Origin of the sequence: Bacillus sp. FH (assembly GCF_052216825.1) — a bacterium.
Lineage (GTDB): Bacteria > Bacillota > Bacilli > Bacillales > Bacillaceae_G > Bacillus_A > Bacillus_A paranthracis.
In genome coordinates, this window is record NZ_JBQOUU010000001.1 from 691,360 (window position 1) to 922,045 (window position 230,686).

Consider the following 230,686-nt stretch of genomic DNA (forward strand, 5'->3'; position numbering starts at 1 on the left):
TACGACAAAAGTGGTGAGATTATGTGGAGTCATTTTCATAAAGCAATGGAAAATAAAAAGACAGCAATCGATAAAATCCTTGCAATTTTCCTTGTATATCAAGATGCAGCTAATAACCCCCCTATCGCCGGAGGCTGTCCATTGCTTAATAGCGCAATTGAAAGTACTGGAGTATTTCCAGAATTACAAAAAGCAGCAGCAAAAGGCTATGATGATACAGTAATGTTAATGGCTTCTCTCATAAAAGAAGGAATAGAGAAACAAGAACTTAAAGAAGATATAGACATTATATCGCTCGCTTCTTTCCTTGCCTCTTCAATGGAGGGCGCTATTATGGCAAGTCGTGTATCTAACGATAATATACACCATCATTATTTTATTGAACAAATAAAACATCATCTTTTCTCTTATTCTAAATAAGTGAGAACTTGCATTGCTTTCATTCAATTTTTATAGACTTAAATTGAATAAACCCCTCACATAAAGAATGCTTTCTATTTATGTGAGGGGTGAATAGTTTTTAGCAAAGGTAGCTTTTTAGACGTTGTATATTATGCATACAACCAATCTATTTTTTTACATACCTCTCCTCACTATCTTGACGTGGATTTTAGGTTCTTATTTGTTACTGGATTAACCAAAAACTTTATAAAATCTCACATGTTCTTAGCTTGATAGCGATGCGCCGCTTCCCTATTTAAAAGAATGTAAAAAAGGCCAACAATTCAAGATTGTTAGCCTCCATATTCCATAATCCTGCATTTTAAAATACTACAAACGACTGGATTCTTCAACTTACACTATATTCTCCTTTAATTACAAAAAACGAACCCCGAATTGTTCCAGCTAATTTAGACTTCTGCCTAGCAAACTTAAATTTCTCTGCCAATTCTGTTGGTACCTCCATTCCATCAGAAAGCTTAAATCCAACAGCCCTCTTCTTCGGGTTATCCAATGTATACATGACGTTAATCACAAGACCATCTTCATAAAAGACGTATGCAAACTTAATATTTTCCACTTGAAAATACGATGTTTCTAAAGGTTTCGCCGCAAATTCAATATCACGTTCTTCCTTCAAAATGCGGTTCACATAATCAAGAGTCTTCTGGCTTGCACTAGCTGGTACAACTATAAATTCATGCTTGTATTTATTCATAAAGTAACGGGCTTCATGAGCACGTAAACCAGCTAGCGCTTCTACTATAGGTGAAGACTCTAAACCAACTGTAGTTACATTTTTAAAATCAACGATACAGGACAATTTCATCTCTCCTTTTAACTATTTACTTCCTAACAACCGGAATCCACATTTCACCAAACACTAAACCGTTTCTTTTCCCCATCTCAACCGTCGTATTTGGTCCACCAACATAAGCAAAATCTGTTGCTTCTCGTAAAGCCTGACCGAAGGCGATACCAGTAAGCTTATTACTTAGCTCTTCAGCTGTTTTGTCTTCCCCTTTTACTACTAAGTATTCTCCCTTAGGAAACTGAATCACTCTAGATTCTTCTTCTATTTGTGCTTCTGTCATGACGCCCGCATAATACATCATCTTGTTATTCACCGCTTCGCTCACAGAAAAAATGTAATCATTTGTAGCTAGAGCTTTTAAAGTATCCAACCTTCCATCTTCTTTAACAGCCGACCAAAAGTCTTCCTTTTCTTTTTTTATTCCAACAAAATCTGTATATTCACTCTTAATTTCAGTTCCAATACCTAACACAATAAAGCTATCTTTTTCTTCAATCGTATAATTTTTCATATTCAAAACCTTCCTTCTTTTAAAATGAATCAAATGATTTATCTTTTCATCTGATGAGTTTATAATAACTTTAAATCATGTCAAAAAATGATACTGTTTAGGAGAACCAAATGAAAAAAGTTGAACGGATTAATACAATTATGCGGTATATCAACAATCGCTCCCACTTTACAATTTCAGAAATCATACGAGAATTTAACATCTCTCGATCGACAGCTATTAGGGACATTAGAGAAATAGAAGCTATGGGCATGCCACTTGTTGCTGAAGTTGGGAGGACTGGGGGATATTTTGTTATGCATAACTCTATCCTGCCCGTTGTTCGCTTTACTGATAACGAAGTGAAAGCTCTTTTTATTGCCTTTATGGCTACAAGAAATCAACAACTTCCCTATTTAAAAAGTCGTCAATCTTTAGCCGAAAAACTGTTAGGACTCATCTCAGAAACCCAGCAAGATGATATCGTTCTTTTAAATCAACTCTTGCTGTTTGAAGGGACTAACCCATATAACCCTGATCTACTTGAGCTTTCTGACCTCCCTCACCCTATGTTAGAAAAACTCATCCAAATCCTTCTTTTGGATAGACATTTATTGATTTCCATTAAAGAAGAGAAAGAAATCAAGTCTTATTCCATTTATCTATTACACCTGTATCAAGAAAAAAGTCAATGGATCATTGAAGGTTTTGACTTAAAAGAAGAAAAGAAGAGAATGTTTCCTGTCGATCATCTCATCCATATCGAACCATACACGACGAAAAAAAAGCTAAATAAGAAAAAGATTTTAGAAAAACTAAGTAAGAAGGATGAAGTGATTAACCTTATACTTGAACTTGGTCCAAAAGCAATTGCCCAATTCAAAAAATACCACCCTTTCAAAATTTCAATATCTTATACAAATCCTTACCAATCCACAGCCATTTTAAAAACATTTATCAATGTTAACAATTCGGATGAAGTAACGGAAATAGTAAATTGGCTACTTTTCCTAGGGAAAGATATTACAATTAGGGAAATGCCTGAAGAAATACTAGAGAATTTACAAAAGCAATTGTGCTTTTACACTCCATAAGCAGTGAGCCATTGTCACTGGGTAGATATCCTTTTTTAATATCATTTTATTTACTACAGCGAGAGCACAACAAATAATAAAAGCACGGAAAATCTTTCCGTGCTTTTTCAAAGATATATATTATTTCGGACGATTTATTTCACTTACCCTAACTGACGTTTAAATGCTTTACTAGCGAAAAAGTAAGAGATGATCATGATCCCTACGCACCAAGCGAGCGCAATCCAAATATCGCTTCCAACAGATCCTTCATATAAAAGAGCACGAATCGCATTCACGATTGAAGTTACAGGCTGGTTTTCAGCAAATGCACGAACAATTTTCGGCATCGTTTCGGTAGGTACGAAGGCCGAACTAATAAATGGAAGAAAAACGAGTGGGTACGAATATGCTGTCGCCCCTTCCATAGACTTCGCTTTCAGCCCTGGAATGATAGCCAACCATGTTAGCGCTAACGTAAACATCCCTAGTATCCCAGCTACTCCAAGCCAATCTAGAATATTCGCACTGGAACGGAAACCCATTAAGAGCGCAACAAGAATAACAACTAAGATAGTAAGTACATTCGCAACAAGAGAGGTTAAAACGTGAGCCCACAATATCGATGAGCGCTTAATAGGCATCGTAATGAAACGTGCCATAAGCCCACTCTTTACATCCGTAAATAATCGTACAGAAGTGTAAGCGACACCAGATGCGATAGCCATTAGCAAAATTCCTGGCAATAAATAATTGACGTAGTTATCTGTTCCTGTTTGTATAGCCCCACCAAATACGTATACAAACAATAGCATCATCATAATCGGTGTAATCGCTACCGTAATAATTGTATCTGGACTACGCATAATATTGCGCATTAAGCGCCCAAGTAATACCCCTGTTTTGCTTTTCATTTACATCTCCTCCTTTTTGCCAATGATCGCAAGGAATATTTCTTCCAATGTAGGCTGCTTCTCGATATACTCCACTTTTGCTGGCGGGAACATCTCTTTCAGTTCAGTAAGAGTACCTGTCGTAATAATTTTTCCACCATGTAAAATAGCGATACGGTCAGCTAATTGTTCTGCTTCCTCTAAATACTGGGTTGTTAGTAAGATAGTTGTTCCTCCACCAGCAAGCTCTTTAACTGTATCCCACACTTCAATGCGCGCTTCAGGATCAAGCCCAGTCGTTGGTTCGTCAAGAAAAATAACTGCTGGCGCCCCGATCAAACTCATCGCGATATCAAGCCGGCGCTTCATCCCGCCTGAATACTGATCTGCCCTTTGATTGGCCGCATCTGTCAGGCTAAATCTATCAAGCAAATCGTCAGCAACTTGAGCAGGATTGGAAACACCACGTAACTTGGCAATCATGATTAAGTTTTCCCTCCCGGTAAGCATGCCGTCTAAAGCTGCAAATTGTCCTGTCAAACTGATACTTTGACGAACATGATCTGGTTGCGCTTAATATCAAATCCGCAAATACTTCCTTCACCGCTATCTTGTTTCAGTAGCGTCGAAAGGATGTTAACCGTTGTCGTCTTTCCCGCTCCATTTGAGCCTAGCAGCGCGAAAATTTCTCCACGCTGCACCTCAAAATCCACTCCCTTTAAGACTTCTTTATCTCTAAAAGCTTTTTTTAACCCTTTTACAGAAATCGCTGCATTACTCATACTTTTTCCCCCTTATAAAATTAAATTACCTGCACCCTCTATTTAGTACCACTGATAATCTGTATTACTTAGTAGTGGTTTAAAAATATAACTGAATAGCGATGGCGTTAATTCACATTTATGACCAGCTAATCAGTCGGTATTACTTGTTGCATTTATTTTTTTCTCAATTTCTTCATAATACTTTCATTCAAATCTTCACGATACTTAGAAACATACGTTTTAGCGTTTGCCACTAGTTCGTCAGCAAAAGATGCCACATCTTCCCCAGTAATATCTAACACTTGTCTGCCTTCCGCTGCACCAGCTTCAAACAAATCGATTAATTCGTACTGAATGTGCAGCATATCCATCCCGTTTCCGGTCGAAAAATTCCACATGTAGTTTTGAATTTTCTTAAACACAAACTGATAGTCCTCTGGCAGTGCTGCAACACGTGCCATCATCATTCTATACTCTTTTTTATCACCAATTAATTTTTTGAATATTTCCAACATCTTATTTTCCTCCTTTTTTTATAAAGCAGAACCAGAAACTCTCCAAATATGAGCCGAAACATTTTATATTATGAGGCTAGTTTGACTTCAAGACGTTAATTTTTGACGATACAAAATCCCATTTTTTCCAAAACAATTCAAGTTCCTGACGTCCAGCTTCATTTAATGAATAAAACTTACGAGGCGGTCCCATATCTGATGGTTTCTTTTCAATATTCACAAGCTTTTTCTTCTCTAATCGTACGAGGATAGTATAGACTGTTCCTTCCACGACTTCTGTAAACCCAAGATCATTCAGGTGGCGAGTAATCTCATAACCATACGTTTCACGGCGACTAATGATTTCCAGCACACACCCTTCCAGTGAACCTTTCAACATTTCAGTTAAATTTTCCATGTTCTGATCCTCCTTTACCCCCTATTCTGTCTGACTTATATTCAGTATTACAGAGTACTAAGGCGAATTTTTACTGAATAGCTTTTGAGTAAAACTACACTATTCAGTATTACTTATTATAACTACACTGTATGACTAAGTAGCGGTACATGTCAACTGATTTTCAAATTTCTTCTAAAATCCGCTATTACCTATTATTTAGTGAAAAGTTTTTTAAGAAACAACACTACTCAGTATCACCTATTACAACTACATTGTATGACTGAGTAGTTGTAAATGTCAACTCGATTTTTATATTTTTCTAAAATCAACTACTACCCACCCCGCTAAGAAAAGAAAATACCCCAAAACAATAATTCTATATTATTGTTTTGGGGCGCTATAAGCTAGCTCTTCTTCTGAATAAGACCAATCATCCTCTTGTTACGATAACATCATATCCATATCTTCTGCTGCAGTTGTAATTAATTTCAAACCGAATGTTTCTTGTAATACATCGAGCACGCCAGCTGAAATAAATTCAGGTGCCTTTGGACCGATGCGAATATCTTGAATTCCAAGACTAAATAGCCCAAGCAAAATAGCAACCGCTTTTTGTTCAAACCAAGATAAGACAATGCTTACTGGCAATTCATTCACTTCGCATTGGAAAGCATCAGCTAAAGCAGCCGCTATTTTCACTGTAGAAATGGAATTATTACATTGTCCTAAGTCGATGTAGCGCGGAATCTCGGTACCAGGTACAACGCCGTAATCCACATCATTGAAGCGGAACTTTCCGCAAGAAGTCGTTAAAATCACTGTTTCAGGCGGAAGTGACGTTGCTAATTCACGATAATATTCCCCGCCTTTTCCTGGTGCATCACAACCTGCGATGACAAAGAAACGCTTAATCTTTCCTTCTTTTACTGCCTCAATAATTTCTGGAGCTAATGATAAGACTGTATTATGATGAAACCCTGTTACTAACTGTTCATCCGACTCCATATGTACTTCTGGAAGTTCTAGCGCTTTTTGAATCAATGGTGCAAAGTTATCATTTTCAATTTTTTGTACACCCTCTAAGCCGGCAATATCATATGAAAAGAATCGATCAGAGTATGATCCTTTAATTGGCATAACACAGTTCGTTGTCGCTAATATGGTACCTGTAAATTTTTCAAAAAGGCGTCTTTGATCATACCATGCCTTACCGATGTTTCCTTTTAAATGTTTATATTTTTTCAGCTGCGGATACCCGTGTGCTGGTAACATTTCCGAATGCGTATAAATATTAATTTCTTTTCCTTCTGTTTGTTTTAATAATTCTTCTAACGCAAATAAATTATGGCCTGTAACTACAATAGCTTTACCTTCTACACGGTTTTGTGTAATTTGAACAGGCTCTGGAACACCAAAATGATTCGTATGTGCCTCATCTAGCAACTCCATTACCCGTAAAGCTGATTTCCCAACTTTCATAGCCATATCAACATGTTCTTGTTCATTAAAGTTAGAATTGGTTAATGTCATATACAATGCTTCTTGCGTCGTAGCATCTACAAAAGCATCCGTATACCCTAGCTGAGCAGCATGTGTGCGATAAGCTGCAATTCCTTTTAACCCAAACACAATCGTATCTTGTAAACTCGCAATCGTTTCATTCTTGCCACAAACACCCATTACTTTACATCCGCCTGTTGGGGTTTGCTCACATTGATAACAAAACATATCATCCCACCCTCTCCCAATCATTCATTACACCCTAAGCATAATATCCATTGAAAAAAAGTGATGTGATATCAATCACAATAATATATAAAGATTTGTGGCAGTTCATATTGTTGACATAATATTTTTACTATATCCTGGCATTCATACTTGCACATGATTTATTTGCATCATATATCGGTACACTTTTAAGGAATACAAATATCATATTCACCTAACATTTCACAAAATTTTCCTTACTGATGGTACAATTAAAGTTATGGAGGGATAATATGATGGTATATATGATGTTTTATTACGGAATACTGTTTCTTATACTTGGTATTGCAGTATTTCTGTTTATTATGGCTGGGGCACGAAAAATTAGGAATAAAAATCTTTCATTCGTATTGATCGGTTTAGGGATAAATATACTTGCAAGTCCAGTGGCACTTTTTATAGGGGGGATGGCAACAGATTCTCCATATAGTACTGCACTTGATTTTTGGAAAGGATTTTTCTTTATTCAAGGAATACCTCTTTTCTTACTACTTATAGCTTTCGTTTGGTGGTTTATTTGCCCGCCAAAAGTAACAGTTCAAACGAGTATTGAAAAAGAACTTGAACAAGATAGTAAAAGCACTAAGAAAAAAAGGAAAAGAATCCGTCCAATTACTGCCTTACGTATTGTAATTTCGATTATTTTAGTAGTAGGCTGTTTGTCTTACATTTTGTATTTACAGGACATTACACTAGAAAAAAGTCATTCTCCAAATAATAAAAATACGATTAAAGTAGTGAAAATAGATTCAGACTCTTCTCATGGTTCCTCTCCTGTCAGAATTAAATACGGCTTATGGGAACATTTTGACATAAGTATTGCAAATGAGGGAGAACGCCTCGATTCCTCAAACGTTTTCGTAGATTGGAAAAACGATTATGAAGCAACGATAACACTACGAGGCAAAGAATCCGTACCTGAAGTTGTGGAATTTAATGTATCAAATAAATCTAATGGTCCTGTTTTTAAGAAGGTACAAAAAGTGGTCAGTTCCTTTACCTTTCAAAAAAGTGAATCTCCAAATCTCATAAATATTATCGAGCTTAGAGAAACAATAAAATCAAAAGGACCAAGTCCCAGCTCAACTGTAAGAATCTATTATGGGAAAAGAGGTAGCATTTTAGAAAAATATAAAGAGGTCACTCTTAAGGAAATGTATACGACAGACAACTTCAATATCAATTGGAGAAACGATGAACAAGTGCAGGTAGAAGTAATAGAGGAAAATGTAGTAACATCTAGCATCGTGATTGATTTATCAAAATGAATCTATTTTTCACATATTATAACTGCGTTCTATCCGGCACACGAGAGATACATAGTATTTATAAATGAATAGATTTACAGACATGATGAACCGTCCTTTTCTTTACAATACATTTACATTATCTTAACATTGTTTACATTATTTATATGATATATTTATATAGAATCTACTTAATAAATTTCATGTACATTGTTATCTTTATAATCTCTGATTTAATTGATAAGAGATTATGTTATATTTTTTATACCAGGGGTGAATGAGGATGACTGAAACTTTAAAAACACTTATTATGCTTGATGCTACTTACGTTGTTATCGCAATTATGACGGTACTGGTATTTGTATACTTGGAATTAAAATCTCAGTAACGTATGCGGACTTCGCATTTAAATATAGTTAGAAGAAAGCGAGGAGAAAATTGTTTCTCCTCGCTTTTTTTATTTCAACAAATCCAATGTATGTAAAAGTAATCCTCTATCCCCTACTTCTCCATGACCAGGCACTACTAAATTTATATTTCCATATTGCTTCAGCACATTTTCAATCGATGTGGACCATTCATTTACATAAGCATCAGCAACATTTCCTAAATCTTTCGAGGACGCAGACTTAACTAAACAGCCTCCAGCTAAAATTTGATATTGTGGCAACCAAACAACAATATTATCTTCTGTATGTCCCTTCCCTGGATAAAATGTTTCTACTTTCATATTTCCAAACTTCAAATTTGTAACGCTTTGTAAGTCTCCAAGTGGTTCTTCATATCCATTTTTCTTTGCTAATTCCGCAGTTAACGCTGTACTATGCGCTTTAATGCCTCTTTCTTTCAATGTTTTCATTCCACCAATTCGATCAGCGTGTGCATGTGTAATAATGACATCTGTTACGCGCTTCTTAAATTTCTTTTCTACCATCTCTATTAATTCCTTCGTTAACTTATCATCCCAAGAAGAATCGACAAGTACTAACCCTTTAGAAGTAATAAGGACTAAACCGTTCGAAGGAACTGCTTCTCCGCTAAAATAACCTAACTCCGTATGACCCCATACATTTTTGTTTAACTGAGAAATCGAAATAGTTCCTGTCTCATTTTTTATTACTTTATGCTCTACCGTTCGTTCTGCTTGTACAGAAGAAATTGTACTAACAAATGGAGTTATTCCTAGTAAACTAACACATACCCCTAATTTTAATAATGTATTTTTCATTTTCTCCACCCTTTCTTTCAAACGAAATAGTTATTACCTATAATAGACAATTCATCTTCAGTGTTTGTTCCATCTTTTCTTACATATTTTTTTCATACCATTAATAAAAAGCGCACAAAATTTTGTACGCTTTTTAACTTCCCTTTTACCATTCACGTTTTTTATTAATCATCATTTTTTCTTCAAATGCCTTCTCCAAATCAATTTCTAACTTGTTTGCTAAATCACATATATTCCAAATGACATCAAACATTTCTAAACCGATTTCTCTTTTTGCATCTTGTATTTTATCGCGCTTTAATATAACTTCCGCTAATTCCCCTAATTCCGCCATTGTATACATTGTACGCTCTTCAATTGTTGTATCTTGAAATCCTTTTTCTTCACTGAAATTTGATACATATCTCTGGAATTCCACAATATTCATACTTAATCCCCCTTCATGATACATACTCCATTTTCTATTACACTTATATTTTGTTAAATTATAACATTCATACTATAATTGATTTATAGCCCTTTAACGGAGGTGTTCTCAATGACTCTCTTCGCTTCCCCATCATTATTCATACTAGCAATCATTTCATTTGCACTAGCTTATTTCATCGGAGTAAAACAATACACTTGGCTCTTATCAGGATTCAATGAACGCCGTGTACCAGAAAAAGATAAGTTATCAAAAATAGTTGGTCTTTATAATTTAACTGCTGGTGTTATTGCCACAATTGGTAGCGTCTTCCTTACTCCTAATGTAAAAATCTTATTTCCTATCATTATAATTGGACACTTTATAATCGCTGCTTATGTAAATACACGCATGGTGCAGTGAAAAAAGATCACCCACACGGATGATCTTTTTATAATTTATCAACATATTGCTTCGCTTCTAGTAAAGAAAAACCAAAAGCTTCTCTTACTCTCTTAACTGCTGTAACTGTTTTTCCTTCTTCCATAAGCTGCCGCAACTCTTTATTAATTTCCGGTTCTCTATCTACAATTCCCATTTCTTTCGTAATTAGCTGTAACCTATCTTCCATTCGCTTTAAACGCGCATCCGTTTTCTTTTCAATTTTATTTAACTTTTCGACGATATAAATAAACCCAAAGATCGCTATCGGTATGATCATCCAAAATTCCATGACTATTCCTCCTCACTAGCTTTCATTTGTTTTATTTCACTAACTTATGTAAATTTTACCACGAAACACATTTAATGTATAATAGTAATATACAACACTGTTGATAAACCTTTTATTTCAGGGGGACACTTTATGAAAAGATTTTTTAAGACGTTACTACAATTTGTAGTTCTTTCAATTGCACTACATTTATTATTTGATATCGTTGGCTGGCTTGTTTTCAAGGCACCAATTCAAAACAAACAAATCATTATTTCATTAATTACAGCCTCATGGCTTATGTACATGTACCGCGATAAATTTTTTAAAACATTCACTTCGAATTAACTAAAAAAACTTCATCGATAAAAGATGAAGTTTTTTCTTTTTCTCTCATTCTCTATATTACATTTTTCGCAACAATTTTTATATGTTCTGGTGCGATAATCTCCGTTATACTTTCTTGGAAATCTTCCTGCAACATTTCTTCAATATGTTCTAGCTGCACTTCAACATGTGTGCATTCTAAATTATGTATATTTAAAAGTGCATAATGATCTTTTTTCTTTATTACTAAATATTGATTTTCTTCTGTTACAAGTACAGAACCTAATCGTACTCCTAGTAGGCGTTGATCATCAAACTTCACAGCCATCCCCCTTACTTTATATGTAATAAAATAACATTTTATGTAATCTACTCTTTATAAACTATATCATAATTTATTAAAATATAAATATCATATTTCTTTTTACTAAAAACCCCCTATTCTTTTATATATTTCGATACAAAAAACTTTCTCAACACGAAATTAGAATTTTCAGTTTTTATTCTTATGAAAATCAATTATAATAAAGTCAATAAATGTTTGACCTCTCCTAATTCATGTACATATGGATGATCAGTAGTCGCTGCTACTGATCTATTTTTTTGATTTCAGAAAGTAAATACGCCGCATCCTTTCCTACACCACAAATAAGTGCAGAACCTCTTTGAGACTGCCATGGCAAGCCGATATAATATAATCCTCTTACTGGACTTATTCCTTTTACATGATTAGGCAATCCATTCTCATCCACTGCCTTTTCTATTTCAATCCAGTTATAGTTCTGAATAAAGCCTGTTGACCATATAATGCTTTCTGCACTATATGTTTCACCGTTCTGAAACATAATGTTATTTTCTGATGCACTTACTACTTTTTCTTGTAGTTGTATTGATCCATTACGAATGAGTTCCTTACCTTCAAATCCAAAAATGGGATCCTTTCTCTTTTGAAACCATTTCCCCCTCTTTGTATTTACTTCGGCGTACAATAAACCCAATTTTTCTAACCAACTGAAAATACTTTTTCTAAAAAGATGTAACGGTAAATACGTTAAAGGATGACTAATAGACAGTGTAACTTCATGAGTTTTTGCCAGTTCTACTGCAATTTGCATTCCTGAATTCCCGCCACCTACTACGAGTACTTTCTCCTTAGGAATTTGTGATGGTGATTTATATTGTGATGAATGTATTTGAAAAACATGTGATGATAGATTTGCTGAAACTGAGGGAATAAACGGTTGCTGAAAACCACCTGTTGCGATAATAACTTTTTTCGTTTGTAAAATTTCTGTAGGGGTATGTAATTCGAATATATCTCTTTCTTTCTTTATTTTAAAAACTTTAGTTTGTAATTGGATCGGTAATTGAAAATGTCTTGCATATTCTTCTAAATACGTTGCAATTTCATCTTTATATGGAAATTCATTTTTTTCATCTATTAACGCCATACCTGGTAAACTACTGTAAGGCCGCGGAGTAAAAAGCTGTAAAGAATCATATCGATTTCTCCATGAATCACCAACTCGGTTTCCTGCCTCAAGTAATAAAAAATTATACCCTTCTTGTTTCAAGTAATATCCCATTGTTAATCCAGCTTGACCCGCTCCAATAATAATTAGGTCTTTCATTCTAATCCCTCCTCTTCTCAAATATATGAATACTTGTTCATATATTCATACGTTTCCATAATCATAACATTTTATTTTTATATAATTCAATATGTACTCAAAATAAAAAAGAGCAGTTTACCATAAAGTAAGCTCCCCTTCATTCTATCTTCCCAGTCTTTATCGCCTGTGCCCAATCATGCCTTTCATGTTGAGTAGCTAACCGAGCAGCTTCTTCCCAATTATACGGAACTGAAATTTGTTCAATTATCCATTCTCCCAAAACCTCTTCTATCACTACATATTTTGCATGCGGAGTTCCTGATTCCATTTTATGCATAACAGGTAACTCATCTTTGTATGCTGGAAGTCCTACACTCCCCGGATTTATAACGATTTTTTCGTTTGCTAAATACACAACTCTAGGAATGTGCGTATGACCGCATACTATTATTTTTTGCTCAATATTTTGAAGTTGATCCATTATATTTTTTTCATTCTTTAATATCGCACCATTTTCATTCATCTCTTCTAACAAATACACTTCATCTGAAATTGGCGTACCATGACAACATAACATATCTTCTATAATAAATTGTGACGGATGTTGTTGTAACCAATCTATATGATTTTTTGTTAATTGATTTTGGACAAAAGTTAGTGTAGCCGACTGCTCTTGTATAGGTTCCCAAAGCATGCGATCACAGTTTCCCTTAATATGTACCATCTCGTTCTTCATTAATATTTCAATGGTTCCTAAAGGATCTAATGGCCCATACACGCTATCCCCTAAATTTATTATCATTTCGGCCTTACGACGTGCAATATCTTTTAATACTGCTTGTAAAGCGTGACTATTTCCGTGAACATCTGAAATGATTGCTATTTCCATCTAAATCCCCACTTTACTATATTATTTATAAACATCTGCCGCCAATTCTCTCAAAACTTCCACGTTTACTACTTCAAAACAACCATCATTCTTCTTTATTATCTCTTTATCACAAAAAACATTTAATGTGCGCAACAAATGCCGATAGCTCGTTCCTAACAATTCCGCTGTTTCCGTTAAATTCCCACTAAATACGATTCTATTTCCGTGCTGTACTGCCCGTTCTCCTGCTGCTAACATGTAACTCGCAAGTCTATTTTCAAGAGGATATAGTAAATTAATTGTACTATTTTTTGAAAGCCGATTTAACTTATGCGCTAACGATCCGCAAATACATCGTAAAAATTTCGCATCATGAAATAGTTGATTTCTCACTTTCCCTAAAGGCAAACCAACACAATATGAATCTGCCATCACTTGTACGTTTGAAGTTGTCTTTTGAGAATGAATTAACTCTACATCTCCTAACAGCTGCAAGCTATCATAAAAGCATAATAATACAGATTTCCCGTTACTTAATGTATTAAACGCTTTCGCTTTTCCTTCAACGAAGAAAAATAAATAATCTATCTCTTCATTTTCTCTACAAATAAACTCATTCTTCTTAAAAAATATAAGTTCCATATATGGTTTCATATCATTACTAAAAAATGAGTCAATATTATTTTGTTTCATATACTCTGCTAATTTAATAGAATTACATATTTTCTTCATAGTTCCCCCGCCTTTACAACTACTCCCCATTGTAATCAAAATTTTCTCCTTCCACTATGACATATGTCATAGTAATACACAATTTCAGCATGATACAGTCATTACAAATATGAAATACAAAGGGGATATTACATTGTATAACTTTCTTTCTGTCTTTATTGGTGTGCTCATCGCCGTTATGCTTCCATTGAATGGGATTTTATCTGAGTTAATTGGCAAGTATACAGCAAGTGTTGTCATTCACTTTGTCGGTTTAATTGCAGTTATTTTCGTTTTAATCATAAACAAACATAAAATCCATTTTGATAAAAGTATTTCACTTTTTTTATATAGCGCTGGAGCGATTGGAGTATTCACTGTTCTTTTTAACAATATAAGCTTCTCCGTCCTTGGTGCCTCTATTACGATCGCATTAAGTTTACTCGGTCAATCCATTGCTTCCATCGTTATTGATCATTTCGGTTTATTAGGAATGAAAGTTGCAAAGTTTGAAAAGAAAAAACTAATTGGATTATGTTTCATCTCTTCTGGAATTATAATCATGACAATTTATTAATGGGGGCAAGAAAATGTTATATGTTACGATCGCTATTTTAGCTGGTGTTTCTATCGTCGTTGCTAGAATTATTAACGCAAATTTAGCAGCGAAAATTGGAAATTGGGAAGGCACGTTTTTTAATTATATTACTGGCTTATTTTTCTCTATGTTATTTTTAATTTTCAGTTCAGATTCAATGTATATTCCAATGCATACGTTACAATCCATACCTATCGCTGTATATTTAGGCGGATTAGTAGGCGTTATCGTTATTTCATTATCGAACTATATCACTCCTAAAATATCAGCATTTTATTTAACGTTACTCATCTTTATCGGACAGTTATTTGCAGGGACTATCATTGATTTCTTCCTGACAAATGAACTCTCAACTGGAAAGATTATCGGCGGTGTTTTCGTATTAATTGGGCTTACTTACAATTTACTCGTTGATCGCCCTCTTAAAACTGTTAAGAATAGCCACGTTCAACTATAATACTTTACGCTTACCTATCATATATTAATAGAAAAGCTCTTTATACGAAGTAATAGAGAGGAGAATATTCTATTAAGAAAATTATTTTACTGCTTTGTAGCACATTGATTATTTGTGGGATCATATGGTTTATAAACTCTGGAAAATCTATTCAAGATCTCTATACAGCAAATAAGCCCAAGAAAAAAGCTACTATTATTTCCACTCAAAGGGATCCAAATGAGCCCCCTGTCTTTTTAGGAAAACAGGAAATAAAAGATATACATGTCGAATCCATTAAAACAAAAAAGGATCTCTTCCTCACAAAAACAGATGAATTAAAAACGTTTATTAATAGTATGGATACCGCAAAAAAAGGAAAATTAATATTAGATGAAGAAGGATCAGATTTAATAGATTGTGATATGTGGATTACTTTCGAAGATGGAACTTATAAAAAATATTTCATTTGGGTAGTTGATCATCACAATAACGAAGTGATGATTGCTCAGCAAGATACTCCTGATGATGTAAACCTAACGTACTATCAACTAAATGAAGATAGTTCCAAAAAAGTTTATAACTTATTAAAAAAAATTATTTAAACGAAAAAGTCATGAGCACGTGAGCTCATGACTTTTTGCACTATACATATTCAGGAAACACTTTACAACCCTTTTCCTGTTCTATATCATGTCCAAAGAAAATAATTGGTTTCTCTTTTGTCACAACTTCTTTTAAACGTTTAATTGAAGATAAAGCTAATTCCGAATCAAATCCCGCAAACGGCACTTCATCTTCAAAATTCTCTTTCGTATAAGATGCATCAATCGTTAATAGTACAGGACCGTTTTTTTCCGTCTCAATTAATAATGACTGATGTCCTGGAGAATGTCCTGGTGTATACAATAACCGAACACCAGGTACCACTTCATAATCACCTTCAATAATTTTGCAGTTTAAATTTGGCAGATATGCTATTGTTTTTCCACTGTAATATTTCCGTTATGTGTATTTAATTTAATTACATTTTCTCCTTTTCCAATAACGGTATTTCCATTATATTTATCAAGGATATTCGCTCTACCATTATCAACAGCAACATTAAATTGAACATTAGTTGGTTCTTTTTCAGTTTCAATATTAATTTTTCCATTGTGAGTCGTAAAATTGAGATTTCGATCCAGTTCATTCGTTTTCAGAGTAAGACTTCCATTTTTAGTTTGCCCCTCTATTTCACCTTCAACATGGTCTAGCATTATTCGTCCGTTGTTCGATTTCACATGAATATTTTGTGCCAATACATCTTTGAAATCCATAATTCCATTGTTTGTTTCCGCGATAATTTTTGGCGAATTGATTTCTCTTAATTCAACACGTCCATTGCTTGTATTGATATTAAAATTTGTTGCGTTTAGTTTTTTAGCAGAAACATAGCCATTATTATTGGAAACTTTTAATAATTCATATTGTTTTTCAGGTAGATACACATTTAATGTTAATGGCGCCAACACTTCAGAAATATTAAAGTTGAACCAACTCTGTTGTTTTTCTTTATAAGAAATAAGAAGCGTTGAATCTTTCTCATCCGTAGCTAATGTTCTTTTTACGTTTGGATTAACCTCACCATCTAATTTTACTTTCACGTTACTACCTGTTGTAGGGTTGATGTTAACACGAACATTATTCGTATCGATAATGACGCTTGACACATTATTATTAATGACCTTTTCTTCTGAAATTGGTACCCCAGCAATTGAACGATAAGTGAATAAACTTCCGATAATACCAATAATGAAAATAATACCTGCAATGATTGAGAAACTCTTCTTATTTATCATGCTTCAAACCACCTTTTACTAGTGCTATATTGAACTTTAAATAACGAACAAATCCTTTCGTTGCTAACTTCGTTAAAAATAACATAGCAATAACAATGAAATATCCAAGTCCACAAAGTGCTAAAGAAACGAAAAGATTAAATAACAAGAATGTATTTGGATGTATAATCGTATCAACTAAAACAAGTAATGGTGCACCTAAAAATGAGATACCTAGAACCCAACCTGAAAAAATCAATGCCGCTAATGTAATTGCAGGTGCAAGTACGATTAACAAATTGAAAAAACCTAATCCAATTACTGCCCAAATTGCACGAAAAACATTTCCTGTTGTTGCACTTGTTGTTACTTTCTCAATATGATAATCTGCTAATAACTCTTTGGCGATTTGAGCTGGAGAACCTAATGAAGCTACAATTTCTTCTTCCCTTTTCCCTTCCTCTAATCCGAAAGTAAAATGTTCTTCATAATCTTTTAAAATATCTGCACGCTCTTTTTCAGATAATCTTTTTAGAGATGCATTTAATTGTTGTAAAAATTCATTTTTCGTCATTACTTACACCTTCTTTTATTAATTGATTGACACCTTGTGAGAACTCATTCCATTCCCTCAAAAGTTGGTACAAATACGTTCTACCTTTATCCGTCAGCGTATAATACTTCCTTGAAGGACCTTCTGAAGACTCCTGTAAATACGTTGTAAAATATTCTTCTTTAGTTAATCTACGCAGTAGAGGATAAACAGACCCTTCTGATATTTCAATTCGATTGGAAATACTTCGAACTAATTCATACCCATAACGGTCTTGCTTATCAAGTAAGACAAGAACACAAAGTTCTAAAACTCCTTTTTTAAATTGTACATTCAATATTCATTCACCCTATTCTAATTGATGTTCACTACTATTTATTATTCAGTACTGTTTTATAATAAGTAACCACAAGTATAATATAACACTTGGTATTGTTCATTGCAAGGTACACTGGAAAAATAAGTATAACTTTCATCCAACGCCTATAAAATCAAAACGATGGCGGATCCTCTCCAGTTACACGGTACTACATGATGCTGAAACAGGCCTTTTACAAAATAGAAGGGACTTAACTTTTTTACATAATGACACTCCACCTACTATAATAAAAATAAAAGAGTAAATGACTCTTACTTTAATGGAGGGAATACAAATGAAAGCAATTGGTTTACATGAATACTTACCTATTGAAGAAGAAAACAGTTTAATTGATATGGAAGTTGAAAAACCTGTTGCTACAGGAAGAGATATACTCGTTAAAATTAACGCTATTTCCGTTAATCCAGTTGATACAAAAGTTCGCTCTCCGAAAGATAAAAAAGAAGAAGTAGCGAAAATACTTGGCTGGGATGCGAGTGGTGTTGTTGTACAAACTGGCGAAAGTTGTACGTTATTTAAAGAAGGCGATGAAGTGTTTTACGCTGGAAGCATTACGAGACAAGGTACCTATAGTGAATACCACCTAGTTGATGAAAGAATTGTTGGTAAAAAACCAAGAACGTTAAGTGATGCTGAATCTGCAGCACTTCCGTTAACAGCTATTACAGCTTGGGAAGGTTTATTCGAACGTTTAGGTATTGATTATAATAAGAAAGATACGAACTCCTTTAAAAACATTTTAATTATAGGCGGTGCTGGTGGTGTAGGTTCAATTGCCATTCAACTTGCGAAATGGGCCGGACTAAATGTTATCACAACTGCATCCCGCAATGAAACGATACACTGGGTTGAAAAATTCGGTGCCGATTATATCATTAACCATCACCAACCTTTACAAGAACAAATATTAGAGTTTGGGCTAAAAGATGTAGATTATATTTTCTGTTTAAACAATACAGATCAACATTGGCAAGCAATATGTGACCTCATTAAACCGCAAGGCAAAATTTGCTCTATCGTAGAAAATGAACACCCTCTTGAGATGGGCATTTTAAAAAGTAAAAGTGCTACACTCGTTTGGGAATTTATGTTTACAAAAGCGATGTATGAAACTGGAGACATGATTACGCAACACGAACTATTAAATAAAGTAAGCGAACTACTAGATGAAGGCATTTTAAAGACTACTTTAAATGAAACATTCACACCAATTAACGCTCAAAATGTAAAAAAAGCACATGCCCTGCTTGAAAGCGGAAGTACAATTGGGAAGATCGTTTTAGAAAAGTTTTAATAACAAAAAGTCCGATTTCCAAATAAGAAATCGGACTTTTTACTATCTTTATTTACTTGAAATCTCTTGATCATTTTGAACGTCTAACGGAGTTCGCTTCCCTATTCCGAAAGCATAGAAACTAATTGTAACGATAGCTAAGAAAATAATACCTACAACTAGTGAAATGCGCGTATCATCGTTAAACCACATTCCGATTAATACCATAATTAAAAAGGCAATTGTTAAATAGTTTGTAACAGGAGCAAACGGCATTTTGAACGGATGATCTTTCATCTCTGCTCCCTTTTCTTTTCTAAAATTAATTTGGCTAATTAAAATGACAAACCATGGTACCATACCAGGAAGTACACTCGCACTATATACATATACGAATAAGTTTTTTGGTGCAATATAACTTAGAACTACACCGACCGCTAAACCGATAATTACGCCAACTGTACCGAATAAAGGTACACCATTTCCAGAAAGTTTCGTGAAATATTTCGGTGCTTGTCCATTTACACCTAACGTATATAGCATACGACCAGCACTATAAATACCACTATTACAACCAGACATTGCTGCTGTAATAACAACAAAATTAATTAATCCCGCAGCAGCCGTAATACCAACTTTCGCAAAAGTTGCTACGAATGGACTTCCAATTGTACTTAATTGATCCCACGGATACACAGTTACAATAACGAAAATCGCACCGATGTAGAAAATTAAAATACGCCAAATTGTACTTTGAATCGCTCTTGTAAGTGTCTTCTTCGGATCCTTCGCTTCACCAGCAGTAATACCGATTAATTCTACACCTTGGTATGCACCAACTACAAGTGATAAAGCAAAGAAGAATCCTGAGAAACCACCTGTAAAGAAACCACCATTTGACCAAAGATTTGATATACCAATTGCTTCTCCGCCGTTACCAATTCCAAAGAAAATAAGTCCAAATCCCGCAATAATCATTAATAGAATTGTAACGATTTTAATCATCGCAAACCAAAATTCAAATTCACCAAATGACTTAACAGAAATTAAGTTAGCTGCGCCAAGAATAACCATTGCGATTACACCTGGTATCCAAGCTGGTAAATCCGGGAACCAATATTGCATATACGCCCCCACCGCGATAATCTCTGACATCCCAACGATAACCCACTGGAACCAGTTACTCCACGCTGTCATGTAACCAGCTAACGGGTGAATATACTTATGACCGAACGTTGCAAATGATCCTGTACTTGGCTCCATATACAACATTTCTCCCATGGCACGCATGATGAAGAAGATAAAAATACCTGCAATTGCATACGCAAGCATAACTGACGGACCTGTCCATTTAATCGTGCTGGCTGAACCCATAAACAAACCAACACCAATTGTTCCGCCTAAAGCAATCATTTGAATATGACGTGCTTCTAAACCTCTTTTCAATTCTTTGTTTGCCACTTCACTTCCCCCTCTTAGATGATTCATAGCCGCATTTTAAAACAAGATGCTTTCCCCTAATTCCTTTCGGCCCTGAAAATGATGAAGCAAACGTCATTTTACACTAGCTTTAAAGCTATCCTAAAATCGTTTTGTGCTCCTAATAAAATTCTCAAAACCTTTCATCTTCCAATTTTCTATAAATCTTAAAATTACTTACCTTATATTAATTCATTAATCTGAAAAATTCAATTATTTTTTCAATAAATTAATATGCATGATTACGTTTAAATTTTAACTGAATTAACAATAAAATACATCTATTCAATATGATTCCGGTATGTATATTATTACAATATAAATAACCGAGGAGAGCATTTTTTCCTCGGTTTCACATCTCATGTACTTCAATCGTTATAGTTGATAACGTAATTTCCCACGCGTCCAATTCATATACCAACCAGAAATTTAATATATTAATAAACTACTAACTTTTTTAATCTAATTTTGAGGCAGGAATCTTACTGCTTCAAAACAGCGGGATAAAATATAAAAGAGTCTCATTTTTAATGAGACCCTTTTACCATTACATATTTAAATCGTTTTTGAAGTTTGTTTACCTAAAATAAACACTTTAGTAAACACTGTCATGATAACGACTATAGCTAGAAAATAAAGTGGCATCACTAGTAACGAGCCCGTATGCAGCTGACTCATTCCCCAAATTGTCATCGTTACAATTACATAGTACCCTAAGCCAAACAATGCACCTGCTGTACCAATAACATCTTGAAAATCTACTAATGCTAAACTTAAACAGTTAGGTAGCGCTACTCCGATTCCTAATAGCAATATAAACATCGCTACTAAAAATACAACCATATATATTGCATTCGGATTTGGTCCAACAAACGTAATAACAGATAAAAGGATAGCTCCTCCTGTCATTACGAGACAACCGATATATATAATTTTCTCTGGTTTATAAGTAGCAAGTAAACGTTTCGAAACTTTCGCTCCAACAATAGAAGCAGACGCTACAACAATTCCTAAAAATCCATACATACTAGGCGATAATTGAAAGTATTCAATAAAGATAAACGGTGCTTCTGCATAATAGCTAAATAAAACACCATTTGCTCCTCCAATTAATAGCCCATACGTTACTACTTTCGGATTTGTAATTAACTTCTTTAAAACTGCAAACACATTTATTTTATTCGTTACCGAGTCCGTTTTTGTTTCTGGAAGAGAAACAAATGTATACAGAAAAATACCGATACTCATAACTACTAAACTTAAAAATACTATTTTAAATCCAAACATTTGATCAAGAAAGCCACCAATTAACGGTCCTATCGCTGGTGTAAAAGCAATAACTGCCGAAATTTGAGCAAACATAACGTGGCGCTTATGCCCCTCTACACTTTCACGTAGAATCGTTTGTGTCACAACTGATCCTGCACTTGCTCCAAACGCTTGAATAAAACGACTTACTAATAAAACTTCAATGGAATTTGTAATAAAGCATAAGAAACTCCCAACGCCATATACGACAATTCCAAGTAACATTGCCGGGCGACGGCCAATTATATCTGATAACCATCCAATAAAAAATACACCTAAAGCAAATCCAGCAAAATACATACTAAGTGTTAACTGTACCTCATTATTACTTACATGTAACGCCTTTGAAATGTCCGGTAAAGACGGTGTGTAAATCGTTTCACTAATTTGCGGAAATGCGACAAGAATAATCATTAACAACAGTGATGGTACTGAGACTTTTTTCATTTTTCATACCCTCCTATAACTTTGAAAATCTCAGAAATAAAAAGACTTTCTTTAGCTACGGAACAGGAGGGGCCATGATAGAAATTCGCTCATAAAACAACAAAGAAAACACCTCAATTACGTATGTTAATACTTATAGGAGGGTAATATTAACATCGATTTTTAAATATACTTTTTCAATTATATTACATATTGTGTTTCTTTTTCTAGTACTCGGCCTTGGCAGATTTATTAAAGAGATACCTTGAATCAACAACCTTTTTATGGAATAATTAGAAATAGTTTGAATAATTAGATCTAATTATTAAACGATAGACTAGCATATTTCTAATTTCGCCAAGCTTACAAACAGGAGGACTTTCGTAATGATTGAAATTTTAAGGACACTATTAAACTTCCTAATCTCTCTATTCTCAGGAGAATTACCAATTGTATATTATGTATGGATTATTAGCCTATTCCTAATTCAAATAACCCAATCTACTCTGAACTATAAGCTTTTTAACAAGAAAGATAATTTCAGCACTTATATATCGGAAGGATTACTCGCTTTTATTATTTTATTGTTTGGAGGCATGTTAGTATCTAAGTTACTTGCTTATATCATAGACGATCCTACTATTAGTATGACAAATGTAACACATTATTTTATTTCTCTGATCATATTAACTATATTTGTCGTAATAGCCTGTATTAAAGACTTTATAGAGGCATCTATAAAGAATAAAAATATATTACTTTTTAGCTTGTTAGTAATTTCCTTACTAACAAGTATACTTTCGTTCAAGTTTTTATTACCTTTAATTGAAGGTTCTTTTTCTCTTTCTAAATCTTTTATCACCACTTTAATCATTCTTGTAACTATATCAATCCCTCTATTAATTTCCTTAGAGGATAAGTATGCAGATGAAAAGGAAACGGAAAATTTATAGTTTCTTATTTATTTAAAAGAAAGAGGGAGCTCCCCTCTTTCTTTTAAATCATTCCTTTTAATATCAATCCTAAAACTGACATTATTATCGCACTAATAATAATTCGCAAAATCCAAGTCGTATTTGTACTTATTTTTTCTAATTGCTTATTGATTGTTGCTATGTCTTTCTCATTAATAGTGGTACGCGTTTCTAAATTTCGAATGTCTCTCATCATTTCTTTTTGCTCCGCCTTGAGACTGTCAATTTTAGCGTAAACATCTTCCATATATTCACACCCTCTGTTCATCTTAATAGAAAAATCTATATATATATTATGAGACAACCCTCTTACCGGTGAATACATTCCGTATATGTGCGCACCAAATTATTTGTACAATCTAATTATGTTTCCATTCTTCTATATTTAAATTAGCGTTAGGATAAATTAAATATAGAAAAGGAATCCCTTGTTTATGTAACAGCAAACAAGGTGCTCTCCAGCATATGAGAGCACCTAAGATAATTTCTATTGTTTTCATCACCATTTTCATGTTTACTAACTCAATATAGTCAGTATGATTTTATGAAGAGTCTACTTTGTTAGCTGCTTAATGTATACTAATAGTAATACGAAATAGTTCCATTGATAAACTCTCTAGAACAATAAATATACTGGCGGAAACAGACCTATACCCAATATTTTTTCCAGTAACATGAATGGTTATTTCTAATAAATGCGTTTGTATACCATTGTTTTCAAAAATTCCATCCTCAACCTTTACAATATCTGCTTCACAATCTACTTCTTTAAAAGTTTTCAGTAATTTTGTTTTTAATAAACTACAGTCAAAGTTTTCATCTTTTATTACAGCAAATTTAACCTTCATATCGATTTCCCCATTTTTAACAAATTAAAATCATTAAATCTATATAAATATATATTATTCTATTAAACAATTCAAAATATATGTTTCTTATAAACCATTACTAAATTCCAGTTCTAAGACTTTATATAAAAAAGAAAACAAATAAAATGAAATTCTAATCATTAAGAGGGGTATCTATCCCCCACTAATTGTTTAGTTGAACTAACCAGACATTTACAAGATTAAAAAATTACTCTTTCAATCGCTAAACTAATTAATATATAATCCCCCTGTTTCCAGTGGCTCAAATTTTTTCATTTTTAATTCATGGATTCTGAGAACTTTTTGCTTTAATATTAATTAGTCGCTTCTTAAGTTCTGTAATATTGGAAATAACTATATAGTGAAACAAATTAACTATTAGGAGTGCTATTGATGTTTGATATACTTCGTCTCTTAATTTTTTTTCTCATTGCTATCTTTTTATTTTTCTCCATAATAATGGAATTTAAAAAACCTCAAAAAAGTGTATTTTGGTTTTCGATTGAAGTCTTATCTCTTCTAGGAATTGTAATGCTTTTTAAAGATTTTTTATCAAAAATATAACTTAACCCACGAATAATCACGTGTTTCAAATACGATATCTTTATCTGTTGAACGACCTTATCTCTCGTTAAAAAATCTTGTTTTCACCCTATTTCTTAACAAGGGCTCTAGCCTTAAGTTGTCTTTTCTTTATAAAAAATAGCCTGCCTATTTCTGTAGGCGGGCTATATCTTTATTACACCATACAAAAAGTATACTCTCTTCTCCACTTGAACTTTATGTAATGACATAGATTCTAAATAAATTATTATCTTTTCTATATTCTTATCATTGATTTTTTGTTCATAAATTCGTAACACATATATATGAGTTATCATGCTAAAATTAGTTTATTCAAAAGAAGCTATTCTTAATGAATCTATAAATTTTAATACCCTGTTTAAAGCCTCGCCCCCTGCGAGGCTTTTTCCTATTTAACTTGAATAGTAGTTATCAACGCAACGCTACACATCCCTCTCTTTAGCTATTCAGCATCAGCACACGTAAATTTCTTTCCTCCATTATTTGATTTACAAATTTTATTTATCGATTTTCCGGTTATCTTTTCACTTTCATTAGAAACTTGATCTAAATCCATTCGAAGTACTTGTTCCGAATTCTCTTTTGAATTTCCTTCAATATGAATTATACGATCGAACATCTCAGCCGTGAAGTTGCTAGATGTATTTATCATTTTCACTCCATTACTTTCACCTACATAGCATTCAACTACTTTCTCAGCTTCGTTAAGTTGTTGAGATGATGTAGGATATGGTATAGATTCCGCTAATATGACTACACCTACTAAATATGTAATATACAAACCACCTGCAATTAAGATAACTTTCTTTACTGTTTTATGAATCGTGCTCTAACTCCCTTTTCTTTTTTTGCTATTAAAATATATAACATTCCCAATTTCCATCGATTTCTTTTTAGTACATAACATTCATTTTATATTTCATACAAAGCACCTCTCTTACTAACTTTCAATTTGATATATAATAATTATTAATTGTTTTTTCAACAAAAAAATATTATATACCAATATTTATTCACTTTTTTAATCTCGAACAACGATAAAAGCAAATAACTTTCTTATAACATCCTCATTCTAATAAGGAAGTAGCTAAAGCTCTCCTATCTTGAACAAGGGATGATGCTAATGTTGTTAATAGCACAAAAAAGCACCGTCACAAGTGACGGTGCTTTTTCTATGTAAGAGCTACTAGAAGATACCCTTCTAGCCTACTCCCATTTATAAGTCCAAAATTGTTCAAGTTGCAGCCATTTTAATGTTGCTGCATCTTTATTTTTGATTTTCACGTGTGTTTCTTCTAGCATCGCTTCTGTTTGCGAACGGTGCGCACCTAATGCAGCTAATTTATGTTCGAATACTTCACTAATATTATTTACAACATCCGGCTCACCTAGTACAGCTTCGCGATTTTTCGTAATCGCAACCGCATGAATAACTGGACGTTCTTCTTTTGACATACGTGATACGGCGCGAACGACAGCGCGGCCAAATGCATCATGATCTGGATGTACGCCGTGCTCTGGATAAAATGTAATAATTCGAGATGGATTTACTTCTTGAATAATCGCTTCAATTTTGTCTGCAACGAAATCAATATCTTCAAATTCTAACGTTTTATCATGGAAACCAAGCATTCTTAAATCTTTGATTCCCATCGCTTCACATGCATCTTTTAATTCTTTTTCACGGATATTCGGAATCGTTTCACGGTTAGCAAATACGTTCTTACCCATGTTACGTCCCATTTGTCCTAGCGTACCGCACGCATACGTTACAGGTACTCCTTGATTTGTTAATAAGCGAATTGTTCCTCCCGCCGCAAATGCTTCATCATCTGGATGCGGAAATACAACAAGTACATGTCTCTCCATAAGTTTCCCTCCTTCTTACTTAAATGGCGTTAAGCTTAACTCAAGTGCAACTGCTAAGCGGCCTTGATTATCGTGCCCTGCTAGTAATAAACGCTCTTTATCGTCTACTTCCCAGTGCGTAATACCTTCTGCATATACCCAGCCATGATCCATCTTTAGACCAACTCGGTATGGGTTTGTTCCAGTTATTTTCCCGCGCTCAAAGCGAATAATTGCATTTCGAATGAATGCTCCAACTGTCATCATCTTTTCATTAAAGTGTGACGCGTACGCTCCATTCGTCGTTTCTAAATGAATATATACATCTTTATTTACAAAACGTTCAATTTCATTTTGAATAAGAGAACTATCTTTTACTATTTCCATCGGAATTCACCTCTTTAAACCATTTTACGCAAAAATAATGTAAATTGCTATCTCTATATTAGAGGACAACTCTCACTTTTCCTAATAATTTGCACTGTGTTTCTTTATTTTTTTATATCATATGTAAAAAACACATTTTTTCCTTCACTTTGTTAAATAGTTTTCTTTCTTTTTTGAATTTGCTACAATATAAATTATGCAGAAGGATGCATGTTTACAATTGAATACATACTTTAAAGAAGGTGACATGATTGGAACAATCAGCACATGAAGTAGCAAATTGGCAATATTATTTTGCAATTGCCGTATTTTTAGTCACGTACGGATTTATTATTTCTGAGAAATTGAATCGTGCTGTAATTGCACTATTCGGTGCTGCTATTATGATTATTTTTGGAATTGTAGATTTACATACCGCTTTCACATCACATATTCAATGGGAAACAATCACCCTTTTAATTGGGATGATGATTCTCGTACATATTACGAGTCAATCAGGCGTCTTTGAATTTGTGGCCATTAAAGCAGCGAAGGCAGCTGGCGGAAAACCAATCCGTATTTTATTACTGCTATCCCTATTAACCGCTGTCGGATCAGCATTTTTGGACAACGTAACGACCGTTTTATTAATCGTTCCTGTTACATTATCCATTACACGTATTTTAAAAGTTAATCCTATTCCTTATTTACTTTCAGAAGTACTATTTTCAAATATAGGTGGAACAGCAACATTAATCGGTGATCCACCTAATATTATGATTGGATCAGCAAACAAGCATTTAGACTTTAACGCCTTTTTACTTAACTTAGCTCCAATCGTAATTATTATTTCTATTGTGACACTTGGCATTATTTACTTCATGTACCGTAACAAACTAAAAACAACACCTGAACAAATCGAAAAACTAATGGCATTAAATGAAAAAGATTATATTAAAGATCAAAGCCTCCTTTTAAAATCCATTTCGATTTTAGGACTAACTATTTTAGGATTTGTACTTCATTCGATTATTCATGTAGATGCTGCAGTTATCGCGATGACAGGCGCTACACTTCTTATGTTAATCGGTGTGAAAGAACATGATATTGAAGATGTATTTACCCACGTTGAATGGGTAACTATTTTCTTCTTCGCCGGACTATTCGTTCTCGTTGGTGGTTTAATTGATATCGGACTTATTTCTTCACTCGCAAAAGAAGTAATCGGCGTCACAAATGGCGATATCGGTTTCGCTGCGATACTTATTTTATGGGTATCAGGTATCGCATCTGCGACAATTGACAATATCCCATTTGTCGCAACGATGATACCACTTATTCAAGACTTAGCTACAGGACTCGGACTATCTGTTGATTCTCCGCAAATCGAAGTACTATGGTGGGCATTATCACTTGGAGCTTGCTTAGGAGGAAACGGAACGTTAATCGGAGCATCAGCAAACGTAGTCGTTGCTGGTATTGCTAAACGTGAAGGACATGCTTTCTCTTATATGGACTTCTTAAAAATTGGTTTGCCGTTAACAATCATTGCATTACTATTATCACATGCTTATATATATTTACGTTATTTAATGTAAAAGTTGGATTGCATGAAATTATATCGACGATTTTTAAAATATATCAACGATTTTCTAAGTATATCGACGATTCGACAGAGAATATCGACTTACCGACAAATAACGACAACGAAAAAAGGTATGCAGCGCTAAACTGCATACCTTTTTTCGTTCACCAAAATATACCGATAATTGCTAAACCACCTAAAATCATACCACCAATTTGTCCAACGATTGCTGGCGATAATTGGACACCTTTCCTCACTTCAACAACCGGTCTTTCGTGCCTTAGTTGCTGCACTTCGCTTTGCAATTGATGTACACTTCCGTGCAATTCTTTAATTAACTCTTTTAATTCAGCGACCTCTTCATTTACTGGTTTTGCTTTTTCTAAATTCATTTTGCATGACTCCTTATAAATTCAATCCATACACTGTAAATTTTCGCCAATTCTCATTATATCTCCTGCATACTACATATATAATTTCGAATATACTTTCTAACCTTGTAGCTCTATCCATTCATCCCGCAATATCCCCATAATCATGCGATCAAAACACTTCCCATCTCTTTGCACTGCTTCTCTCATACAGCCTTCCATTTGAAAACCCATCTTTTTATACAACTCAATAGCAGCTTTGTTATAAGAAATAACATCCAGACCGACACGGTGTAAATTCAATTCATAAAAAGCATACTTTAAAATAAGATGGATTGCTTCTCTTCCATATCCCTTACCTCTATCATTTGCAGCTCCTATACCAATTGCTAATAACCCTGTTCTGTTATTCCACTCTATGCCATGAATTGCAACAAAACCAATTAAACGATCATCTTGAACTGTCCTCAACATCAAAGATACACTATTCGATCTCCGTCCCTTTAATAGCCCATCACTTGCTATTTCTTGTAACGATTGCGGAAACGCTACATCTGTATCGACATTTCTTAAATACTCACTATCTTCTTGCCACATTGCCATTACTGCAGTATCAGCTTCTCTAATAGCTGATAATTTAATCGTTTTATTTTGAAAAAGATTCATCATCATTTCAAACTCCCCCTTTTTTAATAACGGGGATACTTATTTTAGCCTATTTATCCCCTTGTTCCATAAACTGCTTTATAAACGGGATACTTACAATAAGCGCTGACATTGGCACATCTCCTCTACACGAAATTAACTTCATTGTATAATTTTTCGTTTATTCTAACAATAATAAAAAGCCCTCCAAATTTAGAGGGCCTTCCCTAATAGCAAAACTATATTATTTCGTAAACATTTTCTCCGCTTCATCCATTGCCATTTTGTTTCCTAAAGCAGAATAGTCAAGCCATGGTTGGTCATTGATAATGTATACGTGCTTGCCTTTAACTGCTTTTAAGTCTTTCCAGATTGGTGTTTCTTGAAGTTGTTTAAATGCAGCTTTTGCTTTATCGTCTCTGTTTACAACAACGAAAATAGCATCTGCATCAAAGTCAGGTAATACTTCTTGTGAAATGACTTCGAAAGGACGGTTTCCATCGATTTTCTCTACACCATTTGCAGGTTGTAATCCTAAGTCTTGGAATAAAATTGGTCCCATCGGTCTTTTCGTACTAAATACACGTAATTCTTTGGCAGTAACGCGAATTGCCATTACTTTTTCGTTATTACCTAGCTCTTTATCTATTAAACCTTTTACTCGTTTTGATTGCTCTTCGTAATCTTGAATATATTGATCCGCTTCTTTCTCACGGTTTACAAGTTTACCAACTTGTTTTAAATGGTCTCTCCACGTACCTTCATCTAAATTGAAAGTATGCGTTTTTGCAATTTTTTCGTATTTCGCTACATCTTTACCCGCGTATTTTTCATCCACATAAATGTCAGTAGGCTTTAATTGAAGTAATGCTTCCATATTCGGATCAGTTACAACACCCAGTTTCTTCGTATCTTTCAGTTGTTCTTTTGCGTGTGGTAAGAAATCTTTTAAATCTCCACCAATTACAGAACCTACTGGTGTAATTCCTAATGCAAGTAAATTATTCGTTAAATGAATAGACATTGAAGCAATTTTTGGGTCATTACTTTTTTCCGTTTTTTTCGTTGTCTCTTCATTAGATTTCGTTTGACCACATGCTGCTAATACTAAAATACACATGATGCTAAATAAAATAGTAAGTTTCTTTTTCATATGTTCTCCTCTTTGAAGTATTTATTTTGTTTTTGTAAGTAAATAAAGAAAATACGGTGCTCCTAATGCGGCCACTACTACACCAGCTGGAATAGAATTTGGCTCAAATATAGAACGACCTATCGTATCTGCTAGTACTAAAATAATCATTCCGATAATACCAGCCAGTGGCAGGAAATGTTGATAGGTAGTACCTACTAACTTTCTGGCGATATGCGGAGCAACTAAACCGATAAAACCAATCCCTCCTGCCATCGATACACTCCCGCAAGATAATCCAACCGCTGTAGCTAAAAGTAGTAACCGTTCTTTTTGAACAGAAACACCAAGTCCCGCTGCCACACTATCACCTAGTGACAATGCATTTAACGTTTTAGATTTTAACCATGCATACGGGGTAAGTATGAAAATCCAAGGTAATAATGCTAGGACATGAATCCAATCCCTTCCCCACACGTTACCAACTAGCCATCTAGAAGCGAATGTATACGTCTCATCATTTAACTTGAGAGAGAAAAATAACGAAATTGCACTAAAGCCAGCTGAAACAGCAATACCAACGAGAATAAGTCTAATGGGAAGTAAACCTTTCGAACGATCACTCGCAAGTAAAATAATAAGAAATGCAGCTAATACTCCTCCACCAAATGTAAATAACGGTATTAAAATCGATGCATTCTCATTAATAGAATGAAAGAAAGTAACGAATATAATTAGCCCGAAAGATGCACCTGAATGCAGTCCAAGAATACCAGGATCGGCCAACGCATTCCTTGATAACCCTTGCAAAATCGCACCGGAAATCCCAAGGCCAATACCAGCTAACATTGTGATTATAATTCTTGGCATACGATAATCGTATAGCACGGTTGCACTCTCAAAATCACCATGACCGAAAAGCGTTTGAATTACTTTGAGCGGTGCAATGCTAAGTGTCCCCGTATTTAAGCTAAGCAAAATGACAGCGATACCAATACAACCGAATATTGTAGTTACAGTAACGGCTCTCGTTTTATCTGTGTTTAAAATCTTCTTCACTTACAACTCCCTCCCAACTTTACGTGCTATATAGAGGAAGAACGGAACTCCAACAAGAGCCACCATAATTCCTATTGCAAGTTCTTTAGGAGGATTTACTGTTCTTGCCCCTAAGTCAGCTACAACTAATAACATGGCTCCTAAAAATGCTGACATAGGAATAATGAGTCGATAATTCACACCAACTAATTTTCTAGCAATATGCGGGATAACTAGTCCTACAAATCCAATAGAGCCAACAGCTGAAACAGATACACCTGCAAGAATGACTACTATAATCATCCCTAGTATTCTCGTTCGGTTCGTTTTTACTCCTAAATTCGTAGCGACATCATCACCCATTGATATGAGTGAAATAGACCGCCCTAAAATTGTCGCAAAAACAATGGTTATGAGAATAATAGGAACCAAAAATTTCAAGTGTTCCCACTTAACCCCTGCAACACCACCAGCGTACCAAAAAGCTAAATCTTGACTTAAGTCATAATAAATCGCGACACCTGAACTTAACGAATGTAAAAGCGCAGCCATAACTGCCCCAGCGATCGTTAATCTCATCGGTGTTAATCCGCCTGATGTTGCTGATCCGATAATAAAAATAAGCACTGTACTTAAGATCGCTCCAATAAAGGAGACAATCATTAAATAGGAATACGGCATATGCGGGAAAAAGGCAAAACTAAGTGCTACTACAAACATCGCACCTGCATTTATGCCAAGCACACCTGCATCCGCTAAAGGGTTTCGTGTTACTCCTTGCATAACAGCTCCAGCCACTGCAAAAGCCGCTCCTACAACTGCTGCACCAATTACCCTTGGGAGTCTTAATTCATAAATAATTTGGTGCTGTGTTAATTTCGGATTATAATCAAAAACCGCTGTCCACACTGTTTGCAAATGAATATCCTTTGCACCAAATGCGACAGCCAAAAATATAGATCCAATTAAACATACAATTGTTAAGCTCATAAAACATATAAACTTAATCTGTATCCAGCGGTTATTGCCAGCACGTATAGTAGACTTATGTAACATGTTTCATTTCATCCTTTATATTCAGTTGTTTTTTATAATTATTTTTTATTTATAATTAATATTGATAATAATTATCATTTTCATTTAGATATTATATCCCCACTTTTTTTAAATAGCAAACTATTTTTCACTTCGCTAAATATTAAAATACTTATTACAATTCCCTTCCAAAACTTACAAATACACGCAAAATAGACTACTAGCTTATTTTTAAAAGTGTAGTATACTTAATCATTATTTTGAGTTTTCAAATAAAAATATCTAAGGTGATGCAATGTTATATATAAAACAACTACTCTATTTTACCTATGAACAAGCATTATCCTGCTTATTCCCAGTCGTTATTTTCTTAACACTGGCCCTTTCAAAAATCGTTTCGATCCCAGGGTTATACCGCTACGATTTCATACTCATCGTATGCCTTCTTATGCAGTGGGTTATGTACAAGACTGGCCTTGAGACGAAAGACGAATTAAAAGTAATTACTGTCTTCCACCTCATCGGCCTTTTACTAGAAATATATAAAGTTCATTTCGGTTCATGGAGTTATCCGGAAGAGGCATATTCAAAGGTTTTTGGAGTTCCACTTTACAGCGGCTTTATGTATGCAAGTGTTGCAAGTTACATATGCCAAGCGTGGAGAAGACTACATTTACAAATGTATCATTGGCCGAAAGCTATTTTTGTAATACCTCTAGGAGCAATGATTTACTTCAATTTTTTCACACATCATTTTCTATACGATTTTAGATGGTTCTTAACGTTACTTCTATTCATCGTTTTCTTTCGAACATTTGTGGAATTTTCATTACGAGGCGTTACATATAAAATGCCGCTCGTTCTCTCCTTTTTTCTTATCGGATTCTTTATTTGGATTGCAGAAAACATCGCAACATTTTTCGGTGCATGGCAATATCCAAACCAACGGGAAGCTTGGAATCTCGTTCACTTAAGTAAAATCAGCTCATGGTTTTTACTCGTTGTTATTAGCATTATGATTGTTACACAACTCAAACATTTGAAGCAGTTGAAAAGATAATACTGATTATATAAAAAAAGCCCATCACTCATTTGAAGTGAACCCTGAAAACGGGACACTAATCAAAACACCTAAACCACTTGTTCCCTAAATTCTTTAGGGGATAGGTGGTTTAATTTTTCTTGAATTCGCACACAATTGTAGTAATGAATGTATTCTAACACAATCTTTCGCACAGTTGTGTTGGATACTTTTGTTATCTTTTGTGAATAGAAAGCTTCACTTTTCAAATGACCAAAGAAGCTTTCCATGACGGCATTATCATGGCAATTTCCTTTCCGGGACATGCTGGTGATAATGCCGTTTTCTTTGGCGTACGCTTGAAATTCTTTTGCTGTATAAATACTTCCTTGATCCGAGTGAAGAAGGACACCTTTTACTTTTCGCCCTCTCATTGCTTGTTTTAATGTCTTCATCGCCAATGTCAGTGTTTGCGACTCGCTGATGACACAACTAATAATTTCACGATTAAAGGCATCCATAATCGTTGATAAATACAAGGTACGCTCTCCAAATAATAAATAAGTTACATCCGTAAACCACTTTTCATTTGGTCTGGATGCATCGAATTGGCGCTCCAATCGATGAGGGGCTACCATTGGTTCCGCACCATTGATATATTTCTTTTTCTTTCGACGTACTTTTGAAAGAATATGATTTTGTCTCATGATTCGTAATACTTTTTTATGATTGACACACAGTCCCATTTTTCGAAGAGTAGCGGTCACTCTTCGATATCCATACCGGAATCTATGCCTAAGACAAATATCCTTTACTTTCTCTTCTATATCCTCTTTTAGATCTTCCGTTCGTTGTAACCAACGATAAAATGTGGACCGGGGTAATTCTAATACGTTACACAATTCTTTTACCGTTAGCTTTGTTTTTAAATCGTTCCATAAAGTAACTACAGTTTCTGGTTTCAGCCCCTTTCGATTTCTAGATACTTTCCCCATACAAGTAATTTTGTTTTTAGATGTTTATTTTCTAAGCGTAACTGTTCCAATTCATTTAACTCTTTTGGCCCTTTTCCATAAGAATATTGTTTTCCTACAGGTTGTTGAAAACGGTACGTTTGACCGGTACGATACCATTTCATCCATGTCTTAATTTGAGAAACATTTTTAATTCCAAGCTTCTCCATAATTGTCCGATTGGAATATCCATCCTTTTTCATTTCAATCACTTTCCACTTTATTTCTTCTGGGTAATGAACTCTTGTTTTCAAACCAAAAACACCTCCATTGAATTTGCATACTTAGTATGCGAATTCAGGAGGTGTTTTTTTCATGTGCCACTATTCGGGTTCACTTCACATTTGATGGGCTTTTTTTAGTAATATTTTTTAAACCATCCTTATCAAAGGAGTTATAATTTACAACAGCATAAACAGTTACACATTATGAACTACTACTAGCAGAGGAGGTTGCTACAGATGAAGCGGCAATCGTTGCCATCATAGCTGCTTGTTGTGCTTGGATAAGGACTTCTATCATAGTTTGTAAACCTGTGTTGGTAGCTTTACTTTCCTCACCTTTCTGACTTACGAACAGTTGAATAGCAATAAGAATATTCGTATCTGTATGCCAACGGGATAATTTCTCTCCCTGCAATTTTTCAATCAACGCTTTAATAGAATGAATCTCTTTTTCTCCATCCTCAAGTAACGCTAATAGCCCGATTGCTGGGTAATGCATTTGTTTCACTTTTACCTTTTCTTGCTTTAACAAATTCCATATGTTTGTGCATGTTGCAACTAATATTTCTTCCCTGACATCCTTCTTTAGTGAAAGAATATGGCTTAGAAATTGGAGGTCATTCCCTTTGCGCAAGCCAGCTTTTGCTAGTTTCTGATAAAGACGCTCCACTCGGTCCATAAGTGTTTCTACATGCTCTGATTGTCCTGCTAATAAAACGGAGAGCGGATAATCATTTGTACCTGTTAGGAAAAGATGATCCTCTTTCATACGTTTATATACTTGCATCGAACGCTGAATGTGCGTGCCATGATGCTCATTATCTTCTGTTAAAAGCACAGCTGCTGCAAGATAAGTAAATATACTGCGGCTAAAGCCACCAGCGACCAATTGTTCATATAAGTCTAAAAACTCTCGAAAAGCTTTCTTATAATCTGTAAAGTGAATATCTAATGTTGCGGCCACTACAAAGCGATGATAAGACTTTAAATATGAAAACATCCCTACCTCATTCTTAATATAACTACTAATTTCTAAAAAACGTCCGAGATCAAGCAATTTATCACTACTTGCATACATAGCAGCAATCATCATTCCTATTCGAGAATCACTCGTTTTCCATTTTAGTTCTCCCTTTAACTGTGAATATGTATGTATATATTGCTCTAGCTTTTGTTCTAATGTAATCATAGTATTCACCCCTATTTCTAGTTCCTCTCTATTATTATACGCATATTCCATATTTAGGAATACTATAATTAATAATCCATCATAAAAATAATATTTTTTTATCCTTATATATTGTTTTTCCGCCCTTATTCATCAGCATCACGATGATAATCCCTAATCCTTCAAGAAGTTATACAAAAAAGGTAGATAATAATTTATCTACCTTTTTTGTATATATTATTTAACATTACACCTGTATTGCTCGTTATATGCAATTAAGACTAAAGAGCTTTAATAATACGTTCCATCGCCTTCATTTGCCCAATATGATCAGCTTCATGATAAAGCATCATACCGTAAAGTTCCCCTACTGTTTCCAATCCTAGGAATGGCTCTGGCAGTTTATTTTCAAATGCTTCTGCTGGAATTTCTTTAATACGTTTTGCTTGTTCTTTTAATTGAACCGTTAACACTTCTAACGATGGTCCTGCTGTTGTCCATTTAGATGGTCTTGATCCATATCCAAACATACCTGGATATTCCGTTGGTAATTGTTTGAATTCTTTTCCAAACATGAAAACTTCTGCTGCCGTTAACACATGACCGATATGCCAGCGAATTGTATTGTTAAAACCCTTTGGCTGCGTATCTGCAGTTTTATCATCTAGCGTCTCCATAAATGTAAGTAACGCACCGCGCGTTATTTCAAATTGTTTTAAGCCAACTAGTCTATTCATTTTATCGTTCCCCTTCTTCATGTACCATTTATTATGAACTAAGAATGTTCAACTTATTAAAGTTTTACCTTGTTTAATCTATCAGAAACAAATAAGAAATACATCTAATATGCTTATTAAAAATAATAAAAAGGTTCACTCCTCGTAAATATAGAATTACTTACTATGTAAATAAAGGAGGAGTGTACTTGCATGTTACACATTTTAAAACAACAATATAACCTTATTAGCTCTACAAGAGAAACTCTATTTTCGTTTTTGGAAGAAATTCCACTAGAAAAATTACATAGCACAATTCCGAATTTCGGGAGCGGTAGCATTATAAAGACACATATTCATGTAGCCGATTGCTACCGATACTGGCTTGGATCATTCGCATTTAAACAAAAGCGAGCAGACTTTTCATTTGCTAGCGATTACGAAATTGAGCATGCAGATGTGGAAAAAGTTCGTACTAGATTTAAGTTAGTAGATGCGACCGTACAACGCTTTTTAGATGAATACAATGACCGCTGGCTCGACAATATAGCAAATGAAGTAAAATGGCAAAAAGAACCTTGGAGTACAACGCCGCTATGGCTTTTAACTCATACGGAGACGCATGAGTTTCACCATAAAGGACAAATTGTATCTATGGCTAGACACCTTGGATATGTTCCTCCTGATACAGACCTGATTAGTTGATATCAAAAAGCTTAGGATGAATACAAATCGAGCATGTTTTGAAAACCAATCAAAACATGCTCTTAAAATATTCTACCTTACAATCTCCATATCCTCATCAATACCAAATAGTCTCGGCATAATTATAAGCATCACTATTTGGTATAGCATGTTTCCCTTGTGCTTGTGCCTTTTTTGGATCTAAATCATATACCATTGGTGTATAGCATGATGTTTGCCCTTTATTTACAACACCATTTCCTCCAGCACTTCCGCAAGTATATGCCTTTCCATCTGTTTTTCTAACAATTCTTGCATCAGCTTCGTTATTATAAACTGCCAGGCGAGTTACAGTAACTTTTGCCCATGCTGTTTTACACGTCGTGCTAAATTTTAATTCCACATAAGAATTTGAATCAATCCACTTCTTCTCTTTCGTTACTGCTGATTGATCACAGCTATTATAATAAGGACTTTTCCCATCATATGAGTGGTCTTCTGCGTATGCTTTATCGCTATTAGTCGTACTAAACATACTAGTTACAACGAGTAAAGATAACAATAAACATGCACTCACCTTTTTTAATAGCTTCATATAATTTCACTCCTTTATTAATAACGTGCTGTTTTCCCGTAACCGTTATTAAACGTAACTGCTTCAGCATCTGCTGTGTATCCGAAATCAGCAGTTAAATCAAATACCATTCCTGTATAAGTACTCGTTTGACCAGTTTTAATTGTGCCATTTCCTTGATTGGAAGTGACTGATTTTTGAAACACACCATTTTTGTATTTATTCACAACAGCGTACGCATACACTCCTCCTGAAACAGCTGGTGCTGGTTGATCTAAAACAAACTTAGCCCAAGCTGCATGACATTTATTACTGTAACGTAAATACACTGTCCCTACTTTTTTACTACCTTCGTATACCGCTGTAGACTTTGCATTAAATCCATCTGCATCACACGTTGTACTTCCCCCGTATACTTTCGTTGTTGCTGGATTTTTCCGTCATAATAACTACTCAGATCGGTAGCTGCAAATGTACTTCCTTGAAAACTAAATAATACCCCTACACTCGCTACACTTAACACACATATTTTCATTAACTTTTTAAACATTGTAAATCTCCTCCCTCAAAATAAGTACGTATATCTATCCCCTATGTACGCCCCTCCTTTCATGCTGCCTAGAGGCATCTTACAGAAACGAATAAAAGTTGTAAATTCCCTTACGATTATTGGAATATACGAAGAAATTTACTTACCCTTGTAAGAAAAAAAGTTGAGAAATACACATTTGAAAACATCCTTTATTTAAAACATAAAGAACCGATACTCGTTTCATGCAAGCATCGATTCTCAATACAAAATTACCATTTCTTCTTTTATAGAAAATAAATATTTCTCCACTTAATCCGTTGTAAAAAACTCCCTCGTCACATCAATAAATTGCTGCAGTGACACTGTCATCCATTTATCTTTATGCCAAGCAATTTGTGTGAAAATTGGATTGATAGTATTTTCTAGATGTAACTCTTTTATCGTCCCCTCTCGTATATCTTTTTCTACTACTATCGCCGGTAAAACGGCTATACCTAAATCTGCAATAACACATTGTTTTATTGCCTCTACACTAACAAACTCAATCTTATTTGCTGGATACACATCTTGGATGCGAAATAACTCTTCAAATAAAGTCCGATATGAGCACCCTAGTTCTGTTAATAAAAGTGTTTCCGTCTCTAAATCTTTTATCGAAACAGAAGTTTGCTGGAGTAAATGATGCCCTGGAGCAGCTACTACTTTTAATTCTTCTTTCATAAGCGGCTCAACATGTAAAGCATCTTCTGTTTTACATTCATCCAAAATAAATGCAAGATCGACTTTTCCTTCCATCAATTGTTCCTTCGCATCTTTATTGGAATGTGCGGGTTTAAATATAAGTTTTATTTGAGGAAATTGTGCTTTAAATCTCTTTAATATAGAAGGAAGTCTATATGTACATTGGCTTTCTTGCGCACCAATCGTTAACGTACCAGCTATTTCTTCATCATCTTTCACAGCCGTCTTCGCTTCGTTACTAAGTGCGATTATCTTGTCCGCGTATAGTTGAAACTTTCTTCCTGCTTCGGTTAAGAAAAGACGTTTCCCTAATCTTTCAAATAACGGCGTACCTAGCTCAGTTTCTAACGTTTTAATTTGCGCCGTTACGCTTGATTGAGCAAAGTTTAATTTCTTCGCAGTTTGGGTAAAGTTCAAAGTGTCCGCGGCGATTTTAAAGGTAATTAATTGTTTTATCTCCATTTATCATCCCTCTTTTCAATCGGAATTCCCGATTGATTTCATCGAAATAATCCTCTTTGTCTATTGATATTTGTATTGTATGATAAAGAGCATCGACAAACAATATAATGGAGGTATTCCATATGAAAGCACTTTGTTTCGAACAGTTTGGAAGTCCAGATGTACTACAATATAAAGAAATACATGATCCAATCATAAATCCAAATGAAATTCTTCTCCGTACAAAAGCAATTGGATTAAACTTCGCTGATATTTACAGACGCCGCGGTGATTATCATCTTGCTGGCAATCCACCTTATATATTAGGTTATGAAGGGGCTGGTATTGTTGAAGAGGTAGGAGCTAACGTTACAAATATCAATCCTGGAGACCGTATTGCATTTGCTGATGTTCCATTTGCAAATGCAGAATTAGTTGCCGTTCCATCAGAAAAAGCAATCCCGCTTCCAGATTCAATTTCTTTTGAAACAGCCGCTTCTGTCTTATTACAAGGCTTAACAGCACATTATTTAACGAAAGATAGCTATGAAATAAAACAAGGTGATATAGCTTTAGTGCACGCTGCAGCTGGCGGTGTTGGGCAACTTCTTATTCAAATGATTAAACTGCTAGGCGGAAAAGTAATCGGCCTAACTTCATCAAACGAAAAAGGAAAAGTAGCCACATTAGCTGGTGCCGATCACGTATTTTTATATACGGAATCATGGGCTACGAAAGTACTTGAAATAACAAATGGTACCGGGGTAAATGTTGTATATGAATCAGTAGGATCTACACTTGAGGAAAGTTTTAACGCTACTAAAGTTGGTGGTACTGTTGTATTTTACGGAATGGCCGGCGGCAATCCTGCTCCCGTTGATCCGCGCATGCTTATGGATACTTCAAAAACTTTAACTGGCGGGGACCTTTGGAACGTGCTTACTACCTTTGAAGAACGAAAAAAACGCTCTACTCAATTATTTGATTGGATCGCTAGTGGAAAATTAAACATTGCGAGTGCTACTACATTCTCTTTACAAGACGGCGCCCATGCCCATGAATTATTAGAGAGCAGAAAAAGTACAGGGAAGATTTTATTGATTCCATAATTCACAAAATGAAAAGGAATCTAGGTTAAGTTTTATGAAAACCTATAGTGAAAAAAGTTGATAAATGGAAGGACATAACTAATGTGTTATGTCCTTTCTTCTTCAAATCACTCGGATAATTTTCGATCTCTTTTCTCAATTAAAAGCATATGTTTTTTATTTGTATATCGCTAGGAAATTATCATTTTATTTATGAATAAGGCTATACATACCCATTTAAATTAAAAACTAGCTTTCGAACCTATAACAACAGTAGCATCTAATTCCTCATCTCGAGCCACTTTCGTGGTAAGCCCAGCACCAGCAAAGATTTCAAAGGTCTGATCTACCTGCATTTCGCTCGTCTCTATTAAAAGATGACCTCCAGGTGCTAGCCAGAGAAATGCTTCTTTCGCTACTCTTCGCTGAATGTCAAGTCCATCCTCTCCCCCATCAAGCGCCACCTTTGGTTCATATAGGCGAGCTTCCTGTGGGAGCAGTTTTATTGCATCAGTAGGAACATAAGGTGCGTTTGCAAGTATGGTATTCACGTTGCCTTTAAGTGAATGAGGCAACGATTTATACAAATCACCTTCAAAAACATGGCCACCGAAACTCGTTACATTGCGGCTTGCACATCGTACCGCAATAGGGTCAATATCAACACAATATAATTCAACTCTTCCTAAAGCTGCCGCTAGAGCTGCACCGACAGCACCTGAACCACAACAGAGATCAACGACAATATCACCAAAACATGACAGCGCTTCGGCTTGGTGAACAAGAAATTCGGTTCGTTGACGAGGCACAAAAACACCCCGCTCCACTTCTATCCGCATCCCACAAAATTTTGCGTATCCAACAACATATTCAAGTGGTAAACCATCGGCTCGCATTTCCACCATTCTCTTGAGGTCCTCTGGAGTTTGGGCTACTGAAATAAGTAACCTGGTCTCTTCTTCTGCGAAAACACACCCCGCGCTCTGAAGCCTGTTAATTATACATTTTTCTGTTTTATTGTCCAAAAAGGAATTACATTCTTTTCCTATTTACCTCACCACTTTTCTTATTTATAACCCTGTATTCGCTAAAAATTGGATGTATCCTTTTTAACAAAGTGGTCCTATTCAAAAAAATACGCCCTTATTCAATTAAATGACCCAATTGTTGAACAAAGAAACATTCTACACATTAAAAACAAAATCATAATATAAAGATACAATATTTCAAATGATGCACTAAAAAATAAAAAGGAAGCTAGATTTTACTAACTCCCTTTTCTTATATCTATTTGAGATAGGATTATATTTCCACACTTTCTTTCCCTTTTGCAACATAGCTCATATCTCCAACTGACTCGACTGTATATGTTCCATCTTGATATAAAATCTTCGTCACACTAGCATTTTCCACTCCAAGCTTCGTTTTACTACTGTCTAGCATTTCTATTAAGGTAGTAATCAACAGCCCATGAACAACAACTAAAACGTTACCGCCGCCATCTTTAGCTACTTCTTCACTAATATTATCTATCTCTGCTTTTATACGAGTAGAAAATAATTCCCAATCTTCCGCCTGTTTCGTAGGATCTGCTGCTCTAATAAGATCAATAACTTCTTGAATAGAAAACTTCATGAGTTCTTCTGGTGATGCAACGCCCGCAGCTTTTCCAACCACATCCCACATATTTTCAAGCTTTTCACCCTCAAAAATACCGAAATTTAATTCTCTTAAATTTTTCCTTTGCTCAAGTTTCAATTTTGATTGCTCACTATATTTTAATACTAAATTAGCAGTTTCAATCGCGCGGCCGCTATCACTACTATACGCACTTGTAAAATGAATATCTTTTAATCCCGTTCCTAAATTAGAGGCAACTTCCACACCTTTTTCTACTAACGGAGAGTCTGCCCAACCTTGCGCGCGATGGTTCGTATTTAATATTGTTTTACCATGTCTTGTAACATATAACGTAACTACGTTGCTATCTGTTTCTCGATTCTTCATTCTTTTTTCTCTCCCTTTACATTTCTATCTCAATTTTAACACCTCAATTATTCATTGAGCAAAATATATGTAAGTAGCTTCGCTTAATAAAAAACGCTACCTTTCTGTATATCCATACAAAAAGATAGCGTCTTTTATGATTATATTTCTTAACCGATATTCCTACTCAGCAAATGCACTCGAATATTGTACAACTCCTTCTACACTTTCAAGAGCATTCTCTGTTAATTCCATTACCATAAACACTTCTTCAGGCACTTCAAACGGTGCTTTTATATTCCACTCACTGGCTTTCTTAAAACCAAATTTCGGATAGTACTCTGGATGTCCTAATACTACAACTGATCCGTATCCAAGTTCTTTCGCTTTTTCTAACGCAGCTACTATAAGCTTTCCACCAATTCCTTTTTTCTGATATCCCGTAGCAACTGATACTGGTGCAAGCGCTAATGAATCTACAGAAGCTCCATCTTGTTCTATCGTAATTTTAGATAACATAATATGACCGACTATTTCTTCATCTACTGCAACGATTGATAACTCTGGAATAAATGCGTCACACTCTCTAATACGTTTTACAAGTTCATGTTCCTTTTTATCACTAAATTCTTCATTTAAAAATGCTTGTTGTACAACTTCTTCCGTTTTTCTATAATCGGTTTGTCGTTCTTGTCTAATCGTTACCACTCTGGATTACCCTCTATTCTTTCTCATTTCTTTTTGAATTTTACGAAGTGCTTTTTTCGATCCCCGCTCAATATCATGTTGCATTTTTCTTTCTTTATAATCGACAAATAGCGTATTTAAATCGTATCCCTCTGGATATAACTCTTTTGCTGATACCTCTAAAGTAATACGTTTTACATTCACTTCAATGAATTCACCGTTATAATATACAACGACATTATAGAAGTTATCTTTTTCCTTATAGATGATACCAAAATCATCATGATCCAATAAATTTACACGGTCGCCAATTTTATACTCGTAATGATTTTCTCTTTTTTCTTGCAGGAATTTCGGCTTTCTAATTTTACTTTCATTCACTTTTTCTAAAGTATATTCTTTATTTTCCATGTACTCTTTCGCTCTTTTCAGTACACGTTCTCTTACGTTCATTTTATTTGCAATCCAAAGTGCATTACTTTCACCTGATTTACCGATCACTAATTTATAAAGCGGTTCTAGCGTCTCACTATTAAATTGCATGGCTGCATTCATGAAATCATCGTGCATTTCTGAGAAGCGTTTAATTTCACCGTAATGCGTACTCGCAACTGTAATACATCCTGCAAGATAAAACTCCTCTAAAATAGAAATTGCAAGTGCTGCTCCTTCATTCGGTTCAGTCCCGCTTCCTATTTCATCAAATAATAGCAACGTATTATTATTTGACATCCTCATAATCTCAGATAAATTTTTCATATGTGATGAAAATGTACTTAGTGCATTTTCGATACTTTGATTATCACCAATATCTACAAATACATTTTCGAAAATAGCAATTTCTGTTTCTTTATCTCCGGCAATATGCAAACCTGACATTGTCGCTAATGTTAACAATCCAATCGTCTTTAACACAATTGTCTTCCCGCCCGCATTCGGCCCTGTAATAATTAAACTACGATAGTTTTGACCGATTTCAAAGTTTAATGGTACTACTTTTCCACTTAAAAGCGGATGCTTACAATTTACTAAATGAACGTAGCCATGATCATTTAACTTCGGCTCTATTCCATCAATCGATTTACTAAACTTCGCTTTCGCAAACACCATATCATACTGACTAATTAATTCCATATTAATTTTTATATGATATATATTTTCTACTACCATTCCTGATAAAGTCGCTAAAATTTGATATTCTTCCATCGCTTCTTCTGCTTTCAAACTTGCCAGTTCCGCATTTAACTTTGTAACCGTATGCGGTTCTATAAATACAGTAGAACCTTTAGCCGACGCTTCAACAATACTTCCGGCAACTTGATTTTTATAAGAAGATTTAATCGGAATCGTATAACGATCATCTTTTTTACTAATAAAGAACTCCTGAATATACTTCTTATTTGCACTGCTATTTAAAAACTTCGTTAAACGTTCTTTTATTTTCCCATCTACCGAATCCATGTTATTTCGAATTCGTTTTAACTCTTTACTAGCGGCAGAATCAATACTATTTCCTTTAATTGAAAAGTTAATTTCTTCTTCAATACTTTTATATTCAGTCATTGAATTTGCATAAGAAGCTAATACTGGTGCAAAAAATTCTTTATCTAACATAAATTTTTTAATCTTTCTACATCCGCGTAAAAAGTCTGAAACACTGACTAATTCTTCTGGATCTAAAATCATCCCTTTTTCTAATTTTTGAATTGTACTTGCGATATTTGAAATACCGAAGAAAGGAACATGCCCTTCTGCATCTAATATAGCTCGTGCTTCGGTTGTTTCATTCAATCGATTCCTTACTACTTTTATACTTGCACTCGGCTCTAATTTATTTATTAATTCTTTTCCTAATCCACTTACACAATAAGATTTCACTATATCCTTTAATTCGTTATATTGTAACTTTTCAAAAGTCATTGTATTCATTTTGTTTCTCCTCACTATGATTGATTTCTATCATAAATGAAGATACCTACTCATTAGATTCCAATGAGTTCTACATTATTCAATTACCCTTTTTAAACATTAAAAATATACACAAAAAAGCTGCGGGGATACCGCAGCTTTTACATTTACAAGGCATGAGTAATAACATATGAGGAAATAAACCATAAAAAACGGATGGCAATCCCCTTATTACACGCTTTATAAAGTATTGTAGGTATCTTCATAGGTATCGAAATAAATCCATGACAAAATTAGGGGTATGGTATACATAAAAATCCCCTGTTCTTATCCGATTTATTTCATTCAATTTTTCCTATTTAGTACCTACCGCACTCACAAAAAGCACCTCTCATTATTTTATATTATGGTCATTGAAATCTAATTTACTGAAATCATCATACTATATGTATAGCAAGAAGTAAAGGTGTCATACTTTAGTCGTACGCACATATGCAGATGTTTCCTCTTGCGATATTAGATACAATATATATAAATCGTTTAACGGAGGGGTTTCTATGACAGACTTTCAAAAACAATTTTTCGCACGATTACATATAGAAGAAAAAGACAAAGTTTCATTTGAAGATTTACCTAACATTATGTACGCGATGGCACAAACTGTCCCATTTGAAAACTTAAATGTTCTCGAAAAGAATTTTAAGGAAATATCAAAAGAAAATCTAAAAGAAAAAATTTTAGTAAACAATCGTGGTGGTCTTTGTTATGAACTCAATCCTACTATGTATCACTTCCTTAAAGACGCTGGATTCGATGTTCATCTCGTTTCAGGAACAGTGTATAACGCTGCAAATTCTATATGGGCTGTTGATTCTGGCCATATCGCAACCGTTTTAACACATCATAATGAGCTTTATTTAATTGAAGTTGGATTCGGATCATACTTACCACTTGCACCTGTTCCTTTCTCAGGTGAAGTCATTCACTCCGTTACAGGAGATTATCGTATTCGTAAAGAAATGACCGAAAAAGGAAACTACATGTTAGAGATGCGTAAAAACAATGAGTTTTTGGATCAATCTTCTACTGATGATTGGACGTTAGGCTATGCATTTTATATAGAAGAAGTGGATGAAGAAAAAGCAAATGCAGCACAAAAAATTATCGTTGAACATGAGTGCTCACCATTTAACAAAGTACCTCTTATTGTAAAACTAACTGAAGATGGGCATGCCTCTTTAACGAAGGATAGTCTCACAATAGCGAAAAACGGTAAAAAAACGAAAGAAAAAGTTACAGATGGGCAATATAAAAACCTTTTACATTCAAAATTCGGAATTACATTATAATTTTTCAAGCCTTGCCTTTTAGCAAGGCTTTTTAATTTTCAGCAGGGATTTTTTGCAATTTGTTGTATTTCATAGTTATATAGAAATATAACTACATATTTAGAAAGGAAATGATTATGACAGAACTTAAAGATCGACTACAAGTAGATGAGAAAGAAAAATGGGATTTAACGGATATTTATGATACCATTGAAGATTGGGAAAGTGATTTTCATAAAATTGAAGTATTAACGAAAGAACTACACGAGTTTAATGGAAATATTCACGATGGCAATAGTTTATTAGCCTATTTAACAAAGAGTGAAGAAATTTCTAGCATCATATCTTTACTATTCGCTTATGCACGATTACAATCTGATCTTGATACACGCGATACTGACGCTCAATCTCTTGTCGATAAAGTATCACAATTACAAGTGAAAGTAAGTGCAGCTAAATCTTTCTTTTCTCCATTCTTACTTAGCGTAGATGAAAACACATTACACACTTACATAGAAGAAGCTGAAGGCTTACAATATTATAAAGAAGATTTATTTGAATTATACCGTTATAAAAAACACGTATTGAATAAGGACCAAGAAGAGATTTTATCACAAATGGGCGAAGCACTCTCCTCTCCGCAACATACATATGGCATGCTAAATAATGCAGATATACTATTTGGTGAAGTGACTACTAATGATGGAGAAAAAGTTACTTTAACACGAGGAATGTATGCAAAGTTAATAGAAGATGAGAACCGCGAAAAACGTAAAGAAGCCTATAAAGCTTATTACAAACCATACGTTCAATTAAAGAATTCTATCGCTTCTACTTTATCTGCAGCTATTAAAAATAATGTTACTGTTTCTAAGCTAAGAAAATATCCATCAGCGTTAGAGAAATCATTATTTGGCGACATGGTTCCGAAAGAAGTATATGAAAATTTAATTGAAACGACGAAAAAAAACATTCAATCTTTACATACATATAATGAACTTCGAAAAGAGAAATTAAATGTCGATGAACTAAGACAATATGACTTAAGTGTCGACTTAGTAAAAGGTGTAAAACAAGATATTCCATACGATAACGCGTTTGACATCATGATTGAATCACTAGCTCCTTTAGGTGAAGAATATATTGAAACATTAAAAAGCTTTAAAGATAAACGTTATATTGACGTAAGAGAAACGCCAGGAAAACGTTCCGGTGCTTATAACTTTGGTGTATACGGCGTTCATCCATTCATTCTTTTAAATCATCACGATGATTTAAATAGCCTTTTCACCCTTACTCACGAATGTGGGCATGGCATGCATACGCACTACTCACACGGATATCAACCAAGAATTTCTGCACACTATACTATTTTCGTCGCAGAAGTCGCTTCTACAGTAAATGAAGTGCTATTAATTCATCATTTATTAAAAGAAGCAAAAGATGCTAATGTACGTAACCATTTAGTAAATCACTTCATCGAGAAATTTAAAGGCACTTTCTTTACACAAATCATGTTCGCTGAGTTTGAAAAAATCACACATGAAATGGCGCAGCAAGGTAAATCATTAAATGCCCAAACCTTTAGCGAGGTTTACGAAAACTTGTTTAGAGAATATAATGGCGACTCCCTCGTATTTGACGAAGAAGTAAAATACGGATGGGCTAGAATACCGCATTTCTATCGTCCATTTTACGTGTACAAATATGCAACTGGATTCGCTTCTGCAATCCAAATTGCTGATAAATTATTAAGCGGCGATCCAAATGCACAGAAAAACTATCTCGAATTCCTTAAAGGTGGAAGTTCAGATTATCCATTAAATCTACTGAAAAAGCTGGCGTTGATTTAACTACGCCAGAACCGATTGAAAGTGCATTAAATCGTTTTAGTGAACTTGTTGAAGAGTTTTCAACTTTATAAAAAAGAAGAGCCTCTCGCTAGAGGCTCTTTCTCTTTCATGCTCCGTTTCCTTCTATTAAATCATTCGCCATTTTCCTAAACTCTTGATTAAATGTATCATTCATACCATTTTGAACGTTAGAGAACAATATGACGAATGTTTTTTTATCCCAGTTAAAATTATTAAAAGTATTCCAGCCTGCTAATACCCCGTGGTTATGATAATAATCTGGATACGTATAGAAACTAAATCCATATTTTCTTGCAGGTGATGCAGTAAACATATCTAATACACTTTGTTTAGATAACAGCTTTCCATCCATTATTGCCTCATCTAATCTTTTCATATCTTCAACAGTTGTATACATTTCACCACACCCATACAACCAGTTCATTTTTAAGCGGGGGGCAGCTATTAATTCATTATCTTTTCTCGTATAACCTTCTGCTAAAAAAATATCTTCTGGGAGAGTCGCCCCCATTCCAGATTCATACATGCCAGCAGAAGTAAAAATATTTTCTTTCACGTATTCAGCGAGCGGTTTATTCGTAATTTTTTCTACAATATATGCAAGCACCATATAATTATAGTCTGTATATTTCCAGCCTGTCCCTGCAGGAAATTGCAATTTTTGCGCTCCAATCCACGTTACTAACTTTAAACGTGACCCTGCATCCACCCTACCTTGTCCTTGATCTGGCAAGCCAGATGTGTGTGTTAATAGATTTCGTAACGTAATGTTTTTATCTGCTGGAAACGATGGGATATACTTATTTACATTGTCTTCAATATTTAATTTCCCTTTTTCTTTTAGCTGCATAATAGATATTGCAACGACCGTTTTCGTAATAGAACCAATACGATATTTCGTTCTTGGCGTTGTTACTACTTTATCTTTCACATTCGCATATCCATAACCTTTTCGTAAAATCACATGATCTTTACTAGCTACAAGAACGCTCCCATTAAATCCTTTATCTTTTAAATATTGATCTAGTTTTCCAGCTACAGCTTCATAGCGTTTTTTCTCAGTTGCATCAACTTCTTGCATATCGTCCTTTTGCTTACTATTTAAATTAGAAAATGCCTTTATATCATATTTCTTACCTTTATTTGCATGTATTAGTGCAACGACACTCCCACAAAAAATAGCAAAAACAAAGAAAACGATTAACCATTTCTTTAGCATAATAGGAACCCTCTTTTATATAGTTTCACTTAACGCGCATCCATTCTATTCTATATCTATTAATTTTTAAATTTTTTATAATACTACCTATTATTCACCTAAATGAACTAGATTCCTTTTTCTCATATTCAGTTTTCGGCTACTCTCTATTGTATTTCTTTCTCGCAAAATTTCCACCATACAATCGGATGCACCCTACTATAATTTCAACATCTTATGTAACATTTGTTACACAAGATAAGAAACGGAGTTGTTAAGATGAAAAACACAGATAAAAACAATCGTTTAGATGATATGACGTTTCATTATCCTACAATAAAATATAGTTATAATTTAATATTAAGTAAAATAGATTACAACTTTAAAAGGAAATGATACTAAAAATTTTCAAACAAAATAAATCATGTAAATAACGATAAAGAAAAACAAATCATTATAGCTAAAATTACAGGCAATGAACTTCATTGAAAATGAATCTCATTTATACTTTGATTATACAACAAATAAAAAAAGAAATGTCGCTCACTCGGCATTTCTTTATATTTTCTTCATAAAAAATTTACATTGCTAACTTTCTTTTATTTTCTTGTTTTTTCTATATAAACTGACTGCCGAGATACTTAACAATACTACTATACATAACCACGCATACGCATACCCTTTCTCATCCACAATATAACCAAATAAAACAGGTGCAACAATAATAGCAATTTGATTTAATGTAAGTGCTACACTCACTGTTATTCCTACAGATTCTTCACTTGCCAATTCAGCAACTTCGGCTATAAAAAGACTAAACCATCCAATTGAAAAGAATCCTAACAATGCACTTACACTATACAAGACTCCACTCATTATTGTATGTATATTCATTACTAACAATAAAATCAAGCCGATAGAAGCGCAGACAGCTATAAATAAAGGTATACGCCGATTCCCCTTATACAACACATCACTAATAGCTGCTAATGCAATACGACCAATCATTCCAGAAAAGAACATAACTGAAAATACTGTTCCGGCTACAATAGATGTAATCGATTGTTCCCCTGCTAAAAATTTCATGAAGTGTCCAACTAACACCATTTGTAATGAAATCATGCAAATACCCGTTATATAAATTGGATACAACTCTTTTTTGCATATCACTACTTTTAGCTCCATCCAAAAGGAAATGTTATTATGTCCTGTCCTCGCTTCCTCCTGAACATATGGCTCTTTATAAAACACAAAAAATAATACTCCTCCCATTATACAAATGCATGCGATACTATTGATCGCGTAAGTCATATTATATTGTACTGTAAGAAACGGGATTAACACTCCCGCTAACGCGCCACCAATCGGTATACCCGCTTGCCTTATTCCCATCGCTAATCCGCGATTTTCTTTTCGGAACCATTTTAAAATCACTTTACTTCCTCCTGGCTGGGAAACACTATAAAACATTCCTATTAATAAAAGTACAAATAATAACCCATTAAATCCATTTACTATATTAGTCAGTAAAAGCGAACTCCCTAGCAAAAATGAACTGATAGAAATTAATATTTTTTCATTATATTGATCAAGTAGCCGACCGACAAAAAGCATACAAAATAACGGTCCAACATTTACAACGCTTACTAATAATCCACTCTCCGTATTCGTAAGTGCATATTCTTCTTTCCAAAATAAAGCGAAAACCCCGACACCATACGTTATAAGTGTCGCTGTGGTTTGAGCAATCGTCGCAACAATTAACATAACCCATTTATAAGTACTATTCACCCTTTCTTCAATCAACATAATAATCCCTCCCCCTTCCATTGTATGAAAGTTCTGATATCATATAAAATAAAGATTCGTCATATAATCCATCAAAAAAATTGATACCTTTTCGGAGGGATGATACGTGGACATAAAAGATTTAACTGTATTTTACGAAGTCGCGAAGGAAAATAATATTTCTCACGCAGCGAAAAATTTGAACTATGTGCAATCAGGCGTAACGATGCGTATGAAACAACTAGAAAATGAATTAGGTGTTCCTTTATTTTACAGAAACGGAAAAGGTGTAACTTTAACTTCTAACGGTGAGATTTTATTAACGTACGCCAAACAAATTATCCACTTAATGGATCAATCTATAAAAGCGGTTCAAAGTAATGGAACTGATCCTAAAGGTACTTTAAAAATTGGATGTACAGAATCTACAACTGCGGTAAGGCTTCCCTCTATATTAACGGCCTACTATGAGAGGTACCCAGAAGTCGAATTGATTTTGGAAACAAATACAACTGAACAACTAATTAAGCTTGTATTAGAGCGAAAACTAGACGGAGCGTTTATAGCTGGCTCTACTCAGCATAATAAACTCCATACAACTGTATTTCATGAAGAAGAATTGGTTCTCATTAGTAAAAAACCTTTATCCTCTCTTACAGACATAGAAGATATGAATTTACTCGCTTTTAGTCACGGGTGCTATTATAGAAGTTTATTAGAAGACTGGCTTCAAGAAGAAGACATCTCGCCTAAACGAGTATTAGAATTCGGAACAATCGAAGCGATACTTGCATGTGTAAAATCAAATATAGGCGTAGCGATTATGATGAAATCAATTTTAAAGGGACATGAACATGACGTATCATTCAACCCTTTACCAAATAGCTTCAAAAAGGTTCCTACTACTTTCATTACTAGAAACGATATATTTCGCTCAGCTGCATTACAAAAATTTATGGAGATGACTCACAATGCATGAAAAGAAAATACGTGGGATGAAACGAAAAACAAACACTATGATTAAACGCATTGAGGAACATACAAAAATATTCCCTTCTACTTTCTATAACGATGAATATTGGTATATGCCTTTACCAGTTTCTCAAGCTTTTATCGAGTCTCATAAAACACCTAGAAAAGTAAAACGATTATGTATACAAACCTTAATAGATCGAGTGAATCATTTAATAAAAATAAAACCGAATGATACACATACATATCGAGTTGTTACTATAATTTCTATAGAAAATTTATGGAGATCGCAAATTATCGTATTTAAAAACGATGACTACTTTCAAAATTTTTTCAATAGAAATAATGAATTTCAAACATGGATCCCTCTTTCAAATGAAATTAATTTTTGGGAAACATGGGGAATTTCAATTCGCCCTACTGCCCAACTGTTTCACTTTCAAGAAGTCATTTATGATGAAGATACAATCGATAAAAAAGAGATTTGGTTTATTGGAGAGTTATCTTAAAAGGGGTACTTTCAAATGAAAAGCTTCCCTTTTTCCACTTATTAAAATCGCTATATAATGAATTTGTCATTTTATTATATAGGAGGTTTTCAAATGGTAATACCTAAATATCCTGATGTCCCTACTCTTACGAAAAAACAAATCGATCAAATTACAGAAATCACTTTTCTAAAAGAAATAACACCACAAAAATGTGATGCAATATTCGTTTTCGGCGGTTCACACCCTGGCAATTGGCAAGCTCCTCTAGAAGCTTATCGACAAGGTTTAGGAAATAAAATTATCGTTACAGGTGGTACTAGTTTACATGGCATGAAACATCCGAGCTGGAATTACGGGGATTTGTCAGATGCAGAAGTAATTGTAAATAAATTACTTGAACATGGCGTACCAAAAGATGCTATCCTATTCGAGAAAAACTCCCTCCATTCTATCGCTAATGTAATGGAAGCGAAAAAGATTTTTGATTTTACAAAGATTAATCAGCTACTATTTGTTTGCAAAAGTTTAGGCGCTGGTCGGCAATATCGAGTATTAAAAAAACATTTACCTAAAACTATTACTTGTATCCCATATACATTTGATACAAGTTTCGATGGTGAGTTTATCATTAATAGATATAATTGGATGGAAAATGAAAAAAGTCGCTCTATGATTTTTGGAGAATACTTGAGAAATGTTTGCTACGGTAGAAAGGGCGGCATTGAGCCACCTGAAAATGAGGTTGAAGGTTTAGAAGAATATGTATCCTATTACTATAATCTAGCATAATAAAAAAAGGTATACCAAAATGTCGGTATACCTTTTCTCCTATTTATTTTTCTTTTAACACACTATGTAATCGATCAGGATAATTTGTAAACATTCCTGTAGCACCCCATTTTATTAACAATCTCATATCTGGTTTCTCATTAATTGTATAAGGATGAATTAGCAGTCCATTATTTCTAGCTATTTTCATATATGACTCATCAATAATTAATTCTCCGTTATCATTACGTAAGTTTGGTCCAATACCAACTGCATACTTTTTAATTTCTTGAAAATCTTCATTCGTTACATGTTTCGGTTCATGTGTAATAGCAGACCATTCAACAATCTCATTGTTTTCATTTGGATAATACCAAAGCAGTTGAACTAACGGAATATTTTCATTCATACTATGAATCTTTGTTAAACTATCTTTACTAAATGATTGAATCATCACACGGCTAGAAGACATGTTTTGACCTATTAAATTATATTTTTCTAATAAAGCTAATAATTTCTCTTCCATTCCTGGATACACATCTGGTGATTTTGTTTCAATGTAATACTTCATGCTTCTTCCGTACTTTTGGAAAATTTCTTCAAGAGTCGGAACTTTTTGACCAACGTACTCTTGCTTAGCCTTTTCTGGATACGCTTTATTGAACCACGATCCTGCATCTAAACTCTTTATTTCACTTAATGTTTTATCTCGTACTTCACCTGTACCATTTGTCGTGCGATCAACTGCCGTATCATGCATTGCAATCAACTGGCCGTCCTTAGTTAATTGAATATCTAACTCCAAATAATCCGCTTTCATTTTTTTCACTAAATCATAAGAAGCAAAAGTATGCTCAGGTGCATGTCCACTTGCTCCGCGATGTGCAATATTTAAAAACTTATTCTTATTCCACTCATGCTTTCCTTCTGCTTTCGCATGAACAGCTCCCCCAGCAAAGATACTTCCCGTCATAAAGAAGATAACTAAAACGCTAATAATTTTTCTCATCCTTCTAACCCTTCCTACGTTACAAATTTCAACAAGTTAATGAGATTTACACGAAATAGAAGATATACTTTCATCATTTTTATAAGTTTATATTAAAATTCCAATCTTACAAATATAATTCCCCTATGTTATTACTATACTATTTATTTTCCATATCCCCCTATTCACATGTAACTTCCTATTGATTACATTTCATCAATAAAAAAAGCCATAAATTATTTAGAGGACACTTCTGTATCCTTAAATAAATTTATGGCTTATCTCAAATATCTCCGGCCTCGATTAACTTGTCGAAATTAATCATACCAAACCTATTAATATTTGTGAATATTATTTTTTCAGTACGGTAAAGCTTTAATCAGTATAAGTTATATATCTATCTTATACTAATTAGTATTTGAACACATCGAATTTTTCCGAACAGCCCGATTCCTATCTAACTTCTTTAATTTCAATTCATACAAGATAAAATTCTATTGTCATTTGACATGATATTTACGTAAATCTAGGCTTTACTTAATTACAAATTCTTAATTTCGTATATCCTTTCTTGCAAGTTTAGGTTTCTTTTGAGAATGTGGTATATTTACATGTCCCAAAGCAGCCACGGATTGTCTCCTTTCCTTCCTTGACAGTTTAGGCTTCTTTTGAAAATATAATTCTTTTAAATGTCGCGAAGTAATACCTTGTTTTTTGAAATCAAAGTAAAAATACAAATGTGTACTTAGCGCTAGGAAAACAACTGAAATAAATGAAAAAATAACGATTAGCACAATCGCCATAGCTTTTTGGCTCAAAATTCCAATACTAACTTGACCAATCATATAACCTAAACCCGAAAAATATACAATTTTAGAGATTTTCACATCTTGATCAGTGATCCCCCTTAAGCGAGCTGTAAAATATTTAATCCAGAATAATTCAGATTTATAAACAATTAAACTATATGCAATAAGCGATAGAATAAAAAATAAAGGAGATTCTATTTCTACGAATTCGTAAGCTAACTTTTGCACAGCTATAAAACTACAAAATGAAATACTTAACGCAACAAATCCAGAATATAATAAATGTTGCAATTGAGGCTGCCGAGGCTTATGAATAGAAACCCAAATTCCCCATAGATTACATATCACATAAAATGGTAAAGCTACGTAAGAGTATATATTGTACGGTGGAAATATGAATAAAATGATGAGTAGCATAAAATTCATGATAACCCACACAAAGGCCCCTACAATATTTCTTATATCAAATGGTATTAATATCCGCATACAATCATCTATGCTGTTGCCATTATATTTGTCCATTATACACCCCATAAAAATTTAAAAATTTTATCTAATACATTTCCAATTCCTGATTTAACTCTATCTTTTACCGAATCCTGTTTGCCATCATGATTCCAATCACCTTTGTTAAATTTGATTCCATCTGTTAACCAACTTATCCCGATAAAAACACCAAAGCCAATTCCGGCCCCAACTACAGTTCCAATTGGTCCCCCAATTGCTGCATCACCAATAATATCACCAGCTAGCTTAGTTTTTGACGCTTTATTTTCAATATTTTCCTTTGTATCATTAATTACATCCCATCCTACAGCTGCATAACCTAAAGCATTTGTTTTTAATTTCAATGAACCTTTAAAAAATTCTTTTGGTGATAAAACATGTCTTTTTACATCATTTTTTTGCTTTACTTCGGCTAAAGGTAATGTAGTCTGTAACCTCTAGGAAATATAATACAATAAAAAAATGATTCAATCTAGTAATTGCCAACACTTATAACTAAAAACTAAAAAAATTCTAACAACAAAAAATAAAGGGAATTAATTTACATATATTTTTATAATAGTAATGTCTCTTCACTACACAATCTTTATTTTGTAAGCTAAAAAAATAGAAGTATCGTCCTATATAAGACAATACTTCCGTAGTTACTTAAAAATCACATAATAAATTACCCATTACCTCTTCCAGCATTACATCTGGATTTACCACTGCTTTTGCCAAACGCCATCCTATAAAGCCATCTGGTCTAATTAATACAGCTCCTCCATTCTCTATCCTATATAATTCACGAAAAACATTTTCTTGAGCAATAAAGTCTCCACTTCCACCTACTCGATACAGTTTAATATTTATTCCTAATTTAGATGAAACATCAAATACAGCTTCAGCCCAAGAGCTATTGTCTACTCCAGTAAGTAATACAAAATTGTTACCAAATAAGTCTAATATAGAAGCTTCTTTCCCTTTATACATCCCCCAAAAGTGTGGCGCTCGCGTTCCAGGTCTCCCGTTCAACTCTACGCTATCCATTCTATGTGGAGTGACTGAGTCATCTATAATCGCTTCTGAACAATACTGATATCCAACTGTAACAGCTAAACCGTCCATATTATTTAAAATACCTTCTTCTCTATTCGCAGCACGAAACAGTAAACTACTCGCATAATCTGTCGTTAATTTTGCAACAGGATATCTCTCTTCATGATATGTTTCTAACAATTTTGGTTTTGCCTTTCCTTTTATAACAGCCGCTAATTTCCAGGCTAGATTGTGTGCGTCTTGTATTCCTGTATTGGAACCAAACCCTCCTGTTGGCGGCATAATATGTGCAGAATCACCAACTAAAAAAATGCGATTATCTTGAAATTTTGTAGCAGTACTTTCAGTCGCTTCCCACGGTAAAACACTTACTATTTCTGACTCAACATTTGTACTTCCTATTGCGGTTTGAATAATTTGTTTACAACGTTCTATAGTGAAATCTTCTGGTTGCTCTCCTTTTAATGGATCGTAGGATACATGGTAAATCCATCTTCTTTCGTTATCAACTGGAATAAGCGCACCAAGAACTTCAGGATGAAGTACCATAGTAAAACCAAATGCATCTCCTTGTATAAATTCACTTAAATCCGCTTCAAAATAAATATTCATATAATAACCACCAATTGTTCCACGGCCCTCGGTACTAATCCCTAGCTGCTCACGTATTTTACTTTTCGCTCCATCCGCTGCAATTACGTAGTCACAATGAACAACGCTCTCTTTTTCCGTTTCACGATTTCGAATCGTTGCGATTACTCCTTGCTCATTTTGTTCATAAGAAACCAATTCATGATAAAAAGATAATTCTCCGCCTAATGTTCTCGCTTCTTGTAACATCATCTCTTCTAAAGTAATTTGATAACAAGCAGTTTGTTTTGATGGACTAATCTCTTTTACTTTTCGAAGTAATTTTTCATCGTTTCCATACTGAGTCACCCTCAATTGTGCGAATTCTTCCTGATTCGCCTCAGCTATTGTATGAACAGCTATTCTTCCTCGGCAATTTTCTAATGTTTTACCCGCTGATCTAATTCTTTGTTCTAAACCTAATTCTCGAAATAACTCCATCGTACGAAAAGTGATTCCACCTGCTTTCGGATGAATGGCAGTAGACGGATGCCTTTCAATAAGCAAGTATTCAATATTATGTTTTGCAAGGAATAACGCAGACGCTAATCCTGATAATCCCCCTCCAACAATTAAAACTGGTACATAATTCAATTCCATATACTTATCCTCCACATCATTGTTCTGAGCTCAGTGACATAAATATAATCAAAAAAACAACAAAGATATAGACTTATATTTCATTTTAAATTATCATATAGATAGATTACGCCCCAAATTACTTTTACTTTTTCATACATCTATAATCTGCTTGAATTATGCATGTATGAAAGAGTAAAACGAAACAACTCACTTCAAAATAATAAAAACATGATAAGCGGTCGTAACCCAATAAATTATATAGGGTTACGACCGCTTAATTTTTTGTGCAATGACTTAACCATCCTCATCTGTAAACAACGTATTATTAAGCCTTTTCTATCTCCTACCATTTTCAACTCATAAAATTTCATTCGTCTCGATTTTCTTTCCCAATATTGCAGCTCATACAACAATCATGTAGCATTACCGTATCGAAGTAATGGTCCATCATCTTAAACCTTTCGACTCATTAGCAGGAGGTAAAGTAATTGAAATGAATAAACAAGAACAATTAAATGTTATAAAAAAAGATTTTATTGATTCTCAAAAAGTATTATTAGCAATTGGCGATGAAACACGTCAAGCTATTTTGTTAGTTCTCATGGAAACGGAATGTCAAACAGGATTACGTGTAGGTGAAATTACGAAACAAACACACCTTTCTCGACCAGCGGTATCACATCACCTTAGAATTTTACGAGAAGCCGGTATTATTTTAATGCGAAAAGAAGGTACAAAAAACTTTTATTATATTGATATACGTACAAAATTAAGTTTATTAAAAAATCTTGTATTAGATATCGAAAAGCTATTGCACAACTTTTATCCCACTTTAACGGGCAGTAAGACCCCCACCTCAGAATTCAGCGAAAGTAAAGAATTTAGATAGGGGATCAACTGCCCGTAAAAGTCCGATTGGTTCAACTAATAATCAGTGGGAGATGAAGAACCCCCACTGATTAAAGTTTCACTTTATTGAAATTTGGAGGTATAAGAAATGAAAGCGATGATAATTGATAAGTACGGAAAAGTCCCAATGCGTATGGCCGAGGTACCTATTCCTGAAATAAATGAGCATGAAGTGCTCGCAGAAATTCATGCAGCTAGTATTAACCCAATTGATTTTAAAATACGCGATGGAAAAGTAAAGGTGTTACTTAAATATGAAATGCCCCTAATCCTTGGGAATGACTTTGCTGGTGTCATCATAAAGGTTGGATCAAAAGTAACTCGTTTTAAAGTCGGCGATGAAATATATGCACGTCCAAGAAAAAATAAGATTGGTACTTTTGCGGAGTATATAGCCATTCATGAAGATGACATAGCTTTAAAACCGAAAAATTTAAGTTTTGAAGAAGCTGCTTCAATTCCACTTGTTGGCTTAACATCCTATCAAGCATTACATGACATTATGCAATTACAAAAAGATCAAAAGATTTTAATTCACGCTGGATCTGGTGGTGTTGGTACTTTCGCAATTCAGTTAGCAAAAATAATGGGTGCTACCGTTACAACAACTGCTAGTGAAGCTGGTTCCGATTTAGTAAAGTCTCTTGGAGCAGATCAAATTATTAATTACAAAACAGAAAAATTTGAAGAAATACTAAAAGATTATGATGCAGTATTTGATACCATTGGTGGTACAACACTTGAAAAATCATTCAATATTATAAAAAGCGGCGGCAACATTGTTTCCGTTTCAGGAATGCCAAACGCTCGTTTCGGTAAAGAATTTGGTTCTGGATTTTTTAAAACATTCTTATTTTCATTAGCAAGTAAAAAACTTACTGCACTTGAAAAAAAGCATAATGCTCAATATTCATTTTTATTTATGAAGCCAAGCGGAGATCAATTACGTACTATCGCAAACTATATTGAAGCCGGAAAAATCAAACCTGTAATCGATCGAGTTTTCCCTTTTGAAGATGCGCAAAAAGCAATGGAATATTCAGAGGCCGGAAGAGCAAAAGGAAAAATAATTGTAAAAATGAAATAATAATAAAGACTCCATTTTCTTCAAATGGAGTTTTTATATTTACTGTTAAATAGACATAGTGCAGTGAAGTCCTTACAATAGATTGCAAGGGGAAATATCATATTATACTTTTAGCTAATTTTACAAAGAATACATACGTACAAATACATAATAAAAAAAATAAACAAGGAGGAGATAAAATGACTAAAAATAATGAAGCTGGTTGGAATTTAGACCATAGTTATACGACTTTACCACAATCATTTTATACAGAAATCCCCCCTACTCCCGTAAGTTCACCGGAGTTAGTTAAGCTAAACCATTCACTTGCGATATCTCTTGGCTTTAATCCTGAAGAATTGAAGAAGGAAGCCGAAATCGCTATTTTCGCTGGTAATGCACTCCCAGAAGGAGCTCGTCCATTAGCACAAGCATATGCCGGTCATCAATTCGGACATTTTAATATGTTAGGCGACGGTCGTGCTCTTTTAATTGGTGAACAAATGACTCCTTCAGGTAAACGTTTTGACATTCAACTGAAAGGTTCTGGTCCTACTCCGTATTCACGCCGCGGTGATGGTCGTGCTGCACTCGGTCCAATGCTACGTGAATATATTATTAGCGAAGCAATGTATGCACTTGATATTCCAACTACCCGCAGTTTAGCAGTTGTCACAACAGGCGAACCAACATATCGTGAAACAAAGTTACCTGGAGCTATTTTAACTAGAGTAGCAAGCAGCCATATACGCGTCGGCACATTTCAATATGCTGCAGCTCGCGGTTCTATCGAGGATCTTCAATCGCTAGCTGACTATACAATAAAAAGACATTATCCAGAAATTGAAGATCATGAAAACCGATATACTGCATTGCTACAAGAAGTCATTAAAAGACAAGCAAGTCTTATCGCAAAATGGCAACTTGTTGGATTTATTCACGGCGTAATGAACACTGACAATATAACGATTAGCGGTGAAACGATTGACTACGGCCCTTGTGCATTTATGGACAATTACGACCAAGGAACTGTATTTAGCTCCATTGATACACAAGGTCGCTACGCATATGGAAATCAACCATATATGGCCGCATGGGATCTCGCGCGACTAGCTGAATCTTTAATACCAATCCTACACGAAGATGAAGAAGAAGCATTAAAGATTGCTCAAGACGAAATTTCAAAATTTAGCGTACAGTATGAAAACCAGTGGTTCCTTGGAATGAAAAAGAAATTAGGACTATTTAGCAACGAAGAACAAGATCAATCACTTATTGAGCAACTTTTAAAAATGATGGAGAAATTTAAAGCGGATTACACAAATACATTCCGTTCATTAACTCTTAATACGTTAGAAAATACCCCTCTATTCGATAGCCCTGAATTTAAAGAATGGTACAAACTGTGGCAATCTCGATTAGAAAAACAAGATGAATCGAAAGAAAATGCCTACGAAATGATGAAAAATAATAACCCATCAATCATCCCAAGAAACCATCGCGTAGAAGAAGCACTAGAAGCCGCTGTCACAAATGGCGACTATAGCGTAATGGAAAAACTTCTTGAAGCTCTAGCAAATCCTTATGCATATTCTACAGATCAAGAAGAATACTGCCTTCCACCTGCGCCTACGAATCGCCCTTATCGTACTTTTTGTGGGACTTGATTGTTTAATCTGTAAAAAGGTGTGTTCATACAAATTGTGTGAACGCACCCTTTTTTATATTTTCACCTCTCAACTAGAAATTTAAAATGCCCCCTCCCCCGACACCTTTTCTTTACTCCAAAACAAATTAATACTATTCCAATCGGCTTACTGAAAAGTTTGTTAAACAAATATTGAGAAATAAAAATCGTATTTCTAAATATTGTTATTTTTGATACTATATTTTATAAGAATATTCAAAAAGCGAGGGGATTTCATGAACGTTCAACTACAAGGTAATGAACAAATTACGAAATTATTTAATGATTGGTATAGAGTAATATTGAAACATCAAACTATTCAAGCAACAAAGATTAAAAATGATATTGAGGATAAAATCTCTAGTTCTGAAAAAGATACTAATCTACTATTGTATTATTCACTTTTTAATTTTAGATATGAAGTTTTAACGGATGGTTTAAATATTACTAAAGATGCTTTTAATAAAATTGATATTTATCCAGTACCCGAAAATAATTGTCTTGCTTATTATTATCACTTCTTTAAAGCCATTCATAGCACCATTCTTGCAGACTATAATGAAGCTAAAAATCACTTCGAGAAAGCTGAAAAACTTTTAAAATATGTACCTGAAGAATTAGAACTTGCTGAATTCAATTATCGTATCGCCTCTTTTTATTACCAAATATACAACCCATTATTAGCAATCAACTATATACAAAAAGCTAAAAAAGTTTTCTCTACACACTCAGGATATGAAGTTAATTTAGCTGCATGTGACAATGTTTTCGGGCTATCTTGTCTAGATTTAAGACAATATGAACAAGCTGAAGAAAGTTTTAACTCCGCTATCGATATTCTTAAAAAGAAAGGCGAAAAATCATTACTTTTACGTACAAGAAATAATATTGGTTTACTGTACGCAAATCAAAATCTTTCTTCTTTAGCAATTCGTCATCTATCCGAAGTTACTGAAAGTATGCCGAATCATTTTAAAGCTCTTTATCTGCAAGCAGATGAATATTTGAAATTAGGTGAAAAAGAATCTGCATCTCAATTTATTGAAAGAGGTTTATCCGTCTGTAACAAACTAGAAATTAAAGAATATCAATATCGATTTAAAATCTTAGACGAGCTTTGTAAAGAATCAAATACAATTGAAATAGAAAAAGTAGTTTTAGCAGGAGTTTCTTATTTCGAAACAGAAGAGTTATGGGAATGCATCGAAGAGTATACAGAAAGAATAGCAAATAAGTTTTATGCAGAAGAAAATCACTTCAAAGCAAGTAAATATTTTTATTTAAGCAATCAAGCACGTAAAAAATCATTAGCTAAAGGGGCGTTAAAATAATGAAAAAAATTGGTTTAGCACTATCGGCAGTAGCATTGACATTAATTTTGAGTTTTGGATTTAGTCATAATTCCAAAGATGTAGCCTTAAATAAAGGCGATACATGGTCTCCAGCATACGGGCTTAAACAAGCATAACAAAAATTCGTGCTAATTATTAGCACGAATTTTTAATTTATATAAATTAAACGCACATATCCTTTATATAATCGTTAATCGTTAATCGTTCATCAACCCTGCAATCCCCCTACTCCCCTCACTACCAACTTTCTCAAGTTCCTCCACAACTAAATTCCGTCTCTCCACAGAATGATTTTGACTTAACTTCGCTTTTCCTTCTATTTTATTTATCTTTATTTTAAAGCCCACTATTCCCTTACTTAATCCTCCCATATAATTCGGGTCTACATCATTAAGTGAGTAGGTGCTCTCCGGATCTTCATACTTATGTACTAACTCTTGAAGAGAGTCTATTAATTCCTGTTCATCTTCAACAATTTCTAATTCACCATATACATGCACTGCAACGTAATTCCATGTTGGTACTGCATTGTTTGTTTCATACCATGACGGAGAGATGTAACTATGTGGTCCTTGAAATATAGCTAGTACTTGCTGATTCCCAATATCTTTCCACTGTTCATTCGGCCGTGCAAAGTGACCATGTAAAGTAAGGGTCTCCCTATTTAATAACAATGGTAAATGCGTTGCATATGGTTCCCCATTATGTTGAGAAAATAACGTTGCAAAGCTATTTTGTTCCATTATTTCGTACTTCATTTCTTCATCTTGTATTGCGAAATATTTTGGTATATACATAAGTTCCCTCTTTTCCGATCTTTTATTTCTCATTATATTTAAGTATCGTAGCATTCAACAGGGCCAGTTTGTATTTCTTTTACAATGGCAGCTCTCAATTAAAAAAGAATAGGCCGCATATACTCAATGCGACCTTAGTTTATTTTTTCTAATATATTTGTAATAAATGCCGTCTTACCTTCACTATAACCCGCTCTATTTTTCGATTCTCTTGCTAATTCTTTCTTTAAACGTCCATATTCAACAGCAACACCTTCATGTTCACGAAGATAATCCCGAAACGCTATATGTCTTCTTAGCTCTTCACTTTCTTTATCACACACATACAAATGATGTTCCATCCAATCTGTACTTTCTCCGTCCCACGGAACGAAAGCGTCCTTTCTGCCAAACGCCTCTCTCCCTTTGTAGCTCCATTCTGCCTGATGATAGTATCCTATCGCTTCTAGCTTTGTTACTACTTTAGGAAAAAACCCATAATCTTCTATTATGATATCAATATCTAATATTGGTTTTGCTGCAAGTCCTTTAATAGATGTACTCCCAACATGTTCAATGGATAAAATACTGTCTTCCATTACATCGTTAATGAGAGTTTGTAACTTATTAAATTCACTTTCCCATTTGATGTTATACTCTTCGATAGTAATTCTCTGTTTCAAAGTATCCCTCTCCTCAAAAGCAACTATAACCTCTGAATATGAGTATCCTTAAAATCCGTCTCATATTTCAATCCATATCCAAACATTCGATCCATTCCAATATGTGCGGTCCATATTAAACCAATCATAATAACTATATCTATCTTAAAATAAGCACCTATGATAACAATTAATATCGATATGATATATGTGTGAAATAAATTATAAATGTTAGCCCCAACATGATTATTTATACCATACGCTAACATTGATAAATCCGGAGCTAAAAGGAACAGAAAAAATATTATCCAACTAAATTCATATAATGAATACGCATAAATCGCAGCTATGAAAACAACTAGCCCTTCAAAATGTACAATACGTTTTTGCATTCTTTATCATTCCTATTTTTCTATATTTACCGATAAAGTTTCATCACTGAAAGTATCCTTTGCATTTTTTGACCAGATGGTTGCTAAAATCGGTCCTGCAATGTTATGCCATACTGCTGCTAACACACTTGGGAGGGCGGCAGCTGGTCCAAAATGTGCTGTTGCTAGCGCAACACCTAAACCTGAATTTTGCATTCCTACTTCTATTGAAATAGCTCTTCTTGTCCCTTCGTCTAGTCTAAGTATGAATGCTGTTATATATCCGAGTAAAAAACCGAAAGCATTATGAAGCATAACGGCAATAAAGATAAGAAGGCCTGAAGAAGTAATGCTACTTACATTCGCTGAAACAACTGCAGAAACGATAATGATAATTGCTACAACCGATATGAAAGGGATAACGGTCATTCCTTTCGTAACAGTTTTAGGGAATAACTTCTTCACTACTAATCCTAAAATAATCGGTATGATAATGACTTGTACGATAGAAAGAAACATGGACATAGCATTCACTGGCATCCATTGCCCTGCAAGTAATAATAAAATAAGAGGTGTAGCAATTGGTGCTAGTAACGTTGATAATGACGTCATTGCAATAGACAACGCTAAGTTCCCTTTTGCTAAATAAACCATAACATTTGATGCGGTGCCACCCGGTACTGAACCGAGCAACACTAATCCAGCTGCTAATTCGGCTGGCAGATTCATAACGTAGGCTAGTACGTATGCGACAAGTGGCATAATAATAAACTGAGCACATACACCGATAATAACTGGTAATGGTTTTGTAGCTATGATTTTGAAATCAACAGCCTTCAATGTTAATCCCATCCCAAACATGACAACCCCAAGTAAAATCGTTATGTAACTAGTTAACCCCAGAAATGGAGCAGGAATAAAATATGCAATAGCTGCAATACAAATAACCCAAAATGCAAAATACTTTCCAGCTATATTACTTATCGCCTCTAGTACTTTCACCCAATCAGCCCCTATCCTTTAATTGAAACACCTTATTCGGATTCAAAATATTTTGCGGGTCAAGAGCTCTCTTTATTTTTTCCATTACGAATAATGCCGCCCCATGTTCTTCTTCTTGATACTTCCTTTTTCCGACTCCGACGCCATGTTCTCCTGTACACGTTCCCCCTCGTTTAAGAGCATACAAAACGATACTTTCATTTATTTCATCTGCTTTTTCCACTTCTTCTTTATCGTTTGGATCAACCATTAAGAGCACGTGGAAATTCCCGTCTCCTACATGACCAAGAATACCACCAACAAGCCCAACCTTATCTAATGTATCTTTCGCATGTTGAATTGCCCGAGCCAATTCTGAAATTGGTACACATACGTCTGTACTCATAAGCTTTTTACCAGGATAGCTATGAACGTAAGCGTATGCTAGGTTATGCCGTGCATCCCATAATTTATTTCTCGCTGCAGTTTCCGTTTCAAAAGCAACTTCTTTACATTTATGATCAAAAACAATTTCTTTCGTAAACTCAACATCTTGCTTTAACCCTGCTTCATTACCGTGAAACTCTAAAAACAATGTAGGTTCTTCTCTGTAACTTGTTTCACTGTAATGATTGACTTGTTTCATAGATAGTTCATCAACGAGTTCAATTCTCGCAATCGGAATACCCGCTTGCAATATGTTAATAACAGCTTCTACTGCATCATTTATAGTTGGAAACGATGCTCTCGCGGCCATAACATGCTCTGGTATGCCGTATACTTTTAATGTTAACTCTGTAAAGCATCCAAGCGTACCTTCTGATCCTACGAAAACACCATTTAAATGGTAACCTGATGACGACTTCGCAGCTAAATTCCCAGTATGTATTACTTCCCCATCAGCAAGAACGACTTCTAAATCACGAACTTGATCACGCATTACTCCATACTTAACCGCTGTCGTTCCGCTTGCATTTGTAGCAGCCATTCCCCCTAACGTTGCATCTGCTCCTGGATCCACACTAAAAAACAATCCGTATTTCTTCAATTCTTTATTGAGCTGAGAACGAGTCACTCCTGGCTGTACTTTCACCAGAAAATCTTTCTCTCTTATTTCAAGAATTTTGTTCATTAATGAAAAATCAACCGTAATTCCTTTTTCATAAGGAATTACATGTCCTTCTAAACTAGAACCTACCCCAAACGGAACGACGGGTGTCCCGTGCTCACTCGCTATTTTCATTATCGTGCTAACCTCTTCGGTCGTTTTCGGAAAAACTACTACATCAGGTAAACTACTAGCATGATAAGATTCATCTTTACTATGTAACTCTCTTACTGTTGTATTGATTACTACTCGATCTTCGGGAAGTACACCCTTTAATTCATTTACTAAACGCTCTACCGTTATTTCCATCTTACACTCTCCTACTTTCTATAAATTTGAATTACAAAATATGTTAACTATTTTATACATAATAATCCGAAAAATTAAATAATTCAAGTTTTACATATACGAAATTCATTTCTTACTTTCGAATAAAAAAAGAACTTGCAACAATTACTGCAAGTTCTTTTCTATAAAACTATATTTTAAATGACTTCTTTATTAACAACATAAACCAAATTAAAGTAAATGCCATCAGCGAATGAGAAAACCCAACAATATAAGTTAACCCTTTAAAGTCCGCTCCATTTAACTGAAGAAGCCCTCTTGCTGCCAATGAACCTAACATTAATATTAATGCGATATTATGTACAACAAACCACTTATTAAAACTTTTCGCTTCATGAAACGCGAATACTTTTGCTAATCCTAAAGCAATTAAAAAGAAGAAAAAGCCGAGTACAAGTGTATGTGTATGTAAAAGGTTTAACAAAGTAGATCCTACAATCCCCTTATACTTTCCATATTCCCTAGCGAAAATCCCTGATAATAAACCGATAATCAAATACGTAAACGATGCATTATATAATTTCTTCATTATGTACCTCCTTGGGTAGAATGTGTAGTGTGTCATATTTAGTAATAATGATAGTTATATAGTAAAAACTCCTAGTCACCTAGGAGTCATTGTATAAGCATCTCACTCTTTACAATCAATTCTAATTATAAAATATCCCTTTATACAAAACAAACGAACTTTATGTGAACAATCCGGGCTCTTGTAAAATATGTTGCGATTTTGTATTACACAATCCATACTAATGATTATAAATGTTAAAGGTGGTGCAGTAGATTGTGATAGTTCTTGAAACGGAACGACTCGTTCTTCGCTGGTTTCATCTAAAAGATGCTCCATTTATTCTCGAGTTAGTAAACGATCCTGCATGGATTCAGTATATCGGTGATAAAAGGATTAAAAACTTAGAAGATGCAAAAAAATACATCTTAAACGGACCCGTTGATATGTATAATAAAATGGGCTTCGGCCTTTACTTAGTAGAACGAAAAGAAGATCTCACTCCGCTCGGTATGTGTGGCCTTATTAAAAGAGATTCATTAGAAGATGTTGATATTGGCTTTGCCTTTTTAGAGAAATTCCGTTCGAAAGGATATGGCTACGAGTCAGCTTCTGCTGTAATCGAATACGGAGTACAAAAACTAGGTCTGAAACGAATTGTAGCCATTACTACTACTGATAACATCCAGTCAGGAAAGCTTTTAGAAAAAGTAGGATTGAAGTTCGAAGAGATCATTTCGAACTCAGGGGAAGATTTAAAATTATTCGGCTATAACGCGTAAAAAGATTTTGAAAGAAAAACCCTTGATTTATCTACGCTAAGCAGAAAATCAAGGGTTTTATTTATGTTCTAAGAGGCGTAATAATCCAATAGAATGCTCTTCAATATGTAAATCTGTTTCGTGATGTAGTAAACCATCAATGACATGAACGGCATCCCTAGCATTCGGATTAATCACTTTTGTATGAAAGCTAGAGAATTGATCACTCATAAAGCGATAAAGTGAAACTTTAATTAGTGGGGGTTTTCTTCATCTCCCACTGATTATTAGCCTTCACTAATCGGACTTTAATGGTAGCACCTTTACCTGTTCCGTACTGTGGATTTGCGTCTGCATGTAAAGATGAAACCTCCATTTGCATGCCCATCCCATCTGAAGACGAAGTGGTACCATCTCCCCAATAAGAAGCTAAATCTAGTTGGTGCTGGTAATTTACTAATGTTGCTTGTGCCTTATTCATTGAATCTTCACCACTCGTTTTTTATCGGACTTCTTTTTATACTTTTATTTTCTTTATGAGTTATTAGAAAAATAATTGTCTATATAAGTCTTTATTTTTTCAAAATCCTTTTCCATAAATAAGTTTGCTGGTACTTCAATTATTGGAAGATTATTTTCATTATCAAAAGGTGGACACGGTTTGGGAACTACCAAATAGTCAACTGAGTTTTTATCCCTAATATAATTAATCGAAACATCATAATACTCAGAAAAATACCCCTTCAAATCATCGTGATTCCTTAAAAATGGTAGAGAAAATATTGAACCATAATTTATACCAGCGTCGACAATTAATACAAAGCATATTTTTTTCATGATACACCCTCCTAGTATAATAAGTTTTAAGTTAATAACTGTTCCTTGAAAATTAAATAGTTTTTATCTTCAAGAGCTACATCAAAAAAATAATGTAAGGGTAAAATGTAGTCTTGGATACCAGGGGTTTCCCAAAATAATGGAAGTGCAGAAATGGATCCATCGGGAATATGCTTACTCCTCCTGTAGTTCGAGCACATTAAAAGACTGCGACCTAGACCAAAATGCACTGCATACGCACAAGCTGTATCCGTTTCCTTTTTCTTTATATTCAATTAAATTATATCATTATTTTACATAAATTTACAGACTTTGTTTTTTATTTTATTGGTAAACTTATGCTTAGCATGAATTGGAGTGCTTTGGATTGAATTAGCGGTACCTCGTCAACGTTGTACACAGTGCAATTATACATTTACTTTTGATTACGGGTTAGAGCGGATTCACTCTTCAACAGCCTCATTTCGTCGTGAAATTGTACAGCGTTGTAAGGGGCGCGCTTTGTCAGATGTTGCCTGCGAATATAACTTGCCTTACACCACGGTAGAGCGCTGGTTTTATTGGTATGCAGCTGAACAATTCCATGATGAAATAGCTACTCGAATTTGTGTAGATGAGTTTGCGATTCGTAAAGGGCACACGTATGCAACAAGTGTGCCAAATGCAGATACAGGGCGTGTTTTAACTGTCGTTCCGAATCGTAATCAAGAGGCAATCGAAACAGGCAAAAATACGATTAGCTGATTGGATAAAACGCTATCAATTCCATGTTTGCGGTGCAGTTGCGAAAATTGTGAAAAGCTTCGTATTACGTGAGAAAGCGATGCTCGATACAATTGTGTCACCTTTATCCAATGGAATCATGGAGGGAACAAACAATAAGATTAAACTTATCAAACGGCGTGGGTTTGGCTACAGAAGTGATGACCATCTTTTCTTGCGCATTCGCTTAGAAACAGAACGTTGATTTTATCAACCCCATCTTTTGGTGATGATCCTTTCATATCGCATTTTTGGTACTTTATAGAAATAATTCTTCCGTTTATAAATTTATTATATTAATATATTAAATAAAGAGGTGAGAATAAATGGGACAACCACTATTTTTATTAGTTCTTCAATTCATTGCATTTATATTAATCATTTGTATCTTATATGGAATCTTGTATAATGTCGTATTGAATTTAAATATGCCTAAATGGACTGCACATATGGTAGCTACGTTATTTTCTCTTGGTAGTGCCTATCAAGCTTTTGTAATTTTTTTGTATAACACGCAACAAAAAGGTCGCCACTTACGGCGACCTTTTTACTATTTCACTTCTACCGTATAATTCCCTGTTCCCCCGCCATACTGATACACATGTAAATAATACTTTCCTGGATACGTGTAGTAACTTCCTACTAACTTATTTCCTTCTTGCTGGGCATACGTAACATAATTATTTAAATCTGCTTCCGAATAAAGAACCCAGTTTACTCCAATATTATTTTCCTTCGTTACATTAATTTGCAGGTTTTTCGCCGTTTCCACATTTATTTCAAAGAAATCACTCGTATCACCATTTCCTAAACTAGCACGTAAAACTTGATTGAGTTGCAGTTTATTTGCTGTCTGGAATGAATTATTCGGTTCTTTTTCTATACTATTATCTTCTTTCTTTTGAACCGTTACATTCGTTGTAACAGTATTCGTTAATCCTTTGTCATCTGTTACTGTTAATTTTGCCGTATATGTTCCTTCTTTTGTGTATACATGAGTCGGATTTTGTTCATTACTTACAGTACCATCACCAAACTCCCATTTATAAGCAACAATTTTTCCATCTTCATCTTTCGATCCATCGCTTTTAAACGAAATTGCTGCATTTACACTTCCGCTATATGGGCCGTTTATAACCGCAACTGGCGCTTTATTCACAGCACCTTCTTCTGTATTAATACCATGGAATACAACATCATATTCAAATTGTCCTGATGCATTCACACGGTAATTTACGAAGTAAGCTGTTACTGTTTTATAGCCTGTCCATTCTTTCGCACTTAAACGTTTTAACGTATCATTTACGTTTTGTGTAATTGTCTTCCAGTCTTCATATTCTCCTTTTGCAGTCGTACCTGTATATGTTCCTTGTAGTGTAAATGTATGAAAGAACTGTGATTTGTTTTTCTTAACTGATACATTACTTAATTTTGCTTCTGCTGTAATTTCTGCTGCAATATCTGAAACTGGTTTCGGTGCGTGCGTCACTAAATAATCATCTGATACTAATGGAACATTATATTTCTCACGGTTATCTACTAACATTTGCATATAGTCTTGATACTCTTTATTTAAATTCGCATCTTTACTTAAAGCAGAGCGGTATGCATCATATGCTGTTACATCATTTTTCCTAATAAGATCATGAATTTTGTCAAACATATCATATCTCTTATTGTACATGTACGATTGTAAAGCGAAGGAATAATTATAGAAATCCCACGTTCCATACTTTGCGTTTAACGTTCTCTCTGCTGTATAACGTTCTGTCTGGATTTGAAGATATGCCTCCTATAATACTCTTTCTCGGTACAACATTATCTGTTCTCGTTGCACCTGCAAAAAACTCCGCATTTCCTTCTTCAAACCAAGATAATCTCTCATTCTCATACATCTTCCCTTGTCCCCAAAGTCCTGGCACTTCATATCTACCTTGTAAATAATGCGTGAACTCATGTCGGAACAATTCTTCCAAACTATAAATGCTTTCTTCTGGCGTACGTTCATAAGTAAAGAACGTACCTGTTCCTTCTATATAAAGACCGCCGTTATTCGTTTCATACCCGTATAATTGACGGTTAAATTGATATTCAGCTGGGCTATTATAAATAACCATCGTTAATACATCATCAGGATTGCCTTTTTCTAACGGCTGGTCACTTTCAACCGTACGATGGAATTGTGCCTTCACTTCTTTTGCCGCCCAATATAGACGTTTTACTTTTTCCTCAGTCACCTTATCTCCAGCTTTTAACACAATTGCTCCATCATCGAACGTATACGTTTTCGGTAAATATTTTTTCTTACCATCTTCTCTTATTTGATCTAGATCAACCACTTTACCATTCGCATCTTTCCCGCCATAATTCGTCGCAATTTGCTCAGCAGCTACGAAATATTGCTCACTTAAATACGGATAGATTTTTATGGCATCTGTTACAACTTGTAATCCTTTCGTTTCTGTACTATGGAACGTACCAAGTCTACCTGTATAATAAATACCATTATTAATTAACCAACCATTTTTCGCTGTCACCGTTCCAATTAAGGCAAAACGACTTAATTCATTAATATAGCTATCAATTTTTTGATACCATATTGTATCTTTCGGTGCTTTTCTCGTATCGTACAAATACGATTGAATATCGTAATCAACACCTTGCATAATATCGTAAATCGCATTTCCAGCTGAAAGATTATCTACCAATGTAGAAAAATTATCATTATATTGTTTAAAAATCTTTGCAGCTGATGTGATCGTTTCCACATCACTTGAAGCATTTCCAATTAATTTTCCATATGATGAGACAATTCTATTTTGTTCTAACGTACCGAGTTTAAAATTCGGGTTATTCGCAATCGTTTTTAGTGCAGGTAAGCATTTATCATGATAGCTTCGCTCATTTAGTTTACTTAATTCTGTATGATAAAATCCTAAATAAAAACCAGATCGTAACACCTCTACTAAAGTCTCAATCCCTTTTGAATCATCTTTCGTATAAGCTTGTCCTTGCTGGTTCAATTTATCAATAATTGCCTGCACTCTACTATCATTTTGATAGAATGCAAGACTATCCTTATTAAACTGAAATAGCCCAGTAATTTGCTCCCAATCAATTGTTACAAGTAAGTCCACTAACTGCTGATTGCTCAATTGATTTAATTCAGCAATTGTATACGTTTTCGCTACAGCTAATTGCTTACTTTCCTTTTTCACTTCAGGCGGTCTTTGTGACAAATCAGCAAATTGTAGCCTTTTCTCAAAAGACTTATTTTCCAAAACTTTTGATGAATGAGCTAATTCTTGCACTGGTAATTGTACACCAACCGGCTCCATTTTGAGCACATTCCGATATGAAACTTGCTCTCCCTTTGTACCTTCTGCCAATGCGCCCCCTTGAAAACTCCCTAACATGAAACTAGCAAAACTTACCCCTACTAACACTTTTTTTGAATAGCCTTTCATGCTCTCCCCTACCTTACATTTTTTAGTGTACCGCACCATTATTTTACTATTTTTACTTTTTATACTGTATTGAGAAAAAATAAGGTAACGTTCACACATGTATCCATACCATGCAAAATTAACACTTGACTTTATGTGCGTTTTATATCAAAAAAAGATAGATAATAGCGAAATTCCCGCTACATCTATCCTCGTTTTCAACACTATGATTTTAACTTTATGAATGTAACTTCTGGTAATGTTTGCATATGCTGAATAAACTCATTCTTTTCTTCTGACGATATATTTTTCAGTTGCATCCCTACCTTATAAACAGTTTCTATCCCTTGCTGTGAAGCTTCCACTTCATATGAAAGTATTGGAATGCCTTTCATATGAAGTGTTTCTAATATTTGTTGTACTGCTTCACGTTTATTTATACACATTTGCACCATTATATTTTGCGGAAATAAAAATTGCACCTTAAAAATACGACTTACAATCTCTAAACCAATTAAAACGAGAATCGTCGCTCCAATTCCTACTACATACATACCAGCACCAATTGCTAATCCAATTCCTGCTGTGGCCCATAAACCAGCTGCTGTCGTTAATCCTTTCACCGCCTGCTTTTGAATAATAATTGTCCCTGCACCTAAAAAGCCTACACCACTAACAACTTGTGCTGCAATACGGCTTGGATCAAGTGCCATATGTTCTTCATTCATAATATCTGAAAAAGCATATTTCGAAACGACCATTATTAATGCACTTCCTACCGCTACTAGGAAATGTGTTTTTAAGCCCGCTTCTTTTGATCGAATTTCCCTTTCAATACCGATTATTGCTCCTAACAAACCAGCAACACCGATTCGTATAATGAAATCAATATTTACACTCACGAGCTCTTCCCCCTTTCATTCATTATAGATAGATAAAATAAAAATTATCACACACATCCATTTATCGATATGAAGGAATTTTACTAAAATACACTTAATACCTAGGCCGTTTTATGTTAATATTTTAAATATTAACATAAAATAAATAACTTCTAATTTTAAACATCCAATCATTTTCTTGAAAAAACAAAGGTGGATAACATGAAATGAGGTTGAGAAAATTAAGAAAACGCTTTCATTTTGTGTCGTAATTTTTTTATACATACTACATAAATAAAGGAGCTTATTAACAATGAACGTCTCTTTACTTACACCTACTATCGATTTACAAGAAGAATACTTAGATTTTTATAACGAATGGAAAGATAGCGGTGAAACGATGATTCCGTGGGTTATTACAAAGGATCCTTCTAACTTCCCCGCTATGGTACAAGAATTACTCGATGCACATAATGGAATAAATCTTCCTGACTCTTGGGTACCAGATTCTACGTATTGGCTCGTTACAGATCATAATAGGATCGTAGGAGCTGTTAATATACGCCATAGTTTAACCGAACATTTATTTAACGCTGGCGGTCATATCGGTTATGGCATTCGCCCTTCTGAAAGAAGAAAAGGTTATGCTACGAAATTACTAGCATTATCACTGGAAAAAGCGAAGGAATTAAATATCACGAAAGCACTTGTCGTTTGCGATGAAGTAAATACTGCTTCAGAAAAAACAATTTTACATAACGGCGGGCTTCGTGATGAGGATTTCACTGAGGAAGATGGAAATGTAGTAAGGCGTTTTTGGATTGAGCTATGAAGAAGTCATCCAATGAACATAATCTTGTTATAGAGAGTTATAATAAAAGTAATGAATTAAAAGTAAAACAACTTATTGATTTATACAATGAAGAATCGTACGTATTTCACTTATTACGAGATAATAAAACAAAATGTGCGTATGTTGCCTACTATAAAAAAGATGTAGTAGGCATCTTTTTCACCTGGGGCAGTAACTTCCATCCATACTGCACATACTTTCGAATATATACGAATCCTTTCTATGCAGAGCTACACATTGAAGAATTTTTATTAAACGAGATTCAAAAGCGAGAAAACTTTAAACTCCCATTACAAACCTCTATATGGGAAACATCAGCTCATTTAAAAACGTTTTTTGAAGAACATAATTTTACGGAAATTCGAAGAACATATATGCCGATATTAGACTTACAAAAAATAGTTTCTATCGATATAGTCCCTAATTCAAATTATCATGTACAAACTTTATCGAACATCGTATCAAATAATAATTTATTAGAAAAACTAGCCTACTTAGTAAAAGAAAATTATGAGCAAACCCACCTAGCAAATCCCGTTGCCTCATTCCCACTACAAACTTGGCAAGAGATGATTTTAGCTGATGACGTACTACTAGATGGGAGCTTTCTCATTATAAATGAAGAGCATCAAATTATGGTATACTCTTTCCTCCATACATCAGAAAAGGATAATACGGTAGAACTAGGATGGTGTGGGACTCACACTATAGACGATATATCTTTACTGAAATTGCTCGTTTTCAAACAAGCTATGTATGCAAGTAAACACGGTTATTCCTTCATTCAAGGTGAATTCGATTCAACAAGTATATATGCAATGGAGATATTAAAATCCGTTCCTTTCAATCCTTGTGCTACCTGGATTACGTATCAAAAAGAAGTCGGAAGGTAATTATACACCTTCCGACTTCTTTTATGCTGTTTCTATTTCAAACTGTACTGTAATACCACTCGGGTCTACTACAGTAAATCCAGTTAAAATCTCATTTATTCCATGTTGTTTTTCTATTAATCTTTCTTTCACTTCATCTAACGCTTCTTTATGCGGTAATACAATCGTATATACCTTAAGTCCAGTTGCATGTGCTGGTGAATGCGGGTTATTTACTCCGTTCCACGTATTTGCGCCTATATGGTGATGATATCCTCCTGCAGAAATGAATAAGCAGTCATCTTCACGTTGCTGCACTTCAAAGCCTACTGTATCTACATAAAAGTCATGTGACTCTTCTACATTAGCTATTCGTAAATGTACATGTCCAACGACAGTATTAGCAGGTAATCCATCGAACTCATAATCAACAAGCGTTGCTAGTTCTTTTAAATCAAGCGGGGTACTTCCTCCTGGCCCTTCTCCCCATTGATCGCGCGGACGATCCGCATAAATTTCAATACCATTTCCCTCTAAGTCTTGTAAATAAAACGCTTCGCTATACGTATGATCGCTTGCGCTATTAAACCTTGAAATTGGTAAAATTTCATTTGAATATGTATAACGCCCCTCTTGCTCAGCCGGACTATCAATTACATTCTTATTACGAATCACACCAAATAATGCCGACGCAAAAGCCTCACGAGTCGGAACCAAAAAGGCTACATGATATATACCAGTCGTACGCGGCTCTTGCAGTACCCCGTCCTCTAACTTTTCAAGAACAAGTAATGTATTCTTTCCACCTTTTCCAGATAAATATGCTTTATTCCCCTCTTGCTTAATTACTTCTAAGCCTACAACATTCTCATAAAAGGCAATTTGACGTTCTAAATCTATCACCTTAAATTCAACATGACCAATACGTGTTTTCGGATGAATTTGTACCATGAATAACTCCATCTCCTTATCCCAATATTCTTCCATTACATATAACCGTTACTATGAAGGATACAACTAAAATCATCCTATGTAAATAAGAAAAGTCAGAATTTACAATTATTTTTATATTCATAATAAAAAGTCACCTCTTCTAACTTTCAGAAAAGGTGACTTTACAAAAATAGTCTGTTCTAATTCTTATCGCATTTTATGTACTTCAGCAACTAACTTTCCGCCCTGAATGCCCATATAAAGCTTCACAGGTGCATCATTCGTATTTTCAAACACTAAGTCTAAGTATGGATATGCAATTGTAGCATCTCTTCCTTGTGGAACGTAACCTACCGTTTTAGAATGTGTTGTTCTCTCTACCATTTTCAAACCAGCTTGATCTGCCGCATTGTATAATGTTGATGATGTTTGACAAACACCACCGCCATATCCATCTACTAATTTACCATCTACAATTTCTTTTCCTAATTGATATCCTTTATCTGGCGTTGTATCACCAATTAATGCATTGAAAGAGAAACGGTCTCCTTTTGCTAATACAACTCCATTTATGCTCGCTGCTGACAAACGAATATTTTCAATACGGCCACCTGTTGAGCCACCTAAATTCGTTTCATATCTACCAATTACCGTACCACTTCCTTGCGCATCACTTAATGTTGCAGTAGGCTTCTTCTCAACAATAGGTAATTGATAGGAAGAATCCCACATACCTACGTTTAATAATTTATCTACTAATTCTTTTTCCATTAATTCATAAGAAGGTTTCCCTTCTTGCCAACTTCCATCAGATCCTAGACGTGAAGGGACCATCTTTTTGTCAACATTTTTCCCAACTTCCCTAGCAACCTTCTCAACTGATTTTTTAAATTTCGCTTCATCTTCAAAATAACCTAGACTCGACAAATCTAACTTTTTTACTTCCGTACCTGTACGCCCATCTACTAAACTAATAGAATCCTGTACTTCTGCTTTAGCCTCTACCGTGTGGCCACCAATATCACTTACTAATGCAACATCACTTACTTTTGTACCACAGCCACTCACTACAGCTACACATAAAACCCCAACTAATATACCCTTTACTTTACGGAACAATATACTCTCCCCTTTTCCCCAATACTACTTTTATGTATTATTTCATTTTTATGTATGTTTTGTTACAATCATTTTACAATATATTTATAAATTGTTACAAGTTATTTTTTACTCTATATAAATTACTCTTTTCTTTTCCAAATGTCTATATATATTTACATAAAAGTTTGAGTTTGATAGAATTGTAACCTTTACGTAACCTCTCCCTATTATCCAGTATATACCATAAAACGAACGAAATACAAATGTAAAACTCCATATTCGTATTTATAAAAAACATCCTGTGAACATAAATAGGTATTTGCCGTGCCACACTCCGCTTTTACACATACATTATGGTGAATTAACCTATTTTAAAGAAATGGAGGATGTTTTTATGTACCCCTACAATCCATACGATCCATATAACCAAACTGGTTATCAACCTCAATATGATTTACAAGCACAATACCAACAATATATAGATCCAGTAGAACAAGTTAATCCATATGATCAAACTCGACAATTCCAACTTCCAATCTCTTTTCCTGGTGCTGGAAACCGTCAATTAGAAAGACGAGTAAATGAGCTTGAACAAAGAGTACGTCAATTAGAAAACACGGTTGAACGTCATACACGTAGATTAAACCGCTTAAACCAACGTTTACGTACAGTAGAAAACAGACTGAACATTCCATTTTCAGCATTAGAAGACGGATTTTAATTTCGGAAATAAAAAATATATGAAGGAAGGGGGCTTCCCCTTCCTTATATAAATTGACGAAAGTTTTTTCCATCTCTATACTGATAAGAGTTAATGAAATGAAACAAGGTGATAAATATGGATTTTGAAATAAATTATCTTTCCTTTTATGTTGTACAAGTAGAAGGAAAAGGTGAAGCTGTTGATAAACGCTACAAACATTTTCAAACATTAGACGCTGAAGAGTATGAAGATAGCTCCTTAAAAGAATTTTTGAATGGAGAATTATTAAAAATTTCAAAGAGAAAAGTAGAACGTCATGCGAAAACAGAACAAGCTCCGACAAAGATCGGTCGCTTTATTGTAGAAGAAGGGCACGAACTTGATTCAAATCCTCATTACAACTTATTTAATCGCATCCGCTTTGCAGAAACGAAGGAAAACTTCAAAGATATGAGCGAACCTCTCGTTTATACATATCTTGACACAAGTGCTGTACGCGGTGGTGTATTTTTAATTGCGCAAGCTAAACTACGCAAATACTTTGATGATCCATTCGTCTTCGTTATGAAATGTGACTTCGAGCCAAAAGTCGCTTCCATTTCCGATGAATCCACACTAATTCGTAACGTTGAAATGGCCATCACAACAAAAAATATGAAATCTATCCAATATCCGTACATGCCCGAAGAAGGTATGGTCGAAGTGGGCGAGCTAAAGATTCACCAAGCATCACACGCCCGTTACTTTGAAGACTTCTTAAAATTCGTCGAATACGAACGCTCTATGCCTGAAATTATGAAAACACAAGTAATGGACATGGTATACGACCAAATTGAAGATGTATTTGAAGAAGGTACGGAAGAGCGCGAACAGTTCGACCAAGCAATGGAAGTATGGGCTGCCAGTCCGAAACGCGAAATTATGGAACAATTTTCAACCGAAGAAGTAATGGAAGCTACCGCTCAAATCGTCGAGCATGCGCCTGAAGTGGAATTAAAGCTAAAAGCAGATCATATCTCTGTAAAGGCCCTGCTTGCTGATTTCGGGGATCAAATACATATCGCAAAGGTAAATGACCGATACGTATTAATGATTGAGGCTGATACACTTACATTTGAGAAAGGCTTCTCTCCTATTGAATTTCTGAAGCCAGACGAGTTGCAAGACGTAATTGAACGGATTGAGAATAAGCAGCAGTATTCTTATGATCCGAACGGGATTGAATAAATTCTTCTATATACCTATTTTTACAGAGCACTATTAACAAACGATCTTTTATTTGTGACATATTTGAAAGTTATGTAAAAAACCGATTCTACTAAGAATCGGTTTTTCTGCTTTATAATAAAATATGCTTATTTTTGATCCAAGAGGACATTTGTCACAGGATTCAGTAGATTTGTTTTTTGTTGTACAAGTGTATTTCCATTAGAGTAGTCACTATGTATATTGGTAAAATGAAATTTTCACTTTACTACCTCAAATTTATTGTACTCGTAAAAAGATAATTGAAAACGATATTTTGGATGCTCTCTCACCCAATCGTAAGCTTCTTCTAAAATATCCATTTTGTTTTGCAAGTCATTCAATTCACTACATTCGTTCCTTTTCTGTTTGCATAGCGGACAGAATCCATTCACTATTTCAATACTCGTCGCCCTAATCGTTTTCCTTTCTAAATCAACTACTAGACGAAGAATAAGAGAATGTTCTTCTTTTGTAGTCACCGTCATTTCAGCAATCCCATCCTCATTCCAAAAGACTCCGTTTAATTCCATCTGTACGGTAACATCGTTAATATCCAAGTCTATCACTATCACACCTCCCATATATATAAGACTCTTAGCTTACTCTTCTATTTTAATCTTTAATACACCACGATTTAAAGATATATTAAGCCTTTTCCAATTCTTCTTCTGTGCTATGAAAGGAAGTGTAATTACCGCTAATAGCGTGGTAAATATTATCCCAAAAACTAAAACTGTTACAATGTTAAAGATTGCTTCCATTCAACTTTACCCTCTTTCATTTCTATGGGCTCTAATTTTATGAATATATTAAAAAATTTCTTACCACACCTTAAATTTCAAAGTAGCACAACAAATCAATTCCTATTTATATGAATACTTTATTCATCCATCAATACAATGACAGTAAATTTATGTAGCTAGAAATAGAGAAGAATGTCATTTAACCTCTGCATTCTTCTCCATCTCAGCCAAATACCTAATCTGCCTTTCCGCCTTTCTAACCGCCGTACGAAAATGCTTTTTCAGTAGTTCTATTGTAGATTCACTTATATCATATCTTTCCGTTATACTTTCCCACGTGTCACTACTTTCAAATGTACTCCAAGCGAAAGGACGCTCTGTATTTTTTCTCATTTCTTTAAATACCCATTTTCGCATCTTTTTTTTCGCTTTTTCTGTTAATTTTCCATCCTTTACAAGCTCGAGTTCACCATGTCTTTTATACCTTTTAGTAATCTCTCTCTCGCTATATGCTTTAAGAAGTATGTTCGCTGTATTCTCAGCATCCGCTAAAGCACGGTGCTGCTTCCCTTCCCATATTAAACCGAGCTGTTCTACTGCAGATTGTAAACTTGGTGTATGCTCAAACAATTCTTCATACGCTTGGAAAACAAACTTTTGCAAATCAATTCTTCTTTCTTTTTCCATACACGGACAATCTACACCATGTAACGTACAATCATGAGATAGAAATCGATAATCTTCTTTTCCCCATGTAACAAATATAGAATCTTCTCCTATAAACTGAATAAATCTCTCTATAATTTGCGGAAATTTCTCTACATTCATTAAATCTTTCTTTGTAATTCCCGTTAATTTTGTCGTATGACGAGTAAGTCGTGCACCGGGTTTTACTAACTCCGAAAATTCTCCAATTATCTTCATTGTACTTGCTTCTATTTTTACAGCTCCAATATCAACTATCTCTGACGGATCTTCTGATTTGTACGGCCTAAAATTTCTCTCTATATCAAACACAATAAAATGTGTAGTGTTTTTCAATTTATTTACCTCTTTCTACATTCCTTTTCACACACATACTTTATTTTCAGTATTTATTTATTCATACACTTTATGCATGTAATACTTCATCTAAAAAACGAAAATTCAATCTCATTATGCTATGTACATAGGAGGTTCTTCAATTAAAACGCAAAAAAAAAGAAGGGCAAGCCCTTCTTTCTTCCACAATTACTTCTTGTTAACGTTTGTAGCTTGAGGTCCACGGTTACCTTGTTCTACTTCGAAAGTAACTTCTTGACCTTCTTCTAAAGTTTTGAAACCTTCGCCTTGGATAGCTGAGAAATGAACGAATACGTCTTCTCCGCCTTCAACTTCGATGAATCCGAAACCTTTTTCTGAGTTAAACCATTTTACTTTACCGTTTTGCATGTAAAAAATCCTCCTACAATGTACCTATATGTACATATTCATTTTCAACCACTTTACAAAAATAAGTCAGACATTAAAAAAACTGCAACTCTGAGGAGATTTAACATTGCTATCCTCCTCGGAAGTTACAGCTCATTTAAATCTCTATATTATTAAAAGTAAAATGGTTTAAATATAATATATCATATCAATATAATAAAAGCAAAGTTTTTTTGCTATACAATTTTTTTCTTCCACTGCATCGCTTTTGATTCACCTGATCCCGCTACAAAATAGGCTTCTTTTTGGTTCACAATGCGCCAGCCATGCCCTTTAACTGAATCACATACTGTTACAATTCCTTCTTCTAAAAGTACACGACAAACAGTACTAATCCCAGCCTTATTTTGCGTTGACGTTGTATATAACACATGTTGATCTACACTTAAGTCTAAATAGCTACTTGCTTTTTGCTCACTTTGACATGTGTGCCAATATGTTTTTTCACTCTCTATACTTTCATCTATTTTACAAAAAGAAATATTACCGCTAATCCCCTTGCACGACCCACTGGCTGCTACTAAATAAGAATTGTGTAACGTCAACGCTGAAATCATCTGATTCATTACGATTTTAATCCTCTTTAATTTACGTGTCTCCAAATTAAAGAGCCAAACACCACCATATTTAGCATGTATTTTCGTACCGATAAATAAGTAATGTTTATATAAAAACAACGATCGAATAGATGGTGCTCCGCCACCATATTCAAGAAATGGATGAACGGTTTCCCATGTCGAACCAAAATCATTCGAATGATACAACGTTTTATCTCCATGAGCAATGACAGTTCCTTCTATATTACTACACACATTCCAACTCGTTGCCTTTGTTGGAAAACGTTGAACCGTCCAATTCTCTCCACCATTCATACTACGAATAAAAATTCCTTCGTCACCTACACCATACACTACATTATCTTCGCTATGTAAATCCCTAATTCGTTTTTGAAAACCATTTAAAATTTGTTTCCATTCTCCGTCTTGTTCAATAAATAAACCATTATATGTAGTAGCTAACATAAGCTTTCCATCTCTTAACTTTGTAATAGCGGTCGCACTTAACATTGTCTCCACGTTGACACTCCCATTCTTAGAACTTCTCAGCAAATGCAATTGCAAAATTACTGCATTTTTCAACATCCTCTTCATCTTCTGGAGCTAGTTCGATTTTCAACCCTTCTTGTACAAGCTCTGCACCGCGCTCTACAAGTCTTTCTTCAAATATCGTTACCGCTTCACAAAATAGTTCATACGCCGTATCACCTGATCCGAATACCGCTACTTTCTTCCCTGATAAATCTATATTTTCTAAGTCATCATGGAAATCTTCCGCTTCAAATGGTAATTCCCCATCTCCCCACGTATAAGATCCTAAAATGATTCCATCATAAGCTAATAATTCTTCAGCATCCATGCCTTCCATTTCTTGCAATACTACTTCATGATCAAAAGCATCTAAACTAACTTTAATTAAATCAGCAATACTCTCTGTATTTCCTGACATACTTGCATAAGCTATTAAAATTTTCGCCACTTTGGCATCCCCCTCTTACAATAAATGATTCTCATTCTCATTATATTAATAATGATAATCAATTTCAATTGTATTTTTTATTTTTATTTATTCCATATAAAAAAGCACAGATGACTATACAATCATCTGTGCTTTTTATTACTTTTTAAAAATACCAAACGGCTTTCCAACTGGTAAAACAACTTTACCAAAGTGTGTGTTTAACACTGCTGCTGCTGAACCATAGAAAGATAATAATGAAATAAGAAGTTCAGAATATGCTGCTAAATTATGCATTGCATGCGGCATAACACCTAAAGTACTTAATGAAAGACCGATAAATAAGAAATCAATAAGGACGAAAATCATAAATAATACTTTATGTGTTTCCATTGCACCAATTGTCATAAAGATTGTGAAAATTAAATATCCGATAAAGGCTACACCAAGCTGTTTTGAATCTGCAGCTTGTGCTAATTTTTCGCCAAATACTCCAAGTTGAATTAACCAAGTCATTCCAACACCTAGCCAAAATAGACCGTATGCACCGAATGCTGTTGTACCGAATGTATTGTTATGCTTTGCATCGTGAATGCAAGCAAAGATTTGTGCAAATCCTCCTAAAAAGATTGCCCATGGTAATACTAGTGAAACGCCATCTGTTAAGCCTAACTTTTGAGATGATGCTACAAGTGTTACCATCGCTAATCCAAATAGACCAATTCCAGATGGATCTGCTGTTGTCATTTTCACATGATGTGTAGTTGTTTGATTGCTCATATAAACCTCCTGATTATAAACATACTCGAATACAATACTTAAATCAGAAGACTATGTCAATGGTTTTTTTTGTATGTTGTCAGACCTTATATTTTATAATGTTCTAATATACTTTCAACCACTTCATACGGTTTTATATTCACTTTTTCCAACTCATATATCGGCAACCATAACGGAATATAAATCCCTCTATCTTTCATTTCGAATTCTTCAGCTTTACCACTTCCAAAAACTCCCCCTACAATATCGGCATTAAAATAATACTCCGTACCCTTATACTCCACCTTTGCAATTAGATGCTCCACTTTTATATGTACCCCTAATTCTTCAAAAATTTCTCGCTTTGTTGCTTCTTCCGGTGTTTCTCCTTCTTCAATTCCTCCACCTGGAAAAACATAGTACGTTTCATCTTCTTGGATACGTTTTATAAGAGCAATTTTCCCTTCCTGCACAATGATAGCTGCGCCGCGATTTCTTGTCATTTTATTACCTCAATACCGATCGCAACTGTTCCCCACTTTTGTTCTTGTTCTTTCGTATATATTTTGTATGTACTTTCTAACATTTCCTCTAAACTATCATTTCCACAATCCAATAATTTTTTATCAATTTGTTCGTACATTGCTTGAAAGTTTTTATATCGTTTTATCTCCGTTACTTTTACAGCCATCGTTGCTGCTGTCGTAAGGTTCGTAAATACAATATGATCGCCTTGTTTTATGAGTTGACGCTTTTTATCGTATAAGCGCACTTCATACACTTTTTTTCCTGATTGAATTGACTGAAAAGGTTTATTATATAATCCCATTTCATATCTCATACATTCCACTCCCATTTATTTATTTTACCTATTAACACTGGTCACCTTACTACACCTTGCATATAATATTCCACGCTTATTTCTTGATTGAGAAAGAAGGTTGAAGAATCATGTTATATTTAAATCAAAAACCTGAATATAGTAAGTATGATATCGGTGATTATACTTATAGTAAAGTAGGTCCAACTATTTTTTCTTGGAATGATGAAACGAAATTAAAAATAGGTAAGTTTTGTTCATTAGGAGAAGAAGTTGTTTTCATACTTGGCGGAGAACATCGCGCGGACTGGATAACGACTTATCCATTTAACGCTCTTTTCAGCGAAGGAGCCCATATTACTGGTCACCCCTCTTCAAAAGGTGATATTGTAGTCGGCAATGATGTATGGATTGGTTATCAATCCTGCATTTTATCTGGTGTTACGATTGGTAACGGTGCCATTATTGGCGCAAAGAGTGTTGTTACAAAGGATGTACCACCATATGCAATTGTAGCTGGTAATCCTGCAAAATTTGTTCGATATCGTTTCCCACAAGAAACAATTGACAAACTAGAAAATATCTCATGGTGGGACTGGGACATTTCTGTTATAAAAGGAGCTATTCCATTTCTACTCTCCGACAAAATTGATGAATTTTTCAGCTCACCCGAAAAAGAATCTACTTGATTCATATAGAAAGAGCATCCTTCTCTTACAGGATGCTCTTTCTGCATTTATTTTCTCTTTATTTGCAAGTGATCACACGGAGAACATTGAAAAGAACTTTTCCCTAAACAATTAAGATTCGTTTCGCAAATTTGTTCTATCGTTGGAACAAATGGAATAACAACTATATTACTTTCTACTATTTGTGTAACAGGTGGTAACACTGTGCCTACTTGATGTTCGAAACGAATACTTGCTTGATTTATATAATTCCCCGAACCACTTGGGGCACTCTGAACTACTACTTGGAACGAAACTGTTCGTGCTTCACCTGGATTTAAATTCCCTATAAGAAATCCTGATACCGGGCTTACATTTGGTACTGGTGTATTATCAACCGTTACACTTCCAAGTACAAATCGAACACTACTATCTAACATATCTTGAAAACGAATATTTTGTATGACAGTATCCCCCGTATTTGTAATAACTGTCGTAAACGTAATGACATCTCCAATCGTTGCTGCCTGTAAATCTGCCGTTTTTACGACTGTCGTTGAGACATTTTGAGGAATAAACGGGATAACAACTGTATTGCTATCACCTTCCACTACTACTGGTAACTCATTCGGATTTACAATTGCGAGCCCATTTGCTATAGCAGTATTTGTGACTAAATTATTTATTTGCCCTCCTGTTATGACAACTTGGAAATTAATAATTGCCGCATCATTTGGCTGAAAATCACCTAATGGAATACCGGTATTTGGATTAGCAAATGGAAGAGCTACATCGTTTACCGTTACCGTGCCATTTATAAATAACGTATTTGGATCAATGATATCCGTTAACACAATGTTGGTCACAGGAACTGTACTATCATTTATAACGGCAATTCCGTAAGTGACAACATCCCCTACCATCGCTACTTCAAAGTTTGCTCCTTTTGCAACAAATAAGATTGCAGTATTTACCGTTACAATAACTGTATTGCTCGTGTCCATCACTGTAACTGGAGGCTCTCCTGGTACTAAAATATATTCTGCTAACGCTCCAGCAACGTTTACTACTGTTCCACCATCCGGAAAACTTGTAATCGTAGCTTTATATGTTACAAGTGCCGTCTCACCAACTGGAATATCTGGTATCGTAAATCCAATTTGCGGATTTATCCCCGGTTGCAGAACCCCATTTATCGTTACACTATTTGGAACGAAATCAGCTTCCTGAGATAGCACATCGATAAATTGAACATTCATTGCATCAGCAGTACCAGTATTTAATATACGAACCGTATACGTTACCGTTTCTCCTACGCCAACAATTGAATGGTCTACTTCTTTTAGCATATCTAAGCTACCTCTATTTACCGGCGTAACCGTCGTATTACTTGAATTTGTAATTGTAGACGGAGGTTCTCCTGGAATCAATTCGAAATCACCCGTTACTCTTGCTGTATTCATAATACTACTAGAAGGCGGAACTGCGATTACATTTACTTCAAATGTAATTAATACGCTATCCCCTACAGCAAGATCCGGTAATGAAAAGCCTACAAATGGATCTAAACCTACTTGCGGAATCCCATTTATTTGTACACTTCCAGGAACGAATTCTAAACTAGGTGATGGAACATCGATAAACTGAACATTCGTTGCTGTTACCGTTCCCGTATTTGTAACTTGCACACTATACGTTAACGTATCTCCTAATCGTGTCGCTTCTTTATTTACAGATTTTATAACGCTGAATCGTCCTCTATTCACTCTAGTTATCGTCGTATTACTCGGCTCTGTTACTACAACTGGTGGTTCTCCTGGCACTAAAGTAAAGCTTCCTGTTATATTTGCAACGTTCGTAATTGTTCCTGATGACGGGATGTTTGTAACTGTCGCTTGAAACGTCACGATAACCGTTTCACCAACTGGTATATCTCCAACTCCAAAGCCAGTAATTGGATTTAAGTTTGGTTGCAGGACTCCATTTATCGTTACACTATTTGGTACAAATGACGCCCCTGCTGAAATGGTATCAACAAACTGAACAGCATTAGCTGTTACTGTTCCAGTATTTGTTATTTGAACCGTATACGTTAATATATCTCCAACGAGAGTAGCAACCCTATTTACTTGTTTAATAACATTAAATTGCCCTCTATTTACAGTTGTAAGTGTTGTATTGCTCGGCTCTGTTACTATAACTGGTGGTTCTCCTGGTACTAATACAAAACTTCCAGTTACATTTGCCGTATTGGCAATTGTTCCGTTTGATGGCGCACTAACAACGGTTACTTGGAAGATGACTTCTACACTTTCACCTGGGTTTATATCTGGAAGCGGGAATCCATTATTCGGATTGAATCCAGGTTGTAACACACCGTCTATCGTTACACTGTTCGGCACGAATGCTATAGAAGAAGGTAGTACATCACTATATTGAACATTCGTTGCTGGCACTGTCCCTGTATTTTGAACTACTGTTGTATATGTGATTGTATCACCTACTGCAACAACCGGCTGACTTACTGATTTTAAAACATTCAAACCAGGCTCATTGATTTCTGTTAATGTCGTATTACTTGTCGTCGTCTCCGTAATCGGTGGTTCTGTTTCACTTACAGCAAATGTAGCTGTAACGTCTACAAAGTTAACAATCGTACCACCTTCTGGTATGCTTGTAACCACTTCCTGATATGTGACAACTACAAAATCATCTACAGGTATATTTGGAACTGTAAAACCAATGAAAGGATCGAACCCTGGTGCCAGTACCCCGTTTATGCTCACACTTCCTGGTACAAATGCTACACCAGCAGAAGTCGTATCGATAAATTGAACATTGGTCGCTGGCACTGTTCCGAAATTAAATATCAATACATCATACGTTAATATTTCTCCTACAGTGGCTACTTCTTTATCTACTAGTTTTAACGGAAAAATAGACGCTATATTAATTGTCGTAACGACTAAATTCGTTAATATCGTTTCTGTAATCGGTGGTTCCTGCGGATTTGGTTGTGAAGTAAATGTAACATCTGCATCATTTAAGATGACTTCATTATCTGGAATTTCCGTAATGGTCACTTGGAACGTGACCTCAATACTTCCACCAGCGATTAATAATGGCGTAACTGTAAATCCTATTTCTGGATTTACACCAAATTGCTGCACTCCACCTATCGTTACACTACCTTCTACAAACGTTGTTCCTTCTGGTATGACATCTTGGAAGAACACATCTGTAACTGGTATAATTCCTACGTTTGAAATGAGCACGGTATACGTTAATACATCTCCAACCGCTCCAGTTGCAACGTCAACTGTTTTTGTTGCTGTTACTTCACCAGGAGGAGGTAATGGTATTGTAACTACCGTTGTATTACTTGAGTTCGTTGTTGTTACAGGTGGCTGTAAAGGATTTAATAAGAAAGTGGCTGTAGCAGATGCTGTATTTAATACTGCTCCACGTGTAGATGGTGCAACCACAGTAACTTGGAACGTTACGGTCAATGATGTTCCAGCTGCAATATTAGGAAGCGGGAATCCAGCATTTGGATCAAATCCAGGTTGTGGTGTTCCATTTATCGTTACACTATTTGCTACAAATGTTGTTTCTGGAGCAATTGGATCAATGAAAGAAACGTTCGTTGCTGTTACTGTACCATTATTACGAATGACAACAGAATACGTGTAAGTTTCTCCAAGTGCTGCTTGTTGTACAGATGAAGTTTTTTGTATATTTAACTGTGCTGTGTTTACTTGCGTCACAACGAAATTACTATTTGTAACAGTCGTTATTGGAGGGTTTGCTGGGTTTATAAGAAAACTGGCAGTAACGTTAGATTGGTTTCTTATATTTCCACCGCTCGGAACACTCGTCACGGTAACTTGAAACGTAACCGTGGCCGTTTGCCCGACCGGAATATTTGGTACTGGGAATCCTGCCATAGGATCCGCGCCTTGCTGAACGACTCCATTTATCGTCACACTATTTGCTACAAACGCAGTACCGGACGGAATTGGATCTTGAAAAATAATATTCGTTGCAGGAACAGTTCCTGTATTTTGAATAAGAATCGTATACGTTAACGTATCCCCTACTCCTGCTTGTGGTGTATTTACACTCTTCATTATATTAAGTGATCCTACATTCACTCGCGTCACAACAATATTACTAATCGTTACAATTGTAATTGGTGGCTGGAGAGGACTTACTTGGAAATCAGCAGTTACATTCGCATTATTCGGAAGAACTCTATTTGGTGGTACACTCGTGATTGTTACTTGGAAAGTAACTGTTACCATCCCTCCTACTGGAATATTAGCAAGTGGAAATCCAGTTGTCGGGTTTAAACCTGGTTGAGGTGTCCCATTTATTGTTACACTATTCGCTACAAAAGTGGTTCCAACTGGAATCGGATCAAGGAACGATACATTAGTTGCTGCTACTGTCCCACTATTTTGTATACGTACTGTATACGTTAACGTATCTCCTACACCAGCTTCAGTAGCGCTTACACTTTTTATTACATTTAATCCTGAAGAATTTACGACCGTCATAACAGTATTACTTGGTTCTGTTACAGTAATCGGTGGCTCTGTTGGATTTACAAGGAAATCTCCTGTAACATTCGCACTGTTTACAACATTATTTCCAAGTGGAACTTCATCAATTAATACTTCAAATGTAACAATTACACTCGCACCAGCGGGCAAATTATTTAATGGGAATCCGAATTCTGGATCTGCCCCTTCTTGTAAGATCCCATTCACAAAGACACTGTTTTCAATAAATAATGTACCTTGTGGAATTGAATCTTGGAAAAATACATTTGTAGCTGGTACACTACCTGCGTTTATGACTTCTATTGTATATACTAAAATATCCCCTACCGTTGCAACATCCGTATTTACTGATTTCACAACTTCAAAGTTACCTGATTGTACAGTTGTATTCACAATGTTACTCGGAACATTGATTGTTACGGGTGGTTCACTCGGATTCACTTGAAAACTTGCTGTTACATTTGCTTGATTTAAAATATCTTCATTTTCTGGATCCTGTATAATTAATACATCAAATGTGACTACAACGGTTTGAGCCGCAGGAATATTCGGAAGAGAAAATCCTGTATTCGGATTCAATCCACTTTGCGGTACTCCATTAATTGTTACAGAATTTGCAACAAATGAAACAGCGGAAGAAATAGCGTCTTGGAAAAATACATTTGTTAACGAAACGTTTCCTGTATTTTGAACGGCAATTGTGTACGTTAAAGTGTCCCCTACTGCGGCTTGCGTTGTATTCACTTCTTTTATTACATTTAAACCGCCTGTATTAACTTGTGTCACAACTGTATTCGTTTGTCTATTAATCGTTATTGGTGGCTGATTTGGAATAACGACGAAATTAGCAGTTACATTTCCGCGATTCGCAATCGTGCCTCCTGATGGCGTCGATGTAACTCGTACTTGAAATGTAACAGTCCTACTTCCGCCGGGAGATATATTAGCTACTGTAAACCCAGTCGCTGGATTTGCTCCAGGTTGTGAAATCCCATCCACAGTCACACTATTTGCGATAAATGTCGTTCCAATTGGGATTGGATCTTGAAAAATAACGTTCGTTGCAAGTACATTTCCTGTATTTTGAATTGTTACCGTGTACGTAAGAACGTCGTTAACCGTTGCAAAAGCTTTATCCACTGTTTTTCTCGTTGTTATATCAGCTATATTAATTGTCGTAACTACAGTATTACTTGTCGCTTGCCCAGAAACTGGTTGTTGACCAGGCACTGGAGTAAAGGTAAATGTTGCACTTGCACGGTTCGGAATTGGATTGACAAGAGGGTTCGATGTTACTCGAACTTGAAAGCGCACTACGGTCGTTTGCGAAGCATTAATACTGCCTAGATTAATACTACTTGCTGGATTCGCTCCTGGACGTGCTACTCCGTTTACCGTAACGCTGTTTGCTACAAATGTTGTTCCTGCAGGAATACTATCAACAAAAATAACATTGTTTGCAGTAACGTTTCCATTATTCGTCACATTAACCGTGTACGTTAATACATCATTAAGCGTTGCCGTCTGTAGATCTACAGATTTTTGCATACTTATAGTTGCTTGATTCACTGTCGTTTGTACTGTATTCGAAGAAGACATACTAGTAATAAGTGGACTACCGACGAAAGGACGGAATTGATATGATACCATTGCACGATTTGGAATAGGATTGGGGTTCGGAAACGATGTTATTCGCACTTGAAAGGTAACAATTCTTTGCGTATTATTTGGGATTGTACCTAAATTAATTCCAGTAGCAGGGTTCGCATTCGGCTGTGTTACCCCTCCTACCGTTACACTACCTGCAACAAACGTCGTTCCGCTCGGAATACTATCACGTAATACAACGTTTTCTGCACTTCCTGTTCCTGTATTTGGGACCGTAATCGTATAAGTGAGAGTATCCCCTACCCCTGCGACTGTTCTATTGACCGATTTAACAGGATTAATAATTGGACCTGTTGCATCAATTTGAACACCAAAACCAGCTGCAGCGTATCCATCTCCATTTGTAACAAATCGAACAGTTGCTGACGTTTGATTGTTTACTAAAGATGCGGAGGCATCTACATTCGTAATATCCCACCCCTGTCTTCGGACAGCCAAAGCTACCCCTAACGGCTGATTTAAATCTCCAAATGTACCGCTCGTATCTAAATTTCCGCTGTCATTACAAATTTGAGACTGGAAGAAATTATTTGCAGGGTTTCTCGGCCCGAATAATGCAACTGTAGCACTCGCATTCGGTCCAAAGCGAAGTTGATCTCCAGAAATGTTAGAATCACCTTCTTGAGCAGTTACAAGTACCCTTCCTGTTACAGCTCCTGTAGCTGGCGTAGCAAATCCGGAAATAGTAGCATCAACTGGTGGTGATGAAGCATCAATAATTTCTTGACCTGCATATACTGACAAATTTCGAAGTGGTAAACTTGCATTTTGATACACAACCTCAAGCGTCCAGCCCGCTGAACGGCTAATTGTTGGGTCAGCTGAAGTTCTTGCAGCTGGCACGGCACCTGTAGTATATGTGCCTGCTCCACCTGCACTAACAAGATTCGTTACATTGGCAGAGCGAGCATAATAAAACTGGTTTCCTACTGAACCTTGCTGCGCGGTAGCAGGATCTGGCGTAACAGAAAACGTCCCTGCTGGCGTTGTAAATGTAATGTTATCATTTAAAAATGGTAAAACATCTTCCGTATCAGTCCGGAAAGTACCAGCCCAAACTAATTCTGCATATAACACACTGCTTCCCGCTGGAAGATTTAAAATTGCACTTGAAGAATTCAATTGCCACTCATCTGTTGTCCCCGCTGGGAATCCTGGTACTTGCAACGCTGTATTTACTGTCGTAAACACAGCAAGTGTACCAAAAATATTACCTGGTGCAGGCGATGTAGGGCTAAGTCCCAGCGTATTCCCAGTAAACGTGACGGCACCAGGTACTGTTGTCGTAAACCGATTTATAAAAGGCACACAATCATCTCATTTCAATTATAGTAAAAAGTGCTCTATACTATAAAATGTAGACAAACTATACAATGTACGTTGTCCAACAAAATTCCGCACATATGAGAGGGGTTTATAAAACTATGCGCTACGTTATTATAACAGGAACTTCACAAGGTTTAGGTGAGGCTATTGCCACACAATTGTTAGAAAAAAATACAACTGTCATCTCTATTTCTAGAAGAGAAAATAAAGAGCTTACGAAACTCGCAGAACAATATAATAGCAATTGTGTTTTCCACTCCTTAGATCTTCAAGATGTACATAATTTAGAAACGAACTTTAACAAAATCATTTCATCTATTCAAGAAGACAGTGTATCTTCTATTCATTTAATTAATAATGCGGGTACGGTTGCTCCTATGAAGCCAATTGAAAAAGCAGAAAGTGAACAATTCATTACGAACGTTCACATTAATTTACTTGCACCTATGATTCTCACCTCTACTTTCATGAAACATACGAAAGAATGGAAAGTAGATAAACGTGTTATAAACATCTCATCTGGTGCAGGAAAAAATCCTTACTTCGGATGGGGCGCTTATTGTACAACGAAAGCTGGCGTAAATATGTTTACACAGTGCGTGGCAACGGAAGAAGCAGCAAAAGAATTTCCAGTAAAAATCGTCGCTTTTGCACCTGGTGTTGTTGATACAAATATGCAAGCACAAATTCGGGAAACAAATAAAGAAGACTTCACAAATTTAGATCGATTCATCGCATTAAAAGAAGAAGGAAAGCTATTATCACCTGAATACGTTGCAAAAGCTATTCGTAACTTACTAGAAACCGAAGACTTCCCTCAAGGCGAGGTTATTAGAATTGATGAATAACAAAAAGGCGTGCTATTTTAGCACGCCTTTTTGTTCTACTTCTCTAAAAATATAAGCACAGACTCCGCAATTTGTTCATAACCAATTTCTTGATAAATTTTATTCGATGTTGGATTTGCCAGGTCCGTATATAATGTCGTTGTTTTGTAACCTTCATCTAACATACGTTGACTAAGTGCCGCTACACAATTAGATGCGTATCCCTTTTTCCTTTCTTCTTTCGGCGTATATACGAAATTAACTGTTATATTATTTTTAGTTGGACGTGTTTTTGCTGCTACAGAAACAAGTTTTCCATCTACTTCTAGACCAAATAAACGATGATTAGTAATTAATGTATGTGCCGTTTGTTTTGCTTCCTCTTTCGTAGTAGGAAGATTCACATCTCCGCAAAATTGGTATATCCACTGTTCTATTAATGTTAGCTCATCACTATTTACTTCTCGAAAGACTTCATCTCCGTTCCACTTTTTCTTCACTTGTTTTAATTCATATATACCTTGCTCCATCGCAACAGTAGTTTTCTTATTTCCTAACACTGCAATCTCTTCGGCTAATCTCTGTACAATTTTCTTATTACCGATTAATCCAGGAACATTTGGATATACTTCCGCTAATTTTTTTGCAAGTTCCACGATGTCCTCTTCCGTAATTTCAGACGTAGCAACAATAATTTGTTTCTTCTCTTCTGTTTGAAGAAATACAACCGCAATTTCTTCTCCTTGTTTCGCTATCCCCATAAATATCGGTTGGTGGACCATTTGTAATACGCCTAATATGAGATTATTTTCCTGCTCATTCTTTTCTAGAAATGGTGTAACCTCTTCTTTAAAATTAACAATCTCTTCATATACATGCAATTGAATCATCGACAATCTCTTCTCTCTATTTATAGTTTTATTAAGGTATTGGCGATTAATTCACTAAATCCCTCTTTTACGATTCAATAATATTCGAAGCTAACGTATTCAAATTATTTTCAGCTTGTAAAATTCTCTGTTTTTCCTTTTCAAATACCTCTTCTTCTTGTCGAAATAACTCTTTTCGATTGTTAATCATGCGCTCCATTTCTTTTTTACTCGGCCCACCGTATACATTTCTTTTTTGTATAAAAGCTTCTGGCGATATAATTTCTTTCCACTCTTTTTCTAATAAAGTTATATTAAATTTTTCTTGTAAGTACATATTCACATCTTTCAAATGTAATTCATGAAGCTCCTTTTTCTGCTCCAATAACATATTTGCAATAGCACTCGCTGCATGATGCGCATGCCGAAATGGAATGTCATAGTTTTTTGTTAAAGCATCTGCGAAATCAGTTATCGTAATTGCATGTTTATAGGAACGATTTTTCAACGTTTCTTCCTCAACCTTCATCGTTCGAATAACTGCATTCATAATAGAAAAAACACGAATAGTCTTTTCAATCCCTTTATATAAGTATGGCTGCAAGTCATCCTCTGTATCAACAATATCACCAAATGGTGTATTATGAATCATTTGAAATACTGTAAATGCTTCTCCTAAAGCACTACTCGTAATTGCACGGGCGTGTTCAATGGAAACTGGATTTCGCTTTTGCGGCATAATACTACTAATTTGCACATATGGCTTCGCCACAGTAATACCATCATATTCTTTCGTCGCTAATAGTAAGAAGTCATGGATCCATCTGCTCGTATTCGTCATCATTACCATAAGTAAAGAGCTAACTTCTAATAAATAATCCGCTCCAGCAACAGCATCATATGAGTTCTCAATTACATTTGTAAACCCAAGTAACTCGGCAACTCGCTCTCGTTTAATTGGGAAACTTGTTGTAGCTAGCGCAGCGGCTCCCATTGGGGACTGATTTAAAAGTTTGTACGTTTTTTTCATGCGTTCTAAATCTCTCTGCATCGTATCATAAATCGCTAACGTATAATGACCAAATGTCGTTGGCTGCGCTGGTTGTGTATGGGTATAAGCTGGCATAATCGTTTCCTTATGATCAGCAGCAAGTTGCAATATACTCTCTTGCAATAACAAATGATGTTCCATTAATCGTAATACATACCGTCTTAAACTCATGCGATACATCGTGACACCCATATCATTTCTACTTCTACCAATATGCATATTACTTACAAAATTGCTTTTTGCTTCTTGAGAAATTAAATGTTCTACTAAAAAAAGAGATCTTCATGCTGCTCTGTATAGAGCAATTGCTCTTCTGGCATTCCCTCTACCTTTTTTAACGCGTGTAATATAACTTTAGCTTCTTCCTTTTTCATTAAATTTTCTTCCATCAGCATCGTAATATGCGCTTTATGCACTTGAAACATATCTTTCAATAAGTAATTTCGTTGAAAATTAAATACATGTTGTAATACACAATCCACATATGTTTTCCCAGGGAAATCAGCGCCTTCACTCTTTATAAACTCTTCTTTACTTTGTTTCATCACCTTTTCCCCTTTCACCTAAGTATTACTACCCATCATACCCAGAGATAGCAAAAAAGTGCTTGTACACAAAAATAAACTCGGTGCTCTCTGCACCGAGTTTATTTAATAAAAGTCGCATCATACTTATCACTTTGCAACACTTGGAAATGCAAGTTTGCTAAATGTTTCCGTATTTCTGCACTGTCGTCCTCATTTAAATTATTTGCTAAAAACACTATTTCTGTACAGTTCCCCCGTTTATCCATCGCATAAACTGCTTTTGTAACTGTCCATGGCGTATAGCCGTTTTTTTGCCCTGCATGTCTAAATGTTTTACGGTATTTCTTAGCGCTCATATCTGTTTCAACGATGTTAGCCCATACTTTTTCTTCTGCTTCTGTCAGTCCACCCTTATGATTTGCCTTTTGAAGCAGTACCATATAATCGTTTGCAGAAGCAGCTGGCAATCGATCTGACCAAATTTTATCGTAACGTTCCTCTAAATAAAGAGGAATTTCCTTCTGTAATAATGGTCCCTTCTTTTTTAAGCGCTCATGAATAATCATCGCATATTGACGATATTGCTCTTGAGACATTTCTTTTAACTTTTTCTCTATTTTATATTTCGGAACGTGTAGTTCTTTATGCAAATATCCTGGAATGTACAAAGATGAAACAATTGGAAATAGCGGCTGATGTGCTGGAAGCGATAAACTTTGTAAATTCCGATTAATATTATCTAATCCTAACACTTCCATTAAATATTCAGCATTCGCATTCGAACTAAACTTAACCATTCCTTTTGCCACTTCTTCTAAAGAAATCGCTCCTTCAGTTATCTTACCTGTCTTCTCCAAATACCTTTGCCATCTATCTTGCGCACCACCATCTGTATTCGGTACATAATAACGATTCACATCATTTATGGAAACAAAACTAGACGAATCAATTTTCCCTTCCGTAACTTGTTTCGTAAATTCAAGCGCCACAATTAATTTCATTGTACTAGCAACTGGCAATACAACATTCGGATTTACAGAATAAACGACTTTATCATTTCTTTTTACTAGAAGCGCGCTATTTTTTTCATCTTTATGTTCTTCAATAAAGGATGCGATATACTGCGCATCATCATTATTCGAACTCCAAACTTTTTTCACTAAAAAATTACCCGATATTAGCAAAACGAAAATACCCACAATCACTGCGCATACTATAGTTTTTTTCAAGTAAAATTCCTCTCCTATTGTGTAGCTCTTCTCTATCTATCTCTTACAAACAAAATAATGGAGATGATTATTTTAGTAATCATCTCCATTATTTTAACTTGTATTCTCCCATTATGTCTACGTCATAATTTTAACGAAATCTTCGAGGAATTTTTTATAGTGTAACGACCAACCAATTCGAACCCAATTCTTTAAAGCTTTTGCATCAGGTTGAGGACGAAAATCAGCAATACTCTCTCCTTTTGCAATCCCTACTGTATCTACATCGACACGGCGGTATACATAGTCCAAAATAGAGGGATTTGCCGCAACCATCATTGTAACGACGTCATGTACTGGACTCCCTGTTATTTTCGGATTTAATTTTCTATAAGCTTTATAATAATACGTAAAAATCGGTTCAATTAATTTATTAAAACTTGTTTTAGAATGTTTCGTAATGTACTTTACCATCTCTGGCGTAATTATAGCTTCAGATGTAACATTAAGCGGCACCAATGTCACATTCTTGGCATTTTGCATTACTAATTGTGACGCAATAGGATCACCATGAAAATTAGCTTCTGCGACTGGTGTCACATTGCCAGGCATTAAAAAAGCACCGCCCATTATATAATATTCCTTCACATACTTCATCAATGGTTTTTCTAAAATAAATGCTGTCGCAAGTGTCGTTGACCTACCAGCATCAACTATAATTAATTCTCCTTTATATTTTTCAAGTATGTCAAAAAACTCACAAAAAGGCTTTATATTTGGAGAAAGATTTTTTGGCGGTCGAATTGGTCCTAAACCTTCCGCCCCATGAATTTCTGGATAGTATGTTGTAATATCTCCAGATAAAGGGATTTTCGCACCATTAATAACAGGTATGTCTTCCCGCCCTGCCAGTTGCAATAAATATGCCGCATTACTTGTCGCCTTTTCTTGCGTTACATTTCCATATCCAGTTACTACACCAACAATATCAATATCAGGATGTAACAATCCATACATAATTGCCAAAGAGTCATCAATTCCCGGGTCTCCTAAAAACAATACTTTTTTCATCACCCTCAACTCCATCCCCTCAATTGTTATTAATTTATGAATATTCACAGGATTACAGAATAAAAAGAACAAATTTATACGAAAAAACGCAGTCCTCTAAGGACTACGTTCTCCCACTAACCTATACTGTTTTCTTTACAGCACTCATACTTCCAACAATATAAGCGATAAACGCAAAACAAATTGGGAAGACAACTGTATGTATACCGAACGGATTTGGATAGAAAAGATGGATACACATATATGAGCTTACCCCAACTAAAATAGATGCAAGCGCTCCTGTTGCATTTCCTTTCCTCCAATATAATCCTAATACGATTGGCCAAATGAATGCTGCTTCTAATCCACCGAAAGAAAATAAATTTAACCATATTAAAAAATCAGGTGGTTTAATTGCTGCTGCATAAACGAGCAGTCCTACGATAGCAGTAATCCATAAACTCCCTTTTCTAATCGTACTATCTGCCGCATCTTTATTTATGTAATTTACGTATATATCTTTAATGATTGATGAACTTACAAGTAGCAATAACGAGTTTACTGTAGACATAATCGCTGCCATTGGTGCAGCTAAGAAAACCCCAGCTAACCAAGGTGGCAACACTTCCATCGCGAGTAGCGGCATTACTTTATCTGGTACCGTTATACCTGGAAGTACGACTCGTGCGAACACACCCGTTAAATGCATACCAATCATAATTGTACCGACAACAATCGTCCCAATTATTAACGCTTGATGCATCGCTTTTGAATTTTTATAAGACATGGCACGCACACTAATTTGCGGTAAACCGACAACGCCAATTCCAATTAAAATCCAAAATGATGTCACATATGATTTCGTTAAACTACCATCTGCTCCGAATGGTGTAATTAAATTCGGATTGATTTGAACAAGTTCCTGCATAATCTTTTCAATTCCACCACCGGCAACGACAGTAGCAATTAAGATGATTGTCGTTCCAACTAACATAATGATACCTAATAACGTATCTGATAAAGCAACTGCACGAAATCCACCAATTAATACGTACACAAGTACAGAAAAAGTAAATAAAAATAGTGCTGTTGTATAAGAAAGACCCGTTAGCGACTCGATTAATCGGCCACCGCCGACCCACTGAGCTACTGTTGCTGAAAATAAAAAGATAATAATACATAACGCAGAAAGTATGACAACTGCTTTATTATTATATCTTCCCTTTAAATAATCGATAAGAGTAATGGCTTCCATCTTCCTAGCGATAATTGCAAACTTTTTACCGATAACTGTTAAAACGATATAACCTGTTACAACTTGAATCGCAGACAACAATACCCATCCAAGCCCCATATTGTAAGCAATACCAGGACCACCAATAAAGCTACTAGCACTACCGTATGTAGCAATCATTGTCATCGCTAATAATAAACCACCGAGCTCACGCCCACCTAAAAAATATTCTTGCAAAAATTTATTATGGGCAGTCGCTTGTACACGTCTTGAAGCATATACACCAATTAAAAATACAACGATAAACGAAATTATCATTGGAATGATTACATACCAATTCATCTATTATTCCTCACTTTTTTCTTCCTCATCGAGTGAAATATCTTGAAATACAAAACGAACAACTAAACTAAGTAAAATAACCATAACGATAAATCCAACGATACAGCTATAAAAAAACCATGCTGGAAAACCAAATACATATGTATATTCACTTGGATTTTTACTACCAAGCCCATAAGCAAATCCGTACCATATTATAAAATTGATAATAGCAAGTCCAAGACCAATTAACGCTTCTCTATGGGCGATTCGAAAGCGTGGATCATCATGATAATTCTTCATTTTTCTCCCTCCTCTCACGATGTATTATTGTACCATTGTTCTTCTAGTTTTTCCTACTAGAAAGCAAAAACAAGCAGGATTTTTTATAATCATATAGAAGACTTTCTTACATTACATATTTTTTACAATTGTAACACAAATGAAATTTGAATTTTCAGTATTTGTTAATTATGATTTTAATTAGAGGCTTTCCATCTAGTTTCCACATCCTTGATTTCGGAATAAACGCCGTCTCGTACTGCGTTTACATTATATTTTCAAGGGGGTTATACAATGAGTCAACTAGCTGTAAATCTTCATGAAAAGGTAGAAAAGTTTCTTCAAGGTACAAAAAAGTTATATGTGAATGGATCTTTCATTGAAAGCGCTTCCGGTAAAACGTTTAACACACCTAACCCAGCAACTGGCGAAACACTTGCCGTCGTTTCTGAAGCTGGTCGCGAAGATATTCATAAAGCTGTCGTTGCAGCTCGCATAGCTTTTGACGAAGGTCCTTGGTCTCGCATGAGCACTGCTGAGCGAAGCCGGCTTATGTACAAGTTAGCTGATTTAATGGAAGAACATAAAGAAGAGCTTGCACAGCTTGAAACGTTAGATAACGGAAAGCCAATCCGTGAAACAATGGCAGCAGACATACCACTTGCAATTGAGCATATGCGCTATTATGCTGGCTGGGCGACGAAAATCGTTGGTCAAACAATCCCTGTTTCCGGTGATTATTTTAACTATACACGTCATGAAGCTGTTGGTGTCGTTGGTCAAATTATCCCTTGGAACTTCCCACTTCTTATGGCAATGTGGAAAATGGGAGCAGCGCTTGCTACAGGATGTACAATCGTTTTAAAACCTGCAGAACAAACTCCACTATCTGCCTTATACTTAGCTGAATTAATTGAAGAAGCTGGATTCCCGAAAGGTGTTATTAATATCGTTCCTGGATTCGGTGAATCAGCTGGACAAGCTCTTGTTAATCATCCACTCGTTGATAAAATTGCATTTACTGGTTCTACTCCAGTCGGTAAGCAAATTATGCGCCAAGCATCTGAAACATTAAAGCGTGTTACACTTGAGTTAGGCGGTAAATCACCAAATATCATCTTGCCAGATGCTGATTTATCTCGCGCGATTCCTGGTGCACTTTCTGGTGTTATGTTTAACCAAGGACAAGTATGCTCTGCTGGATCACGTTTATTTGTTCCGAAGAAAATGTATGATAATGTCATGGCTGACCTTGTCCTTTACTCTAAAAAATTAAATCAAGGTGCTGGCTTAAGTCCAGAAACTACAATCGGTCCTCTCGTTTCCGAAGAACAACAAAAACGTGTAATGGGCTACATCGAAAAAGGGATTGAAGAAGGTGCTGAAGTACTTTGCGGAGGAAGTAATCCATTTGATCAAGGCTACTTCGTTTCTCCTACAGTATTCGCTGACGTAAATGATGAAATGACGATTGCAAAAGAAGAAATTTTCGGTCCAGTTATTTCTGCTATACCGTTTAACGATATTGATGAAGTAATTGAACGTGCAAATAAATCACAATTCGGCTTAGCAGCTGGTGTGTGGACAGAAAATGTTAAAACAGCACACTACGTTGCAAGTAAAGTACGTGCTGGTACAGTATGGGTAAACTGTTATAACGTCTTTGATGCAGCATCTCCATTTGGAGGATTTAAACAATCCGGTCTTGGCCGTGAAATGGGATCTTATGCATTAAATAACTATACAGAAGTGAAGAGCGTTTGGCTTAACTTAAATTAAAGAGAAAGAACCTGACCTATCCGGTCAGGTTCTTTTCATTATGTATGTCTTTAAACTTGCAGTCCCCCGCTCACATTTAATACTTCTCCTGTAATATAGGATGCGTATTCTGATGCTAAGAAGGCAGCTGCGTTCGCAATATCTTCTGGCGTTCCAATTCTACCAACCGGAATCGCGCCGACCATCTTTTCTTTCACTTTATCTGGTATCGTTTTTGTCATATCTGTATCCATAAATCCTGGGCAAATCGCATTACACGTAATACCGAAATTTCCAACTTCCTTCGCTGCCGTTTTCGTTAAACCTACAACGCCTGCCTTCGTAGCTGCATAGTTTGCTTGACCTATGTTTCCTTCTCTACTAATTGAAGATATATTAATAATACGTCCATACCCTTGTTGTCTCATGTAAAGCAGCGCTGGTTGCATACAATAAAAAACTCCAGTTAAGTTCACTTGTAATACTTGTTCCCAAGCAGACTTCTCCATTTTATGTAACATTGCATCCCTTGTAATCCCAGCGTTATTCACCAAAATATGTAATGTCCCGAATTTTTGAACGGCATATTCAATTAACGACTTTGCTTCATTTTGATTACTCACATCACATCGATATAAGCTCACTTCATATCCTTCATCCAAGAACTCACGTGTCGTTTTTTGTAATTTCTCTTCATTTACATCACTAATTAATACTTTCGCCCCTAGTTTTGCATACACCCTTGCAATCTCTTTTCCAATTCCCTGTGCAGCTCCTGTTACAACAGCTGTTTTCCCGTTTAAAAACTCCATACCTATCCCCCATTTCTATTACTTATACTGTATATTTCGGCTTTTTACTTTCCAATTCCTCTTTGTATAAAAAAGTCTATTTGTGTCAAACTAACTTTGCAACGTCGCATAAAGTGAAACTTTAATCAGTGGGGATTTTCTTCATCCCCACTGATTATCAGCCCTCACCAATCGGACTTTTATGGGCAGCCCGTCCCCCCTAACTTCTTTGCTTTCACTGAATTTTAAGGTGGGGGTCTTACTGCCCATTAAAGCGGGATAAAGTGCAAGGAGATTGTGTCGAATGAACAAAAAAAATTTCAAACAAAACAAAGCTACTGATGGCATTGATGTAGAGTTCTCTCGTGAACTTGCTGACCACAATGACTTAGAAGCAAACGCACGTGCAAATGCCGCTGATGCACGTCAAAAACGCCAGTCAACTGAAAAATAAGGAAAGCACAACCTTATTCTTTTCAACAGGGACCTACTACCCAACAAAATAAACCGAGAGATATCTCTCGGTTTATTTTCTATATTTTTTTGTATAATGTGCCAAAGTAAGTAGCGGATAAATTTGGGCATAGCTATGATAACGAATATAAAACCCACCAGGTAAACCTGTTCCAGTAGGATATTTTTCATTCACATAAGGATTCGCAAGCAAATATGAAATGCCTTTTCGAATAGCTGGCGTTTCTGTATCATAGTAAGAAATGAGAGCATCTAACGCCCATGCTGTTTGAGATGGTGTACTAAATGGTAAAGTAATGAATCTTTTCTCCATACTACTTTGGCATGATTCTCCCCATCCACCATCTTCATGCTGTATATGTTCAAGCCATAAAGCTGCTCGTTTCAATGATGGATTGTTAGATGGAATTCCGAGTGACCGTAAACCTGTCATAACAGCCCACGTACCATATATATAACAAATCCCCCATTTCCCATACCATGATCCATTTTCCTCTTGTGCATTCATTAACCAATTTATCGCACTTTGTTTTTGTTTCTCAGGTAATTCATTTTGCGTATATGTCCCGAAAAGCTCTAACACTCTTCCTGTAATATCTGGTGTGGAAGGATCTGTAATCATATCACTTGCATTTTCGATTGGTAAATTTGCTAATAATTTGCTCGTCACACCTTTTTCAAACGCTCCCCAGCCCCCATCATTATTTTGTAATCCTTTAACCCAATCAATCCCTTTCTGCCAAGCATTATTTACCTTTTCATTCTCTCTACTTCTTGCCAACACTCTTAGTACAGCAGTTGTATCATCAACATCTGGAACTGTCGTATTTACATCCGAAAAACCCCAACCGCCAGGAATAAGTGCGGGAGCATGTACGCTCCAATCAGCTTTTTTTGTATGCTGTTTTTTTAATAAATATGTTATTGTCTGTTGAATCATCTTGTGATCTTTCGGAACTTGTGCCTCTTGTAACGCATAGCTGAGTAAAGCCGTATCCCATACAGTTGAAGGAGAGTTTTGCAAGTGACTCCCTCTTTCCATCTTCCATATATAAGATGTTATACCAGCTATAGCCTTTTGAATCATTGATGATTGAAGAGAATGCCCTAACGCAAGTAAAGCATAAATCATATAAAACGAGGCAGTTGCGTAACTATATAACGTTCCATTTTCATCAATACGCTCTTTCATGAAACGTTCGACTTCCTCATATCCTTTATGATGTAACGAAAGTGGATACGAGATAATTTGTTTTACATCACTTAATAACGTTTGAAACAAAGGAGACCGATCCTCCCGAAACCATTCTCCGCCCCCGCCCGCAATGTGATTTAAATTTGGCAATAACTTTTTCCCTACTCGAAATCTTTTATTTAAACACACCATCATCGGAATTAAATGGATACGTGCTGAGCTACTCAATTCAAATATACTGAGGGGGGAATCATTCTGTAGAAACATGATTGGTGTTGGTACATGAAAGAGTGAAGGATATTCATATTCTCCATGAATTGCTAATAAAAACTTTGTCATAAAATGAGCACGCGCCACGCCTCCGCGTTCCTTAATGAAATTTTCCGCTCGCTTCATATTCGCATCTTCTTTTGTATATTTTTGCGAAGCAAGTAAGGCGGCATAAGATTGAATGGTAGCTGATAAATTACCTCCCACTTCATCTTCATACAATTTCCACGTTCCTTCATTTGTTTGAAGTGATGCTAACCTTTTTACAAACGGTTCTATCTCTTTATCTCTACCTAATAATTTTAATAAAAAAATCATATGGCAATCTGTTAATGGAGCTCCTTCAAAACAAAATCGCCACGTACCATCTTGCCGTTGCATCGTTTGAAGTGCAGTTGCTCTTCTCGCTATTTCTTCATGCACTTTTTCATATAATAACAAGTTACTCACCCACCCTTTCGAAATCCGTATAACGATATTCAAGAAAGTAGCTGAATATGTATGAATACAAAGAAAAGCAGAACATATAAGATGCTCTGCTTATAAACAATATCCTACTCCGACAATAATCCCTAATAAAGCACCAACTACTACTTCATACGGCGTATGCCCGACAAGTTCATTTAACTTCTTATATTCTGTTTGTCTACCGTGAAAAAACTCATTCAATATTTTCGCCTGTTTACTTACTGCAAGCCTTACTCCTGAAGCGTCATACATAACTATAATGGCAAAAATAGCAGCAATTGCAAATAAAGTACTTTCCACACCTTCCACAACGCCAACACCTGTCGCCAGTGCTGTAACAGTTGAAGCATGAGAACTTGGCATCCCACCTGAAGCGAAAAACTTTGCAAAATCAAATTCACCCGTTTTAAATAATTTAAAGACTACTTTCGTTAATTGTGCTAAAAACCATGAAATTACAGCGGCCATAAGCGGATCGTTATGTAAAATCGTTTCCACGTTCTCAGCTCCCTACTAGCTATAATGGAAATCCTATAGTATCAGTATAAAGAAAAATGCGTAGAAAATACTACGCATTACGATACTTTTGCTGATTTATTTTTTATAAATTTCGGTTGTTTCTGCACCAAGAACTTTGTTTTCGCTACCGAGAATACAACTAATGCAACCCATATACAGAAAAATGCAATCATATGAGTAGATGTGAAATGTTCACCAAATACGAACACACCTAAAATTAAACTAATCGTTGGTGCAATATATTGTAAAAAACCTACCATATAAAGCGGAATAAGTTGTGCTCCTTTTGCAAAATAAAAAAGTGGTAGAGCTGTAACAATGCCCGCTCCTATTAATAGTAATGTCGATGACATTGAGATAGAGCCAAATGAGCCGAAACCATGTACTCCTGTCATTACTAAATAAATAATCGCAAACGGCGTCACTAACATCGTTTCCATCGTAAGTCCAATTGTCGCATCATAGTTTAACAATTTTTTCGTTAATCCATATAACCCAAATGAAAGAGCAAGTGATAAAGAAACCCATGGAATAGCCCCGAAACGTACTGTTAAAATGATAACTCCTACTCCAGCTAAACCAACTGCAACGTATTGCCAAAAGTTTAACTTTTCCTTTAAAACGACTGTACCAAGTAAAATACTAATAAGCGGATTAATATAATAGCCAAGACTTGCTTCAATGACATGATTATGATTAACGGCCCATATGTAGACAAACCAGTTTCCGCTAATCAAGACTGAAGCTATTGTTAATGACATTAATAATTTAGGTCGTTTAAAAAGATTCACGAACTCCCCAATAAACTGACGAAATCTCTTCGTTACACCTAATACGATTAACATAAACACGAATGCCCAAACGATGCGGTGTGCTAATATTTCATCTGCTGGAACTTCCTCAACCCATTTCCAATAGATTGGTAGGATTCCCCACATCGTATACGCACCAGCCGCATATATAATCCCTTTTTTTTGCTCTGCTGATTGACTCCCCATCTTCCTTTTTCTCCTCTTCTCATTTTTTCTCCATTATACGTTCCCACGTGCTCACTTTACCAATAATCAATCTGCATTTCTTTCGACATTTCTCATACAACGAATAATAAACATACCGTTATTACAACAAGTAACGGTATGCCGAAAACAAATTTCTTTTTATGAGTTTTATGATGAAACATATACATACCGATCCAAGCTCCAACTGCTCCCCCAGCTGCTGCTGATAAAAACAACGTACTTTCTGGCGTTCTCCACTGTTTCTTCTTCGCTTTCCGTTTATCAAGCCCCATAAGGCTAAAAGCTATAACATTAATAAGAATAAAATAAATCCATTTCATCGCTTTCTCTCCCTATGAAAAATTCGCTTAATGGTAACATGAAAAAACGATGGAAACAACTGAAGAACACTTTTTATTAATTCGTTACCTTCATATTTACATAGCCAATCAAAAGACTAATTATAGCTATTAAATAGAAAGATGTTATGGGCAAGATCCTTATATTTCATTCCCTTCACCCACTACCATAGCATCAAAAAAACTTCTCTCAATCACTTTTTCATCAAAGTGAAGAACTACAATTAGCCCTACATATAAAGAAACGAAATTTAAAAACCATTCCCCATTATCATCCTTATTAGCTAAGCATTTAAATATCTCTTGAAATTGCATACGCTCGTCTATAGCAACAACCGGTCGCACACCAAAATATTTCAATACGAAATGTAAATCAAGCTGCACGGATAAGGATAAAATATATTTTAATAACTCCGTATAATGAGCAACATTTTTTTGACTATATAGCTTCACGAGCTTTTGATGTAAATGAGCAATCGATAATTCTTCATCAGTCATTTTTGTTGCTTCTATCGTTTCAATCATCTTCTTCATATTCATTACATTTACCCCTCCTGTTACAAAACAAAAGCCAAAGCTTATTTATTTTATAATCAGCAATAATTGAGTATTTCTCGTCTCTCTTTCTTCTTCACTAACTAAGTCATACTTTTTTAGAAGATGAAAGACATCATTTAATATTTCTTGTGAGTGATTACCTTGCAAAAAATTTTTTAATCCTTTAAAAATCTCTTCAGATAAAAAACTCTTTTGACTTTCAAGTTTATTCATTACATCTTCAATAGAATGATCGATATTACACACCATAAAAATCCCTCCTCTATCCTTTATAAATAATATCTTCTGCTAACGATGTAAACACTTCTCCAACAAGAGAATCTTCATCATATACAGATGAACCGCTATTTTCTTCACGTTTTGCAAAAGGTACTTGTGCGATTACTTCTGTTTGCAATTGTTCTGCTAACATTTCGCCGCCGCCTTTTCCAAACAGATAATTTTTCGATCCATCTTGTTCTTCATAATAAGCCATATTTTCCACAATACCTAAAATCTCGTGTTTCGTATGTTTTGCCATTACGCCTACTCTAGATGCTACGAATGAAGCTACATTATGTGGTGTTGTAACGATAATTTCTTTCGCCTGCGGAATCATTGCTGCAACATCAATAGCAACATCTCCTGTACCAGGTGGTAAATCAAGAAGTAAATAATCTAATTCTCCCCAGTGCGTATTCGCAAGGAAATTTTGAATCCATTTATTTAACATCGGTCCGCGCCACATAACCGGATTATTTCCTTCTGTAAAAAATCCCATAGACATAATTTTAACACCGTGACTAATAACTGGAATTGCTGTTTGATCAATCATCGTTGGTTTTTGATTCGTTTCCATCATAGCTGGAATGCTAAAACCATATATATCTGCATCTAATATCCCCACTTTTTTGCCCATACGAGCTAAAGCCGTTGCAAGATTAATTGTTACAGTTGATTTTCCGACTCCACCTTTTCCGCTCGTTACAGTAAGAAATTGTACTCCTGAATCAGGACGAAGCATGTTCGGCATACCAGTTTCTGTTCTAGTATTTTTCTTTAACTTCTCTGTTAAGACTGCACGTTCTTCTTTTGTCATAGAACCGAATGTTAAATCTACTTTTGATGCACCAATTGCGTAAAGTGATTCTTCAATATCTTGTTGAATTTTTGCTTTTAACGGACATCCTTGAATCGTTAGCACTACTTCAAGTTTAACCTCTGTTCCATTCATTTGTATATTTCTAACCATGTTTAACTCCACAATACTTTTGTGTAATTCTGGATCCTCTACATGTTTTAACGCATTCATTATTTGTTCTTGAGTAAGCATAGAACTCATCCCTTCTCGTATTCGAATTTATATATAGCATCTTCTTATCGTTTCAAGAAACGCTTATTATCCACCACTAACAGGCGGGATGAATGCGACAATATCTCCAGCTCGTATCATCTCTTCATTCGTTACAAACTCTTCATTAACAGCCACCATCACTCTATCAAGCGATTGTAAACTATAGTTTGCTTTGAGCCATTCTTTTAATTGCTGCACAGTCATTTCTTGTTTTTCGGAAATTACGAATCGATCTAACCCGACTTCCTCACGCAAATTTGCAAACAGTAAAATTGTAATCATTTTCTCATTCTTCCTTCTTCGGTTTTCCTGCTGGATATGGTGTATTTTCAAGTTGATCGCCAATCCACATCGTCCCATCTTCCCAAAATTCTTTTTTCCATATTGGGACGATTCGCTTTATACGTTCAATTGCGTATTCATTCGCTTCATAAGCTACTTTGCGATGCGGTGATGAAACTGCGATGACTACCGCAATATCCATTATTTCTAGCCGGCCTACTCGGTGCGTAATTGCTATTTTTGCGTCCGGCCATCTTTCACTAATTTCTTCACCAATTCTCATAAGTTGTTTTACTGCCATCGTTTCATATGCTTCATACTCTAAATGTAGCGTTCGTCTTCCTTTTGTTAATTCTCTCACTGTACCAATAAAAGTTGTAATCGCACCTGCGTCTCTTCTTGCAACCTTATTTGTTACTTCTTCAACTACAATCGGTATATCTACAATTTCAAATAGCACTTGTCCCATTAGAATCACCTCTCACTTTATAAAATGTCCAAGGCCATTCACTACCTTCGTTATCTTCCAACAAGAGAACATCTACGAACATATCTTTTTTATACCCTCTCGTACCACCTGGAAGTACAATAAATATATTTGTCTCTGCTAGAGAAGAAACTGAGCTAGATTTATCAAACCCTGACGGATAAGCGATTAACTGCCCTTCGTTATATGTTAGTTTTCCTCGTACAAATCTTGTAAATGGATTTGGCTTTAAAAAGTCTTCTCCTAATAACGCTTTTTCTCTTTTTACATGTGCTTTTTCACTAAACATATACGTTCGAATACAAGGTCTTACAAACAATTCAAATCCTACGTAACAAGCAGATGGATTTCCTGATAAACCGAATAATAACTTGCCATTTAATTGCGCTACAGTCGTAACACTTCCTGGCCTCATTGCAACTTTATTGAAAAGAACTGATGCACCTAATTTTTCATATATAGCTGGCAAATAATCGTAATCCCCTACTGATACACCACCTGTTGTAATGAGCATATCTACTTGGCTTATTGCTTCTTTTACAGCCGTAAAACACGTATAAAAATCATCGCTAAACTTCCCAAAATACTTTACTCTTCCGCCTGCTCTTCGGATTTGAGACAATATCATATACGTATTACTATTTCGGATTTTCCCTGGCTGTAATGAATCGTTTACATCCAGTAATTCACTGCCAGTCGCTAATAGTCCAACTACAGGCTTTCTCGCAACTGGCACCTCGCTATACCCAAACGTAGCAAGAAGAGCTGAAATGCCTGGATGAATGTATGTTCCTTTCTTTGCAAGAACCGTTCCTTTACGAGCATCTTCACCTTGAAAAGAAATATTATCGCCCGTTTTGAATGACCGTTTCAATTCCATATACTTACTGCCAGCCTCCTCATATTGACGGGTCAGCTCTAGCATAACAACTGCATCACATCCACTCGGAATCTGTGCTCCCGTCATAATTCGAACTGCTTGAAACGGACCTACTTTCTCATCGAATAGCGATCCTGCACCAATTTCACCCACTACTTCAAATACAATTGGCGTTTCATAACTTGCTAAATTCGTATCTTCTGCTCTAATAGCAAACCCGTCATACGGTGAACGATTAAATGACGGCACATCATGGTCAGCTACTAAATCCTCTGCTAATATACATCCGTAAGCTAATTCAATAGGTAGTAGCTCCTTTAAGCCGTTATGAGCAAATCCCATCACTTTACGAACAGCCTCTTCAACTGTGATTGGTACTCTTCTTTCCATTGTTGACAACCCTTTCTATTAGCCGAATACGCGATAATATAGTTGTTTCGCTTTCGAAATATCATTTGTGCCATGAATAAAAACACGACCATCCCGAAAAACAACGATGCGGTACTCATCTAATTGGCAAGATAGTAAATACGGATTCCGATTTACTTCCCCCACTTTTTTTAATACTTTTTCTATATCATCAAAATTGTATTTTCTATTGTCTACTGGTCTAATTTGAACTGTATTTCTTCCGCATAAAGCAGCTACCTTCGTTTGATTTTCGTATAATAAATAAGGATAAATGCGATTCAAACCGCATGAAGAGCAATTGTCTGTCTTGATTTTCCCTAGTTTTATAAAATGGTTTTGATTACTCCATATATCAAATATGAAAAATGTTTTTCTAATTGCTGCAAAATCTTCTACTAAAATTTTGAGTGCTTCCGCCACTTGATATGCTGCGACGATTTGTACAGTCGGGCTAATAATTCCAGCTGTATCACACGTCACACCTGTAACTGGAACGTTCTTCAGCACACAATGTAAACAAGGTGTCTCTTGCGGAATAATTGTACAACTCATACCGTACGAGCCAACGCAAGAACCATATACCCACGGGATATTATGTTTTTGTGATAAGTCATTTATTATAAATCGGATATCGAAATTATCTGTTGCATCAATGATTACATCGACATTTTCTAATAGCCCTTCCAAGTTTTCTACACACGCATCCATTACGAAAGCATGTATTTGTACTTCCGAATTAAGTTTTTCTAACCGATTTTTAGCAGCGATTGCTTTTGGCAATTTCTCTCTTGCATCTTGTTCAGAGTACAATTGTTGCCTTTGTAAATTACTCCATTCAACGTAATCACGATCTATGATCGTCAACTTGCCAATACCTGCACGTACGAAACTTTCGGCACTTGCACTTCCTAATGCGCCTACTCCTACAATTAACACATGTTTATTTCGAATTTTTTCTTGCCCTCTACTCCCAATTGATTTAAACAAATGTTGTCGTGAATACCGCTCAGCCATTACATATACCCTTCCTCTCACGAACTCTATTTCATATTAGAATGTTGTTTTTGATAACAAGCAAAGTACGCAAATCCAACAAAACCAGCCCCGCCAATTACATTTCCGATAAAGACAGGAACAAAATTTTTAGCAAGATCCATCCATGTGAGATGACCTGCAAAAATAACTGCTGAGATGACAAACATATTTGCTACCACTTGCTGAAATCCAATCACTACAAATGCCATAATGGGAATCCAAATTCCGATTATTTTTCCGACAAAATCACTCGTCCCATAAGCAAGCCAAAGCGCCAAACAAACGAGCCAATTACACCCAATTGCTAAAATTAAAGTTCTTCCAAAAGATTCATGTAACTTGCCTTCTGCTATCGCTACCGTTTTATTTAAATAATCCCCCTCTGTTAATCCGCCAAGATGACCGAAACAATACGCTACGAAAATAGCTCCTACAAAATTCATGAAAGTAATCCAAATCCAGTTATTTAGCACACTAACCAATGTAATTTTCTTTGCATATAGCGCCATAGACAGTGACATCATATTTCCGGTAATTAATTCTCCTCCCGCTAATACAACGAGCATGAGTCCAACAGGAAAAACCGCTCCTCCTAAAACATTTACTAAACTCCCCAGCGCTCAGGCAAATTACCTAAAACGCGAATGTTAAGTAAAAAACCTAGCGAAATAAACGCTCCTCCTAAAAAACCGAGAATAAGCATTGCTGGCAAGGTCTGACTTACTTTTTGAACACCGGCCTCAATGACAAGCTCAGCAATTTGTTCCGGTTTATGAAATGCCATTACTAATTCCTCCATTTTCTCCAAATAAAAAAGCAGCTTCAAAAAACCTCCTCAAAATAAAGGTTTTTGAATGCTGCTTAATTTCTCTGCACATCTTTTACAGAGAGATCAACCATCACTTTTACTATAAAATAGAAAATCTACAACCATTGCACATCTTCCATTTTGTATATACTTCATCATATTGTCACTTATATATATCAACCACCAATATGTGACATTTCAATTTTAGGTGCTCTTTTTTTACTTGTATGACTTAAGCGTTCATCTGAATAACGATCTTCTCGTTTGTTCCATATATCGCGTACGACATCTGTTATTTCCTCGTCAGTGTATTCTGATCGAAGCAGTTCTCTCAAATCATTTCCTTTAGAAGCGAACAAACAAGTATATAATTTTCCTTCTGCAGAAATACGAGCTCTCGTACATGAGGAGCAGAAGGAGTCTGTTACTGATGAAATAATACCTATTTCTTCATCACTTCCAATATAACGATAGCGAGTCGCAACCTCTCCTGCATAATTCGCTTCTATTCGTTCTAATGGCATAACTTGATGAATCGTATCTACTATTTCTTGTTTAGAGACAACCTCTTTTAAATCCCAACCGTTATAATTTCCAACGTCCATATACTCAATAAAACGAAGAATATGTTTATTTTCCTTAAAGTATTGCGCCATCTGCAAGATATCCTGTTCGTTTTTCCCCTTTTGAACGACCATGTTTATTTTAATTTTCATACCGACTTCAGCTGCAGCTTGTATTCCTTCCAGAACCCTTTGTACTTTGCTTCTATTACCATTCAAATAGAAAAACCGCTCTTCTTCTAAGGAATCTAAACTAACTGTCACACGTGATAAACCCGCCTTATATAAATCAGGAGCAAACTTTTTAAGTAACGATCCATTAGTTGTTAAACCGATATCCTCCACACCATCTATTTTATTCAGGCGCTCGATAAGCTGCGGAAGACCTCTTCGAAGTAACGGTTCTCCGCCTGTAATCCGTAATTTTCTAACACCTAAAGAAACGAAAATACGCGTTATCCTTTCAATTTCATCAAAAGATAAAATTTTATCATTAGACAAAAACGAGTAATCAGGACCAAATATTTCTTCTGGCATACAATATCGACAGCGAAAATTACAGCGATCAGTAACTGAAATACGTAAATCCTTTAACGGACGTTGTAGTTTGTCTAATGTGACAGATTTCATATTTATTGCCTCGCTTTTACTTAGTTTATATTTAAAACACGCTCCGGATGCGTATATACATTTAAGGATTCATTCCGAATAAATCCTATCGTAGTAATACCTAATTCTTCAGCTAGCTGTAAAGCCAACTCAGTTGGAGCTGATTTTGACAGTATAATTTCACAACCAATTTTTGCAACTTTCAATAATATTTCCGAAGAAATACGACCGCTAAAAACAATAATTTTATCTCTTATAGAAATATTATTTTTTAAACAATAACCGTAAATTTTATCTAACGCATTATGCCTTCCGATATCCATTCGACTTAAAATAATACCATTCACATTGCACAAAGATGCATTATGAACGCCCCCTGTATGACGAAATGTCTCCGCAGATTGCTGCATTTCTTTCATTAATCGAAAACAGTCTTCTGCAGTAACTTGTACATGGACGCCATTCATTTTCTTTGCACTTAATGCATCATTCGCAAAAACAAATCCTTGTCTACTCATACCACAGCATGAAGTAATATAACGTTTATTTTGCATTTGTTCGTAATACGGATTTACTTTTGCCGTCGTGACATGTACAAATCCTTCTTTCTCTTGTACCCATATGTCATCAATATCTTCATACTTCCGAATGATTCCTTCAGATGCTAAGAAGCCTATTACCATATCTTCTATATATTCTGGAGTACTAACCATTGTAACAAACTCCTGTCCGTTCATTTTAATCGTGACTGGAAACTCTGTTACAATGCTGTCCTCTATATGTTTAAACGCCCCTTGTTCATAACGAAAGATTTCTCTTTCTACCTGTATCGGTTTCACGATCAGTATCCTTCTCTCACGTTATATTTTTATCAAAAACAAATACCGAAACTGCAATATCTTCTTCTACTTTCATATCTGAAAACAAATTCACTAATTTCGCTCCAACAAGTTCCTCCAAATGTTCACGGGAATTTGCAGCATACACTTCTTGAATCATTTTCGTTCTAGCCATATGAACCATTTCCGCACCGTCCATTGTACTTGAAATGAATTTTTCAGTAGGTGTTAAGTTTCCGTAAAGAGTCGCAATCGCCATATTTTCAGCAAAAACAGTATGAATTCGTTCTGGCCCTTTTCCGAAAAGTTCCTTTCGAAGTTTTCGAATCATATCATTAAATTCATGTACTTTTTTTGACATACAATTATACCTCCCAAAAAACCTCATTTTACTTTATTATATATTTTACCAAAATGAGCCTTCCGCCCAAACTATTTCGTACAAACATTTGGGCGAAAGGGTTCACTTCATGAAGTTTATTCTTCTTTTAATCCTTTTCCCATACCTTTTAAGAAATGAAGCCCAAACCCGATAGCACGGTTAATGTCTGGATCTTTCAATACTTTCATAAGATCGAATACCCCTACTTTTTTATTACTCTCTAGATGTTCATTACCTTTTTCTAGCCCTACTAATAAGCTACCTATAAGCTTTTTCGTAAGCTCCGGATCAAGTTCTGTTAAAGCACCCGCAGCCCCCATCATATTATTAATTAAATTTGTAACGGGCTCACGAGTCACTTGACCAAGAACAATCTTTGCGATTGGTTCTTTCGCCTTTAGCATAGAATTTGCTGCTTCTAGCATGCCAATATCATTCAATTCCCCTACTATATTAAACATTTGATTTAGAGCGTCTTCATTATTAGCTAGAAGCTCTTTTAAATCGTCTAATTTTTTCTGTTTTATTTCTTCCTCAGTTAATTCTTGTTTTTGAATCATTTTTATAGGTGCAGCCATATTTTTCTCCTCCTACTTATCCGTTAAATGCACATACCCTGGACGTGCCCACTTACGATGTACCTCAATACCAGATTGAGGATGACGTTTTTTATTACGCGGGTTCGCTTTTGGCATCGGATTTTCGCCATCAACTTCCAGCACTTCCATACGCACTTTCGTCTGTTTATAAGCAGGTGTGTTCGTACGCGTATCAACGGCAGGACCTGTTAAGAAATTAATTGCTGTTTCATTATCTGTAGAGTTCATCGGTAAATATAACTCATTCGCTTTTACACGATCTGTTACAAGTGCACGTAATTTTAACGCTCCAAACGGAGAGACAAGACGGACTAATGAACCAGTTTTTACTCCACGTTCTTTTGCAAGTGCTGGAGAAACTTCAACGAAAACGCCAGGCACTTTCGTTTGAATACCTGTTGATTTATTTGTCATATTCCCTTCATGGAAGTGCTCAAGCATACGACCATTGTTAATATGAAGGTCGAACTCAGCTGGGAATTCAGCTGGGCGCACCCAGTCAGCAATCGCAAAACGAGCTTTTTTATCCGGGAAGTTAAATCCATCTTGGAAAAGAAGCGGTGTATTCGTTCCATCAAAACTTCCCCAATGGAAACTATTCCATCCTTCCAATACTTCATAGTTTGCTTGTGAAAATAGTGGTGATAAACTTGCCATTTCAGCAAAAATTTCACTTGGATGACTATAACTCCAGTTTGCACCTAATTTATTCGCAACTTCCTGCACAATCCACCAGTCTGGCTTCGCATCTCCAAGCGTAGGAAGAACTTGATATAGTCTTTGAACACGACGCTCTGTATTTGTGAACGTACCTTCTTTTTCAAGAGATGGCGCTGCTGGTAATACAACATCTGCATATTGAGCCGTTTTAGATAAGAAAACATCTTGCACAACGAAGAAATCAAGGCTTGATAATACTTCATGTACATGATTCGCATTAGAGTCTACAAGAGCCATGTCTTCTCCGACAAGATACATAGCTTTCATTTTCCCTTCGTCAATCGCGTGAAGCATTTCAATATTATTCAGACCTGGTTTGCTATTAATTTTCACTCCATAAGCCATTTCAAATTTCGCACGTTCCATATCGTTCGTAACGTGTTGATATCCAGGAAGCCATCCTGGTAAAGTACCCATATCACAAGCACCTTGTACGTTATTATGACCTCGAAGCGGATATGCACCAGCGCCTGGACGACGATAATTACCTGTTGCAAGTAGTAAGTTTGAAATTGCAGCGGAAGTATCAGATCCACCTGTATTTTGCGTTACCCCCATTCCCCAAAGGATACATGTACCATCTGCATCACGAATCATTTCAGCCATTTGAATCAGTGTTTCTTTTGAAATACCAGTCATTTCTTCTGCATATTCAAGTGTATATGCTGTAAGGCTCTCTTTGAAATCTTCAAAGAAATTTACATTCTCATCAATAAATCGTTGATCGTGCCAGCCTTGATCAATCATATATTTCGTAACAGCCATTAACCATACTTGATCTGTTCCTTGTTTTGGACTAATAAAGACATCTGAACGCTCTGCCATTTCTGTTTTACGAAGATCAGCCACAATTAATTTTTGTCCGTGTAATTTATGTGCACGTTTAATACGTGTAGCTAAAACAGGATGACCTTCTGTCGGATTACAACCTACAATAATAACAAGACCAGATTGTGCAATATCTTTAATCGTTCCAGCATCTCCGCCCATACCAATTGTACGGAATAATCCGTCTGTCGCTGGTGATTGACAATAACGTGAGCAGTTATCAATATTATTCGTTTCAAATACTTGTCGAGCTAATTTTTGAATCACATAATTATCTTCATTCGTAATTTTAGATGAAGAAATAAAACCGATAGCATCTTTACCGTACTCTTCTTTAATCGATCCTAATTTACTTGCAACTACATTCAACGCTTCTTCCCATGTTGATTCAACAAACGTTCCATTTTTACGAATTAAAGGTTTCGTAATTCGTTCTTTAGAATTTACGAAATCCCAACCAAATTTTCCTTTTACACAAGTAGAAATTGCGTTAACTGGCGCATCAGAAGAAGGTTGTACTTTAAGAATTTTACGCCCTTTCGTCCACACTTCAAATGAACAACCTACACCACAAAATGTACATACTGTTTTCGTTTTCTTCGTACGAGTATCACGCATGGCCGCTTCCACTTCTGATACCGCAAAAATACCGCTATATCCAGGCTCTACTTCTTTAATTAAATCTACCATCGGTTCAAGAATATCTGGCTTTAGTCCCGTCATAAATCCAGCTTCACCGAGCATCGTTTTCTCCATTAAAGCGTTACAAGGACAAATGGTTACACATTGACCACAACTAACGCATGAAGAATCATTAATATTTACTCCTTCATCCCAAATCACTCGTGGGCGTTCCGCTTCCCAGTCTATCGATAATGTTTCATTTACTTGTAAGTTTTGACACACCTCTACACATTGACCACATGCAATACATTGATTCGGGTCATAACGATAAAACGGATGCGTCATATCAACTTCACTTACATCTACTTTCGGTTCATAAGGATATTTTTGATGTTCAATTTCCATTAATTCTGCCGTATTATGCAGTTTACAGTTCCCATTGTTGTTGTCACATACTGTACAGTATAATAAATGATTTTCTAGTAACCGATCCATCGCCTCTGTTTGTGCTTCTTTCGCACGAGTAGAATTACGTTCAATGTTCATACCTTCTGTCGCTACTGTCGAACAAGAGCGCATTAACTTTCCGTCAACTTCTACAATACAAGTGTCACATGTTTGAATAGGATCTACTTCTGGCACGTAACAAATTTGCGGATGTTCAATCCCGTTCTCATTTATAACACCCAATATCGTTGAACCGGGCTCCGCTGTATACTTTTTTCCGTCAATTGTAATATGAACCATGTTGTTATTCATGGTCTTTCCCCCTTTTTGAGAATAAAAAAACTCCACCACGAAAATATACGCACCACATTTCGGCACGTTATTATCATGGTGGAGTAGTTTATTAGCACATCTTGCTAAAATACCAATCCATTTATTCATAAATAAAACGATAGAGTCATAACAGGTCATATCACGATTCCATCTTTAACACTATAATTATAGCGTTAAAGTTAAAAATATACAATATAAAATTTAAACTACGCATATGTCCGTATGGAACTATCCATAATAACCCATATAAAGTGAAACTTTAATCAGCCCTCACCAATCGGGATAAAACATAACAAGGAGTAAGCAAACAAATGGGGTCTTTTAATAAATGGATTCGTGGTGAAAAATCTTTTTCTAACCAAGAGCAAGCTGATCACACATTAAATAAATCTATTTCTTCTTCCCTTTCCCTTAATTTAAAGCACTTGTCCAAACTGTTTAGCGGTATTCCAGAATTAATAACACGCAATTTTCCATTAAAAAACGGACAGGAAGCTGCACTTATATATATGGAAGGACTTGTAGACAAAACTGTTATTAACGTAAACATCCTTCGTCCTCTCTTATTTAAAGAGTGGAATGAAGACGATTTTTGGGAAGCCTCTGTTTCTATCGGAAATATTAAAAAGATTGAGCAGTGGACAGACATTGAACAATCTCTTTTACACGGCAAAAGTATTTTATTTATAAACGGGCAATTATCCGCTTTAGAGCTTGATACGCAAGCGGCACCAAAAAGGAGCATTGAAGAGCCTACAACAGAGAGCTCCATAAAAAGCTCACACGAAGGATTTAATGAAGTAGCGAGCGACAGCCTTGCACTTATTCGTCGATATATTCCAAATCGCGAATTGAAAGTGAAGGAATTCACTGTTGGTGAACGAGCTACTTCAAAGGTTTTTTTGCTTTATCTAGCAGATGTTGCGGACGAAGATGTCGTAAAAGAAATGGCATCCCGTATCGAATCAGTAAAAGTGGATGCGATTCTTACTACTGGTGAATTAGAGGGGTTTGTTGAAGATAATTCCTTTACTCTCTTTCCGCAATTATCAATAACTGAACGCCCTGACACAACAGCACATCATATTCTAGATGGGCGAATTGCTGTTGTTGTAGATCGTTCACCAGGCGTATTAATTGGACCAATGACTTTTTCAGCTTTTTTTCAGACGATAGATGATTACAGCTTCAGGCCAATGATTCCATCTTTTATACGATTACTTCGTTTCACTGGATTATTTATTGCAATTTTTGCTCCTGCTCTTTATATTGCTATGATTTCCTTTCATTATGAAGTGATTCCACTTAAATTATTGTTAACGATTGGAGAATCTCGAGCTAAAATTCCTTTTCCTCCTATATTAGAAGCACTTTTGATGGAATTAGTACTTGAAATGCTCCGCGAAGCTGCAGTTCGGCTTCCGGGTCCCGTTGGACAAACCATTGGCGTCGTAGGAGGGATTGTCATCGGACAAGCTGCAGTTCAAGCAGGAATAGTAAGTAATGTCATGGTTATCGTCGTATCTATTACTGCAGTCGCTTCTTTCATCATCCCTAATCTAGAAATGTCTGCAGGAATTCGACTTCTTCGCTTCCCAATGATGATAATTGCCTCTTTATTTGGTGTCATTGGCATTATGGTTGGGATGGCAATCATTATTATTCATATACTTTCTATGGAATCTCTCGGTGTTCCTTATGGTAGTCCTTTTTCTCCGTTATTTGCTTCGGATTTAAAAGATATTCTTATACGTTTACCATGGAAAATAATGAAGAAGCGTCCACTATCCCTTAACTTAAAACAAGAGAATCGACAACGCGATATAGAAGGAACGGAGGAAGAGAAGTGACAAAGCGTGCAAAGAGGGAGATTAGTTTATTTCAATACATTTTAACGATTAGTGGTGTTCAAGTAGGATTCGGTGTCCTTACACTTCCTCGTGAAGTTGCACAAGGGGCGAATACAGATGGATGGATTTCTATTATTATTGGATGCGCTATCACTACTTTAGTCAGTCTATGTATTGTAAAAATTATGGAAAAGCATCCTGGGCATACTTTACTTGATATGCTGACTCGTTATCTTGGGAAGTGGCTAGGAAAATTCGCTATGCTTCTTTGGATTTTATACGCTATACTTGCTGCGGTCTCCTTAATCTTTTCTCTTTTATATGTCATTCACATTTGGATTTTACCTAGAACTCCAATGTTTTTAATTATGATTTTGCTTTCTATTCCAATGCTTATGCTTGCATGTAAAGGTGTACTTATTATTAGTCGCTTTGCCGTTTTCACTGTGCTTTTTACCCTCTGGATACCATTACTATTGTTTATCCCTCTTAAAGATGGTCATTGGATATATCTTCTTCCCTTTCTAAAGGAAGGATGGCTACCAGTTGTAACCACAGTGAAATCAACTATCATTGCATCTCTCGGATTCGAGTTTGCATTCGTCCTTTATCCCTATCTAACTAACAAATCAGCTGCAAAAAAAGGCATCGTTCTTGCAAATATGATTACGTTATTCGTCTACCTACAAGTTACGTTCGTTTCTTTCGTTTATTTTAGCCCAGATGGTATAACTAAGTTTTTATGGCCGACTCTTTCTCTTATTACACCATTTCACTTTTCATTTCTGGAACGGTTTGAAATTATCTTTTTGTCATTTTACCTCTTCATTATTTTCGATTCGTGCATTCCTTATATTTTTACCGCTTCAGATGGAATCAATCAATTACTTAACAAAAAAGGGAGTTCGTTACCTGTTTGGATTTTATTATTCGGATGCATTTTCGTTCTATTCTTTTATATCCCTTCCTCTTACCAAATAAGTGCGTTGCGAGAATTTTGGGGAGCTGCCAGTTATTTTATCGTTTTTCTATTTCCAGTCGTATTTCTCTTATACATGACACTATATCAGTATTGGGAAAGGAGAAGAGTTTAAATGAGGCGCTTTATTCATTTCACTATACTTTGCTTTCTCATAACCTTTTTAACAGGCTGTGGAGATCGTCTAGACTTAGAAAAACAATCGATTTCATTAATTTACGGCTTTGACGCAAAAGCAAAAGGTAAATTAATTGTGTACCACGTAAACCCTATTTTTAATGAAGATGTGGAGAAAAAGTACGAAACTCATGAAGCGAAAGTACGTACACCCCGAGAAGCAAAAGCAACGTTTAATAGTTCAAGTAGCGGTTTAGTGTCTACAGAAAAGTTACAGCTCATTTTATTTAGCACGAAATTTTTAAAACAAGAAGGTGCTATGCCTTACCTTGATGTTTGGTACCGCGATCCTAAAAATACAGGAAACATGCGCATGGTTGCAGTAGACGGGCCAATTTCTTCTGTTATATATAATAACTTTAAAGATAAACCTGCTCTTCCTGAGTATTTAACAGATTTAATTAATACAAATAAATTATACAATCGGACAGTTTTCACACCATTTCATGAATTTCATAGACAAACGTTTAATAAAGGTATAACACCTGCTATTTCAGAAATAAAAAAAGGAAAAAAAGATGTTATCGTTACAGGCTCTGCACTTTTAACTTCTCGCGGAATTTATAAGATGTCTTTAAATCGCTATGAAAGTGCCCTTCTGCTCATGTTGCAAAAAAAAGCTAATATACCTGTTTCACTTACAATGAAAATCCCTTCGCATTCAGTTGAAAGTAATAGTCATCTAAAAGATACAGAAGGTGAAGATTTCGTATCAATAAACGTTCTTAGCATGAATCGTGATATCCGTACAGGCTATAGCGATAACCACTTCAAATTTAATGTTAAAATGGATTTAAAAATTGCCGTATCTGAACTTACATTCAATATGGATATAGATAAAGATAGGAAGAAATTAACTTCTCTTATTACAAAACAACTAAACAAAGATTTGAACAATTTAATCCACAAAATTCAAAAACAACAACTCGATCCATTCGGATTTGGTGATTATGCGAGAGCGTTTCAATATGAAGAATGGAAAAAAGTTGAAGACGCTTGGCCGAGTGTCTTTTCAAAAGCTAACGTGAAAGTAACACCTACGATTAAAATTTTAGAAAATGGGATTATTAAATAGCAAAAAAACACGCTACTTGCTCTTATACGTTTAAAGAGTAAGTAGCGTGTTATCATTTTTATTTTGAAGCTTCTTATACAGTTACACTTCTGTTTCTTGTTCTTCACTTTCCGCTTGTTCCAATCTTTGCTGCTCCGCAATTTCAGCTGAAATCATCCCATAATAAATTTCTGGATACAATCCAAATATTTGATATACACTTCCTAAAAACGGCATCGGAATCCCTCTTTTCTAAAGTTGTATTGCCACTTTTAAGGATTCCCTTTTCATTCATTATACATTCGTTTTTGGCGTTTCTTCTTCATCATGAACGCTTAATAAATTTTGCCATTTTTTATAAGGCGCACTATTTGGATCTACGTATCCTTTCGCGTACGAACGATCCCACAATTGTTTAATAAACATTTCTTTCTCTTTCTTGGCAACCATATCGGCACCTGTACCGTAATAGTTTTGGAAATATAACTCAATTTCATCAAGGAATAACCTTAATAATTCATCAGAAGTTTCTTCTAACGTTGGATCATATTTCGCTTCACGGTCATACATTAAAATCATATCTAAAATATTATGGACATGCTCTTTACGTAGCCATCTAATATCTTGAGCACCTAATACAAATGGATGTGTATATAAATGCCCACCTTGTATCATCGCCTTTTCTTGTTCTTCTTCAAATCTGGATAAGATGTTTTCATAAATGAACGGATTATGAAGTAACGCTCTGTGCAATTTATAACTTTCGCTTGAAATATTTTTCCCCATCGACTGAATTAAGAAACTACGTCCAACGCCGTTATATTGATACACGAATTGACCATCAACAGCAACTAAACTAATCCAGCGATATATATACGCGTATAGAAGAGCTCGATTACATTTATCATAATCTAACTTCGTTTGCGTTGCATTTAAGTCTGGCATGAATGCTGGTAAGTGCCAATACTTATCTAAATGCGGTGTTAAACTAGATTTTTTACTATTCAACTTGTTTACACGGCGATAGTACGACTGAAAATAATCACCTTTATCATTCATAAATCCATTTGCAATATGTCCAGACGAAAGCTTAGGAAAGTCTTGTAGTGATAAACCGTAATGTGCACGATAACAAATGACTTCAAATGGCGAGAAAGCTTCATTTACTGTATCTTTTTCTTTAAACATTTCTTGCATTAATTCCTCTTGCAGTTCTTTCTTTAAAGATGGGTGTATACCCCAATATTGTAATTCCCTATGATGAGAAACTTTCGGCACGAATGGACTTGCTAAATGGAACAAGTCTTCAATTTTTTCACGAACATATTCATCACGATCACGATTCTTATAATCCGCTTCTTTTCGTAATGCCTCAACGATATTCAGCTCTAATTTATCGCGATAGCGTATTTGTAATTCATCATAGCAATAACTTAGTATGTGCTCACGATAAAAGTCTTCTACCTTTTTCGATTGAATTTCTTCTGTTTTCGCATCCCGGCAATATTCTCCGTATAAGCTCATATAAATTTCTGCTGATATATCTTTCGGTAATACACCTAAATATAAATGTTGTTGCATATCTTGCCATATCTTTTCTTGTAACTTCTCTTCCGCTAATACGTATACATTCGTTGGGTTTGTTTTCCCTTCAAATTCTTTGCTTCGTTTTTGAATTTCGAACAATAAATTTTCACGTGTTTCATGTAAATTATCAAAAAACCTTTCCCAATATTGAATCATTTTATTAACCGCTTGATATAACGATTGATACACGAGTTCTAATAGCATTTCTTTACGGTATTCGTTTAATTTGTGTACGTACTGCGTTACAATATCTTCAAATTCCTTTTTAAATAAACGCTGCTGGTTATTAATCATTTTTCCGAACCAACCTTGTTGTTGCGCAATTTCTACTCGACGTACAGCTGTTACCGTTCCATCAATGTTACTCACATTAAATTTCTTATCGTAATTTTGAATTAAATTACGCTTTTGTTCATTATTTTCATGTAGTCGATTCATTTTTTCCACTAACTGCTTTCGAATTTCATACAACATAAAACGAGCTGCTACTGGATGAACTGGATCTGTTTTCTTTAAAAACCATGTATTTAATTGATATGACTGGCCTTCAGAACCACTTGGTGAAAAACGGTCTGATTCAATCATGTCATATAAAAGTGTCGTTACATGTTCATGTACACGGCTCGGAATCGCATACGCATATAAACGAACCGCATGATCGACCCTTGCTACTTCACCTTTCATTTGTTCCGTCATTTTTAGCTTCGCAGCCGAAATTTTACACTCATGCTGCAGACGATTTAATTCCTCGTCTTTTTGTACCGTACGCTGTACATAACTCTCTACAGCTTCTAAAAACAGTTTAGATTTCGCAACACCAACCTTGCCGCCTTCTGCTCCTTCACGCGTTTCATTGTACATTTGTCTATAGAAAATATGAGCCTGCTCTGGACGAGTAGCAAGATGTTCTAAATCTTCTAAATAACTTTTCCCGCGCTCTGGCTTTTCACGCTGCATACCCCGTTTTACATCTTGGTCATATCTATGCTTCTTCTCTTGAAACAATTGATCTAAATGAAGCCACGATTCATCTAAACCTTGCACGGCCCATTTTAAAGCACAATATTTTAACACATGCTCATATGGATAAATAATCTTTGCCGTTCCGGCCCCGCAATATCGCCCTTTCCCGCTTGATTCTGCTAATTGCTGAATTTGATTATCTTCCTGTGCAAAATGATTTGCAGACATCGGACTAAATAATTGTAAATAAATCGTATTTGCCATTTGCTCCATATAATCTGATAAATTATGCAGATGGTGTCCATGTAAATTTTCGTAATCGTATAAAAAACAATAATTGTACGGTAAATGGTGTTGTTTAATCGTGTGATTTGTTCTCCCATCCTCATCTACTTGATCCGGTCGATACTCTAATTCAATCGTAACCCCGCCGCGTTTGGATAGTTCTCCTGTAGAACCGAGCGTAATGGCATGTAATTCTTTTAACGAGGCATAGCCGTTTGCTTGCACCGTTTCAAACTCTTTCGCACTAACTGTTCTCGTCTTCACTAACACATCCGGCATTAGAAACGCACCACGTATTAAAATGTTGTGATGTTGCAGTTTTTTTCGAAGCATTTCACGTAAATATAATGCAATTTGTAGAAACATTCCTGAACCTGTTCCGCCCGCTAGTGATGTTACGATAATGACACGTACTCCATATTCCGTTTGATCGCTTGTAACTGGAAAAATCTTCTCGATTTCTTGCCAAAAGGACGTTAATTTATCTTCTTTCATCGCAGCACGTAACGCTAAACGGGAAATGACGCGTAACTGTCCTGCTCCTTCTGTTAATGGTTTATCAAGTATAGTTGGATCCATCGGAAACCACTCTGGAATCGTCGGATCTCCCGCAATATACTCCCTAGGTGTTTTACTAGAGCTCGTTTGCGTCTTAAACTTTCGAATATGATCGAATTTACTCAATGTATTCACATCTGTATCAAATACGTGCATTGCTACTTTTTTCCGACGCTCCTCAGGTAGTCTTTCATATATTTGATGTGTGACAGTACTACCGATTCCACCTAAACCAATTAATATTGTTGGAACTTGTAACGTCATGTGAACCACCTTCCTATTCTTGCTTGTTTGAAAAAAGGAGGGAAAAATAATACTCTCCTCTTTTCTCCATCTACTATTCACACTCGTATTTGTAAATCTCCTTACCATATCCTCTATCAATTACTAAAAGTTCATTTGGATATAGTGTCTTATGTTCCATTCCAACCTCATCCTCTGTTATAAACATCCCATCAATAATCATTCCTACTATTTGTGACTCTTTCGCTACAAATATCGATTTCGATCCTTTCTTTGCTATAAACGTAACGGATTGCACAGTCTTTCTTTCTGCTCTATACGGAATACCAAAATAATGTTTCCACCATTTATTTTTGAGTAACTCTGGCTCAGATTGATATAACCAATCTTTCGCTACCTCTTGATCCCATTCGTAATACAATAATGCTTTCCGGTGAAATCTTGGACGGACAATCCATCCTAAAACGATTATTCCTACTATTAACAGTAATAAAGTGATAGGAATAACAAACTTAAAAATAAGCGCATACTTTTCATAAAACGGCGCATTTTGAATATGGAGTGTTATATCTTTCTTTACTTTTGGTAATTTTGAATCCTGCACTACGATGGTAGCTTCTACGGTGCCGGTATCTGTAAAATTGAATGTGTCGGAGTAATGCGGTCGAGGATAAATGTAAATTTGATTACCATGCTGTTTTATTTCATAGTTGATTGATTGTTTAGATGTGACACCAGTAGATTTTAATAGTTTTTTTACAGCCTCTTCTGTCATCGGCTTATCATCTAACTGTGGTTGTATAATAAATGGTTTACTATTCTCTAAATTTGTTACTTTTTCTTCATAATCTTTCGTGACAGTTTGAAGTGATAATTTAGGCTTTTTCGTTGTTTCGATTTTAAATTCTTTCGTCTGTCTGTAAAACCCCTTTATGTTCATATGAACTTTCCCGCGTACTAATCCTTTAGTAAGCTTCGTTTCGTAATAAAATACATGTCTTTTATCGTCCCACTTCATCGCATATTGCTTCCCGTCTATTTCTACTTCGGCCTGAAAGTAAGAAGACTGAACTGGCAACTCAGTAGGTTTTGCTTCAATAACAGCTGTCACATCTTCATACATTTCCTCAACATTTTTTCTATCCTTATCCTCTTTGTCATAAGTAGAAACAGTATAATTAAGTGCCGGTTCGACTAGTACTTGTAATCCTTCTTTCTCAATATCTCGGTCCACTTCTATCGTATACGTTCCTGGTTTAATAACTTCTTCATTTTCCGCACTGATATGAACTATATTTCCGAACAATTTCGCTTCACCTGGTGCATGTATGGAAAAAGAAGATTGTAATTGTAATGGTTTAGAAATTTGTGTGACCTGATAATCGGGCAGAGAAGGCGATTGTCGCACAAGCGTCATACGCTTTAACGGAAATGGTGTTGTAATCTCTACTTTCTTCCCTACTACTTTCGTTTTTACAATCGATTCAACAGAGGAGAACGGATCACGATTTGCAACTAATGCCGCCACTTGATTGACGCTTTTTACAATACCATCCTCTCCACTAGATGGCATCGTAACTCCATTTATCTCTTTCTTCCATATTTCTTTAAACGTATTTAGTTGTGCCTTTTCTTGCTGTCCTAAATCCTCTTCCATCGTAATTAAAATTGGATGTAACGATATCTTTTTTGCATCCATTTCTTTCTTAAACTGTGCTAGCTTCTGTGTAATTTGTTCTTTTCCGCCAATCTTATCTTTCTCTAAATCATTAAATGCCCCGTCAGTTAAGACAATAAGCCAAAATTCACGTTTCCCATCTATATCTGCTTCCTTTTTTATAGATTGCATCGCCGTTTCTACTGCGCTAAACGGAGTATTTAAATACGTTTTCCACGCTCCAATTCCCTCAATTTCCGTTTGTCTCTTATCCTTCGTTAACGAAATGTTTAATGGATCATTCGGCTTGCTCATTGGAACGTAAGAAAATATATCTTTTTCATCTAATAGCGCAACTAAACTTTGCAAAGCATAATTGGCATATTTCCAGCGATCGTTATTTCTCATGCTGCCCGAATCATCATATACAAGTGAAACGACCCTTTCCTTTGCCTCCTCTCCTTTTGCAAAAGTCCAAAAAGGATGTAACCATATAAATAGAAACAACATGAATGTGGCACAAATTCGAATTTTCATGATGAGGCTTCGCCACCTTTGTAGACAAATTCCTATGTTTAAATTTATGAGAGGATACAAGATATATGACTTGTATTTTAGGACAACGAACGCAGCATAACTTTATTATGTAAACAGTTATAAAAACTGAATATGATTCCTTCTAGCGTTTTCTATCCGATACTATAAGTAAAAAAGCCTGTTTAAGCTCTACACTTAAAACAGACTTTTCCTACTTTTTATTTTAAAAACACATAACAAAAAGTTTGATTTTTGACTTAACACATCACTTCTATTGTAAATCCACCAGGTGCTTCAACGTAAAACGTATACGCATGTGCACGTTTAGGAGCTTCAACCAAAAATCCATCTTCCTTCAATCTTTGATTTATCTTATCTACTTGTTCTTCACTTTCTTGTGGAAATCCTACATGAAATGTTTTTGGATACTGAACTTCTTTTCCTTTCATTAAAGTTAGTATAAATCCATCATTATCACGCATAACTGCAAAGCCATTTCCCCTTGTTCCGCTACAAGTTAAGCCAAAATACTTTTCTAAAAACTCGCTCGCAGCTACTACATCTGCAACTGTTAAATTAAGATGTTTAATTTTCAAACCATCAACACCTTTCTTAATTTTCTAACATTTTATCATAAAATTAAAAAACACGCCTTCACAGCGTGTTTCATTTCTTCACATACACTTCAACAATCGGATTATCTTTATGATCCGCATGTAAGCGTATATTCTCTTCACTTGTACGATAAATGCCAGCTAATAACATAATCGTTAACACGTTAGGAGTTTTTGCATCACTCCCGTATTTCCTTTCCAGTGCTTCCTTATATTCAAAATCCAAATCCCCCTGCACATATGTATACACTTCAAAACCATCTTCTAAATTGCAAACTACTGTATCAATAATATCTGCCCCTACTTGCTTTTTCATTTCCTCTCGCAATGCTTCAATAAATTCTTCCCACGGTACTTCGTATGTCTGAAACTGATCTGTAGATTTCATGCCTTTTCCTCCTTATATATCCTCTTCCTATATTTCCCCTTTCCTATAACAATTATGATAGTTAGGGCATTCGTACAAGCCGCACTTGTCCCCCTTACATATCGTATTACTGTAATGGGGAAGGAGGAATGAATATGCATAGACAAAAATGTTATGATACGTGCCGACGTTACTTCGGAAAAGTGGTTCGGATTGAAGACCGTGATGGCCGTATACATTTAGGTAAAATAATCGATGTGACACAAAGCTCTGTATGGATTGAACCGGTGCAACAGCGCTCATCTTTTGATTCAGGATTCGGATACTATGACGCTTATGCAAACGGTGGTTGCGATCTTTGCGGCGGCCTTAGCAGATGTGATAGTTGCGGATTTGGTTGTGGTGGTGGATTCAGCGGCTGTGGATGTGGCGGTCGTGGTTGCAGTAATTGTGGTTGCGGCGGCTGGGGCGGTGGCGGTTGTGGCTGGGGTGTTGAACTCGGATTTGGTTTCATCTTCGGAATTACATTAGCTGCATTATTTTTCATTTAACATAGTAAAGAGTTGACTACCTTTAGCCAACTCTTTTCCTTTATTTTTCACATATAAAAATACGATGACCTAAAATATGTTGGTACATAAGCCTTATATTTTCATGCTGCACCCATGCCTCATATAACTCATTCGGAATAAATTGTGATACATTCCATTCCGGCTCTTCTATATAGCTAGAGATTGTTTCTGCAATTGTACCACCGCCAGCAATAGTAACCCGCCGAAAATTTGCTTTCTGAAATAATTGTACCCACTCGCTCTCAGTTAATAGTTCTTTCATCCCGTATAATTGAGCGATTTTTTCTTCCTCTTCCCTCCCAATGTGGGCATTAATAATCATTTCAATTACAACTAACTTTCCGTCCTTCTGTAATACACGATAGCACTCCGAGATAACCCTTGCTTTCTCTGTAAAAGCAAGTATCGATTCTCCGAGTACGAATTCAAATGAGTCATGCAAACAAGGTAATTGCTCTGCCTTTCCTTCAATTAATTGAATATCTATTCCTTCAAACGACCATCTATCTTTCGCCTTTTGAATCATAATCTCATTCTGTTCAACCGCTGTTACTCTATAACCATATTCTTTTGTCATATACGCTGCTGTTTTCCCCGTACCGCAGCCGAGTTCAAGGACATTTGCTCCATATCTAAAAGGCAATTGTGCTAACAGTTGTTTTGTTAACGTAAAACCACCAGGATGAGCACTCCCTATTCCATAATAAGCTAGGAAATCGATGTATGTGTTTCGTTTCATAAAATTCTCCTTTAAATTTTCTATAATACATATATTCACCCATCCATAATTAGTGCACATAAAAAAGCATTCCCAAGTGCGATACCGCAACTTGAAAATGCTCTTCTCTTTTTTATTTCTCTTCAATATACGCCCATTTAAAGCTATATTCCGGACTAATATTATGTTTCACAATTCCCTTTACATTCGGTTTCATAACATATGATTTAGCACTTTGATATAAAGGTACAAGTGCTACATCTTCCTCAAGTAACAATTTCTCTGCCTTCCCTAATTCTGTCCAACGTTTTTTTGCATCAGCCATCCATTCTGTCTTACTTTTATTAATAACGTCATCATATTTTGAATTTGAGTAGCTCATCTGGTTTTGCGAATTTTTTGTTTCAAACATATCAAGGTATGTCATTGGATCCGCATAATCTGGATTCCAGCCACCATATGAAAAATCATAATCTTGGTCTGATTCTAATTTTAGTTTTTGTTTAAATGGTTGCAACTTAATATTTACTGTCACACCTTTTAAATTCTTTTCAACTTGATCTTTTACATACTCCCCAACTTTTTTCGCATTACCAGTATCATAATTTAATAACTCTATTGTCACTTGATCTTTTCCAAGTTCTTTTTTCGCTTCTTCCCATGCTGCTGCTGCCTTTTTGGAGTCTTGTTTTAAACCATTCTTAAACGTTTCTGCGAAATCTTTACCGTCTGGTCCACTTGCTAAACCTTTTGGTACTAAGTAATCCACTGGTTTTGAACCATCATTTAAAATAACATTCGTTAAAGCTTTCTTATCAATTGATAATGCAATTGCTTCACGTAGTTTTTTGCTCTTTAACGGTGTATCTTGCCCACCACGTTTTTGATTTAGACGTAAGTAAAACGTACTTGTTTCCGAATATGCGCCAAACTCTTCTTTATTATTTCTATACTTATCAACAAATTCACCTGATAAAAGCGCGAAATCAATCGCACCTGTATCATATAAGTTCACTCTAGTAGCTGGTTCTTTTACTACACTATAATTGATTTCTTCTAGCTTCACAGTCTTTTTGTCCCAATACTGCTCATTTTTCTTTAATTTCCAGCCTTGCTCATGCTTCCAATCAGTAAGCACAAATGGACCATTATAAAGTGTTGTATCAGACTCTAAACCAAATTTATTCCCTTTTTCTTTCACGAACTTTTCATTTAATGGATAGTATGACGCAAATGCCATTAAGTTCAAGAAATATGGTACTGGTCTTTCTAGTTCTACTTCAAGCGTATAATCATCTACCGCTTTTACACCTAATGTCGAAACTTCTCCTTTTCCTTGATTAATCGCTTCTGCATTTTTAAGATAGTAAGCAATAAATGCATACTCAGCAGCTGTTTTTGGATCTACTAGACGTTGCCATGCAAATACGAAATCTTTCGCTGTTACAGGATCACCATTTGACCATTTTGCATCTTTCCGTAATTTAAATGTATATTTTTTGCCATCCTCGCTTTTTGTGCTAGATTCCGCTACAGCTGGGATTGGCTTATTATCTTTATCAAGGCGATATAAACCTTCCATTGTATTCCCTAAAATTTGTGAGCCAAGTGTATCTGTATTTTTTGAAGTATCCATCGTTGGAATTTCATTCGTTTCTGTACGATTTAGCACTTGCTTTGCCGCATATTTAATATCAGATTTCTTCTCTTCCCCACCATTATTAGACGTTGTAGTCGGTTTCTTCTCCCCACCAGATCCAGAAGAACATGCTGTTAAAGCCATACTCATTGCCAAAACTGGTGCTACAACCGCCGTAAACTTTTTCATCTTTTTCTTCATTCTTGTCCCCTCCCCAATTATATGTACGAAACTAACTTTGAGAGATTTTCTACGAACATAATCATTAATACTTTTTCACCAATTAACACGCTATAAATTACCCTCATTTTTAAAGTTTTTATTATCTTATTTTTATAGTAACTATGTATTTTACTATTATTACTATACGAATTCTCCCCCATCTACTATATGTCAGTACCACATTTCTTATTCTTCTCTATTTAATTGAATATAAAAAGAGCGTGTTAAAAATAACTTATCTACTTTTAAACACGCTCTTTTTATTATTTACCTTCCGTTACATAAGCCCACTTAAAGCTATACTCTGGACTAATGTTATGTTTCACAATGCCTTTTATATTCGGTTTCATTACATATGCTCTACCTGTTTGATATAAAGGTACCATCCCTGCATCTTCTTCAAGTAATAATTTTTCTGCTTTACCTAACGTTTCCCAACGTTTCTTCGCATCAGACATTAACTCATTACCTGCTTTTTTCACCATTTCATCATATTTCGGATTCGAATAACTCATTTGGTTATATGGGCTCTTCGATTCGAACATATCAATAAATGTCATTGGATCCGAATAATCTGGGCTCCAACCAGCAAATGAAATTTCATAATCTTGTGCTGATTCTAATTTTAGTTTTTGTTTGAACGGCTGAATTTTCGTATTAACCGTTACACCTTTTAAGTTTTTCTCAATTTGATCTTTAAAGTAGTCAGCAATTTTTTTCGCTGTTCCATCATCATAGCTTAGTAATTCAATTGTCACTTGATCTTTTCCAAGCTCTTTTTTCGCTGCTTCCCAAGCTGCTGCACCTTTTTTCGGATCATATTTCAGACCATTTTTAAATGTATCTTGGTAATCTTTACCGTCAGGTCCTGTCGCAAGCCCTTTTGGTACTAATTGATCTGTTGCTTTTGAACCGTTATTTAAAATAACGTTTGCTAAACCTTTTTTATCAATTGATAATGCGATTGCTTCACGTAGTTTTTTACTCTTTAACGGTGTATCTTGTCCATTACGTTTTTGATTTAAACGTAAGAAGAATGTACTTGCTTCTGAATATTCACCATACTCTTCTTTATTCGATTTATATTTATCAACGAACTCCCCTGATAATAGCGTGAAATCAATTGATCCTGTATCATATAAGTTTACTTTCGTCGCAACTTCTTTTACTACACTATAGTTAATTTCTTCTAATTTCACAGTTTTATTATCCCAGTACTTATCATTTTTCTTTAGCTGCCATCCTTGTTCATGTTTCCATGAAGCCATAACGAACGGTCCGTTATACAACGTTGTATCTGCTTCTAAACCGAACTTATCTCCTTTTTCTTTTACGAACTTTTCATTTAAAGGATAGTACGATGGGAATGCCATTAAATTCAAGAAATATGGCACTGGTTTTTCTAATTCTACTTCTAGCGTATAATCATCTACCGCTTTTGCTCCTAAATCTGTTAGAGGTTTTTCACCTTTATTAATTGCCTCTCCGTTTTTAATATAGTAAGCGATAAACGCATATTCTGCCGCTGTATTTTTATCAAGTAAGCGTTGCCATGCGTATACGAAATCTTTCGCTGTTACAGGATCACCGTTTGACCATTTTGCATCTTTACGTAGTTTAAATGTATATTTTTTGCCATCCTCGCTTTTCGTACTAGATTCTGCCGCAGCTGGGATTGGCTTATTATCTTTATCTAATCGATATAAACCTTCCATTGTGTTCCCTAAAATTTGAGAACCTAATGTATCAGTAGATTTCGAAACATCCATCGTCGGAATCTCTTGATTCTCTGTACGATTTAACACTTGTTTCGCTGCGTATTTAATTTCAGATTTTTTCTCTTCCCCACCACCGCTAGACGTCGTAGTTGATTTCTTCTCCCCACCAGATCCAGAACAAGCTGTCAACGCCATACTCATCGCTAAAACTGGCGCTACAACCGCCGTGAACTTTTTCATCTTTTTCTTCATTTTTGTACCCTCCCCAATTATATGTACGAAGCTGTTTTTGAGAGATTTTCTAATAACCAGTTATCAGAAAATTCTTATTAATTAATATTCTACTAATTTTTCCGGTTTTGTAAAGTTATTTTTAAAATATTTAGAAAATTTATTTTACTTAACAATAGTAACATTCTATTATCTATGACCATACTACACGTATCCTCCATCTACTACATTTCATTTCTTCTCTACTCTTTCATTTTCACGTTCAATGGTACAACAAAAAAGTACTTCAAGGCATGTAGACTGCTTTGAAGTACTTTTTCAACTCTATTATTTTTCAGTAACATATGCCCACTTATAGCTGTATTCTGGGCTAATATTATGCTTAACAACACCTTTTACATGCGGTTTCATAACATAAGATCTAGCACTTTGATATAAAGGTACAAGAGCTACATCTTCTTCAAGAAGTAATTTCTCTGCTTTTCCTAGTTCCTCCCAGCGTTTCTTCGCATCACTCATTAATTCCCCACCAGCTTTTTTAATTATTTCATCATATTTCTGATCAGAGAAACTCATTTGGTTATGAGAGTGCTTACTTTCAAACATATCTAAATATGTCATTGGATCCGCATAATCTGGGCTCCATCCACCATATGAAATATCATAATCTTGATCTGATTCTAATTTAAGTTTTTGTTTAAACGGCTGCAGTTTAATATTTACTGTTACACCTTTTAAGTTTTTCTCAATTTGATCTTTTACATATTCCCCAACTTTTTTCGCATTACCAGTATCATAGTTTAAAAACTCAATTGTAACTTGATCTTTTCCAAGTTCTTTTTTCGCTTCTTCCCATGCAGCAGCTGCTTTTTTCGCATCTGGTTTAACACCGTTTTTAAACGTTTCTTGGAAGTCTTTCCCATCAGGTCCAGCTGCTAAGCCTTTCGGCACTAAATAATCTGCAGGTTTTGACCCATCATTTAAAATAACATTTGTTAAATTCTTTTTATCAATTGATAGCGCAATTGCTTCACGTAATTTCTTGCTCTTTAATGGTGTATCTTGTCCACCACGTTTCTGGTTTAAACGTATAAAGAACGTACTTGGTTCGTTATACACCCCATATTCCTCTTTATTATTTCTATATTTGTCAACAAATTCACCTGTTAATAAGGAGAAATCAATTTGACCACTATCATATAAATTCACATTAGTTGCTGGCTCTTTTACAACACTATAGTTAATTTCATCTAATTTTACAGTCTTTTTATCCCAATATTGATCATTCTTCTTCAGTTTCCAACCTTGCTCATGCTTCCAATCAGTAAGAACGAACGGTCCGTTATATACAGTTGTATCAGATTCTAAACCGTATTTATCCCCTTTTTCTTTTACGAATTTCTCATTTAATGGATAGTACGATGGGAATGCTACTAAGTTTAAGAAGTATGGTACTGCTTGTTCTAATTCAACTTCTAAAGTAAGGTCATCTACTGCTTTAACTCCAAGTTCTGTTACAGGTTTTTCACCTTTATTAACCGCTTCTGCATTTTTAATTGGGAATGCAATGAATGCATACTCAGCAGCTGTTTTTGGATCTAATAAACGTTGCCATGCAAATACGAAATCTTTCGCTGTTACAGGATCACCATTTGACCATTTTGCATCTTTACGTAATTTAAATGTATATTTTTTACCATCCTCACTCTTCGTGCTTGATTCTGCCGCAGCTGGGATTGGTTTATTCTCTTTATCTAAACGGTATAAGCCTTCCATTGTGTTCCCTAAAATTTGAGAGCCCAAAGTATCTGTACTCTTCGACGTATCCATTGTTGGAATTTCCTGATTTTCTGTTTTATTGAACACTTGTTTCGCTGCTAATTTTTCTTCTGATTTGCTATCTCCGCCAGAGCTAGAATTTGTGCTTGTCTTCTTATCTCCACCTGATGTAGAACATGCTGTCAATGCCATACTCATTGCTAAAACTGGTGCTACAACTGCTGTTAGTTTTTTCATTTTTTTCTTTTTCACTTTCTGTACCCTCCCTAATTCTTAACGCTCTCATTTAAGAATTTTCTGATAATTCTGTTTTTCTTTATATATTTATCAGAAGATTCTTATTAACTATTATTCTACTAATTTTTCGAGTTTTGTAAAGTGTTATTATTGAAAATTTTAAAAAAATTATTTTCTTACAGTAATATTCATAAAAATTCCATAATCTTTCGAAACACTATATCTCATTGAATTCTATGTATTGATTTAATAGTCTTTATATCCCTCCACCATAAAACACTTGTAAATTATTGTTAATAAATAATGTATACCGTAACAAACCTCTTTTCTACAAAAATAAAAAAGTCAGCTTTGCTGACTTTTTTATCCGACCATTTTCTCTTTTTTCATTTCCTCTATTACTCTCGTATACTTCTCTTCATCAAATTCATTTTCACTTTTTGCAACAACTACAGTCGCAATACCGTTACCAATTAAATTAACGATAGCACGTGCTTCTGACATGAAACGATCTACACCAAGTAATAGTGCTAACCCTTCTAATGGAATAACATTCATCGCAGATAAAGTAGACGCTAGTACAATAAAGCCTCCACCTGTTACTGCGGCTGCTCCTTTAGATGTAACTAATAAAATAGCTATTATAGTTAATTGTTGACCTAGTGAAAGATCGACGTGAAAGACTTGTGCTAAAAATATAGTAGCCATAGATAAATAAATTGTTGTTCCATCTAAGTTAAAAGAGTAACCTGTCGGAATGACTAAACCTACTACTGGCTTCGAACATCCGAAGTCTTCCATCTTTGTCATCATTCGCGGCAATACTGATTCTGATGATGATGTCCCAAGAACAATAAGTAATTCTTCTTTAATGTATGCTAAATATTTCCACAAACTAAATTTGTAAAATTTACAAATGAAATTTAAAACAATAAAAACAAATAATGCCATTGTTGCATATACACAAATCATTAATTTACCAAGTGGAATAAGTGTACTTAAACCATATTTACCAATTGTAAACGCCATCCCGCCGAATGCTCCAATTGGTGCTAATTTCATTACAATTGATAAAATGTTAAAAAATACTTTCGATAATCTTTCAAAAAAGTCGATTACCGGTTGTCCATTTTTCCCTAACATCGTTAACCCTGCACCGAATAAAATGGAGAAAAACAAAACTTGTAAAATATCACCTTTTGCAAATGCTTCAAACATGTTAGACGGCACAATATGTAAAAAGAAATCCATCCATTTCATTTCTTGTCCGCTTTGTACATATTGTGAAACATCTCCGCCCTTTAGTTTTGAAGGGTCTAATCCGTCTCCTGGACGCACAACATTCGCTACAATGATACCAATTATTAAAGCGGCTGTTGTAACAATTTCAAAATATAATAGTGCCTTCCCGCCAACACGACCTACCTTTTTCATACTTCCCATACTTGCAATACCAAGCACAATTGTTAAAAAGATAATCGGTGCAATAACCATTTTAATCATATTGATGAACGTTTCACCAATTGGCTTCATCTCTTGTCCAACACTCGGCCAAATCGCTCCTACTGCAATACCACAAATAATGGCCACAATAACTTGAAATGTTAAATTCTTTACAATTCTCATTTTTAATACTCCCTTATTTTTTCATTTCTCCCAAACTATTTTCATCACTAACATTTATTCTATGTGATGGCCCTCTGTTATGTAACTTAAACCTTAACTTTATGTTACACTATTATGTTAATTTTGAAAACAGTATATAACATTTGTATATAAACGACATACTATTTAACGTAATAAAAAGCAGACATCACATCTGCTTTAATTCTCCTCAATCTGCTTTTCACTTAATCCTAGATGTGTTCTAAGAGTATTGCTCAAACTCTGTAGATCTTTTTTATTAGGATTATAATAATATACACGTTGGCCGTTTGGGCCATTAGGTAAGTATAAATCATCACCAGCTAATTGTATTTTTTCAACTGAACTGTTTAAACCGTATTTATAAAAAGATAAAATATCATCCATTACTAAATTTGTTTTAAAATCACCGTCAACCGCCTCAACTATTTTTTCTAGCTTCGTAATCGATCCTACACTTTTTAATTTACTTAAAATCGCTTCCATAACAAGTTGTTGCCGCTGCCCTCTCATTGCATCACTATCAATATGACGCGTTCTTGCTAAGGCAAGTGCCTCTTCCCCTGTTAATTTTTGTAGTCCTTTTTTCAAATGGATTGCGTCAGGTTCATCTTTACTATTTTGCTCCGTAAATTCAACTGGGACATCTACTTCAATCCCATCTAATCCATCAACAATTTTAGTAAATGAATTAAAATTAAACTTTACAAAATAATCAACAGGCACTTGTAATAACTTTTCTACCGCTTCCACTGAAGCTTGCGGCCCTCCATCTTTACCATTTTTAACGAAACCACTTCCATATGCATGCGTTATTTTATCTTTTTTCTTTTCAACCGGAACATATGTGTATGTATCACGTGGTATGCTCGTCAATTTCACAGTCTTATCATCTTTATTAAAAGTAGCTAACAGCAGTGCATCTGTATGAAATGCACCATTATACTCCTTTTGTCGCTCTTGATTTTCATCAATTCCCATAATTAAAAGTGAAACATTATTAGTAATCGGTTTTACCGTTTCCTCACGTAAATTTGATTTTTCACCACGTGCCAAATTAACATTTGATTTTTGTACGAGATTAGAAGTTTTCATATATACGTAAGTACCATATCCAAATCCGCCAAATAATAATATCGCTAACAATACACTTATTATCGTTGTCTTTTTATATTTTCGTTTATTTTTCTTTTCTCTTGAAGAAGAATGATTCTCCATATAGTTTCCTCCGTTTTCTATTCATCTAATATATTTTTCACTTTCTCATAATTAGTGCTTTCCTTTTGAAATGTATTCTCTTTCAATCCTTTGTTTATTTGTATCCATTCTGTTGTAATCGAATATTGAATCATACCTTCGTGGAAACTAAGGAATTTTAGCATAATCCCTGTATTTTTCTCTACAACCATTTCAAATTTCCCTCTTAAATCTTCAGATGTACTTACAGGCATTTCTATATTTATTGTCCCTTCTATTTTGTAGCAATCCAGTCCAAGATACTTCGTTTCTTTATAATTCCAATCTTTATATCGAATTAATAAATCAGCAAATTCGGATTGAATACTATACTTCGCGAATCCCACATATTCATCATCATATCTTTTTTTCTCACCTGATTTTCTCAATAACCTTCCCGTAGGATTTAATTTTAATAGTTCATAGTTTCTTTCTTTCGGGCTCCATTTTGTTTCTTTGTACGTATACTTCTCATCATCAAATTCTTTTTTCTTGCCCTCGTTATATATAATGGTTCGTTTTTTCGTTAGCTTGTCTTCTTTTGAAGAGATTCCTCTTTGTTGCTCCGTATCAATCGCATATTTGTATGTTGTAGCAATTCTTGACGAACTAGAATATTCCTCAAATTGTCCTGAAATATTATTAAAATGATCAATGGAATCTAGCATCTTTTCATGAATCTTTTCTTTATCTGGATAATTTGCATTCGCTTTTATTTCCTCTTCATTTTCGTAATCAGAAAATGCCTTTTTCTTTACATATTCAAACACTCCGCCGTTTTGAGCAAAAATTTGATCAGAAAACTCCGACATAGACACAATGGAAAGTGCTAGAACAGCAGCACTTATAACCATCATATAAACTCTGTAACCTTTCTTTTTTACCGGAAGACTATGTAGTGTACGATTAATCTTTTCATTTAACTCTGGTGGTACTATAACATTCTCTTCGTTTATTCTCTTTTTTAATTTCTCATCAAATATTTTTTCATTATCCATCCTTTGCACCTCCTATTCCATCTTTAATCGTTTCTGTAGTTGTTCCCTCGCACGTGCCAATCTCGATTTCACTGTTCCTTTTGGTACTTCTAAAAGCTTCGCTATACTCTCTTGATTCATATCTTCATAATAATAAAGCACCGTAACAGCTCTTAACTCTTCATGTAACGATTGAATCGCATTACACAAATCTATATCTTCATACTGATCGCACGCACTCATATTGTAATCATTCTCTTCTGTCACAATTACCTTTTTATACGTTCTAATAATGTTGTTACATTCATTCATTAAAATTCGAATTAACCAAGTTTGAAAAAACTCTTCCTTCTTTAATTTTTTTATATTTTCATAGGCTTTTAAAATTGTTGTTTGTATCGCATCCTCTATATTTGTCTCATCACGTAACATAGCCTTTGCAATGCGATACATCTTCACTTTTTCTGTATGTATAAGAGTCATAAAAGCTTCATGATCACCTTTTTTCGCTAAGGAAACATCTGTTTCTTCTTTTACCAACATTTTATATAAAGGGATTACTTTCACAATTGCTCCTCCTGTTTCATCCTCGCTTCAAATTTAACTTTACATGTATTAGACGTATGAGCCTAGAAAAAGGTTCATTTTTTTGAATATTTTCATAAAAAAAGGTAAACATTTTTCATGTTTACCTTTTTTATACGTAACTCTGAGGAGATATCCATTTGGATCGACAACTTCAAAGCAATTATTTTCTTATAAAACAATAATGACTTTTCTACATCATTTACATATAGCTGCAACCCATTCGTTTCCTCCTCATCAAAAAAAGTCCACTCATATAGTGGACTTTCTACTCTACAACGGTAAATCCCTCTTCTTAAACAATACAATCGCTACTATAAAAATACAAAGCGCTCCCGCAGCTAAACCTATACTTACCGGCCATATATTATACGTTCCTTCCGCAATTTCTTTTGGACGAAACAGTGTAAATAACGATAGACTTTTCATCCACTCTAACTTATCACTTAATTTACCTACCATATTTAGTACAAAAAATAAAATAGTTAAACTTGCTGAGTAGCTAAGTGCTTTTCTTTCATCATTACATATACAAGAAAAGAAAAATGAATATGCACTAACGACTAAAAATATGAGCCCTCCTACTATATTTATCTTTAGGAATAATTCTTTATTTAAGTTATTATCACTTAAAAACCATTCTGCACCTACTATGCCCGCTACATACGTAACAACTACAATAATTAGTAGTCCTAATATGAGAACAGCGGCTTGTGTGATTGCAATTTTCACTCTAGATACAGGTGTCGCTAATAAATATGCCATCGCCCCTTTATCTACATGCCGGGCAATTAAATGTGTTGCAACTGTAACGCAAAAAATTGTTAATATGATAATAAACAATAGACTATAGTACTCACCAGCTAAAAAATCCATTACGTTTTGAATCGGACTTTCCATGCCAACAATTTTTTTCACACTATCAGGCATAGCGCTTATTAATTCATTTAAACCTTTCGCTGATACCATTGAAGGGAATATCCAAATTAACAACCATAAATATAGGGCTGCACCAGTTGCGTAACTCAAAATACTTTTTTGCGTCTCTTTCAAACTAGCTAAAAACAATTGCTTATTCATGCTTTACCCCTTCTTTCTTATCGTAATAATGCATAAATAAATGTTCTAAATCCATTGCTCTCGTTTGAAGTGCCGTTACATTATAGTTTGAAAGTATTTGTAAAACAGTTTGATAGTTTCCTTGTACGATAATCGATGCCTCTCTACCTTTTACCGCTTCAAATTGCAAATTACATTGCGTAAGAGATTTAATCTCTTCCTCTGATGATACGGTTACATCTATCACTTGTCGTCTCATACTTTGTAAATCATGAATATTTTCAACCGTTACAAGGCACCCATCTTTAATAATCGCTACTCGGTCGCATGTACGCTCAATTTCAGTGAAAATATGTGAAGACATAAGAATCGTTTTTCCCCTTTGCTTTTCCTCTACTATTAAATCTATAAACACTTGCTGCATAAGTGGATCGAGCCCTGAAGTCGGTTCATCTAAAATTAACACTTCTGGATCATGCATAAAAGCAGCAACAATCCCTACTTTTTGTTTCATTCCTTTAGACATTTTTCGAATCGGTGTTTTCACATCGAATTGTAGACGTTCTATTAATTCATCTCGTCTTTTCGTATCCTTTAGCCCACGCATTCCTTGCATTAACTTCAGAAATTCTAATCCGTTCATTCCTTCAATAAAAGAAATTTCACCCGGCAAATAACCAACTTCCCTTTGAATTTTCGCTGCTTCATTCCAACAATCCAATCCAAAAATTGAAGATTTTCCAGATGTCGGTTTTATAAATCCCATTAAATTACGAATCGTCGTTGATTTACCTGCACCATTCGGTCCTAAGTAACCGAACACTTCTCCTTCTTTTACATCAAATGTAATATGAAACAAGCCCTTTCCGTTCGAAAATTGTTTTGTGACATTTTGAACTGAAATCATAAATCCACCTCATTTTTTGAAATATTTAATGTATGATATTTCAAAATTATTGTACTCCTCCTCTTCCATATTCGCAACAACTTTTTGAAATATTTATATGTCCATATTTCAAAATTATTGTTTTCACCTATATTTTCCTGTATATTTTTATTGAGGTGATTGTATTGAATGGCTTTGAAAAAGTGAAAGAGAAGAAAAAACGCGCTATTAAAGAGGCAGCTTTCTTATTATTTTCAGAACGTGGATTTAATGAAGTAAAAATAGAACATATCGCAAAAGAAGCAAACGTTTCTCAAGTTACAATTTATAATCATTTTGGAAGTAAAGATGCGTTATTTAGAGAACTTATACAAGAATTTATCATATGTGAATTTCAATATTATAAAGATCTTGCAGCGGAAAAATTACCTTTTCATGATATGATGCAAAAAATGATTGTAAGAAAAATGAATACTGGTGGGTTATTTCAGCCGGATATGTTACTACAAATGATGCAAAGAGATGAAGAGCTCCGAAAGTTTATTTATAGTTATCAAAACGAAAAAATCTTGCCTTGGTATTTAGAAATATTAGAACAAGCACAGCAAAAAAATGAAATTAATCCCCACCTTACTAAAGAAATGATGTTACTTTACATTCAAATGTTTACTAAATTAGGTGATGATTTCGGGGCACAGCTTCTTGAAGGGGATCGTGAAAAACATATACAAGATATAGTCACTATGTTCTTCTATGGTCTTTCTGTTCCACAAAAATAAAAAGACACGAAATTCGTGTCTTTTTTATTTTATAGTGATAACTCTACCCGTTTCACTACTTTCAACCGCTAATTGAATCAACTTAATAACTTCTAAACCTTCTTGTGCTATCACAGGTAATTTCTCACCACTTATAATACTATCTCTTACACCTTTATAGTACATGTCATAACAGCCGACTTCTGTTGGAATACGTACTGACTCTTCTTCTGTTTCTAGAGTAGCAAAATTCTGTTCAATGTCTACCCCATAACCGTTATCGCCTGGCTTCATTCCATTTTTTAATTGTTCTTCCTGTGAATCCATACCGTATTTCACGATAGAACCTTTATCTCCATGCAGTGTAAAGTGTGGACCTGCCTTTTTCACATAACTGCTACTACGTAAAATGACACGTTTAACTCCGTAATGAAGTACTATGTGGAAATAATCATCAATTTCTGCACCTGGTCGTTGTTTGATTACATCTGCACTGATTGCATTTGGTTTCCCAAATAATGATAATGCTTGGTCAATTAAATGCGAGCCTAAGTCATATAATATACCTGATCCTGGTAAGTTTTTTTCTCTCCATCGATCACGTACATGTGGACGGAAGCGATCGAAATGCGCCTCATATGCGTATACATTTCCTATTCTATCCTCTTCTAATAATTTCTTTATCGTTAAGAAATCATTATCAAAACGGCGATTATGATATACACTTAATACCACATTATGTTTCTTTGCTAATGAAATAAGCTCTTCTCCTTCTTCAATTGAAACAACAAATGGTTTCTCTACAACAACATGCTTACCGTTTAATATTGCTTCTTTTACATATGGAAAATGAGTTGTATTTGGTGAAGTAATAACAACTAAATCAATATCAGCTCGCTTCACCAATTCATCAATTGTACTCAAGACGTTAGCATTCGGTAATGTTTCTTTTACTACCTCTTCTTTTGAAGATAATACGGCACGAATATCGTATTCTTCTATCGTTTGTAATAATGGGATGTGAAATGTTGTACTAGAAAATCCAAACCCTACAATCCCTACACCTATTTTTTTCATGTTGCCCCTCCATTTATCCCGCTATTTGTGGGTAGTAAGTCCACTTCATGAGAACGATTTCATTCAGTTATTATAACAAGATTATTATTATTTACATAATAAGTTGCCTAGAAAAAAGCATCTTGCCATTATTCATGGCAAGATGCTTTTTTTATTCCGGTCTTTTTTTCGTCCACGTTTCAATAACTTCACCAGTATCGTTAACATCTAGCACTAAACTACCGTTACTATACCGGTCTTTATTTCGATACGCTTTCGGATCAATTTCTTCTACGATATGTTTCTCTGTCTTCATATAAACTAGTTCATCGTCTCGAACGATTTCAATACCGACAATGCGGTATGGATTACGTTTTAATTCTTTGAAAATAACAAGACCTCGCTTCGCCCTCGTTGATTTCTCAATTTCTGATGCTTTTAGGCGTTTTACAGCACCGCGCTGCGTTACGAGAATAAGTTGATCTTTATCAGCATTTAATGGTTTACCAGAAGCGACATAGTCATCTTCTTTTAAATTAATTGCTTTCACACCAGCGGCTCTTACACCGACTGGACTTACTTCATCTTCATGGAAAATAAGTGCATATGCACCATGTGTAGCAAGAACGATATCACTCGTTCCATCTGTCGCAAATATATCAACAACTTCATCATCTTTTTTCAAGTTTACAGCAACGAATGCTCTAGAGTAACGTTGTACTTTATATTGGTTTAATTCTGTCTTCTTAATCATACCGTTCTTCGTTACAAATACGATAAATCGCTTTTCTTCCTCAAAGTTCGGTACGACAGTTGCCCAAATAATGGTTTCATCCCGGTCGAGTGAAACGATATTAGCAACGTGCTGCCCTAAATCTTTCCAACGAATATCTGGCATTTCGTATACTGGCAGATATATATAGTTTCCTTTATTCGTAAATAAGAGGACTGTCTCTGTCGTATTCGTATCGAATCGTTCAAGTAAGATGTCACCCTCTTTCATACCGAAGTCTTTGCCATTTGAGGCATTATGTGAGCGCCATCCAGTACGTTTCACATATCCTTCTTTCGTTACAGTAACGATGACATCTTCTTGTGGGATCATCACTTCTACATCGATTTTAATTTCCTCGATTTGATCTTCAATAATCGCGCGTCGATCATCACTATATGTTTTCTTAACTCTCTTTAAATCTGTTTTAATAACTTGAAGTAATCTTTTTTCACTTTGTAAAATTGCCTGTAGCTCAATAATTTTCTTATTAAGCTCATCTGCCTCTTGTTGTAGCGCTGTAATATCTGTATTCGTTAAACGATATAATTGCAAGGATACAATTGCTTCCGCTTGCGCTTCTGTAAAACCAAATTTCGCACTTAAATTATCTTTTGCATTACGCTTATCTTTTGAAGCACGAATCGTTTCAATAACTTGGTCTAAAATCGATAATGCTTTCTTTAAACCTTCTACAATATGTTGACGATTTTCTGCCTTTCGTAATTCATATTGTGAACGTCTCGTAACAACTTCTTTTTGATGGCCAATATATGCATCTAAAATTTTCGGTAATGTCATAAGCGTTGGACGACGATTATTAATCGCTACCATATTAAAGTTATATGGAATTTGTAAATCTGTATTTTTATATAAGTAATTTAAAATACCTTCAGAATTTGCTTCTTTTTTTAATTCTACGACAATGCGAAGACCTGTACGATCTGTCTCATCACGTACTTCAGCAATGCCATCTAATTTTTTATCTAGGCGTAACTCATCCATTTTCTTAACAAGGTTTGCTTTATTTACTTCGTATGGAATTTCAGTAATTACGATTTGCTGTTTCCCGCCACGAACCGTTTCAACCTCTGCTTTCCCGCGAATAATAATTTTACCTTTACCTGTTTCATACGCCTTTTTAATACCATCAATCCCTTGAATAATACCACCTGTTGGGAAATCTGGTCCTTTCATAACTGTTAATAAATCATCAACAGTACTATTCGGTTTATCAATACGCATCATTGTAGCGTCAATAACTTCTCCAAGATGATGCGGAGGAATTTCTGTTGCATAACCTGCGGAAATTCCTGTAGATCCGTTCACTAATAAGTTCGGGAACGCTGCTGGTAAAACAACTGGTTCTTCACTCGTATCATCAAAGTTTGATACGAATTCTACTGTTTCTTTATCAAGATCACGTAATAACTCCGATGCAATTGGTGATAATCGTGCTTCCGTATAACGCATTGCTGCTGCCGGATCCCCATCAACACTGCCGTTATTACCATGCATTTCAACTAAAACATTACGTACTTTCCAAGTTTGGCTTAAACGTACCATCGCCTCATATACAGAGGAATCACCATGCGGATGATAATTACCAATAACGTTACCGACTGTTTTAGCTGACTTACGGAACGCTTTATCGTGCACGTTTCCTTCTACATACATAGAATATAAAATACGTCTTTGTACTGGTTTTAAGCCGTCACGCGCATCTGGAAGTGCGCGATCTTGAATAATATATTTACTATAACGTGCAAAGCGATCACCTAACACGTCTTCAAGCGGGAGGTCATGAAACTTCTCTGCTTGCATGTTATTCCACCTCCGTCTCCATAATCATTTCATTTTCTAAAATATTTCCTTCTTCTTGCATACCAAACTGTACATTACGCTCAATCCATTTACGGCGCGGTTCTACTTTATCGCCCATTAATGTTGTTACGCGGCGCTCTGCTCTTGCTGCATCATCAATTTTCACGCGAATTAATGTACGTGTTTCAGGATTCATCGTTGTTTCCCATAATTGATCCGCATTCATTTCGCCAAGTCCTTTGTAACGCTGTAACATGTAACCTTTTCCAACTTTTTTCGTTACTTCATCTAATTCATCATCTGACCATGCGTATTCAATTACTTCACTTTTTCCTTTTCCTTTACTTACTTTGTATAAAGGAGGAAGTGCGATAAACACTTTACCAGCTTCGATAAGTGGTTTCATATATCTGTAGAAGAATGTTAATAACAATACTTGAATATGCGCTCCGTCTGTATCGGCATCGGTCATAATGACAACTTTATCGTAGTTAATATCTTCCACATCGAATTCATTGCCTACACCGCCGCCAATTGCATAAATGATTGTATTAATCTCTTCATTTTTGAAAATATCAGCAAGCTTTGCTTTTTCTGTATTAATTACTTTACCACGTAACGGTAATACCGCTTGGAAACGTCGATCTCGCCCTTGTTTTGCAGAACCACCGGCAGAGTCACCCTCTACTAGGTATAGTTCATTTTTCTGCGGGTTACGTGATTGTGCAGGTGTTAACTTACCACTTAATGTACCTTCTGATTTCTTTTTCTTTTTACCAGTACGCGCTTCCTCTCTCGCTTTACGAGCGGCTTCACGTGCTTGCGCTGCTTTAATTGCTTTTCTCACAAGAAGTGTGGCTACGTCCGGGTTTTCTTCTAAAAAGTAAGCCAAATGCTCTGATACAATGGCATCAATTGAAGAACGAGCTTCACTTGTACCTAGTTTCCCTTTTGTTTGTCCTTCAAACTGAAGTACTTCTTCTGGTACACGTACAGAAACGATAGCCGCTACACCTTCACGAATATCTGTACCTTCTAAGTTTTTATCTTTTTCTTTTAATAGTGAAACTTTGCGAGCATACTCATTGAACACACGCGTCATTGCTGTCTTAAATCCAGCTTCATGTGTTCCACCATCTTTTGTACGTACATTATTTACAAACGAAAGAATATTTTCTGAGTAGCCATCGTTAAATTGAAATGCTAGTTCTGCTTCAATCCCATTTTGTTCACCAGTGAAGTATACAACTGGGTGAATTGAATCTTTTTCTTCGTTTAAATAGGAAACGAAAGCTTCAATTCCTGTTTCATAATGAAAGACATCTTCTAAATCATTTCTTTCATCTTTTATTGAGATTTTCATCCCTTTTAATAAGAATGCAGATTCGCGTAATCTCTCACATAATGTTTCATAATTGTAATTTGTTGTACTGAAAATCGTTGTATCTGGTTTGAAATGCATTGTTGTACCAGATTCTTTCGTCTTTCCGATTTTCTCAAGCGTCGTTACAGGAACACCGCCATTTTCAAAGCGTTGTTCATAAATATTTCCGTCACGCTTAATCGTTACGACTAACCATTCAGATAAGGCGTTTACAACTGATGCCCCAACACCGTGTAAACCACCACTCGTTTTGTAACCACCTTGACCAAACTTACCACCGGCATGAAGTACAGTTAAAATAACTTCTGGTGTAGGTTTTCCAAGCTTATGCATTCCCGTAGGCATTCCTCGCCCTTTATCTATAACGCTAATACTATTATCTTTATGTATTACGACAGAAATTTCGTCGCCAAATCCCGCTAACGCTTCATCAACGGAGTTATCTACTATTTCGTATACTAAATGATGCAATCCACGGCTGTCCGTGCTCCCGATATACATACCCGGGCGTTTTCGAACGGCTTCAAGTCCTTCTAACACTTGAATCGCATCTTCATTATATTGGAACTGATGCTTCGCCAAACTCCTTGCCCCTTTCCTAATCCAAAATCAGAACATATGTTTCTATTATAGAATAACGCCTCGACTATCGTTTTGGCAAGTTATCTTATCTCTTTTATATACCATTTTCAATAGAAAAATCCTTGTTTTTTCACAAGGATTCCTCTAGGCTACTATTTCAGAAAAATAATCGTTTGTCAACGAGAAATGGATATGTATTCCAAGATTACACATTCCAAACCTTTATTATGATCCAAATGATCAATATCCAAAACGGGATTACAAGTAACAATCCCCAAAAACAGCCTTTAAAAAATCTCATGATGAACACCTCGTTCATCGGCCCTACTTATTATCATGAGGGCTGAAGCAATCTTCCTACCTTTACAATCTATACTATTTTGTCATCGCATGTTCTACTTTTATACAACGATCCATTATTACAGTATAGTCTTTTTCTTTTAAAAGTTTGTATGTATCTTCATCTTGTACTCCTAATTGTGCCCAAAAAACATCTGCATCAATCTCTACAAATTCTTTTGCAACATCCATTAAAAACTCTGAGCGACGAAATACATTTACAATGTCAACGTGTTCCTTAATATCCTTTAGTGAAGCAACTGCCTTTTCTCCAAGCACCTCATCTACTGTTGGGTTAACTGGAATAATGCGGTATCCAGCATCTTGCATTGCTTTTGAAACCATATACGATGTACGTTCTGGCTTATCCGATAAACCAACAACTGCAATCGTTTTGCTTTTCTTTAATACTTCACCAATTTCCGTACGAGTTGGGTTTTCAATTGTCATAAATTATCCCTCCTATTCCTTTAGTATAGCCGATAAAGAAAGTCTCTTTCAATATGAAAGAGACTTTCTTTTATTCCGATTATTGATTCTTTGTAGCTGAGTTATCTGCTAAAGTAGCTGTTTTCGTCATTTTTTGACCGTTACGATAGAATGTAACTTCTACCTTCTCTCCTACTTTTTTCTTTTCATATAAATATTTACGGAATTGAAGTGAATTTTCTACTTTTTGATTATCTAATGCTACTACAATATCATATTGCTCTAAACCTGCTTTTTCAGCCGGTGATATTGGGTAAATTTTACCTAATACAACACCGTTTGTTACTTCTTTCGGTACTTTCAATTGATTGACTGCATAAGCTTGCACATCTTCTAATGAAACAACACCTACTCCAAGCGCTGGACGTTTTACTACTCCATCTTTTTCAAGAGATTCAATAACTGGTTTTGCGATATTAATTGGAATAGCAAATCCAATTCCTTCAACTTCTTGTTGTGCAATTTTACTTGAATTAATCCCAATTATTTCTCCGTTTTGGTTAAATAACGCACCACCACTATTACCAGGGTTAATTGCTGCATCTGTTTGAATAACTTGAGCATTCCAATCTGCACGTTTATCGCCATCAATATCAACCGGAATTTCGCGTTCTTTACTACTGATTATACCTTCCGTTACACTTCCATCAAATCCTAGTGGGTTACCGATTGCAATTGCTTTTTCACCCGCACGGATTTTACTAGAATCACCTAAAGTGGCAACTTTATTTACATTAGCACCATCAATTTCAACAACAGCTAAATCTAACCAAGGGTCTTTCCCTACAAGCTTCGCATCTACCTTCTTGCCATCACTCAGTTTTACAGCAAGTTTATTTGCACCATCTACTACATGATTGTTCGTTACAATATATGCTTTATTTCCTGCCTTTTTATAAATAACACCTGATCCTGAACCAGCTTGTTGTTCTTGACCCGTCGGTTGCATTGCAAATGGATCAATACTTTGTTGCATATTAATAACACCTACAACAACATCTTTCGCGCCTTCAATCATACCAGGTAAGTCCGTTTCATTTTTTGCTTTATTGACAACAGGAACTACAGTACCTTCAACTTTTGAATCTGAACTAAAAGATGATACAGTCGCTCCATTATTTTGAGCCCATGGCATATATGGTGCCGCAAAACTAATTGAAACAGCCCCAACTACAGCTCCGACTAAACCTGTGAAAAAATAGCCTTTTTTACTGCCCGATTTTCTCACTTCTCTCGTTTCACTATGCTCTTCATTTAAATTTGGTCCGTCGTAATATCCCATGTTTACTTCCCCTCTCTGGTGAATTCGTATTTTTAGTATAGTCACGTTTTGTGTCCTTCTTGTGAACTCATCGTGAAATCCAATTAAAAAAATACACTTATTTAACATTGTAGACAAAAAAAGCATTTTTTGTACATTCCACCTGCAAAAGAGGATATAAAATTGTTATTTTCCTAGACTGAAGCACACAATACGTTCCAAGTTATTCTTCAAATTTATAACCAACACGAATAACAGTACCGATATGCTTCGCTTTATCTCCTAGCTTATTTCGTAGTTTTTTAATATGAGTATCAACAGTTCGGTCATCACCGTAATAGTCATATCCCCATAACTGATCTAATAAATGTTGACGTGACAACACAATTCCTTTGTTCTCCATTAAATAAACGAGAAGTTCAAATTCTTTATGTGTTAATATAATTTCTTCTCCATCTACTAAAACAGTTCTAGATAGACGATTCACTTCTATTCCAGCTAAAGACATAGCATTTTCTTCTGCTACCCCTACCACGCCATCCGCACGTTTCAGTAACGTCTTCGCGCGAGCTACTAACACTTTCGGGCTGAAAGGTTTCGTTACATATTCATCTGCACCTAATTCGAACCCTAGTAATGTATCATCCTCATCCGAACGTGCTGTTAGCATAATAATTGGTACTGCTGATTCTTTTCTAATTCGTCTACAAACAGACCATCCATCTATTTCTGGTAACATAATATCTAACATAATTAAATCAATTTCATGCTCTGCAAATAATTCTAACGCTTTTTTTCCGTCTTCTGCTTCGATTACTTCAAAGCCTTCATTGCGAAAATAATCGCTGACAATTTCACGTAATCTTCTTTCATCTTCAACAAGTAATACTGTTTTATTCATAATAATCTATCCCGCCTTTTTACTCTTTCAATCGAATAATACGTTGATTGGAGCTTCCGCGAAATGGAAGTGTTAAATCTTTTTTCTCGATTTCAAATCTTCCATCGACTAAAACATCCCCATAATGTAACAACTCTATCATATCATTATTTTGAGAACTCTGTATCTCTTCTAACGTATAACCTGTATACATCCATAGATTTTTTTTCAAATCTTTCACAGCTTTTGCTACTTTTTTCACTTCAGCAGCTTGGAAAAATGGATCTCCACCTGAAAATGTTACATCAGTTAATGGATTACTTGCAATCCCTTTCACAATTTCTTCTACTGTCATTTCAGTTCCATTACAAATATTCCACGATTTCGGATTATGGCAACCGAAACAACGATGCGGACAGCCCGCAAAAAACACGACTGTCCGCAACCCTTCTCCATCTACTACACTATCATGAATGATGTTCATCACTTTCATTTATGTTTCACCCGATCCATCTCTTCACTACGTTTCGCACTATTCCACTTCGACATATCTCCTACAAGATAACCTGTTATACGGCGAATTCTTTCTATATTAGCCTCATCTTCATTTCCGCAGCTCGGACATTCATTTCCAATAACTCCGTGATAACTACAGCACTTACAACGGTCAACAGGGTGATTAATTGAACCGTATCCAACGCCATTCTCTGCCATCGCTTGTACAATTTGTTTTAATGCCTTTTTGTTATGCATTGCTGCTCCATCTAGTTCAATATACGTAATATGTCCCCCGTTACATAGAGCGTGGAACGGGCCTTCTAAACGAATTTTATTTATCGCTTGCATGTTATAATAAACTGGAATATGGAATGAATTCGTATAGTAATTATGATTTGTTATACCGCTAATCACGCCAAATTCTTCTCTATCTTTTTTCACAAACTTCCCTGATAATCCTTCTGCCGGAGTTGCAATTACCGAGAAATTCAGTTCATGTTCTTCTGTCGCTTTATCCATTCTATCTCTCATAAAGGAAATGATTTCATACCCGAGTTTCCATGATTCTTCATCTTCTCCATGATGCTTTCCTGTTAAAGCTACTAAACACTCCGCAAGACCGATAAAACCAAGACTTAACGTCCCTTGCTTTAAAATGGATGCTACAGAATCTTCAGGCTGTAACTTTTCTCCACCGCGCCATACACCTTGTGAGTATAAAAATCGAAAATCTCTTGCTCGTTTCGTACATTGATACTCAAATCGCTCTAATAATTGCTTAATTCCTAAATCTAAATAATAATTTAACGCTTCAAAAAACGCTTCTTTTGAACCACTAATTAATGCTAATTTCACTAAGTTAATAGATGTAAATGATAAATTCCCTCTTCCAATCGCCGTTTCTTCTCCATGTATGTTCGACATAACACGAGTACGACATCCCATGTAACATACTTCACTTTCCGGTCGTCCATCATAATGCACAGCATTAAATGGCGCATCTAAAAATGAAAAGTTAGGGAATAATCGTTCAGCCGTTGTCTCTAACGCTAATTCAAATAAATCATAGTTCGGATCACTTTCTTCAAAGTTCACACCTTTTTTCATTTTAAAAATTTGAATAGGAAAAATTGGTGTTTCTCCTTTACCAAGACCAGCTTGTGTCGCTTTTAAAAGTTGTTTAATTAAAAGTCTTCCTTCTTTTGATGTGTCTGTTCCATAATTAATAGAAATAAACGGTACTTGCCCGCCGCCCCTACTATGCATACTATTTGAATTATGAATGAAAGCCTCACAAGCCTGATACGTATCATTTTCTGTTTCTTTCCACGCAAATTCTTCTATTTGTTCTTTCGTGAGCGGATATGACTGTAATCGTTTCTTATGTCTCTCTACGGTTTTTCTCACATATGGAGCTAAATCAACATCAAAGAGTGCAAACGATTGACCACCGTGCTGCATATTTTGATTCGCTTGAAAAATAATAGATGAAAGAGCTAATGCACTTTTAATGTCTTGCGGTTGTCTCATATGTCCATGTCCGGTATGAAAACCGTTCGCAAGCATTTGCGCTAACGGAATTTGTGAACAAGTCGTCGTTCCTGTCGCATAAAAATCTAAATCATGTGGATATAATATATTTTCATTTATCGCTTTTTTCACTTGATCTGACAATAAATTTTCCACAGCATAATATTTTGCACTCTCAGATGCGAACGTTCCCATTACTCCCATTGGAGAGCGGCCGTCTACATTTGCATTTTCTTGCATTAAATCTTGTTCATTGCCGTGGACAATCGTCTCAAACACTCTCATTAATTCTTCTCCACGTGTATTTTTTTGTAACATTTATAACCCTCCACCAATATGTTGTTGTATTTTGATTAAAATGTTACTACATATAGTCTTATTGTTTCTGTGAGAAATGTAACATTCCTGTGAAATTTTTTGCACGAAATAATGAATTTTTCATTTACAAAAAAGAAATGTGCTCTTTACAAATGTATGGTACAATATACGGGAAAAACTCTTTTTACCCTTTATCAACACATTTGAATAAAGGAGACTGAACTTATGGTTACTACATATCTTTTATTTATCGTTGCCTACTTACTTGGCTCGATTCCATTTGCACTAGTCGTTGGAAAGATTGGTTATGGAATTGACATTCGTGAGCACGGAAGCGGTAATTTAGGCGGAACAAATACATTCCGCACATTAGGGAAAAAAGCAGGTTTTATCGTTACAATTGCTGACATTTTAAAAGGTACATTAGCAACGAGTCTACCGATTATTTTCGCGTTAGATGTTCATCCACTATGGTTCGGATTAGCAGCTGTTCTTGGACATGTGTATCCGATTTTCGCGAAATTCCGTGGTGGTAAAGCAGTTGCAACTTCTGCTGGCGTGCTATTATGCTACTCACCAGTTGTTTTTGCAATTTTAGCTGTTGTCTTTTTCAGCCTTTTATTTACAACAAGATACGTATCACTTTCTTCTATGGTAACAGCTGTCGTTGCCGTTATCGCATCAATTGTTAGCGGGGATAAAATCTTCATTATTGCGATGTGTTTATTAGCAGGTATGGTTATTTATAAACACCGTGCAAATATTGGACGAATTATAAATAAAACTGAACCGAAAGCAAACTTTTCAAAAAAGCAAAAATAAGATCGTAACCCACATAACGCAAAAAGAAAACGTGAAGCATATTAATAGCGTCTTTTTGCGTTATTTTTTATACTAAAGAAAAAGCAACATAATTTGGAGGAACTATACATGAATCTTTCCGTAACAAAAGAAGCAGCACAATGGTATAAAAACGAATTAAACTTACAATCAGGTGAAACACTACGCTTTTTCGTACAATACGGTGGTTGCAGTACTGTGCAAAAAGGACTTTCTTTAGGTATTCGTAAAGATGATCCTGCACATCCTGCTGTGCAAATTCAAGAAGAAGATATTAACTTCTTTATTGAAAGCGATGATGAGTGGTTCTTCGATGGACATAATTTAGTTGTTACATTTAACGACGGTGATGATTTCCCGCAATTTAATTATGAAAAATAAAAAAACGTGGCTTCCGCCACGCTTTTTTATTTTTTCTTAATTTCCTCATATTTCGCATACCACTCTGGATAGAACTTTTTAAATGATACAGGGCGGAACCCTTCTTTTTTTGCACAAATATTCGTTGTACTTGCAGTAATACAAAGTTCGCCATCACCATTATAAATTTCATATCCATATACAACGCGAAGCGGGCTCACTGTATCAACCCACGTTTTTACAATTGCTTTTTCCCCGTAGCGCATCGCTTTACGATAAGAAATTTGCAAATCTAAAACAGGAGAAATAATTCCTTCCTTCTCCATTTCAACATATGAAAACCCTAAATCTTGTATAAGTTTCGTGCGACCTAGTTCAAGCCACACTAAATAGTTTGAATGGTAAACAACACCCATTTGATCTGTTTCCGCATAACGGATTTCAACTTCATGTTCTGCTACAAACATATGTATTCGCCTTCTTTCACTTCTGCTACCTTGCATACATTTAATCATAATACAGTGACATCAAAAATAAAATAAAAATAGTGAATCTTTTACCGAAAGGAGCAAGCATATGATTCAAATTGTAACGGTTCGTAGCGGTGATAGCGTATATAGCTTGGCATCAAAATATGGATCAACACCTGACGAGATAGTAAAAGACAATGGATTAAATCCAGCTGAAACACTCGTTGTTGGTCAGGCACTAATTGTGAATACGAAAGGAAATAATTATTATGTACAGCCTGGCGATAGCTTATATCGAATCTCTCAAACATATAACGTTCCTCTCGCTAGTTTAGCTAAAGTGAATAATTTATCTTTAAAATCCATTCTCCATGTTGGCCAGCAATTATATATTCCAAAAGGGACGAAACGAGCAGTAGAATCCATCGCTTATTTACAACCTTCAACTATCCCCATTAAAGAAAGTTTAGTTAATTCTACACGTGCTATTAATCCATTTTTAACATACTTAGCCTACTTCAGTTTCGAGGCAAAAAGAGATGGTACGTTAAAAGAACCAACTGAAACAGCTAAAATTGCTAATATTGCAACGCAAGGAAACACCATTCCTATGCTCGTTATTACAAATATTGAAAATGGAAACTTTAGTGCCGATCTAACATCCGTTATTTTACGTGATGCAACGATTCAAAATAAATTTATTACAAACATTTTGCAAACAGCTGAGAAGTACGGTATGCGAGACATTCATTTTGATTTCGAGAGCGTGGCACCTGAAGATCGCGAAGCGTATAATCGTTTTTTACGAAATGTGAAAACACGCTTACCTAATGGGTACACACTAAGTACAACACTTGTACCGAAAACAAGTTCAAATCAAAAGGGAAAATTTTTCGAAGCTCATGATTATAAAGCACAAGGTCAAATTGTTGATTTCGTCGTCATTATGACATACGACTGGGGTTGGCAGGGCGGACCACCGATGGCTATTTCTCCTATCGGTCCTGTAAAAGAAGTACTTCAATACGCAAAATCTCAAATGCCTCCGCAAAAAATTATGATGGGACAAAATTTATACGGATTCGATTGGAAACTTCCATTCAAAGAAGGAAATCCGCCTGCAAAAGCAATTAGCTCTGTCGCAGCTGTTGCACTAGCTCGTAAATACAATGTTCCGATCCGCTATGATTTCACAGCACAGGCTCCTCATTTTAATTATTTCGATGAAAATGGTGTACAACACGAAGTTTGGTTTGAAGATTCACGGTCTGTTCAAAGTAAGTTTAATTTAATGAAAGAACAAGGTATAGGTGGTATTAGTTATTGGAAGATTGGTTTACCATTCCCGCAAAATTGGCGTTTACTCGTTGAAAACTTTACGATTACGAAAAAGGGCTGACAAAAGTCAGCCCTTTTTGTACATTCTGTTAAGATTCATCTTTGATTTCACTTTTTAATGAGTCAATACTTTCTAAACGTCTTTGATTTTTTGCTTCAATAGCAGAACGATCTTTTTCATTAGAAAGCTCCGCTGTTTCTTTCGCTTCATTAAAGTTATCAATTGTATTTTGCACCATTTCTTGTAACTTTTCAGCGTTATCACTTCGATTATCTGGATTTGGCATGTACTTTCCTCCTAATATTGTATATACACACCATCTTAAATTACCTATCTTCCCTCAAATTTATACATAAAAAAGGAGAATACAATATTCTCCTTTTCTTTAACCGTTATCAACAATCGGTTGTTTACCCGTTTGGTCTTGCATTTGCTTCCCTTTATTGCCACCAGCTTTTTTGATTGTGTTCCAATATGATTCGGTACAAAGTCTTTTGAATTCTTTTTCGGATTACCCATTACTATCGCCTCCTTAACAGTAGTATCGTACTAGTGTTAAGAATTATTCAGCTTGCTTAAAAAGTTTCATTTCATAACGTTTTTCAATACGCTCTTCAATGCGATCGATTGCATCGCGATCGCTTAATAATTGTTGTTTATTTTCTTTCACAAGCTCGTCAAATGATTTGCGACGACTTCTTCTCATGCTGTTCACCCTCTCTCCTTCTCATTCTTACTATACATAGTATGAGCAAAGGAAAAACTCTTTAATCAGATTTGCAAGAAAATTTTATGTTTTAATACTCCTAAAAAAACTCCGTGTACAATAAAACGTACACGGAGTTTTTCACACCATAATATTTAAATACTCTTTTAACTTTTCATCTGCATTCATTTCACTTTGTTTATAGTCATGCAGCGCTTGCAGTACGAAATCATACTGTTCTAAAATATAACTTTCTAATTTCAGGACGTCCTCTAAGCAATTCAGCATAATTCTCGTATTACCAACTTCACTTTTTAACGCCGGTTCACAGGCTAAACTCGTACATATTTCTTTCACATCATCTTCTAATATGTCTGTTAATACGTATTTCTTTCGCCCTTTTACCTTTAATCTCATAACTGGATAAAAAGCTTTTATATCTAAATAGCTTCCTACATTCATGCAACGAATCCATTCGATATCACGTTTATTTCGTACAAGTATCTCTTTTACCGCTTCATATACTGCTGTCTCATCAAGTACTTCTGTATTCGATTTCCTTTTCGCCTCTCCTTCAATAGAGGCACATTTTTGATAAACTGCTGCACAAGTAATACAATCATCAAATGCATTATGAGAACTTAAACGAATTCCAAGCATTCGCTTTAACGTTTCAAGTTTATGATTAGGAGCGTGCTTCATATATTTCTTCGCTAAAAATACAGTATCAATCACTTTATTTTTCGGTTCCGGCAACCCCAGCATATTCACATTACTTTTCAAAAAGCGCATATCAAAAGATGCATTATGAGCGACAATTACATTCGTATGTAAAAATGCTAAAAATAAAGGTAACACTTCTTCAATCGTCGGTGCATCTGAAACACGATAATTTGTAATACCCGTTAAACTCGTTATTCGGTCTGGAATTGGACGCTCTGGATTCACATAGGAAACAAATTGATCTACTAGTTCATGATTACGATATTTCACTGCTGCCACTTGAATGATTTTATCATTATAAGGGTTAAATCCTGTTGTTTCAAAGTCAATTACAACATAATCTAACGGTAAGGATATATTCCCCACTCCAAATACACTCCTTTATCTCTCAACGTTTATATTTCTTTTATCATATCATGAAGCTTTCACTACGTGAAAAAGAAAAGGCAGAAATGATTATATTCCATCTCTACCTTTTCACTGTTATTTTAATTTAGCAATTCGTTTCTCCATCTCTTTTTGCGTCATCGGTCCAATAAACTTATCTTGAATGACACCTTTCGTATCTATAAAATACGAAGTTGGGATTGTAATGACTTTATACGCTGTTGTCACATCAATATTCTTGTCCAATAAAATAGGAAAAGTAATTCCTTTCTCCTTAGCAAAATTACTCACCTTTTCTATCCCTCCGCCTTTTTCTGAAGGCGTATAATTTATTGCTAAAATTTCTACATTTTCTTTATGTTCTTTATAGAAAGCCTCCATATCTGGCATTTCTTGCTGACAAGGTCCACACCACGTTGCCCAAAAATTTACAATCACTTTCTTTCCTTTTAAATCCGATAACTTTACATTCGTTCCATCTAACTTCGTTAATTCAAAGTCTGGCGCACTCTTTCCTATTTCAATACCGTTACTTGCAATCATCTCTTTCATAGCAGCTTTACTTTTTTCTTGCTCTCCTTGGGCCACCTGATCGCTTTTACCAAACTGTTCATAAGCTGCATATCCCGCTAAACAAAGTAACACTACAATAATCGTAAGCTTCCGCCACATTTTATATCACCCTAACGTGTTTGTCTTGTAACATATTCACCAAAATGCTATATACCTTATTTTAGCTTATACGGACAAGCTTGGAAATATTCACAGTCTAAATAATTAGAATATTCTTATTTAAAGTGCATTTTTTTCCTTTTTATCATATAATTAGAAAAACAAATGAAGTATTACCTATCTTCTTCTAGACCCATTCACCTTTTATTTTCATGGTTATATAACCTTCAACAAAAGGGGGATTGTTTATGAATTCATTCGAAAAAATAACATTATATATTCTTAGTTTTCTTTTATACCCAATCGGTATTATTACATGGATCATTTCACTCTTTAGTAACGATCTTGAAAAAAAGAAAGTAGGGCGTATTTGTCTCTACGTTTCTCTAATCTCATTCGTCCTTTTCTTAATTCTTGGAATTGCAACTTTCCTTATGACAGCTACTTTTAACGTCGATCTGAATCATTCAGAATCTATCGAGTATCAAATAAATGACGCTGAATAAAGATAAGAGCATTGCGCTTATCTTTATTTACACCCTTTAAAAAACGAATGATTATTTATTAATTTTTCAGGACTTCCACATGCTACAATACTTCCTTCTTTCATGATGACAACGCGATCTGCTAGTATCACTTTCTCTACATCATGCGTTGCTACAATTCTCGTTACATCGCTTCCTAGTCCTTCTATCATATTCCAAACAAATTCTTGATTGCCCGGATCTAATCCCGCAGTCGGTTCATCTAAAATAATAAAATTCGGATTTGAACCAATTGCTCGCAATAATGCAAGCCGTTTTCTTTCTCCTCCCGAAAACTCTTCACCGCTTTTATGTAGTACAGTTTGAAGACCTTCAGGTAACCCCCTAATAATCGGTGTTACATTTACAAGTTCAGCACTTTTTTCTAACTCGTTTTCTAAGCCCACTTCCCCGAAATACATATTCTCTTTTACTGTCGTCCGAAAGAATCGAGGTTCTTGCCACACTGTAGTCAATCGAGCCTCATTTCCATAATAAGCAATACTACCGTTAGATGGTTTATACAAACCTGTCATTAATTTTAAAAGCGTTGTTTTTCCTGCACCACTTTCTCCGACAATCATAACGAGTTCACCAGGATTAATCTGCAAATCAATATTATGAATTCTGCATGTCTCTTCATCATTTTCCTGAAATGAGACATTTGTTATTGTCATCCCCATCGCTCTTTCTACATTACTATTTGCCACTCGTTTATCTAAAAAGAAAAACACTCTACTTGCCGAAGCAACTGCAACTTGTGTCATCATTAATAAATCCCCCACATAACGGACAGGGAAAAAGAGCATCTCAATTGTCGCTAACACTGCAACAAGTGAACCAACCTCCATTTCGCCCTGCATTATTTTTTGCGCACCTATAATAAGAACAACGATATATGCTCCTGTTTCAATCACTGTTCCAACTACTCCAATGTAATGCTGCATCATCGTCTTCTTTACTTCTGTTTTATAAGATTGTGCCGTTACTCCTTTAAATAAGCCAATAGCCCATTTTTCTTTTTGCAAACTACGTAAATCTTGCGCTCCTTTTACAAACTGTGACACCATCTCTACAACAGTTGATTGATTTTTTTGAGCAATACTAGCAATATTTCTTACCTTCTTCCCTAAAAGCATCGGAACCATTGCACTTAAAAATAAAAACGGAGTTATCCACAATATGAACTGTATATCTATATGTTGTAGTGCTATGATCGCACCGATAAATTGCGCAATGGCGTGTATATATTCTATTAATATAGAACCATATAGCCTGACCCAGTTCGGAATATCAGATACGACTAACGTTTCTAGCTCTCCTTGTTTGATTTTCTCACTCTCTTCAAACGGTAATAGGAAAAAATGGCGCAATACATCTATACGCTTCTCTCGTAATATTCGCTGGCTCGCTTTTGAGCTTACATAATCAAATGAAAGATTGTTCACCCACATCAATAAGCGGGTAACTGTAAACAAAGTAATGTAAAAATACGCTCCCTTCAGCTCTCGTTGAATTAGGTTATCTACAATTAGTCCCATGAATAGTGGACGGGATAGATTTAAAATAGCTGCAAAAATCCCACTGCATACAGCTGCTATTACTAATATTTTTTCTTTCTGTAACGGTAACAAAATTCTTTTATATTCTTTCATAGTATTCCCTCCATTTTTATAGTAAAAAGAAAGGGATGAAACCATTTGGTTTCATCCCTTTCCATAAAATAAGGAAGCTAACAGTTGTTAGCTTCCTTATCATTCATTTCAATTGTTTAGTTCGACACTTTAGACTCTTCCATTTTCTCACGAAGAACCATTTGTAAGATACCACCGTGACGGTAGTAGTCAATTTCAACTTCACTATCGAAACGAGCTACTACTTCAAATTGTTTTTCGTTGCCATCTGCATCAGTTGCAACTACTTTTACAAGATCACGCGGTCTAACTGTTTTGTCGATTTGAATTTCAAATGACTCGTTACCAACAAGACCTAACGTTTCAGCGCTTTCGCCATCTTTAAATTGAAGCGGTAATACGCCCATTAACACTAAGTTACTGCGGTGAATACGCTCGAAGCTTTCTGCGATTACTGCTTTAATACCTAATAAGTTAGTACCTTTTGCAGCCCAGTCACGAGAACTTCCCATACCGTAATCTTTACCTGCAATAACTAGAAGGCCTGTGCCATCTTCTTTATACTTCATAGCAGCATCATAGATTGATGTTACTTCACCAGTTGGCCAGTATGTTGTATATCCGCCTTCTGTTCCTGGTGCGATTTGGTTTTTAATACGGATGTTCGCGAATGTACCACGCATCATAACTTCATGGTTACCACGACGAGAACCGTAAGAGTTAAAGTCAACTGGTTGTACACCGTTTTCTAATAAGTAGCGTCCAGCTGGTGTGTGCTTACCGATTGAACCTGCTGGTGAAATGTGGTCAGTCGTTACAGAGTCACCAAATTTACCAACTACGCGTAAGCCTGATAACGTTTCAACTTCACCTGGTTCTTTAGATAAACCTTCAAAGAATGGTGGGTTTTGAATGTACGTTGAATCATTATCCCAAGTATATAAAGCTTCGTTTGAAGTTTGGATTTCATTCCAACGCTCATTGCTGTTAAATACTTGTGCATATTCTTTCTTGAACAGCTCAGATGTAACAACGCTTTGAACTACATCTTCAATTTCTTTAGCTGATGGCCAAATATCATTGAAGTAAACAGCATTGCCATTTGCATCTTTACCGATTTCATCATTTTTCAGGTCAATATCAACAGTACCTGCAAGTGCATATGCCACAACAAGTGGTGGTGATGCTAAGTAGTTTGCTTTTACAAGTGGATGAATACGACCTTCAAAGTTACGGTTACCAGATAAAACAGATGTTACTAGTAAGTCGTTTGCTGCGATTGCTTCTTCTAATTCCGGTGCTAATGGGCCAGAGTTACCGATACAAGTCGTACAGCCGTAACCAACTGTTTGGAAACCTAATTGATCTAAATACGTTGTTAAACCTGATTTATCTAAGTACTCCGTAACAACTTTAGATCCTGGTGCTAATGATGTTTTTACGTATTCAGGTACTTTAAGTCCCTTTTCAATTGCTTTCTTCGCAACTAAACCTGCCCCAATTAATACGTATGGGTTTGATGTATTTGTACAGCTTGTAATTGCAGCGATTGCGATTGCACCTGTTTTCATCGTTACTTCTTTATCTTCTAATGTAACCTTCACTTCTTTATCGAACTCTTGCTCATTAAATCCAAGTCCTTGTGTTCCAACTGGTGCTACAACAGCTTTGTGGAACGCATCTTTCATATCTGAAAGTGGAATTAAATCTTGTGGGCGTTTCGGTCCAGAAAGGTTAGATTCAATTGTATTTAAATCAATTTCAACAAGATCAGTGTAAATTGGATCTTTGCTGTCTGCTGTATAGAATAAGCCGTTCGCTTTACAGTATTCTTCAACAACGCGAATTTGCTCTTCATCTCTACCTGTTAAACGTAAGTATTCTAATGAAATATCATCGATTGGGAAGAATCCACAAGTTGCGCCGTATTCTGGTGCCATGTTTGAAATTGTTGCACGGTCAGCTAAAGGCATGCTCTTTAAGCCATTACCGAAGAACTCAACAAATTTACCAACTACACCTTTTTGACGTAATACTTGTGTTACTTTTAATGCAACGTCTGTTGCTGTAGTACCACTTGGAAGTGTACCAGTTAATTTTACACCGATTACTTCAGGTACTGGGAAGTACGAAGGCTGTCCAAGCATTCCTGCTTCTGCTTCAATACCACCAACGCCCCATCCAAGAACGCCGATACCGTTAATCATCGTTGTATGTGAGTCTGTTCCAACTAATGAATCTGGGTATGCAACTAAGTCACCTTCAGCATTTTTTACAGCGTGAACAACTGGTGCTAAATATTCAAGGTTTACTTGGTGTACAATACCTGTAGCTGGCGGAACTGCACGGTAGTTATCAAATGATTTTTGTGCCCAGCTTAAAAATTTATAACGTTCTTCATTACGTTTAAACTCTAAGTCCATGTTGAATGCAAGCGCGTCTGCTGTACCCGCTCTATCAACCTGTACAGAGTGATCAATTACAAGGTCTACAGTAATTTCCGGATTAATTTTATCAGGATCCCCACCCATGTCTGCCATTGCTTTACGAAGCGAAGCCAAATCAACAACAGCTGGAACACCAGTGAAATCTTGTAAAATTACACGAGATGGTTTAAATGGAACATCGATATCTTGCACATCTTTCGTTCCCCATTTCGCTAAATTTGTAACATGCTCTTCTGTGATTACACGTCCGTCTACTTGACGAAGTACTGATTCAAGTAAAACTTTCACGGAATATGGTAATTGAGATACGTTGCCAACCCCTGCATTTTCAAGCGCTTTCAAATCATAATAATGATACGTTTTTCCATCTACTTCAAAAGTTGCACGTGATTGAAATGGATTATGTTTGACCATTATGTTTCCCCCCTGTTAAACGTGACTAAGTTGTCTGAATATAAAATGTAGACAAACTTTTCAATACCTTACGATAATATCTTATTACAACTTTCTAAATAAGTAAATAATAAGAAACTTATAGATTATCATAAGTTTTCTTTATGTTTCTAAATTTGAATAGTGTTCATGTTCCTTATGAATACTATTACCATAAAGTAAAGTGCTCTATTAGCGCTTTCTTTACAGTTCATACATACTATGAACTGCTCATCATGCAACTTACAAAAAAAGTTATAGAGGTGAAATAAAATGGGTAAAAGAAAAGCAAATCATACTATTTCAGGAATGAATGCAGCATCTGCACAAGGACAAGGTGCTGGTTATAACGAAGAGTTTGCAAATGAAAACTTAACTCCTGCAGAACGACAAAATAATAAGAAACGCAAAAAGAACCAGTAACGAAAAATCCCAAAAGGAGCATTCACCTTTTGGGATTTTTTCTAATGTTTATAACGTAACAATTCCGAAACCGTTACAAATCGATAGCCCTGCTTTTTCAGTTCAGGTAATATTTTTGCTAGCGCTGCTACTGTTTGACTACGATTATTTCCTCCATCATGTAGCAATACTATATCACCACTTTTAGCATGTTTCACTACATGATTTACAATGGATTCAACCCCTGGATTTGCCCAATCACGTGGATCTTGATGCCACGACCATAGAACCGTTTGATAACCAGCTTCTTTCGCTGTTTTAAATACAGCATCGTTAATATAACCGCCAGGAGGACGGAATAGCAAAGGCTCTTTCACCCATTTTTCGAAAAATTTCTTTCCATCTAAAATATCATTTTCTAATTTTTCATCCGATGAATTACTTGCATACAAATGGTTCATCGTATGATTTCCAATTTCATGCCCCTCTTTTAACACTTGTTTCACTAAATATGGATTACGCTGAACTCGAAATCCAATCATAAAAAATGTCGCTTCTGCTTTATATTGGCGCAATAAATTTAAAATTTGTGGTGTATAAATTGGATCCGGTCCATCATCAAATGTAATAGCAATAATCTTTTCATTATTAGGTACTTCCCATGTTACATATCCAGTTGGTTCTAGCTCTTTTCTGAGCAACATTTTCGCTTCCACTTTTTCAACTTGAAATATATGTACTGCGCATAATAAAGAAAAAATGAGTAGAAAAATTTTCTGTTTTCGCATAATATTCGTTAAAGTAAGAGGTTGTCGAATACACAACAACCTCATTTACTTTTCTAATTGATCTACATGCTGCATAATATTTTGAAGATTATTTTCGTATTGCTCAAGTTGTGGGCGTTGTGTTTCCGAAGCTACTTCTAGTGCATTTTGAATCTGTTCATAGGCTTCCTGAACCTCTTGGCGTAATTCTTTCAAATCATGACCGTAGTTTGGATCATTTTTTACAATGTTGTTAAATGCATTTTCTGCTTGTGTAACACCTTGCTGCGCTGCTTGAAAAGCTTGTTGCTTATCTTTATGATATGGCATTATACAATCCCCTTTCCATAATAGTTAGTCCCACTTATCTTTACCTTTTTTTCTAAAAACATTCTCGTATAAATTTGCAAACTTCTCTCATTCTAAAAAGAAAGAGGAGGTGTCACAGACAATGAGCAAAAACAATCGTGAAGCGAAAGAAAAAAAGGACAACCCGAACCATTAAGCGGATCTCATAAAGTAAAAAACCGTAACCATTCACGTCAAAAACATCATGCACATCATGATATGTAAAACAAAAAATGCACACTAGCTACCTTTTCCACATACAATGTTTATATTTTTCCATTTATTCTTCACCCCTACTTCATTCATGCATAACATAGTATGAATTGAGATTTTACGGAGGGTGTCTTACATGGGCAAGAAAAAGAAGGATTGTCTTTTTCATGTTGATGGTTTCGAAGAATGGATGGATCAGTTTTGTTCTGATTCTTGTAGCAACTTTAGTTTCCCAAATCAAATTCATATTGACCTTTGTGAAACGGAACAAGAATACATTTTGGAAACAGATGTACCAAATGTGACAGAACAAAATGTAGTCATTAAAAAGATGAAGACAGGCCTAAACATTTGCATACTTCATAAAAATATTTCTTTGCAGAGGATCATTCCTTTACCCGATAATATTATTTATAAAAAGATGCTAGCCTGCTTAGAGAATGGATATTTAGCCATTCATATTTCCAAAAACGAAGTAGCTAATAAACATGAAAAGAAAGTTCTTTTTCAAATTGAGAATTAAAATAAATACAAAAATAAGCCCCAGTCGTTGACTGGGGCTTATTTTATTTCGCATGTACTTCCATATTAGAATTCCCATCATATCTTTTTTTCAATAAACCTTTCGTAACTAACAGTACTGGAAACGCTACAGTTGAAAATATAGCTAGCGCTGAAAATACTACAAATCCATTTTGGTACCCGTAATAATCGAGAAGTACTCCCCCAAACCATGGACCAATTACTGCTCCAATTCCTGAAAATCCCATTGCTCCAAAGTACGTTCCTTTTAGATGCGCAACAGCTATATCATCAATAAATACATCCGTCATCGAAAACATTAAGACTTCTCCAATTGTAAAAATAATTGTGCAAATAGCAGCACCTAGCATAGATTCTACTATTCCAAATCCAAATAATCCCCCGCTCACAAATAAAGTTCCAACCATAATGGATGCTAATGGTGTATACTTTTTACACATTTGAATAACAGGATATTGAATTACGACTACAACAATCGCATTTAATACTAACATATATGAAAATAATTTCACTCCATCCTGGAATATATGTGCATTTGCAAAATATTGTGATACTGTCGTCGTTAAGTGAGAAAAACCACAATTACTCAAAATAATACCAACTAACGCAACTAAAAATACGACATCCTTTCGTAATATACGCAGCGCATTTAGCATTGTAACAGGCTTTTCTTTATTGATTTTCTTTTGTTCCACTGGATATTTCTTAAATTGGAACGCTAGTATAACTGTATATAGAATATATACTCCAGCTGCTACTAAAAAAGGAATTGTTGATTTTGCGCTTCCAATCTGTAATCCGACAAGTGGCCCAATCGCTACTCCAACATTGATTGCACCGTAACGCAAATTATATACGAGTAAACGATACTCTGGTTTCGTTAAATCTGATAATAACGCTCTTGACGTCGGTTCAAAAAAGGACCTACATAATCCATTTAAAGCATTTAATAAAAAGAAACTTAAAACATGATCTGCAAGTGAAAATCCTATGAATACAAATACCCAAACGATCATGGACCATATTAGAATCATATTTCGACCGAATCGATCAGATAAATTCCCTCCGATAAAACTAGCAAACACTCCAACAAGTGCACTCGTTCCAATAATAGCACCCGTCATTCCAGCTGATACGCCTTTAACAGTCGTTAAATAAATTGCTAAAAAAGGAATACTCATTGACGTGGCGAACCTCGCAAATAAAGTCCCGATTATAATTGTCATTCCTAACGGATGAATATTTTGTAACTTCCCCTTCATCTTAAAAACCTACTCTCCCTGTTATCACATAAAAAAAGAAAGCAAAGGATCTGCTTTCTTTTCCCTTTTTATACTTGAGCTGTTGATACCCGCGTTGTTCTCGTTATATCCATATCTATGCCATATGTAAACTGTAATTCTTTACAAACATCTTTAATTAAAATTGCGACATTATACTTTTCATTAAATTGTAAAACGATGTTTTCTACTTCTTCATATGTATACTTATATTCCCCTGTAATGACACTTTTTAAATCAAAGCATTCATTTATACAAAGTTGCACAAGTAGCTGGTCATATTTCTCTATTACATCTTCTTTCTTCCACAGTAACTCTTTTACATATAACCGATCAAACTTCACACTTTCGCGGTTACAATCCGTTAAAATCCGGGTCATTTCGTTTAACTCTCGATACAATTCAGAAATATTTTTACTTAAACTAAGCAGTTTATCTACGCCGTTTTCATACAACATATTCATTCCACCCCCGCATTTTCTTTTTCTTATTATAGCAAGAAAATTCTAAAAAAGGCTTCTTTCTTCTGAAATATTAGGAAACGAATTTCAATTGCTTTACAATGAAACTAGTTAATGCGAGAGGAGAAAGAAAATTGGAGCAAAAATTATATTACACTGACGCTTATAAGCAAGACTTTACTACAAAAGTTATAAAGCAAGATTATGATAAAGACGGTAACTTATACGTTATTTTAAACGAAACGGCATTTTACCCAACAGGTGGCGGGCAACCCCATGATACTGGAACTTTAAATGGCATTGCTGTACTTGGTGTTGAAGAAGTCGACGAAGAAATCCACCACTTCATTGCAGAACAATTACATACAGAAGAAGTAGAAGGTAAAATTAATTGGGAGCGCCGTTTTGATCATATGCAACAACATGCGGCTCAGCACATTTTATCTGCTGCTTTTTGGGACCATTTTAACATACCTACAATTGGATTCCATCTTGGTAAAGAGACGGTAACAATTGATTTAGAAACAGAAAATCTGCATGCAGAAACAGTTGAAAAAGCAGTGCAAATTGCGAACAATATTGTTTTTGAAAACCATCCAATTCTTATTAAATGGATGAACTTAGAAGAAGCGAAAACATTACCACTTCGCAAAGAACCGACTATGACAGAAAATATACGCGTTGTTATGATCGAAAACTTTGATTATAACGGCTGTGGCGGAACTCACCCAAAACGTACTGGTGAAGTAGGTCCTATTCAAGTTCTTAGCTGGGAGCGCAACAAAGGTGGCATACGACTAACGTTTATCGCTGGCTGGCGCACACTTAAATTAATGGGACAACAACAACAAATTATGAAGGATGTTTCTAAACAATTAAACAGTAGCGAAGCTGATATTCCAGTAAAGGTAGCACAGCTTCTAACTTCTCAAAAAGAAACCGAAAAAGCTATGCAAACAATGAATGAAAAATTATTATATGCAGAGGCAAACGAACTACTTCAACAACCTACCAAAATACATGCTGGCATACTTATTTCTAAAGTGTTTACAAATCGTTCTATGCAAGAAATCGCAAAGCTATCCGCTATTATTACAGAACAACAAGAGCATGCCATTACATATTTCGTTATTGAAAACGAGGACAAATTACAATGCATCCTCGCTTGTGGCAAAACAGTCACACTCGATATGAATGCTCTTTTAAAAGAGGCACTTCCTACAATTGAAGGAAAAGGTGGCGGAAATAAAAAAAGTGCTCGTGGCGGTGGGAAAGCGATTATGACTGGGGATGAGTTTTTAAATCAACTTGTTTCTTCTTTACAGTCAGCAGTGTAAAACATGTTATGAAGGATAGCGAACGGCTATCCTTCAACTATATTTACAGGCCAATATTTTGTTTCAATCCTTGGTAACTCCCTGCATTTGCAAACCCTTCATTTACAAGCTTTATAAAGGTTTCCGAAAAACCATGCTGACTTAATTCGTCTATTGGCATCATTTGTACATCATGAATCGGATTATGATCAAATTCATTTGATGGTAACATAATTTCCCCTGTAATCTTTTCAAGTAGAAATGTAATATGTAATAAAGATGGACTGGCATCTGGTTTATCACAAACATAGAGTAGCTTCTTAATTTTAACTTCTAATCCCGTTTCTTCTCTCATTTCTCTAACCATCGCCTCTTCTAACATTTCACCATTCTCCACTCTTCCTCCAGGTAAAGACCAATTCCGATTAGCAATTTTTTGCTTTACTAGCAATACTTTTTCATCTTCAATTAAAATTCCAGTAACACGAACTTGCATTACATTTTCCATATGTAATCTTCTCTTCCCATTATATTTACAAATTAATCCTTCCATAAAAAGAACGTACGTTTTATAATTAAAGAAAAATATGGAAGAAAGAAGTTGTTACATTCATGCGTCCACCTTTAACAAAGTCTATATCACTTGAAGATTTCCAAAACTATTATTGGTTAAAAGAAGAACTGCAAACATTTTGTCGTGAGCATGGGTTGCCAGCTAGTGGCTCTAAGATTGAAATAGCCAATCGTATCTCCCATTATTTACATACTGGTAAAATATTAAAAAACAGCTCTGGTCCAAAAGCGAGTAAAACTTCTCTCTCTTATAAAGACCTTTCTCTTCAAACTGTTATTACTGAAAATCACCGCTGTAGCGAAGAGGTTCGGGCCTTTTTCAAAGAAAAAATTGGAGCAAACTTCCGCTTTACAGTAGCTCTTCAAAAGTTTTTTAAAGAGAATGTTGGAAAAACATATGAAGATGCGATAACGTTTTGGTATGAAGAAAACGAACGAAAAAAAGACCCTACATATAAAACAACTATCAGCGCGCAGTTTGAATACAATCGCTTTACTCGTTACTTTTTCGAAGATCCAAATAACAAAGGAAAATCAAAAGCTGATGCTATCGCTGCTTGGAACGAAATAAAAGCAAAGCCTGGTAGCAATGCTTATGTTCCTCAAAAAGTAGAGAACTAGTTCCTTGCTAGTCTTCTACTTTCTCAAATAATAGTGCAAGCCCTATTCCGCCCCCTATTCCTAACGTCGCGATTCCGTATTTCATACGCTCTCGTTTCGCCTGATAAAACAAGCGCGTTACAAGCATAGCCCCAGATGCACCGTATGGATGACCAAGCGCAATTGCTCCACCATTGACATTCAATTTTTTATATGGAATTTGTAACTCCTTTGCACAAGCAACAACTTTTGAAGCAAACGCTTCATTTATTTCAAAATAATCGATGTCCTCTACTTTCATATTCATTTCGTTTAATAATTTGTTCACCGCAAATATCGGACCAGTCCCCGGAAGATTTGGATCCACTCCAACTACAGCACTACGAACGAAACGAAGAACAGGCTTGTATCCTAATTTTCGGGCTTCCCCTTCTTCCATTACAAGAACGGCACATGCTCCATCATTTACACCGCACGAATTACCGGCCGTTACTGTACCATTTTGTAAAAATACGGGTTTTGTTCTTTTAATCATTCTTTCATACTTCATTTCTCGTTTTATAGCTTCGTCAAAAGATCCATTAAAAGAAAGTATTTCATCCTGTAAATATCCATTTTCTAATGCTTGCAGTGTCCGTTTATAACTAAGGTAAGCGTACTCATCTTGCATTTCTCGCGTTATATTATAACGCTCTGCAACATATTCAGCCGCCACTCCCATATTAGGATCACCAATTGTTTCTGGTGAAAATCGCGCTCTATTTTGAAATGGTGATGTACTTGTACTCTCTACTCCTCCTGCAATATAACAATTACCGGCCCCGCCTTGAATAAAATGACATGCGGTGCGGATCGCTTCCAATCCGGCACCACATTGCCGGTCAATCGTTACACCAGGAATACGATATCCAAGTCCTGCTTCTAAAGCAGATAATCTTGCAACATTCCCTCCTGGTCCAACAACATTCCCTAATATGACCTCGTCTATTTCTCTCTCAATTCCTTTACTTAAAAATGTAAGAAGAGGTGCTGCTAATTGCTGAACTTCATACCCTTTTAACATCCCATTCTTCTTACCAATAGGTGTCCTTTTTGCTTCTACAATAACCGCTCTATTCATATATCTTCTCCCGGTTTTCAATTATACTTTTTGCTGCCATACGAGCGATTTTCCCGCTATTTGTATACGGTATTTCATCAACGAAATACCATTCTTTCGGTATTTTAAAAGAGGATAATCGTTGTAAGCAAAAACTTTTTAATTGTTGCTTCGTAGCACTTCCTTTTACGATGGCGACAGGTTTTTCACCCCAGTAACTATCTTCCACACCAATTACAACTATTTCATCAACAGCTGGATGTTCATGTAATACGCTTTCTATTTCTTCTGGGAAAATATTAATTCCTCCAAATAAAATCATATTCTTCTCTCTACCGACAATATAAATAAAGCCTTCTTCATCTTTATAACCTACATCTCGCACTGTCATCCAGCCATCTGCAGTCAACTCTGGAACTAAAACCTTATCCAATATGTAGCCCATAAAAAACTGATCACTGTTCACATAAACAGTTCCTATCTCGCCTTTCGTTACTTCTTCTCCTGCTCCATTACATATTCGCACTTGCACATTGTGACAAGGTTTCCCTACTGAATTGGGCTTTCTATTACTCTCTTCATCAACTAGCGCTGTTACAAAGCTTAACTCCGATGCACCGTAAAATTCGTATTTTTTCGCATTAGGGAATATACTCTTTATTTTTTCTTTCGCTTCAGCTTCCCATTTCGCTCCTGACGAAATAATTTTCATGTCATTTTCTATTACTCTTTTTTCTTTATATAAAGATTCTAGCATTGTCGGAACTGTATACATGACCGAAATATGTTCCATTTCTAACTTGTCCAACACTTGTTTTGGAATAAACTTCCTCATAATATGTACGGTTTGTCCTATATATAATGCACTTATTGCACCGTATAAGAAAAGAGAGTGAACGAGCGTTCCAGCTATTAAAATAGAGTCTTCTTTTTTCATATGAAAATCATGTATATTACAATTAAAACTATGAACCCACGATTGTTGCGCACGTAAAAATGCCTTTGCCTTTCCTGTTGATCCTGATGTAAATCCCATATAAAAAGGAGCATCTTGTAAACTTTCTACAATGTGCTCTGTAGGAAGATAGTTCTCTATTATTTGTTTCCATCTATCAATTTCAATTACTCTTTCTTCTTCATCCAATAGATCATTTAACTTATATTGCTCTGTCACAATCATATCCGGATTACTGATTGCAATCCTTTCTTTAAGCTCATCCTGTTTCCACCTTATATCTAATGGCACACAAACCCATCCGGCCATAGCGGCACCAGCGAATAGTTCTAAAAACTCTATACGATTTTCTAATACAATCGCTATCTTTTTATTCTTCGATTCTTTTTCATTCAACCAGTTTGCTACTTTATACACTGACTCAAACCACTCTTTGTATGTTAAAACTCGATCATTTTCCTTAATTGCTATTTTATTTGGTTGTAAAGAGGCATGTTTTTTATATTCTTTTGTAATACCCATATGAGACGTCCTTTCTTTCCAAAATAATAAAAAGAAACACGCAACGAACGTGTTTCTTCTCTTTCTTATCCCGCATTTGTATATTTGCTTCTCTTTAGAGCAGGCGTAATAATATGTTTCAATGAACGATGTAATTTCGTTACAAGAATTGCTGCTATAATCGCTTTTATGCAATCACCTGGTAAAAACACAACACTTACTTTCATCGTTTCCCATACAGAAATATCCATTACGAAAGCTTGCACAAGGATACCAAATACATAAACTACGAAAATACCACCAATTATATTAATACATAATACTTTTATAATAGAAACTTCACGCAAACGCTCAATTAAGTAACCAATGACAAATGCTCCAACGATATAACCAAGTAAATATCCTGCACTTGGCCCAACAAATACGCTAAAGCCACCACGTCCACCAGCAAGTAATGGCGCTCCAACTCCTACAATAAGTAAGAAAATAAGCTGGCTTAATGCACCAAGACGTGATCCTAACAATCCACCAGCAAGCATAACACCAAGTGATTGTAATGTAATTGGAACTGGTGTAATAGAAAGAGCAATTGGAGGTATTAACCCTAACACTCCCATAATAGAACTAAATAAAGCGACGAAAACTAAGTTTTTTGTATTCATATTTGCTTCTCCTATTTGTAAACTCAAAATGATTTTTAGATAACATATTATAGGAGTTATATTATCTTTCTATCTAGCATTTGTCAACTTATTTTTAAAATAGGTTTACAAATATAAATTCCATTATTTCTCTTTATGCAAATGCTCGAGTTCTTTCCGAAGCGCCTGTTTTAAAAACTTCCCAACAGATGTTTTCGGTATTTCTTCCATAAATACAATATCGTCTGGTAACCACCACTTCGCAAACTGTGGTTTTAAAAACTCATATATTTCTTCTTTTGTTACTGTACTATTTTTCTTTTGAACGACACAGGCAACTGGGCGCTCTTGCCACTGCGGATGAGGAACAGCAACGACAGCCGCTTCAAATATAGCATCATGTGCCATTAAAGCATTTTCAAGGTCTACTGAAGAAATCCACTCGCCTCCGCTTTTAATCACATCTTTCGTGCGGTCGACAATTTTTACGCAACCTTCCTCATCGACTGTGACAACATCTCCTGTATATAACCATCCATCACGAAAGCCTTCAACAGTACGATCATCGTTATAATAGCTTTCAGCGATCCACGGTGCTCGTAAACATAGTTCTCCCATCTCCGTACTATCCCACTTCACTTCACCATTTGTACCGACTACTTTCATCTCTACACCAGGAACAAGATACCCTTGTTTTGATCGAATTTCTAATTGCTCTTCATACGATAATTCTGTTTCATAACTTTTTAAACGTGCAAGTGTTACGAGTGGGCTTGTTTCGGTCATACCATATGCATGGATGAACGGAACATTATGTTTCTGTTCAAATGCTTTAATAACACTCTTCGGTGCAGCTGCACCACCGCATAGTATTCTCGTCATACTAGATAAATCGTAACTATTATTTTCTAACTCTTGTAATACACCAAGCCAAATTGTCGGCACACCAGCAGCTAACGTCACTTTTTCAGCTTGAATCATTTCTAATAAAATTTTTGGCGTAAACATCGGTCCTGGAAGCACTTGTTTTGATCCAAACCAAGTAGCTGCGAAAGGTAGTCCCCAAGCATTCACATGGAACATCGGTACAATAGCCATTGCCGCATCACTTTCCGATAAAGCAGCTGTATCTGCTAAACCGAGTGCCATACAATGCAGTACAGTACTACGATGCGTATATACAACACCTTTTGGATTTCCTGTAGTCGCTGACGTATAACACATACCAGCAGGTGTATTTTCATCAATATCTTTTACAAATTGGAAATTTGGATCGCCTTCTTCTAATAGTTTTTCATAATGATATACAGGTTCTAGCGTAGTATTTGGAATTTCATCTTTATCAGTCATAATAATGTAAGCTTGTACAGTTGATAATTGTGATTGAATATTTTCAATGAGCGGTACGAGATCTTCATCAATAAGTAGAATTCGATCTTCTGCATGCTGAATAATGTATGAAATATGTTGAGGAGATAAACGAATATTAATTGTGTGCAAAACGGAAGCAATACCAGGAATAGCAAAATACGCTTCCACATGTCGATGATGATTCCACGCTAACGTTCCTATACGCTCGCCTTCTTTAATTCCTAATTTTTTTAACGTACTGGAAAGCCTTCTCGTTCTTTCACCTAACTGCTTATACGTTAATGTCGTAACTGTGTCATGTGTCCGTGAAACAATTTCTTTCTTCGAAAACAGTTTTTCTGCTCTTTCCATCATAGAACTAATTGTTAGCGGTACATTCATCATCATATTGGTTATATCCCCCTTTAAAGCGTTTTCATTTTTCGTTTATTATAACAGACTTCTACAAATAATCACGACATTTTTCTGTATTTTCTGAATTATTTCTTTGGAAATAATTCAGAAAATACTAAGAGAAGATATGCTAAAATTCCTTCTTACGATATATAAATACCGAAATAACAAAAGAAAAGATATATATGATAACGCCAAATATTGTATATAGAATGGAAGCATATAAAGATGAATTTAAATTTGATATTGGAAATTGTTCTATTAGATAGCCAATTACACTTTGTAATCCAAAATAAGTAACAAGTCCCCCGCATGCGCCTCCAATTGTAATAGCATCAGATTTTTCTGCTCCAAAAACATAGAGAAGTGGGTAGGCTATTGCTCCGGCATTAAGGATGATGAACGTCCCTAAAGAAACACTCTTAAATATCCCATCATCAATTGGTGTATCTGAAACGAAACTATGTATATAAAATATGCCATACGACAATAAAGTACCAATAATTACAACTAAAAAATAGAAAAGGTAATGACTTTGTACAATGTTATTTCTAGTAACCGGTAAAGTAAGTACATATTTTTCATAACCTGACTTACTCTCATATTTAATAACTTCAAGTGCAGGAATTGCAGCAAATAAGATAATGAATGTAGCAATTAAACGGTACATTGAAGCATTACCAAAATAAAAAACAAATCCCGATCCTAATATCGCTATTCCCATGAACGTAAAGAAAGTTCGATACACTAGATAATAGTTTGTCAATAATAAACCTCTCATTTATTTTTCACTCCTCGTTAATAAGACACTCATTTCTTCTATCGAAATAGTTCTATGAGCAATACCACTTGGTAATTTATATATATCTGATACGAGTACATTGAAATATGAACCAAGTCTCCTTCTAGCCACAACTATATCTTTGTTAATTAAAGCTAATTGTTCTTCATCAACGTCTACAATGGAGTAACTTTTCAAAACTTTATCCTTTTCTTCGTTCAATAAAATTTCTCCATCTTTTATAATGATAAGATGGCTAGCTATTTTTTCTACATCACTCATAATATGAGAAGAAAGTAGTATACCACCATTACTTTTACTCACAAAACTTTTTAATTCCTCTAACACCTCTTCTCTAGATGAAGGATCGAGACCACCCGTCGCTTCATCTAGAATTAATAATTTTGCATTATGCGATAACGCAACAGCTATAGTTAGTTTCATGGACATTCCACGCGAGAATTTACCTACTTTCTCATTAGTAGGTAAAGAAAAAGTATGAACTAATCGATAAAAATTATCTTGATCCCAAGATTCAAACATCTTTTCAAAAACTTTGTTTAGTTGCTTTATCGTAAGATGAGCCGGTAGATTCATAGCATCAAATACGACTCCTATCTTTTCCTTAATCTTGGCATCTTTATTTATATTTTCTTCACCAAATATTTTTACTGTACCACTATCTTTAGAAATTAATTCTAGTACTGTTTTAAAGGTTGTTGATTTCCCTGCTCCATTGTCACCAATGAATCCAACAATTGATCCAGACGGCACATTGAAGGAAACATCTCTTAAAACAACTTTGTTTCCAAATGATTTACTTAAATTTTCAATTTCTAGAAGATTTGACATCATTACACTCCTATCTTAACTTTTCATAAAAATATGTTTTCATTTATTAAAAATTATCCACTTTTTCTCTCACTTTCTTTTTCAGTTTAAAAATAAGACGATTACTATATTCTTTATTTTCTACTAAAATTCGATACGCCTCTAATACTCCTAACACACGAACAAAAAGATAAACTCCAATAGCAATAAGTACAACACAATAAGGGTGATACTGGACTAATTCTCCTGAAGTGATATGCTTTTTCTCAAATAAAAAAGGTAGCGCTCCTGCTGCTATAAAACAAAATCCAACGATTATTACTACAGCATACTTTTTCTTAATAATTGCATATCTTGTTGTCAATTCTTTTAGAAAGTTTTGATCAAATAATAATTCTTCCTTTTTTAATACATTGTATCGACTCTCTTCTATCATTACAGGTACCATCATCGCTCCAATTCCAAGGACAGCAATAATAATAACAAGGAATGTCGACATTGTTGCATCTTCTTTAAATAGTAAATATGGTATTGTAGATAAAATGAGTAAACTAAATCCTAGCGCTATATATTTAGAAATTTTTTGTCCATACGCTACATACCCTTCTGCCATTTCCTGACTTACGTAATAGCCATCCACATTTTCATTACTTTTCTCTGCAGTTTCTTTTAATAAATAGTCGAGTGATACTTCAAAAACATTTCCAATCATTATTAACTTTTCAGTTTCAGGAAAACCTTGACCGTTTTCCCATTTACTAACCGCTTGCCTTGTTGTGTTTAATTTCTCAGCTAATGCTTCTTGAGAAAGGCCCTTTTCCTTTCTTAATTTAAAAAGCTTTTCACCAAATCCCATATGTGTGTGTCCCCCTTTGTTTTCTTACCTAAATTGTATGTAAACATTGCCTTTATCTCTATCTTCCTGCGGTTGCACTTTGTCAACTTACGGTTGCGAATGTGTTATATAGCGGTTTTCTATACAATTTAGCTAGTTTTCTTTTATGATTATGGTGTAAATAAAAACCTCCCATCTCAATAACCAATTATAACAATTAAAGGTAATTATTGTTACCCGAAAATAAAAACTCCTTTATTTATTTAAAGGAGTTTTCGATATGAAATATTCTAAGATGAGCTAATTTTTCTTTCTCATACTAATTCACAATTTCTTCTATACATTTTTGTACGTTGTGCAACGATTCATAAGCATCCCACACAGTATATGTTGTCATCTCTTTATATAAGGCATATTCATATATATGTAAATATTTCTCCTATTAACTTCCCTAATAAAAACACTTTTTAATAATCATAACGGCTTCTGCTTAAACTTTTCATAATGTCGTACTTTTAATAAAAGGACATTCCCGCAATCTGTACAAATATAAGCATCTACTGGTGAAGATGTGAACATCGTCTCCTTTTTCCGTATTTGTGCATAACCGACAAACTCACCTTCTCCTATATTTTGAGAACCACAATTAGAGCATGTCTGCACGTCTTTCTGTTTCATGAGAGCACCACCTTTAATCTGTTTCTACTCCCTTCGACAGTTCACTTCCATTTCCCTTCCAAAAAACCTCTTATTCTCTTACATTTCAACAGGAATCTCAGAACAAACATCGTATATGTACTATGAAATATATTTATTGACGGAGGAATCTCATGAGTACAATTATGACAATCAATACCGCACAAGAAATTGAAAACGCAGAAATACATATGCTTTCTTCTAGATTAGCACTATTACAAGCAATGGACGGAAATCCAATGCAGGTACAAGTGAAAAAGTTCGGTAGTGCCACTGCCTTTTCATCAAAAGTAATTGCTGGTCCTGCTTTTAATACAGTAAAAGGCGTTACCTTTACAAATACAGATGAGATAGATGCGATTCTCTCTTATTATCAATCACTACAAATTCCTTGCCGTTTTGAAATTACACCAGCGCAAGGTACAGCTGAACTATTTCAATACTTATCTCAAAAAGGTTTTTATCAATCTAGCTTCCATACCGCTTTATATAGTACACCGCGAGAAGATCCGTCCCTTCTTCCTTCTAACATTTCAGTACGCAAACTAAAAGAAAATGAGTTTGATGTTTTTGCAGACATATATGTACGTGGATTTAACATGCCATCCTTTACAAAAGATGGCGTGCGCCAAAATAACGAAATTCTCCACAATAAACCAGGATGGCATTTTTTCATAGCTGAAGTTCAAAACATTCCTGCGGGCATTGGTGTCCTGTATATAAATAAGGGTGTCGCATCATTAGCTGCTTCTGCTACTTTGCCAGAATTTCAGCGTAAAGGTTGTCACACTGCATTAATTCAAAAACGAATTGAGACAGCTATTGAATCCAATTGTCATTTAATAGTCGGACAAGCAAGATTCGGTAGCAGCAGTCAAAATAATATGGAACGTGCCCATATGAAGATCGCTTATACAAAATCAATCTGGACCGCCAAAAACATATAATTAACATCCTTTCTCTTCTCATTACTACTTTATACACTTTATGACAATTCCTTTTCAACTCTATTAACCATTTGAATATTCAAACTAAATCTGTTACGCTATTGCTAGATACATCATTCAACTTGCAATATGAAAAGAGAATTCTAATCAAACTACAAGGAGGAGAAATGTATGACAAAGCATGATCATGGTTTAAAAGAAAAAGTAGAAGGTGCCATTGATAAAGTAAAAGGTGAAGTAAAGGAAGTTGTCGGGAAAGTAACTGACAATAAGAAATTACAAGCTGAAGGAAAATGGGATAAGGTAAAAGGCACTGCTAAAGATACTGTCGGTAATGTAAAAAAGAAAGTTAATGAATATAAAGAGAATAAAGAAAATAAATAAAAAACGAAAATGTAGGGTTGTGCAAGTAGTAAGTTACTAGATTTGAGAAAAGAGAAATTGCACCCATAAAAAATCATTTTAAAACGACAAATAGATGCCTCAAGGCATCTATTTGTCTATAAATAACTATTTTAATTACCCAACCCTTAAGCTTTTCCTTACTAACATTTTCTAACATAATGCCTTTGCTACAGTAAAGGCTTACTTTGTGAAATTTGGTTTTAGATCACCTGTATACGGTTCATGCTCAACAAAGATTTTTATATCTTTTCCATTCGCATCTTTCCCCATTCTTGTATACGTAAATTTCTCTTTATTTAATTCTGTAAGTTCAAGAACTGCACCGTATTTATTATTTCCTAACGAAACGTGAGCTCTTATTTTATTACCATGTACAACATCAAAGAAACCGTAGTCTCCACGACTTTCTCCAGTATTCACATTGAAAAACTCGTATTTATTTGTATTTTTATCGTATTTTGCTAGACTGATTAAGTTTGAGTTATATTTTGTTACATCATTACCTTGGTCGTCTAATACCACCGTTCCGTTCCATAGTGTACTAGATAAAATTTCATCTCCATCAACATCTTTAACTATTTTACCTGTTGAACTTTCTAAATTTTTATCAGGCCGCGTGAAAGAAAGTTCTTTTTCATGGTACGGAATATGTTCAACAAACACCTCTACATCGTTCCCTTTTGTATCTTTCCCCATTCTTTTATATGTAAATTTCTCCTTATCTAATTGCGTTAATTCAACAACTGCTTGATAATTTTGCGTCTCAGAAATTAGTACTCTTTTCTTTCCATCATTCGTTATAAAAAAGGTACCGCTATCATTACGACTCTCTCCTGTATTTGCATTAAAAAATTCATACCTTGCCGTTTTAGCATCATACTTTGCAAGCCCGATGAAATTTTGATTTTCTTTCGTTACATCATTATGATCTTTGTCATAGACTTTTGTCCCTTGCCAGTTTGTTTCACCAAGTATACTAGCTAGTTGTTGCCCCTTCGTCTTTTGAGTTTGCTTAGTTTCTTGTATTGCATTGTATAAAAATTGTGCATACTGTTCACGCGTCACATCCATATTTGGAGCAAAATTTCCTCCGCCTACTCCTTTTGCAATATTATTTGTTTGAACAGCACTAATTGCATTGCTTGCCCATGAGTTCGTTGAAACGTCATTAAAAGTGTGATCACTCTTTGCCTTTAAATGAAAAGCATTTGTAAGAACTTGTGCCATTTCTGCACGCGTTAAGGAAGCCTTCGGTCTAAAGTTCCCATGCTCGTCACCCTTAAAAACGCCCATTTCTGTTAAAGACAAAATCTCCTTTATATAACTTGTCGAATCTTCACTTACGTCTCCATATGGGTTCTGATAATTTTTGTCTTCTGCCAAATTAAAATAACGATATAGTAAAGCTGCAACTTGTTCGCGTGTCACGTTATCTCCAAAACCAAATCTTCCATCATCATAGCCGAAAATGATTTTCTCGTCTGTTAATTGCTGAATCGCCTCATATGCCCAGTGCCCCTTTGGAACATCTTTAAATACACCAGTATGATTCGTTTTTGGTGTAATCTCTTCTGCTTTCACCACTCCAGTCGTTTCACTTAATAGACTTCCACCTAAAACTGCTGATATGATACATGTTTTTAAAATTGTTTTATTCATAGCTTCCCAAACCCTTCCTTCATTTAACAAAGAATTACACCACTTTTCTTTCAAAAGAAGATTCTATGTGCGCAATTTATGTTATAAATTTTGATTACAGCTAATGGAATACAAAGTGTTACACATTCAAATTTCTTATTTATAGTATCAATAGCTGCTATATATAGGAATTATAAATAACAACTATAAATTGCCCATAAACAAATTATTAAAAAAAGATAAAATTAAGATAATATATTTTTAATCTCAACTTTTTTATAAAAAAACGTTCCTTTTGGCAAAAAAGATGGCTTGAAATTAAAAGTTCATTCTATTTTTTTGTTTATGTTATCATGATAAAAGAAAGAATATTTCGAAATAAAAAAACTTGAATTTGGGCAGAAATGAGGAAAAGAAATTGAATATTGAGCAACAATTATATGATGTGGTGAAACAGTTAATTGAACAAAGATATCCAAACGATTGGGGTGGAGCCGCAGCGATTCGTGTAGAAGATGGAACAATTTATACAAGTGTTGCTCCAGGCGTAATAAATGCTTCAACAGAACTTTGTATGGAAACAGGTGCAATTTTAGAAGCTCATAAATTTCAAAAGAAAGTTACACATTCTATTTGTCTTGCGAGAGAAAATGAGCATTCTGAATTAAAGGTACTCTCGCCTTGTGGTGTATGCCAAGAACGTTTATTTTATTGGGGACCAAAAGTACAGTGTGCGATTACAAATGCTAAACAAGATATTATTTTTAAACCTTTAAAAGAGTTGCAACCATATCATTGGACAGAAGCATATCATGATGAAATGGCAAAAGAATGGAGTACGAGATAGAGGAATAAGTTTCATTATTTTCCTGATGACAATAAAAAAATGTCACGTCCTTTTCCAAATAAAACATCGGAAAAGGACGTGACATAACACTTATTTTATAATTGACGGAAGTTTACTTCCCTTCACTTTTTTCTAACACATACAAATCTTCTTCAATATTAGATAGTTTCTCTGTTACAAGCTTTCTTGCATCTCCAATTGCTTGATTGTATGCAAATGGTCCAACTAATTTAATCATTTCTTCTATTAAACGCTCTGCTTGGAAACGTCCAATTTCATCTAAATCTTCTTCAACGAAAAATTGCTGAATTTGTGCTACAAGCTCTTCTTTTTTATCATTTGGTATTTTTATATTCATCATCATTTATTACTCCTCTATATGTAAGATAGTATGTTTCTTAACTCTACCATAGAAAAACGCTTTCCAGGACAACTTTTTGTAACGCCTTCTAGCTCCCTATGACCGAGTATATTTTCTTTCTTTATAGCAAACCGATTCATAAACATTTTACATAAAGAATATAATGCATTCATTTGTGCGGTAGTTGGATCATATTTATCAAAATTACCCGTCATACATATTCCAATTGCATCTCTATTATGATCTTTCGCATGTGCTCCAATATGTAAACCACGTCCTTCAACTACAGTTCCATCTTCTTCAATAAAATAATTGTAACCGATCCCGCTCCACCCTCTTACTTTTTGATGAAATTCATGTGTTTTATACACATCCCATCCATCTTCGGATGTATGGTGAATAATCAGTTTGTTTACTTTTTCTAAAGGAACTAATTCATCTTGAAATGCTAAATTTACACATTTAATTTCTATTTGAATATCCCCCTTAAAAATCAATCATCATAATTGTTTTATCATCTGGTCGTATTCTCTTTTCCCCTTCTAACTCTTCAATAATTGCTACATATTCATTTATACTATTCTTTCTTATATATGCAACAGTTTGTTCGAGTGGCCAATCTGGGTGGAATAATCCGTCTGAACAAATAAAAATCCCACTCACTTCATCTACATGTAATTCCCCATGCTGCAAATAATGAATTGCTTCTTTCATTCCATTCGCAACGGAATATCCCCCCTTCACATTTGCAAGATAACGATTGTATTTTAACTGTTCTCGCACATCTTGAAAAACATGTTCTTCTGGTACAGATAACCCTTTTTTACGATCTTCTTCTCTTTTCTTTTTTGCTCGTTTACTAATTCCTTCAACCGTATCTTTCGTTAATACTTGCATCGTTCCTTTCCGAAATATTGCGACAATCATACAGTCCCCTAACTGTGCGTATTCAATTTTCTCACCAACTATTTGGACTGCCGCGATACATGTGCACCACAAATGCTCTTTCTTTCTCGTATCTACTCCATATGCTAACATTTTTCTTTGCAATGCTTCATTTGCTTTTGCAACTGCAACTTGTAAACTATGATTTTCGCGGAATGAATTAAAATAACTTGCAAATAAATGTGAAGCGATGTATGCTCCATTATGTCCCTTTTCATCACGAAACGGGACAAGTGGTGTTGCACCGTCACATACACCATAAATCTTTTTTTCTTCATTACAAAAATAAGAATCCTCACATTCTTGCTTCAACGGGCTTTTCTGTTGATATGTTTTTATCTTCACAACTGTATCCCCTTTCAAATGGTAAAATACTCAAATTCTTTTGATTAATCTAATTTTCCGAAATAAACTGTTTTTACCCAAAACTTTCAATATCATATATAATCTTGAAATAATATGAATTTTTCAGTGAAGGACGGGAAAGAGATGGTCAGATTTCTTGGTGTTATTATTGGTTCTATTATTATTGCGATTGCCTTTAATCTTTTCCTTATCCCCCACAAAATTTTAAGTAGTGGAATTGGCGGAATTGCTATTATTTTAGGGATTGTAACTCCTGTAAACACAGGTATTATTAACTTTGTATTAAACTTACCTATCCTTATTTTAGGATACATAGGTCTTGGAAAAAAAGTCATTTTTAACACGATTGTCTCTGTTATTGTATTATCTGTTGCATTATACTATGTTCCAGTGAAAGTTGTAGCAACAGATCCACTTTTATCATCTATCTTTGGTGGTGTTATTGCCGGAGCTGGTATCGGTCTTGTTTTTAACTGTAATGGATCAACTGGTGGATTTGATATTATCGGTATGTTGTTATCTCGCAAAAGAGATATTAAACTTGGCGGATTCCTTATTGTTTTAAATGCAGTCGTTGTAATCATTGCAGGATTCTTCTTCACTTGGGATGTTGCCCTTACAAGCTTACTTTCCATTTATGTAACTGGTAAAGTTATCGATGCTATTCATACGAAACATCGAAAGGTTACACTTATGATTGTAACAAATGAAGCAGAAAAAATGAAAAAACAACTTCTTTCAACTGTTGTACGTGGCATTACATTACTTGATGGCGAAGGTGCTTATTCTAGCGAAAAGAAACGTGTACTTATGACAGTCGTTTCTCGTGAAGAATTAGCAAGTATGAAATTAACAATTTCTGAAATTGACCCTCATGCATTTGTTAACATTACAGAAACGGTTGAAGTATTAGGATTGTTTAGAAAAGGTTAAAAAACTAGGTGGATTTCCACCTAGTTTTTATTTTCCATAAATTCAATTCGATTTCCGAACGGATCTGACACATAAAATCGAATTACATCTGGTCGTGCATGATCATCTATTACTTCAATGCCTTGCTGTATTAACGCTTGTTTAAATTCATCTATGTTTAAAACATAAAAAGCCGGATGTGCCTTTTTAGCTGGGGTAAAGTTTTGCTCAACTCCGATATGAATCTCTTGATTTCCACACTTAAACCAGCACCCACCGCGCTTCTTTAATTCCTCTGGCTTTGGGATTTCCTCCATACCAATTTTATTACTATAAAACTCTCGCGCTTCTTCACACCCTACAGGCGCAGCTACTTGTACATGATCGATCCCTTGAATATAAGTTCTCATTTTCTCTCCCCCTCTTCTACCCTAATGTTATAAGGAAAACCTACTCCTGTAACTTACAAATGATTTATAAAACAATATAAGCTCCCCTTATTACCACCCTATACGTACTTTTCCAAAATAAAGAAAACAAAATTTATTATATAACTTCCATTTTTTATAGAAATACACGTTACATCTATATTATAGTTATGAATAGACAAATCTTTTTAGATGCTATTTGTACGGAGGAACTATTATGAGTCGTAAAAAATATTCATCAACTCAAAAAAAACGTCATCCGAACATTTCTAGACGTTTACGCAACCATATACAAGATTGTTCATTAACAGAAATGTACGCATCTCTGTTCGAACACAACCCTGATGGTATTATTTCATTAAATTTAGAGGGAATTATTATACACACTAATCCTTCTGCCGAAAGAATACTAGGTTACACTTCTTCAGAATTAGAGCGGAAAAGCATTACCTCGATTTTAGAAGCTCATATTTCTGAGCAAGTATTACAAAATATAAAGAATACGGAAGCGGATAATCAACAAGAATATATTTTATCTATTTATCATAAAGATGGATTCCTATTAGATGTCGTGACAAAACTAGTTCCTATTTTTGTCCAAAATCGTCTAACTGGCGTATATGCCATTATGAAGCCTCTTGAAAAATCAGAAAGAATTGAGAAAAAGCTGAAAGAAAGTGAGAAGAGATTACGCACATTAGTAAACTCCATGCCTGCGTTTGTTATATTTAAAGATCATGAAGGGCGCTGGCTTGAGGCAAATGACTACGCACTTTCTTGCTTCAATTTCCATCATGTACCTTACCACGGAAAAAAAGATAGTGAACTCATTCAATATAATGAAGCGTACCGAGAAGCTTTTTTACATTGTGAAGAAGTCGATGAATTAGCATGGCAACAAAGACAAATTCTTCATGGTGAAGAATTTATTATTCATAGAGATGATTTCGACCTAATCTTAAGTATATCGAAAGTTCCTCTCTATCACCCTGACGGCTCCCGTAAAGGTCTTATCGTAATGGGAAGAGATATTACTGAGCTAAAGGAAACGGAAAAGTTATTACGAAAATCTGAAAAGCTCGCAGTAGTCGGACAACTGACAGCTGGAATTGCTCATGAAATTCGAAATCCACTCACTTCTCTAAAAGGTTTTCTAACATTGCTACTCCCTGAAATAAATGAGGAGCAGAAGTGGTATATCGATGTTATGTTAAGTGAAATTTCACAGATGGAATCTATCACGAGTCAATTTATGGCGATGTCTAAACCACAAGTATTAGCAATCCAAACTTGTAACATACAAACTTTAATTGAAGAGGTAGTTACATTTATTTTACCAACCGCAATTATGCATAGCGTTCATATCATTATGGATCATTTTGATTACGTATATGACATTCAATGTGACGGTAACCAATTAAAACAAGTTTTTATAAATATATTAAAAAATGCGATTGAAGCAATGCCAAATGGCGGAAATATTTTCATCCAAACAAAACCATTAGAGGGTAATTTCATCTTAATACGGATTATCGATGAAGGTTGCGGTATCCCAGAAGATCGTATCTCCCGTTTAGGCGAACCTTTTTATAGTTTAAAAGAAAAAGGCACAGGGCTAGGATTAATGATGTGTTACAAAATAATTGAAGAACATCATGGTAAATTACACATTTCAAGTGAATTAAATAAAGGTACGGTCGTTGATATTCACCTACCACTTTCTTCACCTCACCTTGCAATCCAGTCTTAAATAATAAAAGAAGCATCTGCTAACGATTAGCAGATGCTTCTTTTATTATTTATACTTATAGAACTGTTTTTCCATACCATTCTTTTGCTTTTTCTACTTCACCCATCGTTAATTGATGTCCTCTATTTTCCCAATGCATTGTTACATTAGCGTTTGCATTTTCTAATAGTAGCTTCAATTCCTCTGACTCAGAAGATGAACAAATTGGATCATTTGTCCCAGCAGCAATAAACACGGATTTCCCAGCTAAATTAGGCAATTGTGTTCCTCTTCTAGGCACCATTGGGTGATGAAGCACAGCACCTTTTAACGCATTTTCGTAGTGGAATAATAAGCTTGCCGCAATGTTTGCTCCATTTGAATAACCGATAGCTACAATGTTATTTCTATCAAATTCATATGTTTTTGCAGCTTCGTCTAAAAACTCATTTAATTCCTTCGTACGGAAAATAAGATCCTCTTCATCAAAAATACCTTCTGCTAATCGACGGAAGAAACGTGGCATCCCATTCTCTAATACATTTCCACGGACACTTAATACTGAAGCTTCCGGATCCATTATTTCTGCAAGTGGTAATAAATCTAATTCATTACCTCCTGTACCATGAAGTAATAGCAATACTGGTTTTGACGTATCTTTTCCTTTTTGAAAAACATGTTTCATCATAATCCTTTTCCCCTTTCAATCACTTTAATCTAAATTTCTCACTTCAAATGGTAAAAGCGTTTGTTCAATCTGTTTTCTATGTTTTTCATATTGTTCCGGTAACTTTAATTCCTCACCCATCGTCTCTAACGATTCATCATGAGCGAAACCAGGGGGATCTGTTGCAATTTCAAATAAAATTTCACCGTGTTCTCTAAAATAAATTGCGTTAAAATAATTTCGATCTTGTACAGGAGTTACGTGGTATCCAAAACGGGACACATGCTCTTTCCAGTCTAGCTGATCAGCATCGTCACTCGCTCTCCAAGCAATATGATGAACTGTACCAACACCCATTTGACCGCGTCCGATTGTCGATAATTTCAAATCAATAATATTGCCAATATTAGCAGAAGAACGGAATCGAACAAATTCACCCTCTTCTCCAATTTTCTCAAGACCCATGATATGTTCTAACAGTTCAGCAGTTTTTTGAGGCTGCGTTGATAAAAGAACTGCACCGCCAAATCCTTTAATTGCTACTTCTGGCGTAACTTCCCCAAAAGTCCAATTATTTAATTCGCCTTCTTCTCTTTCTACTAATTCTATATGCAAACCATGTGGATCATCAAATTCTAAGTACTGTTCCCCAAATCGAGTCATTTTTGTATACGAAACATCGAATTTTTCTAATCTATTTTCCCAAAACTCCATTGCCCCTTTTGGTACAACATAAGAAGTGATTCCTACTTGACCGTCACCAATAACTCCTTGACGAGCACCTGCCCATGGGAAAAACGTAATAATTGTTCCCGGTTTTCCTCCTTCATTACCAAAATAAAGATGGTACGTACCTGGATCATCAAAATTCACTGTTTGTTTCACTAAACGTAAACCTAACACACCAGCGTAAAAATCTACATTTTCTTGTGGATGCCCTACAATCGCTGTAATATGGTGGATGCCCATTGTTTTCTTTTCCATTTCTTCCACTCCTTTTTTATTCCATTATAAAAATTGCTTTACATTAAGATTCATTATTCATTTTGTCCATACTGACTAGTAAAATCCGTCATGATAATTTTATCTCGAATTCGAGATATTGATTTTAAAATTACACATTAACTTCCAGTTCCTTAAATTATCTCAAATTCGAGATAATTATTAAAAAAATATTTAATCCATTTGAAATCTTTATTCAAAGTACAAATTAACTCGAACTCAAATTTATTATAAGTTACTTACTTTTAGTTGTCAACAAGTTCCTTATTTTCATTTTAAATAAAAAGAGAGTAAACGCCAGTTTCGTTTACTCTCTTCGCTAATCATTTCGTTTCTTCTTCCAGCACTGCTTCCATCTCATTAAATTCACGATGAATTGCTTTAACTGGTTCTTTCGTTAATAAACTTATAACAATCACAGCTAATAAGCTACAGAAGAATCCAGGTACCATTTCATACATAGTCGCTTTTAAACTTGGAATTTGTACCCAAGTAATTACAACTACTGCACCAACAATCATCCCAGCAAGAACGCCCCATTTGTTCGTTCTCTTCCAATATAAACTTAATAAAATGGCAGGTCCGAATGCTGAACCAAATCCTGCCCAAGCATAACCGACGAGTGTTAAAATTGTATCACTTGGATGATACGCTAAAACAACTGCGATCATAGCTACTACTAAAACTGACATTCTACCGATAAATACAAGTTCTTTATCACTTGCGTTACGACGGAAAAATGTTTTATAGAAATCTTCCGTTACTGCACTTGAAATAACAAGTAATTGCGAGGAAATACTACTCATAATCGAAGCCAAAATAGCTGATAATAAAAATCCAGTAATGTACGGATGGAATAAAATATTTGAGAATGTTACAAAGACCATTTCCGGATCTTGTAATGTCGCATTATTTTTAGCGTAATAAGCAATACCAACTAGACCAGTAAGCATTGCACCTATAATTGAAATCGTCATCCAACCGATACCGATTCTACGAGAAGTTTTCAAATCTTTAATAGAGGTAATTGCCATAAAGCGGACAATAATATGTGGTTGACCAAAATACCCAAGACCCCATGCTAAAAAGGAAATAATACCAAGAATTGTGGTCCCTTTAAACATATCTAAATGCGATGCATCAACTTGCTTAATCGTATTGAATGTTTCTGTTACACCACCGACATCTGTAAAAGCAACAATTGGTACTAATACGAGAGCAATAAACATAATACACCCTTGCACAAAGTCGGTCCAACTTACTGCTAAAAAACCACCGAATAGTGTATAAGCAACTACGACACCAACAGTTACAAATAAACCAATTTTATAATCAAGGTTGAAAGAATTTTCAAACAAACGTCCACCTGATACTAAACCAGCCGACGCATAAAATGTGAAAAATACTAAAATGACGATAGCGGAGACAAAACGAAGTATTTTCGTACGATCTTTAAATCGATTCTCTAAAAAGTCTGGAATCGTAATTGAATCATTAGCCACTTCTGTATACGTTCGCAAACGCGGGGCAAGAATTAAATAGTTTACATAAGCACCTATTAATAAACCTATCGCAATCCACACACTTGATAACCCTGTCGCATACATCGCACCAGGTAATCCCATTAGCATCCAACCACTCATGTCAGAAGCACCAGCTGATAAAGCTGTAACTGCTGGACCGAGTCCCCTTCCGCCTAACATATAATCTGATAAATCGGATGTCTTCTTATAAGACCAATAACCGATATACAACATACCTGCCATATAAATAGCAAGCGAAACCATAATCTCAATCTTCACCAAATCTCTCCCTTAGTTACATAAGCCATTCAAAATTTCGAAAAATGACTTTTTCTATTTTCTTGTTTTCGCTTATGGTTCCCTACCTTAACAAACATTTTTTGTTCTTTCAAGTGAACAGGTGTTTTTTACTGCATGTGAAAACCTTCATAAACGCCTTTATCCCAGTGGATTACCCGGTTTTTAAAAGAAATTAAAGTAAAAATATTCAGAAAATAAAACACCTATTTTTTTAATAAAAATAAGCCATACAAATGTATGACTTTTAATCTATTAAACATAGCTTACTTCTATTTACTAGTAGGAAACAATTCTGAGAGAGGAACTATCCGCCCCACCTCATCTTTAAATACAATATGATCTCTCTTTAAATGACGTGGACTCTTTACTCCCGCTGCTGCTGCTAACGAAAACAAACTATATCTCATACTAATAATATAATTCATAACTCGCCACTTCTTCTCATACGGATCTAACGCTTTTTGATAGTGCGGATTCGTCGTAGCCACACCAGATGGACATTGGCCAGAATTACATTGAAGCGCCATAATACAACCGCTTGCCATCATAAAACCACGTGCCGAGTTTACAGCATCTGCACCAATCGCTAAAGCAATTGCCACTTTATCTGGTGTAATTAATTTCCCCGAGGCAAACACTTTGAATTTATCACGAACACCATACTGATTCGCTGTATCAATACATGTCAGTAACGCTGGAATAAGCGGCATCCCCATACTATCTGCCATCGATTTATATGTTGCTCCTGATCCACCTTCTGAACCGTCAATTGTAATAAAATCCGGATAGATATTTAACTCTTTCATCGTTTTAAATAAATCTTCCAACGGCTCCTGCTGTCCAATTACAATTTTCATACCGATTGGTTTCCCGCCAGTTTCTTGCAACTGTTGAATAAAATAAAGTGTCTCTGCTGCATTATTTAAAAATGAAAATCGATTCGGTGAATTAATTGTCTCTCCCTCTCGTACATTCCGAACAAAAGCAATTTTCTCGTTTACTTTTTGCCCCTCTAAATGACCACCACGTATTTTCGCACCTTGCCCAAATTTCAATTCAAATGCTTTAATATTACTTTCTTTCACTTTCTCCATAAATTTCTCCATTGAAAAATTCCCGTCCTCATCACGGTATCCAAATAGCCCTGGACCAATTTGCGCAACGATATTCGCCCCTGTATGTAAATGTTCTGGAATAACGCCACCTTCACCAGTATTAATCCACGATCCGCCTGCCATTTTCGCTCCAAAGCCGCTCGCTAAAATATAATTTTCGCCAATCGCACCGTAAGAAGTTGCTGATGCCCCAAACATGCCATACAGTTTCCACGGATATTTACGATTTTCGCCGACGATAATTGCATCGTCTTCTTCGTATAACCAAAGATTCGTTGTATCCGCTGTCAATTTTTCTCTCCGTGAAAATAATCCTTCTTTATGAATCACATACTTTTTCCCTTCACGTTCTTGCGTTACGTTCACACTTAATTCTTCTGTTAATACCGGAAACAACGTATTAGCAATATAATAACCAGATGCTTCAAAATCTCGTTTCGACCCAAAACCAAGTATTTCAGAGCGATACTTCGCTAAAAACATAACACTTTGAAAATCGTAACGTGAAAAAGGTTTTCCATCTGTATCGTGATCAAACCAATATTGTCGGAATTCCGGCCCTATCTTTTCCAGTAAGTAACGCATTCTTCCTAAGTATGGATGTAATTTTAAAATAGAATGATGCGTCCGTTTTTTTATAAAAAATGTGATAATAAAAAAGACGATTAAAAGCAACATTAATAATAGTAATATACTAATAATAACGAGTAGCGTTTCACTCATCTCGCTTCCCCCTATGAAATTCCATAATAAAAGGAGAACACTCCATGTGTTCTCCTTTTATCTTTATTCAAATTAATGTAGCAAGATGCTCTTTCGCGTCATATTCAACTAAACTTTCAGCATGTTTAATTCGATGAACAAAATCTGGATTAGCAATTAACGGTCTTCCGAATGCAGCTACGTCAATTGTTCCTTCTTGCAACGCTTCTTCAGCTTCTTTCGGATTCAAATTACCAACCCCAACAATCGTACCCTCCCAATATTTTCTTACTAATTGATGAAAATTCTTTCCGTCAGCAATCACTTGCGTATAATTCATCGTTGAAGGATGAATCATCGTTAATCCAACTTCTTTAAACATATTTACAAATGTTTCAATTGCCAGCTCAGGGTTTTCCCACATATAAGTAGGATTATCCCCTTTAAAAGCAGAGAAACGAAGAAGTGTTTTATCAGCTCCAACTGCTTCTATTACAGCCTCAGTTACTTCTTTCATAAACGTTAATCTTTGCTTTAAGTCACCGCCATATTTATCAGTACGCTTATTAGCAAACTCATAAGTAAATTGATCAATTAAATATCCGTGTGCACCGTGAATTTCTACCCCATCAAACCCAGCTTCAATCGCATTTTTTGCTGCTTGTGCGTATTGACTGATAACTTCTTGTATTTCTTCTAATGTCATTGCTTCTGGTGTATCGAATGGTTTGCGAAAACGTGGAACATTCCCTTCTGCAGCGATGGCAGAAGGCGCTTGGGGCATTTGCCCACCAATTATTTCATGATGACTCATACGACCAACATGCCATATTTGAGCAATAATTGTCCCGCCTTCTTTATGTACTGCCTCTGTAACAGGTTTCCATGAATCAATTTGTTCTTGCGTATAAATCCCTGGTACTCCTGGATTGCCTTTCGCTCTCGGACTAATGACAATTCCTTCTGTAATAATTAATCCAACTCCGTCAGCAGCACGCTTTCTATAGTACTCCACTACATCAGCACCAACTACTCCAGTTTCATTGTCTGCAAAGCATCTTGTCATCGGTGCCATTGCTATGCGATTACGAAGAGACCAAGCTCCGACTTGAATCTGATCAAACAACTTCGTTTCTTCAATATTTTCAAAAGATCCCCAAGCGTTTACATTTGTTCCTTCATAAATACTTGCCGCTTTATTATTAGAACTTGCCATTTTTCTTCCCCCTTAAAAATTCTTGCTATAATCGCATCATACTTACTTTTAAATAGTAACGTCAATTTATACGACTTTTCTATAAAACATTCGAATATCCAAAAAACAGAATGCTATAAATAAACTAAAAAGGTTTCCTTAGTAGGAAACCTTTTTTAGTTGATCATATATGGCTGTCAATTTCTTCATCTCTTTAATATAAAGAATCCCTTATCAATAGAAGTGAAAATGGTTCAGTATTCTTCTAAAAATAATAACTTATATACCTAAAACAATGAAAGCCCTACCTCTCTTTCATCCTTACGGCTCCTCGTCCGTGCCAGTGTGAATCAGGATTGCAAAAATCAAGTAACTATTTTATCGAAGTATTGAATTAAACTTCGAACATTCGTAAAAGAATTAAAAAATAAAAATGGATTTGATTGTAGTAATAACAAAAGAGGTTAATGCTCTAAAAGTGGTTTGAAAGAGTTGAATGTCTTTGAAATGATTGATTGTCTATAATTATGTTCCCCAAAAATTCAAAACCTTTTTTTGGGATGCCATATATTATTTGTAATGAACCTTAACAAAAGCTTTTTATTTGATTTTCTGTGATACCTTCAATTAATCCCAGTTCACTAATCAAAAATTCATGTGCGTTATCTAACATTTTCTTTTCGCTTGCATTAAGTGCCTTTTCTTTCTGTATACGCATTAAATCACGCACAACTTCAGCACCTTCTTGCATTTTACCCGTTTTTATTTTATCAGTGTTCAATTTATATCTTTGTTTCCACGTAAGTAATCTATCTGATTCTCCATGTTGAAAAATATCTATTATGTGTATTAATGCCGTGATATCCGTTACTGGTCGTATATTTGAACTCAATATTTTCCCTTCAGGAATCATTATTTCCATATTACTAGCCGACATTTTTATAACATAATACTGTTGTTTTTTTCCTGCGATTTCCTTCTCTTCTATGGCTTTAATTATACCTGCTCCTTGCATTGGATAAACAATGTTATCGCCAATTTGAAACAAATAATCCACCTCCATATATGGTAACCTTCTCAAGTTTAACACACTTTTAGTTTTTTAGCAAAATTTTTATTTTATCACAAAAATATTTTACACGTCAACACTTCAGAAGCAAGAAATTAAATTCACACAATACACTATAAAAAACCGCAATTTTATTAACGGTTCCACACACATTCATTCTCTTTTAACATAAAAACACATCACTACATTTGAGTAGTAATGTGTTTTTGATAAAGCGTAAATAAAAATCTACTTTTCCTTCTATATACTAACCTGCTTACTAACTGTTTCCCTCGCTAAAAGAAAACTCATAATCACTTGCGCAGCTACTCGACTCGTCATATCTCTGAAATCAAGAGTTGGATCAATTTCTACAATATCCATCCCTTGCACAAGCGGTTCTTTACCAAGCAATTCAATCGCATCAAGTAAAGTCATACTGTCCATTCCGCCAGGACCGATTGCTGGACAACCTGGTGCGAATGCTTGATCTAGTACGTCCATATCAAGAGAAATGTAAATAGAGGTCACGCCTTGCTTTCTTAATACTTCGATACTTTCCGTCATAATATCTTTTATTTCTCGCTCTCGTACATCTTTCATTGTATACACTGTCACGCCATGTTCTTTTGCATATTCATGGTACGCTCGTGCATTTGAAAAATTACGAATACCGATTTGAACGAGTTGTTTTCCTGTAATAACACCATTTTCTAGTAAACTACGGAACGGTGTACCATTTGACGGACCACCATCTTCTAAATTGCGCAAATCATGATGGGCATCAAATTGAATAATACCGACCTTCCCTTTACTATTTGCAAATCCTGTTATACTCGGAAAACTAATCGAGTGATCCCCACCAAGAACGATTGGTATCATGTTCGGATTTACTTTCGTTACATGACCAACTGTTTTCGCAATTCGGTTATGACTTTCTTTTATATCCGTCACATGCATCGTAATATCGCCGCAATCATATAAGACACTTTCTTTCATATCATGTTCCTCTGTAATTGCGTACGTGCTATATGCATCTAACATCGCACGAATTGTTTTTGGAGCAAAACTTGCTCCTGAATGACTAATAGACGGTTTAGAAAGGGGTGCTCCAATTAAGGCCGCACCGAATATTTCCACGCCTTCCTCCCAATCTTTGATCATTTCACTCCATTTTGTCACTTCACGATCGATAAACTTGGCATTTTTCTTTAAATAGTGGCCGTGCTCCACGATTGTTCACCTCTTGTATATGCGATATTACCATTCTTCCATACTGTATTTACATGACTTACGCCGTAATGATACGGTACGTAAGCATAATTGTAAGCATCCCATAGCACTAGATCTGCCTTGCGACCTACTCTAATTTTCCCAGCTACGTCACCACGATTAATTGCGTAAGAAGAGTTAACTGTTACGGCATTCCAAACTTCTTCTGGTGTCATTTTCAACTTCAGCATTGCGATGCTCATAATAAGCTGAATGTTTTCCGTTGGACAGCTGCCTGGGTTAAAGTCTGTAGCTAAAGCTACCGCAACACCTTCATCGATCATTTTACGACCGCGAGCAAAGCTTTCTTTATTTAAATAGAAAGTTGTTCCTGGTAATAAAGTGGCTACTGTATTAGAGTTTGCAAGCATTTCAATTCCTTTATCAGAAGCACCAACTAAATGGTCCGCTGATGCTGCACCAATTTCAGCTGCCGCTTCCGCACCACCAAGAGGATCAATTTCATCCGCATGAATTTTCACATCAAAGCCAAGCTCTTTCGCTTTTAATAAAAACTCTTTCGACTCTTCAACAGAGAACACGCCTGTTTCGCAGAAAATATCAACAAATTCAGCTAATTGCTTCTCTTTCATTTCTGGCAGTAAGTCTAACATCCATTGTAAAAATTCTTTCGATCTACCTTTATACTCTTTCGGAACTGCATGAGCACCTAAAAATGTAGAAACTAAATCGATTGGATGCTCTTTTTGTAATTGTGCAGTTGCCTCTAATTGTTTCCATTCCGTCTCATCATCCAATCCGTAACCACTCTTCGCTTCTACAGTTGTAACTCCGAAAGATAGCATACGGTCTAAATGAAATTTCGCTTTTTGAACAAGTTCTTCCTTCGACGCTTTTTTCGTTGCATTTACAGTCGAAAGAATACCTCCGCCTTGTTCTAAAATTTCTAAGTACGGAACTCCTTGTAATTTTAGCGCGATTTCATTTTCACGAGATCCACCAAATACAAGATGAGTATGCGGGTCAACAAGGCCAGGGGAAACCATTTTCCCGCCGCAATCAATAACCTCTTTCGCTTGTAACCCTTTTGCTTCTTCCGCTGTTCCAACGAAAGTGATCACACCATTTTCAATTCCAACCGCACCGTTTTCGATAACAGGAAGCGTGTTCATCGCTTCCCGTCTTAACAAGCCATCTTCTTGATCCATTGTTAGCAATTGACCGATATTTATTAGTAAAGTGTCCAGCATGTTTTCTCCTCCTTATTTCATCATTGGAATGTTAACGCCTTTTTCTTTCGCAGTTTCCACAGCTAAGTCATATCCTGCATCCACGTGACGAACAACACCCATACCAGGGTCAGAAGTTAATACGCGCTCAATACGTTTTGCTGCTGCTTCTGTTCCATCTGCAACGATAACCATTCCAGCGTGAAGTGAATAACCCATACCAACGCCGCCACCGTGGTGAACAGATACCCAGCTTGCACCGTTTACACTGTTAATTAATGCATTCAAAATTGGCCAGTCAGCTACTGCATCACTACCATCTTTCATCGCTTCTGTTTCACGGTTTGGAGATGCTACTGATCCGCAATCTAAATGGTCACGACCGATAACGATTGGTGCTGATAATTCACCATTTGCAACCATTTCATTAATGATGCGACCAAATTTCGCGCGCTCACCGTAACCAAGCCAACAAATACGTGACGGAAGACCTTGGAACTCAACTTGCTGACGAGCCATACGGATCCAGTTACATAAATGCTCATTATCAGCAAACTCACGTAAAATTACTTCGTCTGTTTTATAAATATCTTCTGGGTCACCAGAAAGCGCTACCCAGCGGAATGGTCCTTTTCCTTCGCAGAATAATGGACGGATAAATGCTGGAACGAATCCTGGGAAATCGAATGCATTTTTCAAACCTTCATCAAAAGCAACTTGGCGAATGTTATTTCCGTAATCAAATGTAATTGCGCCTTTTGCTTGCATAGCAAGCATTGCTTCTACATGTTTTGTCATGCTTTCTTTTGATAATTGTACGTAGCGCTCCGGATCTTCTTCACGAAGTTTTGCTGCTTCTTCTAATGTGTAACCTACTGGAATATAACCGTTTAATGGATCATGAGCAGATGTTTGATCTGTAACTAAATCTGGCGTAATATTACGCTTCACTAGCTCTGGTAAAATCTCTGCCGCATTTCCTAATAAACCAATAGAAATCGGTTCTTTCTTCTCTTTATACTCGTTCGCAACCGTTAATGCTTCTTCTAATGATTCTGTATACATATCACAGTATCTCTTTTCAATACGGCGATCGATACTGCGCTTATCAACATCAATAGCGATAACAACACCGCCATTCATCGTTACAGCAAGAGGTTGTGCACCGCCCATACCACCTAAACCAGCAGTAAGTGTTAATGTACCTTTTAATGAACCACCGAAATGTTGGCGTGCCGCTTCACCAAACGTTTCATATGTCCCTTGTAAAATACCTTGTGTTCCAATGTAAATCCAGCTACCTGCTGTCATTTGTCCATACATCATAAGACCTTTTTTCTCTAGTTCACGGAAGTGATCCCAGTTCGCCCACTTCGGTACTAAGTTTGAGTTCGCTAAAAGAACGCGAGGTGCATCTTCATGTGATTTAAAGATTGCAACTGGTTTTCCTGATTGAACAAGTAATGTTTCATCGCTTTCTAACGTTTTTAATGAATCTACAATTGCATTGTAGCTTTCCCAGTTACGAGCTGCACGGCCGATTCCACCATATACAACTAATTCTTCTGGCTTTTCAGCAACTTCCGGATCTAAATTGTTCATTAACATACGAAGTGCAGCTTCTTGCACCCACCCTTTCGTTTGTAACTCAGTACCTCTTGGCGCGCGAATTGTTTGTTTAACTTTTTCCATTTCAATCTCTCCCTTTTCTCATTTTATAGTGCTGCGTTTACATCTAATCTTTCTTTTATCGAATAATTCGTTTTTAACCAATACGCAATATTTTCAATATCCGTTGAGAATATACGGTCATTAGTAATAGAAGGTACTTGTTGACGACCTTGATGATAGAAGCTCTTCGTCACTGTACTCATGTTTTCAATACCGCGATATTCTGCTGCTTGCATCGCACAAATCATCTCAATTGAAAGAACACGTCTTACATTTTGAATAATTTGATGTGCATGGCGTGAAGCAATTGTTCCCATACTTACGTGATCTTCTTGATTAGCTGATGACGGGATTGAATCAACACTCGCCGGATGTGCTAACGTTTTATTTTCAGAAACTAGTGACGCTGCAGCATATTGCATAATCATTGCACCAGACTGAAGTCCTGGTTCTGGACTTAAAAATGGTGGTAAATCGTTTAACTGTGGATTTACTAAGCGTTCAATACGGCGCTCTGAAATATTTGCAAGTTCTGCCATTCCAACTTTTAAGAAGTCCATCGCAAATGCAATTGGTTGACCGTGGAAATTACCACCTGAAATTACTTTTTCTCCGCCATCAAAAATAAGTGGATTATCTGTCGCGGCATTCATTTCAATTTCTAATTTTTCTTTCACATAATTTAAAACTTGCCAAGAAGCACCGTGTACTTGCGGAATACAGCGAAGTGAATAGGCATCCTGCACACGTAGTTCTCCTTGTTTCGTTGTTAATTTACTATCATGAAGGATGTCACGAATTCTGCTTGCTACTTCCACTTGCTCTTTATAACCACGTGCTTTATGAACATTTTCATCAAATGCATCAATAATGCCTTGTAAACCTTCAATTGTCATAGATGCAATTAATTCAGCTTGATAAGCCGTTGCTTCTGCTTCTATATAAGAAAGAACTCCTTGCGCTGTCATCGCCTGCGTACCATTAATTAACGCCAGACCTTCTTTCGCTTCAAGTTCAATTGGCTCAAGACCTTCTTCTGTAAGAGCGACCATTGCATGAACGCGTTTTCCTTTATAGAACACTTCACCTTCGCCTAATAATACGAGCGCAAGATGAGATAAAGGTGCTAAATCGCCACTCGCACCAAGTGAGCCTTGTTGTGGAACAACTGGGTGAATTTTACGATTTACAAACTCAAGAAGCATATTTACAACGAGCGGTCTAACACCAGATACTCCTTTAAGCATCGTGTTTGCTCGTAAAATTAACATACCGCGTGATACTTCTTCAGGGAATGGCTCGCCTATCCCACATGCATGTGACTGAATTAAATTATGTTGAAGTGCCTTTACATCATCTTTTTGAATTAGCACATCACTAAACTTTCCAAATCCAGTTGTAATACCGTAAACAACTTTTCCGTCCTCTACAATTTTCTCAACTACTTCGCGGCACTCTGCCACCTTTTGCATACTAGTTGGACAAGCTGTTACACCTTCTCCTTCAAGTAACAACCTCTTCATTTCTTCAATTGTCAATGTGTGTCCTGTTAACGTAATCATTGTTTTTCCTCCTTAAAAAGGCAAAAGGGGACCTTATCTTTTTAAGACAGACTTCTGTCCTAAAAAAGTAAGGCCCCCTTCTAACTAATAGACTATGGGCAAATCATATGTGATTAATTCCTAAACCAATCGCCTCATGCTCAGATCCTTTTACAGGTGCACCAATCGTTCCATATAATGCAACAGCAACCCATTCGCCCTCTTTTTTTCCGTCGTATGGTGTACCGCGCACAATTACAAAGCGAAGTCCTACTGTACGAAGAACGTCTGCTAACTGAATTTGACCTCTCGTCACTCCGTACAAAGCTTCCATAATTGCGTGATAAAGTGCATGTGTTTCTCTGTAAACGTCTGTTTCAATAACTTGGTTGCTCTTAGCCGCTGTTTCCATTGCTGCGACAACCTTTTGCGAATTCATCGAACCCACTTTCCCCGTACAATACTTCCAACCTTTTGGGATAGATAATACAGGGCTTTCATTCTCATCCGCAAGTGCCAACAGCATGGCCATACGACCAATTCGATGTGTTCCTTGAAGAAGCATGTGACTCTCTCATTTCTTTTAATTATTTGAATATTTCTTAATTTAAGAATATATGAAAACGGTTAAATCGTCAATAGTTTAAACTCACATTCAAACAATTTTTTCATCCCCTCCATTTGTGTACACAAATGATTTACACAAATTTTCCAGGCGTGTTATAGTCTCACTAACCGATACAAAGGGGAGAGATTTCAGTGACAAAGCGAAAAAACATTCATTTTCGAATTGAAGAAAAATTACTTGAAAGGTTTGAAGCTGCACTCCATTACGAAGGCTTAAAGAAAACCGACGTATTAACGCACGCAATTCAGCAATTTTGCACGAAGGTGGAATGCGAAAAGATGAATGATGTAAAACGCCAGTACAATGTAAGCCACCATTTACAAATACGTATTGATACGCATAAACATTACGAAGAAAAACAAGTGAATTTAGATGAAGTCGTCATGGATCATTTACAACTTCAAGGAGACGAGAAAATATTAGAGGTTGGGTGCGCTAACGGAAAATTTCTTTCCTTTTTGCAAGCGAATGGCCATAAAGGTCAATTAACAGGTTTTGATCAATCAGAAGCCATGCTCTCTGAAGCCACTAAAACAAATACTTTAATTGAATGGAGACTAGGTAACGCTGAAAAACTTCCTTTTGAAGCCAATTGCTACGACTGGATCGTCGCAAGACATATGTTATATCATATGAAAGATGTTGAAAAAACTATCCAAGGGTTCCATAAAGTAATACGTCCTGGTGGCTCACTTTTAGCTACTACAAATTCTGACGTTACATTACCTCGTATAGTTGAAATGTGTAATCGCATGTTAGACGCATTTGATTTACCGAAAACAACATCTTCAGTCACGCCATTTTGTTTGGAAAATGGTAAAGAGATATTACAGTCTGTTTTTTCAACTGTTGAAGAAGCAGTTATTCATAATGCTCTCGTTTTTCATCATGCTACTCCAATTGTAAACTATATTTCTAGCATGTTTCCGTCGCTAAATATACCTGATAATACACATCTTCACGCCGAAATGAAGGAATGGCTAAAAGAAGAAGTAGAAAATGAATTGGCAATTCATAACGGTATATGGCGCGATCCGAAAACGTTAGCCATTTATCGATGTCAAAAAGAAAAAAGCTAGCAAATGCTAGCTTTTATACATTCTCAGGCAAAAGCTCCTCCATCATCACATTCCCCTTACCACTGTAAAAATTTATATTGTGTTCGTTCGCTATCCCAAAATAAGAGGCAATCGCTATTCCAAATGGTACAAATGCATGCCCCTGCGCTGTAATAATGTTTGAATGTTCCACAACTTCTTCATACACAAAATTTTCTACTGGAAAACAATCTAATTTTCTATAGTCCATAGTTACTGTATACGAGTTTTCTTTGAATAAGCCTGCTTTTGCTAGTGCATACGGTCCCGCACAAATAGCAGCTACTAATTTTTCTTGTTCGTGAAACTGACGGATGACTGAAAAGAGTCCTTCTGCATCCTTCATATGTATCGCATCTCCGCCTGGAATAATAATCCCCTCATATTCTTCTACACGTACTTCACTTAATTCTATATGCGGTTGCACTTGCAAACCTGTTTCACTTATAATCAATTCTTTCGTTAAACTCGCTGTAATAATTTCATATTTATTTTTCAACAATGCCGTTGCTACTGTTATTTCAAACTCCGCAAATGTTGGGTATACAAATAAAAGTATTTTTTTCATATCCCTCTCTCCTTTAACCAATCCATAAAATATCCCTCTAATTCTTCCGCTGTTAATCTATTCGTGTCCACATAAGTTACAGGAAATTGTTTATACCAGTCTTTTTCAGTTTCTACTAATTTAAATTGCTCCTCAAATGTACTTCTGTTTCTTGTTCTATCATTATTTTTTCTATTATATAAATTACTTTCCGAGCCATCTAAATAAAAAATAGCATCTGAACGACATTCTCTTAATTTATATAATTCATCTCTTAATGCAGTTTCTATATCCCACTCTTCTCCTATAATCTTTGGATAAAAGAGCGTAAAAAACTCAATATCTTCTGGCCCGCGATCAAAAATTACAACTGAATCTTTTACATTTTGAAACTCCTTTATTTTTGCTTCCATAAACATTTTTTGATTTAGAATAAACCCTTCTTTTGAATTTATATCCAAATTTAATACTCTTCGCTTTTCTACAATTGGATAAGGGTTTTCATATATAACTGAAAACCCACATCGCTCTAACCTTTTAGCCAATGTCGTTTTTCCGCTTGCCATCGGTCCTTGGAGTGAAATTACATATGCCATTCCTCTCATTCCCTTGCGCTTTAGTAAAACTATAATATACAGAATCTTGAAAACTATCAACAAAATATATATCATCTTGTTTCTTATTCTTATCTAACATATAATAAAAAATAGAGATTATGACGGACGCATTAATAATGTAAGCTTGGAAATCCAAGCTTACATTATTTTTTGCTTTCCCTTTTCAAATAAAAAGAGTATACTAGATTAGAACGTATGTTCTTAATGATTACATACAGTAAGGAGATAAGACAATGGTATACGATACAAAAGCAATTTCTTGGAACGAGTCTTTAAAACAACTTCAACGCCGCTATACAAACAAACAAGTTGACCGAAAAGAATTTGAGGATATTGAACTGATGGAATTCTTCCGCGATAACGACTACATTTCTTTACCTACACATATAAGCGGCCTATCAACAGCACGTTTTACTTCTTACTCTATTTTCACAACTGAAGATAAAGATCGTAAAGTTGGCACATTAATCATTGAATATGTAGAAGATGATAATAATAATTTATGTGTGGAACAACTATACTTCGTTTAAATGATAACGCTTGGTCAAAATGACCAAGCGTTCTTGCTTTCTATCAATCTCACTGTTTATAATATAAATAAAAGAAAACCGCAATCATTAAGGGGGGATACTCTTGCTCGAAGGATGGTTCAGTTGGTTTATTGTACTGTGGACTGTTATTTTATTAGGACTTATGTCTATCGGTGGATACTTTATGTTCAGAAAATTTTTAAAACGACTACCAAAAGAAGATGGTATGTCCATTTTAGATTGGGAAGAGCACTATATTAATAAAACGAGGCATTTATGGGATGACGAACAAAAACAATTGTTAGAAGAGCTCGTCAGTCCTGTTCCAGAGCTATTTCGCGATGTTGCTAAATCAAAAATTGCTGGCAAAATCGGTGAACTAGCCTTACAAGAAAAAGCCTCTCAAATTACACAAGATTTAATTATTAAAGGGTATATTATTGCTACACCGAAGCGTGATCATAAATTTTTAGTAAAAAAACTACAAGAAAAAAAGATTGATTATTCTCATTATCAATCTTTACTAACAAAATCTACCTCATAAAAAAAGATTGCTAACTTATAGCAATCTTTTTTAACTTACAGTTACTGATTTTACTGCTGTTAATTTAGCCTCCGCCAAGTCTATTTGTAATCCAACCGCACTTGTATAAATTGTATCTCCAGTACCTGTAATATTTACTTGTGTAGATGTCGTATTTGGTGCAATAGAACCTGTTGCATTTACATTTGTAATATCAAACTCAGCTCTTGCATTTGCAGTTGTAGTCGTTCCAGAAAAATTCCGATCTGCAAAACTACCAATTGTATTTAAATTTCCATTAATATCATTTACTTGCCCTCTAAAAAAGTTCCCTATTGGATTATTTGGTCCTGTTAATGTCACAGAGTTCAATTGAAAATTATCACCTGTAAAATTCGGATCACCATTTACCGCCATTACAAAAGCTCTTGCTGTCACCGTCCCTGTAGCTGGTGTAAAAAATCCTGAAATGGTTTGTGGTGTACCGGATAATAAAAAACCTGGAAATAAACTCACATTTCTCATCGGATATGAGGAATCACGATATACAACAATCAACGACCATCCTGCACCATAACCAACTGGCTGACGCGTAGGTAATCTTGTCACACTATATCTTCCTGCTGCTCGATTCGGTAAACCTTGCAGTAAAGATGTAACGTCTGCTGCTCGATTATAAACATTGGCTATAAAAGGGAGATTTGTCCCTTCTGATGACCATGCTGAATTAATTGTCACTTGTGTACTCGTTCCATCAGGCGTAACTAAATTTGGAGGATTCGCATCAACAACAGCAGTTGTAACAGCCGTATCCAATCCACCTGACCAAACAAGTAACGCAAAATCTACAACCGCCGTAGCTGGAACGATAGTAGTTGATGGATTTAATTCAGCCCATGAGCCATCTAATGTCCAATCATTTGTTGTACCTCCAAATGTATTCGGGTCCGTCGATGAAGGAACTCCTCCAAAAGTAGAATCTGTATTTAATGTTATAAGTGCATTGTAAGCAAAGTTTGTATTTGCAGTACCGCGCATTCCCATCGTATTACCCGTATGCATCATAAATAAGTTATCGTTTTTACCGTAAGCTTGAACAAAAGCCAATAGAATTCACTCCTATTAGGATAAAAAATTTTATTAAAGTTTTCAATTTTTTAACTCACTATTACTGATTTTGTAGCAGTTAAACGTGCCTCCGCTAAATCTATTTGTAAACCGACAGCACCAGCGTAAAGATAATCAAATGTATTTGGGATATTCACGGTAGTAGAAGTAGAGCCGGCTGTTAACACGCCATTTGCGGGTACATTTGTCACATCAAACTCTGCACGCCGATTAGTCGCAGAAGTACCAATTGGCATATTTCTATCCCCAAAACTTCCGACTGTATTTAAATTTCCCAAATAATTATTTACTTGTGAAGCAAAAAAGTTATTTATTAAATTATTAGGTCCTGAAAGTCCCGTACCGTTTAAGTTAAATCTATCACCTGTCGCATCAGTATCACCATTAATTGCCATTGTAAATACACGAGCATTAACCGGCGCTACAACTGGAGTGATAAAATTTGAAATCGTTGCTGTCTCACCCAATGTAGAAATGAGTAAACCAGTATATAAACTAACATTCCTAATAGGATATGAATTATCGCGATATACAACAACCAATGCCCATCCTACGCCTGTCCCTTGCGTCGGAGGATTTGCCGTGGGAACCCTTTCTACAAAATAATCCCCCGCTGCTCGATTTGAAAGCCCTTGTAGAATATTTGTTACATTTGCAGCACGTGTATAAATGGTACCTTGAAATGTTCCGCTTGATCTCGTCTCTCCCCATGCAGGAACACTCGTAATTGTATGAGTGACCCCATCCGGTGTTTGTAAAGTAGGTATATTGTTATTTACCACCGTTTCTGTCACAGTTGCACTCAATGTTCCTTGCCATACTAGCATTGCAAAGTCTACAGTTGCTGTTGCTGGTACATCTGTTACTGAAGGATTAAGTCTTGCCCAAGAACCATTTAATGTCCAATCATTTGTCGTTCCCGCAAAAGTTAATGGATCTACCGAAGAAGGAACTCCTGCAAAACTTAAATTTGTATCTCTTGTTATTAATGCATTGTATTGATACGCCGTCGCTGTTGTAATACCACGCATGCCAACTGTATTACCTGTGTGTACCATAAATAAAGAGTCTGTTTTCGTATATGTTTGTACAAAAGCCAACAATTCCACTCCCCTTCCATATAAGATAAATATTTATTCGCTATTTCATTTAATGCAAACAAGTAAAAAAAGTTCCATTTGTATATGCACAGACTAATTTGGGCAAAAAAAAGCCTTTGCCTATTCCTATTCATTTAAATTTGAATAGGATGCAATGACGAGCTCATTTTATACTAATATTTACACATAGTATTGTTTCTAGATTATTAAATAATGCTATTTGTAAATATTCCATGCCTTGACCGGATTTAAATTTATACAGAAAGGACGAATCTAATGGCAATAGCAACAATAGGAAGTCGTTTAACCTATACAATCGTTGTCCAAAATACCGGAACACTTCCTGCCCAAAACGTTACATTTACAGACCCCATACCCGCTGGCACTACTTTCGTTCCAAACAGCGTTACAGTTGATGGCGTTGCAACAGCTGGAAATCCTGCTACTGGTATTCCCATTAGCAACATTCCTGCTGGCGGCTCTGTTACAATTACCTTTCAAGTAGATGTTACAAGTGTCCCTACCCCACCAGTTGCAAGTAACGTAGCATCATTTGGATACGAATTTCAACCTGCACCTAACGCACCCACTATCACACGTACGACAACAAGCAATATTGTTAATACAGATATTTTCACAGCTAATGTCGCATTAACAAAAGCAGTAGATAAAACAATTGCTACTATCGGTGATACGATTACGTATACAATTACGGCCACAAATCAAGCCACATTAGCTGCTAATAATGTTATCATTACAGACACGCCTCCTGCCGGCACATCGTTCGTACCGGGTAGCGTTACAGTTAATGGTACTTCTACTACAGATAATCCTGCTACTGGAATAAATGTAGGAACGATTGCTGCAAACGGGAATGCTACAATTACGTTTCAAGTTCAAGTTAATACTCTCCCTACACCTAACCCTATTCCAAATAGTGCAACTTCAGGCTTTCAATATAATCCACCAAACCAACCACCAATTAACAGAAACTCTACAAGTAATATAGTTGAAACACAAATTAATGCTACTATCATAAATCCAACTAAAAGTGCAAACCAACAAATTGTGAATATTGGTGACATCATTACGTATACGATTACTGTTCCAAATAACGGTAATATTTCAGCGACAAATGTTTCCATCACCGACCCTATCCCTACTGGCACTACTTTTATTCCAAACAGTGTTACAGTTAATGGAACGGCACAATCTGGCGTAACTCCAACAAATATTCCGCTAGGTACAATTCCTGCTGGTCAAACTAAAACTGTCACATTTCAAGTCCAAGTCACTTCCCTCCCAGCTAACGGAACGATTACTAACGAAGCAAATGTAACATTTACGTCGCAACCGAATCCGGCTGAACCCTCAACAACCACTACGATAACACCACCTCCAACAACTACTTCTGTACGAACTGCAATTGTAAATCCAACAAAAACTGCTAGTCCACAAATTGCTGATATCGGTGATATTATTACGTATACGATTACTGTACCAAATACAGGAAACATCGCTGCAACGAACGTTATTGTAACTGATCCAATTCCAAGTAGCACTACATTTATTCCGAATAGCGTCACAATTAACGGTACTTCACAACCTGGCGTAAACCCTTCTGGTGGTATACAAATTGGAACAATCGCAGCTGGTAATACTGTCACTGTCACTTTCCAAGTTCAAGTTACCGCTCTCCCAGAGAATGGCCTAATCCGAAATATCGGAACCACAACATTTACGTATCAACCAGATCCTACAAAACCAGCTATTACAACAACAAACCCTACACCACCTACTACTACTCCTGTTAACACCGCTATTACAAACCCTGTTAAAACGGCGGATAAAACTACTGTTGATATTGGTGATGTTATTACGTATACGATTACTTTCACTAATGATGGTACGATCCCTGCTACAAATGTAGTTTTTACTGATACCATTCCTACTGGTACAACATTCATTCCGAATAGCGTAATCTTAAATAATGTACCGGTTCCAAATTCAAATCCCGCACTAGGAATCCCGGTTGGAACAATTAATCCCGGTGAAACCAAAACACTATCTTTCCAAGTTCTTGTTACACAAATTCCAGCTGGCGGCGTTATTGCAAACGAAGCTTCAACGACATATACGTACCAGCCAGATCCAACAAGGCCGCCGGTTACCACAACCGAACCGACAGCACCTACTACAGTCTCCGTTAATACCGCTACAGTTAACCCTACAAAATCTGCTGATCGTACTTTCGTTGATATTGGTGATGTTATTACGTATACAATTAGTTTACAAAATAACGGCACTGTTCCCTCAACAAATATTGTACTAACAGATCCAATTCCAAACGGTACAACATTTATTCCAAATAGCGTCACGATTGATGGTGTCTCACAACCTAACAGTAATCCTGAAAACGGTATATCGATTGGTACTTTAAATCCAAATCAAGCAAAAACAATTACATTCCAAGTTCAAGTTACAAGTGTCCCGCCAAATGGAATTATAGAAAACCAAGGCAGTGTATCATTTAATTATATTGTTAATCCAAATGAGCCTCCTGTTACAACAACTACCCCAACTCCTAAAACAGAAACTCAAGTTGGGACCGTTATTACAGCGCCTACAAAATCTGCCGACAAACAAGTTGCTGATTTAGGAGATACGATTACCTACACGGTCACATTTACAAATAACGGGACCGTTCCGGCTACAAATGTAGTCGTTACAGACCCTACACCTAACGGAACTATTTTCGTTCCAAATAGTGTTACAATCGATGGCATTACAACGCCAGGAACAGCCCCATCACTTGGTATACCACTTGGTACCATTTCTGTCGGAGAAACGAAAACAATCACGTATCAAGTTGTCGTTACAAACTTACCACCTGATGGAATAATTAGAAACCAAGCATCCTTCACTTACCAATATCAACCGAACCCAAGTGAGCCTCCTGTCACAACAACTACCACCACTCCAAGTGTAAACATTCCAATTAATAATCCTAATCCAACGACTACAAAATCTGCTGATCGACAAGTTGTTGATATAGGGGATACGATTACTTTTACTGTAACATTCCAAAATAGAGGGACCGTCCCCGCTACAAATATTATTATAAAAGATACACTTCCATCTGGTGTTTCTTTCGTTCCAGGTAGCGTTGTCGTAAATGGCACATCACAACTTGGAGAAAACCCTGAAATTGGTATACCCGTCGGCACTGTAAATCCCGGTCAAAGTATTATAGTTACGTTCCAAGGTGTAGTAAATAGTATCCCGCCCGGAGGAGTTATTAGAAATCAAGCAAATGTTACATTCACATACGAGCCAAATCCAAATGAACCTCCCGTTACGACAACTATTACAACTCCTGAAACAGAAACAGCAGTTAATACCGCTACACTAAATCCACAAAAAACAGCAGATCGCTCCTTCGTTGCATTAAATGATGTCATTACCTATACTCTCTCATTTCAAAACACCGGTACTGTTCCTGCTACGAATATAACAGTAATAGATTCTATCCCTGCCGGTACTGTATTTATTCCAGATAGTGTTACGATTAATGGGATTCCTCAAGCAGGAACAAATCCATCATCAGGAATTTCACTTGGAACTTTAGTGCCATCCGAACGCGCAACGATTACTTTCCAAGTACGAGTAATAAACATCCCTGCTAGCGGCGAAATCCGAAATCAAGGTAGTGCAACATTTAATTATCAACCGGATCCAAATTTACCTCCAGTCACAAAAACAGAAACAACTCCTGAAACAACAACTCCTATCCAAACTGTAGTCATAAGTCCAACAAAAACAGCAAACCTTACGTTTGCAGAAATTGGCGATATTGTAACTTATACTGTCACATTTACAAACCAAGGAACTATACCTGCTACTGGTGTAACAATTACAGATTCTTTACCACCGGGTACAACTTTTATTACGAATAGTGTTACTGTAAACAATGTCGCTCAACCCGGCGTAAGTCCAGTCACAGGAATTCCTGTTGGAACAGTTAATCCCGGCGAGACAGTTACTGTTACATTCCAGATTCAAATAAACGCTATTCCTCCTAATGGAAAAATAGAAAATACAGCAAGTGTTACCTACACTTCTCAGCCTAATCCTAGCGAACCTCCTATTACAACAACAGAAACGACTCCTACCGTAACTTTACCTGTTCGTACCGCTAACCCGAACCCGCAAAAAACAGTGGATCGTGAGTTTGCAAGTATTGGTGATACGCTCACTTATACAATCACCCTTCAAAATACTGGTAATATACCTGCAACTAATGTCATTATTACAGATTCTATCCCTACTGGAACTACATTTATCCCTGGTAGCGTTACGATTAATGGCATTCCACAACCTAATTTGACCCCTGAAACAGGAATCCCAGTTGGCACATTAAACCCTAGACAAGTAGTGACTGTTACTTTAGAAGTACAAATAACAGCTTTACCACCAAATGGCATTATCTCAAATGAAGCAAATGTCACTTACACATCTCAACCAGATCCGACACTCCCGCCTATTACAACAACCACACCGACTCCAATCGCAGAAACAATTGTACAAAATGCAGAATTAGAGTCAACAAAAACAGTAGATTTGCCAATCGCTAACATTGGCGATGCACTCACTTATACAATTACCCTTGAAAACACTGGAAATATTCCTATGACAAATGTATCTGTCATTGATCAACCACCAGTAGGCACACAATTTATTGTAGATTCTGTTACAGTAAATGGCCTTTCACAACCAGGTGTTGATCCAAGCATTGGGATACTCATTGGTACAATACAACCAAATCAAATAATAACCATTACGTTCCAAGTAACGATTACGAATATACCCCCTAATGGGGTTGTTACAAATGTTGGTTCAATCAACTTTACCTCTCAGCCTAATCCAAATGAACCTCCTATTACAAAAACAGAAGAAACACCACCAGTTAATACTGAAATCATTAATAGTATTATTAATCCATCGAAAACGGCTGATCGAAACAACGTTGATATAGACGATATCATTACGTACACCGTTACATTCCAAAACTTACAAACTGTTCAACTAACAAATATCATTTTTACAGATTCGATTCCAGTTGGTACGACTTTCATTCCAAATAGTGTAACAATTAATGGTATCCCAACTAGTGATGTTGATCTAGCTCTTGGCATTCCTCTTGGCACATTAAATCCTAGTCAATCAGTTGTTGTAACTTTTCAAGTTCGCGTTGTTTCCATACCACCTAACGGAATTATTATAAATGAAGCTACTATCACCTACACATTCCAACCTAATCCTGGAGAACCTCCAGTAACAGTGACTACTCCAACGCCTCCTACTACTACCAATGTCAACACGGCAACAACAAACCCTACAAAATCCGCTGATAAAGTATTTGCTTTATTAGGTGACACAATCACCTATACAATCTCCTTACAAAATACAGGAACTGTCCCTGCAACAAATGTACTTGTAACCGATCCTATTCCAGCTGGTACTACTTTCATTCCGAATAGCGTTACGATTAACGGCGTCACGCAACCTGGTATCGTTCCTAGTTCCGGAATTCTTATCGGTACATTAGAACCTAACACTTCAGCCGTCGTAACTTTCCAAGTTCAAGTAACTTCGATACCACCGACAGGCTTTATCGAAAATGAAGGGATCGTTTCATTCCAATATCAGCCAGATCCTACTAGACCACCTGTATCTGTTACTACGCCTACACCTACTACAAAGACGCAAGTAAGTGAAGTTACTATTAATCCTAACAAACAAGGTAACCCTCAAACTATTAATCTTGGTGATACTGTCACATATACAATTACGTTCCAAAATGTCGGGAATATTAATGCGACAGATGTTATTATTACAGACCCTACTCCATCTGGTACTACTTTCATTCCGAATAGCGTTACGATTAATGGCGTCACGCAACCTGGAACAAATCCAAATAATGGTGTAAACGTTGGGACTGTAACTCCAGGACAAATTGTTACATTAACTTATCAAGTTACTGTAACTGAACTCCCACCAGACGGTATTATTAAAAACACTGCAACTGTCACTTACACATTCCAGCCAAACCCTAGCGAACCCCCTATTACTATTACAGATCCTACTCCAACTGTTGAAGTATCCGTTATTACACCTACACCTAACCCAAATAAACTAGCCGACAAACAAATTGTAGATATAAATGAAATCATAACGTATACTGTAACCTTCCAAAATCGCGGATCAGTCCCTGCAACTTCCGTTATCATTACTGATCCGTTAGCAAATGGGTTAACGTTTCTTCCAGGTACTGTTGTAATAAATGACATTTCAGATCTTGGAGCAAATCCTGTTGTAGGTATACCTGTTGGAACAGTCAATCCAAACGATACAATTACTGTTCAATTCCAAGCAAGAGTCACAAGTGTACCACCTGGTGGTATTATTCGAAATCAAGCAACTGTTACTTTCACATATGAACCAGGTCCTGGTGAACCTCCTATTACAATTACAGACCCTACTCCAATTAACACAACGAATGTAACTACAGCTATATTAAATCCGAAAAAAACAGCCACGCCGGAAACAGTTACTTTAGGTGATATCATTACGTATACGATTTCTCTCCAAAATACAGGTACCATTCCTGCTAATCATATACTTGTAACTGATACAATTCCTATCGGTACTTCGTTCATCCAAAATAGTGTCACAATTAACAACGTGCCGCAACCAACTGCAAATCTATCAGCAGGCATCCCAATTTCAACACTTGCTCCTTCTGAATCCGCAACGATTTCTTTCCGTGTCCTAGTTACTTCAATTCCACCAAGCGGAGAAATTCAAAACCAAGGTAACGTTTCCTTCCAGTACCAACCCGATCCTACTAAACCACCTGTATCCGTTACTACGCCTACACCTACTACAATTACTCCTGTAAACGTTGGGACTATTAACCCGATAAAAACCGCTGATAAATCCATCGTTTCAGTAGGTGATACGATTACATTTACTATCACATTCCAAAATGAAGGTACGATTCCTGTCACTGACATTTCTGTTACAGACTCACTTCCTGTCGGCACATCATTCGTTCCAAATAGTGTCACAATTAATAACATTCCCGTTCCAAACGCAAATCCATCCACAGGCATTCCAGTCGGAACTCTTAATCCAACAGAATCCGTAACTATTTCATTCAAAGTACAGGTTATTACACTTCCAGCTAATAGAATGATTACAAATATCGCATCCATTACGTATACTTCTCAACCCGACTCTACTAGACCACCTATCACAACAACGACTACAACACCACCAATTACGATAGAAGTAAACCCTAATGAGCCAAACACATTTATTAAGACCGCAAATGTAAATAGCGCCCATCTCGGTGATTTCATCACATATACACTTACCTTTACTAACAATGGCACCATCCCAGTAAATAACGTACTCATTACCGACCCACTTCCTCCTGAAGTTACTTTCTATCCAAATTCAGTAACAGTAAATGGAGTAGCACGTCCCGGAACTAGCCCAACTATCGGTATTCTTATCAATACTGTTAATCCAAGTGAATCCGTTGTTGTTCGTTTTATCGTTCAAGTAACAGCAGAGCCACGAAATGGTCTCATTCAAAATACCGCCCGCATTCGCTATACACTCAGACCAGATCCTACTAAACCACCGACTTTCGTTGATGAAACTTCAGAGCCAAACATTATTCCGTTTATCGGTCCGTTCGTCTCACCAAATTTAAATTGTTTCTTTAATGGGGAACGTTTTATCCGGCGCGGTTGGAATAGAAGATGTTAGCAATATAAAATAAAAAGACAGCGTCAAAAAACGCTGTCTTTTTATTTTATACATATACAGTTTTTAAGTTAATTTCATATCTTTTTCATTATAAAAACCATCTTCTTTTTCCATTTCCTTCTGTAATTTTGTAAAGGAACGGTACATGGCAATTCTCCATGACACAATCATCGCAAATGCCAGCAAGAAGAACATCCCACTAAGTTGTCCTAAATCAAGCGATTGGCTTAAATATGTTTTAAATACAATACGCACGACAAGTAATCCGATTAAAATAAAGACAAATGCTTTCGAACGCTTCAAATAAATCTCTTGTCCTCTAATTTCAAATTTAGATGTTTTAATAAGAAAAATAGAGAAAAACAAACCGACGCCAATTGCTTCTAACATTTCTGCTGGAGTTAATCGAAATTCAGGAAAAACATACATCAACGCTCCCGTACTCATAAAAAATGGTGGAAGTATAATTTTTTTCAATGTTGCAGGTTTCTTAGCTGCTTTTAAACGAATAAACATCGCACCAACAGCCATACAAACAGCAACGATACTGGATAAAACAACTATGTTCATATTTTCTCATCCTTTTTTGTGGCTATATGCAAAATATACTTTCATTATATGCTTTTCCGTTAGTATTTCCAACATTTTCACAGAATAATACTAAAAACCCGTAAAACCACCAAATAAACTTGAGAAATATACGATAATTTTCGTCATCCAGTTAAAGTATAAGAAGATACCCATGATAATCATAATGTATCCCCCGATTTTCATGAACTTCATACTATTTCTTTTAATCCAAGACATTTTCGTAATAAAGAATGATAGCACGAAGAACGGAATAGCGAATCCAAGTATGTATGCAATCATATAAATCATTGCTGATTCTGGATTTGTTGCTGCTAATCCGATTACAGACACTAAAATAGGTCCTGTACAAGGCGTCCACCCTGCAGCAAATGCCAACCCAATTAAAACAGATCCAAAATAACCACTCGGACGATTTTTAAACGTAAATTTACGATCTTGCATTAAAAACTTCGGCTTAAACACACCGACAATAATAAGACCGAACACGATGATAAATATACCACCTAACTGTCTAATTAAATCTTTATAATTTGTAAAGATGCCTCCAATAAAACTTGTACCAAATCCAATTGCAATAAATATAATTGAAAATCCAAGTAAGAAAAACGCTGTATGTATCATACTTCTTTTGCGAAGCATTGCATTTTCTTCTTTCAACTCAGAAACCGACATACCTGTTATGTACGATAAAAATGCCGGATAAAGCGGTAAGCAACATGGGGAAATAAATGATAAAAACCCAGCACCAAACGCTAAAAAAATACTAATATCTTGCATTATTCCACTCCTCTCCTTACATATTGTAGCAAAAACATATAAAAATACTATGAACAATTCGTGAAATCACTTTTCCAACGTGATAATAAGAAAAACTACCCTTTCACACTTTTTCTGAAAAAACGTTTTCATTTCCTTCTATTTATATAGAAAAATCTCAATTACACTACAAAACCTCTCTAATGTTATTAACATAACAAAGGTAATATAGTTTCTCAAATGATTAGCATGTTATTCGTACGTTTATATACATATTGATTAAAAAATATTTTTTTCAAATGCTGTCTTTATACAATACAAACTTGATTTCACAATACTTCTATTATTACTAATTTCAAGATTATGCATAAATATCATACTTTTATTATTATTCTATAAAATGTCACACTTTTCTTTTATTTGACCCTTCATTTTTAATTTTGTATACTTCCCTCTAGTTATATATGTCCGTTACGGAACAATTTCATATAGATGGGAGGAATATTTCATGCTTCGTTATTCTCTTTTAGTTTTATTAGGAGCGTGTAGTTATGGAATTTTAGCTATTTTCGTTAAACTTGCATATGCAGAAGGATTTTCACTTGGAGAGGTAATTGGCAGCCAATATTTGTTCGGTTGGATTATTTTGCTTGCTATTACACTTCTATTTTCTAGACATCGTGTTCCATTAAAACAAGCTTTAATTTTATTCGTTGCAGGTACATCTGCAAGTTTCACTGGAATTTTTTATTATGCTTCATTAAAAACTGTACCAGCATCTATCGCCATTATACTTTTATTCCAATTCGTTTGGGTCGGAATTATTATTGAAGCAGTCGCAACAAAAACTTTACCTTCAAGAGAAAAAGTTATTTCTGTTATTTTCTTACTTGCAGGTACATTTTTATCAAGTGGTTTACTAGAAAAATCAGCAGGTGATTTCGATACGACTGGAATTATATTAGGCCTATTATCTGCTGTTACATTTGCAACATACATTTTCGTGAGCGGAAAAGTTGCTGTTGAAGTACCTTCATTACCACGCGGTGTTCTTTTAATGGCTGGTGCTTTAACTTTAGTAATGATCGTATTCCCTCCAACATTTATTTTTAACGGTGCAATTTCTGAAGGACTTTGGAAATACGGTTTAGGTTTAGGAACATTCAGTATCGTCATTCCTTCTATCGCCTTTACAATTGGTATTCCAAAGATTGGTTCTGGCTTAGCGACTATTCTTGGCGCTGCGGAACTACCAGTTACAACAATTATGTCTGTATTCGTTTTAAAAGAAGCTGTACTATCTTCACAATGGTTCGGTGTATCACTTATTTTAATCGGGATTGCAATCCCGCAAATTGCTTATGCAATGCGTGGACGTTATCGTAAACATCATACACACAAAAAATTGGCAGCATAAACGAGAGGGGATTTTCATTTGAGAATCCTCTCTTTTAATATTGTATACTTAATGTAAATACTTTATTTAAGAAAGAAGGCATTATAAGTGGCAGCAAATCTAGAGCAATTAACTGAGACGCTAATTTCTATTCGTCGAAATTTACATGAGCATCCAGAACTATCATACGAAGAATTTGAAACGACGAAAGCTATAAAGAATTGGTTGGAAGAGAAAAACATTACGATTATAAATTCTAATTTAGAAACGGGCGTTATTGCTGAAATTTCGGGGAATCGTAACGGACCGCTTATAGCAATCCGTGCTGATATTGATGCCCTTCCTATTCAGGAAGAAACAAATTTATCCTACGCTTCAAAAATCCATGGAAAAATGCACGCTTGTGGGCATGATTTTCATACAGCTGCTATTATAGGGGCTGCTTATTTGCTAAAAGAAAAAGAATCTTCTCTTAGCGGAACTGTACGCTTTATATTCCAGCCAGCTGAAGAAAGTAGTAATGGTGCTTGCAACGTCATCGAAGCCGGGCATTTACGTGGTGTACAAGCTATTTTCGGTATGCATAATAAACCTGATTTACCAGTAGGTACAATCGGTATTAAAGATGGTCCACTGATGGCCGGAGTTGATCGATTTGAAATTGAAATTCACGGAGTTGGTACACATGCAGCTGTACCAGATGCTGGGGTAGACCCTATTGTCGCATCTTCTCAAATTGTGATGGCACTACAAACTATTGTAAGCCGAAATATAAGTTCTTCACATAATGCCGTCGTTAGTGTCACAAACATCCACTCAGGAAATACGTGGAACGTTATTCCTGAAAAAGCAATATTAGAAGGTACTGTTCGTACTTTCCAAGCTGAAACACGCGAAAAAATTCCAGCCTTAATGGAACGTATCATTAAGGGCGTTTCTGATGCACTAGGTGTAAAAACAGAATTCCATTTTCATTCAGGTCCTCCTGCTGTCTATAATGATGAAAGTCTTACTCATTTATGTACACAAACTGCACAGGAAATGTCACTAGACGTGATTACCCCTACTCCTTCCATGGCTGGCGAAGATTTCTCTTTTTATCAACAACACATACCAGGATCATTCGTCTTTATGGGAACGAGTGGTACACATGAATGGCATCATCCAAGCTTTACAGTAGATGAGCGAGCGTTACCTATAAGTGCAGAATACTTCGCTTTGTTAGCTGAAAGGGCACTTAAACATTTTTCCTAAAAAAGGAGCCGTTAAGAAATGCTTAACGGCTCCTTTTTTTAAGTTAAATCACGTTTTAAAAATACTGTATAGGAAATGATTAAAAATACAAATAAATACAGTAATAACATACATGATGCAAACGGGAACGTTACTCCATCAATAAAGCTTCCATTCTTTGCAATACTATATAAATCTGTGTTTGCTGGCAATAAATATTTCGCCCAATCATATCTAGTTGCTGCTAGTAATGCGATGTTTCCTGATAAAGCAAGAAATAGTGAAATACCAATCGCGCCTCCGCTAGATCTTGTTAGCACAGAAATCATAAACGCAAACGCTGCATACACAATCGTCGGCAACCACGATAAAATATAATACTTACTAGCTTCTACAAAAATATTTTGTTTTATAATATTTCCATCTTGGAAAATAAACTCGCTCCATGCAGGCTGCTGGAATTTATAAATAACCAGTCCACATAAAATGGAGAAAATCATATTAAATATAAACAATAATGCTGCAAATATGACAATTGCTAAAAACTTAGCTGTCAAAATTTTAAAGCGACTCGCTGGTCGTATTGTTAAAAATTTATATGTTCCCCAGCTATATTCATTCGCAAAAATTGTACTTGCATACACGAGGATAAACGGAAGTAATATTGGAAATACGATAAAGCCTGTATCTCTCATGAAAGAAAGTGGAGAACTACTTGCCGGTGCTGTATCTGTGTCTAAATGCTTCATCTTGAGCTGATATTCCTTTACAAGCTCATCCCCAGATCGTTCCGCTAAAATTGCTCCTTTTTCCATGCCTAGCTTTTTCTCAATTTCTACAGTTCGTTCTGTATAATCAGCTTTCCATCCTTTTGTTTCCGGCTCCAAATACTTTACAGTAACCCATCCTAATCCGATTATTAATACTGCAATAACTGCAAATGGAATAATCGTTCGCTTTCGCTTAAATATTTTATACAATTCGTTATACACTAAATTAAACAATATCTTTTCCCCCTGTTAATTCTAAAAATTGCTCTTCTAACGTTTTTCTTTCTTCATATACACGATACACTTGAATGTTTTTCTCAAGCAATGTACGAATAACATTTGGGATTTCTTCATCTTTTACATGAATAAGTAAATCATTACCTTTTATTAAAACATCTTGGTCTAACATTTCTGCCGCTTTATTCGCATCATCTACGCGTATACGGATTGTCTCCATCTCTTCACTTTGATTATGCTGAATATTTTGCGTCGCGACATATTCTCCGTGCTGAATAATGATAACTCTATCACACATTAATTCAACTTCCGAAAGTAAGTGACTAGATACCAGTACCGCTTTTCCTTGTTCATGTGCAATTTTCTTTATGTACATTCTCATTTCATGTATTCCACTAGGGTCTAATCCATTCGTTGGTTCGTCTAATATTAATACATCTGGATCATGAATAAGCGCTTGGGCAATTCCTAAACGTTGTCTCATGCCGAGTGAATATGCTTTTACTTTGCGATCAATGACTTGTCCCATACCTAGCAGTTTCACTACTTCATCGATACGTTCTTCTGTAACGTTACCATTCATGCGTCCGAAATATGTTAAATTCTCATAGCCACTCAAAAACGGATAAAATTCCGGTGTCTCAATTACCGCTCCAATTTTCGAGGCAGTACTTTCAAATTGCTGTTTTACAGATTGACCATCAATCCAAACTTCGCCCTCTGTCATACGAATCATGCCGACCATCATTCTCATTAAAGTCGTTTTTCCAGCACCATTTGGTCCAAGCAGACCAACTACTTCACCTTTTTTAACTTCGAAACTAATATTTTCTACAAGTGTCTTTGAACCGATTCGCTTCGTTAACCGCTCAACCTTTACAATCGATTGTTCATTTGTCATGCTATACAACCTTTCCTTCCCATTCTTTGTCAGGTCTTTACACTGTAACATGATTATTTTTATGTGTAAAATGGAAAAAGACATGATTTCTCATGCCTTTTCTTTAAACTGAAATGAATTTTCATCTTGTAAACTTTGAACAAATCGAATACATTGCACCATCGATAATAGAAGAATAACAATCATAATTATACTCACTACTACTATTGCATATATTGTAATCGGTGCACTATTTATCCCTTGTATTCCTGTTATTTTCATAAAGATAATCGTAAATAATTTTAAAAATAACATCCCATTAACTAATCCAAAAACAAACGCTGCTCCATAAATAAATAATTGCTCCTGACATAATAAACATAGTACATCATTTCTCTTCCTATTCTCTGCTACATAAGATTTAATTTCTTCTTTCCTCGCTTGCAGAAGAGAATAAGTCATTTTATATGTAATAAACGTACATATGAAAATGACTACGATAAACAACGTGTAAAAACACATTTGAAATAAAAATGTAGTCCCTAATTCCCCAGCAACTACTTCATTAAATTGTAGCGATATCATAAAAAACAAAATCATAATACTCATAGCAATCCACATAAATTGCTTCATCCTTTTGGTAGCAAATGTTCTTATATTTTTTCTCGCTAACCGACATAAAGACATAAAATTCTTCCCCTACCTTATTACATACGCATTCTATACTACTAGTGTATAAAAATATGACATTTTAAACATCGCACTACAATCGGAATTTTCTCTAAGTCTTTAGTCCTAGAAAACAAAATGAACATGTTTATCTCTTTCGTATAGAACTAAAAAAACACTAAAGCGGAAATGCAATTACATTTCCGCTTTAGTGTTTAACGAGGTGTATTTTTCAACAACTTAATTAATCTCATCCTCAACTTCTATTCTTTTCTTCTCTCTTGCAATTTTTAAAAACTCTAAAAGCTCTGGATTGCTATTCATTTTTTTGTACGCGACTGACATTTCTGCAACAAAATTAGAATCATATAGCTCTTTATATACAACTTCTGTTTTATATAATTTATTTGCCGATACCGGTATGACTGTAATTCCAATCCCCGCTGCTACAAGTCCCATAACTGTTTGATATTCCGTCGCTTCTTGTACGATACGCGGACTAAACCCGACGTCGCGGCAAAGTGATAAAATTGTATCATATAACGCTGGCCATACTGGTCTCGTAATAAATACAAACGGTTCATCCCGTAAATCTTCTATATGTATTTCATCTTTCTCTGCAAGTGGATGAGCCTTCGGTAAACATAACGTACAAGATAGTTTTTGAATTGGCTCTAATTCTAATAATTGTGTTGGGATTGGTGGACGCAAAAATCCAATATCAATACGATTATCATGAAGTGCATGCACTTGATCTGGAGTAGATAATTCATGTAATGCAACAGACACCCTCGGAAATTTCTTTCTATACTCCCTTACGATAGATGGTAAAATATCATATATCGCCGCACCTACAAAACCAATTGAAAGTGAGCCCACTTCTCCCCTTTGGGCACTTTGTGCAATTTCTACAGCTTTTTCAATTTGTTCAAACGCTTTTTTTACTTCTTTCAAAAACATTTCTCCAGCTTCTGTTAATTCAACCTTTCTCTTCGTTCTTGAAAATAACATAACTCCCATTTCTTTTTCTAATTGCTGAATTTGTTGACTAAGCGGTGGTTGTGTCATTTGTAAACGAGCAGCTGCTCGTCCAAAGTGTAACTCCTCTGCCACTACAACAAAATATTGCAAATGCCGTAATTCCATTTTGGACACCCTTTTCCATTTCAATTAATACGTCTAATATATTAATAACATATAATTTATATATTAGACAAATTTTTTGAATGAACGTATAGTAGAAATTGTTAATTCTTTTTTACAATTTTTATGTAAAAAAAGAAAGAGGTGTTTACTGTATGAAATGGTGGAAATTAAGCGGACAAATTTTACTATTATTTTGTTTCGCTTGGACAGGTGAATGGATTGCAAAACAGGCACACCTCCCAGTTCCAGGAAGTATTATCGGTATTTTTTTATTATTAATCTCGTTAAAATTTAACCTAGTGAAAAAAGAGTGGATACAAGACGGTGCAGACTTTTTATTAAAAGAACTTATTTTATTTTTCATTCCTTCTGCAGTCGCTGTCATACGCTACAAAGATACACTATCACAATATGGAATCGATCTCATCTTAATTATTATGATTAGTACACTTTGTGTCACTCTCGTTACAGGACTCTTAACAGAATTGCTACTAAAGCGGAAAGGATCCGTGCAATGATCGGCTTTCTTTGTTTACTATTAACACTATTCACATATTGGATATCGAAAAAAATGTATCAACGCTGGAATTGGAGCTTACTTTCTCCTCTTCTCGTCTGTCCTATTATTTTAATCGCGTTATTACTCGGACTAGACACATCTTATGAAACGTATGAAACTGGAGGCCACTGGTTAACAGAATTATTAAAACCTGCAACAGTTGCTTTTGCATGGCCAATCTATAAATACTTTGATTTACTTAAGAAACATGGAATGGCTATTTTACTTAATGTCATTGTCGGTTCGTTTCTATCAGTTATTACTTCAGCACTACTAGCAAATTATTTTCAAATTGATTCATCGTTAGAGCATAGTTTAGCACCTCATATTGTAACGACGCCAATTGCAATGGCCATTTCAGAAATGATTGGTGGTATGTCACAATTAACAGCAGTATTTGTTGTTTTAACTGCGTTAACAGGAGCATTGCTCGGACCTTCTCTCATTCGTATATGCCGTATTAAAACAGCAATTGCAAAAGGTATTATGTTAGGAACGAGCGCAAATGGAACTGGTACATCAAAAGCATTCGAAATCGGTCCTGTAGAAGGAACGATTGCAAGTTTATCTATGCTTTTAACTGCAGGAGCTAGTTTAGTTATCGTTCCGCTTTTCTTATCGTGGATACATTGAAAAAGCAAGTGTTTACACACTTGCTTTTTTATTTATGTATTTGTTTAAAATCTCATAATCCTCCGGGAAAGATAACGTTAATTCCTTCATTTCGTCTATCCTCTTCCAAGCAATTTCATGTATTAACTCATCAGGATCTTGGATTTTCATACTACCGCTTATTCTTTTTACGACATAATAATGAACGTATACAGGAACCCCATATGTAATCGCTTCTTTTTCGTATATTTTACTTACAACTTCCACATTGTAGCCTGTTTCTTCCCAAACCTCTCGGATACAACATTCCTCTAATGTTTCTCCTTTTTCAAGTCCTCCACTTGGGACGGACCACCTTTTTCTTCATCCTTTTGTCCTTGTAATACCATTAAAACTTCATTTCTTTCATTTACACATACTGCTGCGCAACCTATCCATCTTTCCATATACACCCCTCCCCTACTACTATTCGTCTCCTTTTGTATTTTCTCCTTGAAAAAAGAGGAAAAAGGAAAACAATGACGAAATTTTACATCAACTTCATAGGCAGTTCCTTCTTAGAAATTAAAAACGGAAGGATGAAAGCATGATTTTTAAATATGTTGTGGAATGTGTCTTTTGTGAAGAAAATCGAAAACCTCGCCAAGCTATCGTCACAGTTCCTGCTACTACTCAGCTACTAGCCATTGAAAAAGTGCGTGCAGAATGTAAACGTCGTTTCGGAAAAGCTTTATTATTACAAACTGAAATTAAAGAAGAAATAGTTTTTGAACAAAAAGAAAGCTGACCATAAATTGGTCAGCTTTCATATCCGATCATATTTTCACATGAAGATTAGGGGCATCCTCTTTAAGGATCGGGATTTTCCCATTATGTACGTTCCATAATGGTCATCGAACAATATATTTCTATACAATTAAATATTGAATAGAATAGGGCAAAACTTGTTCGCATTTTTAGAAAAGGGATAGGGATATAATTCAAGTAGTACTTCGAATACTCGAACTTTACACTCATTATATTAAAGCAAATCCTTTTATATGGGAAATATGAATTACTTACATAATTCATTCGTAAAACATATTAGTTTGCTATATTATTTTTATCCCATTAATAACATACATCCAGCGAAAACTGGTGTCATAATCATTGAAAACTTCAAAAGCATACGTGGTGCATAATTTGTAAACTTCGCACCGATATAAGCTCCTAGCATCGTCCCAATTAATACTTGCAATAATAATATATAATCTAGATACCCTTCTGAACTATACCCTAACCCACCCCCAATCGCAATGGGCAATATAACAAGCATTGTTGTTCCTACAGATTGCTGAATCGTCAATCCTAATAGAACCATTAATCCAAGTTGAATAAATGGTGCAGAACCAATCCCAAATGAACCAGCCATCATTCCAGTGACTAATCCAAGACATATACATTTCATTATGTTCTCTTTCGAAAAATCTTTAATCTCTGCTAAAAGTAACTCTTCCCTATTTTGAAACTTAATTAATTTAATAAACATAAAAATTGCAGATAAAAATAGCATCCCAGCTGTAAACCAATGAAGAAGATGTCCTGGTATAAGTGAACCAATTTTTGAACCGATATAAGAACCAAGCGCTCCACATCCCCCAACAATCCCGCCTATAGTAAGTACTACATTTCCTTCACGATAATGACTTATAACCCCAGATAATGTCGTAAATGCCATAGCAGTTAAAGACGTTGCAAGTGCAACGTGAATAGGAATATGGAATACTAAAGTGAGTATCGCGATAATAAACCCGGCTCCCCCAGCTCCAACAAACCCTAATAAAATCCCCATTACTAACATCGTTATAATAATTGCCACATACTCTCCCTCCAGTAAGGCAATTATCCACCATATTCTTTCTTCTACACAAATAAAAAGCATCCATCTAGGATACTTTTTATTTCAATACTATGTACTTAATCTTGATTAATCAAAATAATCGCGGGACCAGCGACTACTACTCCAGCTACTTCGATTTTTTCAAATTCCTTTACTGTAATAGATATAACGCCTTCTCTTTCCATCAATTCTTTACTCAGGACATCAGTCGGTATAGCTTTCACCGTCTTACCTCCTTTTCATTTATACAATATGCAAAAAACAACTTAACGCATCTATATATATGCATCACCTCCGCTTTCATTCCTTATTCCCTTCAAAACCCTTCTCTCCCTTCCATAACGTATTGAAAAATAAAAAAAGCACTCGCAATCGCGAATGCTTTTTCATTATTTACTTTCTATTACTTTTAACATTCTATTAATAAACATACAAAATACCCCTTAATATAACACTCAGAAAGCCCACCTCTTTTTAATTCATTATATAATTCATTCGATTAATGGTTTCTCGAAGTTTTTCCAACTCTTGACCTGTATATATTACTTTCCCCGTTAAGAATTCATTTCTGAAGAACGATACAATTTGCTCTCTATCTTTTAATCTCGGCGTTTTTTCTTCAGAAAGATCTAGCACTTCTTTCCCATTCTCATTATAAAAATATACAATCGGATTTATGTTTTCCTTTACAATATCAACTTGCATTTCTTTCAAACAATTGTATAGAATATGAGATAGTTTCTTCGCTCTATATACTGGGTTCCCTTCATTTTTCACTTGTATCGTTAATGAATCTTCACCTGTAATATATTCAAACGTCTCTTCTTTCTCTATCTCTTGTTGATACTTGCCAATTTCATCAATCATAAATGAATATGTACTAGCATTTTCTTTCGTTAAGCCATGAATTAATTTCCCTGTCCATTCTTTCGTTTCAAGTACATACATACCCGTTTTACTTAAAACAAGATGATGAATTCGAAAATCATTTCTTCCATGCTGATTCCTCATAAAAACATTCGGCATTATATGAAATTCATTATCTAGTATTATGCCTTGCTCTACGAAGCCACGCTTCATATATTGTAATGTTTCGTGTGTACTCACTTCGGCTCCATTTTTCGTATACTCTCGCAAATCTGCAATTAACTTTTGAAACATATGTATTTCGTTACTATGTTTTTCTTGCATTTCACTGCGTTCTTTACTATGTTGCACAGCTAATTGATTTTTCATCATACGCATATTTTCAAGTTCTCTCGCTGCACTTATTTGTAAATCATTGTATTTTTTCTGTTCCATATTTTTTAATGTATTTTGCTGCTCTTTATGTTCTGTAACCGTAGCTGCAATTTCATTTTCGTACGTTTCAATTGCTTGTTTTTTTTCAAATTCCGCTTGCTGACTCTCTGATTCTAGCTGTTTATTTTTATAAAACAGCACGAATACTGCAGCTAATAATAATAAAATTACACCTATTAACACGTAATCCATAATTCTTCTCCTTTATTTCATTTCCTGCTTTTTTCCATTCACATTTCTACTACATTATACTATGTAATTCCTATATTTTTTGTAAAAATTTCACACGCAGTCAAAAGACCTTGTAATTCTACAAGGCCTTTTGTAAACTTCCTTTATTTTGTAGTAAGTACATATTATAATACAATCCTTGTTCACTCAGTAATTCTTGATGTGTCCCTCTCTCTACTATCTCTCCATCGTGCATAACAAAAATTTGATCTGCATCTTGTATGGTAGATAATCTGTGTGCAATCGCTATCGTAGTCCGTCCTTTTCGCATTTGCTGTAACGCTGTTTGGATTGCATCTTCAGTTTCTGTATCAATATTTGCTGTTGCTTCATCTAATACTAACACTTTCGGATTCGTTGCTATCGTTCTAGCGAAAGCAATTAATTGTCGTTGACCACTAGAAAATGCAGCTCCTCTTTCTACTACTTCCGTTTCATACTGCTCTGGTAATTTTTCAATAAACGTATTCGCTTGCACAAATTGTGCCGCTTCTTTTACTTCTTCATCCGTAATTTCTTCATTATACATACGAATATTTTGCTTTACATTTCCCGCAAATAAAAATGCATCTTGCAATACAAGTCCTATTTTCTTTCTAATTTCTTGTTCTTCAAATTTCTCTAACTCTACACCATCTATTACAATATTTCCGGACTTAATATTATAGAATCTCAGTAATAAATTCATAATGGTACTCTTTCCGCTACCAGTGTGCCCAACGAAAGCAACCGTTTGCCCTTGTTTCACGTGAAAAGATACATTTTTTAAAACATCACGTTTTCCATCGTACGAAAAAGTAACATTTTTAAATTCAATATCTCCATTAATAACTTGAGGATTTCCATCCCCTTTTTGAACTGGCGCTAAATCTTTCTCATCCATTAAATGAAATACACGTGATGATGAAACCAGTGCCTGTTGGAAAAATGATAATTTCATCATCATCTCATTTACAGGCTGGAAGAAACGATGGATATAGTTAACAAACGCATATAAAACGCCTACTTCAACAGGACTCTTCAAAGCATCAATTCCAAATAA

Annotated in this window: 218 protein-coding genes and 16 pseudogenes (2 of these 234 running past the window's edge); 65 read left to right on the top strand and 169 right to left on the bottom strand. The window is 35.5% G+C overall.

Translation table 11 applies throughout. From position 1 onward, the window contains the following. Nucleotides 1–420, top strand: partial view of a TetR/AcrR family transcriptional regulator gene (locus tag ACTT1L_RS03765; RefSeq protein ID WP_147806896.1) — the 3' portion only. It extends 171 nt beyond the left edge of the window; the window shows 420 of its 591 coding nt (coding positions 172–591); its start codon lies off the left edge, out of view; its stop codon occupies nt 418–420. Between the two features lie 370 nt (nt 421–790). On the opposite strand, the gene ACTT1L_RS03770 is transcribed toward ACTT1L_RS03765, so the two are convergent. Together ACTT1L_RS03770 and ACTT1L_RS03775 are read right to left on the bottom strand one after the other, a co-directional pair. Next, nucleotides 791–1,270: a hypothetical protein gene (locus tag ACTT1L_RS03770; RefSeq protein ID WP_025991629.1), complete on the bottom strand. Its 480-nt coding sequence runs from the start codon at nt 1,268–1,270 to the stop codon at nt 791–793. Nucleotides 1,271–1,286: 16 nt separating this feature from the next. Next, complete coding sequence (locus ACTT1L_RS03775) at nt 1,287–1,766, bottom strand: GyrI-like domain-containing protein (protein ID WP_000801047.1); 480 nt, start codon at nt 1,764–1,766, stop codon at nt 1,287–1,289. A gap of 110 nt (nt 1,767–1,876) precedes the next feature. On the opposite strand from ACTT1L_RS03775, the gene ACTT1L_RS03780 reads away from it, so the two are divergent. After that, a complete protein-coding gene (locus ACTT1L_RS03780) occupies nt 1,877–2,839 on the top strand; it encodes a helix-turn-helix transcriptional regulator (RefSeq protein ID WP_000755048.1) in 963 nt (320 codons plus the stop codon). A gap of 143 nt (nt 2,840–2,982) precedes the next feature. Here ACTT1L_RS03780 and ACTT1L_RS03785 read toward each other — a convergent pair whose 3' ends face one another. The 5 genes and pseudogenes from ACTT1L_RS03785 to hcp form a co-directional block, all read right to left on the bottom strand. Next, on the bottom strand, nt 2,983–3,732 hold the full coding sequence (locus tag ACTT1L_RS03785) for an ABC transporter permease (protein ID WP_000837823.1): 750 nt from the start codon (nt 3,730–3,732) through the stop codon (nt 2,983–2,985). Beyond that, nucleotides 3,733–4,493, bottom strand: a pseudogene (locus ACTT1L_RS03790) (ABC transporter ATP-binding protein). A gap of 155 nt (nt 4,494–4,648) precedes the next feature. Further along, nucleotides 4,649–4,990 (bottom strand): DUF1048 domain-containing protein, encoded by a 342-nt coding sequence (locus ACTT1L_RS03795; protein WP_000889650.1) that lies wholly within the window; start codon nt 4,988–4,990, stop codon nt 4,649–4,651. Nucleotides 4,991–5,066: 76 nt separating this feature from the next. Next, on the bottom strand, nt 5,067–5,387 hold the full coding sequence (locus ACTT1L_RS03800; RefSeq protein WP_000429483.1) for a PadR family transcriptional regulator: 321 nt from the start codon (nt 5,385–5,387) through the stop codon (nt 5,067–5,069). A gap of 423 nt (nt 5,388–5,810) precedes the next feature. Continuing rightward, nucleotides 5,811–7,097 carry a hydroxylamine reductase gene (gene hcp, locus ACTT1L_RS03805; protein WP_061131057.1) on the bottom strand — a complete coding sequence of 429 codons (1,287 nt, stop codon included), beginning with the start codon at nt 7,095–7,097 and terminating at the stop codon, nt 5,811–5,813. Nucleotides 7,098–7,372: 275 nt separating this feature from the next. Here hcp and ACTT1L_RS03810 point away from each other — a divergent pair, with 275 nt between their 5' ends. Further along, nucleotides 7,373–8,404 (top strand): hypothetical protein, encoded by a 1,032-nt coding sequence (locus ACTT1L_RS03810; RefSeq protein WP_442821961.1) that lies wholly within the window; start codon nt 7,373–7,375, stop codon nt 8,402–8,404. A gap of 436 nt (nt 8,405–8,840) precedes the next feature. Here the strand turns inward: ACTT1L_RS03810 and bla2 are convergent, their stop codons facing one another. Next, nucleotides 8,841–9,611, bottom strand: coding sequence for a BcII family subclass B1 metallo-beta-lactamase (gene bla2, locus ACTT1L_RS03815; protein ID WP_442821802.1), 771 nt, complete (start codon nt 9,609–9,611; stop codon nt 8,841–8,843). A gap of 145 nt (nt 9,612–9,756) precedes the next feature. Continuing rightward, nucleotides 9,757–10,038 (bottom strand): MazG nucleotide pyrophosphohydrolase domain-containing protein, encoded by a 282-nt coding sequence (locus tag ACTT1L_RS03820; protein ID WP_001028126.1) that lies wholly within the window; start codon nt 10,036–10,038, stop codon nt 9,757–9,759. 111 nt (nt 10,039–10,149) lie between these two features. Here ACTT1L_RS03820 and ACTT1L_RS03825 point away from each other — a divergent pair, with 111 nt between their 5' ends. Continuing rightward, nucleotides 10,150–10,440, top strand: a complete 291-nt coding sequence (locus tag ACTT1L_RS03825) for a DUF3784 domain-containing protein (protein WP_000171761.1) — start codon at nt 10,150–10,152, stop codon at nt 10,438–10,440. A gap of 28 nt (nt 10,441–10,468) precedes the next feature. On the opposite strand, the gene ACTT1L_RS03830 is transcribed toward ACTT1L_RS03825, so the two are convergent. Then, on the bottom strand, nt 10,469–10,750 hold the full coding sequence (locus ACTT1L_RS03830; protein ID WP_000397700.1) for a hypothetical protein: 282 nt from the start codon (nt 10,748–10,750) through the stop codon (nt 10,469–10,471). A 132-nt stretch (nt 10,751–10,882) separates the two neighbouring features. On the opposite strand from ACTT1L_RS03830, the gene ACTT1L_RS03835 reads away from it, so the two are divergent. Then, nucleotides 10,883–11,077, top strand: a complete 195-nt coding sequence (locus ACTT1L_RS03835) for a hypothetical protein (RefSeq protein ID WP_000819249.1) — start codon at nt 10,883–10,885, stop codon at nt 11,075–11,077. Between the two features lie 52 nt (nt 11,078–11,129). On the opposite strand, the gene ACTT1L_RS03840 is transcribed toward ACTT1L_RS03835, so the two are convergent. The 4 genes from ACTT1L_RS03840 to yeiL all read right to left on the bottom strand — a co-directional run bounded on the left by ACTT1L_RS03840 (nt 11,130) and on the right by yeiL (nt 14,272). Further along, nucleotides 11,130–11,378: a hypothetical protein gene (locus tag ACTT1L_RS03840; RefSeq protein WP_000666946.1), complete on the bottom strand. Its 249-nt coding sequence runs from the start codon at nt 11,376–11,378 to the stop codon at nt 11,130–11,132. A 265-nt stretch (nt 11,379–11,643) separates the two neighbouring features. Continuing rightward, the gene (locus ACTT1L_RS03845; RefSeq protein WP_071741737.1) at nt 11,644–12,687 is read right to left on the bottom strand and encodes a flavin-containing monooxygenase; all 1,044 of its coding nucleotides are present in this window, start codon (nt 12,685–12,687) and stop codon (nt 11,644–11,646) included. Between the two features lie 139 nt (nt 12,688–12,826). After that, nucleotides 12,827–13,558: a metallophosphoesterase family protein gene (locus tag ACTT1L_RS03850; RefSeq protein ID WP_442821803.1), complete on the bottom strand. Its 732-nt coding sequence runs from the start codon at nt 13,556–13,558 to the stop codon at nt 12,827–12,829. 21 nt (nt 13,559–13,579) lie between these two features. Continuing rightward, nucleotides 13,580–14,272, bottom strand: a complete 693-nt coding sequence (gene yeiL / locus ACTT1L_RS03855; protein WP_033702248.1) for a transcriptional regulator YeiL — start codon at nt 14,270–14,272, stop codon at nt 13,580–13,582. A 109-nt stretch (nt 14,273–14,381) separates the two neighbouring features. Here yeiL and ACTT1L_RS03860 point away from each other — a divergent pair, with 109 nt between their 5' ends. The 3 genes from ACTT1L_RS03860 (at nt 14,382) to ACTT1L_RS03870 (ending at nt 15,890) form a co-directional block, all read left to right on the top strand. Beyond that, nucleotides 14,382–14,828 (top strand): DMT family transporter, encoded by a 447-nt coding sequence (locus ACTT1L_RS03860; protein ID WP_061130361.1) that lies wholly within the window; start codon nt 14,382–14,384, stop codon nt 14,826–14,828. A 13-nt stretch (nt 14,829–14,841) separates the two neighbouring features. Beyond that, nucleotides 14,842–15,306, top strand: coding sequence for a DMT family transporter (locus tag ACTT1L_RS03865; protein WP_073541280.1), 465 nt, complete (start codon nt 14,842–14,844; stop codon nt 15,304–15,306). An 89-nt stretch (nt 15,307–15,395) separates the two neighbouring features. Then, nucleotides 15,396–15,890 carry a hypothetical protein gene (locus tag ACTT1L_RS03870; protein WP_071741739.1) on the top strand — a complete coding sequence of 165 codons (495 nt, stop codon included), beginning with the start codon at nt 15,396–15,398 and terminating at the stop codon, nt 15,888–15,890. A 40-nt stretch (nt 15,891–15,930) separates the two neighbouring features. Here the strand turns inward: ACTT1L_RS03870 and ACTT1L_RS03875 are convergent. From ACTT1L_RS03875 to ACTT1L_RS03890, 4 genes and pseudogenes are all read right to left on the bottom strand, one after another. Then, a pseudogene (locus ACTT1L_RS03875) lies at nt 15,931–16,257 on the bottom strand (MBL fold metallo-hydrolase); the annotation flags it as partial. Between the two features lie 5 nt (nt 16,258–16,262). Then, nucleotides 16,263–17,126, bottom strand: a complete 864-nt coding sequence (locus tag ACTT1L_RS03880; protein WP_000608745.1) for a DUF4097 family beta strand repeat-containing protein — start codon at nt 17,124–17,126, stop codon at nt 16,263–16,265. Then, on the bottom strand, nt 17,116–17,679 hold the full coding sequence (locus tag ACTT1L_RS03885) for an HAAS signaling domain-containing protein (protein WP_000164531.1): 564 nt from the start codon (nt 17,677–17,679) through the stop codon (nt 17,116–17,118). The genes ACTT1L_RS03880 and ACTT1L_RS03885 overlap by 11 nt, the downstream gene beginning before the upstream one ends. Next, on the bottom strand, nt 17,666–17,995 hold the full coding sequence (locus ACTT1L_RS03890) for a PadR family transcriptional regulator (protein ID WP_001102641.1): 330 nt from the start codon (nt 17,993–17,995) through the stop codon (nt 17,666–17,668). The genes ACTT1L_RS03885 and ACTT1L_RS03890 overlap by 14 nt, the downstream gene beginning before the upstream one ends. Nucleotides 17,996–18,311: 316 nt before the next feature. Here ACTT1L_RS03890 and ACTT1L_RS03895 point away from each other — a divergent pair, with 316 nt between their 5' ends. After that, a complete protein-coding gene (locus ACTT1L_RS03895; protein WP_000643770.1) occupies nt 18,312–19,331 on the top strand; it encodes a zinc-binding alcohol dehydrogenase family protein in 1,020 nt (339 codons plus the stop codon). A 48-nt stretch (nt 19,332–19,379) separates the two neighbouring features. On the opposite strand, the gene ACTT1L_RS03900 is transcribed toward ACTT1L_RS03895, so the two are convergent. Then, nucleotides 19,380–20,771, bottom strand: coding sequence for an amino acid permease (locus tag ACTT1L_RS03900; protein WP_001284419.1), 1,392 nt, complete (start codon nt 20,769–20,771; stop codon nt 19,380–19,382). A 573-nt stretch (nt 20,772–21,344) separates the two neighbouring features. Then, the gene (locus ACTT1L_RS03905) at nt 21,345–22,544 is read right to left on the bottom strand and encodes a multidrug effflux MFS transporter (protein WP_442821804.1); all 1,200 of its coding nucleotides are present in this window, start codon (nt 22,542–22,544) and stop codon (nt 21,345–21,347) included. A 365-nt stretch (nt 22,545–22,909) separates the two neighbouring features. On the opposite strand from ACTT1L_RS03905, the gene ACTT1L_RS03910 reads away from it, so the two are divergent. Beyond that, nucleotides 22,910–23,476: a DUF5823 family protein gene (locus ACTT1L_RS03910; RefSeq protein WP_061130366.1), complete on the top strand. Its 567-nt coding sequence runs from the start codon at nt 22,910–22,912 to the stop codon at nt 23,474–23,476. Between the two features lie 43 nt (nt 23,477–23,519). Here ACTT1L_RS03910 and ACTT1L_RS03915 read toward each other — a convergent pair whose 3' ends face one another. The 5 genes from ACTT1L_RS03915 to ACTT1L_RS03935 all read right to left on the bottom strand — a co-directional run bounded on the left by ACTT1L_RS03915 (nt 23,520) and on the right by ACTT1L_RS03935 (nt 27,186). Next, a complete protein-coding gene (locus tag ACTT1L_RS03915) occupies nt 23,520–23,744 on the bottom strand; it encodes a hemolysin XhlA family protein (protein ID WP_000390469.1) in 225 nt (74 codons plus the stop codon). Nucleotides 23,745–24,066: 322 nt separating this feature from the next. Further along, complete coding sequence (locus ACTT1L_RS03920) at nt 24,067–24,345, bottom strand: hypothetical protein (RefSeq protein WP_061130367.1); 279 nt, start codon at nt 24,343–24,345, stop codon at nt 24,067–24,069. Nucleotides 24,346–25,393: 1,048 nt separating this feature from the next. Then, nucleotides 25,394–25,774: a hypothetical protein gene (locus tag ACTT1L_RS03925; protein WP_061130368.1), complete on the bottom strand. Its 381-nt coding sequence runs from the start codon at nt 25,772–25,774 to the stop codon at nt 25,394–25,396. A gap of 383 nt (nt 25,775–26,157) precedes the next feature. Then, the gene (gene bshB2 / locus ACTT1L_RS03930) at nt 26,158–26,820 is read right to left on the bottom strand and encodes a bacillithiol biosynthesis deacetylase BshB2 (RefSeq protein ID WP_442821805.1); all 663 of its coding nucleotides are present in this window, start codon (nt 26,818–26,820) and stop codon (nt 26,158–26,160) included. 15 nt (nt 26,821–26,835) lie between these two features. Then, nucleotides 26,836–27,186 carry a YojF family protein gene (locus tag ACTT1L_RS03935; RefSeq protein WP_000407039.1) on the bottom strand — a complete coding sequence of 117 codons (351 nt, stop codon included), beginning with the start codon at nt 27,184–27,186 and terminating at the stop codon, nt 26,836–26,838. 251 nt (nt 27,187–27,437) lie between these two features. On the opposite strand from ACTT1L_RS03935, the gene ACTT1L_RS03940 reads away from it, so the two are divergent. Beyond that, entirely contained in the window at nt 27,438–28,763 is a 1,326-nt protein-coding gene (locus tag ACTT1L_RS03940; RefSeq protein WP_071741742.1) for an ArsB/NhaD family transporter, read from the top strand. 151 nt (nt 28,764–28,914) lie between these two features. Here ACTT1L_RS03940 and ACTT1L_RS03945 read toward each other — a convergent pair whose 3' ends face one another. The 5 genes from ACTT1L_RS03945 to ACTT1L_RS03965 form a co-directional block, all read right to left on the bottom strand. Continuing rightward, nucleotides 28,915–29,142, bottom strand: a complete 228-nt coding sequence (locus tag ACTT1L_RS03945; protein ID WP_001047302.1) for a hypothetical protein — start codon at nt 29,140–29,142, stop codon at nt 28,915–28,917. A gap of 99 nt (nt 29,143–29,241) precedes the next feature. Beyond that, the gene (locus ACTT1L_RS03950; protein ID WP_061130371.1) at nt 29,242–29,793 is read right to left on the bottom strand and encodes a GNAT family N-acetyltransferase; all 552 of its coding nucleotides are present in this window, start codon (nt 29,791–29,793) and stop codon (nt 29,242–29,244) included. A gap of 217 nt (nt 29,794–30,010) precedes the next feature. Then, nucleotides 30,011–30,919, bottom strand: a complete 909-nt coding sequence (locus tag ACTT1L_RS03955; protein ID WP_071741743.1) for an iron-hydroxamate ABC transporter substrate-binding protein — start codon at nt 30,917–30,919, stop codon at nt 30,011–30,013. 21 nt (nt 30,920–30,940) lie between these two features. Next, nucleotides 30,941–31,957 (bottom strand): FecCD family ABC transporter permease, encoded by a 1,017-nt coding sequence (locus ACTT1L_RS03960; RefSeq protein WP_071715717.1) that lies wholly within the window; start codon nt 31,955–31,957, stop codon nt 30,941–30,943. Further along, nucleotides 31,958–32,992 (bottom strand): FecCD family ABC transporter permease, encoded by a 1,035-nt coding sequence (locus ACTT1L_RS03965; RefSeq protein WP_071741744.1) that lies wholly within the window; start codon nt 32,990–32,992, stop codon nt 31,958–31,960. A gap of 274 nt (nt 32,993–33,266) precedes the next feature. Between ACTT1L_RS03965 and ACTT1L_RS03970 the strand changes: the two genes are divergently transcribed. Continuing rightward, nucleotides 33,267–34,031 carry a DUF817 domain-containing protein gene (locus ACTT1L_RS03970; RefSeq protein WP_000965758.1) on the top strand — a complete coding sequence of 255 codons (765 nt, stop codon included), beginning with the start codon at nt 33,267–33,269 and terminating at the stop codon, nt 34,029–34,031. A 71-nt stretch (nt 34,032–34,102) separates the two neighbouring features. On the opposite strand, the gene ACTT1L_RS03975 is transcribed toward ACTT1L_RS03970, so the two are convergent. The 3 genes from ACTT1L_RS03975 to ACTT1L_RS03985 form a co-directional block, all read right to left on the bottom strand. Next, a protein-coding gene (locus ACTT1L_RS03975; protein ID WP_100648831.1) for an IS3 family transposase occupies nt 34,103–35,259 on the bottom strand; the annotation gives its coding sequence in 2 pieces (ribosomal slippage) (nt 34,103–35,007 and nt 35,007–35,259; 1,158 coding nt in all). Nucleotides 35,260–35,431: 172 nt separating this feature from the next. Then, a complete protein-coding gene (locus ACTT1L_RS03980; protein WP_442821806.1) occupies nt 35,432–36,469 on the bottom strand; it encodes a DUF4003 domain-containing protein in 1,038 nt (345 codons plus the stop codon). 209 nt (nt 36,470–36,678) lie between these two features. Continuing rightward, entirely contained in the window at nt 36,679–37,155 is a 477-nt protein-coding gene (locus ACTT1L_RS03985; RefSeq protein ID WP_001997933.1) for a DinB family protein, read from the bottom strand. A 171-nt stretch (nt 37,156–37,326) separates the two neighbouring features. On the opposite strand from ACTT1L_RS03985, the gene ACTT1L_RS03990 reads away from it, so the two are divergent. Beyond that, nucleotides 37,327–37,818 carry a DinB family protein gene (locus ACTT1L_RS03990; RefSeq protein WP_071741746.1) on the top strand — a complete coding sequence of 164 codons (492 nt, stop codon included), beginning with the start codon at nt 37,327–37,329 and terminating at the stop codon, nt 37,816–37,818. 97 nt (nt 37,819–37,915) lie between these two features. Here the strand turns inward: ACTT1L_RS03990 and ACTT1L_RS03995 are convergent, their stop codons facing one another. From ACTT1L_RS03995 to ACTT1L_RS04005, 3 genes and pseudogenes are all read right to left on the bottom strand, one after another. After that, nucleotides 37,916–38,392, bottom strand: a complete 477-nt coding sequence (locus ACTT1L_RS03995) for a DUF2690 domain-containing protein (RefSeq protein ID WP_442821807.1) — start codon at nt 38,390–38,392, stop codon at nt 37,916–37,918. Between the two features lie 17 nt (nt 38,393–38,409). Further along, nucleotides 38,410–38,921, bottom strand: a pseudogene (locus ACTT1L_RS04000) (DUF2690 domain-containing protein). Between the two features lie 291 nt (nt 38,922–39,212). Then, nucleotides 39,213–40,106: a LysR family transcriptional regulator gene (locus ACTT1L_RS04005; RefSeq protein ID WP_074540709.1), complete on the bottom strand. Its 894-nt coding sequence runs from the start codon at nt 40,104–40,106 to the stop codon at nt 39,213–39,215. Between the two features lie 122 nt (nt 40,107–40,228). Between ACTT1L_RS04005 and ACTT1L_RS04010 the strand changes: the two genes are divergently transcribed. Then, nucleotides 40,229–41,194 carry a quinone oxidoreductase family protein gene (locus ACTT1L_RS04010; RefSeq protein WP_076875324.1) on the top strand — a complete coding sequence of 322 codons (966 nt, stop codon included), beginning with the start codon at nt 40,229–40,231 and terminating at the stop codon, nt 41,192–41,194. A gap of 221 nt (nt 41,195–41,415) precedes the next feature. Here the strand turns inward: ACTT1L_RS04010 and ACTT1L_RS04015 are convergent, their stop codons facing one another. The 4 genes from ACTT1L_RS04015 to ACTT1L_RS04030 form a co-directional block, all read right to left on the bottom strand. Then, on the bottom strand, nt 41,416–42,198 hold the full coding sequence (locus tag ACTT1L_RS04015; protein ID WP_000369198.1) for a putative protein N(5)-glutamine methyltransferase: 783 nt from the start codon (nt 42,196–42,198) through the stop codon (nt 41,416–41,418). A 277-nt stretch (nt 42,199–42,475) separates the two neighbouring features. Next, nucleotides 42,476–43,180, bottom strand: coding sequence for a histidine phosphatase family protein (locus tag ACTT1L_RS04020; protein WP_076875729.1), 705 nt, complete (start codon nt 43,178–43,180; stop codon nt 42,476–42,478). Between the two features lie 162 nt (nt 43,181–43,342). Beyond that, on the bottom strand, nt 43,343–43,867 hold the full coding sequence (locus tag ACTT1L_RS04025; protein WP_000256495.1) for a GNAT family N-acetyltransferase: 525 nt from the start codon (nt 43,865–43,867) through the stop codon (nt 43,343–43,345). 6 nt (nt 43,868–43,873) lie between these two features. Continuing rightward, complete coding sequence (locus ACTT1L_RS04030; RefSeq protein WP_001095176.1) at nt 43,874–45,775, bottom strand: endonuclease MutS2; 1,902 nt, start codon at nt 45,773–45,775, stop codon at nt 43,874–43,876. Nucleotides 45,776–46,311: 536 nt separating this feature from the next. Here ACTT1L_RS04030 and ACTT1L_RS04035 point away from each other — a divergent pair. Further along, nucleotides 46,312–47,103 (top strand): arylamine N-acetyltransferase family protein, encoded by a 792-nt coding sequence (locus ACTT1L_RS04035; protein ID WP_000129178.1) that lies wholly within the window; start codon nt 46,312–46,314, stop codon nt 47,101–47,103. Nucleotides 47,104–47,219: 116 nt separating this feature from the next. Then, nucleotides 47,220–49,006 (top strand): annotated as a pseudogene (gene pepF, locus ACTT1L_RS04040) (oligoendopeptidase F). A gap of 35 nt (nt 49,007–49,041) precedes the next feature. On the opposite strand, the gene ACTT1L_RS04045 reads toward pepF, so the two are convergent. After that, nucleotides 49,042–50,175: a serine hydrolase domain-containing protein gene (locus ACTT1L_RS04045; protein ID WP_000915219.1), complete on the bottom strand. Its 1,134-nt coding sequence runs from the start codon at nt 50,173–50,175 to the stop codon at nt 49,042–49,044. 258 nt (nt 50,176–50,433) lie between these two features. Here ACTT1L_RS04045 and ACTT1L_RS04050 point away from each other — a divergent pair. Continuing rightward, nucleotides 50,434–50,643: pseudogene (locus ACTT1L_RS04050) on the top strand (hypothetical protein). A 99-nt stretch (nt 50,644–50,742) separates the two neighbouring features. Here ACTT1L_RS04050 and ACTT1L_RS04055 read toward each other — a convergent pair. After that, the gene (locus tag ACTT1L_RS04055; protein ID WP_139339226.1) at nt 50,743–51,963 is read right to left on the bottom strand and encodes an MFS transporter; all 1,221 of its coding nucleotides are present in this window, start codon (nt 51,961–51,963) and stop codon (nt 50,743–50,745) included. 106 nt (nt 51,964–52,069) lie between these two features. Between ACTT1L_RS04055 and ACTT1L_RS04060 the strand changes: the two genes are divergently transcribed. From ACTT1L_RS04060 to ACTT1L_RS04070, 3 genes are all read left to right on the top strand, one after another. Next, nucleotides 52,070–52,921: a LysR family transcriptional regulator gene (locus tag ACTT1L_RS04060; protein WP_061131713.1), complete on the top strand. Its 852-nt coding sequence runs from the start codon at nt 52,070–52,072 to the stop codon at nt 52,919–52,921. Beyond that, nucleotides 52,914–53,423, top strand: a complete 510-nt coding sequence (locus ACTT1L_RS04065) for a DUF3916 domain-containing protein (RefSeq protein WP_061131712.1) — start codon at nt 52,914–52,916, stop codon at nt 53,421–53,423. The genes ACTT1L_RS04060 and ACTT1L_RS04065 overlap by 8 nt, the downstream gene beginning before the upstream one ends. Nucleotides 53,424–53,516: 93 nt before the next feature. After that, entirely contained in the window at nt 53,517–54,194 is a 678-nt protein-coding gene (locus tag ACTT1L_RS04070) for a YdcF family protein (RefSeq protein ID WP_061131711.1), read from the top strand. A gap of 43 nt (nt 54,195–54,237) precedes the next feature. On the opposite strand, the gene ACTT1L_RS04075 is transcribed toward ACTT1L_RS04070, so the two are convergent. The 4 genes and pseudogenes from ACTT1L_RS04075 to ACTT1L_RS04090 all read right to left on the bottom strand — a co-directional run bounded on the left by ACTT1L_RS04075 (nt 54,238) and on the right by ACTT1L_RS04090 (nt 58,745). Continuing rightward, nucleotides 54,238–55,182, bottom strand: a complete 945-nt coding sequence (locus ACTT1L_RS04075; RefSeq protein WP_074543562.1) for a glycerophosphodiester phosphodiesterase — start codon at nt 55,180–55,182, stop codon at nt 54,238–54,240. 530 nt (nt 55,183–55,712) lie between these two features. After that, the gene (locus tag ACTT1L_RS04080) at nt 55,713–56,504 is read right to left on the bottom strand and encodes a hypothetical protein (RefSeq protein ID WP_050541425.1); all 792 of its coding nucleotides are present in this window, start codon (nt 56,502–56,504) and stop codon (nt 55,713–55,715) included. Beyond that, nucleotides 56,492–56,908 (bottom strand): annotated as a pseudogene (locus ACTT1L_RS04085) (type VII secretion protein); the annotation flags it as partial. The gene ACTT1L_RS04080 and the pseudogene ACTT1L_RS04085, both read right to left, overlap by 13 nt. Nucleotides 56,909–57,125: 217 nt before the next feature. Then, nucleotides 57,126–58,745 (bottom strand): FAD-dependent oxidoreductase, encoded by a 1,620-nt coding sequence (locus ACTT1L_RS04090; protein ID WP_262718322.1) that lies wholly within the window; start codon nt 58,743–58,745, stop codon nt 57,126–57,128. Nucleotides 58,746–59,220: 475 nt separating this feature from the next. Here ACTT1L_RS04090 and ACTT1L_RS04095 point away from each other — a divergent pair, with 475 nt between their 5' ends. The 5 genes from ACTT1L_RS04095 (at nt 59,221) to ACTT1L_RS04115 (ending at nt 63,857) form a co-directional block, all read left to right on the top strand. Beyond that, nucleotides 59,221–59,616 (top strand): ArsR/SmtB family transcription factor, encoded by a 396-nt coding sequence (locus tag ACTT1L_RS04095; RefSeq protein WP_001041183.1) that lies wholly within the window; start codon nt 59,221–59,223, stop codon nt 59,614–59,616. A gap of 108 nt (nt 59,617–59,724) precedes the next feature. Beyond that, nucleotides 59,725–60,723, top strand: coding sequence for an NADP-dependent oxidoreductase (locus tag ACTT1L_RS04100; protein WP_000646405.1), 999 nt, complete (start codon nt 59,725–59,727; stop codon nt 60,721–60,723). Nucleotides 60,724–60,902: 179 nt separating this feature from the next. Continuing rightward, nucleotides 60,903–62,369: a protein adenylyltransferase SelO gene (locus tag ACTT1L_RS04105; RefSeq protein WP_000164891.1), complete on the top strand. Its 1,467-nt coding sequence runs from the start codon at nt 60,903–60,905 to the stop codon at nt 62,367–62,369. A 256-nt stretch (nt 62,370–62,625) separates the two neighbouring features. Then, on the top strand, nt 62,626–63,720 hold the full coding sequence (locus tag ACTT1L_RS04110; RefSeq protein ID WP_061131706.1) for a response regulator aspartate phosphatase: 1,095 nt from the start codon (nt 62,626–62,628) through the stop codon (nt 63,718–63,720). Beyond that, on the top strand, nt 63,720–63,857 hold the full coding sequence (locus ACTT1L_RS04115) for a Phr family secreted Rap phosphatase inhibitor (RefSeq protein ID WP_071741755.1): 138 nt from the start codon (nt 63,720–63,722) through the stop codon (nt 63,855–63,857). Before ACTT1L_RS04110 ends, ACTT1L_RS04115 begins: the two co-directional genes overlap by 1 nt. 81 nt (nt 63,858–63,938) lie before the next feature. Here the strand turns inward: ACTT1L_RS04115 and ACTT1L_RS04120 are convergent, their stop codons facing one another. The 6 genes from ACTT1L_RS04120 to ACTT1L_RS04145 all read right to left on the bottom strand — a co-directional run bounded on the left by ACTT1L_RS04120 (nt 63,939) and on the right by ACTT1L_RS04145 (nt 68,516). Continuing rightward, on the bottom strand, nt 63,939–64,538 hold the full coding sequence (locus ACTT1L_RS04120) for an FMN-binding negative transcriptional regulator (protein WP_242302210.1): 600 nt from the start codon (nt 64,536–64,538) through the stop codon (nt 63,939–63,941). Between the two features lie 134 nt (nt 64,539–64,672). After that, nucleotides 64,673–65,200, bottom strand: coding sequence for a GrpB family protein (locus ACTT1L_RS04125; protein WP_000813605.1), 528 nt, complete (start codon nt 65,198–65,200; stop codon nt 64,673–64,675). A 23-nt stretch (nt 65,201–65,223) separates the two neighbouring features. After that, nucleotides 65,224–65,571 carry a DUF4260 domain-containing protein gene (locus ACTT1L_RS04130; protein WP_001172036.1) on the bottom strand — a complete coding sequence of 116 codons (348 nt, stop codon included), beginning with the start codon at nt 65,569–65,571 and terminating at the stop codon, nt 65,224–65,226. A gap of 12 nt (nt 65,572–65,583) precedes the next feature. After that, entirely contained in the window at nt 65,584–66,552 is a 969-nt protein-coding gene (locus ACTT1L_RS04135) for a bile acid:sodium symporter family protein (protein ID WP_071741758.1), read from the bottom strand. 4 nt (nt 66,553–66,556) lie between these two features. Continuing rightward, nucleotides 66,557–67,948 carry an FAD-binding oxidoreductase gene (locus tag ACTT1L_RS04140; protein WP_442821808.1) on the bottom strand — a complete coding sequence of 464 codons (1,392 nt, stop codon included), beginning with the start codon at nt 67,946–67,948 and terminating at the stop codon, nt 66,557–66,559. A 169-nt stretch (nt 67,949–68,117) separates the two neighbouring features. Further along, complete coding sequence (locus ACTT1L_RS04145; protein WP_000737903.1) at nt 68,118–68,516, bottom strand: DUF2871 family protein; 399 nt, start codon at nt 68,514–68,516, stop codon at nt 68,118–68,120. Between the two features lie 257 nt (nt 68,517–68,773). On the opposite strand from ACTT1L_RS04145, the gene ACTT1L_RS04150 reads away from it, so the two are divergent. Beyond that, on the top strand, nt 68,774–69,277 hold the full coding sequence (locus ACTT1L_RS04150) for a GNAT family N-acetyltransferase (protein ID WP_000636234.1): 504 nt from the start codon (nt 68,774–68,776) through the stop codon (nt 69,275–69,277). A gap of 93 nt (nt 69,278–69,370) precedes the next feature. Here the strand turns inward: ACTT1L_RS04150 and ACTT1L_RS04155 are convergent. Together ACTT1L_RS04155 and ACTT1L_RS04160 are read right to left on the bottom strand one after the other, a co-directional pair. Continuing rightward, nucleotides 69,371–69,746 (bottom strand): annotated as a pseudogene (locus ACTT1L_RS04155) (Tn3 family transposase); the annotation flags it as partial. Between the two features lie 44 nt (nt 69,747–69,790). Then, entirely contained in the window at nt 69,791–70,093 is a 303-nt protein-coding gene (locus tag ACTT1L_RS04160) for a hypothetical protein (RefSeq protein ID WP_000717603.1), read from the bottom strand. Between the two features lie 357 nt (nt 70,094–70,450). Here ACTT1L_RS04160 and ACTT1L_RS04165 point away from each other — a divergent pair, with 357 nt between their 5' ends. The 3 genes and pseudogenes from ACTT1L_RS04165 to ACTT1L_RS04175 form a co-directional block, all read left to right on the top strand. Further along, the gene (locus ACTT1L_RS04165; RefSeq protein WP_161490997.1) at nt 70,451–70,837 is read left to right on the top strand and encodes a transposase; all 387 of its coding nucleotides are present in this window, start codon (nt 70,451–70,453) and stop codon (nt 70,835–70,837) included. 4 nt (nt 70,838–70,841) lie between these two features. After that, nucleotides 70,842–71,060 (top strand): transposase, encoded by a 219-nt coding sequence (locus tag ACTT1L_RS04170; RefSeq protein WP_239696967.1) that lies wholly within the window; start codon nt 70,842–70,844, stop codon nt 71,058–71,060. 121 nt (nt 71,061–71,181) lie between these two features. After that, nucleotides 71,182–71,361, top strand: a pseudogene (locus ACTT1L_RS04175) (hypothetical protein); the annotation flags it as partial. A 44-nt stretch (nt 71,362–71,405) separates the two neighbouring features. Here ACTT1L_RS04175 and colA read toward each other — a convergent pair. Next, nucleotides 71,406–74,322 (bottom strand): annotated as a pseudogene (gene colA / locus ACTT1L_RS04180) (collagenase ColA). Nucleotides 74,323–74,525: 203 nt separating this feature from the next. Next, nucleotides 74,526–75,203 (bottom strand): MgtC/SapB family protein, encoded by a 678-nt coding sequence (locus ACTT1L_RS04185; RefSeq protein ID WP_071741762.1) that lies wholly within the window; start codon nt 75,201–75,203, stop codon nt 74,526–74,528. Nucleotides 75,204–75,495: 292 nt separating this feature from the next. On the opposite strand from ACTT1L_RS04185, the gene ACTT1L_RS04190 reads away from it, so the two are divergent. Next, nucleotides 75,496–76,014, top strand: a complete 519-nt coding sequence (locus ACTT1L_RS04190; protein WP_071741763.1) for a GNAT family N-acetyltransferase — start codon at nt 75,496–75,498, stop codon at nt 76,012–76,014. After that, complete coding sequence (locus ACTT1L_RS04195; protein WP_071741764.1) at nt 76,011–76,928, top strand: GNAT family acetyltransferase; 918 nt, start codon at nt 76,011–76,013, stop codon at nt 76,926–76,928. The genes ACTT1L_RS04190 and ACTT1L_RS04195 overlap by 4 nt, the downstream gene beginning before the upstream one ends. Nucleotides 76,929–76,949: 21 nt before the next feature. Here ACTT1L_RS04195 and ACTT1L_RS04200 read toward each other — a convergent pair whose 3' ends face one another. Both ACTT1L_RS04200 and ACTT1L_RS04205 read right to left on the bottom strand, forming a co-directional pair. Beyond that, a complete protein-coding gene (locus ACTT1L_RS04200) occupies nt 76,950–77,858 on the bottom strand; it encodes a VOC family protein (protein ID WP_071741765.1) in 909 nt (302 codons plus the stop codon). 189 nt (nt 77,859–78,047) lie between these two features. Then, complete coding sequence (locus ACTT1L_RS04205; protein WP_000488988.1) at nt 78,048–78,959, bottom strand: VanW family protein; 912 nt, start codon at nt 78,957–78,959, stop codon at nt 78,048–78,050. 361 nt (nt 78,960–79,320) lie between these two features. On the opposite strand from ACTT1L_RS04205, the gene ACTT1L_RS04210 reads away from it, so the two are divergent. After that, a complete protein-coding gene (locus ACTT1L_RS04210) occupies nt 79,321–79,662 on the top strand; it encodes a hypothetical protein (RefSeq protein ID WP_001997954.1) in 342 nt (113 codons plus the stop codon). A 117-nt stretch (nt 79,663–79,779) separates the two neighbouring features. Continuing rightward, nucleotides 79,780–80,871 carry a DUF3900 domain-containing protein gene (locus ACTT1L_RS04215; protein WP_000345047.1) on the top strand — a complete coding sequence of 364 codons (1,092 nt, stop codon included), beginning with the start codon at nt 79,780–79,782 and terminating at the stop codon, nt 80,869–80,871. Nucleotides 80,872–81,110: 239 nt separating this feature from the next. Here the strand turns inward: ACTT1L_RS04215 and ACTT1L_RS04220 are convergent, their stop codons facing one another. The 9 genes from ACTT1L_RS04220 to ACTT1L_RS04260 form a co-directional block, all read right to left on the bottom strand. After that, nucleotides 81,111–81,458, bottom strand: coding sequence for a hypothetical protein (locus ACTT1L_RS04220; RefSeq protein ID WP_071741766.1), 348 nt, complete (start codon nt 81,456–81,458; stop codon nt 81,111–81,113). Nucleotides 81,459–81,491: 33 nt separating this feature from the next. Beyond that, nucleotides 81,492–81,653 (bottom strand): hypothetical protein, encoded by a 162-nt coding sequence (locus tag ACTT1L_RS04225; protein ID WP_000387292.1) that lies wholly within the window; start codon nt 81,651–81,653, stop codon nt 81,492–81,494. A 177-nt stretch (nt 81,654–81,830) separates the two neighbouring features. Beyond that, nucleotides 81,831–82,676 carry an exonuclease gene (locus tag ACTT1L_RS04230; RefSeq protein ID WP_071741767.1) on the bottom strand — a complete coding sequence of 282 codons (846 nt, stop codon included), beginning with the start codon at nt 82,674–82,676 and terminating at the stop codon, nt 81,831–81,833. A 189-nt stretch (nt 82,677–82,865) separates the two neighbouring features. Beyond that, a complete protein-coding gene (gene cspB / locus ACTT1L_RS04235) occupies nt 82,866–83,066 on the bottom strand; it encodes a cold shock-like protein CspB (RefSeq protein ID WP_001179150.1) in 201 nt (66 codons plus the stop codon). A 215-nt stretch (nt 83,067–83,281) separates the two neighbouring features. Beyond that, on the bottom strand, nt 83,282–84,181 hold the full coding sequence (locus tag ACTT1L_RS04240) for a WD40/YVTN/BNR-like repeat-containing protein (protein WP_071741768.1): 900 nt from the start codon (nt 84,179–84,181) through the stop codon (nt 83,282–83,284). Between the two features lie 16 nt (nt 84,182–84,197). Continuing rightward, the gene (locus tag ACTT1L_RS04245) at nt 84,198–84,641 is read right to left on the bottom strand and encodes a flavodoxin (protein WP_001062756.1); all 444 of its coding nucleotides are present in this window, start codon (nt 84,639–84,641) and stop codon (nt 84,198–84,200) included. 138 nt (nt 84,642–84,779) lie between these two features. Next, nucleotides 84,780–85,400, bottom strand: coding sequence for an acetate uptake transporter (locus ACTT1L_RS04250; RefSeq protein WP_000070938.1), 621 nt, complete (start codon nt 85,398–85,400; stop codon nt 84,780–84,782). Between the two features lie 86 nt (nt 85,401–85,486). After that, on the bottom strand, nt 85,487–85,882 hold the full coding sequence (locus ACTT1L_RS04255) for an NUDIX hydrolase (RefSeq protein ID WP_000197779.1): 396 nt from the start codon (nt 85,880–85,882) through the stop codon (nt 85,487–85,489). Next, nucleotides 85,879–86,220, bottom strand: a complete 342-nt coding sequence (locus ACTT1L_RS04260) for an ASCH domain-containing protein (RefSeq protein WP_001268357.1) — start codon at nt 86,218–86,220, stop codon at nt 85,879–85,881. Before ACTT1L_RS04260 ends, ACTT1L_RS04255 begins: the two co-directional genes overlap by 4 nt. 110 nt (nt 86,221–86,330) lie before the next feature. Here ACTT1L_RS04260 and ACTT1L_RS04265 point away from each other — a divergent pair, with 110 nt between their 5' ends. Further along, a complete protein-coding gene (locus ACTT1L_RS04265) occupies nt 86,331–86,888 on the top strand; it encodes a CatB-related O-acetyltransferase (protein WP_000966320.1) in 558 nt (185 codons plus the stop codon). Between the two features lie 47 nt (nt 86,889–86,935). Here the strand turns inward: ACTT1L_RS04265 and ACTT1L_RS04270 are convergent, their stop codons facing one another. After that, nucleotides 86,936–94,408, bottom strand: a complete 7,473-nt coding sequence (locus tag ACTT1L_RS04270) for a DUF7507 domain-containing protein (protein WP_086707533.1) — start codon at nt 94,406–94,408, stop codon at nt 86,936–86,938. Nucleotides 94,409–94,524: 116 nt separating this feature from the next. Between ACTT1L_RS04270 and ACTT1L_RS04275 the strand changes: the two genes are divergently transcribed. After that, a complete protein-coding gene (locus tag ACTT1L_RS04275; RefSeq protein WP_001271062.1) occupies nt 94,525–95,274 on the top strand; it encodes a (S)-benzoin forming benzil reductase in 750 nt (249 codons plus the stop codon). A 35-nt stretch (nt 95,275–95,309) separates the two neighbouring features. Here ACTT1L_RS04275 and ACTT1L_RS04280 read toward each other — a convergent pair whose 3' ends face one another. The 6 genes and pseudogenes from ACTT1L_RS04280 to ACTT1L_RS04305 all read right to left on the bottom strand — a co-directional run bounded on the left by ACTT1L_RS04280 (nt 95,310) and on the right by ACTT1L_RS04305 (nt 101,816). Next, nucleotides 95,310–96,143 carry a GNAT family N-acetyltransferase gene (locus ACTT1L_RS04280; RefSeq protein WP_163072727.1) on the bottom strand — a complete coding sequence of 278 codons (834 nt, stop codon included), beginning with the start codon at nt 96,141–96,143 and terminating at the stop codon, nt 95,310–95,312. Between the two features lie 67 nt (nt 96,144–96,210). Further along, nucleotides 96,211–97,718, bottom strand: a pseudogene (gene argH / locus ACTT1L_RS04285) (argininosuccinate lyase). Between the two features lie 101 nt (nt 97,719–97,819). Continuing rightward, the gene (locus ACTT1L_RS04290; protein ID WP_000751358.1) at nt 97,820–98,929 is read right to left on the bottom strand and encodes a serine hydrolase; all 1,110 of its coding nucleotides are present in this window, start codon (nt 98,927–98,929) and stop codon (nt 97,820–97,822) included. 117 nt (nt 98,930–99,046) lie between these two features. Next, nucleotides 99,047–99,994, bottom strand: coding sequence for a nucleoside hydrolase (locus tag ACTT1L_RS04295; RefSeq protein WP_155005152.1), 948 nt, complete (start codon nt 99,992–99,994; stop codon nt 99,047–99,049). A gap of 106 nt (nt 99,995–100,100) precedes the next feature. After that, nucleotides 100,101–101,534: a sodium/pantothenate symporter gene (panF, locus tag ACTT1L_RS04300; RefSeq protein WP_001104829.1), complete on the bottom strand. Its 1,434-nt coding sequence runs from the start codon at nt 101,532–101,534 to the stop codon at nt 100,101–100,103. Between the two features lie 3 nt (nt 101,535–101,537). Continuing rightward, nucleotides 101,538–101,816: a YhdT family protein gene (locus tag ACTT1L_RS04305; RefSeq protein ID WP_000800722.1), complete on the bottom strand. Its 279-nt coding sequence runs from the start codon at nt 101,814–101,816 to the stop codon at nt 101,538–101,540. 273 nt (nt 101,817–102,089) lie between these two features. On the opposite strand from ACTT1L_RS04305, the gene dhaS reads away from it, so the two are divergent. Continuing rightward, nucleotides 102,090–103,574, top strand: a complete 1,485-nt coding sequence (gene dhaS, locus ACTT1L_RS04310) for an aldehyde dehydrogenase DhaS (protein ID WP_000080286.1) — start codon at nt 102,090–102,092, stop codon at nt 103,572–103,574. Nucleotides 103,575–103,624: 50 nt separating this feature from the next. On the opposite strand, the gene fabG is transcribed toward dhaS, so the two are convergent. Continuing rightward, entirely contained in the window at nt 103,625–104,365 is a 741-nt protein-coding gene (fabG, locus tag ACTT1L_RS04315) for a 3-oxoacyl-ACP reductase FabG (protein ID WP_000395021.1), read from the bottom strand. Nucleotides 104,366–104,648: 283 nt separating this feature from the next. Here fabG and ACTT1L_RS04320 point away from each other — a divergent pair, with 283 nt between their 5' ends. After that, the gene (locus tag ACTT1L_RS04320; protein ID WP_001035808.1) at nt 104,649–104,798 is read left to right on the top strand and encodes a YfhD family protein; all 150 of its coding nucleotides are present in this window, start codon (nt 104,649–104,651) and stop codon (nt 104,796–104,798) included. A 72-nt stretch (nt 104,799–104,870) separates the two neighbouring features. On the opposite strand, the gene ACTT1L_RS04325 is transcribed toward ACTT1L_RS04320, so the two are convergent. The 17 genes and pseudogenes from ACTT1L_RS04325 to fdhF all read right to left on the bottom strand — a co-directional run bounded on the left by ACTT1L_RS04325 (nt 104,871) and on the right by fdhF (nt 120,344). Further along, nucleotides 104,871–106,724, bottom strand: coding sequence for a terpene cyclase/mutase family protein (locus tag ACTT1L_RS04325; protein WP_071741771.1), 1,854 nt, complete (start codon nt 106,722–106,724; stop codon nt 104,871–104,873). Between the two features lie 99 nt (nt 106,725–106,823). Next, nucleotides 106,824–107,249, bottom strand: coding sequence for a divergent PAP2 family protein (locus tag ACTT1L_RS04330; RefSeq protein ID WP_000447815.1), 426 nt, complete (start codon nt 107,247–107,249; stop codon nt 106,824–106,826). Nucleotides 107,250–107,326: 77 nt separating this feature from the next. Continuing rightward, nucleotides 107,327–108,268: an EamA family transporter RarD gene (gene rarD / locus ACTT1L_RS04335; protein ID WP_074609138.1), complete on the bottom strand. Its 942-nt coding sequence runs from the start codon at nt 108,266–108,268 to the stop codon at nt 107,327–107,329. A gap of 92 nt (nt 108,269–108,360) precedes the next feature. Continuing rightward, nucleotides 108,361–108,609 (bottom strand): DUF1294 domain-containing protein, encoded by a 249-nt coding sequence (locus ACTT1L_RS04340; RefSeq protein ID WP_000871337.1) that lies wholly within the window; start codon nt 108,607–108,609, stop codon nt 108,361–108,363. A 159-nt stretch (nt 108,610–108,768) separates the two neighbouring features. After that, complete coding sequence (locus ACTT1L_RS04345; protein WP_048557167.1) at nt 108,769–109,167, bottom strand: hypothetical protein; 399 nt, start codon at nt 109,165–109,167, stop codon at nt 108,769–108,771. Nucleotides 109,168–109,209: 42 nt separating this feature from the next. Then, nucleotides 109,210–109,434 (bottom strand): hypothetical protein, encoded by a 225-nt coding sequence (locus ACTT1L_RS04350; protein WP_000227057.1) that lies wholly within the window; start codon nt 109,432–109,434, stop codon nt 109,210–109,212. A gap of 13 nt (nt 109,435–109,447) precedes the next feature. Continuing rightward, nucleotides 109,448–110,497: a P-loop NTPase gene (locus ACTT1L_RS04355; RefSeq protein ID WP_270726529.1), complete on the bottom strand. Its 1,050-nt coding sequence runs from the start codon at nt 110,495–110,497 to the stop codon at nt 109,448–109,450. Nucleotides 110,498–110,563: 66 nt separating this feature from the next. Next, the gene (moaD, locus tag ACTT1L_RS04360) at nt 110,564–110,800 is read right to left on the bottom strand and encodes a molybdopterin converting factor subunit 1 (RefSeq protein WP_000628477.1); all 237 of its coding nucleotides are present in this window, start codon (nt 110,798–110,800) and stop codon (nt 110,564–110,566) included. Nucleotides 110,801–110,804: 4 nt separating this feature from the next. Beyond that, the gene (gene moaE / locus ACTT1L_RS04365) at nt 110,805–111,269 is read right to left on the bottom strand and encodes a molybdopterin synthase catalytic subunit MoaE (protein ID WP_061131688.1); all 465 of its coding nucleotides are present in this window, start codon (nt 111,267–111,269) and stop codon (nt 110,805–110,807) included. Then, nucleotides 111,250–112,557, bottom strand: a complete 1,308-nt coding sequence (gene moeA / locus ACTT1L_RS04370; RefSeq protein ID WP_442821809.1) for a molybdopterin molybdotransferase MoeA — start codon at nt 112,555–112,557, stop codon at nt 111,250–111,252. The genes moaE and moeA overlap by 20 nt, the downstream gene beginning before the upstream one ends. Before the next feature lie 18 nt (nt 112,558–112,575). Then, on the bottom strand, nt 112,576–113,592 hold the full coding sequence (locus tag ACTT1L_RS04375) for a molybdopterin-synthase adenylyltransferase MoeB (protein WP_071741773.1): 1,017 nt from the start codon (nt 113,590–113,592) through the stop codon (nt 112,576–112,578). 26 nt (nt 113,593–113,618) lie between these two features. After that, nucleotides 113,619–114,397: pseudogene (locus tag ACTT1L_RS04380) on the bottom strand (formate/nitrite transporter family protein). A gap of 200 nt (nt 114,398–114,597) precedes the next feature. Further along, entirely contained in the window at nt 114,598–115,614 is a 1,017-nt protein-coding gene (gene moaA / locus ACTT1L_RS04385; RefSeq protein ID WP_000844136.1) for a GTP 3',8-cyclase MoaA, read from the bottom strand. A 20-nt stretch (nt 115,615–115,634) separates the two neighbouring features. Then, nucleotides 115,635–116,432: a formate dehydrogenase accessory sulfurtransferase FdhD gene (gene fdhD, locus ACTT1L_RS04390; protein WP_000802675.1), complete on the bottom strand. Its 798-nt coding sequence runs from the start codon at nt 116,430–116,432 to the stop codon at nt 115,635–115,637. A 16-nt stretch (nt 116,433–116,448) separates the two neighbouring features. Further along, entirely contained in the window at nt 116,449–116,793 is a 345-nt protein-coding gene (locus ACTT1L_RS04395; protein ID WP_000039582.1) for a DUF2294 domain-containing protein, read from the bottom strand. A gap of 116 nt (nt 116,794–116,909) precedes the next feature. Beyond that, entirely contained in the window at nt 116,910–117,392 is a 483-nt protein-coding gene (locus ACTT1L_RS04400; RefSeq protein WP_000729889.1) for a DUF1641 domain-containing protein, read from the bottom strand. Between the two features lie 12 nt (nt 117,393–117,404). Further along, a complete protein-coding gene (fdhF, locus tag ACTT1L_RS04405; protein WP_442821810.1) occupies nt 117,405–120,344 on the bottom strand; it encodes a formate dehydrogenase subunit alpha in 2,940 nt (979 codons plus the stop codon). 332 nt (nt 120,345–120,676) lie between these two features. On the opposite strand from fdhF, the gene gerSA reads away from it, so the two are divergent. The 3 genes from gerSA to gerSC are packed head-to-tail and all read left to right on the top strand — an operon-like array spanning nt 120,677 to nt 124,446. Then, on the top strand, nt 120,677–122,215 hold the full coding sequence (gerSA, locus tag ACTT1L_RS04410) for a spore germination protein GerSA (RefSeq protein WP_000534503.1): 1,539 nt from the start codon (nt 120,677–120,679) through the stop codon (nt 122,213–122,215). Beyond that, on the top strand, nt 122,212–123,309 hold the full coding sequence (locus ACTT1L_RS04415) for an endospore germination permease (RefSeq protein WP_442821811.1): 1,098 nt from the start codon (nt 122,212–122,214) through the stop codon (nt 123,307–123,309). The genes gerSA and ACTT1L_RS04415 overlap by 4 nt, the downstream gene beginning before the upstream one ends. After that, on the top strand, nt 123,310–124,446 hold the full coding sequence (gerSC, locus tag ACTT1L_RS04420) for a spore germination protein GerSC (RefSeq protein WP_001252193.1): 1,137 nt from the start codon (nt 123,310–123,312) through the stop codon (nt 124,444–124,446). Nucleotides 124,447–124,527: 81 nt separating this feature from the next. Here gerSC and ACTT1L_RS04425 read toward each other — a convergent pair whose 3' ends face one another. The 5 genes from ACTT1L_RS04425 to ACTT1L_RS04445 all read right to left on the bottom strand — a co-directional run bounded on the left by ACTT1L_RS04425 (nt 124,528) and on the right by ACTT1L_RS04445 (nt 131,257). After that, on the bottom strand, nt 124,528–124,662 hold the full coding sequence (locus ACTT1L_RS04425; protein WP_001116173.1) for a hypothetical protein: 135 nt from the start codon (nt 124,660–124,662) through the stop codon (nt 124,528–124,530). A 57-nt stretch (nt 124,663–124,719) separates the two neighbouring features. Further along, entirely contained in the window at nt 124,720–128,082 is a 3,363-nt protein-coding gene (locus tag ACTT1L_RS04430) for a tubulin-like doman-containing protein (protein ID WP_442821812.1), read from the bottom strand. 73 nt (nt 128,083–128,155) lie between these two features. After that, nucleotides 128,156–130,255: a vWA domain-containing protein gene (locus ACTT1L_RS04435; RefSeq protein WP_442821813.1), complete on the bottom strand. Its 2,100-nt coding sequence runs from the start codon at nt 130,253–130,255 to the stop codon at nt 128,156–128,158. Nucleotides 130,256–130,512: 257 nt separating this feature from the next. Beyond that, on the bottom strand, nt 130,513–130,851 hold the full coding sequence (locus tag ACTT1L_RS04440) for a VOC family protein (protein ID WP_000693976.1): 339 nt from the start codon (nt 130,849–130,851) through the stop codon (nt 130,513–130,515). Nucleotides 130,852–130,921: 70 nt separating this feature from the next. Then, a complete protein-coding gene (locus tag ACTT1L_RS04445; RefSeq protein WP_000842897.1) occupies nt 130,922–131,257 on the bottom strand; it encodes a hypothetical protein in 336 nt (111 codons plus the stop codon). A 134-nt stretch (nt 131,258–131,391) separates the two neighbouring features. On the opposite strand from ACTT1L_RS04445, the gene ACTT1L_RS04450 reads away from it, so the two are divergent. Continuing rightward, nucleotides 131,392–131,787 (top strand): hypothetical protein, encoded by a 396-nt coding sequence (locus tag ACTT1L_RS04450; protein ID WP_042875367.1) that lies wholly within the window; start codon nt 131,392–131,394, stop codon nt 131,785–131,787. Between the two features lie 40 nt (nt 131,788–131,827). Here the strand turns inward: ACTT1L_RS04450 and ACTT1L_RS04455 are convergent, their stop codons facing one another. From ACTT1L_RS04455 to ACTT1L_RS04500, 10 genes are all read right to left on the bottom strand, one after another. Continuing rightward, entirely contained in the window at nt 131,828–132,547 is a 720-nt protein-coding gene (locus ACTT1L_RS04455) for a class I SAM-dependent methyltransferase (protein ID WP_442821814.1), read from the bottom strand. Between the two features lie 112 nt (nt 132,548–132,659). After that, the gene (locus ACTT1L_RS04460; RefSeq protein ID WP_242302572.1) at nt 132,660–134,366 is read right to left on the bottom strand and encodes a peptide ABC transporter substrate-binding protein; all 1,707 of its coding nucleotides are present in this window, start codon (nt 134,364–134,366) and stop codon (nt 132,660–132,662) included. Nucleotides 134,367–134,650: 284 nt separating this feature from the next. After that, nucleotides 134,651–136,357, bottom strand: coding sequence for a peptide ABC transporter substrate-binding protein (locus tag ACTT1L_RS04465; protein ID WP_061131678.1), 1,707 nt, complete (start codon nt 136,355–136,357; stop codon nt 134,651–134,653). A 306-nt stretch (nt 136,358–136,663) separates the two neighbouring features. Continuing rightward, nucleotides 136,664–138,367: a peptide ABC transporter substrate-binding protein gene (locus tag ACTT1L_RS04470; protein ID WP_000727510.1), complete on the bottom strand. Its 1,704-nt coding sequence runs from the start codon at nt 138,365–138,367 to the stop codon at nt 136,664–136,666. 348 nt (nt 138,368–138,715) lie between these two features. After that, nucleotides 138,716–139,978: a dicarboxylate/amino acid:cation symporter gene (locus ACTT1L_RS04475; RefSeq protein WP_061131677.1), complete on the bottom strand. Its 1,263-nt coding sequence runs from the start codon at nt 139,976–139,978 to the stop codon at nt 138,716–138,718. A gap of 198 nt (nt 139,979–140,176) precedes the next feature. Beyond that, nucleotides 140,177–141,214: an LCP family protein gene (locus ACTT1L_RS04480; protein WP_000427602.1), complete on the bottom strand. Its 1,038-nt coding sequence runs from the start codon at nt 141,212–141,214 to the stop codon at nt 140,177–140,179. 17 nt (nt 141,215–141,231) lie between these two features. After that, a complete protein-coding gene (locus tag ACTT1L_RS04485) occupies nt 141,232–142,230 on the bottom strand; it encodes an anti-sigma factor (RefSeq protein ID WP_071742853.1) in 999 nt (332 codons plus the stop codon). Between the two features lie 12 nt (nt 142,231–142,242). Continuing rightward, the gene (locus ACTT1L_RS04490; RefSeq protein WP_000864754.1) at nt 142,243–142,776 is read right to left on the bottom strand and encodes a sigma-70 family RNA polymerase sigma factor; all 534 of its coding nucleotides are present in this window, start codon (nt 142,774–142,776) and stop codon (nt 142,243–142,245) included. Between the two features lie 291 nt (nt 142,777–143,067). Further along, nucleotides 143,068–143,874 carry an ABC transporter permease subunit gene (locus ACTT1L_RS04495; RefSeq protein ID WP_071742852.1) on the bottom strand — a complete coding sequence of 269 codons (807 nt, stop codon included), beginning with the start codon at nt 143,872–143,874 and terminating at the stop codon, nt 143,068–143,070. Continuing rightward, nucleotides 143,867–144,760: an ABC transporter ATP-binding protein gene (locus ACTT1L_RS04500; RefSeq protein ID WP_071742851.1), complete on the bottom strand. Its 894-nt coding sequence runs from the start codon at nt 144,758–144,760 to the stop codon at nt 143,867–143,869. The genes ACTT1L_RS04495 and ACTT1L_RS04500 overlap by 8 nt, the downstream gene beginning before the upstream one ends. Nucleotides 144,761–144,915: 155 nt before the next feature. On the opposite strand from ACTT1L_RS04500, the gene ACTT1L_RS04505 reads away from it, so the two are divergent. Continuing rightward, nucleotides 144,916–145,518, top strand: coding sequence for a TetR/AcrR family transcriptional regulator (locus tag ACTT1L_RS04505; protein WP_235061219.1), 603 nt, complete (start codon nt 144,916–144,918; stop codon nt 145,516–145,518). 24 nt (nt 145,519–145,542) lie between these two features. Here ACTT1L_RS04505 and ACTT1L_RS04510 read toward each other — a convergent pair whose 3' ends face one another. From ACTT1L_RS04510 to ACTT1L_RS04545, 8 genes are all read right to left on the bottom strand, one after another. Then, nucleotides 145,543–146,574, bottom strand: a complete 1,032-nt coding sequence (locus ACTT1L_RS04510; protein WP_000719751.1) for an oxidoreductase — start codon at nt 146,572–146,574, stop codon at nt 145,543–145,545. A gap of 151 nt (nt 146,575–146,725) precedes the next feature. Next, complete coding sequence (parC, locus tag ACTT1L_RS04515) at nt 146,726–149,149, bottom strand: DNA topoisomerase IV subunit A (protein WP_001147475.1); 2,424 nt, start codon at nt 149,147–149,149, stop codon at nt 146,726–146,728. A gap of 1 nt (nt 149,150) precedes the next feature. Further along, nucleotides 149,151–151,115, bottom strand: coding sequence for a DNA topoisomerase IV subunit B (parE, locus tag ACTT1L_RS04520; protein ID WP_001062205.1), 1,965 nt, complete (start codon nt 151,113–151,115; stop codon nt 149,151–149,153). A 375-nt stretch (nt 151,116–151,490) separates the two neighbouring features. Then, on the bottom strand, nt 151,491–151,904 hold the full coding sequence (locus ACTT1L_RS04525) for a CoA-binding protein (protein WP_000151382.1): 414 nt from the start codon (nt 151,902–151,904) through the stop codon (nt 151,491–151,493). Between the two features lie 79 nt (nt 151,905–151,983). Then, a complete protein-coding gene (locus ACTT1L_RS04530) occupies nt 151,984–153,225 on the bottom strand; it encodes a S1C family serine protease (protein ID WP_000542648.1) in 1,242 nt (413 codons plus the stop codon). Nucleotides 153,226–153,427: 202 nt separating this feature from the next. After that, complete coding sequence (locus ACTT1L_RS04535) at nt 153,428–154,105, bottom strand: response regulator transcription factor (RefSeq protein WP_001044683.1); 678 nt, start codon at nt 154,103–154,105, stop codon at nt 153,428–153,430. Between the two features lie 19 nt (nt 154,106–154,124). Next, nucleotides 154,125–154,577: an anaerobic ribonucleoside-triphosphate reductase activating protein gene (gene nrdG / locus ACTT1L_RS04540; RefSeq protein WP_071742850.1), complete on the bottom strand. Its 453-nt coding sequence runs from the start codon at nt 154,575–154,577 to the stop codon at nt 154,125–154,127. Continuing rightward, complete coding sequence (locus ACTT1L_RS04545; protein ID WP_000939609.1) at nt 154,574–156,430, bottom strand: anaerobic ribonucleoside triphosphate reductase; 1,857 nt, start codon at nt 156,428–156,430, stop codon at nt 154,574–154,576. The genes nrdG and ACTT1L_RS04545 overlap by 4 nt, the downstream gene beginning before the upstream one ends. A gap of 225 nt (nt 156,431–156,655) precedes the next feature. On the opposite strand from ACTT1L_RS04545, the gene plsY reads away from it, so the two are divergent. Then, nucleotides 156,656–157,252, top strand: coding sequence for a glycerol-3-phosphate 1-O-acyltransferase PlsY (plsY, locus tag ACTT1L_RS04550; RefSeq protein WP_000258966.1), 597 nt, complete (start codon nt 156,656–156,658; stop codon nt 157,250–157,252). Nucleotides 157,253–157,360: 108 nt separating this feature from the next. Continuing rightward, a complete protein-coding gene (locus ACTT1L_RS04555) occupies nt 157,361–157,651 on the top strand; it encodes a HesB/YadR/YfhF family protein (protein WP_001054442.1) in 291 nt (96 codons plus the stop codon). Nucleotides 157,652–157,677: 26 nt separating this feature from the next. On the opposite strand, the gene ACTT1L_RS04560 is transcribed toward ACTT1L_RS04555, so the two are convergent. Beyond that, nucleotides 157,678–158,097, bottom strand: coding sequence for an acyl-CoA thioesterase (locus ACTT1L_RS04560; RefSeq protein ID WP_000495810.1), 420 nt, complete (start codon nt 158,095–158,097; stop codon nt 157,678–157,680). Between the two features lie 109 nt (nt 158,098–158,206). Between ACTT1L_RS04560 and ACTT1L_RS04565 the strand changes: the two genes are divergently transcribed. After that, a complete protein-coding gene (locus tag ACTT1L_RS04565; protein ID WP_000614849.1) occupies nt 158,207–159,499 on the top strand; it encodes a glycosyl hydrolase family 18 protein in 1,293 nt (430 codons plus the stop codon). A gap of 28 nt (nt 159,500–159,527) precedes the next feature. Here ACTT1L_RS04565 and tlp read toward each other — a convergent pair whose 3' ends face one another. The 5 genes and pseudogenes from tlp to ACTT1L_RS04590 all read right to left on the bottom strand — a co-directional run bounded on the left by tlp (nt 159,528) and on the right by ACTT1L_RS04590 (nt 161,927). Continuing rightward, nucleotides 159,528–159,725, bottom strand: a complete 198-nt coding sequence (gene tlp, locus ACTT1L_RS04570) for a small acid-soluble spore protein Tlp (protein ID WP_001133509.1) — start codon at nt 159,723–159,725, stop codon at nt 159,528–159,530. A gap of 99 nt (nt 159,726–159,824) precedes the next feature. Further along, nucleotides 159,825–159,958, bottom strand: a pseudogene (gene sspN, locus ACTT1L_RS04575) (acid-soluble spore protein SspN). Between the two features lie 43 nt (nt 159,959–160,001). Continuing rightward, entirely contained in the window at nt 160,002–160,145 is a 144-nt protein-coding gene (locus ACTT1L_RS04580) for an FbpB family small basic protein (RefSeq protein WP_001254697.1), read from the bottom strand. A gap of 141 nt (nt 160,146–160,286) precedes the next feature. After that, nucleotides 160,287–161,234, bottom strand: a complete 948-nt coding sequence (locus ACTT1L_RS04585) for a 3'-5' exonuclease (RefSeq protein WP_071742847.1) — start codon at nt 161,232–161,234, stop codon at nt 160,287–160,289. A gap of 117 nt (nt 161,235–161,351) precedes the next feature. Next, nucleotides 161,352–161,927: a TlpA family protein disulfide reductase gene (locus tag ACTT1L_RS04590; RefSeq protein ID WP_046198956.1), complete on the bottom strand. Its 576-nt coding sequence runs from the start codon at nt 161,925–161,927 to the stop codon at nt 161,352–161,354. A gap of 248 nt (nt 161,928–162,175) precedes the next feature. On the opposite strand from ACTT1L_RS04590, the gene ACTT1L_RS04595 reads away from it, so the two are divergent. After that, nucleotides 162,176–162,433, top strand: a complete 258-nt coding sequence (locus ACTT1L_RS04595; RefSeq protein WP_442821815.1) for a hypothetical protein — start codon at nt 162,176–162,178, stop codon at nt 162,431–162,433. Between the two features lie 23 nt (nt 162,434–162,456). Here ACTT1L_RS04595 and ACTT1L_RS04600 read toward each other — a convergent pair whose 3' ends face one another. Continuing rightward, on the bottom strand, nt 162,457–164,106 hold the full coding sequence (locus ACTT1L_RS04600) for an ABC transporter ATP-binding protein (RefSeq protein ID WP_071742844.1): 1,650 nt from the start codon (nt 164,104–164,106) through the stop codon (nt 162,457–162,459). Between the two features lie 116 nt (nt 164,107–164,222). Continuing rightward, nucleotides 164,223–166,946, bottom strand: a complete 2,724-nt coding sequence (gene acnA, locus ACTT1L_RS04605) for an aconitate hydratase AcnA (protein ID WP_442821816.1) — start codon at nt 166,944–166,946, stop codon at nt 164,223–164,225. Nucleotides 166,947–167,237: 291 nt separating this feature from the next. Here acnA and sspO point away from each other — a divergent pair, with 291 nt between their 5' ends. Next, nucleotides 167,238–167,387: an acid-soluble spore protein SspO gene (gene sspO / locus ACTT1L_RS04610; RefSeq protein ID WP_000518052.1), complete on the top strand. Its 150-nt coding sequence runs from the start codon at nt 167,238–167,240 to the stop codon at nt 167,385–167,387. 41 nt (nt 167,388–167,428) lie between these two features. On the opposite strand, the gene pdaB is transcribed toward sspO, so the two are convergent. Both pdaB and ACTT1L_RS04620 read right to left on the bottom strand, forming a co-directional pair. Further along, nucleotides 167,429–168,154 carry a polysaccharide deacetylase family sporulation protein PdaB gene (pdaB, locus tag ACTT1L_RS04615; RefSeq protein WP_116777259.1) on the bottom strand — a complete coding sequence of 242 codons (726 nt, stop codon included), beginning with the start codon at nt 168,152–168,154 and terminating at the stop codon, nt 167,429–167,431. Between the two features lie 45 nt (nt 168,155–168,199). After that, nucleotides 168,200–168,463 carry a hypothetical protein gene (locus ACTT1L_RS04620; protein WP_001146294.1) on the bottom strand — a complete coding sequence of 88 codons (264 nt, stop codon included), beginning with the start codon at nt 168,461–168,463 and terminating at the stop codon, nt 168,200–168,202. 121 nt (nt 168,464–168,584) lie between these two features. Between ACTT1L_RS04620 and ACTT1L_RS04625 the strand changes: the two are divergent. Together ACTT1L_RS04625 and ACTT1L_RS04630 are read left to right on the top strand one after the other, a co-directional pair. Further along, nucleotides 168,585–168,706 (top strand): annotated as a pseudogene (locus tag ACTT1L_RS04625) (small acid-soluble spore protein P). Nucleotides 168,707–168,830: 124 nt separating this feature from the next. After that, nucleotides 168,831–169,217 carry an Hsp20/alpha crystallin family protein gene (locus tag ACTT1L_RS04630; protein WP_000516746.1) on the top strand — a complete coding sequence of 129 codons (387 nt, stop codon included), beginning with the start codon at nt 168,831–168,833 and terminating at the stop codon, nt 169,215–169,217. 43 nt (nt 169,218–169,260) lie between these two features. Here the strand turns inward: ACTT1L_RS04630 and ACTT1L_RS04635 are convergent, their stop codons facing one another. Together ACTT1L_RS04635 and ACTT1L_RS04640 are read right to left on the bottom strand one after the other, a co-directional pair. Beyond that, complete coding sequence (locus tag ACTT1L_RS04635; protein WP_000676837.1) at nt 169,261–170,499, bottom strand: MDR family MFS transporter; 1,239 nt, start codon at nt 170,497–170,499, stop codon at nt 169,261–169,263. A gap of 68 nt (nt 170,500–170,567) precedes the next feature. Then, the gene (locus ACTT1L_RS04640) at nt 170,568–170,975 is read right to left on the bottom strand and encodes a hypothetical protein (RefSeq protein WP_000965134.1); all 408 of its coding nucleotides are present in this window, start codon (nt 170,973–170,975) and stop codon (nt 170,568–170,570) included. Between the two features lie 137 nt (nt 170,976–171,112). Here ACTT1L_RS04640 and ACTT1L_RS04645 point away from each other — a divergent pair, with 137 nt between their 5' ends. Then, nucleotides 171,113–172,315, top strand: coding sequence for an alanyl-tRNA editing protein (locus ACTT1L_RS04645; protein ID WP_148662492.1), 1,203 nt, complete (start codon nt 171,113–171,115; stop codon nt 172,313–172,315). A gap of 43 nt (nt 172,316–172,358) precedes the next feature. Here the strand turns inward: ACTT1L_RS04645 and ACTT1L_RS04650 are convergent, their stop codons facing one another. Beyond that, nucleotides 172,359–172,802 carry an NUDIX hydrolase gene (locus ACTT1L_RS04650; protein ID WP_000432558.1) on the bottom strand — a complete coding sequence of 148 codons (444 nt, stop codon included), beginning with the start codon at nt 172,800–172,802 and terminating at the stop codon, nt 172,359–172,361. Between the two features lie 104 nt (nt 172,803–172,906). Here ACTT1L_RS04650 and ACTT1L_RS04655 point away from each other — a divergent pair, with 104 nt between their 5' ends. Next, nucleotides 172,907–173,488 (top strand): DUF6434 domain-containing protein, encoded by a 582-nt coding sequence (locus tag ACTT1L_RS04655; RefSeq protein WP_071742841.1) that lies wholly within the window; start codon nt 172,907–172,909, stop codon nt 173,486–173,488. A gap of 7 nt (nt 173,489–173,495) precedes the next feature. Here ACTT1L_RS04655 and ACTT1L_RS04660 read toward each other — a convergent pair whose 3' ends face one another. The 9 genes and pseudogenes from ACTT1L_RS04660 to ACTT1L_RS04700 form a co-directional block, all read right to left on the bottom strand. Further along, on the bottom strand, nt 173,496–174,587 hold the full coding sequence (locus tag ACTT1L_RS04660; protein WP_076868619.1) for an acetyl-CoA C-acyltransferase: 1,092 nt from the start codon (nt 174,585–174,587) through the stop codon (nt 173,496–173,498). After that, the gene (locus ACTT1L_RS04665; protein WP_071742838.1) at nt 174,580–176,043 is read right to left on the bottom strand and encodes an acyl-CoA synthetase; all 1,464 of its coding nucleotides are present in this window, start codon (nt 176,041–176,043) and stop codon (nt 174,580–174,582) included. Before ACTT1L_RS04665 ends, ACTT1L_RS04660 begins: the two co-directional genes overlap by 8 nt. 65 nt (nt 176,044–176,108) lie before the next feature. Continuing rightward, a complete protein-coding gene (locus ACTT1L_RS04670) occupies nt 176,109–176,684 on the bottom strand; it encodes a biotin transporter BioY (protein WP_046198966.1) in 576 nt (191 codons plus the stop codon). A gap of 123 nt (nt 176,685–176,807) precedes the next feature. After that, the gene (locus ACTT1L_RS04675) at nt 176,808–178,421 is read right to left on the bottom strand and encodes a long-chain fatty acid--CoA ligase (protein WP_071742836.1); all 1,614 of its coding nucleotides are present in this window, start codon (nt 178,419–178,421) and stop codon (nt 176,808–176,810) included. Between the two features lie 136 nt (nt 178,422–178,557). Continuing rightward, nucleotides 178,558–179,208 carry an ABC-2 transporter permease gene (locus tag ACTT1L_RS04680; RefSeq protein WP_071742834.1) on the bottom strand — a complete coding sequence of 217 codons (651 nt, stop codon included), beginning with the start codon at nt 179,206–179,208 and terminating at the stop codon, nt 178,558–178,560. Further along, a complete protein-coding gene (locus tag ACTT1L_RS04685) occupies nt 179,209–180,060 on the bottom strand; it encodes an ABC transporter ATP-binding protein (protein ID WP_071742833.1) in 852 nt (283 codons plus the stop codon). A gap of 46 nt (nt 180,061–180,106) precedes the next feature. Continuing rightward, nucleotides 180,107–180,895, bottom strand: coding sequence for a helix-turn-helix domain-containing protein (locus tag ACTT1L_RS04690; protein ID WP_071742831.1), 789 nt, complete (start codon nt 180,893–180,895; stop codon nt 180,107–180,109). 301 nt (nt 180,896–181,196) lie between these two features. Continuing rightward, nucleotides 181,197–181,330: pseudogene (locus ACTT1L_RS04695) on the bottom strand (GNAT family N-acetyltransferase); the annotation flags it as partial. Nucleotides 181,331–181,348: 18 nt separating this feature from the next. Then, on the bottom strand, nt 181,349–181,552 hold the full coding sequence (locus tag ACTT1L_RS04700; RefSeq protein WP_000810212.1) for a hypothetical protein: 204 nt from the start codon (nt 181,550–181,552) through the stop codon (nt 181,349–181,351). Between the two features lie 152 nt (nt 181,553–181,704). Here ACTT1L_RS04700 and ACTT1L_RS04705 point away from each other — a divergent pair, with 152 nt between their 5' ends. Both ACTT1L_RS04705 and ACTT1L_RS04710 read left to right on the top strand, forming a co-directional pair. Then, nucleotides 181,705–182,517: a GNAT family N-acetyltransferase gene (locus ACTT1L_RS04705; protein WP_000104265.1), complete on the top strand. Its 813-nt coding sequence runs from the start codon at nt 181,705–181,707 to the stop codon at nt 182,515–182,517. Between the two features lie 171 nt (nt 182,518–182,688). Further along, complete coding sequence (locus tag ACTT1L_RS04710) at nt 182,689–182,901, top strand: CsbD family protein (protein WP_000160413.1); 213 nt, start codon at nt 182,689–182,691, stop codon at nt 182,899–182,901. A 201-nt stretch (nt 182,902–183,102) separates the two neighbouring features. On the opposite strand, the gene ACTT1L_RS04715 is transcribed toward ACTT1L_RS04710, so the two are convergent. Next, on the bottom strand, nt 183,103–184,581 hold the full coding sequence (locus ACTT1L_RS04715) for a DUF4822 domain-containing protein (RefSeq protein WP_061131730.1): 1,479 nt from the start codon (nt 184,579–184,581) through the stop codon (nt 183,103–183,105). Nucleotides 184,582–184,978: 397 nt separating this feature from the next. On the opposite strand from ACTT1L_RS04715, the gene ACTT1L_RS04720 reads away from it, so the two are divergent. After that, nucleotides 184,979–185,407, top strand: coding sequence for a cytidine deaminase (locus ACTT1L_RS04720; protein ID WP_071742829.1), 429 nt, complete (start codon nt 184,979–184,981; stop codon nt 185,405–185,407). Nucleotides 185,408–185,519: 112 nt separating this feature from the next. Here the strand turns inward: ACTT1L_RS04720 and ACTT1L_RS04725 are convergent, their stop codons facing one another. From ACTT1L_RS04725 to ACTT1L_RS04735, 3 genes are read right to left on the bottom strand one after another with little or no spacing between them, the layout of a single operon-like run. Continuing rightward, nucleotides 185,520–185,771, bottom strand: coding sequence for a DUF2164 domain-containing protein (locus ACTT1L_RS04725; RefSeq protein ID WP_001983516.1), 252 nt, complete (start codon nt 185,769–185,771; stop codon nt 185,520–185,522). 11 nt (nt 185,772–185,782) lie between these two features. Further along, the gene (locus ACTT1L_RS04730) at nt 185,783–186,241 is read right to left on the bottom strand and encodes a peptidoglycan recognition protein family protein (RefSeq protein ID WP_071742828.1); all 459 of its coding nucleotides are present in this window, start codon (nt 186,239–186,241) and stop codon (nt 185,783–185,785) included. A 13-nt stretch (nt 186,242–186,254) separates the two neighbouring features. Then, on the bottom strand, nt 186,255–187,076 hold the full coding sequence (locus ACTT1L_RS04735; RefSeq protein WP_046198971.1) for a protein phosphatase 2C domain-containing protein: 822 nt from the start codon (nt 187,074–187,076) through the stop codon (nt 186,255–186,257). A gap of 126 nt (nt 187,077–187,202) precedes the next feature. Between ACTT1L_RS04735 and ACTT1L_RS04740 the strand changes: the two genes are divergently transcribed. Next, entirely contained in the window at nt 187,203–188,012 is an 810-nt protein-coding gene (locus tag ACTT1L_RS04740) for a YitT family protein (protein ID WP_000251338.1), read from the top strand. A gap of 20 nt (nt 188,013–188,032) precedes the next feature. On the opposite strand, the gene ACTT1L_RS04745 is transcribed toward ACTT1L_RS04740, so the two are convergent. After that, nucleotides 188,033–188,401, bottom strand: coding sequence for a VOC family protein (locus tag ACTT1L_RS04745; protein ID WP_442821817.1), 369 nt, complete (start codon nt 188,399–188,401; stop codon nt 188,033–188,035). Between the two features lie 235 nt (nt 188,402–188,636). Here ACTT1L_RS04745 and ACTT1L_RS04750 point away from each other — a divergent pair, with 235 nt between their 5' ends. Next, nucleotides 188,637–190,169: a BA3702 family sensor histidine kinase gene (locus ACTT1L_RS04750; protein ID WP_071742826.1), complete on the top strand. Its 1,533-nt coding sequence runs from the start codon at nt 188,637–188,639 to the stop codon at nt 190,167–190,169. 55 nt (nt 190,170–190,224) lie between these two features. On the opposite strand, the gene ACTT1L_RS04755 is transcribed toward ACTT1L_RS04750, so the two are convergent. The 11 genes from ACTT1L_RS04755 to hutP all read right to left on the bottom strand — a co-directional run bounded on the left by ACTT1L_RS04755 (nt 190,225) and on the right by hutP (nt 203,939). Continuing rightward, nucleotides 190,225–190,836 (bottom strand): alpha/beta hydrolase, encoded by a 612-nt coding sequence (locus ACTT1L_RS04755; RefSeq protein ID WP_000975470.1) that lies wholly within the window; start codon nt 190,834–190,836, stop codon nt 190,225–190,227. A gap of 24 nt (nt 190,837–190,860) precedes the next feature. Beyond that, nucleotides 190,861–191,799 (bottom strand): ring-cleaving dioxygenase, encoded by a 939-nt coding sequence (locus ACTT1L_RS04760; RefSeq protein ID WP_000412746.1) that lies wholly within the window; start codon nt 191,797–191,799, stop codon nt 190,861–190,863. 341 nt (nt 191,800–192,140) lie between these two features. Next, the gene (gene putP, locus ACTT1L_RS04765) at nt 192,141–193,619 is read right to left on the bottom strand and encodes a sodium/proline symporter PutP (protein ID WP_071742824.1); all 1,479 of its coding nucleotides are present in this window, start codon (nt 193,617–193,619) and stop codon (nt 192,141–192,143) included. Between the two features lie 290 nt (nt 193,620–193,909). Continuing rightward, the gene (locus ACTT1L_RS04770) at nt 193,910–195,478 is read right to left on the bottom strand and encodes an FMN-binding glutamate synthase family protein (RefSeq protein ID WP_071742822.1); all 1,569 of its coding nucleotides are present in this window, start codon (nt 195,476–195,478) and stop codon (nt 193,910–193,912) included. Nucleotides 195,479–195,545: 67 nt separating this feature from the next. Further along, nucleotides 195,546–196,673 (bottom strand): alkene reductase, encoded by a 1,128-nt coding sequence (locus ACTT1L_RS04775; protein WP_061184789.1) that lies wholly within the window; start codon nt 196,671–196,673, stop codon nt 195,546–195,548. A gap of 565 nt (nt 196,674–197,238) precedes the next feature. Then, nucleotides 197,239–197,700, bottom strand: coding sequence for a CarD family transcriptional regulator (locus ACTT1L_RS04780; RefSeq protein ID WP_000486325.1), 462 nt, complete (start codon nt 197,698–197,700; stop codon nt 197,239–197,241). A gap of 261 nt (nt 197,701–197,961) precedes the next feature. After that, nucleotides 197,962–198,933 carry a formimidoylglutamase gene (gene hutG / locus ACTT1L_RS04785; protein ID WP_071742820.1) on the bottom strand — a complete coding sequence of 324 codons (972 nt, stop codon included), beginning with the start codon at nt 198,931–198,933 and terminating at the stop codon, nt 197,962–197,964. Then, entirely contained in the window at nt 198,912–200,183 is a 1,272-nt protein-coding gene (hutI, locus tag ACTT1L_RS04790; RefSeq protein ID WP_000887524.1) for an imidazolonepropionase, read from the bottom strand. Before hutI ends, hutG begins: the two co-directional genes overlap by 22 nt. A gap of 12 nt (nt 200,184–200,195) precedes the next feature. Then, nucleotides 200,196–201,854: a urocanate hydratase gene (gene hutU, locus ACTT1L_RS04795; protein WP_000416706.1), complete on the bottom strand. Its 1,659-nt coding sequence runs from the start codon at nt 201,852–201,854 to the stop codon at nt 200,196–200,198. Between the two features lie 23 nt (nt 201,855–201,877). Beyond that, nucleotides 201,878–203,395 (bottom strand): histidine ammonia-lyase, encoded by a 1,518-nt coding sequence (gene hutH, locus ACTT1L_RS04800; protein ID WP_000631850.1) that lies wholly within the window; start codon nt 203,393–203,395, stop codon nt 201,878–201,880. A 103-nt stretch (nt 203,396–203,498) separates the two neighbouring features. Next, nucleotides 203,499–203,939: a hut operon transcriptional regulator HutP gene (gene hutP, locus ACTT1L_RS04805; RefSeq protein ID WP_442821818.1), complete on the bottom strand. Its 441-nt coding sequence runs from the start codon at nt 203,937–203,939 to the stop codon at nt 203,499–203,501. A 194-nt stretch (nt 203,940–204,133) separates the two neighbouring features. Here hutP and ACTT1L_RS04810 point away from each other — a divergent pair, with 194 nt between their 5' ends. Continuing rightward, nucleotides 204,134–205,081 (top strand): class I SAM-dependent methyltransferase, encoded by a 948-nt coding sequence (locus ACTT1L_RS04810; protein WP_071742818.1) that lies wholly within the window; start codon nt 204,134–204,136, stop codon nt 205,079–205,081. A 13-nt stretch (nt 205,082–205,094) separates the two neighbouring features. On the opposite strand, the gene ACTT1L_RS04815 is transcribed toward ACTT1L_RS04810, so the two are convergent. Next, nucleotides 205,095–205,667 carry a DJ-1/PfpI family protein gene (locus ACTT1L_RS04815; protein WP_000722213.1) on the bottom strand — a complete coding sequence of 191 codons (573 nt, stop codon included), beginning with the start codon at nt 205,665–205,667 and terminating at the stop codon, nt 205,095–205,097. Then, nucleotides 205,664–206,251: an AAA family ATPase gene (locus ACTT1L_RS04820; RefSeq protein WP_001998011.1), complete on the bottom strand. Its 588-nt coding sequence runs from the start codon at nt 206,249–206,251 to the stop codon at nt 205,664–205,666. Before ACTT1L_RS04820 ends, ACTT1L_RS04815 begins: the two co-directional genes overlap by 4 nt. A gap of 245 nt (nt 206,252–206,496) precedes the next feature. Here ACTT1L_RS04820 and ACTT1L_RS04825 point away from each other — a divergent pair, with 245 nt between their 5' ends. After that, the gene (locus ACTT1L_RS04825) at nt 206,497–206,793 is read left to right on the top strand and encodes a hypothetical protein (protein ID WP_000262403.1); all 297 of its coding nucleotides are present in this window, start codon (nt 206,497–206,499) and stop codon (nt 206,791–206,793) included. 103 nt (nt 206,794–206,896) lie between these two features. Beyond that, nucleotides 206,897–207,337: a DUF2621 domain-containing protein gene (locus ACTT1L_RS04830; protein WP_000889384.1), complete on the top strand. Its 441-nt coding sequence runs from the start codon at nt 206,897–206,899 to the stop codon at nt 207,335–207,337. 30 nt (nt 207,338–207,367) lie between these two features. Here the strand turns inward: ACTT1L_RS04830 and ACTT1L_RS04835 are convergent, their stop codons facing one another. After that, entirely contained in the window at nt 207,368–208,423 is a 1,056-nt protein-coding gene (locus tag ACTT1L_RS04835; RefSeq protein WP_061131647.1) for a hypothetical protein, read from the bottom strand. A gap of 50 nt (nt 208,424–208,473) precedes the next feature. Beyond that, a complete protein-coding gene (locus ACTT1L_RS04840; RefSeq protein WP_071742816.1) occupies nt 208,474–209,544 on the bottom strand; it encodes a hypothetical protein in 1,071 nt (356 codons plus the stop codon). A 276-nt stretch (nt 209,545–209,820) separates the two neighbouring features. Here ACTT1L_RS04840 and ACTT1L_RS04845 point away from each other — a divergent pair, with 276 nt between their 5' ends. Continuing rightward, the gene (locus tag ACTT1L_RS04845; protein ID WP_442821819.1) at nt 209,821–217,383 is read left to right on the top strand and encodes a DUF7507 domain-containing protein; all 7,563 of its coding nucleotides are present in this window, start codon (nt 209,821–209,823) and stop codon (nt 217,381–217,383) included. Nucleotides 217,384–217,446: 63 nt separating this feature from the next. On the opposite strand, the gene ACTT1L_RS04850 is transcribed toward ACTT1L_RS04845, so the two are convergent. The 3 genes and pseudogenes from ACTT1L_RS04850 to ACTT1L_RS04860 form a co-directional block, all read right to left on the bottom strand. Further along, nucleotides 217,447–217,953: a CcdC family protein gene (locus ACTT1L_RS04850; protein ID WP_001028639.1), complete on the bottom strand. Its 507-nt coding sequence runs from the start codon at nt 217,951–217,953 to the stop codon at nt 217,447–217,449. A gap of 90 nt (nt 217,954–218,043) precedes the next feature. Next, nucleotides 218,044–218,751, bottom strand: a complete 708-nt coding sequence (ccdA, locus tag ACTT1L_RS04855; RefSeq protein ID WP_001152681.1) for a cytochrome c-type biogenesis protein CcdA — start codon at nt 218,749–218,751, stop codon at nt 218,044–218,046. 16 nt (nt 218,752–218,767) lie between these two features. After that, nucleotides 218,768–218,912: pseudogene (locus tag ACTT1L_RS04860) on the bottom strand (peptidase T). Between the two features lie 326 nt (nt 218,913–219,238). Here ACTT1L_RS04860 and ACTT1L_RS04865 point away from each other — a divergent pair. Together ACTT1L_RS04865 and ACTT1L_RS04870 are read left to right on the top strand one after the other, a co-directional pair. Continuing rightward, the gene (locus ACTT1L_RS04865; RefSeq protein ID WP_000947030.1) at nt 219,239–220,147 is read left to right on the top strand and encodes an EamA family transporter; all 909 of its coding nucleotides are present in this window, start codon (nt 219,239–219,241) and stop codon (nt 220,145–220,147) included. 87 nt (nt 220,148–220,234) lie between these two features. After that, complete coding sequence (locus tag ACTT1L_RS04870) at nt 220,235–221,380, top strand: M20 peptidase aminoacylase family protein (RefSeq protein ID WP_442821820.1); 1,146 nt, start codon at nt 220,235–220,237, stop codon at nt 221,378–221,380. A gap of 38 nt (nt 221,381–221,418) precedes the next feature. Here the strand turns inward: ACTT1L_RS04870 and ACTT1L_RS04875 are convergent, their stop codons facing one another. The 4 genes from ACTT1L_RS04875 to alsR all read right to left on the bottom strand — a co-directional run bounded on the left by ACTT1L_RS04875 (nt 221,419) and on the right by alsR (nt 225,061). Further along, the gene (locus ACTT1L_RS04875; RefSeq protein ID WP_000482769.1) at nt 221,419–222,363 is read right to left on the bottom strand and encodes an ABC transporter permease; all 945 of its coding nucleotides are present in this window, start codon (nt 222,361–222,363) and stop codon (nt 221,419–221,421) included. Continuing rightward, complete coding sequence (locus ACTT1L_RS04880) at nt 222,356–223,267, bottom strand: ABC transporter ATP-binding protein (protein ID WP_000180642.1); 912 nt, start codon at nt 223,265–223,267, stop codon at nt 222,356–222,358. The genes ACTT1L_RS04875 and ACTT1L_RS04880 overlap by 8 nt, the downstream gene beginning before the upstream one ends. 90 nt (nt 223,268–223,357) lie before the next feature. Further along, nucleotides 223,358–223,933: an FtsX-like permease family protein gene (locus ACTT1L_RS04885; protein ID WP_000050620.1), complete on the bottom strand. Its 576-nt coding sequence runs from the start codon at nt 223,931–223,933 to the stop codon at nt 223,358–223,360. 222 nt (nt 223,934–224,155) lie between these two features. Beyond that, entirely contained in the window at nt 224,156–225,061 is a 906-nt protein-coding gene (alsR, locus tag ACTT1L_RS04890) for an acetoin biosynthesis transcriptional regulator AlsR (protein WP_000423223.1), read from the bottom strand. 152 nt (nt 225,062–225,213) lie between these two features. Here alsR and ACTT1L_RS04895 point away from each other — a divergent pair, with 152 nt between their 5' ends. Beyond that, a complete protein-coding gene (locus ACTT1L_RS04895) occupies nt 225,214–225,579 on the top strand; it encodes a CidA/LrgA family holin-like protein (protein WP_000872364.1) in 366 nt (121 codons plus the stop codon). Next, on the top strand, nt 225,576–226,253 hold the full coding sequence (locus ACTT1L_RS04900; RefSeq protein WP_000578958.1) for an LrgB family protein: 678 nt from the start codon (nt 225,576–225,578) through the stop codon (nt 226,251–226,253). The genes ACTT1L_RS04895 and ACTT1L_RS04900 overlap by 4 nt, the downstream gene beginning before the upstream one ends. Nucleotides 226,254–226,265: 12 nt before the next feature. Here the strand turns inward: ACTT1L_RS04900 and ACTT1L_RS04905 are convergent. Then, nucleotides 226,266–226,678 (bottom strand): annotated as a pseudogene (locus ACTT1L_RS04905) (NUDIX hydrolase). A gap of 140 nt (nt 226,679–226,818) precedes the next feature. Here ACTT1L_RS04905 and ACTT1L_RS04910 point away from each other — a divergent pair. Further along, nucleotides 226,819–227,019: a DUF3903 domain-containing protein gene (locus tag ACTT1L_RS04910; protein ID WP_000576449.1), complete on the top strand. Its 201-nt coding sequence runs from the start codon at nt 226,819–226,821 to the stop codon at nt 227,017–227,019. Between the two features lie 315 nt (nt 227,020–227,334). On the opposite strand, the gene ACTT1L_RS04915 is transcribed toward ACTT1L_RS04910, so the two are convergent. The 4 genes from ACTT1L_RS04915 to ACTT1L_RS04930 all read right to left on the bottom strand — a co-directional run. Further along, the gene (locus ACTT1L_RS04915) at nt 227,335–228,090 is read right to left on the bottom strand and encodes a sulfite exporter TauE/SafE family protein (protein WP_000974648.1); all 756 of its coding nucleotides are present in this window, start codon (nt 228,088–228,090) and stop codon (nt 227,335–227,337) included. Between the two features lie 98 nt (nt 228,091–228,188). Beyond that, nucleotides 228,189–228,335 carry a BC1881 family protein gene (locus tag ACTT1L_RS04920; RefSeq protein WP_000644410.1) on the bottom strand — a complete coding sequence of 49 codons (147 nt, stop codon included), beginning with the start codon at nt 228,333–228,335 and terminating at the stop codon, nt 228,189–228,191. 250 nt (nt 228,336–228,585) lie between these two features. Further along, complete coding sequence (locus ACTT1L_RS04925) at nt 228,586–229,605, bottom strand: nuclease-related domain-containing protein (RefSeq protein ID WP_000386802.1); 1,020 nt, start codon at nt 229,603–229,605, stop codon at nt 228,586–228,588. A 118-nt stretch (nt 229,606–229,723) separates the two neighbouring features. Continuing rightward, nucleotides 229,724–230,686, bottom strand: the 3' portion of a protein-coding gene (locus ACTT1L_RS04930; protein ID WP_000818391.1) for an ABC transporter ATP-binding protein. It continues 801 nt past the right edge of the window; 963 of the gene's 1,764 nt are visible here — the last part of the coding sequence; the start codon falls outside the window, past its right edge; the stop codon is at nt 229,724–229,726.

Bases quoted from the DNA above. Each gene is read 5' to 3' on its own strand.
- ACTT1L_RS03770 (WP_025991629.1), bottom strand. From the start codon at position 1,270: ATGAAATTGTCCTGTATCGTTGATTTTAAAAATGTAACTACAGTTGGT.
- ACTT1L_RS03775 (WP_000801047.1), bottom strand. From the start codon at position 1,766: ATGAAAAATTATACGATTGAAGAAAAAGATAGCTTTATTGTGTTAGGT.
- ACTT1L_RS03780 (WP_000755048.1), top strand. From the start codon at position 1,877: ATGAAAAAAGTTGAACGGATTAATACAATTATGCGGTATATCAACAAT.
- ACTT1L_RS03785 (WP_000837823.1), bottom strand. From the start codon at position 3,732: ATGAAAAGCAAAACAGGGGTATTACTTGGGCGCTTAATGCGCAATATT.
- ACTT1L_RS03795 (WP_000889650.1), bottom strand. From the start codon at position 4,990: ATGTTGGAAATATTCAAAAAATTAATTGGTGATAAAAAAGAGTATAGA.
- ACTT1L_RS03800 (WP_000429483.1), bottom strand. From the start codon at position 5,387: ATGGAAAATTTAACTGAAATGTTGAAAGGTTCACTGGAAGGGTGTGTG.
- hcp (WP_061131057.1), bottom strand. From the start codon at position 7,097: ATGTTTTGTTATCAATGTGAGCAAACCCCAACAGGCGGATGTAAAGTA.
- ACTT1L_RS03810 (WP_442821961.1), top strand. From the start codon at position 7,373: ATGGTATATATGATGTTTTATTACGGAATACTGTTTCTTATACTTGGT.
- bla2 (WP_442821802.1), bottom strand. From the start codon at position 9,611: ATGAAAAATACATTATTAAAATTAGGGGTATGTGTTAGTTTACTAGGA.
- ACTT1L_RS03820 (WP_001028126.1), bottom strand. From the start codon at position 10,038: ATGAATATTGTGGAATTCCAGAGATATGTATCAAATTTCAGTGAAGAA.
- ACTT1L_RS03825 (WP_000171761.1), top strand. From the start codon at position 10,150: ATGACTCTCTTCGCTTCCCCATCATTATTCATACTAGCAATCATTTCA.
- ACTT1L_RS03830 (WP_000397700.1), bottom strand. From the start codon at position 10,750: ATGGAATTTTGGATGATCATACCGATAGCGATCTTTGGGTTTATTTAT.
- ACTT1L_RS03835 (WP_000819249.1), top strand. From the start codon at position 10,883: ATGAAAAGATTTTTTAAGACGTTACTACAATTTGTAGTTCTTTCAATT.
- ACTT1L_RS03845 (WP_071741737.1), bottom strand. From the start codon at position 12,687: ATGAAAGACCTAATTATTATTGGAGCGGGTCAAGCTGGATTAACAATG.
- ACTT1L_RS03850 (WP_442821803.1), bottom strand. From the start codon at position 13,558: ATGGAAATAGCAATCATTTCAGATGTTCACGGAAATAGTCACGCTTTA.
- yeiL (WP_033702248.1), bottom strand. From the start codon at position 14,272: ATGAAGAAAATATGTAATTCTATTAAATTAGCAGAGTATATGAAACAA.
- ACTT1L_RS03860 (WP_061130361.1), top strand. From the start codon at position 14,382: ATGAAATACAAAGGGGATATTACATTGTATAACTTTCTTTCTGTCTTT.
- ACTT1L_RS03865 (WP_073541280.1), top strand. From the start codon at position 14,842: ATGTTATATGTTACGATCGCTATTTTAGCTGGTGTTTCTATCGTCGTT.
- ACTT1L_RS03880 (WP_000608745.1), bottom strand. From the start codon at position 17,126: ATGATAAATAAGAAGAGTTTCTCAATCATTGCAGGTATTATTTTCATT.
- ACTT1L_RS03885 (WP_000164531.1), bottom strand. From the start codon at position 17,679: ATGACGAAAAATGAATTTTTACAACAATTAAATGCATCTCTAAAAAGA.
- ACTT1L_RS03895 (WP_000643770.1), top strand. From the start codon at position 18,312: ATGAAAGCAATTGGTTTACATGAATACTTACCTATTGAAGAAGAAAAC.
- ACTT1L_RS03905 (WP_442821804.1), bottom strand. From the start codon at position 22,544: ATGAAAAAAGTCTCAGTACCATCACTGTTGTTAATGATTATTCTTGTC.
- ACTT1L_RS03910 (WP_061130366.1), top strand. From the start codon at position 22,910: ATGATTGAAATTTTAAGGACACTATTAAACTTCCTAATCTCTCTATTC.
- ACTT1L_RS03915 (WP_000390469.1), bottom strand. From the start codon at position 23,744: ATGGAAGATGTTTACGCTAAAATTGACAGTCTCAAGGCGGAGCAAAAA.
- ACTT1L_RS03920 (WP_061130367.1), bottom strand. From the start codon at position 24,345: ATGAAGGTTAAATTTGCTGTAATAAAAGATGAAAACTTTGACTGTAGT.
- bshB2 (WP_442821805.1), bottom strand. From the start codon at position 26,820: ATGGAGAGACATGTACTTGTTGTATTTCCGCATCCAGATGATGAAGCA.
- ACTT1L_RS03935 (WP_000407039.1), bottom strand. From the start codon at position 27,186: ATGGAAATAGTAAAAGATAGTTCTCTTATTCAAAATGAAATTGAACGT.
- ACTT1L_RS03945 (WP_001047302.1), bottom strand. From the start codon at position 29,142: ATGAATTTAGAAAAAGCAAAACCAGTAAATGAAGAGGTCGCTGAATTA.
- ACTT1L_RS03950 (WP_061130371.1), bottom strand. From the start codon at position 29,793: ATGATGATGAATCTTTTTCAAAATAAAACGATTAAATTATCAGCTATT.
- ACTT1L_RS03955 (WP_071741743.1), bottom strand. From the start codon at position 30,919: ATGAAAAAGAAACTTACTATTTTATTTAGCATCATGTGTATTTTAGTA.
- ACTT1L_RS03965 (WP_071741744.1), bottom strand. From the start codon at position 32,992: ATGTTACATAAGTCTACTATACGTGCTGGCAATAACCGCTGGATACAG.
- ACTT1L_RS03970 (WP_000965758.1), top strand. From the start codon at position 33,267: ATGTTATATATAAAACAACTACTCTATTTTACCTATGAACAAGCATTA.
- ACTT1L_RS03980 (WP_442821806.1), bottom strand. From the start codon at position 36,469: ATGGAATATGCGTATAATAATAGAGAGGAACTAGAAATAGGGGTGAAT.
- ACTT1L_RS03985 (WP_001997933.1), bottom strand. From the start codon at position 37,155: ATGAAGAAGGGGAACGATAAAATGAATAGACTAGTTGGCTTAAAACAA.
- ACTT1L_RS03990 (WP_071741746.1), top strand. From the start codon at position 37,327: ATGTTACACATTTTAAAACAACAATATAACCTTATTAGCTCTACAAGA.
- ACTT1L_RS03995 (WP_442821807.1), bottom strand. From the start codon at position 38,392: ATGAAGCTATTAAAAAAGGTGAGTGCATGTTTATTGTTATCTTTACTC.
- ACTT1L_RS04005 (WP_074540709.1), bottom strand. From the start codon at position 40,106: ATGGAGATAAAACAATTAATTACCTTTAAAATCGCCGCGGACACTTTG.
- ACTT1L_RS04010 (WP_076875324.1), top strand. From the start codon at position 40,229: ATGAAAGCACTTTGTTTCGAACAGTTTGGAAGTCCAGATGTACTACAA.
- ACTT1L_RS04020 (WP_076875729.1), bottom strand. From the start codon at position 43,180: ATGAAGAATCGAGAAACAGATAGCAACGTAGTTACGTTATATGTTACA.
- ACTT1L_RS04030 (WP_001095176.1), bottom strand. From the start codon at position 45,775: ATGAATACAATGACTTTTGAAAAGTTACAATATAACGAATTAAAGGAT.
- ACTT1L_RS04035 (WP_000129178.1), top strand. From the start codon at position 46,312: ATGACAGACTTTCAAAAACAATTTTTCGCACGATTACATATAGAAGAA.
- ACTT1L_RS04045 (WP_000915219.1), bottom strand. From the start codon at position 50,175: ATGCTAAAGAAATGGTTAATCGTTTTCTTTGTTTTTGCTATTTTTTGT.
- ACTT1L_RS04055 (WP_139339226.1), bottom strand. From the start codon at position 51,963: ATGTTGATTGAAGAAAGGGTGAATAGTACTTATAAATGGGTTATGTTA.
- ACTT1L_RS04065 (WP_061131712.1), top strand. From the start codon at position 52,914: ATGCATGAAAAGAAAATACGTGGGATGAAACGAAAAACAAACACTATG.
- ACTT1L_RS04070 (WP_061131711.1), top strand. From the start codon at position 53,517: ATGGTAATACCTAAATATCCTGATGTCCCTACTCTTACGAAAAAACAA.
- ACTT1L_RS04075 (WP_074543562.1), bottom strand. From the start codon at position 55,182: ATGAGAAAAATTATTAGCGTTTTAGTTATCTTCTTTATGACGGGAAGT.
- ACTT1L_RS04080 (WP_050541425.1), bottom strand. From the start codon at position 56,504: ATGGGGTGTATAATGGACAAATATAATGGCAACAGCATAGATGATTGT.
- ACTT1L_RS04090 (WP_262718322.1), bottom strand. From the start codon at position 58,745: ATGGAATTGAATTATGTACCAGTTTTAATTGTTGGAGGGGGATTATCA.
- ACTT1L_RS04095 (WP_001041183.1), top strand. From the start codon at position 59,221: ATGAATAAACAAGAACAATTAAATGTTATAAAAAAAGATTTTATTGAT.
- ACTT1L_RS04100 (WP_000646405.1), top strand. From the start codon at position 59,725: ATGAAAGCGATGATAATTGATAAGTACGGAAAAGTCCCAATGCGTATG.
- ACTT1L_RS04105 (WP_000164891.1), top strand. From the start codon at position 60,903: ATGACTAAAAATAATGAAGCTGGTTGGAATTTAGACCATAGTTATACG.
- ACTT1L_RS04110 (WP_061131706.1), top strand. From the start codon at position 62,626: ATGAACGTTCAACTACAAGGTAATGAACAAATTACGAAATTATTTAAT.
- ACTT1L_RS04115 (WP_071741755.1), top strand. From the start codon at position 63,720: ATGAAAAAAATTGGTTTAGCACTATCGGCAGTAGCATTGACATTAATT.
- ACTT1L_RS04120 (WP_242302210.1), bottom strand. From the start codon at position 64,538: ATGTATATACCAAAATATTTCGCAATACAAGATGAAGAAATGAAGTAC.
- ACTT1L_RS04130 (WP_001172036.1), bottom strand. From the start codon at position 65,571: ATGCAAAAACGTATTGTACATTTTGAAGGGCTAGTTGTTTTCATAGCT.
- ACTT1L_RS04140 (WP_442821808.1), bottom strand. From the start codon at position 67,948: ATGGAAATAACGGTAGAGCGTTTAGTAAATGAATTAAAGGGTGTACTT.
- ACTT1L_RS04145 (WP_000737903.1), bottom strand. From the start codon at position 68,516: ATGAAGAAATTATATAATGCATCGTTTACGTATTTGATTATCGGTTTA.
- ACTT1L_RS04160 (WP_000717603.1), bottom strand. From the start codon at position 70,093: ATGAAAAAAATATGCTTTGTATTAATTGTCGACGCTGGTATAAATTAT.
- ACTT1L_RS04190 (WP_071741763.1), top strand. From the start codon at position 75,496: ATGAACGTCTCTTTACTTACACCTACTATCGATTTACAAGAAGAATAC.
- ACTT1L_RS04195 (WP_071741764.1), top strand. From the start codon at position 76,011: ATGAAGAAGTCATCCAATGAACATAATCTTGTTATAGAGAGTTATAAT.
- ACTT1L_RS04200 (WP_071741765.1), bottom strand. From the start codon at position 77,858: ATGGTACAAATTCATCCGAAAACACGTATTGGTCATGTTGAATTTAAG.
- ACTT1L_RS04210 (WP_001997954.1), top strand. From the start codon at position 79,321: ATGGAGGATGTTTTTATGTACCCCTACAATCCATACGATCCATATAAC.
- ACTT1L_RS04215 (WP_000345047.1), top strand. From the start codon at position 79,780: ATGGATTTTGAAATAAATTATCTTTCCTTTTATGTTGTACAAGTAGAA.
- ACTT1L_RS04225 (WP_000387292.1), bottom strand. From the start codon at position 81,653: ATGGAAGCAATCTTTAACATTGTAACAGTTTTAGTTTTTGGGATAATA.
- cspB (WP_001179150.1), bottom strand. From the start codon at position 83,066: ATGCAAAACGGTAAAGTAAAATGGTTTAACTCAGAAAAAGGTTTCGGA.
- ACTT1L_RS04250 (WP_000070938.1), bottom strand. From the start codon at position 85,400: ATGAGCAATCAAACAACTACACATCATGTGAAAATGACAACAGCAGAT.
- ACTT1L_RS04255 (WP_000197779.1), bottom strand. From the start codon at position 85,882: ATGACAAGAAATCGCGGCGCAGCTATCATTGTGCAGGAAGGGAAAATT.
- ACTT1L_RS04260 (WP_001268357.1), bottom strand. From the start codon at position 86,220: ATGAGATATGAAATGGGATTATATAATAAACCTTTTCAGTCAATTCAA.
- ACTT1L_RS04265 (WP_000966320.1), top strand. From the start codon at position 86,331: ATGTTATATTTAAATCAAAAACCTGAATATAGTAAGTATGATATCGGT.
- ACTT1L_RS04275 (WP_001271062.1), top strand. From the start codon at position 94,525: ATGCGCTACGTTATTATAACAGGAACTTCACAAGGTTTAGGTGAGGCT.
- ACTT1L_RS04280 (WP_163072727.1), bottom strand. From the start codon at position 96,143: ATGATTCAATTGCATGTATATGAAGAGATTGTTAATTTTAAAGAAGAG.
- ACTT1L_RS04295 (WP_155005152.1), bottom strand. From the start codon at position 99,994: ATGGAGTTGAGGGTGATGAAAAAAGTATTGTTTTTAGGAGACCCGGGA.
- panF (WP_001104829.1), bottom strand. From the start codon at position 101,534: ATGAATTGGTATGTAATCATTCCAATGATAATTTCGTTTATCGTTGTA.
- ACTT1L_RS04305 (WP_000800722.1), bottom strand. From the start codon at position 101,816: ATGAAGAATTATCATGATGATCCACGCTTTCGAATCGCCCATAGAGAA.
- dhaS (WP_000080286.1), top strand. From the start codon at position 102,090: ATGAGTCAACTAGCTGTAAATCTTCATGAAAAGGTAGAAAAGTTTCTT.
- fabG (WP_000395021.1), bottom strand. From the start codon at position 104,365: ATGGAGTTTTTAAACGGGAAAACAGCTGTTGTAACAGGAGCTGCACAG.
- ACTT1L_RS04320 (WP_001035808.1), top strand. From the start codon at position 104,649: ATGAACAAAAAAAATTTCAAACAAAACAAAGCTACTGATGGCATTGAT.
- rarD (WP_074609138.1), bottom strand. From the start codon at position 108,268: ATGGGGAGTCAATCAGCAGAGCAAAAAAAAGGGATTATATATGCGGCT.
- ACTT1L_RS04340 (WP_000871337.1), bottom strand. From the start codon at position 108,609: ATGAAATGGATTTATTTTATTCTTATTAATGTTATAGCTTTTAGCCTT.
- ACTT1L_RS04345 (WP_048557167.1), bottom strand. From the start codon at position 109,167: ATGAATATGAAGAAGATGATTGAAACGATAGAAGCAACAAAAATGACT.
- ACTT1L_RS04350 (WP_000227057.1), bottom strand. From the start codon at position 109,434: ATGGTGTGTAATATCGATCATTCTATTGAAGATGTAATGAATAAACTT.
- ACTT1L_RS04355 (WP_270726529.1), bottom strand. From the start codon at position 110,497: ATGCTTACTCAAGAACAAATAATGAATGCGTTAAAACATGTAGAGGAT.
- moaD (WP_000628477.1), bottom strand. From the start codon at position 110,800: ATGATTACAATTTTACTGTTTGCAAATTTGCGTGAGGAAGTCGGGTTA.
- moaE (WP_061131688.1), bottom strand. From the start codon at position 111,269: ATGGGACAAGTGCTATTTGAAATTGTAGATATACCGATTGTAGTTGAA.
- moeA (WP_442821809.1), bottom strand. From the start codon at position 112,557: ATGGAAAGAAGAGTACCAATCACAGTTGAAGAGGCTGTTCGTAAAGTG.
- ACTT1L_RS04375 (WP_071741773.1), bottom strand. From the start codon at position 113,592: ATGGCTGAGCGGTATTCACGACAACATTTGTTTAAATCAATTGGGAGT.
- moaA (WP_000844136.1), bottom strand. From the start codon at position 115,614: ATGAAATCTGTCACATTAGACAAACTACAACGTCCGTTAAAGGATTTA.
- ACTT1L_RS04395 (WP_000039582.1), bottom strand. From the start codon at position 116,793: ATGTCAAAAAAAGTACATGAATTTAATGATATGATTCGAAAACTTCGA.
- ACTT1L_RS04400 (WP_000729889.1), bottom strand. From the start codon at position 117,392: ATGGCTGCACCTATAAAAATGATTCAAAAACAAGAATTAACTGAGGAA.
- fdhF (WP_442821810.1), bottom strand. From the start codon at position 120,344: ATGAATAACAACATGGTTCATATTACAATTGACGGAAAAAAGTATACA.
- gerSA (WP_000534503.1), top strand. From the start codon at position 120,677: ATGGGGTCTTTTAATAAATGGATTCGTGGTGAAAAATCTTTTTCTAAC.
- gerSC (WP_001252193.1), top strand. From the start codon at position 123,310: ATGAGGCGCTTTATTCATTTCACTATACTTTGCTTTCTCATAACCTTT.
- ACTT1L_RS04425 (WP_001116173.1), bottom strand. From the start codon at position 124,662: ATGCCGTTTTTAGGAAGTGTATATCAAATATTTGGATTGTATCCAGAA.
- ACTT1L_RS04430 (WP_442821812.1), bottom strand. From the start codon at position 128,082: ATGACGTTACAAGTTCCAACAATATTAATTGGTTTAGGTGGAATCGGT.
- ACTT1L_RS04435 (WP_442821813.1), bottom strand. From the start codon at position 130,255: ATGAAAATTCGAATTTGTGCCACATTCATGTTGTTTCTATTTATATGG.
- ACTT1L_RS04445 (WP_000842897.1), bottom strand. From the start codon at position 131,257: ATGAAATCTACAGATCAGTTTCAGACATACGAAGTACCGTGGGAAGAA.
- ACTT1L_RS04450 (WP_042875367.1), top strand. From the start codon at position 131,392: ATGCATAGACAAAAATGTTATGATACGTGCCGACGTTACTTCGGAAAA.
- ACTT1L_RS04455 (WP_442821814.1), bottom strand. From the start codon at position 132,547: ATGAAACGAAACACATACATCGATTTCCTAGCTTATTATGGAATAGGG.
- ACTT1L_RS04460 (WP_242302572.1), bottom strand. From the start codon at position 134,366: ATGAAGAAAAAGATGAAAAAGTTTACGGCGGTTGTAGCACCAGTTTTG.
- ACTT1L_RS04465 (WP_061131678.1), bottom strand. From the start codon at position 136,357: ATGAAGAAAAAGATGAAAAAGTTCACGGCGGTTGTAGCGCCAGTTTTA.
- ACTT1L_RS04475 (WP_061131677.1), bottom strand. From the start codon at position 139,978: ATGAGAATTGTAAAGAATTTAACATTTCAAGTTATTGTGGCCATTATT.
- ACTT1L_RS04480 (WP_000427602.1), bottom strand. From the start codon at position 141,214: ATGGAGAATCATTCTTCTTCAAGAGAAAAGAAAAATAAACGAAAATAT.
- ACTT1L_RS04485 (WP_071742853.1), bottom strand. From the start codon at position 142,230: ATGGATAATGAAAAAATATTTGATGAGAAATTAAAAAAGAGAATAAAC.
- ACTT1L_RS04495 (WP_071742852.1), bottom strand. From the start codon at position 143,874: ATGAATAAGCAATTGTTTTTAGCTAGTTTGAAAGAGACGCAAAAAAGT.
- ACTT1L_RS04500 (WP_071742851.1), bottom strand. From the start codon at position 144,760: ATGATTTCAGTTCAAAATGTCACAAAACAATTTTCGAACGGAAAGGGC.
- ACTT1L_RS04510 (WP_000719751.1), bottom strand. From the start codon at position 146,574: ATGAAAAAAATAGGTGTAGGGATTGTAGGGTTTGGATTTTCTAGTACA.
- parC (WP_001147475.1), bottom strand. From the start codon at position 149,149: ATGCAAGCAGAGAAGTTTCATGACCTCCCGCTTGAAGACGTGTTAGGT.
- ACTT1L_RS04525 (WP_000151382.1), bottom strand. From the start codon at position 151,904: ATGACAATTGAAAACCCAACTCGTACGGAAATTGGTGAAGTATTAAAG.
- ACTT1L_RS04530 (WP_000542648.1), bottom strand. From the start codon at position 153,225: ATGGGATATTACGACGGACCAAATTTAAATGAAGAGCATAGTGAAACG.
- ACTT1L_RS04535 (WP_001044683.1), bottom strand. From the start codon at position 154,105: ATGAATAAAACAGTATTACTTGTTGAAGATGAAAGAAGATTACGTGAA.
- nrdG (WP_071742850.1), bottom strand. From the start codon at position 154,577: ATGAAAGTGATGAACATCATTCATGATAGTGTAGTAGATGGAGAAGGG.
- ACTT1L_RS04545 (WP_000939609.1), bottom strand. From the start codon at position 156,430: ATGTTACAAAAAAATACACGTGGAGAAGAATTAATGAGAGTGTTTGAG.
- plsY (WP_000258966.1), top strand. From the start codon at position 156,656: ATGGTTACTACATATCTTTTATTTATCGTTGCCTACTTACTTGGCTCG.
- ACTT1L_RS04555 (WP_001054442.1), top strand. From the start codon at position 157,361: ATGAATCTTTCCGTAACAAAAGAAGCAGCACAATGGTATAAAAACGAA.
- ACTT1L_RS04560 (WP_000495810.1), bottom strand. From the start codon at position 158,097: ATGTTTGTAGCAGAACATGAAGTTGAAATCCGTTATGCGGAAACAGAT.
- ACTT1L_RS04565 (WP_000614849.1), top strand. From the start codon at position 158,207: ATGATTCAAATTGTAACGGTTCGTAGCGGTGATAGCGTATATAGCTTG.
- tlp (WP_001133509.1), bottom strand. From the start codon at position 159,725: ATGCCAAATCCAGATAATCGAAGTGATAACGCTGAAAAGTTACAAGAA.
- ACTT1L_RS04580 (WP_001254697.1), bottom strand. From the start codon at position 160,145: ATGAGAAGAAGTCGTCGCAAATCATTTGACGAGCTTGTGAAAGAAAAT.
- ACTT1L_RS04590 (WP_046198956.1), bottom strand. From the start codon at position 161,927: ATGTGGCGGAAGCTTACGATTATTGTAGTGTTACTTTGTTTAGCGGGA.
- ACTT1L_RS04595 (WP_442821815.1), top strand. From the start codon at position 162,176: ATGAATTCATTCGAAAAAATAACATTATATATTCTTAGTTTTCTTTTA.
- ACTT1L_RS04600 (WP_071742844.1), bottom strand. From the start codon at position 164,106: ATGAAAGAATATAAAAGAATTTTGTTACCGTTACAGAAAGAAAAAATA.
- acnA (WP_442821816.1), bottom strand. From the start codon at position 166,946: ATGGTCAAACATAATCCATTTCAATCACGTGCAACTTTTGAAGTAGAT.
- sspO (WP_000518052.1), top strand. From the start codon at position 167,238: ATGGGTAAAAGAAAAGCAAATCATACTATTTCAGGAATGAATGCAGCA.
- pdaB (WP_116777259.1), bottom strand. From the start codon at position 168,154: ATGCGAAAACAGAAAATTTTTCTACTCATTTTTTCTTTATTATGCGCA.
- ACTT1L_RS04620 (WP_001146294.1), bottom strand. From the start codon at position 168,463: ATGCCATATCATAAAGATAAGCAACAAGCTTTTCAAGCAGCGCAGCAA.
- ACTT1L_RS04630 (WP_000516746.1), top strand. From the start codon at position 168,831: ATGGGCAAGAAAAAGAAGGATTGTCTTTTTCATGTTGATGGTTTCGAA.
- ACTT1L_RS04635 (WP_000676837.1), bottom strand. From the start codon at position 170,499: ATGAAGGGGAAGTTACAAAATATTCATCCGTTAGGAATGACAATTATA.
- ACTT1L_RS04640 (WP_000965134.1), bottom strand. From the start codon at position 170,975: ATGTTGTATGAAAACGGCGTAGATAAACTGCTTAGTTTAAGTAAAAAT.
- ACTT1L_RS04650 (WP_000432558.1), bottom strand. From the start codon at position 172,802: ATGGAAAATGTAATGCAAGTTCGTGTTACTGGAATTTTAATTGAAGAT.
- ACTT1L_RS04655 (WP_071742841.1), top strand. From the start codon at position 172,907: ATGCGTCCACCTTTAACAAAGTCTATATCACTTGAAGATTTCCAAAAC.
- ACTT1L_RS04660 (WP_076868619.1), bottom strand. From the start codon at position 174,587: ATGAATAGAGCGGTTATTGTAGAAGCAAAAAGGACACCTATTGGTAAG.
- ACTT1L_RS04665 (WP_071742838.1), bottom strand. From the start codon at position 176,043: ATGGGTATTACAAAAGAATATAAAAAACATGCCTCTTTACAACCAAAT.
- ACTT1L_RS04670 (WP_046198966.1), bottom strand. From the start codon at position 176,684: ATGAATACAAAAAACTTAGTTTTCGTCGCTTTATTTAGTTCTATTATG.
- ACTT1L_RS04675 (WP_071742836.1), bottom strand. From the start codon at position 178,421: ATGATGATGAATGTACCGCTAACAATTAGTTCTATGATGGAAAGAGCA.
- ACTT1L_RS04680 (WP_071742834.1), bottom strand. From the start codon at position 179,208: ATGAGAGGTTTATTATTGACAAACTATTATCTAGTGTATCGAACTTTC.
- ACTT1L_RS04685 (WP_071742833.1), bottom strand. From the start codon at position 180,060: ATGTCAAATCTTCTAGAAATTGAAAATTTAAGTAAATCATTTGGAAAC.
- ACTT1L_RS04690 (WP_071742831.1), bottom strand. From the start codon at position 180,895: ATGGGATTTGGTGAAAAGCTTTTTAAATTAAGAAAGGAAAAGGGCCTT.
- ACTT1L_RS04700 (WP_000810212.1), bottom strand. From the start codon at position 181,552: ATGAAACAGAAAGACGTGCAGACATGCTCTAATTGTGGTTCTCAAAAT.
- ACTT1L_RS04705 (WP_000104265.1), top strand. From the start codon at position 181,705: ATGAGTACAATTATGACAATCAATACCGCACAAGAAATTGAAAACGCA.
- ACTT1L_RS04710 (WP_000160413.1), top strand. From the start codon at position 182,689: ATGACAAAGCATGATCATGGTTTAAAAGAAAAAGTAGAAGGTGCCATT.
- ACTT1L_RS04715 (WP_061131730.1), bottom strand. From the start codon at position 184,581: ATGAATAAAACAATTTTAAAAACATGTATCATATCAGCAGTTTTAGGT.
- ACTT1L_RS04725 (WP_001983516.1), bottom strand. From the start codon at position 185,771: ATGATGATGAATATAAAAATACCAAATGATAAAAAAGAAGAGCTTGTA.
- ACTT1L_RS04740 (WP_000251338.1), top strand. From the start codon at position 187,203: ATGGTCAGATTTCTTGGTGTTATTATTGGTTCTATTATTATTGCGATT.
- ACTT1L_RS04745 (WP_442821817.1), bottom strand. From the start codon at position 188,401: ATGAGAACTTATATTCAAGGGATCGATCATGTACAAGTAGCTGCGCCT.
- ACTT1L_RS04750 (WP_071742826.1), top strand. From the start codon at position 188,637: ATGAGTCGTAAAAAATATTCATCAACTCAAAAAAAACGTCATCCGAAC.
- ACTT1L_RS04755 (WP_000975470.1), bottom strand. From the start codon at position 190,836: ATGATGAAACATGTTTTTCAAAAAGGAAAAGATACGTCAAAACCAGTA.
- ACTT1L_RS04760 (WP_000412746.1), bottom strand. From the start codon at position 191,799: ATGGAAAAGAAAACAATGGGCATCCACCATATTACAGCGATTGTAGGG.
- ACTT1L_RS04770 (WP_071742822.1), bottom strand. From the start codon at position 195,478: ATGAGTGAAACGCTACTCGTTATTATTAGTATATTACTATTATTAATG.
- ACTT1L_RS04775 (WP_061184789.1), bottom strand. From the start codon at position 196,673: ATGGCAAGTTCTAATAATAAAGCGGCAAGTATTTATGAAGGAACAAAT.
- hutI (WP_000887524.1), bottom strand. From the start codon at position 200,183: ATGCTGGACACTTTACTAATAAATATCGGTCAATTGCTAACAATGGAT.
- hutU (WP_000416706.1), bottom strand. From the start codon at position 201,854: ATGGAAAAAGTTAAACAAACAATTCGCGCGCCAAGAGGTACTGAGTTA.
- hutH (WP_000631850.1), bottom strand. From the start codon at position 203,395: ATGATTACGTTAACAGGACACACATTGACAATTGAAGAAATGAAGAGG.
- hutP (WP_442821818.1), bottom strand. From the start codon at position 203,939: ATGCTTCTTCAAGGAACACATCGAATTGGTCGTATGGCCATGCTGTTG.
- ACTT1L_RS04815 (WP_000722213.1), bottom strand. From the start codon at position 205,667: ATGAAAAAAATACTTTTATTTGTATACCCAACATTTGCGGAGTTTGAA.
- ACTT1L_RS04820 (WP_001998011.1), bottom strand. From the start codon at position 206,251: ATGAGAGGAATGGCATATGTAATTTCACTCCAAGGACCGATGGCAAGC.
- ACTT1L_RS04825 (WP_000262403.1), top strand. From the start codon at position 206,497: ATGGTATACGATACAAAAGCAATTTCTTGGAACGAGTCTTTAAAACAA.
- ACTT1L_RS04845 (WP_442821819.1), top strand. From the start codon at position 209,821: ATGGCAATAGCAACAATAGGAAGTCGTTTAACCTATACAATCGTTGTC.
- ACTT1L_RS04850 (WP_001028639.1), bottom strand. From the start codon at position 217,953: ATGAACATAGTTGTTTTATCCAGTATCGTTGCTGTTTGTATGGCTGTT.
- ccdA (WP_001152681.1), bottom strand. From the start codon at position 218,751: ATGCAAGATATTAGTATTTTTTTAGCGTTTGGTGCTGGGTTTTTATCA.
- ACTT1L_RS04865 (WP_000947030.1), top strand. From the start codon at position 219,239: ATGCTTCGTTATTCTCTTTTAGTTTTATTAGGAGCGTGTAGTTATGGA.
- ACTT1L_RS04880 (WP_000180642.1), bottom strand. From the start codon at position 223,267: ATGACAAATGAACAATCGATTGTAAAGGTTGAGCGGTTAACGAAGCGA.
- ACTT1L_RS04885 (WP_000050620.1), bottom strand. From the start codon at position 223,933: ATGTCTTTATGTCGGTTAGCGAGAAAAAATATAAGAACATTTGCTACC.
- alsR (WP_000423223.1), bottom strand. From the start codon at position 225,061: ATGGAATTACGGCATTTGCAATATTTTGTTGTAGTGGCAGAGGAGTTA.
- ACTT1L_RS04895 (WP_000872364.1), top strand. From the start codon at position 225,214: ATGAAATGGTGGAAATTAAGCGGACAAATTTTACTATTATTTTGTTTC.
- ACTT1L_RS04900 (WP_000578958.1), top strand. From the start codon at position 225,576: ATGATCGGCTTTCTTTGTTTACTATTAACACTATTCACATATTGGATA.
- ACTT1L_RS04910 (WP_000576449.1), top strand. From the start codon at position 226,819: ATGATTTTTAAATATGTTGTGGAATGTGTCTTTTGTGAAGAAAATCGA.
- ACTT1L_RS04925 (WP_000386802.1), bottom strand. From the start codon at position 229,605: ATGGATTACGTGTTAATAGGTGTAATTTTATTATTATTAGCTGCAGTA.